The 182,078-nt window shown below is 71.0% G+C and carries 194 protein-coding genes and 13 pseudogenes; 116 read left to right on the forward strand and 91 right to left on the reverse strand.

What is annotated here, in order from left to right; translation table 11 throughout:
* Window positions 1-119: 119 nt before the first annotated feature.
* A complete protein-coding gene (locus ACZ7IF_RS16970; protein ID WP_470971739.1) occupies window positions 120-1,190 on the reverse strand; it encodes a hypothetical protein in 1,071 nt (356 codons plus the stop codon).
* Window positions 1,191-1,548: 358 nt separating this feature from the next.
* Between ACZ7IF_RS16970 and ACZ7IF_RS16975 the strand changes: the two genes are divergently transcribed.
* A complete protein-coding gene (locus ACZ7IF_RS16975; protein ID WP_470971742.1) occupies window positions 1,549-2,007 on the forward strand; it encodes a hypothetical protein in 459 nt (152 codons plus the stop codon).
* Between the two features lie 12 nt (window positions 2,008-2,019).
* A complete protein-coding gene (locus tag ACZ7IF_RS16980) occupies window positions 2,020-2,685 on the forward strand; it encodes a hypothetical protein (protein ID WP_470971744.1) in 666 nt (221 codons plus the stop codon).
* 132 nt (window positions 2,686-2,817) lie between these two features.
* Here ACZ7IF_RS16980 and rpsR read toward each other — a convergent pair whose 3' ends face one another.
* Genes rpsR through rpmG form a run of 4 tightly spaced genes read right to left on the reverse strand, consistent with a single transcriptional unit; the run spans window position 2,818 to window position 4,695 of the window.
* Window positions 2,818-3,054, reverse strand: coding sequence for a 30S ribosomal protein S18 (gene rpsR, locus ACZ7IF_RS16985; protein ID WP_470971746.1), 237 nt, complete (start codon window positions 3,052-3,054; stop codon window positions 2,818-2,820).
* Between the two features lie 57 nt (window positions 3,055-3,111).
* On the reverse strand, window positions 3,112-4,254 hold the full coding sequence (locus ACZ7IF_RS16990) for a CobW family GTP-binding protein (RefSeq protein WP_470971748.1): 1,143 nt from the start codon (window positions 4,252-4,254) through the stop codon (window positions 3,112-3,114).
* Window positions 4,251-4,499, reverse strand: coding sequence for a type B 50S ribosomal protein L31 (locus tag ACZ7IF_RS16995; RefSeq protein WP_470971750.1), 249 nt, complete (start codon window positions 4,497-4,499; stop codon window positions 4,251-4,253). Before ACZ7IF_RS16995 ends, ACZ7IF_RS16990 begins: the two co-directional genes overlap by 4 nt.
* Window positions 4,500-4,530: 31 nt before the next feature.
* The gene (gene rpmG / locus ACZ7IF_RS17000; protein ID WP_030162346.1) at window positions 4,531-4,695 is read right to left on the reverse strand and encodes a 50S ribosomal protein L33; all 165 of its coding nucleotides are present in this window, start codon (window positions 4,693-4,695) and stop codon (window positions 4,531-4,533) included.
* 69 nt (window positions 4,696-4,764) lie between these two features.
* Between rpmG and rpmB the strand changes: the two genes are divergently transcribed.
* The gene (rpmB, locus tag ACZ7IF_RS17005; protein WP_470971752.1) at window positions 4,765-5,001 is read left to right on the forward strand and encodes a 50S ribosomal protein L28; all 237 of its coding nucleotides are present in this window, start codon (window positions 4,765-4,767) and stop codon (window positions 4,999-5,001) included.
* On the forward strand, window positions 5,001-5,306 hold the full coding sequence (gene rpsN / locus ACZ7IF_RS17010; RefSeq protein WP_470971755.1) for a 30S ribosomal protein S14: 306 nt from the start codon (window positions 5,001-5,003) through the stop codon (window positions 5,304-5,306). The genes rpmB and rpsN overlap by 1 nt, the downstream gene beginning before the upstream one ends.
* Before the next feature lie 141 nt (window positions 5,307-5,447).
* Here rpsN and ACZ7IF_RS17015 read toward each other — a convergent pair whose 3' ends face one another.
* From ACZ7IF_RS17015 to ACZ7IF_RS17030, 4 genes are all read right to left on the reverse strand, one after another.
* On the reverse strand, window positions 5,448-5,942 hold the full coding sequence (locus ACZ7IF_RS17015; protein WP_470971758.1) for an HIT family protein: 495 nt from the start codon (window positions 5,940-5,942) through the stop codon (window positions 5,448-5,450).
* 267 nt (window positions 5,943-6,209) lie between these two features.
* On the reverse strand, window positions 6,210-6,845 hold the full coding sequence (locus ACZ7IF_RS17020; RefSeq protein ID WP_470971762.1) for a class I SAM-dependent methyltransferase: 636 nt from the start codon (window positions 6,843-6,845) through the stop codon (window positions 6,210-6,212).
* Window positions 6,846-7,079: 234 nt separating this feature from the next.
* Window positions 7,080-7,595 (reverse strand): glycine-rich domain-containing protein, encoded by a 516-nt coding sequence (locus tag ACZ7IF_RS17025; RefSeq protein ID WP_470971765.1) that lies wholly within the window; start codon window positions 7,593-7,595, stop codon window positions 7,080-7,082.
* Window positions 7,596-7,861: 266 nt separating this feature from the next.
* Window positions 7,862-8,077, reverse strand: a complete 216-nt coding sequence (locus ACZ7IF_RS17030; protein ID WP_470971768.1) for a hypothetical protein — start codon at window positions 8,075-8,077, stop codon at window positions 7,862-7,864.
* 187 nt (window positions 8,078-8,264) lie between these two features.
* Between ACZ7IF_RS17030 and ACZ7IF_RS17035 the strand changes: the two are divergent.
* The 3 genes and pseudogenes from ACZ7IF_RS17035 to ACZ7IF_RS17045 form a co-directional block, all read left to right on the forward strand.
* Window positions 8,265-8,420: pseudogene (locus ACZ7IF_RS17035) on the forward strand (helix-turn-helix domain-containing protein); the annotation flags it as partial.
* Between the two features lie 102 nt (window positions 8,421-8,522).
* A complete protein-coding gene (locus ACZ7IF_RS17040; RefSeq protein ID WP_470972145.1) occupies window positions 8,523-9,491 on the forward strand; it encodes a twin-arginine translocation signal domain-containing protein in 969 nt (322 codons plus the stop codon).
* 12 nt (window positions 9,492-9,503) lie between these two features.
* Window positions 9,504-9,977 (forward strand): hypothetical protein, encoded by a 474-nt coding sequence (locus ACZ7IF_RS17045; RefSeq protein WP_470971772.1) that lies wholly within the window; start codon window positions 9,504-9,506, stop codon window positions 9,975-9,977.
* A 194-nt stretch (window positions 9,978-10,171) separates the two neighbouring features.
* Here ACZ7IF_RS17045 and ACZ7IF_RS17050 read toward each other — a convergent pair whose 3' ends face one another.
* On the reverse strand, window positions 10,172-10,960 hold the full coding sequence (locus tag ACZ7IF_RS17050) for an amidohydrolase family protein (RefSeq protein WP_470971774.1): 789 nt from the start codon (window positions 10,958-10,960) through the stop codon (window positions 10,172-10,174).
* Between the two features lie 98 nt (window positions 10,961-11,058).
* Here ACZ7IF_RS17050 and ACZ7IF_RS17055 point away from each other — a divergent pair, with 98 nt between their 5' ends.
* Window positions 11,059-11,430, forward strand: coding sequence for a MerR family transcriptional regulator (locus tag ACZ7IF_RS17055; RefSeq protein ID WP_470971776.1), 372 nt, complete (start codon window positions 11,059-11,061; stop codon window positions 11,428-11,430).
* Between the two features lie 41 nt (window positions 11,431-11,471).
* Here the strand turns inward: ACZ7IF_RS17055 and ACZ7IF_RS17060 are convergent, their stop codons facing one another.
* Window positions 11,472-11,690 (reverse strand): response regulator transcription factor, encoded by a 219-nt coding sequence (locus tag ACZ7IF_RS17060; protein ID WP_470971778.1) that lies wholly within the window; start codon window positions 11,688-11,690, stop codon window positions 11,472-11,474.
* Between the two features lie 31 nt (window positions 11,691-11,721).
* Complete coding sequence (locus ACZ7IF_RS17065; protein ID WP_470971781.1) at window positions 11,722-12,018, reverse strand: hypothetical protein; 297 nt, start codon at window positions 12,016-12,018, stop codon at window positions 11,722-11,724.
* Between the two features lie 203 nt (window positions 12,019-12,221).
* Between ACZ7IF_RS17065 and ACZ7IF_RS17070 the strand changes: the two genes are divergently transcribed.
* The 3 genes from ACZ7IF_RS17070 to ACZ7IF_RS17080 all read left to right on the forward strand — a co-directional run bounded on the left by ACZ7IF_RS17070 (window position 12,222) and on the right by ACZ7IF_RS17080 (window position 15,329).
* Window positions 12,222-13,205, forward strand: coding sequence for a helix-turn-helix transcriptional regulator (locus tag ACZ7IF_RS17070; protein WP_470971783.1), 984 nt, complete (start codon window positions 12,222-12,224; stop codon window positions 13,203-13,205).
* 205 nt (window positions 13,206-13,410) lie between these two features.
* Window positions 13,411-13,854 (forward strand): hypothetical protein, encoded by a 444-nt coding sequence (locus ACZ7IF_RS17075; RefSeq protein WP_470971785.1) that lies wholly within the window; start codon window positions 13,411-13,413, stop codon window positions 13,852-13,854.
* On the forward strand, window positions 13,851-15,329 hold the full coding sequence (locus ACZ7IF_RS17080) for a ricin-type beta-trefoil lectin domain protein (protein ID WP_470971787.1): 1,479 nt from the start codon (window positions 13,851-13,853) through the stop codon (window positions 15,327-15,329). Before ACZ7IF_RS17075 ends, ACZ7IF_RS17080 begins: the two co-directional genes overlap by 4 nt.
* Window positions 15,330-15,422: 93 nt before the next feature.
* Here ACZ7IF_RS17080 and ACZ7IF_RS17085 read toward each other — a convergent pair whose 3' ends face one another.
* The 4 genes from ACZ7IF_RS17085 to ACZ7IF_RS17100 form a co-directional block, all read right to left on the reverse strand.
* Window positions 15,423-16,160, reverse strand: coding sequence for an ABC transporter permease (locus tag ACZ7IF_RS17085; RefSeq protein ID WP_470971789.1), 738 nt, complete (start codon window positions 16,158-16,160; stop codon window positions 15,423-15,425).
* 196 nt (window positions 16,161-16,356) lie between these two features.
* Entirely contained in the window at window positions 16,357-16,776 is a 420-nt protein-coding gene (locus ACZ7IF_RS17090; RefSeq protein ID WP_470971791.1) for a hypothetical protein, read from the reverse strand.
* Between the two features lie 187 nt (window positions 16,777-16,963).
* A complete protein-coding gene (locus tag ACZ7IF_RS17095) occupies window positions 16,964-18,265 on the reverse strand; it encodes a hypothetical protein (protein WP_470971793.1) in 1,302 nt (433 codons plus the stop codon).
* A 188-nt stretch (window positions 18,266-18,453) separates the two neighbouring features.
* On the reverse strand, window positions 18,454-19,812 hold the full coding sequence (locus ACZ7IF_RS17100; protein WP_470971795.1) for an NAD(P)-binding domain-containing protein: 1,359 nt from the start codon (window positions 19,810-19,812) through the stop codon (window positions 18,454-18,456).
* 225 nt (window positions 19,813-20,037) lie between these two features.
* Between ACZ7IF_RS17100 and ACZ7IF_RS17105 the strand changes: the two genes are divergently transcribed.
* Window positions 20,038-20,406, forward strand: a complete 369-nt coding sequence (locus ACZ7IF_RS17105; protein WP_470971797.1) for an ArsR/SmtB family transcription factor — start codon at window positions 20,038-20,040, stop codon at window positions 20,404-20,406.
* A gap of 72 nt (window positions 20,407-20,478) precedes the next feature.
* Here the strand turns inward: ACZ7IF_RS17105 and ACZ7IF_RS17110 are convergent, their stop codons facing one another.
* The gene (locus tag ACZ7IF_RS17110; protein WP_470971799.1) at window positions 20,479-21,249 is read right to left on the reverse strand and encodes an aquaporin; all 771 of its coding nucleotides are present in this window, start codon (window positions 21,247-21,249) and stop codon (window positions 20,479-20,481) included.
* A gap of 79 nt (window positions 21,250-21,328) precedes the next feature.
* A complete protein-coding gene (locus ACZ7IF_RS17115) occupies window positions 21,329-21,643 on the reverse strand; it encodes an ArsR/SmtB family transcription factor (RefSeq protein WP_470971801.1) in 315 nt (104 codons plus the stop codon).
* A 194-nt stretch (window positions 21,644-21,837) separates the two neighbouring features.
* Here ACZ7IF_RS17115 and ACZ7IF_RS17120 point away from each other — a divergent pair, with 194 nt between their 5' ends.
* The 4 genes from ACZ7IF_RS17120 to ACZ7IF_RS17135 all read left to right on the forward strand — a co-directional run bounded on the left by ACZ7IF_RS17120 (window position 21,838) and on the right by ACZ7IF_RS17135 (window position 24,964).
* Window positions 21,838-22,287, forward strand: coding sequence for an arsenate reductase ArsC (locus tag ACZ7IF_RS17120; RefSeq protein ID WP_470971803.1), 450 nt, complete (start codon window positions 21,838-21,840; stop codon window positions 22,285-22,287).
* Between the two features lie 218 nt (window positions 22,288-22,505).
* Window positions 22,506-22,868 (forward strand): hypothetical protein, encoded by a 363-nt coding sequence (locus tag ACZ7IF_RS17125; RefSeq protein WP_470971805.1) that lies wholly within the window; start codon window positions 22,506-22,508, stop codon window positions 22,866-22,868.
* Between the two features lie 109 nt (window positions 22,869-22,977).
* Window positions 22,978-24,297, forward strand: coding sequence for a hypothetical protein (locus tag ACZ7IF_RS17130; RefSeq protein WP_470971807.1), 1,320 nt, complete (start codon window positions 22,978-22,980; stop codon window positions 24,295-24,297).
* A 205-nt stretch (window positions 24,298-24,502) separates the two neighbouring features.
* Complete coding sequence (locus tag ACZ7IF_RS17135; protein ID WP_470971809.1) at window positions 24,503-24,964, forward strand: DUF5990 family protein; 462 nt, start codon at window positions 24,503-24,505, stop codon at window positions 24,962-24,964.
* A 5-nt stretch (window positions 24,965-24,969) separates the two neighbouring features.
* On the opposite strand, the gene ACZ7IF_RS17140 is transcribed toward ACZ7IF_RS17135, so the two are convergent.
* Both ACZ7IF_RS17140 and ACZ7IF_RS17145 read right to left on the reverse strand, forming a co-directional pair.
* Window positions 24,970-25,527 carry a DinB family protein gene (locus ACZ7IF_RS17140; RefSeq protein ID WP_470971811.1) on the reverse strand — a complete coding sequence of 186 codons (558 nt, stop codon included), beginning with the start codon at window positions 25,525-25,527 and terminating at the stop codon, window positions 24,970-24,972.
* Window positions 25,528-26,041: 514 nt separating this feature from the next.
* Window positions 26,042-27,010, reverse strand: coding sequence for a helix-turn-helix transcriptional regulator (locus tag ACZ7IF_RS17145; protein ID WP_470971814.1), 969 nt, complete (start codon window positions 27,008-27,010; stop codon window positions 26,042-26,044).
* Window positions 27,011-27,073: 63 nt separating this feature from the next.
* Between ACZ7IF_RS17145 and ACZ7IF_RS17150 the strand changes: the two genes are divergently transcribed.
* Window positions 27,074-28,225, forward strand: coding sequence for an epoxide hydrolase family protein (locus ACZ7IF_RS17150; RefSeq protein ID WP_470971817.1), 1,152 nt, complete (start codon window positions 27,074-27,076; stop codon window positions 28,223-28,225).
* Between the two features lie 18 nt (window positions 28,226-28,243).
* Here the strand turns inward: ACZ7IF_RS17150 and ACZ7IF_RS17155 are convergent, their stop codons facing one another.
* The gene (locus tag ACZ7IF_RS17155; protein ID WP_470971819.1) at window positions 28,244-29,173 is read right to left on the reverse strand and encodes an AraC family transcriptional regulator; all 930 of its coding nucleotides are present in this window, start codon (window positions 29,171-29,173) and stop codon (window positions 28,244-28,246) included.
* Window positions 29,174-29,299: 126 nt separating this feature from the next.
* On the opposite strand from ACZ7IF_RS17155, the gene ACZ7IF_RS17160 reads away from it, so the two are divergent.
* Window positions 29,300-29,977, forward strand: a complete 678-nt coding sequence (locus tag ACZ7IF_RS17160; protein ID WP_470971822.1) for an NAD(P)H oxidoreductase — start codon at window positions 29,300-29,302, stop codon at window positions 29,975-29,977.
* A 106-nt stretch (window positions 29,978-30,083) separates the two neighbouring features.
* Here the strand turns inward: ACZ7IF_RS17160 and ACZ7IF_RS17165 are convergent, their stop codons facing one another.
* Entirely contained in the window at window positions 30,084-30,374 is a 291-nt protein-coding gene (locus ACZ7IF_RS17165; protein ID WP_470971824.1) for a hypothetical protein, read from the reverse strand.
* Between the two features lie 332 nt (window positions 30,375-30,706).
* Between ACZ7IF_RS17165 and ACZ7IF_RS17170 the strand changes: the two genes are divergently transcribed.
* Complete coding sequence (locus ACZ7IF_RS17170; RefSeq protein WP_470971826.1) at window positions 30,707-31,237, forward strand: GtrA family protein; 531 nt, start codon at window positions 30,707-30,709, stop codon at window positions 31,235-31,237.
* A 52-nt stretch (window positions 31,238-31,289) separates the two neighbouring features.
* Here ACZ7IF_RS17170 and ACZ7IF_RS17175 read toward each other — a convergent pair whose 3' ends face one another.
* Together ACZ7IF_RS17175 and ACZ7IF_RS17180 are read right to left on the reverse strand one after the other, a co-directional pair.
* Complete coding sequence (locus ACZ7IF_RS17175) at window positions 31,290-31,883, reverse strand: hypothetical protein (RefSeq protein ID WP_470971828.1); 594 nt, start codon at window positions 31,881-31,883, stop codon at window positions 31,290-31,292.
* A gap of 221 nt (window positions 31,884-32,104) precedes the next feature.
* Window positions 32,105-32,458 (reverse strand): STAS domain-containing protein, encoded by a 354-nt coding sequence (locus ACZ7IF_RS17180; protein ID WP_470971830.1) that lies wholly within the window; start codon window positions 32,456-32,458, stop codon window positions 32,105-32,107.
* 125 nt (window positions 32,459-32,583) lie between these two features.
* Between ACZ7IF_RS17180 and ACZ7IF_RS17185 the strand changes: the two genes are divergently transcribed.
* The 3 genes from ACZ7IF_RS17185 (at window position 32,584) to ACZ7IF_RS17195 (ending at window position 35,337) form a co-directional block, all read left to right on the forward strand.
* Window positions 32,584-33,012 (forward strand): helix-turn-helix transcriptional regulator, encoded by a 429-nt coding sequence (locus ACZ7IF_RS17185; protein ID WP_470971832.1) that lies wholly within the window; start codon window positions 32,584-32,586, stop codon window positions 33,010-33,012.
* A 376-nt stretch (window positions 33,013-33,388) separates the two neighbouring features.
* Complete coding sequence (locus ACZ7IF_RS17190) at window positions 33,389-34,219, forward strand: hypothetical protein (RefSeq protein WP_470971834.1); 831 nt, start codon at window positions 33,389-33,391, stop codon at window positions 34,217-34,219.
* A 188-nt stretch (window positions 34,220-34,407) separates the two neighbouring features.
* A complete protein-coding gene (locus ACZ7IF_RS17195) occupies window positions 34,408-35,337 on the forward strand; it encodes a hypothetical protein (protein WP_470971836.1) in 930 nt (309 codons plus the stop codon).
* A gap of 42 nt (window positions 35,338-35,379) precedes the next feature.
* Here ACZ7IF_RS17195 and ACZ7IF_RS17200 read toward each other — a convergent pair whose 3' ends face one another.
* Window positions 35,380-36,195: an alpha/beta hydrolase gene (locus tag ACZ7IF_RS17200; RefSeq protein WP_470971838.1), complete on the reverse strand. Its 816-nt coding sequence runs from the start codon at window positions 36,193-36,195 to the stop codon at window positions 35,380-35,382.
* 238 nt (window positions 36,196-36,433) lie between these two features.
* The gene (locus tag ACZ7IF_RS17205; RefSeq protein WP_470971841.1) at window positions 36,434-36,970 is read right to left on the reverse strand and encodes a cysteine hydrolase family protein; all 537 of its coding nucleotides are present in this window, start codon (window positions 36,968-36,970) and stop codon (window positions 36,434-36,436) included.
* Between the two features lie 242 nt (window positions 36,971-37,212).
* Between ACZ7IF_RS17205 and ACZ7IF_RS17210 the strand changes: the two genes are divergently transcribed.
* On the forward strand, window positions 37,213-37,581 hold the full coding sequence (locus ACZ7IF_RS17210) for a PRC-barrel domain-containing protein (RefSeq protein WP_470971843.1): 369 nt from the start codon (window positions 37,213-37,215) through the stop codon (window positions 37,579-37,581).
* Between the two features lie 22 nt (window positions 37,582-37,603).
* The gene (locus ACZ7IF_RS17215; RefSeq protein ID WP_470971845.1) at window positions 37,604-37,780 is read left to right on the forward strand and encodes a hypothetical protein; all 177 of its coding nucleotides are present in this window, start codon (window positions 37,604-37,606) and stop codon (window positions 37,778-37,780) included.
* Between the two features lie 158 nt (window positions 37,781-37,938).
* Here the strand turns inward: ACZ7IF_RS17215 and ACZ7IF_RS17220 are convergent, their stop codons facing one another.
* On the reverse strand, window positions 37,939-38,373 hold the full coding sequence (locus ACZ7IF_RS17220) for a VOC family protein (protein ID WP_470971847.1): 435 nt from the start codon (window positions 38,371-38,373) through the stop codon (window positions 37,939-37,941).
* A gap of 140 nt (window positions 38,374-38,513) precedes the next feature.
* Window positions 38,514-39,980: an alpha/beta hydrolase family protein gene (locus ACZ7IF_RS17225; protein WP_470971849.1), complete on the reverse strand. Its 1,467-nt coding sequence runs from the start codon at window positions 39,978-39,980 to the stop codon at window positions 38,514-38,516.
* Between the two features lie 596 nt (window positions 39,981-40,576).
* On the opposite strand from ACZ7IF_RS17225, the gene ACZ7IF_RS17230 reads away from it, so the two are divergent.
* Both ACZ7IF_RS17230 and ACZ7IF_RS17235 read left to right on the forward strand, forming a co-directional pair.
* The gene (locus ACZ7IF_RS17230) at window positions 40,577-41,299 is read left to right on the forward strand and encodes a hypothetical protein (protein WP_470971851.1); all 723 of its coding nucleotides are present in this window, start codon (window positions 40,577-40,579) and stop codon (window positions 41,297-41,299) included.
* A 321-nt stretch (window positions 41,300-41,620) separates the two neighbouring features.
* Window positions 41,621-42,994, forward strand: a complete 1,374-nt coding sequence (locus ACZ7IF_RS17235) for a N,N-dimethylformamidase beta subunit family domain-containing protein (RefSeq protein ID WP_470971853.1) — start codon at window positions 41,621-41,623, stop codon at window positions 42,992-42,994.
* Between the two features lie 55 nt (window positions 42,995-43,049).
* Here ACZ7IF_RS17235 and ACZ7IF_RS17240 read toward each other — a convergent pair whose 3' ends face one another.
* Window positions 43,050-43,583 carry a hypothetical protein gene (locus ACZ7IF_RS17240; RefSeq protein ID WP_470971855.1) on the reverse strand — a complete coding sequence of 178 codons (534 nt, stop codon included), beginning with the start codon at window positions 43,581-43,583 and terminating at the stop codon, window positions 43,050-43,052.
* A 326-nt stretch (window positions 43,584-43,909) separates the two neighbouring features.
* Between ACZ7IF_RS17240 and ACZ7IF_RS17245 the strand changes: the two genes are divergently transcribed.
* From ACZ7IF_RS17245 to ACZ7IF_RS17305, 13 genes are all read left to right on the forward strand, one after another.
* On the forward strand, window positions 43,910-44,158 hold the full coding sequence (locus ACZ7IF_RS17245; RefSeq protein WP_470971857.1) for a hypothetical protein: 249 nt from the start codon (window positions 43,910-43,912) through the stop codon (window positions 44,156-44,158).
* On the forward strand, window positions 44,155-44,622 hold the full coding sequence (locus ACZ7IF_RS17250) for a hypothetical protein (protein ID WP_470971859.1): 468 nt from the start codon (window positions 44,155-44,157) through the stop codon (window positions 44,620-44,622). Before ACZ7IF_RS17245 ends, ACZ7IF_RS17250 begins: the two co-directional genes overlap by 4 nt.
* Window positions 44,623-44,839: 217 nt before the next feature.
* Entirely contained in the window at window positions 44,840-45,316 is a 477-nt protein-coding gene (locus tag ACZ7IF_RS17255; RefSeq protein ID WP_470971861.1) for a CU044_2847 family protein, read from the forward strand.
* Between the two features lie 31 nt (window positions 45,317-45,347).
* Window positions 45,348-50,843 (forward strand): nSTAND1 domain-containing NTPase, encoded by a 5,496-nt coding sequence (locus ACZ7IF_RS17260; protein ID WP_470971863.1) that lies wholly within the window; start codon window positions 45,348-45,350, stop codon window positions 50,841-50,843.
* 7 nt (window positions 50,844-50,850) lie between these two features.
* Window positions 50,851-51,432 (forward strand): hypothetical protein, encoded by a 582-nt coding sequence (locus ACZ7IF_RS17265; RefSeq protein WP_470971865.1) that lies wholly within the window; start codon window positions 50,851-50,853, stop codon window positions 51,430-51,432.
* A gap of 136 nt (window positions 51,433-51,568) precedes the next feature.
* Window positions 51,569-52,495, forward strand: a complete 927-nt coding sequence (locus ACZ7IF_RS17270; protein WP_470971867.1) for an SDR family oxidoreductase — start codon at window positions 51,569-51,571, stop codon at window positions 52,493-52,495.
* Between the two features lie 301 nt (window positions 52,496-52,796).
* Complete coding sequence (locus ACZ7IF_RS17275; protein WP_470971869.1) at window positions 52,797-53,702, forward strand: CAP domain-containing protein; 906 nt, start codon at window positions 52,797-52,799, stop codon at window positions 53,700-53,702.
* A gap of 196 nt (window positions 53,703-53,898) precedes the next feature.
* A complete protein-coding gene (locus tag ACZ7IF_RS17280; RefSeq protein ID WP_470971871.1) occupies window positions 53,899-54,471 on the forward strand; it encodes a hypothetical protein in 573 nt (190 codons plus the stop codon).
* A gap of 354 nt (window positions 54,472-54,825) precedes the next feature.
* The gene (locus ACZ7IF_RS17285) at window positions 54,826-55,644 is read left to right on the forward strand and encodes a thioredoxin family protein (protein WP_470971873.1); all 819 of its coding nucleotides are present in this window, start codon (window positions 54,826-54,828) and stop codon (window positions 55,642-55,644) included.
* Window positions 55,641-56,249 (forward strand): TlpA family protein disulfide reductase, encoded by a 609-nt coding sequence (locus ACZ7IF_RS17290; protein WP_470971875.1) that lies wholly within the window; start codon window positions 55,641-55,643, stop codon window positions 56,247-56,249. The genes ACZ7IF_RS17285 and ACZ7IF_RS17290 overlap by 4 nt, the downstream gene beginning before the upstream one ends.
* 68 nt (window positions 56,250-56,317) lie before the next feature.
* Window positions 56,318-56,893: a hypothetical protein gene (locus ACZ7IF_RS17295; RefSeq protein WP_470971877.1), complete on the forward strand. Its 576-nt coding sequence runs from the start codon at window positions 56,318-56,320 to the stop codon at window positions 56,891-56,893.
* A gap of 56 nt (window positions 56,894-56,949) precedes the next feature.
* Window positions 56,950-57,678, forward strand: coding sequence for a response regulator transcription factor (locus ACZ7IF_RS17300; protein WP_470971879.1), 729 nt, complete (start codon window positions 56,950-56,952; stop codon window positions 57,676-57,678).
* Window positions 57,675-59,063, forward strand: coding sequence for a sensor histidine kinase (locus ACZ7IF_RS17305; protein ID WP_470971882.1), 1,389 nt, complete (start codon window positions 57,675-57,677; stop codon window positions 59,061-59,063). Before ACZ7IF_RS17300 ends, ACZ7IF_RS17305 begins: the two co-directional genes overlap by 4 nt.
* A gap of 774 nt (window positions 59,064-59,837) precedes the next feature.
* Here ACZ7IF_RS17305 and ACZ7IF_RS17310 read toward each other — a convergent pair.
* The 3 genes from ACZ7IF_RS17310 to ACZ7IF_RS17320 are packed head-to-tail and all read right to left on the reverse strand — an operon-like array spanning window position 59,838 to window position 61,887.
* Window positions 59,838-60,149, reverse strand: coding sequence for a hypothetical protein (locus tag ACZ7IF_RS17310; protein ID WP_470971884.1), 312 nt, complete (start codon window positions 60,147-60,149; stop codon window positions 59,838-59,840).
* Window positions 60,146-60,970 (reverse strand): ABC transporter permease, encoded by an 825-nt coding sequence (locus ACZ7IF_RS17315; protein ID WP_470971888.1) that lies wholly within the window; start codon window positions 60,968-60,970, stop codon window positions 60,146-60,148. The genes ACZ7IF_RS17310 and ACZ7IF_RS17315 overlap by 4 nt, the downstream gene beginning before the upstream one ends.
* On the reverse strand, window positions 60,967-61,887 hold the full coding sequence (locus ACZ7IF_RS17320) for an ATP-binding cassette domain-containing protein (RefSeq protein WP_470971891.1): 921 nt from the start codon (window positions 61,885-61,887) through the stop codon (window positions 60,967-60,969). The genes ACZ7IF_RS17315 and ACZ7IF_RS17320 overlap by 4 nt, the downstream gene beginning before the upstream one ends.
* 211 nt (window positions 61,888-62,098) lie before the next feature.
* Between ACZ7IF_RS17320 and ACZ7IF_RS17325 the strand changes: the two genes are divergently transcribed.
* Window positions 62,099-63,274 (forward strand): sensor histidine kinase, encoded by a 1,176-nt coding sequence (locus tag ACZ7IF_RS17325; protein WP_470971894.1) that lies wholly within the window; start codon window positions 62,099-62,101, stop codon window positions 63,272-63,274.
* Window positions 63,271-63,933 (forward strand): response regulator, encoded by a 663-nt coding sequence (locus tag ACZ7IF_RS17330; RefSeq protein ID WP_470971896.1) that lies wholly within the window; start codon window positions 63,271-63,273, stop codon window positions 63,931-63,933. Before ACZ7IF_RS17325 ends, ACZ7IF_RS17330 begins: the two co-directional genes overlap by 4 nt.
* Window positions 63,934-64,776: 843 nt before the next feature.
* Here ACZ7IF_RS17330 and ACZ7IF_RS17335 read toward each other — a convergent pair.
* Both ACZ7IF_RS17335 and ACZ7IF_RS17340 read right to left on the reverse strand, forming a co-directional pair.
* Window positions 64,777-65,054, reverse strand: a pseudogene (locus ACZ7IF_RS17335) (Tn3 family transposase); the annotation flags it as partial.
* Between the two features lie 5 nt (window positions 65,055-65,059).
* The gene (locus ACZ7IF_RS17340) at window positions 65,060-65,344 is read right to left on the reverse strand and encodes a DUF4158 domain-containing protein (RefSeq protein WP_470971898.1); all 285 of its coding nucleotides are present in this window, start codon (window positions 65,342-65,344) and stop codon (window positions 65,060-65,062) included.
* 49 nt (window positions 65,345-65,393) lie between these two features.
* Here ACZ7IF_RS17340 and ACZ7IF_RS17345 point away from each other — a divergent pair, with 49 nt between their 5' ends.
* The 7 genes from ACZ7IF_RS17345 (at window position 65,394) to ACZ7IF_RS17375 (ending at window position 71,621) form a co-directional block, all read left to right on the forward strand.
* A complete protein-coding gene (locus ACZ7IF_RS17345) occupies window positions 65,394-66,083 on the forward strand; it encodes an NAD(P)H-binding protein (protein ID WP_470971900.1) in 690 nt (229 codons plus the stop codon).
* 203 nt (window positions 66,084-66,286) lie between these two features.
* Complete coding sequence (locus ACZ7IF_RS17350; protein ID WP_470971902.1) at window positions 66,287-66,745, forward strand: hypothetical protein; 459 nt, start codon at window positions 66,287-66,289, stop codon at window positions 66,743-66,745.
* The gene (locus tag ACZ7IF_RS17355) at window positions 66,742-67,149 is read left to right on the forward strand and encodes a spore-associated protein A (RefSeq protein WP_470971904.1); all 408 of its coding nucleotides are present in this window, start codon (window positions 66,742-66,744) and stop codon (window positions 67,147-67,149) included. The genes ACZ7IF_RS17350 and ACZ7IF_RS17355 overlap by 4 nt, the downstream gene beginning before the upstream one ends.
* Before the next feature lie 177 nt (window positions 67,150-67,326).
* Entirely contained in the window at window positions 67,327-68,019 is a 693-nt protein-coding gene (locus ACZ7IF_RS17360) for a hypothetical protein (RefSeq protein ID WP_470971906.1), read from the forward strand.
* 251 nt (window positions 68,020-68,270) lie between these two features.
* A complete protein-coding gene (locus tag ACZ7IF_RS17365) occupies window positions 68,271-69,161 on the forward strand; it encodes a hypothetical protein (protein ID WP_470971908.1) in 891 nt (296 codons plus the stop codon).
* A gap of 162 nt (window positions 69,162-69,323) precedes the next feature.
* Window positions 69,324-70,517 carry an amidase gene (locus tag ACZ7IF_RS17370; RefSeq protein ID WP_470971909.1) on the forward strand — a complete coding sequence of 398 codons (1,194 nt, stop codon included), beginning with the start codon at window positions 69,324-69,326 and terminating at the stop codon, window positions 70,515-70,517.
* A 240-nt stretch (window positions 70,518-70,757) separates the two neighbouring features.
* A complete protein-coding gene (locus ACZ7IF_RS17375; RefSeq protein ID WP_470971911.1) occupies window positions 70,758-71,621 on the forward strand; it encodes an alpha/beta fold hydrolase in 864 nt (287 codons plus the stop codon).
* 148 nt (window positions 71,622-71,769) lie between these two features.
* Here the strand turns inward: ACZ7IF_RS17375 and ACZ7IF_RS17380 are convergent, their stop codons facing one another.
* The gene (locus tag ACZ7IF_RS17380) at window positions 71,770-72,294 is read right to left on the reverse strand and encodes a hypothetical protein (protein WP_470971913.1); all 525 of its coding nucleotides are present in this window, start codon (window positions 72,292-72,294) and stop codon (window positions 71,770-71,772) included.
* Between the two features lie 316 nt (window positions 72,295-72,610).
* Between ACZ7IF_RS17380 and ACZ7IF_RS17385 the strand changes: the two genes are divergently transcribed.
* The 4 genes from ACZ7IF_RS17385 (at window position 72,611) to ACZ7IF_RS17400 (ending at window position 76,634) form a co-directional block, all read left to right on the forward strand.
* On the forward strand, window positions 72,611-73,315 hold the full coding sequence (locus ACZ7IF_RS17385; RefSeq protein WP_470971915.1) for a hypothetical protein: 705 nt from the start codon (window positions 72,611-72,613) through the stop codon (window positions 73,313-73,315).
* Between the two features lie 145 nt (window positions 73,316-73,460).
* The gene (locus ACZ7IF_RS17390; protein WP_470971917.1) at window positions 73,461-74,093 is read left to right on the forward strand and encodes a hypothetical protein; all 633 of its coding nucleotides are present in this window, start codon (window positions 73,461-73,463) and stop codon (window positions 74,091-74,093) included.
* Window positions 74,094-74,199: 106 nt separating this feature from the next.
* Window positions 74,200-75,480, forward strand: coding sequence for a pyroglutamyl peptidase (locus ACZ7IF_RS17395; RefSeq protein ID WP_470971919.1), 1,281 nt, complete (start codon window positions 74,200-74,202; stop codon window positions 75,478-75,480).
* Between the two features lie 668 nt (window positions 75,481-76,148).
* Window positions 76,149-76,634 (forward strand): SRPBCC family protein, encoded by a 486-nt coding sequence (locus ACZ7IF_RS17400; protein ID WP_470971921.1) that lies wholly within the window; start codon window positions 76,149-76,151, stop codon window positions 76,632-76,634.
* A gap of 423 nt (window positions 76,635-77,057) precedes the next feature.
* Here the strand turns inward: ACZ7IF_RS17400 and ACZ7IF_RS17405 are convergent, their stop codons facing one another.
* Window positions 77,058-77,654: a TetR-like C-terminal domain-containing protein gene (locus tag ACZ7IF_RS17405; RefSeq protein WP_470971923.1), complete on the reverse strand. Its 597-nt coding sequence runs from the start codon at window positions 77,652-77,654 to the stop codon at window positions 77,058-77,060.
* A 202-nt stretch (window positions 77,655-77,856) separates the two neighbouring features.
* Here ACZ7IF_RS17405 and ACZ7IF_RS17410 point away from each other — a divergent pair, with 202 nt between their 5' ends.
* From ACZ7IF_RS17410 to ACZ7IF_RS17425, 4 genes are all read left to right on the forward strand, one after another.
* Window positions 77,857-78,867, forward strand: a complete 1,011-nt coding sequence (locus ACZ7IF_RS17410; RefSeq protein WP_470971925.1) for a zinc-binding dehydrogenase — start codon at window positions 77,857-77,859, stop codon at window positions 78,865-78,867.
* Window positions 78,868-79,040: 173 nt separating this feature from the next.
* Complete coding sequence (locus tag ACZ7IF_RS17415) at window positions 79,041-79,874, forward strand: NAD(P)H-binding protein (protein WP_470971928.1); 834 nt, start codon at window positions 79,041-79,043, stop codon at window positions 79,872-79,874.
* A gap of 206 nt (window positions 79,875-80,080) precedes the next feature.
* Window positions 80,081-80,467: a VOC family protein gene (locus ACZ7IF_RS17420; RefSeq protein WP_470971931.1), complete on the forward strand. Its 387-nt coding sequence runs from the start codon at window positions 80,081-80,083 to the stop codon at window positions 80,465-80,467.
* Window positions 80,464-80,640 carry a hypothetical protein gene (locus tag ACZ7IF_RS17425; protein ID WP_470971933.1) on the forward strand — a complete coding sequence of 59 codons (177 nt, stop codon included), beginning with the start codon at window positions 80,464-80,466 and terminating at the stop codon, window positions 80,638-80,640. The genes ACZ7IF_RS17420 and ACZ7IF_RS17425 overlap by 4 nt, the downstream gene beginning before the upstream one ends.
* 17 nt (window positions 80,641-80,657) lie before the next feature.
* Here ACZ7IF_RS17425 and ACZ7IF_RS17430 read toward each other — a convergent pair whose 3' ends face one another.
* Window positions 80,658-81,266: a MepB family protein gene (locus tag ACZ7IF_RS17430; RefSeq protein ID WP_470971935.1), complete on the reverse strand. Its 609-nt coding sequence runs from the start codon at window positions 81,264-81,266 to the stop codon at window positions 80,658-80,660.
* 122 nt (window positions 81,267-81,388) lie between these two features.
* Between ACZ7IF_RS17430 and ACZ7IF_RS17435 the strand changes: the two are divergent.
* Together ACZ7IF_RS17435 and ACZ7IF_RS17440 are read left to right on the forward strand one after the other, a co-directional pair.
* Window positions 81,389-81,682: pseudogene (locus ACZ7IF_RS17435) on the forward strand (IS982 family transposase); the annotation flags it as partial.
* Between the two features lie 97 nt (window positions 81,683-81,779).
* Window positions 81,780-82,772 (forward strand): IS256 family transposase, encoded by a 993-nt coding sequence (locus ACZ7IF_RS17440; RefSeq protein WP_470971937.1) that lies wholly within the window; start codon window positions 81,780-81,782, stop codon window positions 82,770-82,772.
* A gap of 40 nt (window positions 82,773-82,812) precedes the next feature.
* Here the strand turns inward: ACZ7IF_RS17440 and ACZ7IF_RS17445 are convergent, their stop codons facing one another.
* Window positions 82,813-83,349: a hypothetical protein gene (locus tag ACZ7IF_RS17445; RefSeq protein ID WP_470971940.1), complete on the reverse strand. Its 537-nt coding sequence runs from the start codon at window positions 83,347-83,349 to the stop codon at window positions 82,813-82,815.
* Window positions 83,350-83,647: 298 nt separating this feature from the next.
* Between ACZ7IF_RS17445 and ACZ7IF_RS17450 the strand changes: the two genes are divergently transcribed.
* Entirely contained in the window at window positions 83,648-83,971 is a 324-nt protein-coding gene (locus ACZ7IF_RS17450; protein ID WP_470971942.1) for a hypothetical protein, read from the forward strand.
* A gap of 188 nt (window positions 83,972-84,159) precedes the next feature.
* On the opposite strand, the pseudogene ACZ7IF_RS17455 reads toward ACZ7IF_RS17450, so the two are convergent.
* Together ACZ7IF_RS17455 and ACZ7IF_RS17460 are read right to left on the reverse strand one after the other, a co-directional pair.
* A pseudogene (locus ACZ7IF_RS17455) lies at window positions 84,160-84,282 on the reverse strand (IS630 family transposase); the annotation flags it as partial.
* Window positions 84,283-84,308: 26 nt separating this feature from the next.
* Window positions 84,309-84,851, reverse strand: coding sequence for a nucleotidyltransferase domain-containing protein (locus ACZ7IF_RS17460; RefSeq protein WP_470971945.1), 543 nt, complete (start codon window positions 84,849-84,851; stop codon window positions 84,309-84,311).
* A gap of 334 nt (window positions 84,852-85,185) precedes the next feature.
* On the opposite strand from ACZ7IF_RS17460, the gene ACZ7IF_RS17465 reads away from it, so the two are divergent.
* On the forward strand, window positions 85,186-85,824 hold the full coding sequence (locus ACZ7IF_RS17465; RefSeq protein ID WP_470971947.1) for a glyoxalase: 639 nt from the start codon (window positions 85,186-85,188) through the stop codon (window positions 85,822-85,824).
* Between the two features lie 95 nt (window positions 85,825-85,919).
* Here ACZ7IF_RS17465 and ACZ7IF_RS17470 read toward each other — a convergent pair whose 3' ends face one another.
* From ACZ7IF_RS17470 to ACZ7IF_RS17505, 8 genes and pseudogenes are all read right to left on the reverse strand, one after another.
* Window positions 85,920-86,060 carry a hypothetical protein gene (locus tag ACZ7IF_RS17470; protein ID WP_470971950.1) on the reverse strand — a complete coding sequence of 47 codons (141 nt, stop codon included), beginning with the start codon at window positions 86,058-86,060 and terminating at the stop codon, window positions 85,920-85,922.
* Window positions 86,057-86,569: a hypothetical protein gene (locus ACZ7IF_RS17475; RefSeq protein ID WP_470971954.1), complete on the reverse strand. Its 513-nt coding sequence runs from the start codon at window positions 86,567-86,569 to the stop codon at window positions 86,057-86,059. The genes ACZ7IF_RS17470 and ACZ7IF_RS17475 overlap by 4 nt, the downstream gene beginning before the upstream one ends.
* A 332-nt stretch (window positions 86,570-86,901) precedes the next feature.
* Window positions 86,902-87,071, reverse strand: a pseudogene (locus tag ACZ7IF_RS17480) (site-specific integrase); the annotation flags it as partial.
* The gene (locus tag ACZ7IF_RS17485; protein WP_470971957.1) at window positions 87,061-88,326 is read right to left on the reverse strand and encodes a tetratricopeptide repeat protein; all 1,266 of its coding nucleotides are present in this window, start codon (window positions 88,324-88,326) and stop codon (window positions 87,061-87,063) included. The gene ACZ7IF_RS17485 and the pseudogene ACZ7IF_RS17480, both read right to left, overlap by 11 nt.
* Before the next feature lie 248 nt (window positions 88,327-88,574).
* Window positions 88,575-89,171, reverse strand: a complete 597-nt coding sequence (locus ACZ7IF_RS17490; protein WP_470971959.1) for a hypothetical protein — start codon at window positions 89,169-89,171, stop codon at window positions 88,575-88,577.
* 68 nt (window positions 89,172-89,239) lie between these two features.
* Window positions 89,240-89,398, reverse strand: coding sequence for a hypothetical protein (locus ACZ7IF_RS17495; RefSeq protein ID WP_470971961.1), 159 nt, complete (start codon window positions 89,396-89,398; stop codon window positions 89,240-89,242).
* A gap of 1 nt (window position 89,399) precedes the next feature.
* On the reverse strand, window positions 89,400-89,753 hold the full coding sequence (locus tag ACZ7IF_RS17500; protein ID WP_470971963.1) for a hypothetical protein: 354 nt from the start codon (window positions 89,751-89,753) through the stop codon (window positions 89,400-89,402).
* A gap of 166 nt (window positions 89,754-89,919) precedes the next feature.
* Window positions 89,920-90,471, reverse strand: a complete 552-nt coding sequence (locus ACZ7IF_RS17505) for a TetR/AcrR family transcriptional regulator (RefSeq protein ID WP_470971965.1) — start codon at window positions 90,469-90,471, stop codon at window positions 89,920-89,922.
* Between the two features lie 122 nt (window positions 90,472-90,593).
* Here ACZ7IF_RS17505 and ACZ7IF_RS17510 point away from each other — a divergent pair, with 122 nt between their 5' ends.
* A complete protein-coding gene (locus ACZ7IF_RS17510; protein ID WP_470971967.1) occupies window positions 90,594-91,361 on the forward strand; it encodes an SDR family oxidoreductase in 768 nt (255 codons plus the stop codon).
* Between the two features lie 108 nt (window positions 91,362-91,469).
* Window positions 91,470-92,267 (forward strand): ATP-grasp domain-containing protein, encoded by a 798-nt coding sequence (locus tag ACZ7IF_RS17515; RefSeq protein WP_470971969.1) that lies wholly within the window; start codon window positions 91,470-91,472, stop codon window positions 92,265-92,267.
* 249 nt (window positions 92,268-92,516) lie between these two features.
* Here the strand turns inward: ACZ7IF_RS17515 and ACZ7IF_RS17520 are convergent.
* Window positions 92,517-92,630: pseudogene (locus tag ACZ7IF_RS17520) on the reverse strand (IS5/IS1182 family transposase); the annotation flags it as partial.
* Between the two features lie 141 nt (window positions 92,631-92,771).
* Here ACZ7IF_RS17520 and ACZ7IF_RS17525 point away from each other — a divergent pair.
* Window positions 92,772-93,095 carry a transposase gene (locus ACZ7IF_RS17525; protein ID WP_470971971.1) on the forward strand — a complete coding sequence of 108 codons (324 nt, stop codon included), beginning with the start codon at window positions 92,772-92,774 and terminating at the stop codon, window positions 93,093-93,095.
* Window positions 93,096-93,519: 424 nt separating this feature from the next.
* Here ACZ7IF_RS17525 and ACZ7IF_RS17530 read toward each other — a convergent pair whose 3' ends face one another.
* The gene (locus ACZ7IF_RS17530; RefSeq protein ID WP_470971973.1) at window positions 93,520-94,449 is read right to left on the reverse strand and encodes a hypothetical protein; all 930 of its coding nucleotides are present in this window, start codon (window positions 94,447-94,449) and stop codon (window positions 93,520-93,522) included.
* A gap of 563 nt (window positions 94,450-95,012) precedes the next feature.
* On the opposite strand from ACZ7IF_RS17530, the gene ACZ7IF_RS17535 reads away from it, so the two are divergent.
* The 3 genes from ACZ7IF_RS17535 to ACZ7IF_RS17545 all read left to right on the forward strand — a co-directional run bounded on the left by ACZ7IF_RS17535 (window position 95,013) and on the right by ACZ7IF_RS17545 (window position 96,959).
* On the forward strand, window positions 95,013-95,684 hold the full coding sequence (locus ACZ7IF_RS17535) for a hypothetical protein (protein WP_470971975.1): 672 nt from the start codon (window positions 95,013-95,015) through the stop codon (window positions 95,682-95,684).
* A 392-nt stretch (window positions 95,685-96,076) separates the two neighbouring features.
* Complete coding sequence (locus ACZ7IF_RS17540) at window positions 96,077-96,493, forward strand: hypothetical protein (RefSeq protein ID WP_470971977.1); 417 nt, start codon at window positions 96,077-96,079, stop codon at window positions 96,491-96,493.
* Between the two features lies 1 nt (window position 96,494).
* On the forward strand, window positions 96,495-96,959 hold the full coding sequence (locus ACZ7IF_RS17545) for a hypothetical protein (RefSeq protein WP_470971979.1): 465 nt from the start codon (window positions 96,495-96,497) through the stop codon (window positions 96,957-96,959).
* 31 nt (window positions 96,960-96,990) lie between these two features.
* Here the strand turns inward: ACZ7IF_RS17545 and ACZ7IF_RS17550 are convergent, their stop codons facing one another.
* The 3 genes from ACZ7IF_RS17550 to ACZ7IF_RS17560 form a co-directional block, all read right to left on the reverse strand.
* Window positions 96,991-97,176, reverse strand: a complete 186-nt coding sequence (locus ACZ7IF_RS17550; RefSeq protein WP_470971981.1) for a CPXCG motif-containing cysteine-rich protein — start codon at window positions 97,174-97,176, stop codon at window positions 96,991-96,993.
* A gap of 527 nt (window positions 97,177-97,703) precedes the next feature.
* On the reverse strand, window positions 97,704-98,057 hold the full coding sequence (locus ACZ7IF_RS17555) for a hypothetical protein (protein ID WP_470971983.1): 354 nt from the start codon (window positions 98,055-98,057) through the stop codon (window positions 97,704-97,706).
* 205 nt (window positions 98,058-98,262) lie between these two features.
* Window positions 98,263-99,180: an alpha/beta fold hydrolase gene (locus ACZ7IF_RS17560; protein ID WP_470971985.1), complete on the reverse strand. Its 918-nt coding sequence runs from the start codon at window positions 99,178-99,180 to the stop codon at window positions 98,263-98,265.
* Window positions 99,181-99,298: 118 nt separating this feature from the next.
* Here ACZ7IF_RS17560 and ACZ7IF_RS17565 point away from each other — a divergent pair, with 118 nt between their 5' ends.
* Both ACZ7IF_RS17565 and ACZ7IF_RS17570 read left to right on the forward strand, forming a co-directional pair.
* On the forward strand, window positions 99,299-100,561 hold the full coding sequence (locus ACZ7IF_RS17565) for a glycosyltransferase (protein ID WP_470971986.1): 1,263 nt from the start codon (window positions 99,299-99,301) through the stop codon (window positions 100,559-100,561).
* Window positions 100,561-101,511: an alpha/beta fold hydrolase gene (locus ACZ7IF_RS17570; protein ID WP_470971987.1), complete on the forward strand. Its 951-nt coding sequence runs from the start codon at window positions 100,561-100,563 to the stop codon at window positions 101,509-101,511. Before ACZ7IF_RS17565 ends, ACZ7IF_RS17570 begins: the two co-directional genes overlap by 1 nt.
* 163 nt (window positions 101,512-101,674) lie before the next feature.
* On the opposite strand, the gene ACZ7IF_RS17575 is transcribed toward ACZ7IF_RS17570, so the two are convergent.
* Window positions 101,675-102,733, reverse strand: coding sequence for an NAD(P)-dependent oxidoreductase (locus ACZ7IF_RS17575; RefSeq protein ID WP_470971988.1), 1,059 nt, complete (start codon window positions 102,731-102,733; stop codon window positions 101,675-101,677).
* A gap of 155 nt (window positions 102,734-102,888) precedes the next feature.
* On the opposite strand from ACZ7IF_RS17575, the gene ACZ7IF_RS17580 reads away from it, so the two are divergent.
* From ACZ7IF_RS17580 to ACZ7IF_RS17590, 3 genes are read left to right on the forward strand one after another with little or no spacing between them, the layout of a single operon-like run.
* The gene (locus tag ACZ7IF_RS17580; RefSeq protein WP_470971989.1) at window positions 102,889-103,068 is read left to right on the forward strand and encodes a hypothetical protein; all 180 of its coding nucleotides are present in this window, start codon (window positions 102,889-102,891) and stop codon (window positions 103,066-103,068) included.
* Entirely contained in the window at window positions 103,065-103,586 is a 522-nt protein-coding gene (locus ACZ7IF_RS17585) for a polymorphic toxin type 44 domain-containing protein (protein WP_470971990.1), read from the forward strand. Before ACZ7IF_RS17580 ends, ACZ7IF_RS17585 begins: the two co-directional genes overlap by 4 nt.
* On the forward strand, window positions 103,583-103,894 hold the full coding sequence (locus ACZ7IF_RS17590) for a hypothetical protein (protein WP_470971991.1): 312 nt from the start codon (window positions 103,583-103,585) through the stop codon (window positions 103,892-103,894). The genes ACZ7IF_RS17585 and ACZ7IF_RS17590 overlap by 4 nt, the downstream gene beginning before the upstream one ends.
* 407 nt (window positions 103,895-104,301) lie before the next feature.
* Here ACZ7IF_RS17590 and ACZ7IF_RS17595 read toward each other — a convergent pair.
* A pseudogene (locus ACZ7IF_RS17595) lies at window positions 104,302-104,576 on the reverse strand (Tn3 family transposase); the annotation flags it as partial.
* 364 nt (window positions 104,577-104,940) lie between these two features.
* Window positions 104,941-105,390 (reverse strand): spore-associated protein, encoded by a 450-nt coding sequence (locus ACZ7IF_RS17600; protein ID WP_470971993.1) that lies wholly within the window; start codon window positions 105,388-105,390, stop codon window positions 104,941-104,943.
* 418 nt (window positions 105,391-105,808) lie between these two features.
* Between ACZ7IF_RS17600 and ACZ7IF_RS17605 the strand changes: the two genes are divergently transcribed.
* Window positions 105,809-106,108, forward strand: coding sequence for a hypothetical protein (locus ACZ7IF_RS17605; RefSeq protein ID WP_470971995.1), 300 nt, complete (start codon window positions 105,809-105,811; stop codon window positions 106,106-106,108).
* 33 nt (window positions 106,109-106,141) lie between these two features.
* On the opposite strand, the gene ACZ7IF_RS17610 is transcribed toward ACZ7IF_RS17605, so the two are convergent.
* From ACZ7IF_RS17610 to ACZ7IF_RS17620, 3 genes are all read right to left on the reverse strand, one after another.
* On the reverse strand, window positions 106,142-107,011 hold the full coding sequence (locus tag ACZ7IF_RS17610; RefSeq protein WP_470971997.1) for a hypothetical protein: 870 nt from the start codon (window positions 107,009-107,011) through the stop codon (window positions 106,142-106,144).
* 364 nt (window positions 107,012-107,375) lie between these two features.
* Window positions 107,376-107,657, reverse strand: a complete 282-nt coding sequence (locus ACZ7IF_RS17615) for a hypothetical protein (protein WP_470971999.1) — start codon at window positions 107,655-107,657, stop codon at window positions 107,376-107,378.
* Window positions 107,658-107,929: 272 nt separating this feature from the next.
* Window positions 107,930-108,355 (reverse strand): winged helix-turn-helix transcriptional regulator, encoded by a 426-nt coding sequence (locus tag ACZ7IF_RS17620; RefSeq protein ID WP_361680115.1) that lies wholly within the window; start codon window positions 108,353-108,355, stop codon window positions 107,930-107,932.
* A gap of 35 nt (window positions 108,356-108,390) precedes the next feature.
* On the opposite strand from ACZ7IF_RS17620, the gene ACZ7IF_RS17625 reads away from it, so the two are divergent.
* Window positions 108,391-109,122, forward strand: coding sequence for an NADPH-dependent F420 reductase (locus tag ACZ7IF_RS17625; RefSeq protein WP_470972148.1), 732 nt, complete (start codon window positions 108,391-108,393; stop codon window positions 109,120-109,122).
* A 248-nt stretch (window positions 109,123-109,370) separates the two neighbouring features.
* The gene (locus tag ACZ7IF_RS17630) at window positions 109,371-111,011 is read left to right on the forward strand and encodes an ISL3 family transposase (RefSeq protein ID WP_470972002.1); all 1,641 of its coding nucleotides are present in this window, start codon (window positions 109,371-109,373) and stop codon (window positions 111,009-111,011) included.
* 53 nt (window positions 111,012-111,064) lie between these two features.
* Here the strand turns inward: ACZ7IF_RS17630 and ACZ7IF_RS17635 are convergent, their stop codons facing one another.
* A complete protein-coding gene (locus ACZ7IF_RS17635; protein WP_470972004.1) occupies window positions 111,065-111,790 on the reverse strand; it encodes a DUF4241 domain-containing protein in 726 nt (241 codons plus the stop codon).
* Between the two features lie 521 nt (window positions 111,791-112,311).
* On the opposite strand from ACZ7IF_RS17635, the pseudogene ACZ7IF_RS17640 reads away from it, so the two are divergent.
* A pseudogene (locus tag ACZ7IF_RS17640) lies at window positions 112,312-113,508 on the forward strand (IS30 family transposase).
* 15 nt (window positions 113,509-113,523) lie between these two features.
* Window positions 113,524-113,919, forward strand: a complete 396-nt coding sequence (locus ACZ7IF_RS17645) for a DUF6188 family protein (RefSeq protein WP_470972006.1) — start codon at window positions 113,524-113,526, stop codon at window positions 113,917-113,919.
* Between the two features lie 61 nt (window positions 113,920-113,980).
* Here ACZ7IF_RS17645 and ACZ7IF_RS17650 read toward each other — a convergent pair whose 3' ends face one another.
* Window positions 113,981-114,370 (reverse strand): MerR family transcriptional regulator, encoded by a 390-nt coding sequence (locus ACZ7IF_RS17650; protein WP_470972009.1) that lies wholly within the window; start codon window positions 114,368-114,370, stop codon window positions 113,981-113,983.
* 79 nt (window positions 114,371-114,449) lie between these two features.
* Between ACZ7IF_RS17650 and ACZ7IF_RS17655 the strand changes: the two genes are divergently transcribed.
* The gene (locus tag ACZ7IF_RS17655) at window positions 114,450-115,640 is read left to right on the forward strand and encodes an MFS transporter (protein WP_470972013.1); all 1,191 of its coding nucleotides are present in this window, start codon (window positions 114,450-114,452) and stop codon (window positions 115,638-115,640) included.
* A 153-nt stretch (window positions 115,641-115,793) separates the two neighbouring features.
* Here the strand turns inward: ACZ7IF_RS17655 and ACZ7IF_RS17660 are convergent.
* Window positions 115,794-116,635 (reverse strand): annotated as a pseudogene (locus tag ACZ7IF_RS17660) (transposase); the annotation flags it as partial.
* A 79-nt stretch (window positions 116,636-116,714) separates the two neighbouring features.
* Here ACZ7IF_RS17660 and ACZ7IF_RS17665 point away from each other — a divergent pair.
* The gene (locus ACZ7IF_RS17665; RefSeq protein ID WP_470972015.1) at window positions 116,715-117,155 is read left to right on the forward strand and encodes a helix-turn-helix domain-containing protein; all 441 of its coding nucleotides are present in this window, start codon (window positions 116,715-116,717) and stop codon (window positions 117,153-117,155) included.
* 79 nt (window positions 117,156-117,234) lie between these two features.
* Here the strand turns inward: ACZ7IF_RS17665 and ACZ7IF_RS17670 are convergent, their stop codons facing one another.
* Both ACZ7IF_RS17670 and ACZ7IF_RS17675 read right to left on the reverse strand, forming a co-directional pair.
* Entirely contained in the window at window positions 117,235-117,837 is a 603-nt protein-coding gene (locus ACZ7IF_RS17670; protein ID WP_470972018.1) for a ClpP family protease, read from the reverse strand.
* A 1-nt stretch (window position 117,838) separates the two neighbouring features.
* Entirely contained in the window at window positions 117,839-118,477 is a 639-nt protein-coding gene (locus ACZ7IF_RS17675) for a ClpP family protease (RefSeq protein ID WP_470972020.1), read from the reverse strand.
* Window positions 118,478-119,421: 944 nt separating this feature from the next.
* Here ACZ7IF_RS17675 and ACZ7IF_RS17680 point away from each other — a divergent pair.
* The 3 genes from ACZ7IF_RS17680 to ACZ7IF_RS17690 all read left to right on the forward strand — a co-directional run bounded on the left by ACZ7IF_RS17680 (window position 119,422) and on the right by ACZ7IF_RS17690 (window position 122,308).
* Window positions 119,422-120,729, forward strand: a complete 1,308-nt coding sequence (locus tag ACZ7IF_RS17680) for a S8 family peptidase (protein WP_470972022.1) — start codon at window positions 119,422-119,424, stop codon at window positions 120,727-120,729.
* Window positions 120,730-120,828: 99 nt separating this feature from the next.
* Window positions 120,829-121,305, forward strand: coding sequence for a GNAT family N-acetyltransferase (locus tag ACZ7IF_RS17685; protein WP_470972024.1), 477 nt, complete (start codon window positions 120,829-120,831; stop codon window positions 121,303-121,305).
* Between the two features lie 31 nt (window positions 121,306-121,336).
* Window positions 121,337-122,308: a transposase gene (locus ACZ7IF_RS17690; RefSeq protein ID WP_470972026.1), complete on the forward strand. Its 972-nt coding sequence runs from the start codon at window positions 121,337-121,339 to the stop codon at window positions 122,306-122,308.
* A 139-nt stretch (window positions 122,309-122,447) separates the two neighbouring features.
* On the opposite strand, the gene ACZ7IF_RS17695 is transcribed toward ACZ7IF_RS17690, so the two are convergent.
* Complete coding sequence (locus ACZ7IF_RS17695) at window positions 122,448-122,591, reverse strand: hypothetical protein (protein WP_470972028.1); 144 nt, start codon at window positions 122,589-122,591, stop codon at window positions 122,448-122,450.
* 1,030 nt (window positions 122,592-123,621) lie between these two features.
* On the opposite strand from ACZ7IF_RS17695, the gene ACZ7IF_RS17700 reads away from it, so the two are divergent.
* Together ACZ7IF_RS17700 and ACZ7IF_RS17705 are read left to right on the forward strand one after the other, a co-directional pair.
* A complete protein-coding gene (locus tag ACZ7IF_RS17700; RefSeq protein WP_470972030.1) occupies window positions 123,622-124,761 on the forward strand; it encodes an alcohol dehydrogenase catalytic domain-containing protein in 1,140 nt (379 codons plus the stop codon).
* A 13-nt stretch (window positions 124,762-124,774) separates the two neighbouring features.
* The gene (locus ACZ7IF_RS17705; protein ID WP_470972032.1) at window positions 124,775-125,500 is read left to right on the forward strand and encodes an O-methyltransferase; all 726 of its coding nucleotides are present in this window, start codon (window positions 124,775-124,777) and stop codon (window positions 125,498-125,500) included.
* Here the strand turns inward: ACZ7IF_RS17705 and ACZ7IF_RS17710 are convergent.
* Window positions 125,482-126,927, reverse strand: coding sequence for a class I adenylate-forming enzyme family protein (locus ACZ7IF_RS17710; RefSeq protein WP_470972034.1), 1,446 nt, complete (start codon window positions 126,925-126,927; stop codon window positions 125,482-125,484). The two genes, ACZ7IF_RS17705 and ACZ7IF_RS17710, sit on opposite strands and share 19 nt — an antisense overlap.
* A gap of 395 nt (window positions 126,928-127,322) precedes the next feature.
* Between ACZ7IF_RS17710 and ACZ7IF_RS17715 the strand changes: the two genes are divergently transcribed.
* The 5 genes from ACZ7IF_RS17715 to ACZ7IF_RS17735 all read left to right on the forward strand — a co-directional run bounded on the left by ACZ7IF_RS17715 (window position 127,323) and on the right by ACZ7IF_RS17735 (window position 131,399).
* Window positions 127,323-127,652, forward strand: a complete 330-nt coding sequence (locus ACZ7IF_RS17715; protein ID WP_470972036.1) for a hypothetical protein — start codon at window positions 127,323-127,325, stop codon at window positions 127,650-127,652.
* 27 nt (window positions 127,653-127,679) lie between these two features.
* The gene (locus tag ACZ7IF_RS17720) at window positions 127,680-128,882 is read left to right on the forward strand and encodes an MFS transporter (RefSeq protein ID WP_470972038.1); all 1,203 of its coding nucleotides are present in this window, start codon (window positions 127,680-127,682) and stop codon (window positions 128,880-128,882) included.
* A 690-nt stretch (window positions 128,883-129,572) separates the two neighbouring features.
* Window positions 129,573-130,307, forward strand: a complete 735-nt coding sequence (locus ACZ7IF_RS17725; protein ID WP_470972040.1) for a dienelactone hydrolase family protein — start codon at window positions 129,573-129,575, stop codon at window positions 130,305-130,307.
* A gap of 335 nt (window positions 130,308-130,642) precedes the next feature.
* Window positions 130,643-130,801, forward strand: a complete 159-nt coding sequence (locus ACZ7IF_RS17730) for a hypothetical protein (protein ID WP_470972042.1) — start codon at window positions 130,643-130,645, stop codon at window positions 130,799-130,801.
* Window positions 130,802-131,072: 271 nt separating this feature from the next.
* Complete coding sequence (locus ACZ7IF_RS17735) at window positions 131,073-131,399, forward strand: TfoX/Sxy family protein (RefSeq protein ID WP_470972044.1); 327 nt, start codon at window positions 131,073-131,075, stop codon at window positions 131,397-131,399.
* A 27-nt stretch (window positions 131,400-131,426) separates the two neighbouring features.
* On the opposite strand, the gene ACZ7IF_RS17740 is transcribed toward ACZ7IF_RS17735, so the two are convergent.
* Window positions 131,427-132,440, reverse strand: coding sequence for a helix-turn-helix transcriptional regulator (locus ACZ7IF_RS17740; protein WP_470972046.1), 1,014 nt, complete (start codon window positions 132,438-132,440; stop codon window positions 131,427-131,429).
* A gap of 116 nt (window positions 132,441-132,556) precedes the next feature.
* Here ACZ7IF_RS17740 and ACZ7IF_RS17745 point away from each other — a divergent pair, with 116 nt between their 5' ends.
* The 6 genes from ACZ7IF_RS17745 to ACZ7IF_RS17770 all read left to right on the forward strand — a co-directional run bounded on the left by ACZ7IF_RS17745 (window position 132,557) and on the right by ACZ7IF_RS17770 (window position 136,408).
* Window positions 132,557-133,333, forward strand: coding sequence for a VOC family protein (locus ACZ7IF_RS17745; protein ID WP_470972048.1), 777 nt, complete (start codon window positions 132,557-132,559; stop codon window positions 133,331-133,333).
* A gap of 425 nt (window positions 133,334-133,758) precedes the next feature.
* The gene (locus ACZ7IF_RS17750) at window positions 133,759-134,157 is read left to right on the forward strand and encodes a VOC family protein (RefSeq protein WP_470972050.1); all 399 of its coding nucleotides are present in this window, start codon (window positions 133,759-133,761) and stop codon (window positions 134,155-134,157) included.
* 163 nt (window positions 134,158-134,320) lie between these two features.
* Entirely contained in the window at window positions 134,321-134,728 is a 408-nt protein-coding gene (locus tag ACZ7IF_RS17755; protein WP_470972052.1) for a VOC family protein, read from the forward strand.
* Window positions 134,725-134,946: a VOC family protein gene (locus ACZ7IF_RS17760; RefSeq protein ID WP_470972151.1), complete on the forward strand. Its 222-nt coding sequence runs from the start codon at window positions 134,725-134,727 to the stop codon at window positions 134,944-134,946. Before ACZ7IF_RS17755 ends, ACZ7IF_RS17760 begins: the two co-directional genes overlap by 4 nt.
* Window positions 134,947-135,050: 104 nt before the next feature.
* Window positions 135,051-135,980 (forward strand): SDR family oxidoreductase, encoded by a 930-nt coding sequence (locus tag ACZ7IF_RS17765; protein WP_470972054.1) that lies wholly within the window; start codon window positions 135,051-135,053, stop codon window positions 135,978-135,980.
* 41 nt (window positions 135,981-136,021) lie between these two features.
* Window positions 136,022-136,408, forward strand: a complete 387-nt coding sequence (locus ACZ7IF_RS17770; protein ID WP_470972056.1) for an MmcQ/YjbR family DNA-binding protein — start codon at window positions 136,022-136,024, stop codon at window positions 136,406-136,408.
* A gap of 71 nt (window positions 136,409-136,479) precedes the next feature.
* On the opposite strand, the gene ACZ7IF_RS17775 is transcribed toward ACZ7IF_RS17770, so the two are convergent.
* Window positions 136,480-136,722 carry a transposase family protein gene (locus tag ACZ7IF_RS17775; RefSeq protein ID WP_470972058.1) on the reverse strand — a complete coding sequence of 81 codons (243 nt, stop codon included), beginning with the start codon at window positions 136,720-136,722 and terminating at the stop codon, window positions 136,480-136,482.
* Between the two features lie 298 nt (window positions 136,723-137,020).
* Here ACZ7IF_RS17775 and ACZ7IF_RS17780 point away from each other — a divergent pair, with 298 nt between their 5' ends.
* The 4 genes from ACZ7IF_RS17780 (at window position 137,021) to ACZ7IF_RS17795 (ending at window position 140,463) form a co-directional block, all read left to right on the forward strand.
* Complete coding sequence (locus ACZ7IF_RS17780) at window positions 137,021-137,869, forward strand: NAD(P)H-binding protein (RefSeq protein ID WP_470972060.1); 849 nt, start codon at window positions 137,021-137,023, stop codon at window positions 137,867-137,869.
* Window positions 137,870-138,326: 457 nt separating this feature from the next.
* On the forward strand, window positions 138,327-138,467 hold the full coding sequence (locus ACZ7IF_RS17785; protein WP_470972062.1) for a hypothetical protein: 141 nt from the start codon (window positions 138,327-138,329) through the stop codon (window positions 138,465-138,467).
* A 385-nt stretch (window positions 138,468-138,852) separates the two neighbouring features.
* A complete protein-coding gene (locus ACZ7IF_RS17790; protein ID WP_470972065.1) occupies window positions 138,853-139,644 on the forward strand; it encodes an alpha/beta fold hydrolase in 792 nt (263 codons plus the stop codon).
* Window positions 139,645-140,181: 537 nt separating this feature from the next.
* Window positions 140,182-140,463, forward strand: coding sequence for a hypothetical protein (locus tag ACZ7IF_RS17795; RefSeq protein ID WP_470972067.1), 282 nt, complete (start codon window positions 140,182-140,184; stop codon window positions 140,461-140,463).
* An 814-nt stretch (window positions 140,464-141,277) separates the two neighbouring features.
* Here the strand turns inward: ACZ7IF_RS17795 and ACZ7IF_RS17800 are convergent.
* On the reverse strand, window positions 141,278-141,463 hold the full coding sequence (locus ACZ7IF_RS17800; protein WP_470972069.1) for a hypothetical protein: 186 nt from the start codon (window positions 141,461-141,463) through the stop codon (window positions 141,278-141,280).
* Window positions 141,464-141,591: 128 nt separating this feature from the next.
* On the opposite strand from ACZ7IF_RS17800, the gene ACZ7IF_RS17805 reads away from it, so the two are divergent.
* From ACZ7IF_RS17805 to ACZ7IF_RS17815, 3 genes and pseudogenes are all read left to right on the forward strand, one after another.
* A complete protein-coding gene (locus tag ACZ7IF_RS17805) occupies window positions 141,592-142,008 on the forward strand; it encodes a hypothetical protein (protein WP_470972071.1) in 417 nt (138 codons plus the stop codon).
* 46 nt (window positions 142,009-142,054) lie between these two features.
* Window positions 142,055-142,691 (forward strand): annotated as a pseudogene (locus ACZ7IF_RS17810) (helix-turn-helix domain-containing protein); the annotation flags it as partial.
* A gap of 256 nt (window positions 142,692-142,947) precedes the next feature.
* Window positions 142,948-143,151 carry an EF-hand domain-containing protein gene (locus tag ACZ7IF_RS17815; RefSeq protein WP_470972073.1) on the forward strand — a complete coding sequence of 68 codons (204 nt, stop codon included), beginning with the start codon at window positions 142,948-142,950 and terminating at the stop codon, window positions 143,149-143,151.
* Here ACZ7IF_RS17815 and ACZ7IF_RS17820 read toward each other — a convergent pair.
* Entirely contained in the window at window positions 143,075-143,449 is a 375-nt protein-coding gene (locus ACZ7IF_RS17820; protein ID WP_470972075.1) for a DUF6207 family protein, read from the reverse strand. The two genes, ACZ7IF_RS17815 and ACZ7IF_RS17820, sit on opposite strands and share 77 nt — an antisense overlap.
* Window positions 143,450-143,730: 281 nt before the next feature.
* Here ACZ7IF_RS17820 and ACZ7IF_RS17825 point away from each other — a divergent pair, with 281 nt between their 5' ends.
* Together ACZ7IF_RS17825 and ACZ7IF_RS17830 are read left to right on the forward strand one after the other, a co-directional pair.
* Window positions 143,731-143,934: a hypothetical protein gene (locus ACZ7IF_RS17825; protein ID WP_470972077.1), complete on the forward strand. Its 204-nt coding sequence runs from the start codon at window positions 143,731-143,733 to the stop codon at window positions 143,932-143,934.
* A 241-nt stretch (window positions 143,935-144,175) separates the two neighbouring features.
* The gene (locus tag ACZ7IF_RS17830) at window positions 144,176-144,376 is read left to right on the forward strand and encodes a hypothetical protein (protein ID WP_470972080.1); all 201 of its coding nucleotides are present in this window, start codon (window positions 144,176-144,178) and stop codon (window positions 144,374-144,376) included.
* Between the two features lie 273 nt (window positions 144,377-144,649).
* Here the strand turns inward: ACZ7IF_RS17830 and ACZ7IF_RS17835 are convergent, their stop codons facing one another.
* Entirely contained in the window at window positions 144,650-144,949 is a 300-nt protein-coding gene (locus ACZ7IF_RS17835) for a hypothetical protein (protein ID WP_470972082.1), read from the reverse strand.
* A 381-nt stretch (window positions 144,950-145,330) separates the two neighbouring features.
* Here ACZ7IF_RS17835 and ACZ7IF_RS17840 point away from each other — a divergent pair, with 381 nt between their 5' ends.
* Window positions 145,331-146,449 (forward strand): RCC1 domain-containing protein, encoded by a 1,119-nt coding sequence (locus tag ACZ7IF_RS17840; RefSeq protein WP_470972085.1) that lies wholly within the window; start codon window positions 145,331-145,333, stop codon window positions 146,447-146,449.
* A gap of 37 nt (window positions 146,450-146,486) precedes the next feature.
* Here ACZ7IF_RS17840 and ACZ7IF_RS17845 read toward each other — a convergent pair whose 3' ends face one another.
* On the reverse strand, window positions 146,487-146,864 hold the full coding sequence (locus ACZ7IF_RS17845; protein WP_470972153.1) for a DUF6233 domain-containing protein: 378 nt from the start codon (window positions 146,862-146,864) through the stop codon (window positions 146,487-146,489).
* A gap of 188 nt (window positions 146,865-147,052) precedes the next feature.
* On the opposite strand from ACZ7IF_RS17845, the gene ACZ7IF_RS17850 reads away from it, so the two are divergent.
* Window positions 147,053-147,178, forward strand: a complete 126-nt coding sequence (locus ACZ7IF_RS17850) for a hypothetical protein (protein WP_470972087.1) — start codon at window positions 147,053-147,055, stop codon at window positions 147,176-147,178.
* Between the two features lie 157 nt (window positions 147,179-147,335).
* On the opposite strand, the gene ACZ7IF_RS17855 is transcribed toward ACZ7IF_RS17850, so the two are convergent.
* From ACZ7IF_RS17855 to ACZ7IF_RS17875, 5 genes are all read right to left on the reverse strand, one after another.
* Window positions 147,336-149,309: a WD40 repeat domain-containing serine/threonine protein kinase gene (locus ACZ7IF_RS17855; protein ID WP_470972089.1), complete on the reverse strand. Its 1,974-nt coding sequence runs from the start codon at window positions 149,307-149,309 to the stop codon at window positions 147,336-147,338.
* Between the two features lie 275 nt (window positions 149,310-149,584).
* Complete coding sequence (locus tag ACZ7IF_RS17860) at window positions 149,585-150,655, reverse strand: hypothetical protein (RefSeq protein ID WP_470972091.1); 1,071 nt, start codon at window positions 150,653-150,655, stop codon at window positions 149,585-149,587.
* Between the two features lie 72 nt (window positions 150,656-150,727).
* Window positions 150,728-151,587, reverse strand: a protein-coding gene (locus ACZ7IF_RS17865; RefSeq protein ID WP_470972093.1) for an IS5 family transposase whose coding sequence is annotated in 2 segments (ribosomal slippage) — window positions 150,728-151,239 and window positions 151,239-151,587 — 861 coding nt in all. Because the reading frame shifts where the segments join, the coding sequence is not laid out codon by codon here.
* 40 nt (window positions 151,588-151,627) lie between these two features.
* Window positions 151,628-152,095, reverse strand: coding sequence for an RICIN domain-containing protein (locus ACZ7IF_RS17870; RefSeq protein WP_470972096.1), 468 nt, complete (start codon window positions 152,093-152,095; stop codon window positions 151,628-151,630).
* A gap of 169 nt (window positions 152,096-152,264) precedes the next feature.
* The gene (locus ACZ7IF_RS17875) at window positions 152,265-152,744 is read right to left on the reverse strand and encodes a MarR family winged helix-turn-helix transcriptional regulator (protein WP_470972098.1); all 480 of its coding nucleotides are present in this window, start codon (window positions 152,742-152,744) and stop codon (window positions 152,265-152,267) included.
* A gap of 115 nt (window positions 152,745-152,859) precedes the next feature.
* Here ACZ7IF_RS17875 and ACZ7IF_RS17880 point away from each other — a divergent pair, with 115 nt between their 5' ends.
* Entirely contained in the window at window positions 152,860-153,702 is an 843-nt protein-coding gene (locus ACZ7IF_RS17880) for an NAD(P)H-binding protein (protein WP_470972101.1), read from the forward strand.
* Between the two features lie 14 nt (window positions 153,703-153,716).
* Window positions 153,717-155,123 (forward strand): MFS transporter, encoded by a 1,407-nt coding sequence (locus ACZ7IF_RS17885; RefSeq protein WP_467622875.1) that lies wholly within the window; start codon window positions 153,717-153,719, stop codon window positions 155,121-155,123.
* A 292-nt stretch (window positions 155,124-155,415) separates the two neighbouring features.
* Here the strand turns inward: ACZ7IF_RS17885 and ACZ7IF_RS17890 are convergent, their stop codons facing one another.
* The 4 genes and pseudogenes from ACZ7IF_RS17890 to ACZ7IF_RS17905 all read right to left on the reverse strand — a co-directional run bounded on the left by ACZ7IF_RS17890 (window position 155,416) and on the right by ACZ7IF_RS17905 (window position 157,605).
* A complete protein-coding gene (locus ACZ7IF_RS17890) occupies window positions 155,416-155,685 on the reverse strand; it encodes a helicase associated domain-containing protein (RefSeq protein ID WP_470972156.1) in 270 nt (89 codons plus the stop codon).
* A gap of 130 nt (window positions 155,686-155,815) precedes the next feature.
* Window positions 155,816-156,477 (reverse strand): annotated as a pseudogene (locus tag ACZ7IF_RS17895) (transposase).
* Window positions 156,478-156,670: 193 nt separating this feature from the next.
* Window positions 156,671-157,192: a hypothetical protein gene (locus ACZ7IF_RS17900; protein ID WP_470972104.1), complete on the reverse strand. Its 522-nt coding sequence runs from the start codon at window positions 157,190-157,192 to the stop codon at window positions 156,671-156,673.
* Between the two features lie 89 nt (window positions 157,193-157,281).
* Window positions 157,282-157,605, reverse strand: a complete 324-nt coding sequence (locus ACZ7IF_RS17905; protein WP_470972107.1) for a hypothetical protein — start codon at window positions 157,603-157,605, stop codon at window positions 157,282-157,284.
* 589 nt (window positions 157,606-158,194) lie between these two features.
* On the opposite strand from ACZ7IF_RS17905, the gene ACZ7IF_RS17910 reads away from it, so the two are divergent.
* The 3 genes from ACZ7IF_RS17910 (at window position 158,195) to ACZ7IF_RS17920 (ending at window position 161,069) form a co-directional block, all read left to right on the forward strand.
* Entirely contained in the window at window positions 158,195-158,332 is a 138-nt protein-coding gene (locus ACZ7IF_RS17910) for a hypothetical protein (protein WP_470972109.1), read from the forward strand.
* Window positions 158,332-160,395, forward strand: coding sequence for an NAD-dependent DNA ligase LigA (gene ligA / locus ACZ7IF_RS17915; RefSeq protein WP_470972158.1), 2,064 nt, complete (start codon window positions 158,332-158,334; stop codon window positions 160,393-160,395). The genes ACZ7IF_RS17910 and ligA overlap by 1 nt, the downstream gene beginning before the upstream one ends.
* Before the next feature lie 152 nt (window positions 160,396-160,547).
* Window positions 160,548-161,069, forward strand: a complete 522-nt coding sequence (locus ACZ7IF_RS17920) for a DUF5956 family protein (RefSeq protein ID WP_470972111.1) — start codon at window positions 160,548-160,550, stop codon at window positions 161,067-161,069.
* Between the two features lie 26 nt (window positions 161,070-161,095).
* On the opposite strand, the gene ACZ7IF_RS17925 is transcribed toward ACZ7IF_RS17920, so the two are convergent.
* Window positions 161,096-161,710 carry a hypothetical protein gene (locus ACZ7IF_RS17925; protein ID WP_470972113.1) on the reverse strand — a complete coding sequence of 205 codons (615 nt, stop codon included), beginning with the start codon at window positions 161,708-161,710 and terminating at the stop codon, window positions 161,096-161,098.
* Between the two features lie 38 nt (window positions 161,711-161,748).
* Here ACZ7IF_RS17925 and ACZ7IF_RS17930 point away from each other — a divergent pair, with 38 nt between their 5' ends.
* A complete protein-coding gene (locus ACZ7IF_RS17930; protein WP_470972115.1) occupies window positions 161,749-162,459 on the forward strand; it encodes a hypothetical protein in 711 nt (236 codons plus the stop codon).
* 761 nt (window positions 162,460-163,220) lie between these two features.
* Complete coding sequence (locus tag ACZ7IF_RS17935) at window positions 163,221-163,541, forward strand: hypothetical protein (protein ID WP_469117772.1); 321 nt, start codon at window positions 163,221-163,223, stop codon at window positions 163,539-163,541.
* Window positions 163,542-163,616: 75 nt separating this feature from the next.
* On the opposite strand, the gene ACZ7IF_RS17940 is transcribed toward ACZ7IF_RS17935, so the two are convergent.
* From ACZ7IF_RS17940 to ACZ7IF_RS17965, 6 genes and pseudogenes are all read right to left on the reverse strand, one after another.
* On the reverse strand, window positions 163,617-166,499 hold the full coding sequence (locus ACZ7IF_RS17940; protein ID WP_470972161.1) for an AfsR/SARP family transcriptional regulator: 2,883 nt from the start codon (window positions 166,497-166,499) through the stop codon (window positions 163,617-163,619).
* 505 nt (window positions 166,500-167,004) lie between these two features.
* Complete coding sequence (locus ACZ7IF_RS17945; RefSeq protein ID WP_470972117.1) at window positions 167,005-167,514, reverse strand: hypothetical protein; 510 nt, start codon at window positions 167,512-167,514, stop codon at window positions 167,005-167,007.
* A 216-nt stretch (window positions 167,515-167,730) separates the two neighbouring features.
* Window positions 167,731-168,318 (reverse strand): SUKH-4 family immunity protein, encoded by a 588-nt coding sequence (locus ACZ7IF_RS17950; protein WP_470972119.1) that lies wholly within the window; start codon window positions 168,316-168,318, stop codon window positions 167,731-167,733.
* Window positions 168,311-169,345 (reverse strand): hypothetical protein, encoded by a 1,035-nt coding sequence (locus tag ACZ7IF_RS17955; RefSeq protein ID WP_470972122.1) that lies wholly within the window; start codon window positions 169,343-169,345, stop codon window positions 168,311-168,313. Before ACZ7IF_RS17955 ends, ACZ7IF_RS17950 begins: the two co-directional genes overlap by 8 nt.
* A complete protein-coding gene (locus tag ACZ7IF_RS17960) occupies window positions 169,345-169,941 on the reverse strand; it encodes an AAA family ATPase (RefSeq protein ID WP_470972124.1) in 597 nt (198 codons plus the stop codon). The genes ACZ7IF_RS17955 and ACZ7IF_RS17960 overlap by 1 nt, the downstream gene beginning before the upstream one ends.
* A 173-nt stretch (window positions 169,942-170,114) precedes the next feature.
* Window positions 170,115-171,652 (reverse strand): annotated as a pseudogene (locus ACZ7IF_RS17965) (transposase).
* A 1,744-nt stretch (window positions 171,653-173,396) separates the two neighbouring features.
* On the opposite strand from ACZ7IF_RS17965, the gene ACZ7IF_RS17970 reads away from it, so the two are divergent.
* Both ACZ7IF_RS17970 and ACZ7IF_RS17975 read left to right on the forward strand, forming a co-directional pair.
* Entirely contained in the window at window positions 173,397-173,636 is a 240-nt protein-coding gene (locus ACZ7IF_RS17970) for a hypothetical protein (protein WP_470972126.1), read from the forward strand.
* Between the two features lie 709 nt (window positions 173,637-174,345).
* Window positions 174,346-175,482 (forward strand): S8 family peptidase, encoded by a 1,137-nt coding sequence (locus tag ACZ7IF_RS17975; RefSeq protein WP_470972128.1) that lies wholly within the window; start codon window positions 174,346-174,348, stop codon window positions 175,480-175,482.
* 240 nt (window positions 175,483-175,722) lie between these two features.
* Here ACZ7IF_RS17975 and ACZ7IF_RS17980 read toward each other — a convergent pair.
* A pseudogene (locus tag ACZ7IF_RS17980) lies at window positions 175,723-178,389 on the reverse strand (helicase associated domain-containing protein).
* A 315-nt stretch (window positions 178,390-178,704) separates the two neighbouring features.
* On the opposite strand from ACZ7IF_RS17980, the gene ACZ7IF_RS17985 reads away from it, so the two are divergent.
* Window positions 178,705-179,088, forward strand: a complete 384-nt coding sequence (locus tag ACZ7IF_RS17985) for a hypothetical protein (protein ID WP_470972130.1) — start codon at window positions 178,705-178,707, stop codon at window positions 179,086-179,088.
* A 61-nt stretch (window positions 179,089-179,149) separates the two neighbouring features.
* Here ACZ7IF_RS17985 and ACZ7IF_RS17990 read toward each other — a convergent pair whose 3' ends face one another.
* Window positions 179,150-179,659: a hypothetical protein gene (locus ACZ7IF_RS17990; protein WP_470972132.1), complete on the reverse strand. Its 510-nt coding sequence runs from the start codon at window positions 179,657-179,659 to the stop codon at window positions 179,150-179,152.
* On the reverse strand, window positions 179,656-180,660 hold the full coding sequence (locus ACZ7IF_RS17995) for a helicase associated domain-containing protein (protein WP_470972134.1): 1,005 nt from the start codon (window positions 180,658-180,660) through the stop codon (window positions 179,656-179,658). The genes ACZ7IF_RS17990 and ACZ7IF_RS17995 overlap by 4 nt, the downstream gene beginning before the upstream one ends.
* 880 nt (window positions 180,661-181,540) lie before the next feature.
* Between ACZ7IF_RS17995 and ACZ7IF_RS18000 the strand changes: the two genes are divergently transcribed.
* Window positions 181,541-181,786, forward strand: coding sequence for a hypothetical protein (locus tag ACZ7IF_RS18000; protein ID WP_470972136.1), 246 nt, complete (start codon window positions 181,541-181,543; stop codon window positions 181,784-181,786).
* The last annotated feature ends 292 nt before the right edge of the window (window positions 181,787-182,078 follow it).

Below are 182,078 nucleotides of genomic sequence, written 5' to 3' on the forward strand. Positions count from 1 at the left end.
TTCTGTATGGGGGGGTGGGGGGGGTCACCCACAAGCGGGGACGGCTCCGGGCCGTACCCCCCCCCCCCCCCCCCCGTTCGGGGGGGGGGGGCCCCCCCCCCCCCCCCCCCGGACGCCCCCTAGGGGCGGCCCGAGTGGAGGGCCGCCAGGCCGCGGGCGTGGTCGAATGCCGCCGCGGCATCCCGCTCGTCGGTCCAGGGCGCCGCTCCGCACCACCCGCCGATGAGCCGGAACTGCGCCAGGGCCTCCGCGTACCGCCCCGTCTTCACGAGTGCGGCGGCGTACAGGTGCCGTACCGAGGGAAGCCGGCGGTCCTCCGGGGCGGCCTGCGCCAGGTCGGCCTGAACGCGGGCGAGCATGGACTTGGTGGCCCAGGTGCGGTACGCGGCCTCGCCGTCCTGGAGGGTGGCTTCGTACACGGCATGCAGGTAGATGCCCGAGATCAGGCTCCCGGCCGGGGCGGACGCCGTCGCCTGCTTGGCGAACTTGAACATCAGCTGGTGGGAGCCGTGCCACTTCGCGCACCAGTACTGGAGGGCGTGCCAGTGCGCGTCGTAGTGCTGCGGCGCGCGGCTCGTGACCTCGCTCCACAGGCGGCGGAACTCGTCGTGGGAGAGCCCCAGTCCACGCGCGGCGGCGACCATCGTGACCCACGGGGACGGATCGCCCGGCGCCAGCCTGGCCGCCTCCTGGGCGGCGTACATGGCGGTCGGCAGCAGCTCGCCGAACAGCGCCATCTGCTCGCGGGAGGTCTGACTGACGTCCTTCTCGCCGCGCGCCGCCCAGGCGCGGAGCAGCAGGGCGTGGGCGTGTACGACGACGGCGTCCGCGTCGTGCGGCCGCCTGGCGCGCCAGATCCGCAGCCAGCGCTCGTCCTCCACGGCCAGATCCGCGAACGCCTCGACGAGCCGCCAGCGCTCCGCCCAGTCCTGGCGTTCGGCGGTGTCCGCGAGAAGCCCGGCCGCGGGTTCCCACTCGCCGTCGAGGGCGGCCTCGACGGCGAGGCGCAGCGCGGGCTCGTCCCCGGGCGGGCCGGAGCGCCGGCTGTCGAGCTGCTCGCGGGGGACGAGGCCGTAGGCGGAGGCGTCGAAGTGCCGGGCCTTGCGGTTGCGGATGGCGAGGCGGGTGGTGTGGACGAGCGCCCAGAGGAGGACGGCCAGACCGACGGCGGTGATGATGTTGGTGAGCACGAAGCGTAATCATCCCTGGTCGGGGTCACGACAAGCGAACGCTGCGGCTAAGTACCGGACTCGTTTTCGGCCCCGGGTCCATCCGTCCTCTCCGGCGTCCGCGGTCATGGTGAGCAGGGCGTGACACGGTGACGGCAAGGGGCGCGGCTCGCCTGATGAAGTCTCAATTGCTCGCTTAATCCTTGGAAGATGCCGTAGGCGCTGGATTATCCAGCGGTTAAAGTGCGCATCTGCGGATTGCATTGAGCGCGGGTCGGATCCCTGTGCAGTGTGCGGAGCGTGGCTCACGAGGGCTTTCACTACCGGGGAACAGGGCCAGGGCCGCATCGCAACCAGGTCGACGCCGCGTCGGCAGGGGATGAGCGGACGACCGGCAAACACCCGGTCCGTACATCCGCCGGCCATCGGTCGGCGCGAGGCGTCTGCGCAGCACCCGTCGTCCACACCCGGCCGAACCCGCACCCTCCGCGGCAGGCCCCGGCGCCGAGCCCCGCTCACCGGTGTCTCGTCCCACGCGGAGTGCGCCGGCGGTCTCGTCTCCGGCGGCGGGGTCGACCAGACCATCGGCACCGAGAGCACGCGCAACGGCAACCACGTGCTGGGCATGGCTCCCAGCCCCGACGGCCTCGGCGAGTACACCGAGTCGCCCGGGGTGGTAGGCACCGACGTCAGGCACTGGCTCGCGTTCGGCGGCAGCGGGGGCAACGCCAGTCCCGCCTTCTCCACCACTGCGTACGCGGTCTGCCTCTCCACCCTGCGGATCAGGCACACCCAGGTCGTCATGAACCAGAAGGCCGGGCCCTTCGCCCCGCAGTAGGCGGAGGTCGTCGTGGCGACATGCCCTCGCGGCACGCTCCTGCTCGGCGGCGGTGTGCGAAACACCCCCGCCGGCGTCGGCAGCCTCAAGCCGGTCGCCGGCTTCCCCACCTTCAACGACGCCGCACACGACTTCGGCCGCAAACCCGCTGCCGACGGAGAGATCAACCCCGACTCCTGGACCGCGGTCGGGGGGATCGGCGGCGGACACGGCAACAACGGCAACACGACGTACGCCTACGCGATCCGCACCGGTGACCACGTCAACACCAGCGGCATGACCACGAAGGTCCACTTCCGCGAGGCGGCCGGCCCGACGGAGGGCGGCACCGGCCAGACGGCGACCGTCGGCTGCGCCGATGACAACGGACAGGACCGGCGCGGGCGCGGCCGCAACGGAGAAGGGGGCGACAAGAGCATCCTGATCAGCGGCGGCGCCGCCGCCAGCGGCGGCAACGTGACGACCAACGGCTTCACCAAGGCGGGCTCGGGCGGAACCCACATCAACGGAAGCTTCCCCAGCGACTCCGACGGCAACCCGGTCGGTGACGGATCCACCACGGCCTCGCACTGGACAGCCGCCATCCACGCCGGGGGATCACCCTCACCGAAGACCTACACCGACGTCTGGGCACTCTGCCTGGCCATGCACCACGAGAACCGGAAGCGGTGCCGGTGAAGACGAGTTCCTGGCCCTGGGCGGTGTCCGGGCCGAGGGCGCCCGAGGGCTCGAAGCGGGCCACCGCGCCGGCTTGTGACCACAGACCGGTCACCCGGGGGCGGCCGGCGAGCCGGAAGAACCCGCCGGGGTCTACCTGGTGCCGTACGGGAGCAGGGCCATCTCGCGGGCGTTCTTGATCGCGGCGGCGAGCTGCCGCTGCTGCTGGGCGGTGACGCGGGTGACGCGGCGGCTCCGGATCTTGCCGCGGTCGGAGACGAACTTCCGCAACAGGTCGGTGTCCTTGTAGTCGATGTAGGTGATCCCTGCCGCGTCCAGCGGGTTGGGGCGGGCCTTGAGCGGCTTGTGCGGGGTCTGACGGCGGGCCATGCGTGTTCCTTGCGGTCGTCGGGTCGTCGGTCGTCGGGTCGGCGGGTCGTACGGGTGTTACGAGACGGGGTCGAGGAGGGAGTCGAAGGCGGCGGGGAGGGATTTCCACGCCTCGGGTCCCGCCGCGTATTCGGCATCGGTGAGGAGGCAGGACTCCAGGAGCCGCTCCAGGCCGTGGCGGTCGAGCCCGGGGGAGGTGAAGACGAGGTGCTGGCAGCAGTCGCCGTGGTCGGGATGCCAGTCGAGGGAGGCCGCCGCCCTGCGCATCGGCGGGACCAGTTCCCAGGCGGCGTCCGGCAGGGACGCCAGCCAGGGCCCGGCGTTCTCCACGCACAGGGCGCCGCCGGCGGCGTCCCAGGCCAGCAGGGTGTCGGGGCGGTCGGCGAGCCAGAACCTGCCACGGCTGCGGGCGGCGGCGCAGCAGAGGTCTTCCAGGGCCTCGTAGAGGCGCTCCGGATGGAACGGGCGGCGGCGGTGCCAGACGAGGGTGGTCACTCCCGCCTCCTCCGCCTGCTGGGGCAGCAGGGCGCAGGCCGGGTGCTGAGCGGCGGCCGCCGCTTCCACGTCGAACCCGGCGAAGGCCAGCGCGGCCAGCTCGCCGGACCCGGCATCCACCCGCCGGGCGGTCGGGTGGAGCTGGGCGAGCAGGGCGTGGTCCTCGTCGTCGGCCTCCCCGCTGTCGACGAGGGCCAGTACGGGCGCGTACTCGAGCTGCCGTGCCCAGGTGTCCCCGACCGTGCGCTGATCGGTGGCGGCGGCCGCGAGGCCGACCTCCGCCAGGTCGTCGCCGTTGACGAGGTAGGGCAGGACGAGCGCCGGGTCCACCGCGGTGATCACACCGGTGAGGTCGAGCGGGCCGGCGCCGTGTGAGGTGACGACCTCGGCCATCGCCTTGGGCTCGACGGAGTCCCACAGTTCGACGACGGCCAGCCGGGTGAGGCCGCCGGCGGCCAGCCGTTCCAGTGCGGGGACCAGGTCCTCGCGCAGCGCGCAGCAGGCGCAGTCGTTGACGAGGGGCGTCTCGCCCCGGGACAGCTCGCCCGAGACGTCGCGCACCACGCGCAGGACCGTGCCGGCCGCTGCCGTGGCGAGGTCGTGATGGAGGGCGACGCTGTCGGGGACCGCGTGCAGCAGGCGGTCCACGACCTCCCTGCGGGCGTCGGAGTGGAGCCCGCCGACGATGACGACGGGCAGGGTCACGCCGTGCTCCCGTACCGGCGCTGGAACCGCTCGACGCGGCCGGCGGTGTCCAGGACGCGGGCGGTGCCGGTGTAGAAGGGGTGGCTCCGCGAGGAGATCTCCACGTCGATGACGGGGTAGGTGTTGCCGTCCTCCCACTCGACCGTCTTGTCGCCGGTGGCGGTCGAGCGGGTGAGGAAGGCGAAGTCGGCGGCCTTGTCGCGGAAGACGACGGGGCCGTAGGCGGGGTGGATCCCGGGCTTCATGACGGTGTCCTTCAAGCAGGAGGGGCGGGGGTCAGCGCTCTTCGCGGAAGTCGACGTGCCGGCGGACCACCGGGTCGAACTTGCGCAGCACCATGCGGTCCGGATCGTTCCGGCGGTTCTTGCGGGTGACGTACGTGTAGCCGGTGCCGGCCGTGGAGCGGAGCTTGACGATCGGGCGTACTTCGTTGCGTGCCATGCCGCTACTATACGGGAATGGAAATCATTTCCAATAACCGCTTCCGTCCAGAGAGGGGCAGGTAGCACCTTGTCCGCGCACTGCCAGCTGACCGGCGCCAAGCCCGGCTTCGGCAACAACGTCTCCCACTCGCACCGGCGTACGTTCCGCCGCTTCGACCCCAACATCCAGCGCAAGCGCTACTGGCTGCCGAGCGAGGGACGCCATGTCCGTCTGACCCTCAGCGCGAAGGCGGTCAAGACCGTCGACGTCATCGGCATCGAGGCCGCGGTGGCCCGGATCCGCGGCCGGGGGGTGAAGGTCTGATGGCCAAGAAGAGCAAGGTCGCGCAGAACGAGAAGCGCAAGGTGGTCGTCGCGCGGTACGCGGCCCGGCGCGCCGAGCTGAAGGAGGTCCTCCGGCGGCCGTCCTCGACGGAGGCCGAGCGGGGCGCGGCGCTGGCGGAGCTGCGCGGGCAGCCCCGCGACGCGAGCGCCACCCGGGTGCGCAACCGGGACAGCGTGGACGGCCGGCCCCGCGGACACCTGCGGAGGTTCGGGCTCTCACGCGTCCGGATGCGTGAGCAGGCGCATGCCGGTTTCCTGCCCGGAGTCACCAAGTCGTCCTGGTGACAACCGCGGCGTGAACGCGCGGGCCCGCACCTCCGGCGGGGTGCGGGCCCACGGGCCGGTCCGGGTTCGTCGCGGGTCGGACCGTGTGCGAACGTCCGCCGGGATCCGGTCGCCCGTCTCCCGTCCCCTTCTCCTCGTCGGTCAGCCCCGTTTGAACCTGCCCCGGGCACGGACCGCCTCGTGAAGGCGTGCGGCCATCCCGGCTGACCGGCCCGGCGGCAGCGTCATGACCCCGTTCTCCGTCATCAGCGCGTGGAACTGCTGCTCGTGGTAGGGAACACCGGGCGGCAGGGCGGCGATGTGCCAGTGCAGATGGGCATTGCCCTGCTGGCTGCCGAGGGAATAGAGGTAGGTGCGCTCCGGCCCGCACACGGCCTCGACGGCGAGCGCCATCTCCCGGACGAACAGCATCAGCCGGCTGTAGGCCGCCTCGTCCAGGTCGCGCACGACGTGCTCGATGTGCGCTTTCGGGGCGACGAGGACCTTCCCCTCCACCGTGGGCCATCTGTCCAGGAACGCGATGTGGTCCTCGTCCTCGAAGACCGTCTCGTGGCGGTAGTCCGGATCTCCGGCGAGGAACGCACAGACGAAACAAGGGCCACCGCGCGTCCGGGCCACGTATGCCTCGAGATCCATCGGCTCTCGTTCCAACGACACTTGGGCACCCTCCGTAGGGGTGCTCCAGTCTGCCCGGCCGTGCCCGGGGTTCGCCGCGCAGGCCGCGCCCGACCCTTGTCGCCCTCCCGGCCGACCGGCCACCATGGGCCCGGCTTCTTGATCCTGCTCGGCAAGATCTTCGGCGGCTGGGCGGGAGCGGCGGAGGTCGGCGGCGGCCAGCGCTCCCGGATCCTCGACGGATCCTCGGCCTGTCAATGACTGGGATCGTGCACGGCAGCGAGGCATCTATCCCCAGGCACGGAGCACGATCGTGGGCTCCGTTCTGCTCCCGCCAGGCGGGTGGATGGTGCAGGCCGAGGGAGCGAGGAAGCCGTGTTCCTCCAGGACGTTGGCCCACTGGTAAGCCTGCCCCTCCCAGCGGGGTACGGTCGCCGAAGCGGACCGCGCGGCCGTAGGGCCGTAGACGTCGAAGTGCTTCCCGGGGGGCAGATGGGCCAGCACCAGCACGCCCCCAGGACGGAGACGTTCGCGGACGGCTGGGAGGAGGAGCACCGGGTCCGTGAACCAGTGAGCACCGTAGGCCGAGTACACGGCGTCGTACATGGCGGTGGCGTGGCGGAGGAAATGGACGGCGTCGGCGTGGTGCACGTCGATCGCCGATCCCCACCGGGCGGTCGCGGCGGCCACCTGTACCCCTGAGATGTCGACACCGACGGCCCGAACACCCAGCGAGGTCAGGTAGGCGAGGCGGTCGCCCTTGCCGCAGCCGAGTTCCAGGACGGTGGACTCCGAGCCGACTTCGAGGAGTTCCGCGCCGAGTCCGTGTCCGGGGTGGATCGTCCAGCTGAAGAGCGGCGGCGGACCCGGGCGGCCGGCCAGGGCGAGGCGGGCATATCCGTCCCAGGAAGACTCGGTGGTCATGAAGGGGACTCCGCAGGGAAAGGGGCCCGGCCGCTCGGGCGGCCGGGCCGGGCTTGAGGTCAGTCGTGAGACGGCGGCTGCATGATGAACCCGCGGGCCGGAGGTTCTTCCGGGTCACGGGACGTCGGCAGCTGCGCTTCACGCCAGGCCTCGACTACCTCGGTGTACCGAGGGTCTGTCCACTCCTGCATGAGTCCTCCCATCGGAGTGGAGCGTAGCGCTCAGGCCGGCTGTCTACTCGGTGGGCGGGGGCGGCGGGGGCGGGTCCGGGAGGCACTGCGGGGTCGGCATGGGCTGGATCGGCCCGCAGTCCGGGGCGTGCTGGCACGATGCGGACACCTCCACGATCCCGTTGTCCGGTCCCCGCCACAGCTCCCGGTCCACGGGGAAGCCGGCCCGTTCGATCGCGGCCATGGTGCGGTCGATGAACTCCGGGTCATAGCGGCCGGAGTCCGGCGGCTCGGGGTAGTGGTGGACGAACCTGCCGAGGCGCTCGCACAGGGCGCTGTAGATGGCGGTGTGCAGGATGAGGGCGTGCCAGCCCTCGTCGACAACACGGGACGGGGCGATGCCCCGGGTGCCGGCGGCGGCTGCGGCAACGAACTTGATGCCCTCCAAGGTGACGCGCTGGGCCATGGTCCAGCCCATGTGCGGGTTGTCCTTGGCGACGGTCGCGGTGACGGCCATGAAGTCGTCGGGCTCCAGGAGAGCACGGGCGTCACGCACGCCGGGCTCGATCATGAGCGTCATGGTTCCTCCGGTCTCCGACGGTGGCGGAGGGGTCCCCGGTTGGGTATTGCACGGAGGAGGGGGCGGGGTGGGACTGGACATGCTTCTCCCTTGCTCGTGTGCGGGTCAGTGGAGGTCGGCCGGATCGTTGACGCTGATCGGCCTGCAATTCGCATCCCCGTGGGTGTCGGCGTGCTGGTCGGGGCGGGCCCCGGACGCCGAGTCCACGGGAATCGTGTCGTGGTCCTGGCTGCGGATCGTGCGGCCGCACCGGCAGCAGATGCGCATCAGGCCCGCTCGACGTTGTCGACGGCGGTGGTGAACTCCCGGCCGGACGCGCCCCGGATGTAGGCCAGCTCCATCCAGCGCTCGATACCGGTGTCCGAGAAGTTCTCGTTGATCACGGCCATCAGTTCGCCTTCGACGCCCGAGGCGATGTCGCGGACCCTCTTGTGCAGTAGCCCGTGAGGTACGTACTCGTACTGGGCGTTCTGGCCGGTCACAGGTCACTCCCTACCGTCGTCGGCGGATGGTGGAACTGAACTTCGTCGCCTCGGGCGGCATGACCAGTCAACGGCGGCAGGGCGGCGTGGGACCATCTCCGATGCGGCATGCGCATACGGATATGCGCGCAGCGGGTACGGGCACGAGAATCAGCGGTTGAAGCCCAAGACTGGGGGCACGTTGAGCATGACGCCGGCGGTCAAAGACGCGTCCAGGGCGAAGGACTACGGCAAGGTCATCGAGCTGGTCCGCAGGGGTGCGGGTCTGACTCAGACACAGTTAGGCCAGGCCTGCGGGCTATCACAGTCGGCGGTGTCACGCTTGGAGAAGCGCGGGCCCGGGGCATACGCGACGGACGTCCTGGCGGTGATGGCGGCCCACCTGGGTGTTCCCGCCTCCCTGTTAGGGCTCGCGGACGCAGCGGTACGAGATGGGTACGAGCACATGGAACGACGAGGCTTCATGGGAGGAGTGGCCGCGGCCGCCGTGGCCCCGGCCCTGGCTGCATTCCCCGATCCGGGCGAGGGCGTGGGGCAGGCGGCAACGCTGCGGCTGGGTACAGCCTCGTACCGGCGCCTGGACGGAGCGACCCCGTCACGGGACCTGTCGGAAGCGGTACAGGCGCACCTGCGGCTCGTACAGAGCGTGAGCCGGGCGGCGAGCGATGACCGCCAGCGGGCCCGGCTGGCGGCTGTCGGCAGTGAGGCGGCGAGCCTGCTGGGCTGGCTGTCGTGGGACATGGGTGATCACGGGTCGGCGCGAAGCTGGTACGCCTCGGCAATCAAGGCGGCGCGGGCTGCGGGTGATCCCTTGCTGGCCGCCTACCAGGCCGGGAGCATGGCCCAGTTCGAGGCGGACGCGGGCAACGGAGTGCAGGCCCTGAGCTGGACGCGCAAGGCCCGTGGACTCCTGGACGCGCACAGGCCGGCCGTCGCGGACGCGTGGCTGTTGTCGGTCGAGGCTTTGGCCCACGCTGCGGCGGGAGACGAAGAGGCAACCGACCAGGCCCTGACCAAGAGCCGATCGCTTGCTGCGCGGCTGGGGTCGCAGGAGTCGACTCCGTGGCCCTGGGTGTTCCAGTTCAGTGAGGCCAAGGTCGCGGCGGCACGGGTCGCCTGCGGGGCCCGGCTGAGACTTCCCGCCTGGGTCCTCGACGCCGGCACCGAGGCCCTCGCCACCGGGCACGCAAAGCAGCGGGCGCTGCTGGTGCTGGACATCGCGGCCGGCCATCTGGCGGCCGGGCGGGTTGAGGCCGCCTTCGCGATGGCTTCCCGCGCCCTGGAATCAGGTGTGCAGTACCGTTCCGGGCGGATCGTGGACCGTGCTCGCGCGGTCCGATGTTCGTACCGAACCGCGTCACCACCCAAGGCGGTCCGCGACTTCGACGAGCAGCTGCACGACGTCTACCTGTAGGGAGGGCACGCGATGCGTGTGGGTGTCACCGGTCATCGAGGGCTGAGCACGGAAGTCGAGCAACAGGTTCGCGGGCTGCTGGAGGCAGCGGTGAGCGGGTACGACCCTGCCGAGCTGGTCGGCGTCTCCTGCATCGCGGACGGCCCCGACGCGTGGTTCGCCGAGTACGTCCTCGCCCACGGTGGGCTCCTGGAGGTCGTGATCCCGGCGGAGGAGTACCGCGAAGGACTGCCCGAAGGGCACTGGCCTGTGTACGACCAGCTCTTGAGCCGGGCCGCCGAGGTCCACCACACGGGCATGTCGGCCTCGGACTCGGCAGCACACATGGCCGGCAGCGAGGTACTCGTGGGCCTCTCGGACGAGCTGCTGGCAGTCTGGGACGGCAAGCCTGCATGGGGGTACGGCGGCACGGCGGACGTGGTGGCGTACGCCGAGCGCACCGGAGTCCCTGCCCGGATCCTCTGGCCGGAGGGCGCCAGCCGCTGATCTTCGGAAAGAGAGAAGCGCCCCGAAGAGGGCCTGATCCCCTTCCTGAAGCCGCTCGCCGACTACGGCTGGGCGGTGGGCCTGACCGCGTACCTGCTGCTCTACACGGCGCTCATGGCCGGCGCGCGACGTTGAAGGCGGCGGTGGGCCGCGCCCCCGCTCACGTGCCGACGCGGACCGTGCCTGCCCCTGGCTCAGCCGAGCCCGGCCAGCTCGGCGATCGTTGCGCCGAGGACCCGGTCGCGGACCTCGCCCGGGCTGGTGACCCGTTCCACCATGGCCCGGGCGAGGACCGGGTCGCCGTACGGGGCGTCCGAGCCGAACAGGGTCCGGTCCGGGATCTCCTTGATGGCCAGCCGGACCGCGAAGACGATGCCGGCGGTGGACAGCTCCAGGTACATGTTCGGGGTGTCCCGCACCAGCTCGACCGCCTGCATCCAGTGCGGCCCTCCGAGCTGGCTGACCACCAGCGGAACCGTCGGGTACCGGCCGGCGAGGGCGGACCGGGTCCTCAGATCGTCCGCCGTCGTCGGGGCGGATCCGTGCACGACCACGGGCAGCCGGCCGTGATCGGCCGCCGCCCGGAGCACCGGTTCGATCAGCCCCGCCCGCCCCGGCGGCGGCGTCAGCTCGCCGATCCCGTGCATCCCGCGCCCGACGACCTCCCGTTCCACGGTCGCGGCGATCTGCTCCGGCCCCAGGTCCAGCGGTACGGACAGGAAGCCGATGAACCGCTCCGGCCGCGCCGCGAGGGCCGCGTCCAACTCCGCCCACGCCCCGCGATACCCCTCGGCCGTGCCCGCCCGGCCCCCGATGGCCGCGTCCAGGACCGCCATCTCCCGGCGCAGCGAGACGAGGTCACCGGCCCGCTCCGGATGCGGGCGGGTGGCGAACAGCACGGCGCGGTCGACCCCGGCCTCGTCCAGCAGCCCCACGTGCGCCTCGACAGGGTCGTGGACGTGGCTGTGCGCATCGATGATCAACGGTCGTTCCCTCCTCGACGATCGGACCGGAATTCGGCCGACGCGCACACTGTTGCTCCCTGACACCGTTGGAAGGCCAAGCCGAAGGGAGCGGCCCGGTGCTGATCGGGGAGCTGTCACGTCGTACGGGAGTCGGCGAGCGCCTGCTGCGCTACTACGAGCGGATGGGGCTGATCCACTCGGAGCGCCGCGCCAACGGCTATCGCGAGTACGACGACCGGCCCGAGGACACGGTGCGGCGCGTCCGCACCCTCCTGGCCGCGGGCCTGCCCACCCGCGTCATCCGCCAGGTCCTGCCCTGCACCGCCGACGAGGCGACGCTGCGACCCTGCCCCGGCGTCCTCACCGGCCTCCGCGACCAGTTGGACGTCCTCGACCGGCGTGCCGCCGAACTGGACACCGCACGCCGCCTCCTGCGCCGGACGATCGCCGCCACCGAGAACGCCCCGGTCCCCAGCGGCTCCGCGTAGTCCAGGCGCGCGGCCTCCGCGGTGTCGTCGTCCGGGCTCGGTCACGGGGAGTGCAGGGCGGTGTGGGCGACGATGGCGAGCTGGATGCGGTTGCTCGTGCCGGTCTTGTGGCGCAGGCGGCGCAGGTAGGTGTCGACGGTGTGGGGGCTGAGCGCCATGTGGCGGGCGATGGCGCGGTCGGTGGCCCCCCGGGTGAGATGGCCGAGGAGTTCCCGCTCCCGGGCCGTGAACGTGGGAAGGGGTGCGGGTTGCGCGGTCATGGCCGTCCTCCGTGTGCTGGCGGGCGGCTCATCAGACCATCTTGTCCCGCGGGGGCACCGGTCCCCAGCCGTTGCCGGATCCGCCGCCGGTGCACAGCCACACCGGCCCGGTCGCAGGCAGAACGCCGTTCTCCCTCAGGGCGGCGAGCCCTTCCGGGCCGAACCGCTCCCGGAGCTCCTCCTCCGGCACGATGCGGCACCTTCCCGTGCCCCGGTCCGGGTCGAGCGGCGGGACGGTGTCGGCGTGGGCCGCGGCCGGGACCCCCACGGCGAGCAGGGCCGCGGTCAGGGCGGTGAGGGCGGTGAGGGCGAGGCGCTTGAACTTCACGAGGGACTCCGTTGGTCAGTCGGGCCGGTCGGACCGGAAAGGGGCCCCGGACGCCGGCGGGACTGCCGGAGCCGGGGACACGTTCAGCATGGCCGCCGCCGAGCTCCGGTACTACGGGCCCCGCCTGTCACTAAAGTTACGTGGCAGTAAGAGGAGTGGGGGACGAAGTGGATGAAGAGCGGCTTCCTGGGTGGATATCGGGCTTGACGGTCTTCGAGGAGACGGATCGGGCGGTCTTCCAGTGGCTCGCCGAGCACCGCCGCCTCGACGCCGCGGCCGTGGCGGAGGACCTCGGTCTGGCCGAGACGGCCGCGGCGGCCGCGCTGGAACGGCTGCTGGCGGCCCGGCTCGTCCACGCGGATCCGGAGGAGCCCGGCACCGGGTACGCCGTGGCCCCCGAGGTGGCGGCCGCGCAGCTGGCCGCCCCGGTCGAGGAGGAGATCCGCAGCCGGCAGTACCAGCTCTTCCGGATGCGCCGGCAGCTGCAGCAGTTCACCTCCGCGTACCAGCGCGGGGTGCTGGCGGCGGGTGGTGCGCTGGAGGTCGTCTCCGGGATGCAGACGGTGCGCACCCTCATGACCCGGGCCGCCGCGGCCTGCCGTAGCGAGGTCTTCACCTGCCAGCCCGCCGGCGGTTTCCGCACCCCTGAGACCCTGCGCGACACGCTGGAGCGCGACCGGCCCCTGCTGGAGCGGGGGATCCGGCTGCGGGTCCTGCACCCGCACACGTCCCGCTTCCACGCCCCCACCCAGGCCTATGTCGCCGCCGCGTCGGCCCTGGGGGCCGAGCACCGTACGGCGCACGAGCTGTTCGGCCGGCTCGTCGTGTACGACCGGGAGACGGCCTTCCTGCCCCTGAGCGACGGCACTTGGGGCGCGGTGGTGGTGCGAGAGCCGCACACCGTCGCCTACCTGTGCGAGCTGTTCGAGCACTCCTGGGAGCAGGCCGCCGTGTTCGCGGACGCCGCCAGCCAGGGCCTGGAGCAGGTCGCCCGCGAGATCGACCAGACCATCCTGCGGCTGCTCGGCGCGGGCCTGAAGGACGAGGCCATCGCGCGCCGCCTGGGCATGTCCCTGCGTACGGCCCGGCGCCACATCGCCGACATCATGGACCGCCTCGGCGCCGACAGCCGCTTCCAGGCCGGAGCGGCTGCCGCACGGGCGGGCCTTCTCACCGGCGACTGCTGATCCTCGTTCGCGGCCCGGCGCGTCGGCGCCCGGGGAGGGCGTGAATCCGGGACCTGGGGTACGGGGCCGACGGTACGGGGCCGGTTTGTCGCGGATTTTCCCGCGGCTGCGCGCGGCGCAGGATTCTGTCCGTCACCCCGACCACCAAACGGGCCTCTGAGACGGGCAGTTCTCGCCGGGCCGGAATGCAGGAAGGCCGTCCCGGATGCCGAGCACCGCCCAGGTCCCCGAAGGGACGCAAAGCCTCCTCGTCGAGGAGGTCGTGCTGTTCCTCTCCGTCCACCTCGGCCGCAGTCCCGGCCTGATGTGGCCGGAGCACGAGCTGCCGGACCCGGGCGCCCTGGAGGAGTTCCTCCCGGCCGCCCTGGCCCGGCGGCTGGACCGCCCGGTCAGGGTCCTGCCCCACCCCGTGGAAAGCGGGGCCGCCGTGCGTACCGCACACGACCTGCTGGTCTGCCAGCTCGGCGGATCCGGCACCTGGCGCATCGCCCCGCGGGACGGGGCCGCACTCACCCTGCGCCTCCAGGCGGGGGCCGTCCTGTACGCCCCGGCCGGTTCAGTCTGCACGCCCTGTCACAGCGCCTGGTCCAGGGTCTTGTTGCTGGCTCTCGGGGGCCCAATCACCCAAAGAGAAGAGGACGTTCAATGAGAAGGATCCGCAAGGCCCTCCAGACCGCCGTCGTTGCCACGGGCATGGCGGGCGTGGTGGCGGTCTGCGTCCCCCCGGCCCTGGCGAACCCGGGGACGCCCGCAGCCGGAGACAGCGTGATCGGGCAGGTGGAGACCGGCGCGCACGTCAACGCGAGCTCGGCCGCCGGCGACATCCTCGGCGCGGTGACGTCGGGCATCGACCGGGTCTTCAGCGCGTACCAGGCGAAGGCCCAGTACACCTCGTTCGTCAATTCGATGCTGGATCAAGTCGACCAGGACACCAACCGCAAGTACAACGTCGTCGTGGTCTACCAGGACAAGGACTTCGGTGCCGTCAACATCAACACCGGCAACCTGCAGGGGGGCCCGGGGGTGAACAACACCCCCTTCTTCCGCTCGGGTTCCGTCAACAGCTACGCGTACGGCGTCTACATCTTCGACCACGGTACCGCCGACTTCCAGGGAACCATGTCCTGGCTGACGGGCACCTCGGTCACGTCCTACTACTCGTCGAACGGCGGTATCCGCGGCAACGCCACCCCCACCGGCCCCATCGCCTTCAACCTCACGCAGGACCACCTCAGGTTCGACAGCCGGAGCTCCACCCCCACGGGCGGCGACTCCATGCTCGCCGCCGGCCAGACCCTGTCGAAGGGCCGGCGGCTCGTCTCCAGCAACGGCCACATCCTCGCCATGCAGGACGACGGCAACCTCGTCGAGTACGCCGACGGCGGCCGCACGGTCCTCCACGCGAGCAACACGGTCGGCCGGGGCGACCACCTGACCATGCAGTGGGACGGCAACCTGGTGCTCTCCACGGCCAACAACGTCCCGCTGTGGTCCACCGGCACCATGAACAACCAGAACGCCTGGGTCCAGATCCAGGACGACGGCAACCTCGTGATCCACAGGGCCGACAACTCGGTCCTGTGGGCCGTCACCCCGAACGGCTGGCCCCAGACCGCCAGCGGTGGCGGTGGCGGTGGCGGAGACCGCGGGTCCCACGGGGCGGGCAACAACGGCAGCCGCGGCAATCACCCCGACGGTTCGTGGCTCACGATCGTCAACCAGGGGTCCGGGCGGGCGGTCGACGACGCCGGCGGCGGCACCGGTGACGGCAACAAGGTCCAGACGTGGGGACAGCACAACCCCAACGAGCCCTCCCAGGGCTGGCGTCTGGACCTGAAGGAGAGCACCTCCGACGGAATGCCGACCTACGCCCTGACCAGCCGTGTCAAGGACGGCCAGGTACTGAACATGTCCGGCGCCGACAACCGGTCCGCCCAGCTCTACCACTACGACGCCACCGGCAACAGCAAGTGGATCTTCGCCGGCAAGGGAGACGGCTGGTACGAGATCCATTCGGCGAACAAGCGCAACGACTGCCTGACCGACAACGGCCACGGCAACCAGCTCACCGTCGAACCCTGCAACGGCCGCGCCGAGCAGCGCTGGGGCACCTACCTCTACTGACCCGGCCCCTGACAGCGACGCGATCCCCCGCCTGGGCCAGGCCCCGGCCTGGGCGGGGGCAGCACGGCCGCCGACGCGTGTGACCCCCGGGAGTCAGTGCCCGTGCGCGTGCCCGTCGCCGCGGGACCGCTCGGCCGGGGGAGTGGCGGGAGCGGTGCGGGCCGGAGCGGACGGCCTGGACTGCGGGGCGGGGTGCGTGCCGCTGTCGACGGGCCGTTCCTCGTGCTGGGTCTCGCTCTCACCCGTACCGGTGCCGTGGCTGTGGCCGCCCGTTTCCGGAGCGATGGAGGAAGCCACGTACCCCAGGCCGACGAAGGCGGCGACGGCCGTGACGAGGACGGCGAGTCCGGCGAGGCCGAAGACGCGCCGCCAGGAGGCGTCCTCGTCCTTGATCACGAAGGCGATGAAGGAGAGCAGGATGCCGGCGGGGATGAGAGTGGCGGCGCGGGTGGGGAAGTCCTCGAAGTGCTGGAGGCCGCCGCTGAGCATGCCGATGCCGAAGGAGAGCAGCAGGGAGGCGCCCATGATGCCCGCCACCTGCTTGAACGTCGGCTTGCGGCGGGTGAGCAGGAACTCGTTGAGGGCGGTCGCGGCGAGGAAGACCAGGACGCCGTAGAGGGCGATGCGGGTGTAGCGGGCGGGGTCCAGGGGATGGTGGACGACGGCGCCGCTGATCAGGCCGGCGCCGACGAAGTAGCCGACGTATCCGAGGTAGCGGGCCAGGAGCCTCTTGCGTCGGGAGCGGGCTTCGCGGATCTCGGCGCGGCCGGCCGAGCGGGGTGCGGGGACGGGCGCGGCCGGGGCGCGGTCGCTGAGCCGGGTGGATGTCATGGGTACTCCTCGCGGGCGTACGGGCGCAGCCCAGGCCAGACCGGCGACGGTCGCGTCGCGGCAGTGGCACGAGCGGATGCCGGAGGGCGGGCTGCACCGGGCCCGGCCCCGGTTCGGGGGCGGGCAGGGGTGACGGATGGCGGGCAGCGTGAACTCGCCGACGGCCTGCGGAGGCGCGCCGGGAGCAGGGAGCGGTCTAGATGCGCAGGATCGCTGTCGTGCCCGGCGGTCGTGAGCAGCCCGGGGCAGGGGCCGGACCGTGATACCGGTCCGGGGCCGCGGCGAGCACCGCGGGCAGGGTCTGCTTCAGGGCGTGCTCGGCGGGAGGGACCAGCGTCGGCGGCTGCTGCGGCGCGCTGGTGGCGCACTCCTCGGCGGTGTGGGACGCGCCGTGCCCCTCGCCGTGACGGCCGTCCGTGGGGCTCTCGGCGAGCGCCCGACCGGTGGTGGGGCCGAGGACGCCGACGGCCGTGCCGGTGTGGCCGCGGACCCCGTCGAGGCTGACGCCGTGTGAGTAGAGGAAGGCGAACACCAGCAGGGCCACCAGCAGCACCCGTCGCGGACCCGCGAGGATGCGGGACCGCAACGCGGCGGTACGGGGCCGGGGGGTGTTCACGTCGCGATCCTATCCACGGCCCCGTGGCGGCCTGCGGGGCGGCCCCTTCGGGCTTCACCCCGATGGGCGACCTCGCAGCCGGCTCAGGGCGGGCGACCCGCCCGAGCGATACGACGGTCGGGCGACCGTCCGCGGACGTCATCGGCGTTGGTCTGAAGCGTCGGGCCGCTCCGGTGTCGTTCGCCGGTCAGCGGTGGGTCGGTGCGCGGTGGAGGAACTCCAGGCGCTGCTGGGCCAGCTTCAGGTGCTGGGGTTCGAGGGCCGGCAGTGCGCGCAGAAGGCGGATGAGGTCGGGTCCTGTGGCGACGGCCGCGCCCGGGTCCTTGAGCTGTGTCCAGCAGTAGAGGGCTCCGGCGGCCGCGGCGTGTACGTCGGTGGAGTCCGGGGCCTGGAAGCCGAGGCGGGTCCGGGCGGCGCCGGACCACAGCTGGGTCGCGAGCTGGAACTCGCCGGCCATGCGGGCGAGGTCGGCGCGGATTTCCACCCACTGCAGGGCTTCGGGCGAGGCCGGCCCGTGGGTCTGGTGCGCGTACTGCTCCCATGCCTGCGCGAGTGCGGCCGCCTCCGCGTGGCGGCCGGTGGTGGCCAGGTGGTGGATGTGCGGGCGCGGGTCGTCGGGCGGAGCCGGGTCCTGCCGCGCCGGAAGCCGCGGTTGTACGGGAGGGTGCCGGTCGTCGGACGGAGGCCGGACCGCTCGGGCGGGTACGGCGCCGACGGGGTGCGGGCCCCGGACCGGCTCCAGCGGTGCGGCGGGATGTGCCTGTGGGGCCCGCGTGGACGGTTCTGCGAAGGGTCCTGCCTGGGTCGCGGCGCCGAGTTCGCGGGCGCTCGGCAGGACCAGGGAGCCGGGCGCGATGGTGGCCGTGGCCGTTGCGAGGGCGTGCAGCCGCAGGTTGGACGGCCTGGTCGGGCTGGCGCGGAGCTGGTCGATCCAGGCCCGGGTGTAGCTGCTCACCGTCGGGTCCCCGCCACTTTGTCCCGGCGGGCTGACGACGCCGTACACCTCTGCGCCGGGGGTCGCGGGCAGGCTGCCGTGCTGCTGAAGCAGCGGCCATGCCCCCTTGTCCGCGGCGAGGTCGAGCAGCACCGTGGTCAGCCCGGCCGGACGGTCGCGCAGCTCCGTGCCGAGCCACTCCCAGGGCAGCGCGGTGTAGCGGACCGAGGCGGCTGTCGTGCCCGCCAGTGCCAGGTGCAGCCGGTGTCCCCTGCGGTCGACCGTGAGCCGCCCGGAGAGGTAGACGAGCAGCGGCCCTGGCGTCGCCGCCGCCGTACGCAGCCTCATCAGCACGGTGTTCGGGTCCCGGGCGCCGTCCAGGTAGGTCGTGTCGCAGGCCACGGCGCTGTTCAGGAGGGCCGGCACCGGGACGACGCCCAGCGCGGAGAGGTTGGCGCTCGGTGCTACCTGGACGCTACGGCGCCTGACGGAGGCATCCCCCGCTATGAGGAGTACATGACCCCGCTGCTGGTGGCTCAGCCCGAAGTTGTGCATGAGGAGACCGTACTCAGAACTTCGCGTTCCTGAAGCCGTGATGGTCCACGGGACGCAGGTCCGGTCTGCCGTAGGCCCAGCCGCCCGACCAGGAGGTCGCGGTCACCCGTCCCGGCCGGGGTGGTCTTCCGGTCCCGCCAAGGGGTGGCGGCCCAGCCGTGTTCCAGCAGGGCGAACAGGTCGCGCATTCAGCAGCCGCCGGCGGGCGCGGCGCCGATGGTGAGGGCGGCGGGGGCCGCGCAGCACCCGCCGCCGGTCTCCTCCGCGGCCGCGGGCTCGTCGAAGAGGCCCGTGCCGCCGCACACCCCGGTTTCGGGGAGGGTGAGTTCGACGCGCTCGGCGGCTTCGTGGTCGCCGGCCAGGTGGGCGGCGACGGAACGGACCTGCTCGTAGCCGGTCATGGCCAGGAAGGTGGGGGCGCGGCCGTATGACTTCATGCCGACGAGGTAGACGTCCTTCTCGGGGTGGGAGAGCTCGTTCACGCCGTGGGGGTAGACGGTGCCGCAGGAGTGCTGGTTCGGGTCGATCAGCGGCGCGAGCGCGGTCGGGGCCTGGAGGCGCTCGTCCAGGCCGAGGCGGAGCTCGTCCAGGAAGCCGAGGTCGGGGCGGAAGCCGGTCAGGACGATGACCTCGTCGACCGGGTCCAGTCGGCGGCCGTCCTCGCCGACGAGGACCACGCGGCCGTCACCGTCGCGCTCGAAGGCGTCGGTGCGGAAACCGGTGACCGCATCGGCGTGTCCGCCGTCGACCGCCGCCTTGGCGGCCAGCCCGAGGGCGCCGCGGGCGGGCAGCTGGTCGGCCTCGCCGCCGCCGAAGGTGGAGCCGGAGATCCCGCGGCGCAGGATCCAGGTGGCGTGCGTGCCGGTGCCGTCCTCGGACTGGGCGAGATCGGCGAGATGGGCGAGGGCGGTGAAGGAGGAGGCGCCGGAGCCGATGACCGCGGTGCGCTTCCCGGCGTAGCGGGCGCGGACGGCGGGGTCCTTCAGATCCGGGACCCGGTAGGAGACGCGGTCCGCGGCGGCCTTCTCGCCGAGGGCGGCGAGTCCGCTGCCGCCTGCGGGGCCCGGAGTCGACCAGGTGCCCGAGGCGTCGACGACCGCGCGGGCCAGGACCCGCTGCTCGCGGCCGTCGGCGCTCTCGTAGTGGACGACGAAGGGCCGGGCCTCGCGGTCGGCGTCGACGATGCGGTCGCGGCCGCTGCGGGAGACGCCGGTGACACGGGCGTCGTAGCGCACCTGCTCGCCGAGGGCGTCGGCCAGCGGCTGGAGGTAGAGGGTGGCCCAGTCCCCGCCGGAGGGGTAGGTGTCCTCGGCGGGCTTGGCCCAGCCGGTCGGGGCGAGGAGCTTCTCGGCGGCCGGGTCGACGACCTCGCCCCAGCGGGAGAACAGCCGTACGTGCGCCCACTCGCGCACCGCGGCCCCGGCGACGGGTCCGGCTTCCAGGACGAGGGGCGTGATGCCGCGGTCGAGGAGGTGGGCGGCGGCCGCGAGTCCGGCTGGGCCGGCCCCGATGACGACGACGGGCAGCTCGGCGGTGGTCTCGCTCATGGCATGTCTCCGGATCTTCGTGCGGGGAGGCGGGTGACCGGGGGGCTTCGGAGGGTCGGCAGCAGCCGGCGACGCCCCCGTTGTTTCGAAGTTCGTCTATGGCTTGTGTGGTCAGCGTGGCACCTGTATCGACAATCGTCAACATAGACATTCATCTAATTTGAGGGCGGACGTCCGCGCATGGACCCCCTGCCGCTCTGGTTCGACATCTGTCAACATAGATGTATGTCGAATGCGAAGGTACTGCCGCTCCTGGCGCCCGAGGCCGTCGCGCCCTGCTGCCCCCCGCTCACCGAACGCCCCATGTCCGCGGACGAGGCCGAGGCCGCGGCGAGGATGTTCAAGGCCCTCGGCGACCCCGTCCGCCTGCGCCTGTTCTCCGCCGTGGCCTCCCACGAGGGCGGCGAGGCGTGCGTGTGCGACATCTCCGACGTCGGAGTCTCCCAGCCCACCGTCTCCCACCACCTCAAGAAGCTGAAGGAAGCCGGGCTGCTGTCCTCCGAGCGGCGCGGTACGTGGGTGTACTACCGGGTCGAGCCGGCCGTGCTCGCCGCCATGGGCGCGCTGCTGGCCGACGCCGCGAAGACGGCGTGACCGCCGGGCCCGATCACGGCACCGAGGAGGGCGCGGGAGGCGGCTTCGGCGCCGGGGAACCGGTGCGCCGCGTCATGCCGCGGGAGCCCCGGAGCCGCTCCTGCCGCGCATGAAGACGACCGCCACGAGCGCCAGGCCCACGGCCGCACCGATCAGCTGCATGCCGATGAAGCCGGCCACCGAGGCCGGGGCGATGCCCGCGAAGGTGTCGGTGAAGGCGCGGCCGATGGTGACGGCCGGGTTGGCGAAGGAGGTGGAGGAGGTGAACCAGTACGCGGCGCCGATGTACGAGGCGACCGCGACGGGGGCGAAGCGGAGCCTGTCCGTACGCGCGAGGCCGAAGACCAGCAGGATCAGGCCGGCGGTGGCGACGACCTCGCCGAGCAGGAGGTTGCCGGCGGAGCGGTCGTGCTGCGACCACTTCACCAGCGGCTCCCCGAACATCGCGTCCGCGAGGACCGCACCCGCGATCGCGCCGACGATCTGCGAGGGCACGTAGACGGCGAGCTCGCGGGCGTTCACTCCGGCCCCGCCGCGGCGGGCGGTCCACCACTCGGCCAGCGTCACGGCCGGGTTGAAGTGGGCACCGGAGACCGGACCGAGCAGGGCGATCAGCACGCCGAGGCCGAAGACGGTGGCGGTGGAGTTGGCCAGCAGCTGCAACGCGACGTCGTCGGTGAGCTCGGTGGCCTGGATGCCCGAGCCGACCACGATCGCCACCAGGGCGGCCGTGCCGACGAGCTCGGCGGTGGCGCGGGAGATCAGCGGCGTACGGGGCGGGGTCGCGCCGGCGGCTGTGCCGCTCTCCGCTGCGGGGGCGGCGACGGGCTCGGTGGCGGTCAAGGCGGGTTCTCCTCGGGCGGGTGGGGCGAAGCGCGGACAGCCCTGAGGGGGTGTCCGGCGGATCAGGGTCGGACACCCCTTAGGGGCAGGACCGCTTGAGGTTCGCTTCGGCGGTGGCTCGCGCGGTCCGGGCGAGGTCGGCGAACTGACCGGCGAGGGCTTCGACGACTTCCGGGCGCAGGCGGTAGTAGACGTACCTGCCGCATGGCTCCGTCTCCACGATCCCCGCCTCGCGGAGCACCTTCATGTGGTTGGAGAGGTTCGTCTGCTTGGCGCCCGTCTCCTCCACGAGGTGGGTGGTGCAGAGGGTTTCGCGGGCGAGCAGGGTCACGATCCGGAGCCTGAGCGGGTCGGCCAGAACCCGGATCAGATCAGTGTCGACTGACGTCATCATGGACTGATACTGTCACATCAATTCAGACTGACACCAGCCCGCGCTGACCTCATCGGCTCCTTGGAACGCCGATCGCGCTCGTCCGCGACATCCGCGACGCCATCGACACCCGCATCACCGGGCCGCCCGCCCGGCTCGCCCCCTGAAGCCCCGGCAGATCCCCACCGCGGTCGCCCCACCTCAAGGAAGAACAGATGTCCTCCGCTCTCCCCCAGCCCGGCGGCCGCGAGGTACCCCCAGCCGCCTCCGTCCTGTTCGTCTGCATCCACAACGCGGGCCGCTCCCAGATGGCGGCCGGGTTCCTGCGCCACCTCGCCGGCGACCGAGTCGAGGTCCGCTCCGCCGGCTCCGTGCCCGGCGAGCGGATCAACCCCTCCGCCGTCGCCGCCATGGCCGAGCTGGGCATCGACATCTCCGACCAGAGGCCCAAGGTCCTCACCCCCGAAGCCGCCCAGGCCTCCGACTACATCATCACGATGGGCTGCGGCGACGCCTGCCCCTACTTCCCCGGCAAGACCTACCTCGACTGGCAGCTCGAAGACCCCGCAGGCCAGGGCGTCGAGGCCGTCCGCCCCATCCGCGACGAGATCAAGGGCCTCATCGAGGGCCTGATCGCCGAGATCGACGCCAAGCCGAAGGCCTGACGCACACGACGCGACCGGTGCCGTCGTGCGCACGCCCGTGCACCAGAACCCAGCGGCCCGGACGGACATCGGCACTCGCCTCTCAAGGCGTGACGGTCCCCACTGTCTCCCCAACGCCCCTGAACGGCGCCTCAACACCACTCAGGCCCGGTGCGGGCGAGTGGTTTGATGGCCTCCGGCGAAAAGCCTGTCATCTGTCAGAGGGGGAGGACCCGGCGATGGCCGCGGTGGGGGCATGGGCGTTCGGGCTGGTCAACTGCATCCTGTACCAGGCGATGTACCGTGAGGGCGGCGCGGCGCTCGACGAGGAGATGGTGCGCCGGTACGCGACGGCCATGCAGGCCGAACCGCTCTACGACCGGCCGATGGCCGAGCAGGTGGCGGCGCTGCGGGCGGTGCTGGCCACGGACACACCGCTTGCGAGCACGTTCGACCCGTACGAAGGCCAAGAGCCTTTCGGCGAAGCCGAGTTCCGCGGCTTCCTGGCCCGGCTGGCCGACGAGCTCGAATCCCACGGCCCCTGGCCGCTCGCCGCGGAGCGCCGCACCGGCCGGCTGCGCCGGCTCCTCTCCCGGCGGTGAACCCCGCTCTCGCCCCGTGATCGAGGCGATCGGGGCCGCGACCAGGACGGGGCATGGCCGACGCGGCCCGCCGGGCCGGCTGTCAGAGCCGTGGCGCAGGATGAAGGGCATGATCCAGACTCTTCCCCTGGCCCTGCCGGGCACGCTGGTGGACCACCACCGCATCGACCTGACCGCGCTCTACTCCAAGGGCTGGGGCCTGCACCTCTTCGACGTCGCCGGCGCCCCGAACGGCGAGGTGTACGCCCTGTACGGCGTCTACCGCCACACCTACGGCGTCTCCGACGACGAGCAGGACCCGCAGACCGCGAACTTCGGGTACCGGATCATCACGCGGTACTCCGCGGAAGGCGAGGTCCTGGCGAGCGCGCAGTTCCGTACCGGCCGCTCGGAAGAACGGGACTCGGCCGTGGCCGACGGCGGGGACATCGGCCTGTGCGTCCTGCCCGACGGGGTCCTCGCCATCACCGCGACGCCGGACAGGACCACCCTCGTCGCACCGGACCTGAGCCGGGTCCTGGCCGTCTACGACTCGAAGGACGGGCGCCCCTACAGGGAGTTCACGCCGGGGGAAGGCGACCCCTTCGCCGGCTCCATCAGCGTCACTCCCTCGGGCCGGCTGCTGTGCACGGTCGCCGAGTACGGCGTGTGGAGGTACGGCAACGTCATCACCAACCTCGTCGGCGTGGCCGACGGCGCCCTGACCGCCGACTCCAAGCCGGCCATCCGCACGCTCGCCTCCCTCGACCCCGAACCGGCTCGCCACGGCGCCGTCGACCTCCGCCCGCACGCCACGTACCGGGGTGCCCCCGTCGGCATGACGAACAGGCCCCGCCCCGCACTGACCGAACTCGTCGCCGGCGAGGACGGCCTCTCCGGCTGGGACCAGTCCCGCCTCGGCCGTCCCGTTCCGCTCTCCGACAGCCTCTTCGCCGTCCCCTTCTACGCCAAGACGTACCGGGGCGGCAGCCGTGGCCGTCCCTTCGTCTTCGCCCTCGTCAACGACCAGGGCGAGATGACCGGACGCCTCCACGGCATGCAGGCTTGGCGCGACTCGCCCTTCACCGGCTTCTGCTTCAACCTCGCCGCCGACCCGCACCGCGGCCACGCCTTCCACCTCAACCGCTACGGCCTCTACGCCTGGAACAAGGGGGGAGTGCTCCGCGCCAAGCTGGACGCCGACACCAAGACCTTCAAGCCGCTGACCCACTTCACCCTCGGCGCCTGCGCCCCCAACGGCGACCTGCTGCTGGTCCACACCAAGCAGCACCTGATCCTGCGCGTCCCCGCCCCCGACGACCTCACCGCCCTCGCGGCCACCGTCGAGGACGCACTGCGGGCCTACGCCCGCCGGCGCACGGCACTGAAGAAGCAGTGGGGTCCGGTCAACTGGCACTGGACGCACTCCGCGCCGGTCCACCGCATCTGACACCGTACAACCGGGCGCGGAACGACGTCAGCGAGAACCGGCACGTCCTGGGCGCCCTTCTCGTCATGGCGGTGGGCAACACCGGTCTCGTCCTGGTCGCGGTCATACAGGGCGTGCGAACGCACCGATGCCGCAGGCACGTCTCGGCCACGCTGGCCGACCCCTCTCGGCGCCTTCCGGGCGGGCCGGATGGCACAGTGGTCCCATGCAGATCCGGATCGAGGCATTCGACCTGCCGGGCCGCACCTGCGCGGCCGGCCCCGGCTTCCCCGGGTACGGCGACATCCACGTGGCGGTCCAGCCGCGTGCACGGGACGGTCAGCCGCTGGACCCCCGTCCCGGCGATGCCGGCTCGGCGGTCTGGACGCTGGCCTGCACCGCCCGCCGGGGCGCCGGGGGCGTCGACCTGACGGGCCCGTGGATCCAGGGCCGTCCCGGACAGCGGTTCGTCCACCTCTCGTGGAGCGGGGTCGACAGCGGCGGTGCCCGGACCATGTTCCGCCGGGCGAAGCTCATGCTCGACGCCGTCGACCCTTCGGTGGCCGACGCCGCGGCGGACGGCGGGCTGCTGGTCGCCCGCCTCGGCCTGACCGACGTCCACGGCCGGCCCCTGTGCGCCGCCGTCCGTCCGCCGGCCGTCACCTGGTCCGCCGACGCCAAGGACTGACGGCCTCAGCCCCGGTGGGCGTACAGGTCCCGGAGCAGGCACACCTCCGCTCCGTGGTGGATCACCTCGCGGTTGACGTGCAGTACGAGCGTCGCCATCGGCTCCCGCGCATACGGGCCCTCGGCCTCGCCGCACGGCCGCGCCAGCCCCTCCGCGCCCAGACCGCGCACCCCGGTGACCCACCGCCCGTACGCCGCGTCGAGCTGCTCCAGCGCCTCTGCCGCGGTGCCCGGGTACGCGTACGTCATGTAGTCGACGGGCGGTCCGCCGAAGTGCGAGGCGCTGCGCGCCCCCAGCACGCCGACGAGTACGTGCCCGAGGCGCCAGGCGATCGTGGTGACCGGGGCGGGAACCGGCTCCGGCCAGGACCAGTCGATGGTGAACGCACCGGAGCCGCCCTGCACCGGCGCCGTGCCGCTGCCGCGCGGCCGCACGGACCAGCAGTCCGGTACGGGCTCCCAGAAGAACTCGTCGTCGGTGAGGCCGTCCAGACGGGCGCGCAGGTGGTGCTGCCAGTGCCAGTCGAGCTGGTCGGCGAGGAGCGTGTTCCAGTCCGGTGCCATGTGCCCCACGCTAAGGGCTGCCCCGTAGTCCCCGGTGGATCGGCGCACGGCGTCGGATGCGGTGCATCGCAAGGCGGAGGGGCGCCCCCGTACTGGGCGTGTTCGGGCGTTCCGACAACGCAGCGAGGTGCCGTAGCCGGCGTCGTGCGCCCGCCGGGGATTACGGGGCAGCCCTTGGGCCGCCAACCCGTCCCGGGCACCCGCCCCGAGGCCGTGGCCCCCGGACAGTTCCCGTTCGGCCGGACACGCCTTGACCGACATCCGCTGGCACGACCCGCGCTTCCGCACCGGCTACGACAAGTGGCTGGCCTACGGCCAGGCCAAGACCGCCAACTCCCTCTTCGCCGTGCGCTTCGACGCCCTCGGGCGCGGCGGCGGCGTCCGCGCGTGCGCCGTCGCCCCCGACGCGGCCGCACGGCTCCGGGACCTGTCGATCAGCGCGACCGGCGCGACCCCGACCCCCGATGAACAGCTGCTCCGCACGTCGGCGCGCCTGGCTCCCGAGCCCGTCGCCTCAGCGGACGGGGGGTGTCGAGCGGGCGTAGCGGTCCGCGACCAGGCGGAGGTGGGCGACCAGTTCCGCGGGCTCGTCGACTTCGAAGTCGCAGTCGAGCATCCCCAGGTAGAGGGCGAGTGTCTGCACCGTGTCGGCACCGGTGACCAGAACGCAGCTGTCGGCGTCGATCGCCTCGACCGTACCGACCGCGGGGTTGATCCGCTCGATCACAGCCGTCGCCGGAGCACGGACGGTCACCCGCGCGCGATAGCGCCACGCGGCGCTCGACACCCGCCGGGAGACGTACTCCGCGATGTCGCCGCCGGGTGGCCGGCGCGGGGCGAAGCGCGGCCCCGTCGGGGTGCGTGGCCGGATCCGGTCGATCCTGAACGTCCGCCAGTCCTCCCGCTCGACGTCCCACGCCACCAGGTACCAGCGCCGCCCCCAGTTGACGGCCCGATGCGGCTCCACGGTGCGGAGGGTGGGACGTCCTGCGTGGTCCAGGTAGTCGAAGCGCAGCCGTTCCCGGTCGCGGCAGGCGGATGCCACGGTGGTCAGTACGTCCGCGGAGACGCCCGGGGCCGGCCGGTCGGCCGGCACGGCCACGGTGTACGCCTGGAGCGCACGCACCCGTCGGCGCAGCCGGGAGGGCAGCACCTGCTCCAGCTTGGCCAGCGCCCGGAGGGAGGTCTCCCCGGTCCCCGGGACGGTGCCCTGCGCGGCGGTGCGCAGGGCGATCGTCACCGCGACGGCCTCCTCGTCGTCGAGGAGCAGCGGCGGCATCGCGGCCCCGGCGCCCAGCCGGTAGCCGCCGGCGGCTCCGCGCGTGGCGTCCACGGGATAACCGAGTTCGCGGAGCCGGTCGATGTCATTGCGGACGGTACGTCCGCTCACGCCCAGGCGCTCGGCCAGTTCGGATCCAGGCCAGGCCCGTGGGGTCTGCAACAGGGACAGCAGACGCAGCAGACGCGCCGAAGTATCAAGCATGGAACCAAGACTGACGTGCAATTAGGAACGTATGGAGCCTATTTCGAGACTACTGTCCTACCCATGGAGAGCAACAGCGCCACCGACGCCCGGATCCACCCGTACCGCATCGCCATCGCGCAGGACGAGCTCGACGACTTGCGCGAGCGGCTGCTGCGCACCCGCTGGGGAAGCGAGATCCCCGGCACCGGCTGGAGCCGGGGCGTGCCCACCGACTACCTCAAGGCGCTCGCCGCGTACTGGGCCGACGGATTCGACTGGCGCAAGGCGGAAGCGGAACTCAACGAGTTCCCCCAGTTCACCACCGAGATCGACGGCCAGAACATCCACTTCCTGCACGTCCGCTCGGAGAATCCGGCCGCCGTCCCGCTGCTCCTGCTGCATGACTGGCCCTGCTCGTTCGTACAGTTCGTCGACGTCATCCGACCGCTGACGCAGGACTTCCACGTCATCGTGACCTCCACCCCCGGCACCGGCTTCTCCGGTCCGCTCGGCGAGGCCGGCTGGACCACCGGTCGCATCGCGGGTGCTTTCGTCGAGCTGATGGACCGGCTCGGCTACGACGCGTACGGCGTTCAGGGAACGGGCGGCGGGGCCTGGATCGCCACCGAGATGGGACGCCGGGCACCTGACCGGGTCATCGGGATCCACGTCAACGGTCTGATCACCTTCCCCTCCGGGGACCCCGCCGAATTCGAAGGTCTGACCGGACCCGAGCAGGAGCGACTGGCCCGGCTGGAGGACTTCCAGCAGGACAAGATGGGCTTCAACGCCATCCAGTCCACCCGCCCGCAGACCCTCGCCTTCGGGCTGCACGACTCGCCGGTGGGCCAACTCGCCTGGATCGCCGAGAAGTTCAAGGAGTGGACGGACCCCGCCGCTGAGCTCCCCGAGGATGCCGTGGGCCGCGACCGCCTGCTGACCAACATCAGCGTCTACTGGTTCAGCGGCACGGCCGGTTCGTCGGCGAACCTCTACTACGAGTCGGGGCACGATGCGAGCGCCTGGGCCCCCAAGGCGCGCGGCACCGTTCCGACCGGTGTGGCCGTCGCCCTGGGGACCGACGTCGCCATCCGCCGCTTCGCCGAGCGGGACCACAACATCACCCACTGGAGCGAGCTGGAGCGCGGGGGCAACTTCCTCGCGCTGGAGCGGCCGGAAGCGTTCGTCGCCGACGTGCGCGCCTTCTTCGCCACCCTGGGCAGCCCGGGCTGACCGGCCCGCGACAACGCCTCAGGCTGCCGCGGCGCGGAACGTGCTGGGGCTCAGGCCCTTGTGGCGTTTGAACGCGGCACTGAAGCCGAAGGCGTCGGCGTAGCCGACCGACCTGCCGATCTGGGCGATGCTGAGGTCGGTGTCGGTCAGGAGCGCCTCGGCCTCGTCCATGCGGCATTCGGTGAGGTAGGCGAGGGGCGGGCGGCCCATCAGACTGGTGAAGCGTTTGGCGAACAGCGCCCGGGAGACGCCGGCCCGGGTGGCCAGCGACGCCACCGTCCACGTCGCGGCGGGCCGGTCGTGGAAGGCCTGCAGGGCGGGGGCGAGGACCGGGTCGGCGAGGCCCCGGTACCAGCTGGGCGCGTCGGCGCCGGCCTGGTCGAACCAGTTGCGCAACGTGCACACCAGGGCCCAGTCGAGGAGCCGGTCCATCAGCGCCTGGGAACCGGCCGAGAGTTGGGCGGCGTCGGCGGCGGCCGTCTCCAGCCAGGCACAGACCTCGACGTCCTCCTTGATCACCAGGACGGGCGGCAGGGCACGCAGGAGCCGCTCGTGGCGCCGGCCCGAGGCGCGGTAGGCGCCCACGATCAGCGCGGTCGCCTCCGCCGAGTCGGTGCCCCAGTGGATACCGCCGAGTTCCTCGCCGGTGCATTCGGCGTCCGGGGTGAAGCAGGAGATCTCGTACGCGGCATGGGAGCCGTGGAGGGTGCCGGGACGGTCCGCGAGATGGAACGGTGCGCGGCCGCTCACGATGGCCGTATCGCCCATGCCGACCGCTCGCTCGGTGCCGTCGGGCAGCATCAGGGTGCCGCCGCCGCGCAGCACGCTGATCATGGTGAGCGGTGCGTCGTCGGCGAAGCGGATGGCCCAGGGCGCCGTCAGTACGGCGTGGCTGACGACCGAGCCCTCGGCCCGGATGCCGCTCAGTAGCGAACTCAGAGGATCCACGGAGGGCATCGTAGACGATCTCCTATGTTCCGGAGCGTTTCTCCCATGGATCATCCACGCCACCGCAGCTGTACTGGAGTCATCGAGTCGAACCGAACCGAGACCAGAGACCAGCCAGGAGACAGCGTGACGCAGCACGGCAGCGATGCCAGGACAGCCCTCGTGGTCGTCGCACACCACCGCACCGATTCCCTCACCGCGCACACGGCCCGCCGTGCTGCCGCCCGGCTCGAAGCCGCCGGGTACCGCATCGACGTGCTCGACCTGCACGCCGAGGGGTTCGACCCCAGGATGAACACGTCGGACCAGCCGGACTGGGGCAACAGGGAGAAGCCGTATTCGGACGAAGCACACGCCCATATGCGGCGCATCCTCGACGCCGATGTCGTCGTCGCCGTCTTCCCGGTGTACTGGCAGAGCGTGCCCGCGATCCTCAAGGGCTGGATCGACCGCGTATGGAACTACGGATTCGCCTACGGCCGCAGCAAGCCCCGCCTCGCCGGCAAGCGCATGCTGTGGCTGGGGCTGGCCGGCGCCACTGCCGAGGATCCCGTCGTGGAGGGGATGCGGACCGTCCTCGAAACCAATCTGAGCGAAGGCATCGCCTACTACTGCGGCTTCTCCCATTCCACCGTCGGCCTGCTCACCGACGCGGAGGAGCGCCCGCAGCGGCTCGACACCGAGGGCAACCTCCTGATCGGCGAAGCGGTCGCGGGCGCCGAGCGAGAGGCGCAGTACGCCGATCTCGACCGGCGCGCCCAGGAGTTCGTGGAGCGCTTCGTCGCCGAGGAACTCGTGAGGTGACGGGCGTCGTGTGACGTGCACCGGGTGTGGCGGGCCGGGGCGGGGCGGGGTCGTGCGTGCCGCCGGCCCCTCCCGGCGGCTGGTCACGGGACCGCCGGCGCCCCGGTCAGTCCTCGTCCGGCAGCGGGACGTGGCCCGCAGCCTTCTGCACCGTGGCCTCCAGCTCGTCGCGGTCCAGACCGATCGTCTCCGCGTAGTACTCCAGGGCCGTGTCCAGCGTCCACCAGGGCTCGCGCGCGTCTTCCCAGGCGTCCCGCCAGGTCACCTGCTGCTCGTCGGTCCACTGAGCCGAGTCGCCGAGTTCCTCCCGAAGGCGCGTCAACTCGGCGTGCGCTTCGTCGGTCGCTTCCTGCAGCTCTATCAGCTCGTCCAGTACGTCGGACAGTTCGATTTCCATTCCGGGATCTTAAGCGGCGCCTCCGTACGGGGCGGTCAGGGCTTGGGGAGCGGCGGTCGCGCCCGCGCGGTGACGTGGGCTCGGCCGGTGTGAGCGGTGAGCACGCCCGGCTCGGCAGCTCGGCGGCCATAGCGTTTACGGCCAGCCTGTTGCAACGAACCCGCCCCGGATGTTGCGTTGCGTTCTGATCCAGCGCAACGATTTCATCGCGCTGAACTGCGCTTTTGTGGATGCGACGCAATATCCATGTTGCTGCCCTGATTAACGCAACGTAGCGTTTCTCTCGTCAGAAACAGGGGTTCGCGGCAGGGGCACGTTCGGAGGGGTGGGTCATGGAGGCGGTAGCACTGGACCGGCGGCAGGAGGTGCCGAGCGCCTTCACCTCGTTCGCCCGCTTCGTGCTCTGCGGCGGCGGAGTGGGGCTCGTCTCCAGCTTCGCCGTGGTGGTCCTCGGATCCTGGATGCCCTGGGTCCTGGCCAACGCCGTCATCACCGCGGCCTCCACGCTCCTGGCCACCGAGCTGCATGCCCGGTTCACCTTCGGCGCGGGCGGCCGCGCGACATGGCGCCAGCACGCGCAGTCGGCCGGATCCGCGGCCGCCGCATACGCCGTCACCTGTACGGCGATGCTGGTGCTGCACCATCTGGCCGCGGCCCCCGGAGTACTCCTCGAACAGGCCGTCTACCTCACCGCCTCCGCACTCGCCGGCGTCGCACGGTTCGCGGTCCTGCGCCTCGTGGTCTTCACGCGCCACCGCCTGCGCGAGGCGCCGGCGCCCGTCCGCACCGACCGCCCCGTGTCCGCGACCGTCGCACGCGCCGCGGCACCCGCCGCCCCGACGGCGCTCTGCCGCGCCGCCTGACCGTTGCACCCTGCACCCTGCACCCGGCGGGGCGGGCGTGCGCTTCCGGCTTTCAGCCGAAGACGTCCAGGAGGTCCACCCAGGAGCCGTCGTTGGCGTCGCCGGCGGGGCGGGGGCGCATCGGGAACGGCTCCGGGTAGGTCTCCGCCGCAGCCCTCGCGCGGACCACGTCCGGTCCCCCGCACGCCGCGACCGCGAAGGCGCCGAAAACCTTGGCGAAGGCGACCGGGTCGCGGAACTCGACCCCGAACGCCCGTCCGTCCCACAGCGGCACCCACACCACCCGGTCGGACCGTCTCCATTCCAGCACCGGCTGGTCGTCCGCGGTCGACCACCCATCCAGCCACAGCCGTGCCACGTGCAGCAGGTTCACCTTCTCCATCGGCAGCCGCTTGCGCCGCACCCGCAGTTCACGTGTCGTCAGCACGACCTGCTGGTCCTTCCTCGGGTACCAGACGACGCCGATCCCGAACGGCACCCACAGCAGGATCCCGATCAACGGCAAGACCAGGGCGTCGCCCCACGACCGGAGCAGCCCGCCGTCCAGCAGGTACAGGGCCCCGAAGAACAGGACCCACTTCCCCGTCATCCGCCAGAACCCGCTGCCCTGCCGGTAGAGGACCCGCCGCTTTTCCGTCATCGCCATACCCGCACGCTATCCGCCGCCCCGCAGCTCACCGCAGGCGCCCTTCGGCGAACTGCGGGGGCGGCCCGCCCCAGCGGATCGGGGCGAGGCCACGGCCAGACAGTCGTCGTAGGCGGCGGGGAAGGGGTGCTCCGGGGGTCACGCTCGGCATTGAACCATGGTCTGTCGCGCGGGAGTTGGGGGCCCCGGCCCGACGGACTCCGCTCTCCTCCTCACAGGGGTCAGGCGAAGAGGGCGCGGGTTTGTGTGAGCTGGAGGAGGCGTTCCACTCGGCGGCTGGTGGAGGTGAGGCGGAGGGTGCGGCCGGCGCGGGTTGCGGCCTCTTGGGCTGCGAGGAGGGCGTTGAGGCCGGCGCAATCGCAGAAGGTGACCCGGTGCAGGTCCACCAGGAGGGTGCACCGATGGGAGATGAGGGCGACCATGAGGTCTTCGCGCAGTGCCGCGGCGTTGTCGAAGTCGATCTCCCCGCTCACGCGCACGTAGACCGTCCCGGGCGGGCCCGGTTCCATGCAGATGTAGAGGCGGTCGTCTGCGGGGGCCTCGAGGAGGGGGTCCTCGCGCAGGGTCTGGGTCATGCCTGCCTCCCCACGTGCTCTGGGGCTGCTGTTTCCTTCAACAGCATCATCGGCACGGGGTTGGCAGGCGTCAAGAATTACCTGAAAAACAGGACATAGATACAAAAGGGGTGCATTCTGGATTCATGGGTGATGAAGCGTTTCCCCGAGTGCCGTGGACGTTCCTCACCAGCCACGCCCGGGTCCTGCTGGCCCTGACCCGGGATCCCGGTGTCCGTCTGCGGGAGGTCGCGGCGAGCTGTGTGCTGACCGAGCGGACGGTCCAGTCGATCGTCTCCGACCTGGAGCAGGAGGGATACCTCACCCGGGTACGCGAAGGCCGGCGCAACCACTACCGGATCAATCCGGGCACGAAGTTCCGCCACCCCGCCGAAGCCGGCCGCGACATCGCCGGCCTGCTCGCCCTCTTCGCCGACGCCCCCGAAGGCCCCCCACCGCCCACCCGGCCGCCCGCCCCCATGAGCACCGGTGGTGAGCTGTCGCCGCCGGCCCCGGCCGGTCAGCGGCTGAGGCCCCCGCTCCTTCCCGGGCGGGCGCGGCCCTCGGAGCGGTAAGGGCGGCCGGAGGCCCGTGCGCGGGTCGCCCGGCCGGATCCCTCCCCAGGGGTGGCTCTGCCCCCGCCGGGTGACCGGTCGCCTGGATCCGCTCGGATGCGGAAGGGCCGTGTCCGGGTGTCGGTGGCCGGATGCCGTCCCATGGCCGCACGCGTCCACAGAGCCGAGCCCGTGGAAGGCCTCATGCGCGTCTCGCACGAGGCGTGGCCGGTTTCTTCCACGCCTCCTTCCCGCACCGCCCAGGGTGACCGACCCTGGCCGGAGAGCGGACCTGGGCTGCGTGAGGAGAACCGGCATGAGCGGTATGCGGAACGGGGGGCGGGGGAACGCCGCCGGCGGAGGCCCGCAGGCGTCAGGGACCCCCCTCCCGGAAGGTATGACGGCGTTCGACGACGCCTACGACCAGCCGGATCCCCGGGCCTACTTCCAGGCACTGGGTCCACTGGAATACCAGACGCCCCATCACGGACAGAGCGTCTTCCGGCGGGCGGTCGCGAGCCTCAGGACGACCCGGGCGGCCGATCCGGTGACCGTGCTGGACATCTGCTCCTCCTACGGCATCAACGCCGCCCTCCTCAACCACGAGGTGACGCTGGACGACCTCTGTGCCCACTACACGTTGCCGCAGGCCACCGCGCTCACGACGGCCGAACTGATCGAATGGGACCGCGACTACTACGCGGCCCGCCGGCGCCCCGACCCGGTCCCGGTGATCGGACTCGACATCGCCGCGAACGCCATCTCCTACGCATGTGCGGTCGGCCTGCTGGAACAAGGCTTCGCCGAGAACCTCGAAACCGCGCCTCCCTCCCCGTCCCTGCTCCGCGCCGCGCGGCACGCCCGTCTGATCACGATCACCGGAGGGGCCGCCTTCCTGTCTCCCCGCACCTTCCTGCCGATCCTCACCTGTGCCCAAGACCCGGTGTGGGTCGCGGCATTCGTGCTGCGCACCACCTCGTACGAGTCCATCGCCGCGTGTCTGGCTTCGTACGGCCTGGTCACCGAGACGGCGCCCTCGCACACGTTCCGGCAACGGCGCTTCACGGACGCGGAGGAACAGAAGTACGCCGTCCAAGCGGTGACCGCGGCCGGTCGCGACCCGTACGGGAAGGAGAGCGACGGCTACTTCCACACGGTGCTGCACGTGTCGCGCCCACCCGAGGACGCGACGGCATTTCCGCTGACGGGCCTGATGCCGAGCCTGTGAGGCAGACCTCCGCCGCGCGGGCGCGGAGCGGGCGGGGCGCGGCCGGGGAGCGCGTGCCCGCCGAGTGCTCCTTCACGCTCCGGTGAATGGAGCAACGGTCACCGGGCCGCGTCCACCATGATCAATAACGTGGGCGTCCCCGGCGCGTGACCTCGCGCCGTTGCCCACACAGAAGGCGAGCGGCCCCGGTGAAACTCCCCATGGTGCGGCACAAGTCCTGGCTCGTCGTGGCGACCGCGCTGCTGATGATGACGGGCACCGGTCCGGCCGGAGCCGACGGCGCGTGGCAGAAGGTCGGCGAGGACGCCCGCAGCGGTGTCAGCGGTCTCGCCTACGAAGGGCGCACGGAGGACGGTGGCGGCGTGCGGGCGCTGGCCGTGCACGACAACAAGCGGTCCGGGCAGGGGCGGCTGTCCCGCATCACCCACCGGGAGGGCTCGGACGAGGTCACTCCGCTCACCTGGGACGGGCCGGAACCCGTCGACCTGGAGGCCCTTGAGGCGATCCCCGGGATGCCGGGGGAGTACCTGGCGGTCACCGGCCGCGGCATCGTCTTCCGCCTGAAGGTCGCCGGCTCCACGGCGACCGTGGTCGACTACACGCCGCTCCCGGCCATCGGCGAGGGTGACGACTTCGAGAGCCTGGCGCTCGTCGGGCAGAACGGGAACCTCGCCGCCCTGTGGGCTGACCGCGGCGCCGGTCCGGACCGTCCCGCCACCCTGTACGCGGCCCCCCTGACGTTCGCCGCCTGGGGCCAGCCGCTGTTCGGGGCGGTGACGCGACGGCCGTACCGGGCGGCGCACCCCCTCGGCGAAGGGGTGCGGCACATCTCCGACATCTCGGTGACCGGCTCCGGCCGGATCCTCGTCGGGTCCGCCGCGGACGCCGGTGACGACGGCCCCTTCGACTCCGCGGTGAGCGACGCGGGCCGGGTGACCGTATCGGCGGCGGGCCGGGTACGGGTGAGCCTCTCGGCCTCCCCGACGGTGCTCGGGAAGTACCCGCAGTACAAGGTCGAGGCGGTCGAGTGCCTGCCGGACTCCGCCGACGCCCTGCTCGGCACGGACGACGAGAACCTCGGCGGGTACGTGCGGACCGTGACGTTCTGCGGCACCTGATCCCCGGCCGCGCGGGCCCCGACGGGGCGTGCCGACCGCCGTTCAGCTCGCCGCGGCCATGGAGGCCGTCCTGTTCAGCCAGCTGAGGCAGGTACGGGCGAGTTCGGGCCAGCCGTGGTCGACGATCAGGGAGTGGCCGCGGTCGTCGAAGCACTGGTACTCGGTTACGGCGCCGGAGTGCCGGTACTGCTTGTAGGTGGAGCGGGTCAGCACATCGGGGACCGTGTGGTCGAGCTTGCCGGACAGCAGGAGCAGCGGCCCCCGGGACTCGTTGCCGGTGTTGACCTTCGCCGCGGAGTTCGGTGTGAGGTTGCCCAGCGCCAGCTGGAACAGAGGGCGCGCCGGGCTGGGGATGGTCCACCGCTCGAACAGCTCGTCGGATTCCTCCTCGGGTACGGCATTGGCGAAGGCGTACCGGAACTGCGCGGGGTTCAGGGAGACGGCGCGCTTGGTGTTGCCGGGGTTGCGCAGGAAAGCGAACGCCGACTTCGCCTGGGCCGGAGCGACGGCCTTGACGCCCTTGATCTGGCCTGGGCATATCGCGACGGCCGCCGCGCCCAGGCCCTGCCCGAGCAGGTGCTGGGCGATGAAGCCGCCGACGGAGTGCCCGACGAGTACGGGTGGGGTGCCGAGGGTCCGGATGACTTCGGCATGTGCCTTGGAGATCTCCGAGAGCCCGACACCGCCTTGGGTATCAGGACGTCGGCGGGCTTCGGCAACGGTCGCCGGGACGCCGGGCCACTCGGGCGTGACCGGCTCGTACCCGGCGTCGCGGAACGTGTCCGCCCATCCTTGCCAGCTGGTCGAGTGGAGCCACAGACCGTGGATGAACACCACGGGAGTGCGTTGTGCGGCCATGGCAGCCTCCTGGAAGGCGGCAGTCCCCGGGCGGCGTGGCCTCGGGCCCGCGAAGTGCTGGGAGAACCGAACGAGGTCATCGGGCCAGAGCAGGCAGCCGACGGCGGCCCGTCTCACCTGAACCATCCCATTCCACCCCATCGGGGGCACCGTCGCGCGTTGAACGGCAGAGGGGACCGGCCTCCGGAGGCCGGTCCGCCCCATCCAGTGGGCGAGGCCGAAGCCCCCTCCGCGGTCGTCACGGGAGGGCCTGGGCCGCGGGGACGATGCGGGCCTCCATGTTGATCTCCATCATGCGCAGCGCGGCGTCGGCCAGGTCCGGGTGGATGTGGGCGACGGCGTCACGGGCGATGGAGACGGACAGGTGCCTGATGTGGGCGTCGAGCGCGGAGTACAGCACGCACTGCTCCGTGACCTGCCCGCACAGCACGAGGTGGCTGACGCCGAGTGTGCCGAGCAGGTAGGCGAGGGGAGTCTCGTAGAAGACGGAGTGGCGGGCCTTGACGATGAAGAAGGAGTCCTCGTCCGGGCGCACCGGCTCGATCAGATCGGCGTGCGGGCCGGCGAGGGCGGCCTCCAGGATCTCCCCGTGATGGGACCGCCACCTCCCGAAGTTGTCATTGGCGTAGATCACCGGCAGACCGCGTTCGCGCGCTTCCTCCAGCAGCCGCACGACGGCGGGCAGGGCCCGTTCGACCGAGGGTACGAGCTTGTCCGCGTCCGGGTGGTCGTACGTGTTGAGCATGTCGATGATGACAAGCGCAGTCTTCGCCATGGGCCCAAGCTCCCAGAAGGACCGCACGCGAGCGCAGGACACGACGGCCACGGCAGGCCCGCGCCCCCGGTTGACCGGATCGGCGGCACGTCACGGGCGGGGTGTGCGAAGGCCGGTCCGGACCAGCTGCCAGGACCGGGCGGCGTTCCTGGCTGCCGGCGCCCGGTTGAGACCCGGCGGACGGGGCAGGCGGGGGATCACCCAAGGCAGCAACTCCCTCCGACCGGAAAGGACCACCCTCCATGACCGAGAACGTGTGGGGCTACGGCGAGACGAACGGCCGACCGCAGGGCATCGACCTCAGCGGGTTCCAGGTCGAGGCCGTCGACGGAAGCATCGGCAAGGTCGACAAGCACTCGGACGAGGCCGGATCCGCCTGGATCGTGGTCGACACCGGCGTGTGGATCTTCGGCAAGGAGGTCCTCCTGCCCGCCGGCACCGTCTCGCGGATCGACGTGGACGAGGAGAAGATCTACGTGGACCGTACGAAGGAGCAGATCAAGAACGCTCCGGAGTTCCATCGCGAGCAGCACCTCGGGAACGCCGGCTACCACGACGAACTGGCCGTCTACTACCAGCAGGGCGACGCGTTCGGCGGCCGCCCGTTCTGAACCGGCGCAAGGAGCACGACGGATGAACGAGCACGAGGAGCGCCGCGGGACCACCCCTCCCTCGAAGGCTCCGGGTGAGAGCGGCGACCGCGAGGCCCGCGAGGAAGCCGAGGACGCGGTCGTCCCCAGCAGCCAGGACGGCGAGGCCGGGGACGCCGACGCCCGGCGCGGCACGGACGGCCGCGACCGCCGGCGCTGACGCGAACGGTTGTGGCTCCCCGGCGCTCCCGAGGCGCCGGGGAGCCACATGTGTCCGGCCCCCGGCCCGGCACCACGTGTGCGGAGGGCGGCGCGGCCGAAGGCGGTTCGGGAACGCTGCCGGTCCGCGTACGGGCGCGGGAAACGTGATCGTCCGGCCTAGTGGCTGCCGAAGTCGGGGAGGGTGATCGAGCCGTCCTCGTTGAAGGGGATCCCGGGATTGTGCGCGATCTCCCAGGCGTGGCCGTCCGGGTCGGTGAAGGCACTGGAGTAGAACCCGACGGCGTTCACGGCCGCAGGCTTGGTGACCGTGCCGCCGGCCCGTTCCACTTCCGCGAGCAGGGCATCGACCTCGGCCCGGGAGCGGACGTTGTGCGACAGGGCGATCCCGCCGAACCCGGCGGCCGAACCCGGCTCCAGGCCGCACTCCTGCGCGAGTTTGCCGCGATCCCACAGGACGAGTCCCAATCCGCCCGCTTGGAAGAAGACGGTCTCCTCGACCTCGTGCCCCCGCCAGCCCAGTGCCTGGTAGAAGGCCTTGGCGCGGGCAAGATCGGAAACCCCCAGAGTGACCAGGGTGATGCGCTGCTCCATGCGGTCACGGTACGCCCCGGCGGGGGCGCAGAAGGCGGCCGACCGGCAGGCCGGCCGGTGTCGCAGTCCTCACCGCTCGCCCCGCCCCGAGCGGGATCTGGTTCCCGCCTCCGGAGATCTGGCCCGATTCGCTCGCGGTCTCAGCCGTTCCGCTTCGCCGACCGTCCCGTCTGAACACCGTCCTGCCCGTGGTGGCCGAAGGTGTCGGCCAGCCAGTCGAAGACCGTGTCGCAGTGCTGCTGCGGCGCCATCGGCGAGCAGTGCAGCTGCGCGCCCGTGGCCCGGGTGAGTTTCACGTACGAGCGCCGGGTGCGCAGCAGTTCGTACATCTGCTCGGGCTGTCCCGGATAGAACGCCTCGTCGTCGTAGTCGAGTACGAGGGTGGGGGCCTTGATCCGCGGCACCACCTCGGTGACGTCGAGGGAGATGGCCAGCTGTGCGGGGGTCCACAGGTCCTTGAACACCCGGCCGGCTCGCGCCTCGCGCAGGGCTTCCCGGGAGAAGATCTCGAAGCGCTTCTTGACCGTGTACGCAAGATGCGGGGTCAGTTCGGGGACGGCCTCGGCCCACGCCCGGTTGGTTTCCTCCTTGTCGGGGGTGACGAGGGCGCGCAGTTCGGCGTCGAAGCCCAGCCAGGGGCTGACGCAGCCGGGCATGCAGACCAGGGCCGCCAGCCGGTGCTCGAAGGCGGCGGCGCGGGCGACGAGGTTGCCGCCCATGCTCAGGCCGGTCAGGGCGATTCGGTTGCCGTCGACCTCCTTGCGGCGCTCCAGCCAGTCGACGATCGGACGGACCACCTCCTCCCAGCGGGGGGTGAAGAGCTCCTCTTCCACGAAGAGGAGCCGGCCCTGGCCGGGGCCGTCGTAGACGAGGGCGTTCCAGCCCCGGTCGAGGGCGGCGGAGACGCCGTACGTCCACATGTCCACGTTCTGGCCGTCACTGCCGTTGGTGAGGATCACGGTGGGGCGCGGCTCGGCCGGGCCGGCGGGACGGAAGAACCACAGGGGCAGGCGCGTGCCGCCGTACGGGACCGTGGCCCGGATCGCGGGGGGCGAGCAGAGCTCGGCGAAGGTGTCCCAGGAGCGTCGGGCCGCCAGGTACACGTCCTTCTCGTCTTGGGGCGTACGGGTGCCGAGTACGTAGAAGAGGGCCTGGGAGTAGTACTGGGCGGCCCGCAGCGAGCGGAACCGGCGGGTCTGGGAGGGGAGTTCGCCGCCGCCCTGCCGGCCGCCAGCGGGAGGCGCGGACAGCCGGTCGCCCCATTGCCGGAACACCTCCGTGTAGCTCTGCTCGGACAGGCCCGCACTGTTGACGGCGTTGACCGCGGTCAGCACTTCGCCGACCTCGGAGGCGCGCATGCCCGCGCCGCCGAGTGCGAAGAGGCCGGCGAAGTTGAATCCGGGGTCGTCGAAGAGGGCCATCACGCCCGGCGTGGGGCCGTCGGCGCGGGGAGTGGGGGCGTCGGGAGCGGGAGCGGACGGCACTGCTGCGGCGGGGGTGGCCCCGGCGGCCAGTGCTCCGGCTCCCGCGGCGATGCCCGCGAGGGCGGTGCGGCGGGAGAGTACGGCGGAACCGGAGGGTTCGTGGTGCGGCAGGGGTTCGCTCATGGTGCGGACCGTAGGAGCCCCGCCGGTCACCTGCGGTCCGCCACACCCGGGGGTGCTCCGAACGGAGCACGGCGGCGACCTCGCGCATTCTCAAGCCCGTGAGCGGGGTGTCCGTGAGCCGGGTGTCCGTGTCCGTGCCGGGTCGTGGCGGCGTCCCCGTGCAGAAGAGCAATGCTCAACGACGCTGCCACGCGGTCAGGTGAGGCCGGTCCTGAGTGCTGTGAGGGAGTCGTCCAGCGCCCGTGCCGCGGCGGGTACGTGCGGAGCGAGGCCGCAGACACCGGCCGGCGCCGAGCGCTAGCGCATGTCTCCGTGACGGGTGGGTCGGTCGATCGGATGTGTCCGTCCGGTCGGTGAACACTGATGCGATGCGGACCGGATCAAGCCGCTCATGCCGGCTGATCCGGTTCGTGTCCCGACGACGGGCCGGCGGAGGCGAGCGCCTGGCGGACGGCCCGGACCCGGCCGGGCCGGCCCGGGCCGGTGGGGTGGTGGCCGTCGTTGCTCGTGCCGTGTGAGAGACGTGGAACGCCGGTTCCTCGCGTACCTCCCCCCGCCCGATCACGCAGCCGGCGCGGGCGGGGAAAATGACGGACATGAACATCGAACAGGCCGTCGCGGAGCTCGGGAACGTCGAGGAGGTACCCGGCCTGCCCATGGCCTGGCGATGGTCACCCATGTCGCGCTTCGTGTTCTCCCTCGCCATGGACGCCGACGGGCACTGGGCCTACCAGATGAACTCGCTGGACTTCCACGACGAAGGCCTGGCCAGGGCCGTTCTTGAGTTCGCGAGACAGCACCGCCTCGGGCGCGAACCAGGCACCCGGCCGCTCGTGATCGCCACCGGCTTCTCCTACGGGACCTACCGGTTCGACGCCGTGGCAGCGGCTTCACCGCCCGTGCACGGCTACCACCACGGGCGGAACGAGGCCCTGAACGAGGTCGTCTCAGCGGTCTTCCCGGCATACCGGTGCGAGTTCCGCGGAGACGAGAGCCCGGAGGAGGCGGTTCTGCGGTTCAAGAGCATGCTGCGCCCGTCGATCGTCTCCCGGCCCCCGGTTCCGTACCTGCGGATGCGGTACGAGAACACCCGGACCGCCGGCGGCAGCGTGGGCCCGTCCCGTGGGTTCACCACGCACGACGTGCTGCTGAGGGAGCTCGGGCTGCTCGAAGGCGCTCCGGGGAGCTTCGTGGAGTTCGAGAACTCCCATGGCCGGGTGTGGAACGTCGAGTGGAACGGTTCGTGGCTGGTGAACGGCACAGCCCAGGACGCACCGCCCTCCGAAAGCTGGGTGACATCGGCTTTGGGATGCCCGTAAGTGCGGAGAAGGACCGCAGGGGCGGAAGCCGGATGGGCGTGGCTGGGCGGTCCGGAAGTGCTCGGTGGGCTAGAAGGGTGGAGGACGGGAGGACGGTAGGACGGGAGGACGGGAGAAATGGTGGGTCCGGGGGACGAGCAGGCACCGGGCGGTCCGGAGGTGTGGTCGCGGCGGCCGGACCGCAGGCGAGTGCTGGTGGTGGCTGCGGGTCTGGCGGGCGGCGTTTGGCCGGCGGGCGCCGGGCACGCCGTGGCGGGGGCCCGTGGGGGGTGTCCACCCGGGCGGGCTGCGCCGGTCGGCGGCGGGTTGGACGGGTTGGACGTGCCGACGGAGAACTCCCTCCCCGGTGACCCGGGCTGGCGGGTCGTGCGGCCGGGCGCCCCGCACGCGGTCGAGGGATTCGCGAGCCGGACCAGCGTGCTGCCCGGGGAGCCCTTCGACTTGTACGTGTCCACCCAGTCCGCTTCCTACACGGTCTCGGCCTACCGGATGGGCTGGTACGCGGGCGCGCGCGCCCGGCTCGTGTGGCGCTCGGCCCCCGTGCCCGGGACGCGTCAGGCGCCGGCCGTGATCGAGCAGTCCACACGCATGGCGCGCACCGACTGGCGGCCGTCGGTGCGCGTGGACACGACGGGCTGGCCGGAGGGCTGCTATCTGCTGCGGCTGGACACCGCCGACGGCCGGGCCCAGAGGTTCGTTCCGGTCACCGTCCGCTCCCGCCGGACGGCAGGGCGCCTGGTCGTGGTGAACTCGGTCGCCACCTGGCAGGCATACAACCGGTGGGGCGGCGCCGACCTGTACAAGGGCGGGACCGGGAAGAAGGCCTCGCGGTCGCTGGCCGTCTCCTTCGACCGCCCCTACGCGGCACGCAACGGCGCGGGACAGTTCTTCGTCTTCGAGGCCCCGCTCGTCGCCCTCGCCGAACGCATGGGACTGCCGCTGGCCTACGCGACCGGCGTGGACGTGGCCCGCGATCCCGGCCTCCTGCACGGAGCCGCGGGCATCGTCTCGCCGGGACATGACGAGTACTGGAGCCCGCAGCAGCGCCTGCACGTGATGCGGGCCCGCGACCGGGGGGCGAACCTGGCGGTCCTGGGCGCGAACTGCTGCTACCGGCGCGTCCGTTTCGAGCCCTCGTCCGTGGGCGCGGACCGGACGGTGGTCTGCTTCAAGGAAGACTATGCAGCCGACTCGGGCTACCGTGCCGGCCTGCCGCCCACCAACGACTTCCGCCGGGATCCGCTCCCGCAGCCGGAGAGCGAACTGCACGGGGTGATGTACGACGGCTACCCCGTGGACGCCCCGTACGTGGTGACCGCCCCCGCGCACTGGCTGCTCACCGGGACCGGAGCACGGTACGGCGATGCGTTCCCGCACCTGGTCGGTGTCGAGTACGACCGGTTGAACCCCGCCTTTCCGGCACCCGGTCCGATCGAGGTGATCGCCCGCTCGCCCGTGATCTGCAAGGGACGGCGCAGACAAGCCGAGTCCGTCTACCTGACCCTGCCTTCAGGAGCGGGGGTCTTCGCGACCGGCACCATGAGGTGGGTGGAAGCCCTGGACGCGACCGGCAGCGCGGGCAAGGCCAACCACGGCATGGACGGGCGGACGGGAGCGTTCGCCAGGACCGTCACCGAAAACCTGCTGCGAACCTTCAGCCAGGGCCCGGCGGGTCTCGCCGGCCGGACGACCTGACGCGTCGAGGCGGACCTTCTCGGCCACGGCACCGGGCATCCTCCGGCGGTCGGCCTCAGCGTGCCGAGCCCGGGATCGACGGGGAGGGGGTGAAGTGGAGCTTCTGGGGTCCCTTCCCGTCGTCCTTCCAGTCGAGGAACAAGATCACGTCCGTGTAGAGGCGGTGGCGGCCGGGCCAGCGTGAGGAGTAGGACGCGGGGGTGACGGACCCGTCCTTCGCCCGGTTGAGACGCCCGGCCAGATCGGTGCGCTTCGTCACGGCCAGGCCGCCTCCGACGATCATCGCGGTGACCTCGGCGTTCGTGCCGGTGCTGTTGAAGATGGAGCCCGGGTGCGTGGAGGACTCGGGCAGGTCCCAGGAGATCGTCGCCCAGTGCCGGATGTTCGCGCCGGCCTCGGTCACGCAGGCCTTGACCGTGAAGTCCCAGTTGTCAGGCCAGGGGCCGCTGTAGGCGGGGTTGTCGACGGTCCTGGACGACACCTTGCACCGCTCCACCGCGTACGCCGGGCCGACCCCGGCGGCCGCCGCGGTGACGGTGGCCGCCACCAGCACCGCCGAGAGCCGCCGAGCGGCGAGTGTCCTGAGCATGGGGCGCGCCTCCGTGGGTCGGTTGACCAGCACAACGAGGCGACGCTGACGAGGAAGCGTGCCGGCGCGGGTGATGCGCGCGCGGGGCCGGTGACGGCGCCGATCACCGTCACCGGCTACGCGACCACTCCCCGGGGCCCGTGCGGAGGAGTGTCCGCACCATCGCCGCGCCCGCCACCACGGCACAGGGATGCGGCACCACCGCGACGGCGGGGTTCTCCGGCGGGGGCAGCACCCCCACGAGTGATCCGACCACCCACGAGACCTTGATCAGCAAGTACGGCGACAGGCGAGACACCGGCGACGGATGAGGAACAATTCGCCAGGTGATCGTGATGCAGCCCGCCCTGGAGATGAACACCCCCGACGGCTTCGGCCTCTGGCCCGTCACCGAGCTCCGCCCTCTGCTCGCCAGCGCCGAGCGCGGCCTGACCGCGTTTCTCGCGGCGGCAAGGGACTGGCCTTCCGAGCACCTGCCCGGCCACTCCGTTCCTCTGACCGCCGCCCTTGCCCGCGTTCTCGGCCTTCCGCCGCCGGGCGTATCGCCCACGCCGCTCGGCACGGAACGGACGTGACCACCGGCATGCGCATGACCTGGGCGCTCGACGGGACCGGCTGGGCCAGCTGCACCGTCGAGGACCACCAGACGAGAGTCGAGCTCACCGCCTCCTACATCACCAGCGCTCCGGAGGAGCTCCTCACTGCCGTGGCCCGGCTCGTCTCGGGCGGGACGGAAACCCGCGCGCAGTTCGAAGCCGAGCCCACCGCCTACCGGTGGATCTTCTACCGCCAAGGCGCCGACGCCTGGATCCGCATCCTGGAACTGCGCCGCGGCAACGACCACGACAACAAGGGCACCGAGATCTGGTCGAGCCAACTCCACATCGACGAGCTGGCCCGAGCCGTGATGCGCTGCTTCGACGAGGTGGCTCGGACCTACGGCGAGAGCGGCTACCGAGGCAAATGGGGTGAGCACTTCCCCCGAACGGAACTCGAAGCCCTCAGGCGCCTCTGCGACGCTCATCTGCACCAGGGATGACGGGGCGGGTTCATCCTCGGCGGTAGTGCGCCGAGCGCCGGGGGGCGCACGTCCGTCACCGGGGCGACACCGCCCGCACCGCTCGCGTTCGCCCCCCCCGTGCGCGCCCCCGGTGCGCGCCGTCGCACCACCGGGCGCCGGTCGGCGGAACGTCCGCGCCCCTGCCCCGGCCGGCCCGGCGTCCATAGCATGGTCCTACCGCTGACAGGGGGAGCCGATGGCCAGTTATCTGCGGTTCGAGGACTCCGACGGGACCACCGTGTTCCTGGAGAGCGAGAAGGAGGACCTCGCGGGGTTCTCCGGAATCCAGAAGGTCGGACTCAGGGGACGGCTGCAGGACGGGGTCGCCGTCGCCCAGGATTCCTTCGAGCGGGCCGTCGGCCACGTCCTCGCGGTGCACGCCCGGGTGTTCGTCAACGCCGTCCGCGGCCTTGAGGTGCCGCCCGACCAGGCGGAGATCACCTTCGGACTCAAGGCCAGCGGGGAGGCGGGGAACTTCGTCATCACCAAGGTCGCCGGCGAGATGAACTACGGCGTCAGGCTGGTCTGGAACTCCGCCGCCGCGCGGAGCGACGAGCCCACCGCCGGCCCCGGCCCGGACCCGGACCCGGACCCGGACCCCGGAAGCGATCCCGGAACCGATCCCGTCCCGGAGCAGGAACCCGGAGCCGAACCACCGGCCCCGCAGCCCTAGTACGGCGCCCCGGTGGAGGGAGGGGATCAGCATGGCCGATCGGCTCCGGGCGGGCATCGTACGCGTGGTCGGCGACGACCGCTCCACCCACGGCACCGGCTTCATCGCGGCCGCCGGGCTCGTCGTCACCTGCGCCCACGTGGTCGCGGCCGCCGGGTCCGGCCCCGGCCGGGAGGTCGCACTCGTCCGGCACGCCGACGGGGCGCTCTGGCGGGGGACCGTCGTCGAGGAGTGGTGGGGCGAGCCGGACGGTGAGGACGTCGCCGTGCTCCGCGTCCCCGAAGCCCCCGCAGAAGCGGCCCTGTTGCTCGGCGACCTCGACCCGGCCGCCGACCGGCAGCTGCTGACCTTCGGCTTCCCCGCGGCGAAGCCCGTCGAGGGCCTTCCGGGCCGGTGCAGCGTCGTGCCGGGCTCCACCACGGAGAACGGACACCCGGTCCACGTGCTGGAGAGCGACCAGGTGACCTTCGGCTTCAGCGGCGCCCCCGTCTGGGACGAGGAACTCGGCGTCGCCGTGGGCATGGTCACCAGCATCACCGGGGTCCGCGAGGTCGCCGCGGGACCGGGCGACAAGAAACACTTCCCGGTGTCCTTCGACCCCGGCCTCCGGCTGACCCGTACGGCGTTCATGGGACCGGTCACCACGATCCGCGCCCGGTGCCCGGAACTGAGACTGCCCCCGGACGTCCCGTACCTCGGGCTCGCCGCCTTCGAGGACCCCCGCTTCTACTTCGGCCGCGACGACGCCGTACGCCGCCTGACCCGGACGATGGCCCGGGAACGCAGGGCCGTCCTCGTGGGCAACTCCGGCTCCGGCAAGTCCTCCCTGCTCCACGCCGGACTGGACAAGGCACTCACCAGCACCTCGGGCGACCTCGGCCGCCGGCTGCGCTGCGACATGGTGGCGGGCGGCGACCCCCTGCCCGCGCTCGTCCGCTCCCTCGCGGCCGGCCGTCCCGCCTCCGAACCCCGCGACGGGCGCGGCGACCGGACGACCGGCGCCGTGACGTCCGAGGGGCGGACCGCCCTCCTACGCCTGGCCGCCGCGCTCGCCCCGGGCGGCCCGCCGGACCCCGGCCCGCCGGATCAGCCCCGTCCCCTGCCGCACGAGGCCGTCCCGGAGCGGCTGAGCGGTATGCCGCCCGACGCGGCCGCCGCCGCGCTCGCCCGGGCCGTACCCGCCGGACTGCTGATCCTCGTCGACCAGTTCGAGCGCCTGTACGCCGCCACCGACGAGCGGACCGCGGACCACTTCACCGACATCCTCCTCGCGCTGCGCGACCACGGCGCCGTCGTCGTCATCGCCCTGCGGGCCGACTTCTACGGCCGCGCCCTGCGCCACCAGGGCCTCGCCGACGCCCTCACCCGCGGCCAGGTCACCGTCCTGCCCATGACCGGAGAGGAGCTCCGCCAGGCCATCGTCGAACCCGCCCGCCTCCAGCTGCGGCGGGTGCAGCGGGAGCTGGCCGAGCGCCTGATCGCCGACGTACGGGGACGGCCCGGCGCTCTGCCCCTGCTGGAACTGACGCTCAAACAGCTCTGGAAGCGCGACGCCGGCACCGGCGTGCTGACCCTCGACGGCTATCTCGCCCTGGGCGCCGGGGAAGCCGCCGGCCCCGGCCGCGAAGACGGCTCGGCGGAGGTGAACCCCGCGCACGGGGTCGCCGGGGCCGTGTACCGCGCCGCCGAGGAGACCTGGCGCGACAAGCTCACCGACGAGGAACGGGACGCGGCCCCGGCCGTCTTCGCCCGCCTCGTCGCCGCCGAGCAGATCGGCGGCGACGCCTCCGCCTCCGCCACGGCCCTCACCGCAAGGCGCGCCTGGCTCGGTGAATGGGACCCCGTCGCACGCTCCGTGATCGCGACCTTCGTACGCGAGCGGCTCCTCGTCCTGCGCGCCGACCCGGTCAGCGGCCGGCCCGCCGTGGAGATCGCCCACGAGGCGCTCATCGAAGCCTGGCCCCGGCTCACCGACTGGATCCGCTACCACCGGGCCTTCTCGGCCTGGTACGCGGCCGACTTCGCGCCCGCGTTCCAGCTCTGGACCGGCCACGACCGCCGCGAGGAGTTCCTGCTGCCCAAGTCGACCACGGAAGCCGCCCGCGCCTGGTGCGCCCAGCATCCGGCACTCATGGCCGGCCCCGCCCTGGAATACGTACGGGCCAGCGCCGAACGACTCGACCGCGCGCAGGAGGAGGCCTGGCACGCCCGGCGCAGCGCGGACGAGTCCCGCAGCATCCTGTGGGCCACCCGCGCAGCCCAGCACGACGAGCCCACCACCGCCCTGGCGCTCGCACTCGCCGCCGGACGGCTGGAACACCCGTCGAGCACGGCCCTGCGCACGCTGGCCGAGGTCGCGTACCGGCCCGGGCTCCGCGACGAGCTGCGCCACGGCCACACCGCCCCCGTCTGGGCCGTCGCCCAGCGCGCCGGGCTCCTCCTCTCCGCCGGAGGGGACCGCGACGTGCTCGTCTGGGATGCGGCCGCACGGCGCGTCGTACGGACGCTGAGCGGACACAGCGGCCCGGTGCGCGGACTCGCGCTGTCCGCCGACGCGGGCGTCGCGGTGTCCTGCTCCGACGACCGCACCGTCATCCGCTGGGACGTGGCGACCGGCCGGATCCTCGGCCGGTACGAGGGCCACCAGGACGCCGTGCTCGCGGTCGCCCTGACCCCGGACGGCAGGCTGGCCGTCTCGGCCTCCGCCGACGGCACGGCCCTCGTCCGGGACACCGGGACGGGCCGGGTCCTGCACCGGCTCGCCGGGCACCGCGACGTGGTGGCCGCAGTGGCGGTCGGCGGACAGGGGGAGGTGACCGCCACCTGTTCCGCGGACGGCACCGTCCGGATCTGGGACACGGCCACCGGACGACCGCGCCGCACCCTGACCGGCCACCGGGGCCCGGTCCGGGCGGTGGCGGTCGACCGGGAGGGCCGCCGCGCGGCCTCCGCCTCCGCCGACCGGGGCGTACTCGTCTGGGACCTGCGCACCGGCCGCCCCGAAGGACCGGCCCGGCCGGCGGCGGGGCACACCGCGAGCGTCTGGAGCGTGGCCTTCAGCCCCGACGGGCGCCGGGTGGTGTCCGGTGCGGCGGACCGTACCGTGGCCGTCTGGGACACGGACGGGCAGCGCCTCGTCCACCGGTTCGAGGTGGGGCGCGCGGTCAACGGAGTGGCGTTCGACGACACCGGGGAGACGGTCCTGTGCGCCGGGGACGACCACAGCGTCTCCGCGTGGCGGACCGGCTCCGGCCGCGCCCTGTTCGAACTGGGCGGCCACGGTGCCCCGGCGGCCGCCCTCGCGCTGAGCGGCGACGCGGGCCGCGCCCTCGTCGGCTGCACGGACGGCGCCCTGTTCCTGTGGGACGCCGCCGGCGGGACACCCAGGCGCCTCGCGGACCCCGGCGGGCGGCGCGGGCCCGTCGCCGACGTGATGCTGAGCCGCGACGGCCGTACGGCGCTGGCCCTGTCCGCCGCCGGCGTGCTCAGCCGGCACACCAGCGGTCCGGGCGCCCCGGACCCGGGCGGACGCCTACACCCCGCCACGGTCGTCGCGGCGGCCCTGAGCGGCGACGGGGCCACCGCCCTGATCGCCACCGCCGAAGGGGAGGTCTGCGTCGGCCGGCCCGTCGGCGTCCCGCAATGGAGCCGGATCCACCGGGGCGGCGGCGCCACCTGCCTGGCGGTCGACACCACCGCCGCGACGCTGCTGGCGGGCAGCGCGGACGGGCAACTGCACCTCTGGACCGGCCCGGGCCGCCGGCACCGCCGCCTGGGCTCGCACCCGGCCAGCGTCCGGGCCCTCGCGGTCAGCGGCGACGGGCGGACCGCGCTCTCGGCCGACGACGAGGGTACGGTGATCCTCTGGGACGTCCCGTCGGGCGAACGGGACCAGCCGCTGACGGGCGCCGGCCTCGCCGTACGCGCCGTGGCCCTCGACGACGACGGGAGCCGGGCACTGCTGAGGACGGACGACGGCGCCACCCTCACCTGGGACCTCCCCACCGGAGCGGTCCACCGCCTCGGCGGGCCGGGCAGGCCCGCCACCGCCGCCGCGCTGAGCGCCGACGGGCGCCGCGCCTGGACGGCCGGCGGCAACGCCGAGCCCGGGGTGTGGGACGCGGGCAGGGGCGACGTGCTGCGCGTCCTGCACACGGCGGGCGGCATCCGCACGCTGGCCGCGACCAGGGACGGGCGGTTCGCCCTGGCGGGCGGCGAAGGCGGGGCCATGACCCTCTGGGACCTCGACGGCGGGACCGCCGCCGGACGGTGGCGCGGCTACGAGGACGCCAACGGCCTGGCGGTCAGCGCCGACGGCGGCCTGGCGGTCTGCGCCACCGACGTCCTCCCGCTGACCGTGTGGGAACTGCGCACCGGCGAGGCCCGGTTGCTCAGCGGCCACACCGAGGCCGTCCGCTGCGTCGCCCTCACCCCCGACGGCACGGTCGCGGTCTCCGGCTCGGCCGATCACCGGGTGATCCTGTGGGACGTGGCCGAGGGGGAGTTCGTACGCAGCCTGGAGGCGCACAACCACACCGTCAACGCCGTCGCGGTGAGCGACGACGGACGGCTGGCGGTGTCCGGTTCGCAGGACGCCAGCAGCATCGTCTGGGACACCCGGACGGGTGCGGTCGTACGGCGCTTCGGGCACGAGTCGGCGGTGCTCGGCATCGCGCTCGACCCCGACGGCCGGGTCGCGGCCGTCGGCACCGCCGACGGCACGCTATCCCTCTGCCGACCGGACGACGGCGGCCGCAGCGTCCTCGTCGGGCACACGGCGGCGGTCCGTGCGGTCGCCTTCTCACCGGACGGCCGGTTCGCCGTCTCCGGCGACGACCACGGCGCCGTGCTCGTCTGGGACGTGGCCACCGGGCAGGTCCTACGCGAATTCGATGACGGGGCCGGGGCGGTGACCGCCCTCGCCTGCTGCGCCGACGCCTCCGGCATGGCGGTCGTGTCCGCCTCCGCCGGGGGAGGGGTCCGGCTGCGGCGCCTGCACAGCCCGGCGGAGCTCGTGGCGTGGGCGTACGAGAACCGGCGGATCCACCGGTTCACCTGCGCCGAGCGGTCGGCGCTGCTGATCGAGCCCGGCTGCGACCCGCTCGGCAATCCGCCGCCCGAGTCCGGCCCCCCGTCCGTCGTACCGCTGACCCGTTCCGCCCTCGGTGCGGCCGTCCCCGCGCGGCTCCCCGCCCGCGTCGGCGGCCCGCCCCGCCTGCCGCCCGGCGTGCGCACCTTCGACGCGGTGCAGGCCGGGCGCTCCCGGGAGTGGCGGATCGCCGGCGGGGGCGGCCGCGTCACGATCGACGTCGCCGCCGGAGGCATCGACCTTGACCCCACGGCCACCCTCTACGGCCCGGGCGGCGAGGTCCTGGCGGCCGGCCGGTTCCCGGAGGGGCGCCGGTGCCGCGTCGGCCCCGTCGACCTCGCTCCCGCGGGGGAGTGCACGCTGCTGGTCGAAGGCCGCCGGGACGGCCCGGCGGGCGGCTACACCCTGCTCCTCACCACGGATCCCCCGGAGGCCTGACCGGACGATGGACCCGAACCCGAACCCGAACCCGAACCCGAACCCGGACATGGACCTGGACCTGGACCTCGACCTGATCGAGGAAGCCCCCCGGGCCGTGTGGTCCAGCGGTGCGGGCCGCCTCCCCTTCGGCGGATCCCGCAACGACCCGCGCGGATTCGCCATCCACCCCGTCCCCCGCCTCATGATGGAGGACGGCTCGCGCCGCGAGCGCGTGCTGGAGACCCATCCCCGGTGGACGGACGACGGCTGGATCCGCGGCGAGTTCCACCTGCCCGCGTTCGCCGCCGGCACACGGCTCGACGCCGAGTACGGATTCCTCAGCCCCGTGGGTCCCCCGCAGACCAACGGCGTACTCATCCGGGTCGGCTGCGACGGCGTCCTGCTCACCGAGGTCGCCAAGCGCTACACCGGGCGCCTGGACGCCCTGGCCGTCGACCTCTCCCGCTTCGCAGGCAGCGCTGCCCGGACCCTGTACGTGGAGGTGGACGCCGACGGCGACTCCACCCAGGACTGGCTGGTCTGGACCCGCCTCGCCCTCGTCCCCGGGCGCCGAGGACCTGTCAGGCCCCGAGGTCCGGCGGCGTGACGGCGGCCGCCGCAGGGGCAGTGAAACGGCCGGTTCACCACGGCCGGAGGGCGCGCCCACGGGAATCCGGCACGCACGCGATGCCGCCGACCGCGTAGAGCCCTCGTGCCGCCGCGCGCCGTGGGATAGTCGCCCCATGACGTGGTTGCCCGATCCCGACGCGCTGCGCGGACGTGTCGCCGTCGTCGCGGGCGCGACTCGCGGTGCCGGCCGGGGCTTCGCGGCGGCGCTGGGCGAAGCGGGCGCGACGGTGATCTGCACCGGCCGCAGCAGCGTCAGGGGGCGGGAAGGCTCCGACTACGACCGACCGGAGACGATCGAGGAGACGGCGGACCTGGTCTCGCGGCTCGGCGGGACCGGCATCGCGGTCCGGGTCGACCACCTCGATCCCGGGCAGGTCCGCCGTCTGGCGCAACGCCTGAGGGACGAGTACGGACACATCGACGTCCTGGTCAACGACATCTGGGGGGCCGAACTCCTCAAGGGGGGTCCCGCGCAGTGGAACAGACCGGTGTGGGAGCACGATCTCGACGACGGCCTTCGGATCCTGCGGCTCGCCGTCGACACGCACCTGATCACCTCCCACCACCTCCTGCCGCTGCTCATCGTCCGGCCCGGAGGCCTGCTGGTCGAGGTGACCGACGGCACGACCGACATCAACGCGTCCTGGTACCGGATCTCCGCCTTCTACGACCTGGCCAAGGCGGCGGTGAACCGGCTGGCCTTCTCCCAGGGACACGAGCTGGCGCCGTACGGAGCCACCGCCGTCGCCGTCACGCCGGGCTGGCTGCGGTCGGAGATGATGCTCGACGACTTCGGCGTCACCGAGGCCACCTGGCGCGAGGCCCTGGCAGCGGACCGGGCCGGGGGACTTCCCACCGCGCCGGAAGGCTTCGCGCGGTCCGAGTCGCCGCGCTACGTGGGACGCGCGGCAGCGGCCCTGGCCGCCGATCCGGCACGCGCCCGCTGGAACCAGAGATCGGTCACCTCGGCCGAGCTCGCCCGGGCCTACGGGTTCACCGACATCGACGGGACCCAGCCGGACGGCTGGCACAACGGCTGAGCGAGGCCGCCCGCCCCGGCCGCGATGTCCCGGCGCGGGCGTACCGGTTCGGGCTGCCCGGTTCGAACACGCAGCTCCGGCACACGGCCGGCGGGCCCCTCGGCCAGGTCTGCGCCACCACCGCCGTCGGCCCGGTGAACCCGCCGGACTTGGGGGCAATGTCCCCGATCATCCCTGTGTCGATCCTGCGGGCTTCCTTAGGGGAACCTGAAGAACCCCCTCCGCGGCGCAATGCGCCCTGGCCACCGGCCTAGGCTCTGCCGTACTTCCCACGTCCCCTCTCCAGTGAGGTGTTACCGGCATGAGCCGCAGCCGAACCCCCGCGACCCCGTCCCGTGCAGAGGCCCGCCGGAAGAAGACGACGCGCACGCGCGTCGTCCTGTCCGTCACCGCGGCCGCCGCGGTGGTGGCGGTGGGGGTCGCGGTGGCCGACTCGGGCGGTGGCGACCGAACGGACCGGCAGGCATCCGCAGCCGCGTCCGGTGCGGGATCGTCGCAGCCGAAGACGGACACCACCGATCCGGCCCCGGCCGGGAGCCCCGCAGCCTCGGCCTCGGCCTCGGCGAGCGCGAGCCCCAGTACGAGCGCGAGCGGGAGCCCCAGCCCGTCCGGGACGCCCGGCGCCGGCGCGAACGGGTCGGCCGCACCTGGCGACGGCACGCGGCCCGACAGCGCGCCCGACACCTCGGGGGTCGACCGGCCCGGCAAGCCGGCCCAGGGATCCACCTCCACGAAGGGCAGTGGTTCCGGCGGCTCCTCAGGCTCCTCAGGCGGCTCCGGCGGGTCTTCCGGCGGCTCCGGTTCCGGCTCCGGCACCGTCAACGGGGACGCCGAGTCCGCTGTGCTCGCCCTCGTCAACAAGGAGCGGGCCGCCGCCGGTTGCGGCCCCCTGACGGCCAACGCGAAGCTGAGCGCGGCGGCGCGGGCGTACAGCGACACGATGGCCCGTAGCGGTGTCATGTCGCACACCGGTCCCGACGGGTCCACCATGACGAGCCGGGTGGAGGCGGCCGGTTACAAGTGGTCCGGCCTCGGCGAGAACATAGCCCGCGGACAGAGCGACGCCGACGCGGTCATGTCGGCCTGGATGAACAGCTCCGGCCACCGCGCCAACATTCTCAACTGCTCCTTCAAGGAGATCGGGATCGGCGTCCACAAGGGCGACGGCGGCCCCTGGTGGACCCAGAACTTCGGCACCCCGAGGTAGCCCCTTCCCGCCCGCTCCTCCCACTACCAGCGGCCTCCACGCGCCTGCCCCGCAGGTCCGTCGACGTCCACGTCCCCCTGCCCCCGAGGCAGGGGGACGTCCGCGTTCACCGGGCGCGCCCCGGCGGGTGACCGGTGCCGGAACGGCGAAGGCACCGGTTACGGGCCCGCGCCGCGCGTCGGCCACTATGGGGCCCGTGCCCCGAACTCCGCGCTACCTGCTCATATGGCTGTCGTGCACGGCCGCCAGCGTGACCGCCGTGCTCGCGACGGTCCAGTTCGTGGTTGGGTCGACCAGCCACAAGCCCCCCGTGGCGCGTTCGGCCCCGGTCGTCATCGACACGCCCCCCGCCTGGCAGGCGGGCAGCCCCGGACCGGATCAGGCCTCGCCGGCCGCGAGCGCTTCCACGAGCCCCTCGCCGTCCGTGACGCCGCAGCCCTCATCGGCGCCCCCCTCTCCCGGCCCCACCCCCGCCAAGGCCTCCCCGGAGGCTCCCCGGACCAGCGCGCCCCGGTCCGGCGTCGACTGCGAACAGGGCGGAGCGGGTCTGCACACCGTCCCCTCCCAGGGCGGCAAGGTCACGGTCCGGTACGGGAGCCGGGGCGTGTGCCTGATCTCCGCGGTTCCCGGCCTGGGTTTCCGGACCACCACCTCGCAGGCCTCCGACGACACCCTCACCGTCACCTTCAGCGGCGACGGCCACCGGTCGGTGATCACGGCGACGATCACCCCCTCCGCCAAGGCGAGCGTCCGCGAGAGCTCCTTCTGACGGCAGACCGGGCCGCCGGGCCGCCCGGCCGCTCGCCGGCTCCGACGACAGCGCTTGGCCGCCCGGTCCGTACCGCTCGTCAGCCCCGTCGCCTTCGACCCGTTCACGGCCCTTGTGCCTCCCTGGGCCGGGTCGCGTCGAAGCGGAAGGTGAGCTGTTCCTTAGGGCAACCTCAAGATCGCCCCGAGCCGGTTCCACGGGGCCCCGGTGGCCCTATGCTCGCGTCAGCCGAGCGGCCGTCGGCGCCGGGGCCCGAGCCCCCGTGCAGCGTCGGCCCCGGTTTCACCGAGCCGGTACGCGCCTCGCCGTCCCGTCGTCCGAACCTGCCTGGGGGTCTTCGCCATGAGCTCTCGCATGCTCCGATCCGTCCGCTCCGGACTCCGCACGACGCCCTCCCGCCCACCGCTCGCCCGGCGCCTCCCGCTGGTCGTCGCCGCCGCCGTGGTCGTGGCCGGGCTGGCCACCGCGTGCGGGCCTTCCCCCACATCCGCCGGCTCCGCCGCGCCGGCCGGCGCCGGGGAGCCGTCGTCGGCGCGGCCCGCGGACGGGACGTCACCGGGTGCGCTCCCCGAGGTGTCCGCCACCGCCTCGGTCCTGCCGTCCGCCGCCGCCTCCGCTTCCGTCCCCGCCTCGGCATCCGCTTCCGTCCCCGGCTCGTCACCGGGCACCGCCCGTAGCGGCGGCGGCAGCGCGACCGGCTCCGGACCGGGGTCCGGTTCCGGGTCCGGGTCCGGTGGCGCCAGGCCGACGTCCGCCGCCCCCGCGCCCGCACCGGCCAAGGTCCCCGGCCCCGGCTACGACAGTTCGGCCGACGCGCAGGCACTGATCGACGCGGCCCTGCGCTCGGCGAAGTCCGACGGCCGGATGGTCCTGCTCGACTTCGGGGCCAACTGGTGCGGGAACTGCAAGGCCGCCGACAAGGTGTTCGCCCAGCCGGCCACCTCGGCGCTCCTCGCGGACGACTACCACCTCGTCAAGGTCGACATCGGCGGCAACAGTTCCGCCAACTCCGCGCTGCTGCGCAAATACAGCCCCTCGGGCGGGACCTACACGATGCCCGTGCTGGTGGTCGTCTCGCCGTCCGGCACCACGCGGGTCGACACCCATGCCACGGGCAACCCGTCGCTGACGGCGGACGGCATCAACGCCTTCCTGCGCAAGTGGGCCCCGTGAGACGGCGCGTACGCACGGCCGTCCCGGTCCCGGTCGGCGCCGGGCTGGCGGTGGCGGTGGCACTGACCCTGACCGGCGTCGTCACGGACCACTCCGGCACCGGAGCCGCGGCCACCCGCACCGTCGCCGCCACGTCCGCGGCCGGGGCCGTGGTCGCGGCCCCGCAGGCCCGCCCGTCCGTGCCCGCGCTGACCGGGAGCGACCTGGACGGGAAGCCGGTCTCGCTGTCCGCGTTCCGCGGGCAGGTGGTCGTCCTCAACGTCTGGGGTTCCCGGTGCACACCCTGCCGCGCGGAGGCCGACGACCTCGCGCTGCTCAGCGGTCAGTTCCGGGGCGAAGGGGTCCGCTTCCTCGGCATCAACACCCGGGACCGGGACCGGGATGCGGCGCGGTCCTTCGTACGCGCCCATGGCCTGGGCTTCCCCAGCCTCCACGACCCCACCGGCGCGCTCCTGCTGCGTTTCCCGCCGGCGGTGCTCGACCCGCACACGATCCCCTCGACACTCGTCGTCGACCGCCGGGGCCGCGTCGCCGTGGCCATCGGAGGCGCCGTCAGCGCCGGGCAACTGAGGCCCCTCGTCGCCCGTGTGGCGGCGGAAGGATGACGGCGTCCGCGCACCGGCGGGGGCCTCCTGGAGGCGCCCGCAACGACCCACGACACGAAGGCACACCGATGGACTCCTCCCCGCACACCCGACTCCGGCGCACGGCACGCACCGCGGCCGCCCTCCTCCCTCTGGCCGCGCTCGTGGCCTGCGGCGGGAAGCCCTCCGGGGCCGCGGCCGACGGACCCCCGCCCACGGCGCGCTTCTCCGAGAACGGCGTCACCGTCACGCTCTCGGTCTCCGGCTGGCAGGCCGCGAAGGGGACCGGGACCCTCACCGCGGTCTTCGCGCCCGAAGCCGCCGGGTTCCACCTCTACAGCACCGCCCTGCCGCCCACCGGTGTCGAGGGCGTGGGCCGGCCGACCGCGGTGACCGTCACCGGCACCCTCGCGGCGGACGGCCCGCTGACGGCGGCCCAGACCGTCCGGCAGATCCGGGTGCCGGGGGTCGAATCCCCGCTCCCCGTCTACCCCGACGGCCCGGTCACCACCACGCTCCCCGTCCGCGCAGCGGGCAGCGGCGACGCGACGGTGCTGATCGGCTACGCGAGTTGCAGCACGCAGGACGGCTGCACCATCCCGGTGGCCGACCGCCCCGTGCGACTGCGCGTCACCGACCAGGGTCCGGCCTTCGTCACGCCCTGACCGCATCCACCGCATCCACCGCATCCACCGCCGGACCGAGCCTCTAAGGTGTCCGCATGCCGAGCGTCCTGGTCGTGGAAGACGACCCCAGCATCCGCCAGTCACTGATCGAGGTCCTGGCCGAGCAGGGGTACGCCGTGCGCAGCGCCGCCGACGGCTTCGGCGCGCTGCGCGAGGTCACGCAAGCGCCAGTGGACGCGGTGGTCCTCGACCTCGGACTGCCCGACCTGGACGGAGGGGACGCCCTGCGCATGATCCGCGGCATATCCTCCGTACCGGTGCTGGTGGCCACCGCCCGCGACGACGAGTCCGAGATCATCAACATCCTGAACGCGGGCGCCGACGACTACCTGGTCAAACCCTTCTCCGGGGGCCAGCTCCTCGCCCGCCTCTCCGCCGTCCTGCGGCGCACCGGCAGCGTGCCCCCCGCCGCCGTCGGCGGTACGGCGGGCGCCGCGCCCGCTCCGGCCGGGGACCCGCTGCGGCCCACCGTCGTGGGCGAGCTGGCGGTGGACCCGGGCGCGCGCACCGCGTACCTGGCCGGACAGGAGCTGCGCCTGACCCGGCGGGAGTTCGACCTGCTCGCGTTCCTCGCGCACCACACCGGCCAGGTCGTCTCGAAACGCCGTCTGCTGACCGAGGTGTGGCGCGAGCCGTACGTGGACGACCAGACCGTCGACGTGCACCTGTCCTCCCTGCGCCGCAAGCTCGGCGAACGGGCGGCCGCCCCGCGCTACCTGCTGACCGTACGCGGCGTCGGCATCAAGCTGGTGGCACCGCGTTGAGGCGTTCCCTGGCCGGTGTGGCCCTCGCCGTGACCTCCATGGTCGCCCTGTCCTTCCTCATACCGCTGGCCGCCCTGGTGATGTCGCTGGTCAAGGAGCAGGGCGTGACGGCCGCCCAGCAGCGCGGCGCCGCCCTGGCGCCGGTGCTCGCCCTGACCACGGATCCGGACGCGCTGCGGGAGTCCGCGGCGGGCCTGGACGCGGCGGACCACCTGGTCGTGCACCTGCCGGGGGCGGGATCCCTGGGCCGTTCCAAGGCTCCCGGCGCGCTGCTCGAACGGGCGCAGCGGGGGCGGGAGTCGATCTCGCAGGAGGTCCCCGGCGGGTGGGTCTGCCTTCAGCCCGTGGTGCTGCCGGGCGACAAGGTCGCCGTCATCGAGAACTTCGTGCCCGAGGAGGAACTCACCCGGGGGGTGGCGCAGTCGTGGGCGGTGATGTGCTTCCTCGCCGTGGGGCTGATCGCCGGCTCGGTGCTGGTCGCCGACCGGCTCGGGGCCAAGGTGGTCCGCTCCTCGAAGCGGCTCGCGCAGGCCTCGCGCGCGCTCGGGCTGGGCGACCTGGACGCCCGGGTGGAGCCCATGGGCCCCCGGGAACTGCGTGATGCGGGCGTCGCCTTCAACGCGATGGCCCGGCGCATGAACGAACTGCTCGCCGTCGAACGCGAACTCGTCGCCGACCTCTCGCACCGGCTGCGCACCCCGTTGACCGCACTCCACCTGGCGTCGGAACGGATGGCGGGCACGCCGGAGTCGGCCAGGGTCGAGGCGGCCGTGTGCGAGCTGGAGACCGAGCTGCAGGCCATCATCGCCGCGGCGCGCACCCCGCTCGCCGTGGGCCCCATGGGCCAGGGCCTGCTCGGTACGGAACGGCCCCCGGGGGGCGGATCCGGGGCGGCCGGGGGCGCGGGCCCGCGCAGCGAGGTGGCGGAGGTCGTCCGCCGCCGGACGGCCTTCTGGGCGGTCCTGGCGGAGCAGCAGGACCGTTCCTGCTGCCTGGAGGTCACTCAGGAGCCCACGGCCGTAGGCCTCTCGGACGACGACGTCGCCGCCGTGGTGGACGCCCTCATCGGCAACGTCTTCCGCCACACCCCGGAGGGGACCGCGTTCGCCGTCGCTGTCGTACGCACGGCCCAGGCCGTGGAGCTGGTCGTCGAGGACGGCGGACCGGGCATCCCGGAACCGGACCGGGCCCTGTCCCGCGGAAGCAGCACCGGCTCCACGGGACTGGGCCTCGACATCGCGCGACGGGCCGCGACCGCGACGGGCGGTACGGTGCGCGTCACGCGCGGGCCGCTCGGAGGGGCGCGCATCGCCGTGACCTTCGCCCTGGCCGCCCCGGCTCCGTCGGGCCACCGCGCCCGCCTCGCCCGGCGCCGCAAACGCTGAACGCCGCCCTCCCGGACCGGCTCCTGGCCGCAAGGCGCCGGCTGGAGCCCCCCTCGCCCGCGTCGGCGGACCCGGTCGTTCAGGGGGCGCCGCAACTGGTCCCGCTCCGCCGGGGCAGGTGACGCTGTCGTCGGACGCCGAGCCGGCGACCACCAGCACCAGGACGATGACGGCCAGGATGATCAGAGGTACGTGGTCCGCAGCCCAACCGCCTTGCTCACGCGCGGGTTCGGGAGCGCTGGGTGGTGGGCCCGCACGGTCGCGTGCGGGCTCGGCACCGGGCCCGTCGTGTCCGGCCGTCGCCATCGCGTCACCCGCCGTCGTTGTCTCCCTCGACGACACGGCATCGGCCCTCACCCGTCAATCCCCGTGCAGAACGCGGCATCCACCGAGGCCGTGCTCCACCACGAGCCGCGCCCCGCAGGGGTGGAGCGGGGGAGTGCGAGGGCCGCCCCGAGGGTCGGCCCGGTGACCGGAGCCGGCTGGACGGGACCACACCGGCTCGGGCGAAGCCTGGCGGGAGGTGGTCGCCGGACAGTTCGGCGGTCAGGGATCCGGCCTTGGGGACCAGCGGTACAGCCATCAACCGCCGCCCGGCTTCCGCCACGACAGCGAGCGCCTGTGTTCGGGACCGTCGGCCACAAGATGGTGGTGGCGAACCGGACCGCGTGCATGGCTGCGGTGGCGTGCGGGTCGACGCCCCCGCCCTCCAGGCGGCGCCGAGGAGTTCATTGAAGACCTTCTCGTACTCCTGTTGCGCGCACGGTCGCGAGGTCATCCACGGCGGCCTGCGGCGTTCGGGCGCGGCCGGGCCTGGAGTCGCTCGCGGAGCTCGATCTCCCCTGGGGTGAGTGGGTCCTCCGGTCGGCGGATGCGTACGGGCTTGGCCCTGATCGGCAGGTTGTCGTCCGTGGCGGCATGCCCGGCTTCGGCGAAGGCCCGGCAGAGCGAGGCGACCGACGGGGGCTCACCCGCGTTCTCGCCGGTCTTGATGGTCAGCTTGTTGGCGATCTCGGGGACGGGGACGCCCTTGTCCTTGAGGGTGATGGCGAAGGTGAGCACGTCGGCGTCGATGACCTCGCTCACACGTCGCGGCGCCTCACGACGAGCACGGCGAGTGCGACCGTGATCAGCGGCCAGAGCGCGTACACGATCCAGGAGCCGTGGGCCGTGGCGGTGTAGCCCAGGGATCCGGGATCCGGCTCCCAGCTCTGGACCAGGCGCTTCCAGGCCGCCGACACCATCGCGTGGTTGATGTCCGCCGACCAGCGAGCGCTCTCCGAGAACATGGGCGGCAGCATGAGCAGGGTCGAGACGCTGGTGACCATGGTCGCGGCGCTGTGCCGGAGCAGGACGCCGAGGCTCAGACCGATCAGTGCGCAGACCGGGGCCAGCAGCGCGGACGCCACCACCGCCCGGAGCACTCCGGGGTGAGTGAGCGGGACGTCGGCGTGCCGACCGCTGAGGATGGCCTGGGAGACCAGGAAGGAACCGGTGGAGATGACCGTGCCGACCGCGGTCCACAGCGCGGCGGTGACGGCCGCCTTGGCCAGCACCACCGAGCTGCGGGCGGGGACGGCCACGGTGGTGGTGCGGATCAGGCCGCTGCTGTACTCGCTCACGACGGTGAGGGCGCCCATGCTGCTGGCGACGAGTATCAGCGTCCAGTAGCCGGCCGGCGGATAGGCGTCGTAGGACAGGAAGTCAGCGGGGCCGGAGCGGGCGGCGTCGTCCGCGAGCGTGGCCACGGCGGAGGACCCGATGACGAACAGAACGGTGAGCGCGATCGTCCACGGGGTGGAGCGCAGGGACCGCATCTTGATCCACTCGGAGGCGAGCAGGTCGCGGAAGCGGGCGGGTGGTCCGGTGACCGGGGTGGTCGGGAGGACTGAGGCGAGTGTGGTCATCGGGGCTGTCCTGCCTGGTATTCGACGCTGTCGGCGGTGAGTTCCATGAAGGCCGCCTCCAGTGAGGCGGTGCGGGTGGTCAGCTCGTCCACGCGGATCCGGTTCTCGAAGGCGAGCGCTCCGATTCGATCCGCCGGGAGCCCGGTCACGGCGAGTTTCTCGGCGCCCGCCGAGCCTTCCGGCTCGACCGTGGCGCCCGCCGCGGTCAGCACGGCTGCCAGCTCGACGGCTTGTGGTGTCCCGACCACGACGCTGCGGCGGGTGCCGCGGGCCGCGAATTCCCGTACCGACTCGGCTGCGATGAGGCGGCCCCGGCCGATGACGACCAACCGGTCGGCGGTGTTCTCCATTTCCGACATCAGGTGGCTGGAGAGGAAGACCGTGCGCCCCTCGGCGGCCAGGCGCCGGAAGAGCCGGCGTACCCAGAGCACGCCCTCCGGGTCCATGCCGTTGATCGGCTCGTCGAACATGAGCACGGGCGGGTCGCCCAGCAGGGCCGTGGCGATCCCCAGCCGCTGCTTCATGCCGAGGGAGAATCCGCCGATGCGACGGCTCGCCGCCTCGGCCAGCCCCACTTCCTGGAGCACCTCGTCCACCCGGCGCCGCGGGATGCCGTTGCTGCGGGCCAGGGCGGCCAGGTGGGCGGCGGCGCTGCGTCCGCCGTGGACCTGTCCGGCGTCGAGGAGGGCGCCGACGTGCCGCAGTCCGCGCGGGTGGTCGTGGAACGGGACGCCGCTGACAGCGGCGGAGCCGGTGGTGGGCGCGTCCAGGCCGAGGATCATCCGCAGGGTGGTGGACTTGCCGGCTCCGTTGGGGCCGAGGAATCCGGTGACCTGGCCCGGCCGCACGGTGAAGGACAGATGGTCGACGGCCGTCTTGCTGCCGTAGCGCTTGGTGAGTTCGTTGACTTCGATCACGCCACCCACACTGCCGAGAAGACCCCGTCCGGACATGGGGCTGTGGGAGGCAATCGTGCGGCCGGGTTGGCCCGTGGGCGTACGTCCCGGGGCTAATGCCGGGCGGGCGGTGTACCGGTTAGTCTCGCGGCGTGGACCTCATAACGATCACCCCGTTGCCTGTGCGTGTCGCGCACTGCGGCCTTGCTCCCGAGATGGGGGCACGCAGCCGATGACGAGAACCAAGACGGTGGCCTGGGCGGGGGGTGCCCTCTACCTCCTCGTGGTGGGTCTGCTGGTGGGGGGCGCCCCACGGGCATCGGGCACGGTCCACGGTGTCGGGTCGCTGCTGGCCGTGAGCCTGCTCGTCGGCGTGGTGCGACGGAGGCCGCTGCCGGCTCTGGCCATGGCACTCTTCGGGTCCACCGCCGTGGTGGTGGGCACTCCAAGCTCCGTCCATGCGGACATGTCGGTGGGATATCAGGGTCAGTTCCTGTCGTTCCTGGCGGTGGATCTCGTCCTGGGCTTCATCGTCGCCACCTGCACTCGGCGAGCCTCGCTCGCCGCCGTGGCCGTGTCCTTCGCCGTGCAGCTCCTGGCCATCGGCGTCTTCGCGCACGGGGACAACCTGACCGTCAACGTCGTGATCGCCCTTCTGGCGATGGCCGCATCCTGCACGGTCGGTCTGCTGGGTCGCGAGCGCCGCGAGCACGCGGTGGCGCTGCGTTCGCAGGAGGTGGCCAAGGCCGTGACCGCCGAAAGGCTGCGGATCGCACGGGAGCTGCACGACATGGTCGCGCACAGTATCGGCATCATCGCCATCCAGGCGGGTGTGGGCAGCCGGGTCATCCAGACCCAGCCCGCGGAGGCCCGCGAGGCCCTGCGCGCCATCGAGGCCACCAGCAGGGAGACCCTGTCGGGTCTTCGGCGCACGCTGGTGTCGCTCCGTCAGGCCGACCTGGGCGCGACCGTATCGGAGCAGTCACCGCTTACACCTTCGCCGGGGCTGGCGGACGTCGAACAGCTGGCGGCAGCGACCGCGGATGCGGGGGTAGGCGTCGACGTGCGCCGCAGCGGGGAGCAGCGTCCTTTGCCTGCCGACATCGATCTGTCCGCCTATCGGATCGTCCAGGAAGCGCTGACCAACGTCGTCCGTCACGCGGGCACCGGGCGTTGCCGGGTGGCCATCGACTACAGGGCGGAGGAGCTGTCCGTGGAGGTCGTCGACGACGGGCGCGGCGCCACCGGGGACAGCTCGGCCCGCGGCTTCGGCATCATCGGGATGCGGGAGCGGGTCGCCCTGCTGGGCGGTGACCTCAGCGCCGGGCCGCGGACCGAGGGCGGCTTCCGGGTGGCGGCCAGGCTGCCACTGGCCGCACGCGTCGGAGTTCCGGTGGAGGCCCGATGACCGTCCGGGTGGTGCTCGCCGACGACCAGCCGCTGGTGCGGTCCGGCCTGCGCGTACTCATCGCCGATCACCCCGACCTGGAGGTCGTCGGTGAGGCCTGCACCGGTGCTGAGGCGGTCCAGCTGGTCAAAGACGTCAGTCCCGACGTCGTGGTGATGGACATCCGGATGCCCGGCATGGACGGGATCGAGGCCACCCGCCTGATCATGGCCGGCCCGGCGACGACCCGTGTTCTCGTCCTGACCACCTTCGACGAGGACGGCTACGTCTACGGCGCGCTCCGGGCCGGCGCGAGCGGCTTCATGGTCAAGGACATGGCGCTGGACGACATCCTCGCGGCGATCCGCGTGGTCGCCGCCGGCGACGCGCTGATCGCGCCGGGCGTGACGCGCCGTCTGATCGCCGACTTCGTCGGGCGCCCCGAAGTCGTCCCGGAGCGCCCCCCACGGCCGATCGAGGGCATCACCGAACGGGAACGGCAAGTGCTGACCCTGGTCGGACGCGGCAGGTCGAACACCGAGATCGCGGAAGACCTCTTCATCACCGTGGCCACCGCCAAGTCGCACGTGTCACGGCTGCTCACCAAACTGGGCGCCCGGGACCGGGTCCAGCTCGTGATCACCGCCTATGAAATGGGGCTGGTCACGCCGCCTCGCTGATGGTGTCCCGCGGTGGACGGTGGGGCTCGGGCCGCGAGGTCGCGCATGGCGGCGAGCTTCTGCTCTGCGGCGGCCAGACTGGCCTCGATCGCGGCGACGACCTGCCGAGCCAGCCCCGTTCCTCGGCCTCCTGCGGCCGGTTGAGCAGTTTCGTGCGGATCTCCTCCGATCAGGCACCTGCTCAGGGTGCCGTTCACGAGGTCGGCAAAGTCCTCAAAACCGGTGAATCGTACTCACGCCCCAGCCACCACAAGCAGGGCAGGACACCCAGACGCGCCATGGGACGAGACGAGGAGCGGAACAACAACGTCAGGGGCCGACGTACTCGAAGACGCCGCCGTACGGGTGCCGCAGCACCGCACGGCGGCCGTTCGGGGTGGGGTGAACGGGCATCACGACTTCGGCTCCTCCCGACTCCGCCTCCTCCACTGCGGCGTCCAGGTCGGCGACGGGTGAGCGTCGCCGCCACGCCCGCGACGCGCTGCACCGCCTCGTCAGGCCCGGCAAACAGGAGGAAGGGCCCGACGCTGGCCAGGGTGACCCGTTCGACGCCGAACCATCGAAGGAGCCCAGGCGGCGGGCCTGGCCGATCCCGGCGCCGACGCACGCACCGAGGCCATCAGCCTGCTCGCCATGACCGCGACCATGGGCACCAGCATCCTCGTGGCCCAACGAGCACCAGAGTCAGCCATCGCCGTACTCCGCCACCACCTCGACCGCGTCTTCACCGCCGGCGGCCACACCACCCCGGACGCCGGACAACGGTAAGACGCCAATACCTGTCCATGATTTCGGCTCGAACCACCAGCCCGGTCCGGATGGCAGCACCGTCACCGGTTCGGCGAGGCCGACGGATACCGCGAAATACTTCGGCGAGGGCGCGGCGTTGATGGTGCGGACAGGAGCGACGAAGCGCAGGCCGTCGACAGAGGCGAGCAGTCCGTTGCCCCAGAACTTGACGACCGGCACCTGTGCCTGGGCGGCGATCAGGGCGGCGTTCGCCGCGCGATGGTGTCGGCGCGCAGGTAGTACTGGTCGACGTGGACGAGGCGGGCGCGGGTGAGTGCCTCGTAGTTCGGGTTGATGACCGGGGTCATGCCGAGCGTCACGGATCTCCCAAGCGTGCTCATACGTCGTCGGCCTGCGCTCGGTGTACCTCTTGATGCGGAGACATCCCCGATCTCCAGTTGTCCGGCCAGGTGCTCCACGACCGGCCACCGCACAGCGAGAGGGTCCTCCAGGAACACCCGATGTAGCGGAACGTGCACATCTGGAGGGCAAACCCGAGGCGGTTGGGGTCACCGCGTCGCCTCGCGATCAGCTTCAGGTCCTCGTCATCGAGGAAGAAGAACCGCTCCAGCTCGGGCCTCGCCGGCTCCTCGGCGCAGGGGCACCCCTGCGAATGTGGCATCCTGCAAAGACCCCGGCGGGCCGGCCGCCGACGGCGGAAAGGACCCCTCGTGACCCGCAGCGCGCTCCTGGTCGGAGCCACCGGACTGGTCGGCGGACAACTGCTGGCGCGGCTGCTGCGCGACCCGCGCTACGACGGCGTCACCGTCCTGGCCCGCCGCCCGCTCGGCCTCGAACACCCGCGGCTGGACGCCCGGGTGGTGGACTTCGCCAAGCTCGGGGCCGACGACCTGCCGGCCGGGCCGGGCGAGACGGACGTGTACGGCGCACTGGGCACCACCATTCGGCAGGCCGGCTCCCAGGAGGCCTTCCGCGACGTCGACCAGCACCACACCGTGCGGGTGGCCGGGCTGGCCCGGACCGCGGGCGCCACACGGATCGCCGTGGTCTCCTCGGTCGGCGCCGGATCCGGCGCCCGGGCCTTCTACCTGCGGGTCAAGGGGGACATGGAGGCGGAGGTGACGGCCCTGGGCTACCGGCAGACCGAGTTCTTCCGCCCCTCCTTCATCCTCGGCCGCCGCCCCTCGCACCGCCGGGGCGAGGGGCTGGGCAGCTCGGCCGCGACCGTCCTGGCCCCACTGCTGGCCGGGCCCGCCCGCCCCTACCGGCCGGTGCCCGCGGGCCGACTGGCCGCAGCCATGATCGCCGCACTGACCGAGGACCGGCCCGGGGTCCGGGTCCGCACCTACGACGACTTCCTGGCCCTCGCCCCGGAGCCGGCGGCCGCGAACCAGGCATGAAGACCGGGCGGCACTCGTACGCGGCTCGTCGAAGGGACCGCGAGCGGGGCGTTGGCCGGGGAAGGGGTATCTGCCGGAACAGGACCCACCTCCGCCTGATTCCGGTCATTTGCGGTCGTGGGCGCCGGAGGTGTCTTGTGACCCCCGGCGCCGCGTGAGGGAATGCCGCGACGTTGTCGCCTCCTGGACGAGGAGTTGTGAACGTGTCTTCCCGATTACGCGTGGCGCAGCACGGAACGGGCAAAGTGAACCGGCGGGTCGCGGCGGCAGCGGCCGCCGCCGTCCTCGCCCTGACGGGGGCGGTGATCGGTGCGGCCGGCCCCGCACAGGCCGCCGCACCGGTCTGCGACGGGGCCAAGGTCGACACCCTGGACTTCGCGACCGGATACACCTACCTCCACTACAACCCCGCCACGGGCCAGAACTGCGCCTACACCGTGCCCAAGAGCGGCAGCGGCACCCCGCAACTCATCGCCGTGGGGCTGTTCCGGGCCAGTGACAACAAGGGTGTCTGGGACAGCCGGGCCGACTACAAGTACTACGCCGGACCGGTCCGTCTCGACGCCCGCGGCACGTGCGTCCTGTTCAACGGACAGGTCGCGTCCACGTCCGCCACCTCGGGCTGGGGCCACTGCGGCACCCTGACGGCGGGTGCCCGTTGAACGCGGCGCGGCGGCGCGCCGCATCGGCGGCCGGGGCGCTCGCCCTGACCGCCGCCGCGACCCTCGCGGCCACGGGCACGGCCCACGCGGCCGGCCCGGGCCTGTGCGGTGCGGGCTACGGCGTGGTCGAGACGGTCAACGTCGGCACGCTGGGCAAGGTCTACCTGACGTGGAACGCCTCGACCGGCAAGAACTGCGTCGTCACCATCCGCAACAGCGCAGGCCCTGCGGTGTGGATGGAGGCCTGGGTGACCCGCCTCGCCACGGGCGGCGGTGACGTCGACAACGGTCCTTACACGCAGTACGCGGGCCCGGTCTACATCGACGGCCGCAACAGCTGCATCGCCTTCGGCGGCACGATCGGTACCGTGAGCGTCACCAGCGGCCCCGGCCACTGCGGCTGACCGGTCCGCGCCCACCCGACAGCGGTCCGCCGCGGCCACCCGCACCCGGCGGGCCGCTCCTCCCGTCGCACAGGACCGGGCGCCCGCGGCGGGGCCGGGACGGCCACCCGATCGGCCCCGTAGGACGGGGCTGCGGGCGGCGGCGATGGGACGCTGGGGGGTGAGGAGGCGCGCGCGGTGGCTTTCATGGACTCCCTGGTGCTGTTCGCCCCGTTCTTCGTGCCCGTGGTCAGCGGCCTGGTGGGTGGGGCCAGCCTCCTCATCCGGGACCGGCGCGAGGCGCGGAGCGCCGACCACCACTACCGTCGGCGGCTGGAGAAGGCACAGCTGGAGATCCAGTTCATCACCGGCTGGATCCAGGCCAGGGAGCAGGCGGGGACCAGCGGCCCGGGCCCGTGCCCGGCCCCGGACCCGGATCCGGGCCTCTGGCTGGACGACTGCTACGCCTCCGTGCACCGCGCCAGGACGGATACGGGGGACCGCCGCCGGACGAGGCCGGTATCGCTGCGGCGCCTGCTCCTGCTGGGGGAACTGAGCGGGCCCGCGAAGAGCATGCGGGTCGCGTACTGGATCTCCCTGGCCCTGTTCAACGCGGCGCTCGCGTGGTGGGTGAACGCACTCGTCTCCGGCGTACCGGGCTTCATGCACGAGGAGGGCGTCGCCGAGTCCGAGGAAATCGGTTCGTACCTGCTGCTGGCATGCCTCTTCTTCGTGGTGTCGGCCGTCCTGTGGGTGTGGACGGTGCACCTGGGAGCGGCGGAACCGGAGCAGGTCTACCGCAAGCGCATCGACTCGGACGCCTGGGCGGAGCAGGAGAGCCAGAGGCGGGCCGTCCACGCGAAGAGGGATCGCCGCGGGCCCGCTCGCTGATCCGCGCGTCCTCGACCGATCGCGCGGAGATGCTCCGCGCGGGCCTTCCCGGCCGCCGCACACCGCGCCGCCGGCCCGCACGCCAGGACGGCACGCCCCCCGGCGGCCCGGCCCCGCCGGCGTCGGCGCGTACCCGGGCAGGGGCTGCCGACAGCCGCCCGGCCCGCGGGTTCGGGGACCGTGTAGAAAGGGACCCCACACGACCGGCGACGACCGCCCGGTCGGACCGCACTTCCCTGGGGGGAACCACCATGCGCACGCACGCGCTCCGAAGAACCTTCGTGTCCCTGCTCGTCGTCTCCGCCTCGGCGACCCTGGTCCCGGCCGCGGCCGCCCCCGCCGCGGCTGCCCCGGCCCAGTGCCGCGGACCGCAGAGCGGCGTCCTCGCGACGCTCTACCCGGGCCAGCGGCTGGACCCCGGGGCCCGCCTCGTGGACAAGGTGAGCACCACCGAACTGGTCATGCAGCCCGACGGCAACCTGGTGCTCTACGCACTCGGCACCCCGGGCGGTTACAAGCTGCCCCTGTGGGCCAGCGGCACGCACGGGAACCCCGGCGCGTACGCCACCATGCAGGCGGACGGCAACTTCGTCGTCTACAAGAAGGACGGCGGCGACGGCAAGGGCGGCGCCCTCTGGCACACGGGGACGTACGGCAGCGGACCGGGCACGGGAAACATCAGGGCTTCCCTCCTCGGCGGCGAGTTCCTCGTCGAGGGCCGCAGCGCCACCAGGTGGTCCACCCGCAGCACGGAGCGGCAGGCCTGGCTCTGCTCCGAATTCGCGACGGCCGCCGAGGGCTGGTGGACGGGCAACTGGGCCCAGTCCGCGACCGTGTGGCTGGTCCTCCAGCAGGACAACAACCTCGTCATCTACCGCAAGCGGGACGGCAAGGCCATCTGGAGCAGCGGCACGTACGGCGGCAGCCGCCGGGTGACCCTGCAGATGGCTCCCAAGGACCGGGGGGACCTGACGCTCGTCGAAGAAGGCCGCACCACGGCCCGCTGGCGGACGGGCACGGTGAACAACCCCGGTGCCTACGCCCTGCTCCAGGACGACGGCAACTTCGTCGTCTACAAGAAGGACGGCGGCCCCGCCAAGGGCGGCGCCCTCTGGCACACCGGCACCTACAACAAGGTCTGACCGGTCCGCGGGACGCATCACCCAGGGGCGGGACGGCACGGCCGCCCGCCCCTGAGGGCGCGCCCCGCCCCCGGCCAGGGCACGGCTTCCCGGCACACTCCGAACGCCGGCAGAAGGCGCGGCGGCCCCGCATGCTGACGGCCATTCACAGAGGGGGACCGGATGCTCGGAGAACGCCCGTACACGTCGCTGTCCGCCGTCGAGATCGCCGACCTGGTCAACCACGGTCGGGTGACCGCCCGCGACGTCATCGACACCGCCTTGGCCTCGACCGCCGAACGCGACGGTGCCCTGCGCGCCTTCACGGCCGTCTGGGCGGACGCCGCCCGCGCCTCGGCGGGGGCGGTCGACGCCGCGTTGGCCCGTGGGGCCCGTCTGCCGCTGGCCGGGGTACCGATCGGGGTCAAGGCGAGCGAGGGACCGGGCTCCTTCCAGAACCAGCGCCTGGTTGCCGCCGGGTGCGTCCCGATCGGGGCGACCTCCGTCCCCCGCGCCGGCACCGACTGGCAGACGTACGGCTCCACCGACCGCGGCCCCACCCTCAATCCCCTCGATCCCGCCTGGTCACCGGGCGGATCCTCGGCCGGCTCCGCCGCCGCGGTCGCCGCCGGACTCGTGCCCCTCGCCACCGGATCCGACGGTGCCGGATCGGTCCGCATCCCCGCCGCCTGGTGCGGCATCATCGGCCTCAAGCCGACCAACGGGCTCCTGCCCTCCCGGGACCGCTCCGGGCTGAACACCCCCGGAGTGCTGACCCGCACCCCGCGCGACGCCGCCGCCTACCTCCACGCCGTCGCCATCACCACACCCCCGCCGGCCAAGACGCCGAGGGTCGCCTGGACACCCACACTGGGGTTCGCCGCGACCGACCCGGACGTCGCCGACACCGCCCGGCGCGCCCTGCACCGGATCTCACAGGCCGGCCTGTGCACCGTCGCCGACCATCCGGTGGCGCTGCACGATCCCGCTCCCGCATGGACCGCGCTGCGCGCCCGCTCCGCCGATCCCGACGCCGAGGCCCTGATCGCGGCCAACAACGAGCGCCTTCGAGCGGTCTACGACGGATTCGATCTCATCGCCACTCCCACCACACCACACCCCCCGCACGGCCACGACGGCCCTGGAACCCGCATGAGCGTGGCCCTCACCTGGGCCTTCAACATCTCCGGCCATCCGGCACTGACCCTGCCCGCCGGAACCACGCCGAAGGGCGAACCCGTGGGGCTCCAACTGGTCGCCTGCCACGGCGCCGACACCCTGCTCCTCGACGCGGCGGTCACCATCTGCGAAACCGTCGATGTCGGGGCCCCTCTCCAGCACGGGCCGCGTCGCGGACGTCGAGCAGCCGGACCGTGACGGAAGCCTTGCGGCCCGGTGCGGGAGGGGCCGCCGGGGATCCGGGTTCCGCAGCGTGCCCGGTACGGTGAAATGGCCGTGCGCGCTGCGGAGGCGACTGTTACGGTCGTCCGCATGTGTTCCGTCATCCACGACTGGCCCGCCCTGCGCACCCGGTCGACGCGCTGACCGTGGTGTCGGCCGTCGCCGACACCGGGTCCCACGTCCACCGTTCACCTCAGGATGACGAGGATCTTCACCATGCGCGCAGACTCGCGCCCCACTTTCGTACTGGTTCACGGCGGCTCCAGCAACGCCCGGGCCTGGGGCCCGTTGCAGAACGAGCTGGCCCTGCTCGGCTACCGTTCGCACGCCGTCGACCTGCCCGGTCACGGCGACCTCGCCGACACCCCTGCCGCCTACTACCGGCAACCCCAGGACGTCACGGCACTCGCCGCCGCGCCCTCCGCGCTGCGCGGTGTCACGTTGAAGGACAACGTGCGCCACGTGCTGGACACCCTGCGGCGGCTCGCGGCGTCGGGGCCGGTCGTCCTGGTCGGCAACAGCCTCGGCGGTCTGACGATCAGCGCCGTCGCCAACGCCGCACCGGAGCTGCTCAGCCGGGTGGTCTACCTCTCCGCGCTGTGCCTCAGCGATCCGGCCATGCTTGCCGAGGCGTGGGACGTGGCCGACGACAACCTGCTGGACGCCGCAACGGCCCGGATCGCCGTGCCGGGCGTACGCGATCCGGGCGTGGTCCGGCTGAACTGGCGGGCCGCGCACGCCGATCCGGACCTGTTCGCCGCGTTGAAGGCCGCCGTCATGGCCGACTCGACCGACCATCAGTTCCGGCTGCTGCTCGACTCCCTGGATCCGGACGAGACCTACTCGGCGATGGAGCCGGGTGCGTTGGTCCGGGCCGATGCGTGGGGGCGGGTGCCGCACACCTACGTCCGGTTCTCCGCCGACCGGAGCCTCCCCCTGGCGGTCCAGGACCACATGATCCGCACGGCGGACGCGCTGACCCCGCACCATCCCTTCGACGTGCACACCCTCGCGGCCTCGCACGTCGGCTACTTCAGCCGGCCGCAGGTCTTCGCGGAGCTCCTGACGAGCCTCGTCTGAGGCACCCCCGCACCCCGGGCGACCGGGGTGCGGGGCCCGCCCCGGACGAGGCTGGTGCATGGCCGGCGGCGGAACCCACGACCGGCGCTCACTCAGGACGGGCCTCGGATTCCAGGCCGATGCGGGCCCGGACGAGAATGCGGCGGGCTCACATGAGGACTGACGGTTCGGAGCGGCTGCATCCGTACTTGCCGGTCATGTCGTACTCGTGGCCAACCAGGACGATCGTGCGGCAGACGGAGCAGACGGTGCGCGTCGCGGGGTTCACCCGCAGGACGTACGTGTTCTCCAGTGCCAGGACGGCGTCGACGACCTCCCTTCCGTGCTCGCCGATGCCCTGCTCGATGAACTCGAAGGCGCCGTACTGGGCCCCGCAGGCGCAGTCGATGCGGTTGGAGTACGCGGGCCCGATGTCCTTGATCCCCAGCTTGGAGGTGATCCTCTTGCGCTCCTCGCGCGATACGGGTTCCATGCCCCGGTCCTTGATCCGTTGGGGGCTCCAGTACCACGATCTGAACGCGTCGGCCTGCTTCCGGGACAGGTAGAAGGTCACCGATCTGCCGGCCCTCAGGGCATCCTGTACGGCCGCCACGACCGCGCTGTCGTCTGCCGACATGACGACCTTGCCCTTGCCGACCAGGGCATCGATCTTGGCGAACGAGGTGCTGTCCATGAGACGTCCTTCCAACGGGCTCTCGGGTACGCCGGCCCGCGCGCTCTTCGGACATCGCGGGCCCAGGCCGTTCGATGCTCACCTGCCGCCGTGCCGTCTGCCAGCCGGGGCGGGCGTCCGGGGGCATACGACTCGCTTTTCATGATCGTCGGGCCGGCCGACGGTATGAACCGAAGCCGAGCGGGTGAGCGGCCTCCATGGGCGCAGCCCGCTCTCCCCGCACGCGACCCCTGCCGGTGTCCGGCCGGCCGTTGTCAGTGGCGGGCGCGAGGATGTGGGCATACCGCTGAACCGGCCACCTCCTGAGGGGTTCTCCATGTCCGTTTCCGTTTCCGGGCCCGCAGCCGACGTCGCGGCCGTCACCTTCCCCACCGGCTGGTGCGCCACGGACCTGGGGCGCTTGCGGCCGTGCGCGTCCACCTACGAGGTGTACCCCCTGGAGAGCCTGCCGCCGCTGGAGGCCGCGCAACTCGACGACGGGTTCGGCTGGCTGGGCGGGACGGACGGGCCGCGGTCCGAGCACACGGAGCATCTCGCGGCCCTGGAGCGGGAACTGGCCGGGGCCGGACTGGCGCTCCCCGGGGGCTTCGCCGCCTTCTACGGCAGCGAGCACCTCTGCCGCGCCCTCGACGAGGTCTCGGTGACGGCCTGCTGGAGCCACCTCTCCGGTCCGCTGCACAGCCCGGCCGAGGAGGGCGCCCGTCTCGTACGCTTCCTGCGCGACCAGCAGGACTGCGTCATCTGGTACCTGTACCTGCGCCCCTCCGGCGAGGCGTTCGTGGTCTTCTCGCACGTGGAACTGGAGTCCGCCCGCTGGTGGGCGGAGGGGGAGCCGACCGAGGAGGTCCGGGCCGCGGTGGCCTCCTCGCTGATGCGGTGCGCCGACACCTTCGAGGAGTTCGCGTACCGCTTCGTCGTGGAGAACGAGCTGTGGATGCGGGTGAACTCCACCGGCGCCGAGAGCCCGCTCGCTCCCCGCCTCCGGGCGTACGCCGACCACTACGCGTCCGCCGCCTGCTGACCCGGGCGGGCCCGGCCGCGGGCGCCGCTTCTGCGCCAACCCGGCAACGTGGTGCGGACGTGTACCCGCGAACACCGGTGGAAGGGCCGGGGCCGACGTACGGTCGAGCAACGGGCCCGAGCCCTGCGGCCTGCCCCTTGACGCCATGACCGGAACAGGAGCGGAGCAGCCGATGCTTCTCTACGCCCAGACCCCAGCACGGCGGAACCGCCAGATCCTCGCGGACCTGATCGCCGTGGCCGTGATCGCCGGCGCGCTGTGGTTCGCGCTGGCCGTCCACGACGCGATCATGCTGCTGGCCGAGCCGGGACGAAAGGTGGAGAGCGCGGGCGAAGGCTTCGCCGGCGCCCTCGACGACGCCGGCGAAACGGCCTCGGACGTGCCGCTGGTCGGCGGCCTCCTGAAAAAGCCGTTCCAGTCCGCGGCCGACGCCGGCACCGGGCTCGCCGACGCCGGACAGTCCCTGCAGGACGCCGTCAGCCAGTTGGCCACCCTGGCCGCAGTCGTCCTGATCGTCGTTCCCGTGGCCTTCGTACTCCTGGTGTGGCTTCCCCTGCGCCTGCGCTGGATCCGTCGCAGCGCCGCCGTCCGAAGCCTTTTCGACGCACCCGGAGGCGCCGACCTCCTCGCGCTGCGCGCCCTGACCGGACCGCCGGGCGACCTCCGCGCGATCCCCGCCCCGCCGGGCGGCCTCGCGGACGCCTGGCGCCGCGGCGACCGGCACGTCGTGGGCGCCCTGTCCGAGATCGCACTCAGGCGGGCGGGCCTGCGGCCCTGACGGGCGCGACAGCGGCTCGTATCACGGCGGCGGAGTCGAGCCAGTCCCGGCGGCCGTCGCAGGTGTACCTGGTGGGGGTGACCACCGCTATGTAATGTCACATCGCATGATGCTCTTACGTCGTGCGGCATCGGCCGCCGCCCTCCTCGTCACCGTCCTCCCCCTGACCCTCGCCCCGCCCGCGCACGCGGCCGACGCCACCCCCGCCTGCCGCCCCCCGGCGTCCGTACCGCTCGACGCCGAACAGGCACGCCTCACGGACACCCGCACCACCGCCCTGGTCGAGCGAGCCGGGTTCGGGGACTTCGTACGACGCTTCCCCGCCGCCCTGTGCACGGCACGCACCCCCGCCGAAGCCGAACGGCTCCTCGACTCCTGGGGCCAGGCCCTCTGGCAGGCCTCCGTACGGCGCGCCCAGGGACAGCGGCCCGGCGGTGACCTCGCCCCCGGCGACGACCGCCCCCTGTACTGGGCACGGCTCTCCCTGACCGCCGCACTCGCCCGCTGGCAGCCGGCCTTCACCGTCGAACGGGCCGCGCTCCGCGCCCGCTTCGAAGACGCCTCCCGCGGCCTCACCGACAACGCCTTCCGGACCGCCCCCGGCGTACGGCGCGTCTTCATCAGCGGCTTCGACCCCTTCGGGCTCGACGCGGAGATCCGCCGCGCCAACCCCTCCGGATCGGCCGCCCTCCAGCTCAACGGACGGCGCGTGACCCTCGCCGACGGCAGCCCGGCCGAGATCCGCGCCGTCGTCCTGCCCGTGCGGTACGCCGACTTCGACGCCGGCATCGTGGAGCGGGCGTTCGCCCCCCGCCTGGCCGCCGGACCCGCCCCGGCCGACATCATCACCACCGTCAGCCAGGGCTACCCCGGCATCTTCACCCTGGAGGACTGGGCGGGGCGGGCACGGTCCGCCGACCCGTACCCCGACAACGCGCGCGCCCTCTCCGGCGGCACCCGCGAGCACCCGGTGACCGCCCCCGGCCTCGGCCCGGGCCCGGAGTTCATCCGCACCACGCTGCCCGCCGACGCCGTGACCGCCGCCGTCCAGACCCCGTACCCGGTCCTCCTCAACAGCGACGTGACCGAGATCCCGGCAGGCGGCACCACCCCCGTCGACCGGACCGACGGCCCGACACCCGGCTCGCGCGCCGTGGCCGGCGGCGGTGGCGGCTACCTCTCCAACGAGGTCGCCTACCGCTCCAACCGGCTGCGCGCCGAACTCGCCCCGCACCTGCCCGGCGGCCACCTCCACACCCCCGTACTCACCGGCCTGCCCGCCGACCCCCGGCTGCTGACCGGCCCCGAGTTCGAACGCAACGAGAGCGCGATCACCGCCGAGGTCCGCACGGTCCTCGAACACGCCGCCGTACGCCGCCAGGCCTGACGAGCTCGTGCCTGTTCCCGAGGCCCAGGGGCGCCGTTGGCCGAACCGGGGACACCGCGGGGGCGGGCCCGATCCCGCACGAACGGTGGTGCGCCGTCGGGTCGGCAGCGATGCGCAGGAGGGGCGGCCTGCGCATAAGGGGGCTGGTGCCGGTGCGGCGCCGTGTGCTTGCGTCACCGTTTCCGCACAACTGTCACCACCGTCGTCGGGGTGGGCGGGGCGGAGGCTAGGGTCGTGGTCATGGGGGACAGGCTGACGCGAGTGAAGCAGTGCAAGCAGTGCCGGCGGCCGCTCGACGAGCGCCGGTGGGCGCGTCCGAAGCGGTTCTGCAGCCGGTGGCACCGGGTGAGGTACTGGCTGGAGGAACTGGGGGAGCTCGTGCTGAGTTAGCGCCGGTCCCGATGTTCCTCGCCCCCCGGACACACCGGCACTGAGCGCCGGAGTTGGCCAGGCGGGCCAGGCATCGGGTATCGCGCTCATTCACAGGCGCGCATGCGCGAGGTGCGGGAGAGGCGGGGCCGCCCCTCGCCCGCGCGGCGCGAACAGGGAGCGCTGGAGGCTGCCTGGTGGATCAACGGGGCGTCGGGCCGAGTCTCCTCACCTCACCTGGGGTGCGTCGGCCTAACGTGGTCTCGGTTCAGGTCCGTCGTGCAGAGTGGAGCATCGCCTTGAACAGTGGGCCCTTCCGAGTCCCCGACCTGTCGGACCGCCCGCACCGTCTCGTCATCGAGCGGGAGATGCGGGCGGACCCGCACACCCTTTACCTGGCGTGGACGCAGCAGTTCGACCGCTGGTTCGCCGCTCCTGGTGCGGTGCTGATGACCCCGCGGGTGGATGTGCCGTTCTTCTTCGAGACCGAGTACGCGACGGAAGCGGGCCTGCCCAAGACCCGGCACCCGCACTATGGCCGCTTCCTGCGGCTGGAGCCCGACCGGCTGGTCGAACTGACCTGGGTGACCGGCCGGGGAGGCACGGCGGGGGCGGAGACGGTGGTCACGGTCGAGCTCACCCCGCACGGGGACGGGACGCTCCTGAAACTCACCCACGCCGGGTTCTACGACGACCTCGCACGCAGGGGGACCGAAGCCGCCTGGAAGAACGCGGTGCTCCCGCACCAGGACCAGATCCTCGCGGGCCGGTCAGAGACACCGTAGGCCGCCATGGCGCCCCGTGGACGCCGAGTTCGGCGGGGGGCGGGGGCTTCGAGTTGGGCGGTGCCGAGTCGGTCGTGGCGTCGGCGCTGGTTGGCGAGCGAGCCGGATCCCGGCGCGGTGGGCGGTTCCGTCTGGGAGACGCTCGACGCGGGTTCGCCCGGGAATGCCGCCGCCTTCCCGGGCGATGTACTGCTCAAGGGCGTGGACGCATGCGGGAGACTGCGTGCTCCAGAGTGCGCCGGCCTGTTGGATCGCCGGCCCGGTTGCGGCGCACACCCCGATTCCACTCGTTCCAATGCCGGAAGAGGGGCGACGCTGCCCTTTGTGTGTCGGCCGCTCGGCCCGGCCGGCCGGGATTGCTCTGCACCGGGAACGCTGCTCGGCGATGGATCGAGCAGCCGTACGCTGGCGAGCCCGTCGTGCTCAGATGCGGGAGCCGTCGAGGACGAGGTCGACCAGGCGCGGGGCCAGGGCTTCTTCGAGGGGTTCGCCGGTGAGGAGGACTCTGGCGAGGAGGGGGCCCGTGATGGCTTCCACGACGAGGTGCGGGTCGGTGTCGGCGGCCAGTTCGCCGCGGTCGATGCCGCGCTGAACGAGTGTTTCGGCGCGTTGGAGCCGAGCCTGCCAGTACGCGCGCCGCCCCTCCTCCAGTGCGCCTGCCTCGCGGACCGTCCCCAGGAGCAGCAGCGCGGCGCCGGCGGGTGTGGCAAAGAAACGGATCAGCGCCGTGAACAGCTCGCGCAGGTCCTCGCGGACCGCACCGGTGTCGGGTGTGGGCAGGGCCTGCTCGGTGTGCGTGGCGAGCGCGTCGAAGATCAGGTTCTCACGGGTCTTCCAGCGTCGGTAGACGGAGGTCTCGTGGACCCCGGCCGCGCGCGCGACGGAGGCGACGGTGGTGGCTGCCAGCCCCTGAGAGGTGAGCAGGTCGACCGTGGCGGCAAGGACGGCCTGCCGCATCCGTTCCCCGCGCCGCCTCAGCGGCGGTGCTTCCTGCCCGCCTGGCACCTCGTCGCTCGTCACCCGCCCACACTATCGCAAGTTTCCTTGCGATATGAAGCGGTCGCGGCTACGTTGGAAAGCAAGTCAACTTGCGTTAGGTCGCGGGTCAGCCCCCGGGGCCCGGCCAGACCATGCCAGGCCTTGCCTCCCAAGCGCCCCGGGCATCGCCACGCCGGCCCGTCCCGGGCCCGCCATGCCTCAGACCGGAATGGATCACCCCGCAATGGAACTCATGCGTGCCGCTCGCCTGCACATTCCCTCGCGCACCCTGACCGTCGAAGAGATCCCCGTTCCCACCCCCGGCTCCGGCCAGGTGCTGGTCAAGGTGGAGGCCGCCGGCGTCTGCCTGTCCGACGTGCACCTCATCGACGGCACACTCACCCCGGCCCACCTGGCGGGCGACACCGTCACCCTGGGACACGAGGTCGCCGGCACCATCGCCGAGTGCGGGCCGGACGCCGCCGGCTGGACCGTGGGCCGACGGGTCGTCCTGCAGGCGGGCGAGGTGCACGACGGCCGGGTCCTGACGCGGGGCGTCGACTACGACGGCGGCTGGGCCTCGTACGCCCTCGCCTCCGTCGAGACCCTCGTCGCCCTGCCCGAGGCGATCCCGTTCGAGCAGGGCGCGATCATCCCGGACGCCGTCTCCACCCCGTGGGGCGCCATCACCACGACCGCGGACATACGCCCGGCCCAGGCCGTCGGGGTGTGGGGCGTCGGCGGTCTCGGGGTCCACGCCGTCCAGCTGCTGCGCGCCCTCGGCGCCTGCCCGATCGTCGCAGTGGACCCCGCCCCGGCCGCCCGCCGGCGCGCACTCGACTTCGGAGCCGACCTGGCGCTGGACCCGGCCGACCCCAGCCTGCGCGACCGGGTCCTGGCCGCCACCGGCGGCCGCGCCCTGGAGGCCGCATTCGACTTCGCCGGAGTCACCGCAGTACGGGAGCAGGCCCTGAGCATGCTCGGACCCAAGGGACGCCTCGTCCTGGTCGGCCTGACCGACCAGCCGCTGACCGTCACCGACGGCACCCTCTTCAGCTACCTCCAGCACCGGATCCTCGGCCACTACGGATCCGCGGAGGACGCCGTGGCGCAGCTGATAGCCCTTGCCGAAGGGGGCAGGCTGGACTTCTCCCGCTCCGTCACCGACGTTCTCCTGCTCGCCGACGCGGCCAAGGCGGTCGAGCGGCTGCGCACCAAAGAAGGCGATCCCATCCGCCTCGTCCTGCGCCCCTGACCTCCGCCAACAGCCAGGGCGAGTCTGGTTCTGGTGGTCCGAAGAGGCCGGTGAGGGGTGATGGTGGTGGCGGGCCGCGGCTGGCTCCGCAGCCGTGCATTCCTTGACCTGAAGCAGGATTGAGGTTCTAGAGTGGCGCTTAGTTGATCATCTGATGACGGGAAGACACGCCCATGATCCTCGTGACCGGAGCCACCGGAAACATAGGCAGCGCCCTGCTGAAGGAGCTGCACTCGCGCGGTGTCGGGCCGCTGAGGGGGCTCACCCGTGATGCCGCGCGGGCCGTCTTTCCCGATGGGGTCGAGGCCGTGGAGGGCGACTTCGCAGAGCCGGCGTCGTTGAAGCCCGCGCTTCGAGGGGTGCGTTCGCTGTTCCTTGTGTCACGTCTGGGCTCGGACGCCGACATACTCGAAGCCGCCCGGCAGGCGGGTGTGGAGCATGTCGTGCTGGTGTCGTCCATCACCGTCCAGACCCACCCGCACCTCGGCCCCGCAGGCGAGAACCTGGCGGTGGAGCAACTGCTCAAGGCGAGCGGCATGGCCTGGACGGTCCTGCGGCCGACGCAGTTCGCCTCGAACGCCCTGATGTGGGCGGCTTCCATCCGTGGCCACGAGACCGTCCACGCGCCGTACGCCGAGACCGCGCTGCCGACCATCCACCCTGCGGACATCGCGGCGGTGGCACGGGTGGCACTGACCGAGCCCGGCCACCACGGGCGCACGTATGCCCTGACCGGTCCAGAGCCGGTGACCGCCCGACAGCAGGTCGAGGCCATCGCGGCAGCACTGGGGCGGGAGGTTTCCTTCGCCGAGATCAGCCGCCGGCAGGCCCACGCCCAGATGGCCGCGGTCTTCGGCGCCGAGGCCGCGGACGCGGTGCTCGACGTCACGGGCGGAGACGTGAACGACGAGCTGCTGACGGTGCGCGACACGGTTGCACGGATCACCGGAACGCCCGCCCGCCCCTTCCGGCAGTGGGCTTCGGAGAACGCCAACGCCTTCCGCTGAACCACCTTGGCCTGAGCACGTTCATCCGTACCCAGGTGCGCGCTTTTACGAGCCGACACCCGTGTGAAAACCCTGCGGGTCACTCGGTATAGGACACCCCCTGTCCTGTGCGGAGGACATGCTTCCGCTAGGACCTCTCAAGGCGGGCTGTCCGCCCCTGAGGAGCTCCGCCTCTTCCGTTCGCGTTCCCCTCTCAAGGAGTCCTCGTGAAGCCTCCCGCCATTGCCCCGTGCCTGGGTGTGTCCGACACCCAGGCGACCGTCGACTTCTACGAGAAGCTCGGCTTCACCGCTCTGCCCGCCGGCAATGACCCGGACGACGACCTGCGCATCCTGCTCTTCGACGGCGAGTTCGCGCTGATGGTCTACCGGGACGAGCACCTGCGCGGCTGGCTGCCCGTTCTGAAGGACACCCCGGTCGGAGCGTTCGGCATGTTCTACCTGGCCGTCGACGATTTCGACGCCTACGTCGAGCGGATCCGGCCGCTGGTCACGATCCAGAAGGACGTGATGGAGCACCACGGGGACAAGCTCTTCTACTTCACCGACCCCAACGGCTACGTCATCGGCGTCAACCAGAAGCGGACCCGGTGACCACCACGGCGAAGAACACCGGCAACGCTGCCGCGGGCATGGTGAAGTGCGCATCCTTCTGGGGCCATGACGGAAAGGCGCTCGCCGCCTTCTACGCCGCAGTCCTCGACGAAGTCGCCGCCTACGGCCACCGAATCGCTGACTCAGGTCACTGGACGAGTCATTCCGAATGATCAGTGGCCGTGGGTGATCAGCGATCGTGTGATGGGCTGGTCGGTCTTGTGGCTGTGCCGGCGCCGTCCTGCGGGTGGTAGAGCTCTTGGGCGCGGGCCAGGTCGACAGGACCGTCCTCGTGCAGGTGCAGGAAGAAGCCCAGCTGCCACGCCTGCGCACTGCCGGCCTGGCGGTTGGTGGTGGTCACCCAGGGCGGGTAGACGCGGAAGGCTCGTTTCCCACCGGAACCGTTCGCTGATACGACACCGTGTTGGCGGAGAGCGTCCATGGGAAAGACGAACTGGCCGAAGTGGTGATGGTCGCGGGTGCTGATGACGAAGAGGTCGACGGGGTCCGTGGCGTCGAAGGGCTGGATGGGCCCGGCCGGTGACCTCGTCCAGACGGTGACGAACTGGCCGACCTTGGTGGGGGTCGTCCTGGCTGCGCGGAACCGGATGGAGAGGCCGTCGAGAGTGAACTCGTGGGCGGCGTAAGCGGCACCCTCGGCTTCGGGCACTGGCTGCGAGCAGGTGAACCCGCAGGGGTCGTAGATGAGCGCCTTCGCCGCGATGAGATCTCCGTGGGCCGGGGTGGTCAACCACGGTCCGGGGTGGAGATCGGATGAGTGCTCGCGGTTCGTCGTCATTCATCCGCCCTGTCACGGTTGCTTGGACGTAGTCAGCTCGGCTTGGGGGACGTCGCTCTTGTCGAGGCAATCCGAATGCTGATGGTGTGTTCGGGAACGCAGACAGGGCGTCCGAGATCGTCGTGGACGAACGACTAAACGCCCTGCTGACGGCACTGTACGTGAAGATCGATGACGAGATCGGAGGCACCTGATGGCCGGGTCGGCCCCGGCGGCTGACGGATTCCGAGCTCGTCACCCTTGCCGTCGCACAGACACGGTTGGGCTTTACCTCGGAGTCGCGCTGGCTGCGGTTCGTGGACTCTCGACAGCCGGGTGTGAACAAGCGGCTGCGGGCAGCGTCGCCGCCGGCCAGGAAGGCGATACGGCCGCTTGCCGCGAGCAATGCTCGGAACCTGTGGATCGGCCCGGGGTGGGGTGCCTCGTGGGATGTGGGGGGCGTACCTTCCCGGGTGATCGACTCAAGGTCACCGAGTAGGCCCGCGTTGTAGCGCGGGCTGGGAAGGCACGCCCGTGCTCAGCGTAGTCAACGAAGGCGGCACCACCGAGAGCGGTACTTTTCTGATCGACGAGATCGTCCGGGAAGGCGCGAGGCGGATGCTGGCCGCCGCCCTTGAGGCCGAGGTCGAGCAGTACATAGCCGAACTCGCCAGCGAGCGGGACGAGGCCGGGCGTCGGCTGGTGGTCCGCAACGGCCGTCACCGGCCCCGGTCGGTTGCCACGGCCGCGGGACCGGTCGAGGCGGCCGCGCCGCGCGTGAACGACAAGCGCGTCGACGCGGCCGACGGCATCCACCCCAAGATCCGCCTGTCCCAGACCCATTCCTGCCTGCTGGTCTTGATGGGCGTCCGCGTGGACGGCACCAAGGAACTCATCGCGATCGCCGAGGGCCTGCGGGAGTCCACCGAATCCTGGGCGGATCTGCTGCGGGACTGCCGCCGGCGCGGCATGCGGGATCCGATGCTCGTGGTCGGAGACGGAGCGATGGGCCTGTGGAGGGCGCCGGCGGAGGTGTTTCCGCAGGCCAGGCACCAGCGGTGCTGGGTTCACAAAACCCGCAATGTCATGAACGCACTGCCGAAATCCGCGCAGCCCGGAGCGAAGAAGGCGCTCCAGGAGATCTACAACGCCGAGGACCGTGCGCACGCCGAGAAGGCGGTCACCGCGTTCGAGAAGACGTACGGCGCGAAGTGGTCCAAGGCCACAGCGAAGATCACCGGCGAGGTCGACGAGCTGCTGGCGTTCTACGACTTCCCCGCCGAACACTGGATCCACCTACGGACCACGAACCCCATCGAGTCGACCTTCAGCACGGTCAAGCTGCGGACCAAGGTCACCCGCGGGGCCGGCAGCCCCGCCGCCGCCCTCGCGATGGTCTTCAAGCTCGTCGAGTCCGCCCAGGCCCGCCGGCGCGCGGTCACCGCACCCCACCTCGTCGCCCTCGTCCGATCCGGCGCCCGCTTCGAGAACGGTGTCCTCATTGAAGGCGGCGAGGTCGCGGCATGACCTGACGTGTGCGGTCCACGGGAAGGCGCTTCACAGTCGGTCACTTGCTGGCGAGAGCCGCGATGAACGGCTCCCGGACAGCAGGGTCACACCAGGCCTCCTCCAGTGCCCGTTTCTCCGCGTCCGCGTCCGCGTTGACGGCAACGACATGGTCGGTTCCAGGCCCGCAAGCCAGTCGCATGGAGTTGGCCCCGTCCCAACTCGGACTTGTGGGAAATGTGATGTCAATCGTGATCCGACGCGAGCCGATGCCAACCGTCAGGTAACGGTGAACGTCCCACAAGCCCTCCAGAGGAACTGCACCGGCGACCTGCGGACCATAGCTTCGCGTGGCCTGCCCGGGCGTGCACCGGTAGACGCGATGGACCAATCGCGGCTCTGTCTCGGGCCACCGCTCAGCCATCAACGCGGCCAGCAAGGCGTGCTTCGTGGAACAGGTCCCCCGCCACTCGGCAAGTGCCCCCTCGGCACTCCGGACCTTTGGCCGCCCGTACGGCATCAGGTGCACTGCGCCGACGACGTCGGTAATGGACGCGCTCCGCGACAGGCTCGTACGATTTATCAGCGTCTCGAACATGCCGGTCTGTCTACCGGTCAGTGAACTCCCACGCAAGGAAGCAAGCTAGGCGCAGCCCTACTCAGACTGATCCACAAGTCTTGACAGTTTCTCGCTTGCCGCCGATACGGACTTCTGGTCCGACGGCCACTGGATCGTCGCCGCCGCGATCTGGCACAACCGCGAGACCGGCCAGACCGTCACGCGGTCCTTGATCGCTTACGACCGCTGATCACATCGGAATGACTCGTCCAGGACCGGTCCGCTTCATCAGGAACGCATATGTTCTTCCATCGGCGTTCATGGGAGGCTGGCGGCCATGACCTCAGCAGCCGGACGGAACACCCCCGCGCAGGACCTCTTAGCGGGTCTCGTCTTCCTTGCCTTCGGCGCGGCGATCGTCTTCGTCGGATTCCAGCTCAAGGGTTCGCCTGCCGACTGCGGCGGCGAGACGATGTCGGCCGGCGACACCTGCGTCAGCTACTCAGGCGGCCATCAGACCGGAAGCAAGAACCTGGACGAGCAGAAGTCCGACAATTCGACCGGCGCAAACATGGCGTTCGTCATCGGAGGGCTCGTGATGCTCGGCAGCGCCTGGTCGAGCGTCGGGGCCCTTGGCCGCATGAGCCGTTCGGCTCGCTGACCGCCCACTTCCCCAGTGCCGCATCAGGCAACGTTCGCCCCGTCGACTACCGCGCGGAGGCGTTCGTCGGCTGCGTGCTTGTTCCGCCAGACGATGCAGCGGCGGATCCTGCTGCCCTGCTGCCCTGCTGCCCCGCTGCTCTGTAAGCGAACGCGAGGTTGTCGGCCTTGGCCCCGGTCGCCTACCCCCGACAGCAGCACCATCTGCGCGCGGCGACAGGTCACCACCGAGCCGGATCCACGGCGAATGGTCCTCAGCAGCCGCCGGCCCTCGTCGTCATCGATCTCGCGCAAGCGCACCCGTTCTGCCACGCGCAGACGTTGGCGGCTGCGTGCCCTCATGCCGGGCGGGTGCCCTGCTCTCGCAGGGCCGCTTCCAGCCGGGTGACGTCCTCGGTGTCCTTCCTGCGACGAGGCCGACCCGGGACCCAGACCGGCATCATCTGCTTGATCTCGATCTGGGCGTGGGGACTGATGATCCGGCACCGCAGTGTCCCGATACGGCCAACAGAAGCATCGAGCATGCCCTCCGGCCATATCTCCCCGGCCCAGGGGCCGCCGGCGACCACAATGCGCCCGAACCCGTCCTTGCTCACGAGGGCGAAGCTGCTCTCCACGCCCTCCTTGCAGAAATCGAGCTGCTGATCGGCAGGCGGCCCGGACAGCGGCTCATAGCCGGAACGAAGCAGGCCGTCGGTCAGAGCAGAGGCATCCTCCGCCCAGGCGAACCAGTCGATGTCCACATGGTCACGCGTGACCTCCCCGATGAAGAAGTCCATGGCCCAACCCCCGCGGAGCCACACCTCCACACCAAGGGCCTTCGCGATCTCCACCGTCTCGCCGATCAGCCGAAGCTGCCGAGCACTGCGCTCTCTGTCCACAGCCGAGCAGACTATGCGTCAATCCTGACCGCAGCAGCTCGATTTCCGGCTGCAAGAACGGGCGAACGTTGCCTGATGCGGCACCACTTCCCACCGCGTCGCCCACCGGTCCGCCACGCGCTCACGGAAGCGGCCGGTGAGCCCCTTCCCGGCGGACGGCCTGCCGTTCCCGCAGCCTTTCACGGTGCTCCGGCTCGGCCCGCACGAGCGCCCCCGCCGGCCGGAGCAGCGCCAGGCCCTCCCGCTCGGCCTCCTCGCCGCCCCAGCCACCGCTCGCGCGACCGGTCAGGAATCGAGAAGCCCCGGCCGCCGCCCGACCCCTACCGTGATGGTCATGGCAACCACCGCTTCCACCGCAGCCCACACGTCCCTCGCGTCCGTCACCCTTGAGGTGGCCGACCCCGAGACCGCCCACCGCTTCTACACCGCTTTCGGTGTGGACACCTACATCCGTCTGCGGGCGTCCGAGGCCCACTCGACCGGATTCCGCGGCTTCACACTGGGGCTCACGGTGTCCAACCCGGCCACTGTCGACGGCTTCTTCGCCGCCGCCGTGGACGCCGGCGCCACGGTCCTCAAGCCCACCGCGAAGTCGCTGTGGGGCTACAGCGGCGTCGTCCAGGCCCCGGACGGGACGATCTGGAAGATCGCGACCGCGGCGAAGAAGGACACCGGCCCCGACACCCGCGAGATCGACGACATCGTCCTGCTGCTCGGCGTCGAGGCCGTGAAGGCCACCAGGCAGTTCTACGTCGACCGGGGCCTGACCGTGACCAAGAGCTTCGGCGGCAAGTACACCGAGTTCGCCCCCGGCACCGCCGGCACCGTCAAGCTGGCCCTCTACAAGCGCCGCGCCCTGGCCAAGGACCTCGGCGTCCCGGTCGACGGCACGGGCTCGCACCGCGTCACCCTCGGCAGCACCACCGGCACGTTCACCGACCCGGACGGCTTCGCCTGGGAGGCCGCCGCGTAGTCCGCCCCACGCCGTCCTGATACACGGTCCTGACCGGCGAACACGCCGGCGATGAGAGGGGCCTCACCTGCGGGTCACGCGGTGGCCGTCGCCCGTCACGCCCCCTGGAAGGCCAGCGCCAGGGCCGGCACCCCGGTCAGGCGCTGCTTCAGCGCCCCCGCGTGGGGCGGTCGCACGGGGGCGGGAGCGCCGTCGGCCCGGTACCTCGGTGCGGTGCCCACGGGGACGGCGGTCACTTGCCGAGACTGGCGGCCCACTGGCCGCCCTTGGCCTGCCCGGCGGTCACGGTGACCTTCCCGCGGTGGCTGATCTCGACGGCGTAGAACGGCCGGTCGTCGGGCACGCCCTCGATGCTGAAGGCGAAGGTGCAGGCGCTGCTCTGGTAGGTGCCGCGCGGCAGGGCACCCGTGGCGATCACCGCGCCCTTGTCGTCGTAGACGGTGACCGACGTTCCGGTGCCGATGTCGTTGTATCCACCCCGGCCCCGGCATTCGTCGATGCCGGTGGAACCGACGTTGTCGCTGCCGACCAGGCGGAACGTTCCCGCGAACGTGAAGCTCTGTGTTTTCGGGGGCTCGGGGTCGGCGGTCGCGGCGTAGACCGCGACGGTTCCGAGGACGCCGACGACGGCGCCGGCCACCACACAGGCCGCCGGGACAAGCCACTTCCGGGGCGCCCTTGGGGGAGGGGGCGTTTCCTCGGCCTCCGGGAGGGCGGGGAGCGGCGGGGGCTGGGGGTCACTCAACGGGTACTCCTCGGGTGCGTGCCCGCATGGGGCATCAGGTCATGGGGGGTGCGAGCGGTGAGCGGCGTGCTCGAAGGCAGGGCGCGTACGCCGCCGGCAAGGGCAGCCGTCATTGCGGCGCCGGGGTCATCCGGGCCAGGCTGCGAAGGCTGCACCGTAGTCGGGGCGGGGGCTTTCCACGCCGGGGCTCTGCGCCCGCTCCACCCGCAGCCGCTGGGCGCGCCGGTCGGCGGCCTCACGACGGACCTCCGGCAGAGTACCCGCTCGACGAGACGCGGATTGCCATAGGGGCACTCTGCGTCGCCATGTGGCTGGAACCTCTCCGCCGGAGGCCGGCGGACGTTCCAGGGTTTCTCATGCCGGGACTTGGCCATGAGCATCAGCTACGCGTCAGGGAGGAGCGGCGGTACCCGTGCAGGTCCCGGCCCGTTCCGGTGCGCTCATCCAGCAGAGCTCGGGCCTGCCCGTACGAGAGGCGGGCAGCGCGGGTACTACCCGGGCATCACCTTCGCGCCGTCCAGACGATTGCGGAGGTGAGCGACGGCCCTCTGGGGTTCGCCACGCCGCACCAGGCGTTCAGCGAGTGCGATGGCACCGTCCACCGTTCCGGAACGGAGGAGCTCCTCGTCGGACCTGACGAACTCGGCCGGCTCCGCTTCGCCATCCACGGCACGGCCGCTCGCCTTCAGGACTTCGTTCTTCAAGAACGCCTGTTCCTGGTGGTCGCCGCAGTGGCGGGTGAAGTGGTCGTCGATCCAGGTGAGGGCTTCGTCGGGGCGCCCGGCATCGACGAGGATGTGGCAGAGCCGGTGGATCAGCCAATCGCAGTCGCCGCCGGCATTCTCCGCCGCTGTGCGCAGCACTTCGACCGCCTCGTCGTGGCGGCGGTGCCGGGCGAGGAGTTCGGCCAGGCCGAAGGCCGCATGAGGGTCCCCCGTCCCGGCGGACTGCCCGAGCAGGGCGACCGCTTCCGGAATCCGGTCCTGGTCCTCCAGCAACTGGGCCAAGGCGGCGAGGGCGTACTCCTCGCCGCCGTCGGCCGGGAACGCGCGCAGCTCGGCCTCACGTCCGTGGCGGCCCAGAAGGCGGGCGAGCTGCTCGGCGTGGTCCGCGTACACGACACCGTCGATACAGACGTGTCTGCCCAGCAGGTGTATTGCCTCGTCGATCCGGCCTTGGAGTTCCAGGAACCTGGCATGCAGAGGGACGGTGTCCGCGGCGTCCGGGTTCCAGGACTCGAACGGGTCCGTCGGGCCGCTCCCGATACAGGGGAGCACTGCGGCGATGTCGGCGTCGTGGCCGTGGCCCGCGGCGAGCTCCACCAGTTCCTCGGCGAGCAGGAGGTCTGCGGCCCTCGGGCCGAGCAGGGCGACGACCTGGTCGAGGTGGCCCTGCCGAGCCAGTAGCCGTGCCAGGTCGCGCAGGGCGTACCGGTGCCCCGTGCCGGCGAGTGGACGCAGCAGCACGACGGCTTCGTCGTGCCGCTCCCACCCGGCGAGCAGCCGGGCGACGGCGTCGACGGCGGGCCACCAGCCGGCGGCCGCGAACGGCTCCAGCAATGCGACCGCCGTCGCCCGTCCGTCCGGGCCGGACTCGGCAGCGGCCTCGGCGAGCCGGCGGGCGCAGAACCAGTCACCGCGGGCAGCCGCCTTGCGCAGGATGCCGTGGTGGCCGTGCTCATGGAGGAGCGCGGCGACGGTGGGCGGTATCCAGCCGTCGTACGTGCGGTGGCGGTGCTCGAGGTCGACTCTGTCCATGGTCGCGAACCCTAGCCTGTGCTGCCGGCACGACCACCGCCTCCAGGCGGGCACCCCGCGGGCCCGCCGCCCCAGCGGAGAGGGGCCGATGGAGGCGGACTCCACACAGCAGGACGCGACCGGCGGGCGGTGCCCTCGACTCCGGCCGCTCGTCCTGCCCCGTCGCGTGGGTCGCCGAACGACCCCTCCGGCTGAGCACGTGGACGTCACGGCGGCCGAGGCGGCCGAGGGGGCCGAGGTGCGAGCACCTATCCCAGCCTCCACCGCCGCCAACGGCCCCGGCCGCCGGACGTGGGATCCGTGTAGGGGGTGGCGACGAACTCCGCCAGGCCCAGTACGCCCCCGGTTCGGGCGTCCAGTTCGCGGGCGACCGCGCCGCATCGATCGGTCTCCGCGCCTGTCGCCCACATGCCCAGCAACAACACGACGTCGCTGAGGAGGAAACCCTCCTGGGGGGACGGTTTGGCGCGGGAGTCCTGGACCGCCACTGGGCGGACTTTCTCGATGCCCTGCACGGTTGAGGCCGCCGATCCGGTCCGCAAGGCGTTCTTCAGGGCCTCCACACAGACGCCCAGGACCCGGGACCGCAGCCGTTCGTCAGCTGCTCCTCGGTACATACGGCTCCCCCACACCGCCGCCGACCACAACGCATCCGCGTCTCCCAGCCGGCTCGCACACTCCACAAGCCCGGCGAGCACCGCTGCGCCCACATCCCAGGTGCCGATCTCCACCGCCATGGCCGCCGCCTCACGGTAGTGACCCAGCGCGTCGGCGTCCTGCTCTCGCGACACGAGCAGCTCTGCGAGGTCGGACGCGAAACCCACGATCGAGGAGGAGACGCCCATGCTGCGGGCCTGCCCCAGACCTTGAACGACGTACCGCTCGGCGGCGGCGAGATCGTCGATCCGTGCGGTCAGCTTGTTTGTGGCGGCTCGACGGTGACGACAGGTGTCAGGCGGTCGGGGGACAGGCACGAGATCACGATCGCCGCCTCGCGCATCTGGTCGGGGCGGCACACCACGACCGTGTCGCCGACGTCGATCCCGCTTCCGCGGGCTGCGCCGAGGCTCACGCTACAGCCCGTTCAGATACGAATCGACCGGGCCGTACCGCGCCGGAGCCCCGCCATGGCGCGACGGGACGCCCTCGCCGGACCGCATCTGCTGCCGGGATGCCTCGCGCCCCTTGCGCACCAGCGAGTTGACGAGCACGGGAGTGGACACGCCTACGTAGACCGCCCCCCAGTAAGTGGTGGCGGGCATGACCAACGCCAGCACTCCCCCGAGGACCGCGAAGGCCACCGACACCACCAGGTAGAACCACGACCACGTGAAGCGCGCCGGCTCCTCTCGAATGCTGTAGAGCCGGACGATCTCCGGCGCCAGCGCCCCCACGATGCCCAGCGAGAAGACGACTGCGGAGTGCATCTCGATCACGCTAGCGGCGCTCCGTCGACCGCGGGGCCGGACACGCGGTGGTCCACCGGAAGAGACACTCCGCCGGGCCACCGAAGATCCACTCCGGAGACGCCTGGGGCGCAAGGACGATACTGACGGGGCGGAGACCATCGCCAGGCGGATGGCAAGGCGGATCTCAGCCGGTGGCGGCGGCAGCGTCGCCGAAGGCGGCCGCGAGTGCCCGCGCGATGAGGTCCGGGAGTTTCGCGCTCCCCTCGTCCTCGGCCCAGCGCGTCAGCGCCGTGTGTGTCGCGGCCAGGCAAGCGCCGGTCGCGGCGTGTGCGCGGAACTGGGCGTCGGGGTCGGTGGCGTCGGTCGCGAGGGCTTCGACGATGGCCTGTTGCAGCGCGTACTGGCTGTCCAGGTGCCGGGCGCGCAGCGCGGGAGTGGAGGTCATGAGCCGGAGGCAGTCCAGGAGGAACCGTTCGTTCACCGCCGCTTCGGCCCCCTGGCCGCCGGTCAAGGCCACCGCCGCGTCGACGAGGGCGCCGCCGATCCGGCGCACCAGGGGGTCGGTTGCCGGCGATGCGGCGACCCGCTCGGCGATGATCCGGGTGGGCTGCTCCACGAGGACGAGGTCCTCCTTGGTGGGGAAGTGCCGGTACACGGTCATTGCCGAGACGCCGGCGGCCTCGGCGACCTCGGCCACCGTCACCGTGTCGTACCCGCGGTGGGTGAACAACCGCACGGCGTGCCTCTGGATCGCGCGCCGCGTTTCGGATCGCTGTCGTTCCCGCAGGGTTGGCTGCCTTCTCTCCATGTGGTAGACACTACCATCCTGTTAGTGACTAACATTTCGATGGGGGCGGCATGGGCGGTCTGGTCGGCAGGACGGCTCTGGTGACGGGTGCGTCGCGTGGCATCGGACAGGCCATCGCGGTTCGGCTTGCGGCCGAAGGCGCCATGGTCATCGTGCACTTCGGAACGGATGAGAGCGGGGCGGCGGCAACGGTCGGGGAGATAGAGCGCGCCGGCGGGACCGCACACGCCGTCCGTGCCGAACTGGGTGGGGACGGCGACGTCGAGACGCTCTTCGCCGGTGTCGAGGCCGGCTCGGCCGGACGGCCGCTCGACATCCTCGTCAACAACGCCGCGGCCGCACCGGCCGGCCCGCTCGGCGTGACGACCCGGGCGGAGTTCGACCACCTGTTCGCGGTGAACGTGCGGGCGCCGTACTTCGTCATCGAGCACGCGCTGCCCCTGCTGCGTGACGGCGGCCGGATCATCACGGTCTCGTCGGTGGCGACCCGGATGGCCAACCCGGCCCAGACGTCCTTCGCGATGACGAAAGCCGCGCTCGAGACGATGAGCAGGACCCTCGCCAACCAGACCGGGACCCGGGGGATCACGGTGAACACGGTCGCTCCCGGCGCGACCAGGACGCCGGCCAACTCCGCGGTCTTCGACGACGTGCCGGGTCTTGCCGAACGGATCGCCGGCATGACGGCGCTCGGCCGGCTCGGCAGCCCCGGCGACGTCGCCGACGTGGTCGCCTTCCTCGCCTCGGACGACGCCCGCTGGATCACCGGCCAGGTCATCGACGCGAGTGGCGGCCTGTTCCTCGGCCCCCGCGTCTGACCGACGAGGGGGACGGCGCCCCCAGGGCCCTCACGGCATGACGCTGCCAGGGCCGCTGGAGTTCGTGCGCTCGTTCGGTTGTGGGCCGGGTTCGTTAGGCTCGCCGGCATGGAAGTCCGTACCCCGCCCGTCCTTCTCCTGTCCGCACCCCGAACCTCCACGGGCGAACTCATCGCCCGTGCAGCGGCCTGGCGCGGTCACGAGGTGACCGACCGGGCGGCGAGAGCCGAAGGGCGCAGGGTGCACTGGTACGGCGGTCCCCGTGCGGCCGCACGACTTGCCGGCCCGTTGGGCCTTGGGCTGCTCGAACCGGCCGATGACTGGCTGACGCGCGTACCGGGCCCCCTCCTGCGGCGCCGCGTACGGCTCACCACCCTCGGTGAGGCCCGTGGGCTGCGGGAGCGGGCCTTCGTGAAACCGCCATCGGCCAAGATCGACCTGCTGCCCGCCGCCGTTCACGAGGACGGGACCGGCCTGCCCGGCGGACTTGATGGTTCCACGCCGGTTCTGGTGAGCGGCGTGGTGGAGTTCATCGCGGAGTACCGGCTGTTCGTCATCGACGGCGAAGCCGTCACCGGGAGCCGCTACGCCGTCTGCGGACGCCTCGACCCGGCGCCGTTGGACGCCGAGAGCCGCGCCTTCGGCCGTACGGTCCTCGACGCCACGGCCGCCGGCCTGCCCAGCGCGGTGTGCCTGGACATCGGCCGGCTCGCCGACGGCGGCTGGGCGGTGGTCGAGGCGAACATGGCTTGGTTCGCCAACTGTTACGCCGCCGAGCCGGAACGCGTCCTCGACACTGTGCTCCGTGCCGCCGGCCCGATCGCCGCGGTCGCGAGGCGGGACCGGCCGTACCTGAGCGGGTCAGCGGCTCGGCGCTTCGGCCAGGACCCGACTCCTTCCGCCTGAAGGCTCGTCAAGCCGGCTTGTGCTTCGTCGGTCGCTTCCTGCAGCTCGATCGGTTCGTCCACCGCGTCCGGCTGTCCGACTTGCATTCCGGGATCCCAGGCGCGAAGAGCCGCCCGGCGTCGGGGAGACGCCGTTCGGGTGAGAAGTCCGGTTCGCTGCCGGTGATCGGGTGAAACGCCCCCGCGCTCCCGCGATCCGATCGTCACCAGTGTGTTGCAGGCGTGCAGGTGTCTCGCGCGCAGCGCGTTCGCGCCCGACGGTGCGGAGCGCGTCGCGACGGTCCTTCCACGCCGTGATCACCGGCTCGATCAGAGCCCACTGCGCCTCGGATAAGTCGCTGGGGTAGGGGATGCGTTCACTCACATCATCACACCAGCAGACGAGCGCCTGCGGACCTACCGATTCCGCCACGCACCCACGCCATCAGGCGACGACAGAGCCACTCAAAAGTCGCGAAACGCCCTCTGAGCGTGTGCCCGGGAAGGGATGTCCATGATGGAGAGCATGGTGAGCAGGAAGCCGCAGCGGCCGCGGCGGCAGTTCACGCCGGAGTTCAAGGTGGAGATCGTGGAGTTGTACTCCCCGGCCGACCGGCTCGCCCAGGCCCGCGCCGACGACTCCACCCGCCGCCGCAGGCGCGTGCTGGCCGCGCTCGACGACCTGACCCGCGACGGCCGGCCGATCAGCGTCTCTGCCGTCGCCCGCCTGGCCGGCGTCCACCGTAGCCTCATCTACCGCCACGGCGACCTCCACGCAACTGTGGCGGCCAGGGCCGCCCAGCCACCCAACGACACCCCGGTCCGCAGATCAGCCGGAACTCCCTGCTGACCGACTTGGCCAACCTCACCGAACGCGACACCCGCCTTGCGGGGCACGTGGCCCGCCTCGAACAACGCCTGTCCGAACTGCTGGGCCAGGACGCCTGGAGGGCCACCGGCCTCGGTGCTCCGACCGACATGCCCTTCCAAGGAAACTTGCCCATCTCGAACAGGAAGTCGGCGACTCCGCGAGCGGCCAGCCGAACACGACGAGGACCTCCAAGCCGCCCCGAGCCACCAACCGGGAACTGATGGCCCAGCTCAACAGCTCCGTGCGCCGATCCCGCTGAGCCGCAGCGCGCAACGGAGAACCCCATCCCCCCGTCTTGCGGGATCCGCCAGGAAGGTACTGGCCGATCAAAGAGACGTGAGATCCGAACCGAACGATGAGCGGACCGCTGCGACCTCGGCGCCGTAGACGCCCGATCAGACATTCATGACCGGTACGCGTGTTGGTACCTGCGAAGCCGGGGGGCGCGTATGGAGGGCAGCCCGACCAGGGTGTACTCGAAGGCGCGGTGGTGGGGCGTCAGCGAGCACCAGGGGCGCGGCGGCAAGGGATAGTCGTCGCGCAGGACGCCGTCTGGAAGCACCCCAGTCGCGGGCATCGGTGAGGTCTCGCCCGGGTGGGCGAGGTAGGCCCAGACCCCGCTGTCCAGCGGCACCACGGCCGCGTCGTCGCCGGGTGGGCACCAGGGCATGCCCGTTAGGGGGTGGCGGGGGACGATGAGGATGTCGGGACGGGGCCGGGGCGTGCGGATTCCCGGGCCGGCCAGCCCGACAGAACGGGCATCGGGCCCGGCTGGGAGGTACCGCCCGACGGCGTGGCCGAGCAGCTCTGTGACGGGGCCGGCAGGGAGGGTCACGGGGCGGTCTTCAGTGGCCGCCACGAGGTGGGCCAGCGCGACCCCGACCGCCGCCTCCCAGCGACGGCTCCACGACCCGTCGGGTTCGACGGGTGGGACGCGGTGCTCGGCGCGCTCCAGCACCTCCCAGTCGGGAGGCGGACCAGCGGGGAGCCCCGAGGGGCGGCGTACGACCGCGTCGGGCTCCAGCCACACCGTCTGCCACAGTCCGCAGTCGTCCATGCGGGTCGCCACGGCCCGCCCGCAACCCTCGCACGCCAAGTTGGGGCCGGCCCGGCCGTCCACACCCTGGCAGTAGCCCTCGCACTTCTCGGGTATCAGGGCCGTGGACCGGGAGTCGCCGGGGGCGATGACGATCCTGTTCCGCGCGCCGAAGGAGACGGAGTACACCGGCGCGTACACGCCCTGCCGGGCAGCCGCGTCCTCTCCGACCTCCTCCCACAACCGCCACGGCGGTCCAGTGGGTCGGGGATCGACGGCGTACGTCGCGGGCTCCATCAGCGGGGGATGGAGTTCCTCCCATCCCCCGTGATGGGTGTGGACCGGGAGGGCCACTCGGGACACCGGCGCCGTCAGCTCCGTGCCGCACCCGGCACACGCGAACACGTCCAAACAAGCTCCCCCTCGCCCCGGTTCCCCGGGAATTGTGCCTCGCCTATGGCGAAGGACCCACCGGATTTTCTTGGGGTAGGGCTGGTGGGCCGCGCCTACGTCGCCACATCAAGTCGCCGCCGTCCGTAACGCGTGTGCGTGCACCGCAGCGGCCCTGAGCAGAGGCACTGACCACGACATCCGTGAGGACTTCTACCGCTCGTTCTTCGAGAAGCCCGACAGAAAGCACGTGGTGCAGGCACGCCTTGCGGCCGTCGGCGGTGCCATGGGTGGTCTCCTTCTCGGTGACCGGGTGGCCGTCGGAGGCGCCCTTCACGCGAGCGCAGAAGTCGTTCTGGACCCAGATTGTTGCTGCTTTCCTGGCGTGTCTCACATTCCTCAACTCCCGTTGGTAGGACGTGGGGTTAGCAGTTGATGAGCGTCGCGTCGCGGACCTACCGTGCCGACGCATGTTGGTGCACTTCTTCTCTGCCGAGGGCTGGCAGTCCTGGGGGCTCGATGGCGAGCCGTTGATCCCCGAGCGGATGCCGGTGCTGTTCGACGACGACTTCCTGTTCGAGGACGAGGGCGGCTCGCGGGCGACGCGGGCGGTGAACACCTGGCTTCGTACGCTGCCGTCGAGTGGGGCGCCGTCGCCGAATTCGTGGCGGGCGTACGCGCTGGCGGCGAGGGACTGGCTGATGCATCTGCGGCGGCACCGTGTCGCGGTGTTCGGTACGCGGCGGGAGTTGGTGGCCGTGCTTGGTACGTACGCGGACCGCCGGCTGTCGGGGCCGTTGGGCGAGAGGCTGGAGTCCTCGTCGTGGGAGCTGCAGGTCACAGCGCTGAGCCGGTTCTACGACTGGGCTGAGGACGAGGGTCTGGCTTCTGCGGTGCCGTTCACGGTGGGCACCGGCAGGCGGACGGTCGAGGGCCGGCTGGTGGAGACGGGGCGGAACCGGGCCCGGCTGCGGCGGCCGAAGCCGCACGTGAGGGTGCAGTACCTGGAGTCGGACTTCGCCAGTCTGTTTCGTCACGGTCTGGCCGGGCTGGGGCCGGACGGCTTGGAGGACGCGAGGTTCCGCGGCCGGTTCCCGGGCCGGGATGCGGAGCCGGGAGTTCTCCTGCCTGCTGGTCCATGAGGTTCCGCCGCTGCCCGCCGAGCCGACCGACGTGCCGATCCCGTGGGTGGTTCCGGAGCTGGCGGCCAAGGGGCGGAAGTACCGCACGACGTGGATCGACTACGCCTCGCTGGCGGCGGTGCACTCCTACATCGCCCTGGACAGGGAGATGTCGCAAGGATCGTGGCGGCCCAGGAGGCCGCTGGTGGTGGAGGAGGCGGACTTCCACGGCGGCCGGGTCAACGGCCGGCGCACACGCTGGGCGGCGCTTCGGCCGGAGGAACGGCTGCGGCTGGTCGGACCGGCGGGCGGCTCGCTGCTGCTGGCGCTGAGCTACGACGGGCGGCCCTTCGTGGACTGGGGCACGCTGTTTCGCCGCACGGCTGCCCGCAGGGCCGGGAGCCGACTCCCTCATGGCCGCATTCCGCGCCGTCGAAGGCGAGCTCGCCGACCACGAGCCGGGTCCGGCGAAGGTCGTCACCGATCGGCAGATCGAACTGCTGCTGAAGAAGAAGGCGTCGGTGTTGCACCTGTCCGCGGCGAACTACTGCTGGTTCGAGGACCCGGCGAAGGCCCTGTGTCTCAAGCTAGCCGGCACCCGCTCCGCGGTGGCTCCGCTGACCGGCCTGTGTGACAGTTCCCGCTGCCCGCAGGCCACCCACCATCTCTCTCACCGCTCCGTCTGGCAGACCTCGGCAGACAACGGCGCCGTTCTGCTGGCCAGTCCCCGGATCCCGTCACAGGAGAAGGACCGGCTGCGAGCCGAACACGAGCGGTCGATGCGGGTTCTCGAAGAGATCGACACGGCAGCAGCCGGAAAGGCTGGATGACATGGCACTGAGCCCGCAGCAGCGCGACCAGGTCGAACGGCGCGTCCGCGCGGCCATCGACCGGCTGCTGGCCGGGCAGCTCCCGCCCGGCGGCGCCTGCGACGTCAAGACGCTCGCCCGTGAGGCGGGCATCTCCCGCGCGTCCCTCTACCGGACCTGGGGCCACCTCAAGGACGAGTTCGAGAAGCGAAGGGCAGCCGCCTCGGCGGCAGGCCAGCAGCCCGACCCACGCGAGGCCCGCATCGCACGGCTGCGGGACCTCAACCAGCGGATCACCGGCAAACTTGCCCGCGCCCACACCGAATTCACCCAGCTCAAGGAGCGCCACCAGCTCCTCCTGTCGGTTTTGGCCGCCAAGGACGACGAAGTCCAGAGGCTTCGCCGCCAGCTCAGTACACCCGTCGCGGTCCCCGATCAAAGGCAGGGGGACGGCGCCACAGGCGTCGTCCCCCTGCCCCGCCGCTGATGTCACACCGGCGTGATCAGCAGAGCTGAGCTCAGTCGTTATAGCCATGCACGTCGAGCATGAACTCGTCGCCGTGGACCTGGACCCCGAATCGAGTGAGCTTCGCGCAGACCTGGCAGTCCTCCATGTATTCCTGATCGCCCACCGACAGGTCGACCGTTATCTCGATCACTTCCTCGCAGTAGGGGCAGCTATAGAATGCAGTTTCGAGCGCCATTGCATCCTCCACAGTAGTTGTGCCACTTCGTTGGACAGCTTGCTGTCCCGGACCCCGGATGATCTTAGGATCGAGACCGGCGCAGCGAACGAGAAGCACCAACAAACCAACCGCAGGCAGTCATCCAGCCTCGCAGCCACGGCGAAGAAGGCGCGGGTCACAGCCAACACGGCTATGCCCACCGCCAGACCAGGCAAGGACATCCGCAGCGACAGAACGACCCAGACCAACGTCAGCGTCACGCCTATCACCAGGTGGTACTGGGCAACATGGCGCAGGCACGAACCCCAGCCCCGCCGAGGGCTGACACACTCGGCGATCTCTTCCTCCGTCGGCGCCGCCTTCCCCGCGGCCGGATGGTCGGTCAAGGCGGCCCACCACGGTTGGCATACCTGACTGGCTGTTGTCGTGTCCCAGTCGTCCTCGAAACCCCGTACGCCCCCTCGCTCCGCCCGGTCAGCCAGCCGGGACGGAGTCAATCCCCGCCCGGCCGGACCGCAACTACGATCCGGCCATCGCACAAGGGGCTATTGGCTGCTCGGGGTCTGGTGCTGACCGTGCCCTGGGTTTCGTGAGGGCTGCCGGACCAGGGAGGCTGGAACCTGCACCTGCTCTGCTGTACCGATGTTCCCCAAGGCAGTGCTCCCGGGGGCCTGTTCGGCCGCAACTTTCACGACGGATTCGTTCACGGTTTCCGGCGGCATCCAGCTGTCCGCCTGTTTGAGGTATTTCCTGTAGGCAGCCTTGCGTAGGTATGCGCCCGGAAGATCCAGCATACGCAATTTGTTGGGCAGCATCATGAGGAAGACCTCATACGCCGCATTCGCCTCCCGGTGAATGGTGGCCTTCGCACTCGTCAAAGCAGGGGGAATTGTGGCCATTTCCCAAAGTGTAGGGCACCTCGGTCCCGATGTCGGGCAGAGATGTTGCTTGCGGCAATGCACTCATCATTTGATGAGAAAATAAACATACGATCCACCTGGGGTGTGGCTGCAGATCCGTCAACATCGCAGGGACGTCTTGAATATTGAATTCCTCATCGGGCCACTGCCTTGGCGATTCCGATTCCGAATCGGGAGCGGATGCCTACCCGTGGGAACTGCCGATGGTGGGGCACTGCTGATGCCGCTCGACAGTGTTGAGGTAGTGCAGGGTGTCGAGCGGCTGGTCGGTGAAGAAACGGCACATCAGATCGGCCAGTTCCAAATCGCGTTCAATCTGCACGAGATGGTCCGATTCCTTGATGGTGGTGAACCGGGCCCCCAGCGTCCTCGCTACGGTCCGTCCCACGGCGGGTGGGGTGATGGTGTCGTGCTCACCGGTGAAGACGAGTACGGGGAGTTCGGGACGAGGGCCGGGAACGCTCCAGGGATGCGCCAGGAGACGCTCGTGGTGCACGATGTCCATGGAAAGCTCACGCTGGGTCAGGTTCGCGAAGCGCTGCTTCATCAAGCGTGCCACTGCCGACTTGCGCCGTACGTGCCCATGGCCCTGTGGAGCCATGAACTGGTCGACCATGTCCTGCGCCATGTCGTCGAACAGGCCGTCGTCAACCTGCTGGCGCCAACGCCGGGCGGATGCAACGTACTCGGGGGACACCTGGAGCGCGGTGCCGCCCAGCATGAGGCGGGCGATCGCGTGCGGGTGCCTTTGCGCGCAGCGCAAAGCGATGGCGGCGCCGAAGCACGCTCCGAACATGTTCACCGGCCCGAGCGACAGTTCTTCGATCGTGCGCGCGACCGCATCGCTCAGGAAATCCATGCCGTGCTCGGCCGGCAGCGGATCGGCATCGCCATAACCAGGAAGTTCCAAAGTGGTCACGCTGGAGTGGGGTAGTAGCGCCTTCTCGTAGCGCAGCCAGGAGAAACGATCCTGGGAGGAGCCGCCGAGAAGCACGATCGGATGGGTGTCGGGGGTCGCCCGCTGTGCTGTCCGGGCGACGAAACGGAAGCCTTCGAAATGCAGGTGATGCTCCTGCACGTGGGGCTGGGCGTCTTGGATCACCCTGCCTCTATACAGCCCGGCCCGACTGCCGCGACATCCCCGGCAGGCAGAACCCCCCCCTTTGAGTGAGAGTCGAGGTATTCCGTCCTTCGACCGGAACTCCGCGATACCTTGTCGCATGCGGATCTTGCTCGCGACGTGGGGTTCAACGGGCGACGTCGCCCCGTACGCAGGCTTGGGAGACCGGCTGCGAACCGCCGGGCATGACGTCGTGGTGGCGACCTCCGGCCGATATGAAAAACTATTTGCCGACAATGGCCTGAAAGTGGCGGCGCTGCCGCTTGCCCGGCACGAGCGTTCCGCGCTTTCGGCCGACCGATTCGACCGGTGGCAGAGCCCGCGGCGCGTTGCCGGCCGCGCCCAAAACGCACGCGACATGGCGCACGTCATCGCAACCGGTGTGCTCGAAGCTGCGAGGAACGGGGTGGACGCGATCCTCGCCCATCCCCTGGCCCATCCGCTCTGTTCCGTGATCGCCACAGGCGTCGGCGTGCCGTGCATCGGCGTCTACACCGTGTCGTACGGCATGCTGCTTCCCCGTATCTCGGGTAGCAGCGCCCTTCATCCCGCCGGCTACCGCCTCGCCGAGATGGTCGTCAAAGCTGTGGCCAGTCCTCTCTACGCACCCGCATTGGCGTGGATCCGGAACGAACTCGACATGCGCCCAGGCGGACGGCAGGGTGTCGAGGCCGTGCTGCGCGGGCAGACGGTACTCCACGGCTACAGCGGCAGCCTCCTGCCAGCCGGCTTCCGACACCTTGAGGGACACAGGTGCGTCGGCTACTGGTGGCCTCCAACCAACCCGGCATGGCGCCCTGACCCTCGCCTGGTGGACTTTCTGAACGCCGGCCCACCCCCCGTCTTCTTCGGCTTCGGCAGTATCTCGATCGGCGACCCCCGCCTTCTGGAACAACTGATCAGGAACGTGTGCCGCAGACTCAAAGTGCGGGCCGTGGTGCAGGCGGGATGGCAGCGACTTCACATCGACGACGACGACATCCTCACCATCTCCCAGTGCCCCCATGAATGGCTGTTTCCACGCATACGCGCTCTGGTGCACCACGCGGGCCCGGGCACGACGGCCGCAGGCTTGAGAGCCGGAGTTCCCGCCGTCACGGTGCCCTTCGCCATCGACCAGCCGTTCTGGGCCCGCCGCCTCAGCGCACTCGGCCTGTCGCCCGCCCCTGTGCCCGCGCGGCAACTCACCGAAGTCCGCCTCGCCTCCGCTCTCCACCAGGCCCTCCACGACACCCGGCTGAAGGAGCGATGCGCGCGGCTCGCGGACGTCTTGACTGCCGAGGACGCGGCTGACGAGGTACTGGCAGCCCTGGCAGAGCAATCGGATACCGTCCGGACCAGAGCGGCAGGCGAAGAGGGATGATGCTCGAGAAGCTGCACAAGAACGGTCCTCCTTCGGTCACGGAATCTCTGCAATGGCAGGGACACGAATACGCATACCGCGCGATCACGCCACCAGGGTGCGGCGAAGACAGGACGATGCTGGTCCTGGGTGGCATCATGCGACCCCTGCACTCGTGGACCCCACTGGAGAAGAGCCTGGCGAAGTCCACTCGACTGGTTTTCGTAGAGCTGCCCGGAGTGGCGAACTCCCCGGCGAGAGTTGCGCGCTTCAATTGGGAACTTCTGCTGGGCGCAACCCTGCATGTCCTTGACACGCTCGGCATCCAGCGCTGCAGTGTGCTGGCAGCCTCTGCCTGCGCTCCCCTGGGCTACCGCCTGGCCCAGCAGCACGGCGACCGCGTGTCGCGCCTCATCCTGGTGGGAGCCCCTGCGTACATCACGAAGGGAACCGAGGACCTCATCCACCACATGAGCCGCTTTGCCGCTCTGCTGCCTGCCCAGAGTGGTGACCGGGCCAAACGTAAGGAATTCGCCGGAATCATCGCCGACGCCTTCATGCTCTCCAACCAATCCACGAGCCGGCTATCGGCGAACCTCGTCGCCAGAGCCCTCCGCCAGCGACTGTCCGAATTGCCTCACGAAGAGTACGTCAAGTACGTGCAATATCATCACGATCTGCTGATCGGGCCTGACAAGGAAATCATCCCCCCAGGGAAAATCCCGCCCACCCCTGCCCTGATCGTGCACGGCGAACACGATGGAATCACTCCGCCCGACTCGGCAGAGGTGATCGCCCGGGGCATCCAGGACTGCAAAATCGTCGTCATGCAAAACGCAGGCCACATGCTTCACAGCGAACGCTCGAAAGAATTTGCAGATCTCATCAGCCGATTCCTGGCAGACCACCCGCTGGAAGACCTGCCATACTGCGCCGTCAACCCGCCACCCACGGGCGCACCACACATCTGAGCAGCCTGCCTCGTCGCTGGCATCTTGTGTGCGGCGCGGCCTGACCACTCGGGGGCTGCATACCGAAGCCCCCGCATCCGATGACCCACGCGGCGGACGCAGACGGGCAGCCAGCCGTCCGATGCTGCGGGGCGCCGGTCCTCTTCGCGTTGACGGCGACCCGTCACACGGTCACCACGGGTACGCCGTCCGGGCGGTCGGCGAGCAGGGCTGCGATGTGGTCCGCGCAGCGAAGGGCCGCCGTGGCCATGGCGTTCCTGGTCATCCCGGCGACATGCGGGGTCAGCAGGGCGTTCGGCAGACCGAAGAGCGGTGAGGCGAAGGCGGCGTGCTCGTGCTCGAAGGTGTCGACGGCAGCCGCCGCGAGCGGGTGTGCGGGGTCGCGCAGTGCATCGGCCAGAGCCTGCTCGTCGACGATCCCGCCCCGGGCGGTGTTCAGCAGGATCGACCCCGGCCGCATCAGCGCCAGCTCCGCCCGACCGAACAGCCCTCGGGTCTGCGGAGTGAGCGGAAGGTGCAGGGAGACCACGTCACTGGTCGTCAGCAGTGCGGCGAGGGAGTGGGCCAGGGGCACCGAGGCCTCGGCCGGGCGCCGTGAGAGGCCGTGGACTTCCATGCCCAGGGCGCTCGCCCGCTCGGCCAGTGCCAGGCCGATCCGGCCCAGCCCGACGATGCCCAGGGTCAGCTCCGACAGCTCTACCGCCGGTGCGGCCGGTGCGCGCCAACCGCCTTGGTGCGAGGCATCGTTGTGCGCCGGGAGATCTCGGTCAGGGCCAGCAGCTGGGCCAGGGCGAACTCGGCCACCGCGTTCGCGTTGGACCCCGGGGTATGGGTGACCGCGACGCCGTGGCCGGGCGGCGGCTGCCAACTCGACGTGGTCGGGGCTGGCACCGGCCCGGCCGATGACGCGGAGCCGGTTGGCCAGCATGTCGTCGGTCGCCGCCGCGAGGAGCGCGGCGCGCAGCGGTACACCGGCACGGGACTTGACGGCGTGGTAGCCGAGTCCGCCCCGGACGGTCTCGGCGAGCAGCGCGGACTCGTCGAAGGCGTCGAAGTCGGTGAAGTCCACCCGGCCGGCCCACGCGGCTCGCGCTCTGGCGTGATCGGCGACCCGCCGGAGATTCAGCGTGACGGCCAGCCCATGGCCGAGCAGACGCTCCAGCTCTCGACCAAGTAACTCGCCAGGAGCCGCGTCCAGCAGCAGGACTCGAGTCCTCTCCATGTGGTCCCCCCTTCCCATGGCCGCTGATCTGTCGAAGGTAGAAGATCGTTACGGGGAGACGGTCCAGAAGATCACCGTGGGCCGGAACTGGCTCGGGTTCAGCGTGGAAGCGGCGGGAGTCCTGGACCGCGCACATCGCCACGGCGGTGCGGGCCGTGGACGAGTTCGACAGAGCCGTCAAGCAGGCGCTCGAAGCCGTGGTCGTGGACGGGAACGTCATCGACGGCACCATCGGGGGGTTCAATGCCTCTGCCAGTCCCGTCATCCCGCCGACGGGTGCGCGCGGAGCGAGCAGAAGTTCACCGACGCCGAGAAGTGGATCTTCGAGGAGATGAAGCGGAACGCGACGTCGGACACGGTCGGGCAGATACGGTCCCTGCTTGACGAACCCGAGTGGTACGAGTTCGGGCGCGACTACGGTTCCGACATCAACGCGGCGCTGACGATGTGGGGCGTGAAGGTGGCCCCGGGACAGGACTGGGACCACAAGCCGCAGCTCCAGGAGCGGTACGACCTCCAGACTCTTGACGACTACTACTTCAAGCAGCCCGGAACGAACCGCGAAGTCTTCTACGACATCTATTCCAACGTCCACTACGGATACGTCGGCCGGGCAGCCGGCTTCGACGCGGACACCTTGATCAAGGGCGCCTCCCTTGGAGAAACGCTGCTCACTGGGGACGACGACCAAGGCGATCAGATCACGATGCGCGTCGGCATCGACCTCTACGACGAGTACGGCGACAACCTGACCGAGGAACAGCTCCGGCGAGGAATCAACGACGCGATGGGCCAGATGGAGCAAGCGCAGCGCAACGGCGAGAACATCCCGCAGGCCAGGAACCGGAAGTGACGCGGGGACAGTGGGGTTGTGCGGTCGCCCCCGCAGCAGGCCTGGCCACCGGTGTACTCGGGTCGGTGCTGCTGGCAGCCGCCTGGCGGGCGTGCGACGTAGGGGTTGACGGCGCGGCCAACGGGCTCGCGCTGATCTTCTACGGGGCCCTGCTGGCGATCATGTCGGCGGTGTGGTGGGGGGTGCTCATCGGGTACGTAGGACGTTGGAACCTCACGGTCGCCCTCCTGGGCGGCGCAGCCGGTGCGGCAGTCATGGTATGGATCTTCGTGGCTCTGCTCCAGGTTCCCAACGGCTACCGCTGCTGACGAGTCCGCTACCGACCCGGTGATGCGCAGCACACCTCAGGCGCCAGGGCGCCCCCACGGCATGGACGACCAGACCAGGGCGTGAGCAGCCCGTCGCCCTGCGGTCTCTGTTCAGCTGGGCCAAACGGCAGGGGCTGATCTTCCGCAACCCCACCAGCCGCACCAAGGTCGGGCAGAACGAGTACGCCGTGCTGCAACCTCTCCTCCCTGAGCAGGTCGAGCGCTCCGTCGCGGCTGCGATAACGCCGACGGCGCGGCTCGTCCTCGCCCTCGCGGCGGTCCACACCGCCCGGGTCGCCCAGATCGCCGCCCTCGTGCTCGACGACGTCGATCCCGGCAGCCGCCGGCTGACCATCGCCGGACGCGCCCGGCCTCTCGACGACCTCACCGCGTGCGCCCACACCAGCTCACCCCGCGTCAGCATCTGGCTCGCGCAGGTGCCGCAGGCCACCGGGCAGCTCCGGCAGCTGGAAGGAGTACCGGCCCAGCATGTTGACGTGGTGCCTCACGAACGGCGAGAGCCTGGCCACGTCCTGGCCACGTCCTGGTCACGGACCTCGAAGCCCTCGGTGCGGAGCTGCGTCACCGCACCGTCCATGTACCGGGTGGTGAAGAGCACCAGCGCGTTGAGGACCAGGCCGAGGGCGCCGATCTGGTCCTCCATGCCGTCCTGGTAGCGGCGCGCGCCCGCCGAGGACCACTCCCGTCCCGGCGCAGCGGCCCTCGGGAAGGATTGGAACGGCCAGTAGCGGCATCTGGCCGATCTTTGTTCCGGTTCGATGACTCGTCCTGTTTCCGCTGGTCAGGGCTCCTACCAGGACCGCATCTGCTCCAGGTGCCCCGGTTGCGGCGACGCGCCGACCGGACGGCCGCGCACCCGAGGGAGGAGGCCGGACGCGCCCTCGCCCCGGCAGAACTCGGCGAGTCTGCCGGGGCGAGCCGGACCACGGCGGTTCCCGTGCGGTCGTCGGGTCGTAGGTCCTGCCCCCGACGACCGCACGACGGCGCACGACGGCACAGAACGTCGCGGTCAGGAGGAGCTCGGGTCAGCGGACCTCGGTGACCCGGTGTTCCTTGCGCGCCCCACAGTTGGAGTTGTACACCTGCACGTGCACGTTGCTGATGCCCCCGCCCCAGTCGACGCAGTGGCCCTTGCCGTACACGTAGGCCGGGCCCGCGTACGACGTGTACCGGCCGTAGTCCTCGCCCCGCTCCCAGGTTTCGGGGACTTCGATCCAGAGGGCCATGTCCACGGCCGCACCCGGGTTGTTGCGGATGGTCGCGACGCAGTTCTTGCCGTTCGCGGCGTTGTACGTCAGGTAGACGGTGCCCAGCGAGCCGATGGCGGCCGAGTTCACGGTCTTGTAGGCGCTTCCGCAGACCTTCTGCGGCGTGGTGTTGGGCGCGGCGGTGGCGGGCGCCGCCAGCGCGGTCGTGGCCCCCAGTGCCAGGGCGGCGAATGCGGTGGTGGTGAGGACGGAACGGGTGAATCTCATGTTTCCCCCTGGTCGTCATTGGAGTTGGTCGCTCCTGCATGGTGTGACATGCAGGACGGCGGAACGGTTGCGCACCGTCGGTAAAAGATATGACCGCGCCGCCTTACCACCCCGCCCGTCGGCCGACGGACGGCCTCCGACGGCCGCACGCGGGCGTCGACGCCACGCAGGCCGACTTCGCCGCGACGCGCCAGCGGCGACGGCTACGCACGCCACCGCTCGGCGGAGTCGCTACTCACCGGTCCGATCCTCCCCAAGGGCCACATCGCCCAGGTCATCGCCGGCCACGCCGACATCAACACCACCATGGCTACAACGCCGTCTACCCCACCGAGACCATCGAGGCCCACCGGGCCTTCATCACCCGCCGCCGCACCCTGCGCCTCGCCGAGGAGTACCGCACCCCCACCGACGCGGAGTGCTCTCCGTCGGCACCTGCGCCCGCGCCTACGGAACCGCCTGCATCCACGAACACGCCTGCGTCCGCTGCTCCCTCCTACGGCCGGATCCGGCCCAGCGCGGCCGGCTGGTGGAGATCCGCGAGAACCTGCTGGACCGGATCGCCGAAGCCGAGCGTGAGGGGTGGCCCGGCGAGACCGAAGGACTCCGTGTCAGCCTCGCCGGCGCCGAATCCGAGATCGGCCAGATCGATGCGGCGGCATCGGGCGGGCCTGTCCTGTTCGGTCTGCCGACGCCGAGAGCGGACCGGCACGGGTGATCAGGCGGCGGGTGGGGAAGGAGCGGCAGCCTCTCACTGGACCAGGTCGGTGTGCGGGTGGCCTCCACTCGCCGGGCAGGCGTACAGCTGGAGGTGATTGGCGTCCAGCACCGTGATCTCGGGCGGATTGGACCAACTGTCGTCGGACGCGCCGGGGACCCGGTCCTCGTACGGGATCCAACTCGTGCTGCTGCGGTGCCATTCGGACGAGGCGATGGTCAGCAGCGGCGTCATCGCGGTACCGCAGGCCACACAGAACCGCGGCACGGGGTCGGTGAGTCCCCAGGGGGCCCAGCCGCCGATCTTCCAGCCGGGGGCGTGGGACAGCGCGTTGTCATAGAGCTCCTGCGGGTCGGCACCGTCGACCACGATGCCCGCCGCCCGCCAGGGTGCGGGGTCCGTGATCTGCTGCTTCAACTCCGCGGGGAGTTCCAGGGAATCGGGGTACTCGGTGACCTGCTCCGGCGCGAGCACGCACGGCTCAGGCACGTAGAGGTCCTCGTCGGCGTCGAACGGCTCGGGCGGTGCGGCCAGCACGTCGGTGACATCCGCGGCGGTCCGCCAGGACAATTCGATCGGAATGCTTGAGTCCGGCGCGTGCTCCGAAGGGCACCACAGGACCTGCAGCAGGTCGGTCCGCCCGGGCGGCCGCAGCAGGGGTATGTCCCGCGCGTACAGCTGGGCCACGGGCACCAGGGGGTGGAGGCCTTCATGCTCGATGCGGCAGTACCGCCAGGGTTCCTGTGCGGGCCACAGCAGGGGCCCGCCGATCGAGCTGTCGTGCACCGTGGGAGAGCCGGGACGCGGGTGCAGCCGGACCGCTGTGCGGGCCAGCGGAGCCAGCGCGGGGAAGACCACGGCGAGGTCGACCGGCCGTGGCGGGGTGGTACGTGTGCGATTCATGGCGATGATCTTGCCAACACTCTCTGACAGCGGGCCTGACCCCGGCCTAACCCACCAGGACGAGTCAAGTCCTTCCTGCGCGCGGCGCACCCCCTGCTGGCGCAAGGCGACCGGGGCGGGGCTGCTGCCGCCGGCCGAGCGGGACGACATTCGACCATCCGGCCCGGAGGCTGGCCCATGGGCCCGGCCGCCCCCGCGGAGGCCGGGCTGTGAGTGCGGGCTACCAGCGGCGTCGGAGAAGCGGCACCAGCACGGCCATAGCGGCGATGTACACGCCGGGCGTGCCGAGCGTGCCGAGTGTGACCTGCGCCGTGACCTTGTGCACGGGATCGGGTGCTGGCACAGCCTCTGTGGTGGGCCGCTGTCAGCCGGGGGACTTGCTCGTGGGATCCGCGGTGTCGTGGATCAGCTCGGCAAGCTGGAGCAGAAGCCCGTACGTAGCCATTCGGCCGTGGATACGGAGGAAGTAGGACCGGCTGGAGCACTTGAAGATCTCCCGTCGGTTCACCTTCCAGAGCTTGTGCTCGTACGTGCTCGCCGCCTCCAGCAGGGCCGATACGGCTTCCTCCGTACTGCCGTCGAATTCCGCGAGCGTTCGTGCGTTTCGATCCGTCTCGTCGACACCGTCGACGGGTATGGCAAGCACAGTCCATCTGGACACTCTGAGATCCGCTCTCCCCCGCTCCGCCGGTCGCGGGCGCACGGCCCCAGTGTGGCAGGCGCACCCTCAGACCCATTCGGCACCACAGAAGTTGCGCCAGAGCCCGGGGAACAGGAACGGTTGTTGCCGGATTCTGGGAACGACCGTGGGAGGCTGCTGCGGGAAATGTTGGCGAGAAACAGGAACGGAGCCCGCGGGTGTCGCGCGACGGCAGCCAGCAGAGGCAGCGCGCCGGCCAGGGTAGTGGAACGTCCTGGCTAGCTGCTGTCCTGGCGGTCTTCCCGGGGTGCGAAGCGGGCCTGGGCCGCCAGGACGGCTTCTGTGTAGCGTCCCGCCCACGCGCCCATCGCATGGATCGGGACCAGCAGTGCGAGGCCCGCCTCGGTGAGTGAGTAGTCGACGCGCGGCGGGGCCTCGGCGTACGCCGTGCGTGCGACCAGGCCGTTGTACTCGAGGCGGCGCAGGGCTTCGTTGAGGACCTTGGGGCTGATCCCGCCGATGCGGGTGATCAGCGCACGGGGCCTCATGGGCCCGCTCTCGCCGAGGATGTACACAATCACGCTGTCCCAGCGGTTCGACAGGACTTCGAAGGCCACCCTTGCCTGGCAGTCCGCGGCGTACTCGCCACCGCCCAGGTCCTCGCCCAGGCCTTGTCCGTCTGCCTCTGCCGCCGTGCCGCTCATGCGTTCATCCTGCCCGGCCCGATGCACACCGTGTGGTGTGCATCGGCGCGCCTAGCGTCTGGTCCGTCACACCTCGCACATCTCGCGACACGGACGACAGGAGCAAGCACATGCGCATCGGCATTCTCGGTACAGGGGCGATGGCCACCGCTCTCGGCGCGGCCTGGGTACGCGCCGGCCATGACGTTCGGGTGGGCGGTCGGGACACCGAAGCGGCCTCCCGCACCGCCCTGCTCACCGGCGCCTCCGGGCACGGCAGCCTCGCCGAGGCCGCGGCCCACGGGGACGTGGTACTTCTCGCCTTGCCGGCGGGCGCCGCGCCGCAGTTGGCCAAGGAACTGGCCCCCCTGCTGGCCGGGCGGACGGTGATCGACTGCACTGTTCCCATGGCGCCGGCCGAGGACGGTCCGGCCCTGACCACGGGCGGCGCCACCTCCGTCGCCCGGCTCATCGCGGACGCCGCCCCCGGCGCCCATGTGGTGAAAGCGTTCGGGGTCTGCCACGAGAGCATCTGGACCCTGGACCGGCCGGCCTTCGAAGGGTCCCCTCTGGCGGTCCCGTTCTGCACCGACCAGCCGGGCGCCGCCACGCGGGTGACGGAGGTCATCACCTCCATGGACTGCACGCCTCTGCCCTGCGGCGGGCTCGATCGCGCTGCCCTCCTGGAGGCCACTGCCGTCTTCGCCATCGGGGTCTGGTGGTCGGGCGCTGAGGCACGCTTCGCGTTCCCGGCCCCCGCCCTCGCCCCGGGGGGCGTCGACGACTAGCCAGACCTGCCCGGCCGATCCCGCGTGGGGCTGGGGATCGAACGGGTCCTGCCAAGTCCGTTGCATCGCGCACGTGGACACAACCACGGTGCCGAAGCAAGCACCGAGGTGTTCTCAATATTCGGTTCTGGCATAGATCTTGGGGAGCTGTCGCAGAGCGTCACCTGGTTGTTCGATTGCGAAGGGGTGGGTTCGCGTGAGACCGCGTACGCCTTGCCGTACAGCGAGCAGAATTGACGCTCCCTCAGGTGTCGGCCAGCCGCTGCTGCGGGCGGCCCTGGACGGTGATGGTGCTGGTCATGCAGACCGATGCACCGTTCTGGGACTCGCTGGTGTTCGCCGGGATCGACGATGTGGACGTCGAGGCGGTGAGGGCCGCGTTCGGCACGGTCGAGGTGGTGGCGAGAGGCCGCTCGACCGGCTCTGCCTGTCCGGACTGTGGCCGCTTCTCCGACCGGGTCCACGACCGCTACCAGCGCAGGCTGAAGGATCTACCGCTCGCTGAGCAGGGCTTTACGATCCGGCTGACGGTCCGGCGCTTCATCTGCGGGTCGGCGGACTGTCCGCGTCGGACGTTCGCCGAGCCGTTCTCCCGGCTGGCCGCCCCGCACGCACGGTTCACCACGCGGCTCAACCACGCCCTGGAGCGAGTGGGGCTCGCGCTGGCCGGGCGGGCCGGGGCTCGGCTGGCTGCCCAACTGGGCTTCGGTGCGGGACGGATGACCTTGCTACGCAGGGTCATGGCATTGCCTGATCCACAGTTCAGCACGCCGCGTGTGCTGGGCGTGGATGACTTCGCGATCCGCTGCGGTCAGACCTACTCCACCGTCTTGACCAGCGTCGAAGACCATCGCGTGGTCGATGTGCTCCCGACCCGTGAAGCCGGGCCACTGGCCGCCTGGCTGATCCGCCACCCCGGCGTGGAGATCATCTGCCGGGACCGGGCGGGTGCCTACGCCGAGGGTGCCCGGCGCGGTGCCCCCGACGCTCTGCAGGTCGCCGACCGGTTCCACCTGTGGCAGAGCCTCGGACGAGCCGCGGAAACCTGCGTCGCCACCCATCGCGACTGCCTACGCAACCCATCGCCCAGCAGCCTGTTGCCGGAGGCGCCTCTGGGTTCCAGTCGGCCGCAGGACGACTTGGGGCCCGCCGGCAGGCGGGCCGAACGGAAGAAGGCAGCACACGCCCTGGTCCACGAGCTCCTCGCTCAAGGTCACTCACGCCGGGCGATTGCCCGGCACCTAGGCTGGGGCCTCAACACCGTGCTCCGGTACGCGAACGCCGCATGCTGGCAGGACACCATCCGCGACAACCGGCCCCGGCCCAGCAGGCTGGACCCCTACAAGCCCTACCTGGAACGACGTTTCGCCGAGGGATGCACCAGCGTCACCCACCTCCACAGCGAACTCGTTGCCGACAACGCACCCGTCACCTACCAGATGGTCCGCGCCCACATCGCCACCCTCCGCGGGGCTCCGGCCGGCGCGCCGCCCCGGCCTCCGACGGTGCGCCAGGTGACCGGCTGGCTCACCCGCCACCCCACCGCGCTGAGCGAGGACAACCGCGCGGGCCTGAAGGATGTCCTGACACGCTGCCCCGAACTGGACACAGCCGCCGGGCATGTCCGCGACTTCGGCGAGATACTCAGCGATCGTCAAGGTGCCAGGCTCCCCGCCTGGATCGAAGCAGTCGACGCCAGCCAACTACCTGGCCTCACGCGATTCGCACTCCATCTGCTCCGGGACCTCGATGCCGTGACGGCGGGGCTCACCCTGCATTGGAGCTCCGGCAGCATCGAGGGGGCCGTGAACCGCATCAAGAAGATCAAGCGGCAGCTCTACGGTCGAGCCGGATTCGAACTGCTCCGCAAAATGATTCTGCTGCAGTAGCGCCTCTCTGTGGCTTCTCCGTGTCGCTGGTCGGTGCTCACGCGGCAGCTACATCAGGCTTTGGCGCCGGGCATGCCGCTGGTGACGACGATCGTGGCCACGTCGCCGGTCTTGGTGCGGCCCAGCCAGACGACGCCGCCCGATTCGGCCATGAACATCACCAGATCGGCTTGTTGCGACTCGTCGCGTACCCGCTCGCACCATCCCGGCAGCCGTTCGGTTTCGCGCGGCACCGGGCTGCCGTCCTTAAATGCGCGAAACGGTGCGGACAAGGTCGTCCACGCACCTGCGTCGGCGAAGCAGCCGACATTCGCGTCGGAGTAAAACTGGGGTTCCCTGCCTGGCTGAAGCCTGTCGATGTCGTCGCCGATCCCCAGGCCTATCTCCCACACGATCACAGGGTCGTCGCTGATACACAGGCGCGTCGCGGCACACTCAACGCCATCGAAGTACTCGCCGAAGAACTCGTACGGGCCCGCCGTCCACGCGATTTCCACCCGGTAGACGCCCGGGGGAATCCTCACCGCCAGCTCCCGCGGGGGCCTCGTCGGCAACCCTCGCTCGTATCTCGAGACGTCGTCGTCGTCGAACGGAGCATCAACGACAAGACGGCCGCTGGGTATGCGCATGGTGGTCACCTCCTCGATCCCTGTCACAACGATGGGCCTTGTCGGATCGTCGTGCACCGTCCCCAGGTGAGCGCCGGGCGTGAAAGCCGTCTCCAGGTACCAGGCGGCCTCAGGCCCAGCTGCCAGCCGCGCGTCCCCGACCCACTTCATGTCTCACCCCTTCTCGCCGCCCGGCCGGGCGGTCAACCAAAACGTACGTGGGCCCGCTGACATCGGCACTTCGCGCATCGTTCCCGAGGTGAGGATGCCCGACCGATCAACCTGCTGCGCAGCTAGACCAATGGGACAGCGCGGTGGTAAGCCTGGGGAGCTGAGCAGCTCTGAGGCCATGTGAGGACGGGGTGGGGAGATTCAGATCTCTCCATCACGAGCCACATTTTCCGAGCTCGCGAGCCCCCTGCAATCGAACGAAACCGTCACGATCCGTGATCGCTCCCCAAGATCTGTGCCAGAACCCGAAACCCGGCTACAGAGCCACCCGCTCGCCCGACGATCATCACTCAGAGTGCATGCTCCACGGAAAGTGAGCCAGAACCCAAACCCGTGAACAACTGACTCCGCCCGTGAACAGAGCCCCCTGGGTAGCTCCCAACCGCAACCGCAGCGCAACGCCCCCGCACCGAATCCTTGGGTTCTAGTGGTCGTTGCAACACCCGAACTTCGGGGACGCAATGGCCTTCGCGATCCGCAAGATCTGCTCGCCTCAGGGAGCCGGGAAGCTGGCCCGTGAGCGGGAGAATGCTTCCGGCTCATGGATCAAGGTGTGAGCAGCCGGGAGGCGTGCCGGATCGCCGGCATCAACCGGCGTACTGGCAAGCGGTGGCGCAACGGCACTGCCGCAACGAAAAACAGACCCGCTCGGCCCGCACACAGAGTGCGGGCCGAGCGGGTCGTTTCGTCGTCTCGGTACCTCACGCTTGAGGAGCGGATCCATATCGCCGACCGGGTCCGGGAGAAGGCGCCGGTCCGCATGATCGCGGCCGAGCTGGAGCGGAGCCCGTCGACGGTCAGCCGCGAGATACGCCGCAACCGGCACCCAACGAACGGCCAGTACCGACCGCACGCCGCCGAGGCCCGTGCCGAGTCCCGCCGGCCCCGCCCCAAGCCCGGCAAGATCGGTGCGAACCCGCAGCTGCGCGACTTCGTCCAGGACCACCTCGACAGACGGTGGAGCCCGGAGCAGATCTGCCGGGCTCTGCGCACCACTTTTCCCCCGACCGGCCGGAGATCCACGTGGTCCACAAGACCATCTACCAGGCCCTCCACGTCCAGGGCCGCGGTGAACTCCGCCGCGAGCTGGCCCGCGCCCTGCGCACCGGACGTGTCCGACGCAAGCCCCGACGACAGGCCCAGCAGCGCCAGCCCCGCTACCGCCACCCCATGGCCATGATCAGCGAGCGTCCCGCCGAGGCGGACGACCGTGCGGTCCCCGGCCACTGGGAGGGAGACCTGATCACGGGCAAGGAGAACGGCTCCGCCATCGGCGGCGCGGCACTCTGGTCGAACGCAGTACCCGTTGCATGCTGCTGGTCCACCTGCTTCACGGCCGTGCCACCGAGCCCGTGCGCGCCCCCCTGAAGCGCTCCCTGACCTGGGACCAGGGCAGCGAGATGGGCCGTCACCACGAGTTCACCGTCGCCACCGACGTCCCGGTCTACTTCTGCGACCCGGCCAGTCCCTGGCAGCGCGGTTCCAACGAGAACACCAACGGCCGGCTGCGGCAGTACTTTCCCAAGGGCACGGACCTCTCGGTTCACAGCCCCGAGCACCTTGCCGCCGTGGCCGCCGAGCTCAACAGCCGCCCACGCAAGACGCTCGACTGGGAAACCCCAGCTGGGCGGCTGTCTACACTGCTCACGACGCACTGAGCCGCTGGAGGTGTGGTGAAAGTCCCCGCAGCGCTGGTCGGTGCCCGTGTCACACGCACCGCCTTCGACTACCAGGTCCGGATCAGCTTCACTGATCACGAACCCGACGGCCGTATCCGCCTCGATGGTGAACTCGTCATCGAGACGCCGATCACCGTCACCGATGCCGCCGGCACCCAGGCCATCCTCTTGCCTGGGGCGGGAACGACTCTGGCACCGCTTCTCGGTCTGCTCGCCAAGGCCGTCACCAAAGCCGAGGTCACCGGGCTAGGCACCCTGTCCCTCGGCTTTGACGACGGCACTCGACTCAGCGTCGATCCAGATCCCGACTTCGAGTCCTGGAGCCTGACCGGCTCAGGACTCGAACCAGTCCTGGTAGGCCCAGGCGGCGAAACCGACTGGCAGCACTGACCACTTCACCTGTGTTGCAGCCATCCCTGGAATCCGCCACCGTTTGTGGGAGCCGATTCCTTTACACGCCGAGTGAGGCCAGTGCCCGACGAGTGACGTCGGCCGGCGCCGCAGCGATGACGTCGTTGAGCGCATCCATGGAGGCCTGAAGGTCGCTGATGGCCTGAGCGATGCGGTCGCGCTCCTGGTGGAGGTCGGCGAGCAGGTCCGAGCAGGTGGGGACGAGGCGGTCGCCGGTGTCCCGCAGGCACGGCAGGACCGTGGTGATCGTTGAGGTGCCCAGGCCGGCGGCCAGCAGGCTGCGGATGCGGCGGACGATGGCAACGTCCTCTTCGACGTATTCCCGATAACCGCTCGGGCGCCGCTGCGGGTGGAGCAGCCCCTGTTCCTCGTAGTAGCGCAGCAGGTGCACGGCCACACCGGTCCGCCGGGACAGCTCACCGATGCGCACATGGACCTCCTGATGGTCGCGCGGGCTTGGCCCGCTCGCCTTGACTCTCATACCGGTGTGAGACTTTAGCGTCTGCGGCATGAAGGTGAACAAGGGTTTCGCGACGCTCTCCGCATTGTGCGCAAGCGTCTTCGTCGTGGGTACCTCGGAGTACCTGATCGCCGGGCTGCTGCCCCAGATCGGCGAGGATCTGGACGTCTCCGTAGGCACCGCCGGACAAGCGGTGACTGCATACGCGCTCGGCGTCGTGATCGGAGGGCCGCTCATGGCCCTGCTGACCGCGCGTCTCCCGCGCAAGGGGCTCGCCATCGGGCTGATGCTGCTGTTCGCGGCGGGTAGCGCGATCAGCGCCGTGGCGCCGTCGTTCGGCCTGCTCCTGGTGGGCCGCGTGGTGTCCTCGCTCAGTCACGCCGCCTTCCTGGCCCTGGCGTTGGTGACGGCGACTCGGGTGGTCCCGGCTGAGAAGAGGGGCTCGGCCATCGCCACCGTGGCCTCCGGCTTCACCGTGGCCACGCTCCTCGGAGTGCCCCTGGGGGCACTGCTCGGGCAGGGCGCCGGATGGCGGGCTCCATTCGCCGTGCTGACCGTTCTTTCCCTGGTGGGCGCCATGCTCATGGCCGCCGTACTGCCCCGGCAGGAGGCACCGTCCACGCGACTGCGTGACGAGATACGCGTAGTGGCACGTCGCCCGGTCATGCTGGCCATCGCCACCACCGCGGTGGGCTTCTCCGGGGTCGCCACCGTGTTCACCTACATCGCCCCGCTGCTGACCCGAGTCTCCGGCTTCTCCGCCACGGCGGTCTCCGGCCTGCTGATCGCCTACGGCGCAGGTAGTCTCCTCGGCAACCTCACCGCCGGAAAGCTGACCGACAAGTCGATGAGCGCCACCGTGCGCGGGGTCTTCGGCGGGCTCGCCGGGACGCTCTTGCTCGTCCCGTTCGCCGTGATGTGGCAGCCCACTGCCATGGCAGCAGTCCTGGTGCTCGGCCTGCTCGCCACCGCGACCATCGCCCCGCTGCAGGGACTGATCCTGCACCACGCGGGCGCCGCGCCGAACCTGGCCGTCTCCGTCAACGTGGGCGCCTTCAATCTCGGAGCCGCAGCCGGCTCGGTCATCGGCGGCGCGATCGTCGCCGCCGGCGCTCTGCGCTGGACCGGCCTGGCGGGCGCGGTACTGAGCCTGATCGGACTGGCCCTGACCCATCTCGTCCTGCCCCGGACACGGACGTCGGGGAAGGACGCCGAACCCAAAGCCTCGATCACCGCCTGATTCCCCGTCCACTCACCTCGCAAGGGAGGCCGCCATGCACGCGATCCAAATCGCTCGCCACGGCGGACCCGAAGCCCTGTCCGTCCGGGAAGTCCCTGAGGCTGTTCCTGCGCCAGCAGGCTTCCAGGCCGGGCGCCCCCGGGCCGGCCTTCAGCTCGGCGAAGTGCGCGGCCGGCGGAGGTCCCGTGCAAGGGGCGGGCGAGGCGGAGCTGGGCGGGCGCGGCCAGGACGAGCCAGGTCCATCGGTCGGCCGCTCCGGAGTCCCGCAGCTTGGGCCGGGTCCATCCGAGGGTCTGCTTGAGCAGCCGGAAGGTGTGTTCCAGCTCGAGGCGCCGCAGGAAGGACTGCCAGCACCGGTCGACGTCCTGCGTGGTGGCGCCGGTGACGGACCACCAGAGCCAGACGGGCTTGTTCACCCCGCCGCTGGGCAACTTCTCGACCGTCAAGCGGATCACGGTGCCTTCGTTGATCGGCAACGGGCCCTGGTGGTCGAGCCGGGCGGCTCGGCGCGTCAGTCCTGGGTGGAGCCGGTCCCGGCCTTGCGCGGTCGCCGCCCCGTACCGGTCGGTGTGGGTGACGGTGACCGTGGTGGCCTCGCCCCACGTGGCCGGGTCACCGAAGACGAACTCGCCGCCGTGCTTGGGCGGACGGCCGCCCCGTGGCGGGCAGATCCACGGCGCCGGGACGGGCTTGCGCATCACCCGGTCCGAGCGGAGCCGCCCCACAACCTCCACTGGGAGGCCGGCCAGGAAGTGGGCGATGCGGGGCGCGTCGTAGCCCGCGTCCAGCACGACCAGGATGCTCGGGTCGCCGACCCTCCACTGTCCGGCGTCCAGGAGCCGTCCGACGACGTCGCGGACCCGTCCGGCGGTGACCGCGGCCACGTCGGCGCCGGGCTCCAGCCGGATCGCGTCCAACAGCGCCGTCCACGAGGTCCGGCCGGTCTCCAGAGCGGCGACGATCGAGTACGGCCAGCCGGGCACCATCTGGTGCTTGCCCAGGCACCGGCGCGGCTTCACCCAGGGCAGAAGGCCACTCCCTTCCCCCCGCGCCCCGGATCCCTAGGGTGAGGGGATGAGCACTCACGCGCCGAACGAGTCCCGCGTCATCTCCCTGCGCCCGCAGGCCCCGTCGCCTGGTTCCGGCGGGCCGGCCGGCGCCCCGCGGCGGCCCGTGGGGGGTCCACAGCCACGCGCGCCGAGGGAGCCCCTGTGGCGTGACCTCGTCGGCGACGTGCTGCGGCGCGAGCGGCTCGCCCAGGAGCGCACGCTGAAGGACGTCTCGGAGGCGGCCCGGATCTCGATGCCGTACCTGTCGGAGGTGGAGCGCGGACGCAAGGAGGCGTCCTCCGAGGTGCTCGCGGCCGCCGCCCAGGCCCTCGGGCTCGGCCTCGCCGACCTGCTCCTGCTCGCCGGTGACGAGCTGGCCCGGCACGCCCGGAGCCGGCCGGTCCGGGGCCGTACGTCACCCACGTCGCCCACGGCGCAGTACGACGGCCTCTGCCTCGCCGCCTGACCGGGCCGACGGCCGGTACGGCGGGGCGCGCCCCGCCGTACCGGCCGGCTCGCCGGCCCTCGGCCACGGCCGCGCGGGCTCAGACGAACGCGAACCGTCGACTGAGCACCTCGTCGGCGAGCCCGTAGGCCACGGCCTCCTCGGCGGTGAGCACCTTCTCCCGGTCCATGTCCGCGCGCAGCGTCGCCACGTCGTGGTGCGTGTGCCGGGACAGGACCTCCTCCACCTGCGAGCGGATGCGGACCATCTCCTTGGCCGCGAGGCTGAGGTCGGAGACCGTCCCCTGCCGGCCGCCGCTGGCCGGCTGGCCGAGCAGCACCCGCGCGTGCCGGAGCACGAACCGTCGCCCGGGATCTCCGCCCGCCAACAGCACCGCCGCCGTAGACGCCGCCTGACCGACGCAGAAGGTGGAGATCGGCGCCTGCACGAACGTCATCGTGTCGTAGATCGCCATCAGCGAAGTGAACGATCCGCCGGGCGAGTTGAGATAGATCGAGATCTCCTGCTCCGGGCTCGCCGACTCCAGGTGAAGGAGCTGCGCGATGACCACGTTGGCGACCCCGTCGTCGATCTCGGTGCCGAGGAAGATGATCCGCTCGTTCAGCAGCCGGCTGAAGACGTCGTAGGACCGCTCGCCCTGCGCGGTCCGCTCGATCACGTAGGGAACCGTGTACGACCCCATGTCACAGCCCCGTCCGTCGGCGCGGCGTGGCCGGGCGGATGTCGGCCAGCGACTCCACCACCCGGTCCACCATCCCGTACTCCCTGGCCTGTTCGGCCGTGAACCAGCGGTCCCGGTCGCCGTCCCGCGCGATCGTCTCCTCGCTCTGCCCGGTGTGCTGGGCGGTGATCCGCTCGACGGCCTTCTTGGTGAACTGGAGGTTCTCCGCCTGGATCTCGATGTCCGCGGCGGTACCGCCGATGCCCGCCGAGGGCTGATGCATCATGATCCGCGCGTTCGGCAGCGCGAACCGCTTGCCGGGCGTCCCCACGGTGAGCAGGAACTGGCCCATGCTGGCGGCGAAGCCCATCGCCAGCGTCGAGACATCGTTCGGGATGAGCCGCATCGTGTCGTAGATGGCGAGACCCGCGGTGACCGACCCGCCGGGGCTGTTGACGTACAGGCTGATGTCGGAGCGCGGATCCTGCGCCGACAGCAGCAGCAGCTGCGCGCACACCCGGTTGGCCGACACCTCGTCGACCTGGGTGCCGAGGAGGACGATCCGCTGGTCGAGCAGCCTTGCCGCGAGGTGGTCGTCGAAGTGGCCGGGCAGTGTGTCGCCCTCCTCCGCGCGGGGCGCGAGCATGGTGAGGGGAGTCATCTCTTCTCCTTGTCGGGGCGGGATGCCGTCGACTCCACTCTTGACCCCGGGAACCCCCCGGACGCCGTTCCTCTGCCCCCGGCAGATCCGCCACGGGCGGACACGACGTCACGGCACTGGTAGCCGCGGCGGCCGGCGGGCGGGCGCTATTCGCGGATTCCTGAAGGTGTTCGCCGCGGAACCCGCACGTCCTGTTGTCCGGGCTTGCGTAGTAGCGGGGCAGCCGCAGAGTTCCTCGGAACGACTCCGGCCGGGGTGCGGGCCGTGGAATGGCCGCGTGGGTTCCGCGCCGTCGCGGGTGACAGCGGATCGCGCGGGGTGAGGAGGCGCGGTCAGCCAGCAGGGCGACGGGCCGGGTTCACGGCCGGCCCGGGCCGCTGTGGGGCACGTGGATGCGGGATATCACCGAGTGTCTTCGGCGGCTGGGGCGGCCGGGCCCGCCGCGGGCCAACGGCCCCCGCAGGGCCGCCAGACCAGCAGCGCTGACCCAGGGCGCGCCACGTGTACCACCGGCCGGGCGGGTGAATTTCGATCTTGATGTCCAGGCCGGACGTTGTCGGAAGAGAATCCATTCTTCGTATGGGAGGAAACGATCCGGCGCCAAGGCGCAGCCACCCTCTTTCGTCCTCTTTACATGCATTACTGGCAGGCTGTTGGGTCTCCCCTGTGACCACTCGCACCAGGCCAGGGTGCGGGCGCTGCGCCTTCGCTGCCCCGGCAGCGATCCGGGAGCGGCTCACTGAAGAGCCCGCCAAGCACGCGCTGTGCGGGCCGGGCCCCAGCGGTCCGCCCCGCCACCCCCTGCACACCCGCGGGCCCTGTCCACCGTCCCGGCGCCCTGGCACTCGAGTGTGCCCGCGCGACCGTGCCCGGCCGGCCCGTCGCCTTGCGCGGCTGCCCGGCGCTGCTCCTGTCCGTTTCATGTGCCTATCGGAGGAGCCGAAGTGCGTTCGACCTTGCGTCACAGCTCCGCCGCGCTGATCGTGGCCGCCGCTCTCACGGTGGGCCCGCTCGCATCCGCCGAGGCCCGCACCGCCGTGCGGGCCGAGCCCGCACCGCTGAACGCCAGCGCCAACGCGGTCGCCGGCCAGTACATCGGCACCCTCGACAAGGGCATCAGCCCTGCCGATGTGGCGAAGCGGGCCCTCCCCGGTGTGACCACCCTGCACACCTACAGCACCGTCCTCAACGGCTTCGCTGCCAAGCTCACCCCGGCCCAGGTGACCAAGATCCGCAACACCCCCGGCGTGGCCGCCGTCACCGAGGACAGCGTCACCAGCGCCGACCCCGCCAAGGCGCCTGCCGAGGCGCAGCCCGCGGCGAGTGCCAAGGCCGCGCTGCCGGCCCTCTCCTGGGGCCTGGACCGCATCGACCAGCAAGACAACTGGGACACAGGACTGGGCACCGGGGACGGGCAGTTCAACGTCACCCAGGACACGTCCAACGTGACCGTCTACGTCGTCGACTCCGGCATCAACATCAACCTGCCCGAGTTCGGCGGGCGTGCCACCCGCGGGTTCAACGCCGTCGTCGACGGGCAGCAGCAGGCCGACTGCTACGGCCAGGGCACCGCGGTCGCCTCCACCATCGGCGGCGACACCTACGGCGTGGCCCGCCAGGCCAAGCTCGTCGCCATCCGCGTCCTGGGCTGCAACGGCACCGGCACCGCCGCCGGCCTCATCGCCGGCATGGACTACGTCGCGGCCCAGGCCCGCCTCCAGAACAAGCCCGCCATCATGGACGTCTCCGTCGTCCTCTCCAAGAACCTCCTCGTCGACACCGCCGCCCAGGTCGCTTCCGGACTGAACGTCCTGCCCGTCGTCGCCGCCGGAAACCAGGCCGCGGACGCCTGCGGCCACTCCCCGGCCAGCGCAAACCAGGTCCTGACCGTCGCGTCCACCAACAAGTTCGACGAAGAATCCTCGTTGACCAACGGCGGCAGCTGCCAGAGCATCTACGCCCCCGGCGAAGGCATCACCGCCGCCTCCGCGGCCGGCGGCAGCGCCGTCCGCAGCAGCACCCAGATGGCCGCCGCCCACACCGCCGGCGTCGCCGCCCTCTTCAACGCCGCCAACCCCAACGCCACCTCCACCGACGTCGCCGACTGGCTCACATTCGAGTGCACCAAGGACGCCGTCACCAACGTCACCAAGGGCAGCTCGAACTGTCTGCTGTACACCGCCGGCCTCCAACGACCCCGGGGGAAATTGAGGTCCGGACGTGCTGCCCTGCCGCGATATAGAACCCGCTGAATGTAGCCAGTGTTTGGGAAGTGGCCCTGGCGTCGAACGCGACGAGGTAGTCAGGATCGTGAGTGACCAGCTGAGGCTCTCGGGTGAGGATGGGCAGTCGTGATCAACATTGGTTCGTTGCGTGAGGAGGATCGCGCCGCCTGGGAAGTGCTGGCGCGCGGTTACAAGGCGTTCTACCGCACCACGGTGCCAGACGAGGGCTACGAGGAGACTTGGCAGCGGCTACGGGGCGGTACCGAGTTCCACGGCATCGGCGCCTGGTCGAAAGGGAAGCTGGTCGGCATCGCGCACTATCTGTTCCACCCGACGTTCTGGATGGAAGACAGCTGCTACCTCCAGGACCTCTTCGTCGACGAGGCGGCACGCGGCCGAGGCGCGGCGCGGATGCTGATCGAGAAGGTGGCCGATGCATCGCGGGAGCGGGGGGCATCCCGCTTCTACTGGACCACTCAGGAGGACAACACCGCCGCCCGCGCACTGTACGACAAGGTGGCGAGCTTCAAGGGGTTCATACGCTATGACTACCCCATTGACTTGCGACCTGGAGGAAGTGCCGACGGGGCCGGTCGGCAGTGACGTGAGAAGGGCCGTGCGGGTTAGGTGAGTTGTGAAGCTGACCTGGGCCCGCACGACCTGCTCCCATCCTGCCCTGTCTGGTGTCTCCCGCGCACACTTCGGCGAGTTGTTCGCCGAACTCGCCGACCCGTGGGAGGCGGCCCGACAGTCCACGCTGCGCGTGGCGCGGGGTGGTGAACGCAAGCGGGCGGCCGGGGCAGGACGCAAGCCGAAGCTGGTTCTTCACGACAGGTTGCTTCTCACGCTGGTACACCTGCGCCATCAGCTGCCGCACAAGGCCCTGGCCGAGCTCTTCGACGTCGACCGCTCAACCGTCTCGGCGGCGATCCGGCAGGTCCGCCCGCTGCTCGCGGCACGCGGCTTCGCGGCGCCCGACCGGCCCGGGGTACGACTGCGGACGCTGGCCGACGTCTTCGCCTACGCCGAGGCCGTCGAACTGCGGCTCGACGGAGCCGAGACCCAGGTCAGACGCCCGCAGACGGGCCGCCCCGGACGCCGGGCCTTCGTCTGTGGCAAGCGGAAGCAGAACACGATCAAGACCACCACGTTCAGCGACGGACAGGGCCGGATGCTGCTGTCCGGCGTCGTACGGCCCGGCCGAATGCACGACCAGACCGCCGTGGGCACTGAGGGCATCGCCGAGCAGTTCAGGCTTCACCCGTCGGTGAAGTCCCAGGCCGACGCCGGCTATGCCGGGCTGGCCAAGGAGTTCCCCGGCCAGGTCACCGTCCCGCCGAGGAAGCCGAAGGACGACGCGTGTGACGGCGAGAAGCGGGCCTGGCACGAGGCACAGCGGCGACAGTCCTCAGGCCGGATCTGCATCGAGCACACCAACGCCGAGCTGCGGCAATGGGCGCCCCTGCGACGCTTCACCGGATGCCGTGACACCTACGCCGAGACCCATCTGGCGATCGCCGGCCTGGTCTCCGACCGCTCCGCGCGGCGCCCCACCCGCCGCCGGACCAGCACTGAACTCGTCCTCGTCCGCGACAGAGCCAGCTGATCCACCAGCCGAACCGTCAGGTCGACATGTCCGGACTCCAATTACCCCCGGGGTCGTAAGACGCCGCAGGTCGTGACCGCCGTCCGCGGCGATTCGGACTTTGCCGGTCCGCCCGCCGGGTGCGCGTCCGTCGGCGGGCTTACCGGTTCTGGTCGCCCCCATTCGCGTGCGCCTGCGGCGTGTTGGTGGGACGTACGGTGGTGGAGTCCGACGACACCATCCAGTCGATCTTGTCGTCAGCGTCGGCCGCTGACAGGACGGCGGCAAGGATCGTCTTCCGCATGCCGTCGACGGCTCCTCTGACCAGGCGTTCGTGGGCGGTCCGGAACGGGCCGAGCCTGTGGGGCAGGTCCCGTCAGGGCGACTGGTTCGGCACTTCCACGCGATGGGCCCCAAGAGCGCGGCGGTGATCGGCCTTGCCGGTTGTGGACCGCATCGGCCGGCATCAGCCGCTCGAACCGGTCCCACATCGCATTGGGTGACCACTCATTGGACCGCAGAGGTCCAAGCGCAGATCGCCGCCGAGGAAAGCCCGGCCACCGAGCAGGACACCCCTGCCTGACCCGCCGCGCCTTCCCGCTCTACCCACTGCGCGAGCGCCGCCAGGCCCCGCTGGAACGCCTGCTGCGCCCGGCCCCTTCGCCGCGCGACCGGCCGCAGGGGCTGGAGGGGGCGTCAGGTCGGGCTGTGCGCCGAGCCTGGTCAGCCGCTCCTGCTGCTCGGGCAGCAGCCGCGCCCAGGTGGCCGGCTGCTTCTGCTGCTGGAGCCACTTGCCGACGTCGTCGCCGTCGAAGACGACGCCCGCGAACCTTCCGTTGGCCCTCGGGTGCGTCGATGTCCTCGCGGTCCACCAGGGAGGCGTACGTGGCGAACACGACGACCGGCCCGTGCCCAGCCCACAGCGCGAGCTGGATCGGGTTCGTGGTGGTGCGTGTTGTCACCCGAACGAAGGTTGTTGGCTGTCCAGGGGGTGAAGGGGGTCGGTTGTGCTGTGGTTGTGGATCACTGTGCAGCAGGATCGCGGTGTGGACGTGATCGCCTTCTCTGTGGCGCCGGTGGGTATCCCGACGCTGCTGTTCACGGCTGCTGGCAGAAGTGGCCGATCCCATTGCGCACGGGTCTCGTTGCTGCGGCGCGAGCTTGGCTTGGGCGGGGCGGACGCTGCGGGTTCCGGCCTGGGGCAGCCCTGCGTCCCGACCGTGGATGCGGCGACGGGCGGTGTCTGGCTGAACGGGGGTGGGAGCGTGGGTTCCGATGCGAGTCGGCCCGGAGCCGGTGTGGCCGCGCGCACCGAGAAGGCTGGGTGACGCCTTATGGCCAGCACGTTGACGGAGCTCGTGCATTGCGACGAGGTCGGGACCGAGATGAGGGCCCTGCGGTTGTCCGCTCCGGACGACGGTTGTGGCTTTGGCAGGCTCGACCTGGTCAGCATGCCCGTCCCCGTGCCCGGTCCGACCGAGGTGCTGGTCCGCGTTGCTCTGTGTGGGATCTGCGGCACCGACACCGACGCCTGCCGGTTCAGGCCGGACAACACCTCGGTGTTCGGTGGTCCGATCAGCCTGCCTGTGGTACTTGGCCACGAGGCCTCCGGCGAGGTCGTGCGCACCGGGGCGCTGGTGACCCGGGTGAGCCGGGGTGACCTGGTCGCGCTGGAGAGCGTGTTGGCCTGTGGCACCTGCGACACCTGCCTGCGCGGCCGCCGTAACCAGTGCGAGCGCGTGGTGCTGACGGGGCTGACCGCTCCGGGCGCGCTGGCCGACTTCGTCGTGGTGCCCGAGACCGCTTGCCACCGGCTGTCCCTGCTGCGGGACAGCGGCTGGAGCCGTCAGGACACGCTGCTGGCTGGTGCGTTGCTGGAACCGCTGGGCTGTGTGTACAACGCGATTTTCGTCGAGGGCGGCGGGATTCGACCGGGGGAGAGGGTGACCGTGCACGGCCTGGGGCCGCTGGGCCTGTTCGCCGGCGTGCTGTGCCACGTCGGCGGGGCGAGCCGGGTGGTCGGGGTGGACCCGGTGCCCGGCCGCCGGGAACTCGCGCAACGGCTCGGCTTCTCGGCCTGCCTGAGCCCCACGGACGGCCAGGCCCCGCCGCCGGATACCTCCTTGCTGGATGCCGAGGTGCACGTGGAGGCCTCGGGCGACCCGGCGGTCACCCTGCCGGTCATCGAACGCCACCTGCGTCCGGGAGCCCGGTGTCTGCTGCTCTCCCGCACCGACACGGCCACCCGCCTTGACTCGAACCCCTGGGTGTCCCACGCGGCACGCCTCATCGGCGCCCGCGGACACTGCGGCGGAATCTTCCCCTACCTGCTCAACCTCTTCCTCGCCGGACGGCTCGACCCCGCCACGCTGGTCGGCGGAACGCTGTCCCTCGAGGAGGTTCCGGCCGCACTGGCCCGGGGCGCGACCGCCACCTCGGCGGGCAAGACGATCGTCCGGGTCAATGACCACTGAAAGGACAGATGCCGTGCTGGTTGGACACAAAACCGTGGCCGACACCCCGGAGGTCCGGGGCTACCTGCTCCACCACGGCCGCGCGGCCGATGAGCTGCTGACGGAGCTGGCCAGGCAGACCCGCGCCGCCGTGCCGGAGCTCGCGCACATGACGCTGCCGCTGGAGGAGGCAGCGCTGCTGACCTTCCTGGTCCGGCTCACCAACGCCCGCTCGGTGGTCGAGGTCGGCATGTTCACCGGCTCCTCGGCCATCGCCCTGGCTCGCGGACTGCCTCCGGACGGACGGCTGGTCACGTGCGAGATCGACTCCCGGTTCGCCGAGATCGCCCGGCCCCACTTCGAGCGGGCCGAGGTGGCCGATCGGATCGAGGTGCGCATCGGGCCCGCGCTGGAGACCCTGCGGGCGATGCCCGCCGGCCCGCATCTGGACCTGGCCTTCATCGACGGCCACAAGCCGGAATACCTCGACTACTGGGCGGAACTCGTACCCCGGCTACGGCCCGGCGGTCTGCTCGTCGTGGACAACAGTCTGTTCTCCGGCCAGGTGGTGCGCCCGGAGCCGGGCAGCAAGGCCGCGGGGGTGCACGCCCTCAACGAGCACGCGCGGACCGACCCCCGGGTCGACCTGGTGATGCTCAACATCGCCGATGGCCTCACCCTGGCCCGGCGCGTGGCCGACGCGCCTGGTCGTGGCGGAACGGGCCACGGCGCAGCCCAGCCTCAAGTGGCTCGCTCGTAGAGCATCTCGGTGACCAGCCTGCGGTTGATCTTGCCGCTGTAGGTCAGCGGGATCTCCTCGACGGTGATCAACTCGCGCGGAATCTTGTACTCGTCCAGGCCCACGGCGCGCAGGGCCTGGGCGACCTCCGCCAGCGTGACGTCGGGCCGGTCGACGACCACACACGGATACTCCCTGTGCCGGTCGTCCGGGCGGCAGACCACGACGACCCGGCCGAAGCGGGCCAACAGGTCCTCGACCTCGCGGGCGGGGAACTCGCGCCCACCGGCGTTGATCATCTCGCTGGAGCGGCCCAGGAAGCGCACCCGGCCGTCGACGTCGATCTCGGCACGGTCGCCGGTGCGCAGCCACCCGTCGTCGGTCACCGCGGCGTCGGTCAGCTCCGGCTCGCCCAGGTAGCCGCGGAACATCGACGGTCCGCGCAGCTGGAGTTCACCCTCGACCACACGTACCCGCGCCCTGGCGACGGGGGTGCCGATGGTGGTCGACACCGCATCATCGGGGTCGTCGTGCCGTGTGTAGGTGCCTGCCCATACCTCTGACATGCCCCACTGCACGATCACACGGGCACCGGTGATCCGATGCAGGTCCTCGACCAGGGAGGCCGGCACCGAGGCGCATCCCGTGCGTACCCAGCGCAGAGCTACCTCGCCGGCGGAGCGGGTGTCGAGCCTGCGCACGAGGTCACCGAGTTGTGCGGGCACCGCGTAGAGCACGGTGGCGCCTGTACGGGCGGCGAGGTCGAGGAAGGAGTCGGCGTCCCAGTGGGACAGCAGGGCCTGGCGGGCGCGGGTGAACAGCGTGAGGTGGATCAGCTGCAGGGTGAACCCACGGAACGGAAGGGCGCTGAGGAGCACGTCGGCCTCGGTGACCAGTCCGTCCGCCGCGATCGCCGCCGTGTTGGACAACGAGGCGTCGTGGGTGTGCAGGCAGAGCTTGGGGCGCGCCGCGGTGGTGCCGGAGGAGGGCAGCACCAGCAGCGGCATGTCGGGATGCACCGTCACCGGACCGGGCTGTTCGCCTGTCCCGTCGGCCAACAACCGCGCCCAGGTGCCGGTGTCCACGACGAACACCGGCTCGACGCGGTCGAGCACCGCACGCAAGTCAGAGGTCTCAAGCGCCGGGGGCAGAGGCAGCATGACCGCACCGATGGAGGCCACGGCGATGTGCGCGGTCAGGAATCGCCAGTCATTGGGCAGCCGGATGGCGACGACGTCACCCGACCGCACTCCCTTGCGCTGCAACCCTGCAGCCAACGCCTGCGAATCGGCCTGCCACTGCCGCCAGGTCCACGACGTCCTCCCGTCGGTCGCCGCGACGGCATCCGGCGCGACTTCGGCCGCGGCGGCGAACACCCCGGGCAGCGTCAGCCCCAGCAGGCCCGCACTCGGCTGGTCGAACAGATAGTCGGCGGTAGTGATACGCACCGGACGCTCCGATGGCAAAGGCTGAACACGGCAGATCGGACTTGCCGGAGTATAGGGGGCCAGTCGGCGCTACCGTCCAGGTCCACCAGCGCGGCGGCATGCGAGTACTTGTAGCGAACGAGGCGGTGCCGAACCGGAGCCCCACGGAGGACACCGCGCTCGACCAGGGGCTGACCCGGACAGCACGGCAAGGCCTACACCCCTGCCCGTTCCCGCCGCACCGTCAGCGCCTCGCCGGCTACCAGTCGCCCAACGGCTCCCCGTGCACCCCCGCGGCCCTGGCCCAGCGCAATGCCCGCCTCGAGTACGAGAATCCCGGCCACCAGGTCGTCCGTTCGGGTGACCACCATTCACGCTCCGTGACGAACCATCCCCAGCGCACCGTTGGAACGATCATGCGTACCTTCACGACAGCAGCTCTGGCCACCGCGGGAGCCTTCCTGGCCCAGAAGGACGTCCCCCTCCTCGACATGAAGTCCTACGACCGCGCCCCGGCCTTCCTCGACACGACCGGCTACGAGCAGGTCCGCTTCATCGCCGTCCACCCCACCGACGGCCACGAGGATACCGAGCGCGTCGAACCCACCCTCCCTGAAACCGGAGTCAGCGACGGCGCGGGCCTCTTCGACCAACCCGAGGCAGCCGACCGGAACGAAGGCAGCCGCCGCGCCGCCCCGCCCACCGTCACCATCGGCGGCGCGCCCGCCTCCCGCGGCGGCTGCTGAACCATCGTGCCCAACACCCAGGCCAGCATGGCCGTGACCGAAGCCAGGGAGCGGCCACGGCCACGCGCCGTCCTGCCAGCCCTCTGCCTCACCCAGATCACCAGCTGGGGCATCGTCTACTACGCCTTCCCCGTCCTCAACCCCACCATCACCACGAACACCGGATGGACCGCAGGAGCGACCACCGCCGCGTTCTCCACCGCACTGATCGTCTCCGCCATCGCCGGCATCTGCGTAGGCCGCGTACTGGACCACCGCGGGCCGCGCACCGTCATGACGGCCGGCTCCACCGTCGGTGTCCTGGCCCTTCTGGTCGTGGCCGCCGCCCCGAACCTGGCCGTCTTCTTCGGCGGATGGCTTCTGGCCGGGGTGGCGATGGCCGCCACCCTCTACCAACCGGCCTTCACCGCGCTCACCCGCTGGTGGGCCCCCGACCACGTCCGCGCCCTGACGTTCGTCACCCTCGCCGGAGGACTCGCCCCCACCGTCTTCGCACCCCTGACCGCAGTCCTGGCCAGCCACCTGTCCTGGCGCACCACCTACGTTGTGCTCGCAGCCGTCCTGGCCGTCCTGACCATCCCGGCGCACGCCCGCGCTCTGAAGGCGCCGTGGCCCCCGGCACCGCAGGCCCCACCCCACATGACCGCCGACAGCAACCACGTTGTGCGCTCACGGGCGTTCCGGATGCTGGCCGCCGCCTTCATGCTGTCGGCGTTCGCGATGTACGCCGTCGTCTTCGCCCTTGTCCCGCTCCTGCTCGAACGCGGCTACACCACCACCCAGGCCGCGTGGGCCCTCGGACTCAGCGGCGCCGGCCAGACCATCGGCCGCACGCTCTACGCCGCCCTCGTCCGCCGCACCAGCGCCACCGCTCGCACCACCGCCTTGATCGGCCTGGGAGGACTCACCACCGCCGCCCTCGCCCTCCTGCCCGGCCCCTACGCCCTCATCGTCCTGTTGTCCGTGCTGTCAGGAACCGTGCGCGGCAACCTCACCCTCCTCCAAGCCACCGCCGTCATCGACCGCTGGGGCGCCCCCCACTACGGCAGGCTCTCCGGCGTCCTCGCCGCTCCTGCCTACACGGCAGGAGCGTTCGCCCCCTTCGCCGGCGCAGGACTCGCCCCGCCGCTCGGCGGCTACCCTGCCCTGTTCGCGCTGCTTGCCGCGCTGTCCGCCATCGCCGCAGCCATGGCCTTCGGCACCCGCCCGCCCACCCACCCGCCTGTGTGAACGGGCGGGTGGGTGGATGCCAGCCCCTCTACCGGGCCCAGTCGACGCCCAGGTGGCCTGCTGTTTCTGCTGCTGGAGCAACTCGCCGTGTCGTCGCCGTCCATGAGCACGCCGGGTGCGATGTCGGGCAGTTGGCCGTCGGCGTCGACCAGGTCCGCGAGCACGCGCTGGTGCCGCTGCCAGTCCAGGGGCGCTCGCCGAGCACGCCAAGCGCGAGGCGTATCCTGAAGCCGTCGAGCAGGCTCGCGCCGACTTCGGCGCTCTCCAGGCCGGCGAAGCCCCCGGCCCCCGTCCCACCCTCCCTGACCGAGCGTCACTCTGATTACAGAGAGCTACTTTTCACTTCGCCGTAGCTTCGGGAGAACAGGGCCGCATCGGCTGCTGTCCTGTCGCACTGAAGCTGTCGGATTCTCACTGTGTCTCATGCGGCGTGTGTCGGTTCTCATCCAATCGAGGCATACGCTCGGGCTGCAGTGCTGGCGTCGGCTCATTGCCGGTGGGCTACGCTGTGCGGCTATGAATACCGGGATGGCCTTGCGCCGCACACGGATCGGTGACCCGGTGCTCTTCTGAGCGCCGTACGGGCTGGTTTGGGCCCGCTGTTTGATCGAGGCTCTTGCGCTGCTGCGCGGGCTCCGCCTCCGTCGTGTTGATCACAGGCTCTGCACATCAACCACGACAGGAGCAATCATGCCCACCAAGACGCTGCGGATTCCCACGACGGACGGCCAGGCCGACGCCTTCGTCGCCTTCCCCGACGACAGCGAGCGGCACCCAGGGGTTCTGATGTACGCCGACGGCTTCGGCATCCGGCCCGTGCTGCGGGAGATGGCCCGCGAACTGGCCGGGCACGGCTACTACGTGCTCGTCCCCAACTCCTTCTACCGGCACGGCCCCGCACCGCTGCTCGAACTTCCCGAGTACATCGGAGGAGAGGTTCGGCCCGCGGTGTTCGCCCAGCTGATGCCCCTGATCGAGGCGCACACCGCCGAACGTGTCCTGAGCGACGCCGACGCCTACCTCAGGTTCCTCACCACCCAGCCGGAGGTCGGCGCCGGACCGGTCGCGGTGACCGGCTACTGCATAGGCGGCCTCTACGCGATGCGCACCGCCGCGGCCCACCCCGACCATGTGGCGGCCGTCGCCGCGTTCCACGCCCCCGTGGGTGTCGACGGGGCCAACCTCTTCTCCAAACTCACCGCCCAGGTCCACCTCGGCCACGCCGAAGGCGACATGACACCTGAGGCCCTCGGCGAGCTCAACCAGGCCCTGGATGCGGCAGGTGTCGGCTACACCTCCGAGATCTACCACGGCACCATCCACGGCTTCACCATGTCCGACACCGACGCTTTCAGCGCCTCCGGGCTGAAGCGCCACTGGGATCGACTGCTCCCCCTCCTGGATCGCACCCTGGTCAACTGCTGAAGCTCCAGCCCGGAAGCCAAGCCTGAAGCGGTCCACGACCAGCAGACGGCATGGCGGGTTACACCGATATCTCCGTGGCCGTGGCCCGCCTCTACCGCGAACGAGAGTCCCGTAAAAGCCAGGTCGCTTGAGAAATCCGAGCTTCCGCGGTCGCAAGCGACCTGGCATCCCAGCTCGTCAGCGGTCCACCATCGGACAGCCGCAGTGCGACAGGACAGCTGCTCCTTCACTCGGGAGCCCCGGGCCTCACCGCCCGAGCCTGGCTCACCCTTGGCCAGCGCACCGACTGGCGCGGGCAGGGGGAGCGGGCCCGGCCTGCGGCGGACCCGGTGCACGTGGCCCGCAACGCCCACGCAGTCTGGCGGCTGCTCGTTGCCGAGGGCCCGGGCGACGTCCAGGAACTGGCCGAGGTGGCGGACATGCTCGCCGTCCTCGGCGAGGACGTCCGCCGGCAAGACGTCCTCGGCTGGACCGAGGCGGAGCCCACCGGCTGACCGGCGGACGCCCGGGGGAGAGGTCTCTCGTCGGGGGCGCGGGCGGCCCGTGCCTATAGGGCGTGTACGGGCCAGTCCCGGTGCCCGGCGTGCTGGGAGCAGTACACCGGGCCGCCTGCATCCTGGGCGCGCGCTCCAGGGCCGTGCGTACGACGTCCCTGGTCGTCATTACCTGGGGGCGCTGCGCTTCCGTTCGGCGAGTGCTTCGGGCGTGGGGGTGGGGCCCGGTGCTGAGCGAGCGCGGGCCCGGGGGTGCCGTTAGGTTCGGTTCATGGCGTACGACGAGGCGTTGGCGGAGCGGGTCCGGGAGCGGCTGGAGACGGATGGCGCGGTGGCCGAGAAGAAGGTGTTCGGTGCGGTCACGTTCCTGTTGCAGGGCAACACGCTGGGCGGTGTGTCGGGCGACGATCTGTTTCTGCGGGTGGCACTGGAGGACATGGCTGACGCGCTCGCGCGGCCCGGGGCGCGGCCGTATGAGTTCAAGGGGCGGGTGTCGAAGGGCTGGGTGTGCGTGGCCGGGGAGGTGCTGGATGACGACGCGCTGGAGGAGTGGCTGCGGGTGGCTTTGGACGCGACGGCTGAGCTGCCGCCCAAGTGACCTGGTCGGTTGACGCTGGACGGCCGCTCAGTCGTCCTTCGTGGTGGGAGCGTGCTCGTCCGGCTTGCTGGTGGTGAGCGCGCGGGCCACGTCCTGCAGGAGCTGTGCGAACTGCTCCAGGTGCGGGGCGAGTTCGGGGCTTCCTTGAAAGGTGCTGCCGGGGCCGGGGGCGAGGTCGAAGAGCTGGAGGGCGATGCGGCGGGGGGCGTCGGCGGCCAGGTTGATGGTGCTGGTCTGCGCGCCGGTGCTCTGGACGCGCCCGGGTAGGACCTGGGTGCGCTCGAGGATGGTGGCGGTGTCGGCGGGGACGGTGACGCTCAGGGTGTAGCGGGCGGGGGCGGCTGCGATGCGTGCGGCGAGGAAGGCGACGGGGTCGGTGGCGGGCAGCTCGCGGGGGGTGACGCGGCGGCCGGTGGGGGCGGGGTGGGTGAGCCGGTCCACGCGGAAGGTGCGCCAGTCGGTGCGGTCGGTGTCGTAGGCGATCAGGTACCAGCGGGTGGCCGCGACGACCAGGCTGTGCGGCTCGACGCGGCGCGGCGCGGTACCGCCGCTTCTGGAGTCGTAGGTGAAGGTGACGATCTCGTGGTCGCGGCAGGCCGCGGCCAGGACGGCCAGCGCGGAGGGGTCGGCCCCGGGTCCTCGGTCCCAGGGGACGGTGGCGGTGGCGGCATGGATCGCGGCGACCTGGTGGCGCAGCCGGGTGGGCAGTACCTGTTCCAGTTTGGCCAGGGCGCGTACCGCGCTCTCGGCGATGCCGCTCACGCCGCTGGTGGCGGTGCGCAGGGCGGTGGCGATGGCGACGGCTTCCTCGTCGTCGAGGAGCAGCGGGGGCAGGTCGGCGCCGGCGGCCAGGCGGTAGCCGCCGGCGCGGCCGGTGGTGCTTTGGACGGGGTAGCCGAGCTCGCGCAGGCGGTCGATGTCGCGGCGGATGGTGCGCAGGGTGACGTCGAGGCGGTCGGCGAGTTCGTCGCCGGTCCAGGCGCGGCGGGTCTGCAGCAGGGACAGCAGGCGCAGCATGCGGGCGGGCAGGTCCTGGGTCATGGCTGTGAGCCTGCCAGGAAAGGGTGACAGAAGCTGTCCTAAAAGGCTTCTAGCGTGGGATTCGTTCCCCGGAAGAGGACCCTCTTCTTCCTCCCCTTAGTGTTTTGGAGCGTGTCATGGAAGCGCCCCCGCTGGACATGGTCTTCGGCTTCGAGATCGACACGAGCGACGCCCGGGCCGTCAAGGACTTCTACGAACCCTGGCTGGGCTGGACCTTCGAGCCGGAGCCCGCCTCCGGTGCCGACGGCGCCGTCCTCACCCGCATCACGGCCCCGGGCGCCCTTGCCCCGACGGGCCAGATCCGTCAGCACCCCGCCGGCACCGAGGAGGCCATCAGCCTGCGTGTCGAGTCCGCCGACGTGGCCGCCGATGCGTCCCGGCTCCAGAAGCTGGGGGCGACAGTGGTCACCTTGGCGGCCGAGGACGGTGACGGCACGGTCCGCGCCCGGATCAGGGACCCGCGCGGCAACCTGCTGACCCTCGTGGCTCCCGTCGGCGGGCTGTCTCCCCAGCTCCCGCAGCCCGGCGCCATGGCCCAGTTCGAGCTGTCCACCACCGACCTGGAAGCGACCCGGGCCTTCTACGGCACGGCATTCGGCTGGGGCTTCGAGTACGACCCCGGCTCGGTCGGCACCCCGTACCACGGCATCCGGACCCGCGGCCCGATCCCCACCGGTGGCGCCTACGACCGCAGCGGCAACCCGCACGCACCGGAGTTCGCCATCATCTCCATCCTGACCACGGACGTGCCCGCCACGGTCGCCAAGGCCGTCTCGCTGGGCGCGAGGGTGGACGACGAGCCCCGGAGCACCGCCTACGGCCTGGTCTTCGCCCGTCTCATCGACCCACGCGGCAACCGCATCGGCCTGTTCAGCCTGCCGCCCCAGGGCTGAGCGGCCCGGGCGCGCCGCTGACGCCCGGGCCCGGGTCGTGACAATCCCCGCCCGGACACCGGCAGCTGCGGTCCCACTCGGAGTCGTCCTCGCCGTACCCACGGGCATCACGCTCGTCGTCGCCTGGCCGGTGAGGTCCTGGAAGTCCTTGGCCTTGCCTGCGCGGTCGACCGGAGCGGCGCCGGCTCCGCCGGTGTGCGGGGTCGGGGCGCGACGAAGGCCGACCCCAGGTCGAGGCGCTCGTCCATGTCCAGGCGGAAGGTGCCCCCGGGTTGCCGTTGGACCAGAACAGCGTGGTCAGGCCGCCACGGTCCGCATCACTAATCCCACCATGAGCCATATAGGACATTATCTGACCTATATGACCGTTACAGTCGAATCGAGAGGGCGGAAACCGCCCGTCCGACCCACAGAGGAGAAGAACCATGGCCGACACAAACCCAGGCAGCGCCCTGAACGGCAAGGTGCTGTCGCACGCGATCTGGGCCGAGGACGGAGGCGAGCTCGCGAAGTTCTACGCCGCCGCCCTCGGTGCGCAGGTCTCCGAGCCGTACCGGGACGAGGACGGAAACCCGGCGGCCTTCCCCGTGTGGGTCGGCGACATGATGTACGTCTTCTGGTCCGCCGCGTCGTTCAAAGCCCCGACCTGGCCGAGGGACGAACTCGCCTTCCACATCGACATCAGGTTCGACGACGCCCAGGCAGCGGAGAAGCAGCTCCTCGGGCTGGGCGCCACCAAGCCCTCCCACCAGCCGGGCGGGGACCACTGGACCGTCCTGCTCGACCCCTCCGGCCAGCCCTTCTGCATCAGCAGCACCCACTGACACAGGCCGCCAGCCGCCCACAGCGGCTGCGCTCACCAAGACGGCGGCCCCAGGAGTGCACGCCCGCCCCGACCGGCGGAGAAAGGAACCGCAGGGCACCCGGCGCATACCGGCCCCTCGCGCCCGCACCCTGGTGAAAGCCGCACCCGACCATGGAGGACACATGCCATTCGCCCCCTGCCTGAGTGTCAAGGACACCGCGGCCAGCATCGCGTTCTACAAACAGCTCGGCTTCGACATCGATTCCAGCACCGCCAAGCCCGGCGACGACATCCACATGCTCCTCTACCAGGGCGGATTCTGCGCCATGCTCTACAGCAACGCCGACCTGAAGAACTGGCTGCCCAGCCTGGCCGACACCCCCATCGGCTTCGCCGGCATGTTCTACCTCGGCGTGGACGACTTCGACGGCGCCCACGACCTCATCTCCCGGCACGCCGAGATCATCAAGGACACCGGCACCGACCACACCGGCCAGCGCATGTTCTACTTCCGCGACCCGGACGGCTACGTCATCGGCATCAACGACCAAGCCGCCCTCCAGGCCAGCGAACTCGGCAAATACGCCTGACCCGGGCTCCGGACAACAGAAAGGCCAGAGCCCTGAACGCGGACGAGCCCGTCGTCCACCTCGACCTGACCTTCGCCGACGTGGAGGACGCCGAGCGGCGTCCGGTCGGCCCCGGTGCCACCAAGCCGGCCCACCAGCCCGGTGGCAGGCACCGGACGGTGCTGCTCGACCCTTCGGGCCAGTCCTTCTGCATCAGCGCCGCCGGCAAGAACGGGTGAGGCACCCCCTGGTCCGCGCAGTGCAGCGGACGGACGGGGACCGAATCATCGGGGTACAGACCGTGCTCCGATCACCATCTTTGAGCGAACAAGGAAAGACCCACATGAACCACGACGAAGGCACGGCGCTGGCGGGGAAGGTGGCGCTGGTCACCGGGGCCACCCGGGGCGGGGCCCGGGCGATCGCCGTCGAGCTCGGCCGGGCCGGGGCCACCGTCTACGTGACCGGCCGCACCACCCGCGGCAAGGCGGGCGAGTCGGGCCGCCCGGCCGAGACCGTCGAGGAGACCGCCGAGCTGGTCACCGCCGCCGGCGGCGAGGGCATCCCCGTCGTGGTCGATCACCTCCAGGCGGAGCAGGTGCAGGCGCTCGCCGAGCGCATCGACCAGGAGCAAGGCCGGCTGGACATCCTCGTCAACGCCATCTGGGGCGCGGAGCACCTCGTCGAGCGCGGCAAGAAGATGTGGGACTGCGACCTCGACAACGGCCTGCGCATGCTGCGGCTCGGCATCGACACCTACTACGTCACCAGCCACTACCTCCTGCCCCTGCTGATCCGCCGCCCCGGCGGCCTGGTCGTGGAGCTCACCGACGGCACCGCAGAGTTCAACAACGGCCACTACCGTGCCCCCTTCGCCTTCGACCTCGCCAAGTTCGCCCCGTTCCGGATGACGTGGGCACTGTCTGAGGAGATCAAGGAGTACGGCTGTACGGCACTGGGCCTGGCCCCGGGCTGGATGCGTACCGAGGCGATGCTCGACGCGTTCCACATCACCGAGGACAACTGGCGCGACGGCTGCAAAGCGGACCCCACGTTCGCCATCTCCGAGACCCCGCTGTTCACCGCCCGGGCCGTCACCGCACTCGCCACCGACCCGGACGTGGCCCGCTTCACCGGCAGCTCCCTGTCCGTCGGCACCCTGGCCAGGCAGTACGGCTTCACTGACGCCGACGGATCGGCCCCCGACTCCGTCCGCTACTTCCAGGAGTACATGCGCACCGGACAGGCGCCCGACCCCGACGACTACCGCTGAGCGCGCCCCCCTGGTAGCCCGGCCGGACGAAGGACATCACCATGACTCCCGAGGACGTCGCGGAGCTCGCCCTCGCGTTGCCGGAGGTGACGGAGGAGGAGCCCTACGGTCCCAACAGGCCCGTCTACAAGGTCGGCGGCAGCATCTTCGCCATGCTCGCGGCAGCCACCAGGACCCACCCCGACCAGGTCACCGTCAAGTGCGAACCCCAGCTCGCCCTGCACCTGTGCGAGCAGGACGCGGCCGTGCGCCCGTGGTACCAGGGCCGCCGGTGGCACTGGCTCACCGTGCAGCTGGACGACGACACGATGCCCGACGAAGACCTCACCGACATGCTCCACCACGCCTGGGACTGCGTGGTGACCGACCTGCCAGCAGCCACCCGCGACCGGCTGCGCACCCTTGGCCGTGAACAGCGATGGCCTTGAGACCGTCAACGCGTGTGAAGGTCCCCCTCACTGGTGACCGCTGTGCCGGGGCAGGGCCGGACAAGGGCCTGTCAGCGATTGACCTCGAAGTTCGTCAGCACGAGCAAGGCGCGCAGGAGGTGGGTGGCGCGGGCGGGGTCGGTACGGAGTTCGGTGAGAGTCCGCCAGTTCTTGAGGTGGGCGAAGCCGTGCTCGACCGGCGAACGTCCGACGGTGAGGACGCGGTTGGCGGTCTTCTGGCCGGGTGTGAGCTTGTGGGCGCGGGTGGCGGTGAAGCCAGTGTGCGGGGACAGCGAGGGAACGATGGGGGACACAGGCAGCTCCTGACGTACGGTCGCCGTGCCGATCACGGCGACGTCCCGGACAGCCTCAAGTCCCGGACTCGCGGACAGAGCCCGGCGATTTCTCCTCCCGGAGAAACGGACAGACCGCTGTGCCGTTGCGTCGTGGTTGGCCTCATTGGTTGCCAGTTGGCCAAGGACACCTGGTGACCGGTCTGGCTTCGGGAGTTGGCGCAGCGCCTGTCGGTTGCTCTGGCCGACCGGTGCTTGACCTGAACCTTGGTTGATGTATGAGAGTCGTGTCATCGAACGGCGAGACGAGGAGGTTCCGATGACACAGCCCAGGATCCTGGTGACCGGCGCGACTGGAAAGGTCGGCGGCGCGGTGGTGACCCGACTGCACGCGGCGGGCGTTCCCGTTCGGGCGCTGGTGAGAGGAGAGGCGGACTTCCCGGAGGGTGTGCAGGCGGTACGCGGTGATCTCGGTGATCCCGCGTCGCTGGACACGGCTCTGGAGGGCGTCGATTCGGTCTTCCTGGTGTGGCCGTTCCTGAGAGCCGAGGGCGCGTCGGACGTGATCGACGCGATCGGGAAGCGCGCCCGACGGGTGGTGTACCTGTCATCCGCCGGGGTCGGGAGCGAGGAGAAGCCGGGCGAGGCGATCACCATGTTCCACACGGAGCTGGAGCGGCTGATCGAGGCATCGGGCCTGGAGTGGACAGCGCTGAGGCCCACCGGTTTCGCGAGCAACACGCTGGGCTGGGCGGAGGAGATCCGCACTACCGGTGCGGTACGGGCGCCGCTGGCAAGGCTGGCCCGCCCGCTGATCCACGAGGCGGACATTGCTGCGGTAGCCGTTCAGGCGTTGACGACCGACGTCCTGCTCGGCGCCCACCCCCTGATCACCGGCCTCGAACTGATCACCCAGGAACGGCAGGTGGCACTGATCAGCGAGGCCATCGGCCGGCCGGTGCGGTTCGAGGAGATCGCACTGGACGAGGCCGTCGAGCAGATGAAGGCCGCAGGCTACCCGGCAGAGCTGGTGGAGGCCGTGATGCCGGCCCAGGCGGAGATGCTCGCCAATCCGGAGCCGGTCAACGATGAGGTGGAGCGCATCACCGGTACCCCGGCCCGGTCCTTCCGGGAGTGGGCGGTGGACCACGCGGAGGACTTCCGCTGACACGGATGTCAATGCACATCGACGTGGACGACCGGAGCACTGGATCTCGGCTCGGTCGTCCACACGCTTGACTCCGAGGTAGGGCTTTCTGCTCAGGGAAGCCGTGAGCGGTCGAACCGTGCAGGCCGGGAAGCCGTCGAGCGGCCATGGCATGCCGTCGGTCAGAAGAATCCGCATCCAAGCCCGAAACCACCCTGGGTGACCACACTGTCTACGCGCAGGCCGACTACCCGTCAACGAAACGGCCGACTGCGAAGCAACGTCATCCCGGGAGCTGCTCTGTTGACCGGCCCCCCTGGCCAACAGCGATGCAGATTCACAACCACGCGGACAAGGTGCCATACCGGACCCCCTTGACCGGTGCCCTGCCGGGTGGCGGCCCCGGCCGCTCACCCTCTTGCCAAGGTTGCCCCCGAACTCGACGCGGCTCCGGGGCGCTCGGGGTAGGTTCTGCCGGATGGAGATCGGGGAGTTGATCGGGACGGGGCGGACGGCGGACGTGTTCGGCCTCGACGGGGAGCGGGTGGTGAGGCACTACCGCGGCGATGAGGACGCCACCGGGGAGGCGGTCGTGATGGCGTACCTGGCCGAGCCGTGAAGTGGGCGGGCCGTGGCGAGCGGTCAAAGGCGCCTTCGGCGGCGCTACGCGCTGGGCTTCGCCCACCCTGGACAGCTCGCCCCGCAGGCCGTCTGGCATAAGCACGTCAGCATGTGATGAGGGGCAGGCCTGCGAGGAATCCGGACGGGGGCCGGCTCCCCGGCATTCCGAGGAGCCGCCCCCGCGTCACCGCCCCTCGGCCGGCCGCCGCCCGGGCCCGGCCGCCGCCCGGGCCCGGCCGCCGCCCGGGCCCGGCCGCCGCGCGGGGCTGCGGCGTGGGCCTTGCCTTGGACGGCGCTCAGCAGCGACGCCCCCTCGTAGCCGAGCAAGGGCGGCCCGCCCCCGCCCCCGCACCGCAGGGTTGGTGGACCGTACTGTCAGCCGGATGACGGAACACCACTTCCTTACCGTGAACGGCGTCCGGCTGGCCTACCAGGTGGCCGGGCCGGCTGGCGGCGCCCCTCTGCTCCTGCTCGCGGCGCTGGGCGAGTCCGCGGACGACTGGGGCCCCGTACGGGACGCACTCGCGCACGACCGCCGGGTGTACGCCCTGGATCTGCGGGGCCACGGCCGCAGCGGACGGACCGGCGAGTACTCCCTGGAGCTGATGCGTGACGACGTTCTGGGATTCCTGGACGCCGTCGGCCTGGACCGCGTGGACCTGGTCGGCCACTCGATGGGCGGCGTGGTCGCGTATCTGGTCGCGCAGCACAGCCCGAGGCGGGTGGTCCGGCTGGTCCTGGAGGACTCCCCGGCGCCGTTCCCCCGCGAGCCGGTCGCTCCGGTGCGGCCCGAGGGCGAGCTGTCCTTCGACTGGGCCATGGTCCTCGCGGTCCGGCCCCAGTTGGACAGCCCCGACCCGTCCTGGCTGGAGGGCCTCTCCGCGATCACGGCCCCGACCCTGGTGGTGGCGGGCGGGCCGGACAGCCACGTCCCGCAGGAGGCCCTCGCCGAGCTCGCCCGCCTGGTCCCGGACGCCCGGCTCATCACCATCCCGGCCGGCCATCTGGTGCACGCCGCCGCCCCGCAGGAGTTCACCACGGCGGTCGCCGCCTTCCTGGCTGCCGTACCGGAAGTCGGGACCGCCCGGCGCCGGCTCGCCGAGGACGGCACCACGCAGACCGGGCACGACGCTTGGTACGACGCGGAACCGCCGACCGAGCACCTCACCACGTAGGACCACGCCCGGGCGTTCGGTCCTGGTGGCCGGTCCGGCTACGAGCCGGCCGGACCGGGCCCCGGCGGGGGCGGCCGGTTCCTGTGGCGGGGCGACGTCTGTAGCCGTAGCCGGCCCTCCGGGCCCGGTCCGAGGCCGGTTAGGTGCGGGTAGCCCGTGTCGATGTGGCGTACGCGGATGAGGGCCTGGTGCCCGGCATGCCGGGAGCACTGTGCACCCGGAGCTGGTCGTCGAGGCGGCTGCGGCTGGTGATCTGGGCTCGGTTCCTTCTCTTCGTGCTGTGCAGCGCACCCTGCGTCGGGACCTGTCGGCGGGGGAGCGAGCGGGGCTGAAGGGCCCGCACACCCCCCGACTCGCAGCTGCGGATTCCGCTGTCGGCCAGGAACCGCGGGCGGCGCGCGAGCGTCATGGGGCGTGCACACGAGATCGGCTGCTTCGCCCCGTGCCGGAGTCGGCCATCCTGCTCCGGCTGGACTCCTCGGAGGTTTCGTGAACGGCAAGGACACCCGACCCGCACACCGCCTGGCGGCTCTTGCGGTGACTCTCACCGCAGCGCTGGCCCTCACCGTCACAGGGGAAGCCAGTGCTGCCCCAGCGGCCACGAGCGGCAAGCCCCTGACCTCACAGGGCCTCAGCGCGAAGGCCCAGCCTGCCGCCACGGCCCGGATCCGCTGGGTGATGCTCAACCAGGTCTACTGGTACCCCCAGTGCGTCGCCTACGGCAACTACTGGGTGGCGTCCCGGCAGATCGCTGCCTACCGGTGCATCCGGTTCGACATGTGGGGCAGGAGCTTGATGCAGGTGGCTGTCTGGTACTGATCCTCGATCCAAGGTCGGCAACCGAGAAGGGCCCCGGTGATGTTCCGGGGTCCTTCGTCCGACCATGGCTCCTGAAGCAAGGCGCAGCGATCCAGGCCGATAGCCGAAGGAGGGCGGCGGCCCCACCGCCGAGGACGTGGGCGCGAGGGGTTGCCGGCGACGCCGGTGGTTTGCCAGCCGTTACGGTCCGGTGTCAAGCCGTTCGGCATCACGCTGTAGCGCGGTGGTGGCCATGTGTACCTCGGGCCTGGAACCATCCCGACTCCGGCTCGCGGCTGGTCGGGGGCTCGGGCAATGGCAGTCAGCTGCGTGGGCGGAGCCTCCTGCGGTCCCGCCGAGGGCGTCCGCAAGGCGTGCGGCTGCGGGGTGGCCGGTGAGCGCCGCCCACGAGGTACGCCGCGGAGCCGGGCCGGCTCTTCCAGGTCGTGCTCGGCCACTGCTCCTCGGTCTTCCGGGGCTCGCCCCTGTGAGGGGGGCGAGGCGTACCTGCTCACTGGGGTGAACGGTGAGGGCCGTGGTGTGCGCCGTCCGCCCGCACCAGGTCACAGGCCTGGTGCCTAAGGGCTGTCCCGTAATCCCCGGCGGGCGCACGACGCCGGCTACGGCACCTCGCTGCGTTGTCGGAACGCCCGAATACACCCAGTATGGGGGCGCCCCTCCGCCTTGCGATGCACCGCATCCGACGCCGTGCGCTGATCCGCCGGGGATTACGGGACAGCCCTTAGACCGATTTGTTCTGCAGGCCTCCTTGGTGCGCCACAAGTCGCCACGCGGTGAACGGGGATGAGTCCGCGTCCGTAGTTACCGCGACGGGTCAGCGTGCGATCTTCGCCAGGGCCTGGATGCCTTCGAGTACCTCGGCGGCCGTGGGGGCGGTGGAGGGGTCACCGAGGCACTGGAGCGTCACGCCGGACACGAGTGCGAGCTGCACGGTGCCGAGGGTGCGGACGGAGGTCTCCCGTACCTGTTCTTCGGGGACGCCGTCCAGGATGGCCGCCATGCCGCGCCGCCCCTGGGTGATGCCGCCGGCCAGAGCTGGCCGGGGAGATCCTTGAGCGGGCGGCAGGACGGCACGGCTGCGATGGTCTGCTGGCTGACTGCGCCGACGCGATCAAGGAGTTCCGTGAGGTGCTGGACGGGCACCTGCGGTCGCGGCCGGCTGACTACCTTGTGTCCTTCCGTGCCCTGCTCGCCGTTGAGGAGGAGTACCACTGGGCGAACGCTCTGGAGGGTTTCACGGACGACATCATGGGCGTGGACTGTCCCCACTGTGACGTGGGTGTGACGATCGCCATCGGCGGCTTCGGATGCTACTCGCAGGTGTATGACGGCGGTGAGGACATCCGGCGGAACCTGCGGCCGGCGGCCGTCGAGGAACTCACCGGAACCGGTCAGTGGATGCATGAGATCACTGTCCGCGACGGGCAGGAGGCGCTGGCCAACGGAATTGCCCACCTGTTCGGTAGAGCAGAGTGTCCGTGCTGTGCCAGCGTCTTCACAGTCGCGGACGAGTACACGTCCGCCAACCGTCCGGTCATGTGGTGAGCCTGTGCTGGTTGGTGATGCTTTCCCGGAGCAGTGGGGAGGCGGGATGGCGCAACCGGTCCGGGGTTCGCGGGTTGACGGAGCAGGAGGGGCAGAATCTCCGGCACATCGTCCGGCGAGGCAGTACGAACTCCGTGCGGTTCCGGCGGGCGATGATGCTGCTGGCCTCGGCCGGCGGCAGCACGGTCCCTGTCATAGCCCGGCCGGTCCAGGCGGACGAGGACACCGTCCGCGACGTGATCCACAAGTTCAAGGAGATCGGGCTCGCATGCCTGGACCCTCGCTGGGCGGGAGGCCGTCCCCGCCTTCTCGATCGTGACGACGAGGACATCGTCGTCCAGACGGCCGCCACCCGCCCGACCATGCCGGGCAAGCCCTTCACTCGCTGGTCCATCCGCAAGCTCGCCGATCACCTGCGTAGGAACAACGCCCGGCCCATCAGGATCGGCCGGGAGGCTCTGCGGTGCTTACTGGCCCGCCGCGGGATCTCCTTCCAGCGCACGAAGACCTGGAACGAGTCTCCTGATGCGGACTTCGACGCCAAGCTGGCCCGGATCGAGTACGCGGTCAACGAGCGGCCGGACCGCACGCTCGCCTCCGACGAGTTCGGCCCCCGGCGCATCCACCCGCTGCAAAGGCCCGCCGCGCTGTCGGCCGCGGGCGTCGCGCTGCGCCCGGACAGGCCCGGCTCCATGCTTCCACCGCCGCGGCACCGGGGCGTGCTCACGGCCTGTGGGTCCCGGTTGGCTGGGCAAGCCTGAGCGCCTGGGCAAGCGTTAGGGGAGCCGGGGCAAGCCACCCGCGAGGGCAGTTGCCCACTCCCGCCGGAGCGTGGCGGTATGTATGCCCAAGGCCTGGCCATCAGAGTGATGTTGATGGTGTGGCAGGGTGGTGGGACATCCGGGCCTTCGGGGCCTGTGAACGTGAAAGGGGTATGTCATGAACGAGGCCGAGCTCAGGGCGCTGTTCGCCGAGATAGACACGGATGGTGACGGGCGGATCAGCATCGTCGAATTGGCGGAGCGTTTCAAGGCCGAGGGCGCCCAGGGGCACCTCTCTGAAGAGGTCAAGAAGGCCATGGCGGCCGACGCCAACCATGACGGGGTCCTCGACTTCGAAGAGTTCCGCACCCTGCTGAAGTAGCGGCAGGCCTGACAGCCCGGGCAAGCCTCAGGAGAGTCTGAGCAAGCACCCTACCGCCCGGTAGGTAGGGCTTGCCCTCGTTGCTTGGACGCTGTCGCCCGGGGCGCAGGACGCCGGCGTAGACCCGGGCCCGGACCCCGGGCGCACGGGGATCCCGGCGCACCGGGCCGATGCCCGAGGTTGCCCATCGCTCCTCCAGTGCGGCCATGACGGCCCCGGCCGTGTCCTCATCCCCGCCGGTGATGTCCAGGACCACCAGGCCGGGCTCCGCCACGTGCTGCTCGCCGATCGGCTTCATGAGCCCTGCGACGGTGCTGGAACTGGACCGGTTCGCCGTCGGCCCCAGGTCCACCCGAACGAGGGACCTGGCTCAAGCCGCGGGCACCTCCCCGGTCGGCAAGCCCTGTCGGGATGCGGCCCCCGTCGCAGCCCCAGTGGCCAGGGCCGCACCCCGTACCTCCGAACCTACTCCGGGGCAGAGGTCACGGTGTGGCTGCCGGTGGCCGGCCGCGATCTGCTGCCTCACCCGTTCGCGCCCGGCCAGGTGCCGGTGGGGAGCGACGGGAACAGGCTGGCCGCATGGCCGCGAAGCTGATCGTCTACCCGCCCGACGAGCAGCGCTGGCGCCGGGTGCGCTACGACGGCGTCGCCATCGGCGTCGCGCACATTAGGGTCTTCCTCGCGGCCGCCGGGCTGGAGAACGCCGAGGACGTGGACCTCACCGACCCCGACTTCGTGGAGTGGCGAGGCGCCGGCCCGGAAGCCTGGGAGCCCTCCCGCTGAGCCTCGCGAGGGTTGCACCGGAAGGGGGCTGGAGGGTTGTCTGCAGGGGTGTACTAGGCGGGGGACCGCAGGTGTGACCGGAGGTGGGACCCCCCGAAACCGATGATCTTCCATTCACGCAGGTCAGAGGCCGTGGGCAAGCCCCTTTCGGAAAACGACACCTCTTTCCACGCCGTAGCCGGGGGAAGAGGTCTGTGCCGTGTCCGGGGGCCGGCGGCGCCGCAGGGGTACATGTACCGGTATGGCTCGTGAGCGGATCCGGTGGCCCCTCGTCGTGGGCCGGGCGAGGGAGATCGTGGACGGGTACGCGCCGCTGAAGGTCACGCTGCGGCAGGTGATCCTCGCCGCCGAGGGCGTGCTGCCGCACACGCCGCCGATGTACCGCCAGCTGTCCGCGCAGCTGGCCCAGGCCCGCCGCGCGAGGGCCGCTTCCCCGACCTGATCGACACCGTGCGAGCCGTCCACGTCCCACCGGCCTGGCCGAGCGCGGACGCCTTCGTGCGGGAGATGCCCGACTGGTTCCGCCTCGACCGCACCAAGGGCCAGGAGCACGCCCTGTAGGTCCCAGCCGAGAAGGACACCCTCCGACAGCAGCTGACCGGCTGGCTCGAGTTCGTGGGCATCCCCGTGCTCGTGGTCCCCGGCTTCGAATGAAATAGAACGGTGAGTCCCGCATGCGGGACTCACCGTTCTGGAAGAGCAAGCTCGGTGGCTGCTACCGGAGGCCGCTGGCAATGGGGACCACGGCGGCGGCGGGTTGCACGGCGGAGTGGCCGGCGGGGAGGAAACGGCCGGTGGCGTGGCTCTCGCCCCTGGCGTTGCCGAGGAGTTGGCCGCCGACGCCGAGGCCCAGGCCGTGCAGGATGTGGTTGAGATTGATCCCGAGGATCCCGTCAGCCGGAACGGCCCTGCTGGGGCTGCTGGCAGTCGCGGCCTCGGCGTGGGCAGCTCCCGACATGGTCAGGACGGCTCCCGACAGGGTGAGGGCGACAAGTACGCGCTTGGTGTTGTTCATACAGGGGTGAACGATCTTGGATCGCCCTGGTCACCACCCCTTCCGAGCGCTGGACTTGCCTGGTCGGGCAGCCGTGTCCTGTGCGGGGGCTAGACGTCTGTGACGGTGCCGAGCAAGCCCTGAAGGACATCCATGTTCGCGTGGCGCAGCAGAGGCCCGAAGCGCCGATCCGCTGCCTCGCCCGCGGCGCTGCCTCGCCGGGGCGGTGGTCGCGTGCGGTGGTGGAGGCCGCCGACCCCGAGGCGGCGCGCGCGGCGCTACGGGGTCAGGTGCAGGGGTGCTCCCCCTTTCGAATGACCCACGGCGGGGCTGGTCGATCTTGGGGATCGGGAACGAAAGGCTGGTGCGGACACATGACGATCTTTGACTTGGAGGACAGCCATGGCGCCTTCGCCCCGCAGCACTGCCACAGCGGTTCTGGCCTGGGGAGCGGGGAGGGTCGGGCAGATTGGTGACGGGAAGACCGCGGCCCGGTTGAGCCCCGGGGCGGTGAAGGGGCTGGTGCCGGCCGATGTGGTGAAGATCGTCAGCGGTGGAACGAGCTCCGCCGACGCCTTCACGCTCGCCCTGGGCATCGACGGCACGGTCAAGTCGTGGGGTGCCAACCACTCGGGGCAGCTCGGCGACGGCAGCACCACGCAGCACACGGAGCCGGTATCCGTCTCCCAGCTCACGGGTATCAAGGACGTCGCGGCCGGGGGGAGACACGCCCTGGCGCTCGACGCCGACGGCAAGGTGTACGCCTGGGGTGACAACGCCCACGGACAGCTCGGCACCGGCAGCACCGGCGACGACCACTCCACTCCGGTCCGGGTCGAGGGCCTGGGCAAGGCCAAGGCGATCGCCGCCGGCAGCGACTTCAGCCTCGCCCTGCTGGACGACGGCAAGGTCTACGCCTGGGGCCGCGGCATTCACGGCCAACTCGGCACCGGCAACCGTGCCACCCACTCCGCGCCCAAGCCGGTCATGGGCCTGGAGAACATCGCCGCGATCGCGGCCGGGGAGTCCCACGCACTCGCCCTGACCACGGATGGCACCATCAAGAGCTGGGGCCACAACATCCAGGGACAGCTCGGCAACAGCAGCACCAAGAACAGCCTCGTCCCCGTCGACGTCGACTGGCTGGAGGACGTCAGCCGGATCATCGCCGGCGCCCACCACAACTACGCCGTGACCTCCAACGGCACCGTGTGGGGCTGGGGCGACAACCAGTACGGCCAGCTGCCCCAGGAGGACGAGAACTACGACGACAACGTCTCGCGCACCAACCGCACCGCCCCGGTGGAACTCCCCCGCATCAAGGGCGCCCAGGCCCTCTCCGCCGGCGCCCGCCACGGAGTGGCGATCATCGCAGGGAACGTCTACGCCTGGGGCCACAACGGCGAAGGCCAGCTCGGCAACGGCACCACCGTCCCCGGCTACCACAAGGTCAACCTGCCCGGCACCGGTTACACCGCGGTCGCCGCCTCCCTGAGCGGCAACACCACCTACCTGTACTGAACCGCGCGTCCACCTCGAACTGGCCCACCAGGGCTTGCTAACGGCTGTTCCGTTTATCCCGGCAGCCGTCGTCCTGGCCGTGGGCGAGGATCGGAAGCAGCGCCTCGGCGGCGTCGCACACGGTGCACGCCGTCGTGCCGGGGCGCGCGAGCGCGTCGAGTGCCTGCATCGTGCTCAGCGGATGAGCGCGGTCGGTGGCGCTCGGGCAGCCCTCGGCGTGAACGGTGGCCGGGCGCCCGTGGACGCGGCCGTCGAGCAGCCACGCCCACCGGGCCGGCGCCGAGGTGCGGGTGCGGGGGTGGGCCGGGATGCGGCCGAGGCCGACCCCGGGCAGCGGGCGCAGCTGCTCGGCGGTGACCCATGTGCCGTACTCGGCCGGCTCGACTCCGCCCCCGTACTGGTGAAGAGGCAGTATTCCGAACCTGCGCTATTCCACGCCGGACGTGGCTTCGGGGTCCTGCGGGCCAACGGGACAGGCATTGGTTCCTGTGGCGGTGAATCGGCCCAGGTCTCGGATCCGCCGCCACGCCATTCGACGATGGGTGCGGCTCTTCTGAGGGAAGGGCTGAGCAGGGAGGACGCTGACCGGGTCGGTGCAGGATCGTGGTCGGCCGGACCGTACCGCTGGGCCCGGACATCTCCCGGCAGGTCGGCGGCGAGTACCTCACCGCGGCCGGCCCCGGGCACCCCTTCGAGCGGGTGCGGTTTGCGGCGGTGTGGGAGTCGTGACGTCCTGGACGCGGTCCTGGTCCGGTCTGACGTGCTCTCCATGATGGACATCTGCCTGAGGACAAGCTTCTGATCTCGAATGTCTGTCAAAGCCGAGCAAGCTCCGGCTTCCTGTCCGGTCTGCGCGGCGGACAGTTCCTCGAGGGCGGTACGCCGTCTACTTGATCGTCCATGTCGTGAGGTTCCTGCCGCCGCTGGAGACTGTCTTGCCGTCCGGGCTGATGGCAACGCAGTTGATCTTCGCGTTGGTGCCGGTGCTCAGATCGGTCAGGCTCTTGCGGGTCTTGGCGTCCCACAGGCCCACGGTGCCGTTGCTGTAACCACTCGCCAGGATGCCGCCCGGACCGCACGCGATGCAGGTCACGCCTGAACCGGGCCCCGTTAGAGTGGCAACGCTTTCACGGGACTTTACGTCCCACAGGAAGATGGACCCGTCGTTGCGAAGGTTCGCAAGTGTCGTTCCGTCAGGGCTGAAAGCCAAGGCGTTCCGGTCGGTATTGGTTCGAGCCAGGGTGGCGATGACCGCGCGGGAGGAAGGGTTCCAGAGCTGAAGCAGTCCGTCGCTCGTCGTATTCCCAGGGTTGCCATTTCCCGTGGCGGCGGCCAGAAGGCCGCCTGCAGGGCTGTACACCAAGGACGCGACCCAGTAGCCAGGGCCATCGGCAGTCAGGGTTGCGCTGCTCGTCCTCGTGTCCAGACTCCACAGGCCGACAGTTGGGGAGGCGTAGACGGATGCCAGCGTTCCGCCGGCAGCGTCGAACGCCACACAACTGGGGGAGGAGTTCCACAGGACGGGGTTGAGGTAGGGGAAGACTATTTCGGCGCCGGTGGCGATGTTCCACAGGCTGACCGTCCCGTCGCCGTTGCCGACTGCCAGGCTGCGGCCGTCCGGGCTGAAGGCAGCGGAGGAGGCGCCGGTGAACTGATGGTTGAACTCTGTGACCTCCGCGATCGGCTTGGCCCACGGGTTGGTCACCTTGTGCGTGAAGGTCTTCGTCAGCATCTTGTCCGAGGCCTTCCACAGCCTGGCCACTCCGTCGTCACCGACGCTGACCAGGGTCTTGCCGTCCGGACTGAATGCCACGGCCTGTGTGGCTTTATCCCCGCCGTCATGGACGGTCACCGGGGTCTCATCGCGGGGTGGGTCCTCGGTCGTATCCGATTCACGAGGTGAGTGCTTGCTCGCACTCTCTGCGTTCGAGCGGAGCATGGATGTCACAGACAGGCCCGCGATCGCGGCAAAGCCCAGCCCGGCTACGAAGTCGCGGCGGCTGGGACGCCTGCGCGGCATCCGCCCCTCCGACAAGTCGACGTGGATGCCATGGAGAGCGTCCGCGACCTGAGAGGCCGTGGTGGTCCGCTTGCCGTGCTCCTTGGCCAGCAGCCGCTGGAGCAGGTCCTCGAGTGAGGCTGGCAGGTCGGCGCGGCGATCACGCAGGCGGGGCGGCGCGGTGTTGAGGTGCTGGTACCGGTAGTCCTCCAGGCCGGGGCCCGGAAACGGGCGGGCGCTGGTCAAGATGCTGTGGAGCGTCACGCCGAAGGCGTACACGTCGGCGCGGCTGTCGGCAGGCTCGCCTCGCCACTGCTCGGGTGCCATGAACGCAGGCGTGCCGATCACACTGCCGGGCAGGGTGAGGCCGTCAGTGGCTTCAGTTACCCGTGAGATGCCGAAGTCGCAGATCTTCACGCCTCCGTCGACCAGGTACATCAGGTTGGCAGGCTTGATGTCTCGATGTACGACACCGCGGTTGTGCGCGTACGCGAGCGCCTTAGCGACCTGCGCCATGAGACGCACCGCAAGAACGGCAGGCAGGCCGGCGGGGTGCTCGTTCAGCAGTTCTTCGAAGCTGTCGCCGTCCAGTAACTCCATCACGAAGAAGGGGGCGCCATCGTGATAGCCGAAGTCGTGGACCTCGGTGATGCCGGGATGTTTCAAAGCGGCGGCGGTACGCGCCTCTCGCCGCAGCCGTTCAGCGGACTGGAGATCGGTGGACCGGCTGGAGAGCACGATCTTGATCGCCACCTGGCGATTCAAGTAGGCGTCGTAGGCGGCCCACACCTCACCCATGCCGCCTTGACCCAGGGCCCTTGAGAGCCGGTACCTGCCGCCCAGCTCGTCGCCAGCGTTCACCTCGACACCTCTTCCGACGTACGTCGTTCGTGCACACGTCACCGGCCACCGTCCTACCGGTCGAAAACTTCCGATGAACAGACTTTCAGCAACGCGACTTGGTTGCCGTCTTGGCGCAGAGAACCGGAGGAGGGCATCACAAGCTTCTCCAGGCCCGTGGCGTGACGCAGTTGCTGTCGGAGACCGGAGCTCTGGCGGACGCCCACGCCAACGCGGCCACCCCCTTCGCGACGCCGACGCGGCCCTGGACGAACGGCACCAGAGGCCAGCCGGTTTCAATCGTCCTCCTGGCGTGCGGCGAGGTAGTGGGCCCGGCTGTCGCTGGAGTATCCGGCCCAGCGGGTGACGGTGTCGGGGTGGAGGCCGAAGAGGTCGGCGACAACGATGGGTGGCAGGTCGGTGACTGCCTCGATCATCGCGGTGTTGCGGGCGGGGCGGGTGGGTAGAGCGTGCAGACGCATCAGGTTGCCGGCACCGAGGGGGTTGCGGGACCTGCCGGGAACCTGGCCGGGTAGAAGGTAGTGGGTTCCGTCGTCGAGCTCGCGGCGGAACTTTCCCGTGTTCGGGTCGGTGATCTGATCCTCGATCAGCTGGGCGAGGCTTGGCGGGAGCAGTGCCGGGTGCTGGCCGAGGGTGAGGTAGGCGCCCTTGTCGTCGCGGTGGAAACGGTCGGTGGTGAGTTCTGTGATGCGGGTCAGCGGCGGGGCGTAGAGGAGGACCAGGGCGCCGATGATGCGTGTTTCCCGAGGGAGAGTCGCATCGACGAGGCAGCGGCGTAGCTGCTGGGTGTACTGGTCTTCATCGAGGAATGTACCGGCGAATTGACGCGGTGCGGCGGGCATGACCAGGGTGGTGTTGAGGCGTCTGGCCTTGGCCCAGCGGATGAACGGGGTCAGTGGTTTGCGCAGGGTGGGGTGGGTGACCAGCCAGGCGTCGAAGGCGGCCTGATCCGTGGTGGCCAGGGTGAGGTCGTTGGCGTTGAGCCAGTTCAGGAACGAGATCGCGGCCCGGACCTCGCTGATGTCGCTCTTGGCTGCCGCGAGGGTGTAGCGGTTGCGGGCGGCGTTGCGGTGGGCATCGCGCAGGACGCGCCACTCGGCGAACGGGCGAATGATCGTGGCCTGGTGGGGCGGCAGCTGGGCCATCCGGGTGATCCAGTGTTCGAGGCGGGCGAGGTCCTCGTTGCGCCGGGGCAGAACGCCCGCGGTGACGAGCAGGCCGCGGACGTGGTGGGTGGGGGCGTTCTGGGGGCGCGCATCGACGAGGGCGTGGGTGACCTCGGCTCCCTGGCTGGCGAGCTGGGCGAGCGCGCGGGAGGCGCGGCTGCGGTGGAGCCAGGTCAGCACCGGGTACGGGTTCTCGGCCCCGTTGAGCGCCTCGGCGAGCGGCGCCAGTTGGGCGGGTACTAGGGGGTGTCTTCAAAGGGGTCTGTGCCAGAGGAACAGGGACGTGATGGTGACGGCTGCCTGGTAGGACTCGCGGGTTTTGTCGTAGCGAGTGGCGATCGCGCGGTACTGCTTGAGGCGGTTGAAGCAGCGTTCGACGACGTTGCGTTTCTTGTAGAGCTGTTTGTCGAAGGCAGGTGGTCTGCCTCCGTTACGGCCGCGGCGGGATCGGTTGGCCTGCTGGTCACGGCGTTCGGGGATGGTGTGACCGATCCCGCGTCTACGCAGGTAGGCGCGTATCCTGCGGGAGCTGTAGCCCTTGTTGCCCAGGACGTGGTCCGGGCGGGTTCGGGTCCGCCCGGGCCGGGCCCGGCGGACCTTGATGGTGTCCATGACCTCCTCGAAGCGGGTGCAGTCGGCAGCGTTGCCGCCGGTGAGGACGAAGCCGGGCGGCCGGCCGCGACCGTCGCAGGCCAGGTGGATTCTCGTGGTCAGTCCGCCTCGGGACCGCCCGAGGGCGTGATCACATATTTCGTCCCCCTGCCCTGCCCCTTTCTACGGGCGCCCGCGGCATGCTGATGGGCCCGCGCGACCGTGGAGTCGACCAACACCAGCCAGTCGATGTCACCGGTCGCGTCCTTCTCCGCCTGGACCGCGGCCAACATCCGCGTGAACGTCCCGTCCAGCGCCCACCTGCGAAAACGCGTGTACAGAGTCCGCCAGGGCCCGTACCGTGCCGGCACATCACGCCACGCCGACCCCGTCCGCAGCTTCCACACGATCCCGTTCAGCACCCGCCGGTCGTCCAACCGCGGCCGCCCCGAGGACGGCCGCGGCAACAGCCCGGACAGCGCTTCCCACTCCACATCCGTCAGCTCATGACGACGCACCATGCCGGCATGATCCCCCATCAGAAGCCTTTGAAGACACGGCCTAGGCCGACAGGAGGGGGGTGTCCCAGCGCTGCCGGGCGGCTCCCGTGCAGTTGCGGAGGTTGATCCCGGCTCCCTGGCCCGGGTCCCCGGCGTTCTGGATGCTCAGGCACTGGTTGTTGACCTGGGTGACGAGCTGACGGCCCACGACGTCCCACCGCTGGTTGGCCTGCCCGTGGCAGTCGCCCACGACCTGGGCGGGGGCGTTGAGTTCGCCGTTGCGGACGTCCAGGCAGTGGCGTTCGGCGAGGTTCCGCAGTTTGTGGCCCTCCCAGAACCACAGCTGGCTCCCGACCCCTCCCGCGCGGTTGCGGACCTCCACGTTGTCGCCATTGGAGGTCAGACAGCGGCCGTCCAGGTCGGTGTGGATCTCGAAGAAGTCGGCTGCCCAGGCCGGCGATGCCATGCCCGGAGCGACCGCGCCCGCCAGGACGAGCATCACGGCGGTGGCGGCGAGTCGAATGCGCATACGCGTGGTTCCCGTTCGTTCCCGTGCACCTGCCGCACTGCACGGCAGATCGTCACGGACGGCAACTACTCACGCATGCATGGTAGCCGACCCCTCGAACCGCACCCGTGAGTGGGAACCTCCGCCGTGCAGCACGGCCGGAGGCCGCGCTCCCGACCTTCGCGCCGGCTCAGCCCTCGCGTCGGCGCAGGGATTCCTGGGACGCGACGTACTTGAGCATGAGGCGGGCGAAGTCGAGGCGTTCGCGCTCGCTCCAGTCGGCGGTGATGTATTCGAAGGCCGAGCGCTGGTGCCGGCGGAAGCGGACCATCAGCTCCTGGCCCTCGGGGCTGAGGTGGAGGACCGTGCGGCGGCCGTCCTGCTGGGAGGCGGCGCGGACCAGGTAGCCGGCGGTGATGCAGTCGGACACCATGCGGCTGGCGACCGAGGGGTCGGTGCCCAGGTGCGCGCCCACGGCGCCGACGGTGACCTCGCGGGCGCCGTCCTGCCCGATCTCCAGGACCACGTTGAGGACCAGGGTCCGGCCGAGGTCCTTCTGGGAGATCGGGTCCTCGATCTCCAGGAGTGAGGAGCGCCGCAGCTTCCCGAACGCCGGGCCGACGGCGTTCAGCAGCTCCTCGTCCCCCGTGTCCGCCTGCTGCTTCGTCATGCCCCGATCGTACATCCGTGAGTTCTCGCAAACATGTGTTGACGTGAAAACGTGTGCATGCAAGCATGCATATGTCGACAGTCAATGAATGGCTGCCGCTACGAACGGAGCACCCATGACCACCCTCGTCACCGGCGCCCGCGGCAAGGTCGGCCAGGCCGTCATCAGCCGTCTGCACTCCGCCGGATTCACCGTCCGCGCCGCCAGCGCCCACCCCGCCGGACTGACCGTCCCGGCCGGCGTCGAAAGCCGCGAGCTCGTCCTCGACCGCCCCGCTACCTTCGCCGTCGCACTGGACGGCGTCCGCCGGGTCTTCCTCTACCCCGAGCCCGCCGGCATCCACGAACTGATCGCCGCCGCCGAGGCCGCCGGCGTCGAGCACGTCGTCCTGCTGTCCTCGTCCTCGGTCCTCGCCCCCGGCGCCGAGAACGACCCGCTCGCGAGTCACAGCCTCAAGGTCGAGCGCGCCCTCGCCGCCTCCACCCTGACCTGCACCTTCCTGCGCCCGGACGCCTTCGCCAGCAACTCCTTCGGCTGGGCCTGGCCCATCGGCCGGTCGATGCCGGTCCAGCTCGCCCACCCGGACGCGCACATCGCGCCCATCCACCCCGAGGACATCGCCGACATCGCCTTCGAGGCCCTCACCGGCGACTCCCTCACCGGCCGCCGGCTCACCCTGACCGGCCCCGAGTCGCTCACCTTCCGCCGTCAGATCGCGGTCCTGGCCGACGCCATCGGCCGCGAGATCCCCGTCGAGCAGATCACCCGCGCCGAGGCCGAGCGGCAGATGGGCGCCCACATGCCCGCGCCGATGGTCGCCTCGCTCCTCGACCTGTGGGAGGCCGCGAACCACGGCCCCGCCGCCGTCGCCGACACCACCGAGACCCTCCTCGGCCGCCCCGCCCGCACCTACGCGCAGTGGGCCCACGAGAACTCCGCCGCCTTCACCGGCCACTGACCCCAAGGGATCCCATGTCCAGGGCCTCAGCCCCCGCCCCTCCCCGCACCACGCCCACCACCACCGACCGCCGCCGCTGGGCCGTCCTCGCCGTCGTCCTCTTCGCCGCGGTCCTCGACCTCCTCGACGCGACGATCACCAACATCGCCGCCCCGGCCATCGCCGCCGACCTGAACGGCGGGGAGGCCCTCGTCCAGTGGCTCGGCGCCGCCTACGCCCTGTCCATGGGCGTCCTGCTGGTGGTCGGCGGCCGGCTCGGCGACAAGTACGGACGCCGCCGGCTCTTCCTGACCGGCCTCACCGGCTTCACCCTCGCCTCCGTCGCCTGCGGCCTGGCCACCGGCCCCGCCTCCCTCATCGGATTCCGGCTCCTCCAGGGCGCCTTCGGCGCCCTGGTGATCCCGCAGGGCTTCGGCATCCTCGGCGCCGTCTTCCCCCGCGAGGAGATCGGCAAGGCCTTCAGGGTCTTCGCCCCCTGCCTCGGCCTGGCGACGATCAGCGGCCCGGTCCTCGCCGGGGTCCTGATCGACCACTTCGGCTGGCGCTCGATGTTCCTGATCAACATCGCCCTCGGCGGCCTCGCGATCCTCCTCGCCCTGCGCCTGCTGCCCCGCGACACCGGCGACCGCACGGTCACCGTCGACGGACCCGGCTCCGCGCTGCTCGCCGCCACGATGCTGGGACTGATCTACGGGCTGATCGACGGCTCCGCCCACGGCTGGACGACCGTCCCCCTGCTCTGCCTCGCCGCCGGAGTCGCCTTCTTCGCCCTCTTCTGCCTGCGCCAGCGCAGCGCCGCCGCCCCGCTCATAGAACCCTCGCTGCTGCGCAGCCGCGCCTTCACCTCCGGCCTGCTCCTCGGGCTCGTCTTCTACGCGGCGGTCGCCGGCCTCCTCTTCGTCCTGTCCCTCTTCCTCCAGGACGGGCTGCACCGCACCCCGACTGGGGCCTCCCTCGGTCTCGCCCCGATCGCCGGCGGCATCATCGTCGCCTCGATCGCCGCGCACCGCTTCAGGGAGCGCCTCGGCCGCGCCCTCGTCCTCGTCGGCCTGCTGCTCACCCTGGCCGGCACCCTGGCGCTGATCGCGCTGGTCCTGGCCACCGCCCCGACCGCGTGGACGCTCGCCCTCCCGGTCTTCGTCACCGGCCTCGGCCTCGGCACCTGCTTCGGCACCGTCTACGAGGTCACGCTCGGCGGCATCGACCCGAAGGAGTCCGGCAGCGCGAGCGGTTCGCTGTCCGCCGTGACCCAGCTCGCCAACAGCATCGGCGCCGCCGCCATCACCACGGTGTACTTCCACACCTCCGGCGGCAGCGCTACCGCCGCCTTCCACAGCCTGGCCGTCGTCGCGGCGGCCGTCCTCGCCTGCTGCGGCCTGGTCCGGCTGCTGCCCCCGGGGCCCCTCGCCCGGCACCACTGACGACGGGCGAGCGGGGCGGCCCGGCAGCAGCCGAGCCGCCTCGCTCGGGGCTTCCTCAGCTCAGGACGCCGCCCACTCCACCCCGAGGGAGGCCAGGGCGGCGAGTTGGTCCTGGCCGAGCCGCTCGCGCCGCTGTTTCTGGTTGACGATCCACACGCCCGTGCGGTGCTCGGTTCCGTCCGGGATGTGCTCGACATGGGCCCGCCCGGGCAGGCCGCCGCCTTCCCGCTCGATGTACTGCGTGAGGGCCTGGACGCCCTTGTGGAAGGCCTCCGCGCCCCGCCCGGACGGGTTAGTGGTCGTGCCCGGCGAGGAGCGGGCCGTACGGGCGGGCCCGTACGGCCCGCGCGGCCGCGAGGTTCTCCGCGAAGCCGGCGTCGGCGGTGTCCCACACGATCCCCAGCTCTTCCAGCTCGGCGGCCCGCTCCCCGGTCATCTGTCCGGCGCGGAAGGCGCGGCGCTGGTCGGAGAGCCACCGCCCGAGGGGGTGGGCGCCTTCGGTGTGGTCGTAGGGCACCTCCAGGTGCTGCTCCCGTTCCTGGTAGCGCCAGGCGGATTCGATGCCGCGGCGCTAGTCCTGGCGTTCGGTGTCGAGGACCTGGTAGTTGATCCGCTTAGCGATCAGCGCGGGGTCCCGCGGGCAGCAACCCGCAGCAGCAGCCGGGCCTCCTCGTCGCCTTCAGTGAGCTTTTTCAGCGCTGCCGCTCCAGCGTGAGGATGGCCTTGGCGATTGACGTCATGCGGTTGGGCTGCATCGGGACCTGCGGAAGATCCGCCAGGACTTCAGGCTCGCGACACCGCGTTCGACGGGCGCTCGCGCGGCGGCCAGTGCCCGGTTGAGGGTCTTTTCGGTGGCGGTGAGTTCCTGGAGTGGTTTGCGTTTGATGCCGGGGGCAGCCACGGGCCGGCGCCTTGGTAGGCGAGATCGGCCAGGAGGGGAACGCCCTGGCGCTCGCAGATCCCGATGATCCGGTGGGCACGGCCGCGGTCAGGTCGTGGGTGCGGCGGGCGAGAGCCACAGCAGCCGGCCGCCGGGGTCGGTGACGACCTGCACGTTCACGCCGTGGCGCCGGTGTTTGTGGGAGTAGTCGGCCCGGCCGTCGCCGACCCGGTCGCACTCGGCGAGGAGGTCGACGACCGCGCTGGTGTAGGCGTGGGCGGTGGACTCGCTGATCCCGAACCCGGCGGCGATCTTTGCCAGAGTGGTGTGTTCGCGTAGGTACACCAGTGCCACCATCGCGCGCTGGGACGGACGGAGCTTGCAGCGCCGGTCGCCCTCACGAGTGACCATCAGCATGGTGACCCACTCCACGAGCGCATGCGGCAGGTCGAGTGCGGCAGGATGGATGACCAACGAGGCCCCCGAGCAACTGGTTGAGACGTCAGACGTCTCGATCAACAGCTCGGGGGCCTCGCTCGTTGCGCTTCACGGCCCATCACCCGATCGGTGGCCAACTCGAAGAAGCTCAGTCACCGCTGCCGCTCTGGCTATCTGGCTTCGTTCATGACCGCCCTCGCCGAAGTGTGTCCAGTGAGACGGTGCGCGATCAGAATATGGCCCAGGCTTTACTGGGGAGGTGGTGATAGACGTCGTCCATGGCGTCGGTGGGCAGGAAGACGGGTCGCGTGACCAGGTGATCACCGGCCCGCTGCACGCACAGAACTACTCCAAGAGTCTGTGATCCAGCCTCACCGCCCGGTTGGTAGAAGAGCTCCGTGAACGCTTCTCGGCTTTCAGCACGCTCGAACAGCCACTGCTCCAGCTCGGAAGGAACCTGGCCGACCATCGCCGTGCCGTCCGCGTGAACCTGTGGCCCCCTCAGTGCGTCGACCGAAACGGCGCACAAACGGTCATTGGTTGCGAAATAGAGCTTCAGTCCCACCACTCGGTAGGTATCGCACGCGATATCCCAAGCCGAGTCGTGCTCCTGCCAGCACGGGTGGATACCACCGAGCGCATCCGATGCTTCGCCCGAACTCATCCCGAACCGCAGTGGACCAACGCGCACCAGCGGATCGAAGGTCCACTGCGGTCGTTCGCTGTCCGGCAAGACATCCCACAAGCTCATGGGACGCAGCCTACGACGAGCCATCCGACCAACATCTGGGGCCTCATGGCTCTACTCGGCGCACCGTCATGTGATCGGCCGGACAGGTCCTAGCCGAAGAACACCGAGTGCGGGACGGTCGCGCCGCCGTAGACGCCCCCCGTGTTCGGCGGGAGCGTGTCCTGCGGGACAGAGCACTCCTCGTCCCGGTAGACGGTTGCCACGGTGTCTGTGAAGTTGTCGACGACGCCCCCGCCACCGGGCATCACGATGCATTCATCGTCCGCCGGGTTCTCCATGACCATCCGGAACCCCGTATCGGCCCGGTTGTACGCGAACGTGCCCGTAGCTGCCTGAGCGCTGGTCGATACCCCGGTCACCAGCACGATCGCCGAACCCGCGACGAGTGTCAGCCTCGCCAGTCGCTTCCACATGTACACGTAAGCCCCTTCCCATCGCGGATGATTTCCACGATGAACCTCATGAGTGCTGCATTCAGGGCAGCACGGATGCTTCGGCTATACAGCTACTGCACATGCAAACCAGCTGAAAGAGTCCAGGATGGGACCACCTGGACATCACGCCCATCACCCGGGCCGGGCAGGGACTGCCTCGTGACGATGGGCGCCTGGTCCAACCCGCCCACACGTAAGTCAGCCGCTCCCCTGCACGCGTGGAACATCGCCTCCCGTCGGGAGCTCCACACTCACCTAGCGTCCCTGACCAGCACCGACTACTCGCAGCGAAGAAGCAACACGGCTTCTCAACGAGACCGGGAACTCGTTTCCGCTGCCCGGCGCCAAACGGCCCAGGCTCCCAGCGACGCCGACCCACGCGGCGCCGAGAACGAAGACCAGCAAGCTGCCTCAGAGCGTCGAGGCAGTACGGGGCCGCGCCGTTGCCCGGGCTCGCGCCGAACGAGGGCGCCTGTCCTGAACCCTCCGCCACCCGTCCACCGCTCGCTACGCTGATCGCGCTGTTCACGGGTCCGACGTCAGCCCCGTGCCAAGCTGAAGGAGACAGGTGGCCGAGGACGACGCCCAGGCGGCGCAGCCCCCGCACGATCTTGTTGCAGAGCAGACGGTGCTGCGCTCCACCGAAGCTGTTACCGACATCGTGGAGGTGCTCCAGGGCGAAGAGTGTCAGTGCCGGGCAGCATGATGACCTTCATGACCGAAAACAGTGCCCTGCTCTCTCCTGCCGCCTACGTGGAGGCCGTGACGACGGCCCTAGCGGCGTCGGCCGCGTACTACGGCGACGGGGCCACCCCGCTCGGTGACGATGAGTACGACGGGCTGCTGCGTGGCATTGCCGCCTACGAGGAGGCCCACCCGGAGGAGGTGCTGGCCGAGTCGCCGACCGGGAAGGTGGCGGGCGGGGCGGTGCAGGGCGATGTGCCGCACTCGGTGCCGATGCTCTCCCTGGACAACGTCTTCGACGCCGACGAGCTCGCCGAGTGGGCGGCCGGGCTGGAGCGGCGTCTGGGGCGTCCGGTGGCCGGGTGGTGTGTGGAGCCCAAGCTCGACGGCCTGGCGGTGGCCGCCCGCTACCGGGGAGGCCGGCTGGTGCAGCTCCTCACCCGCGGTGACGGGCTGGCCGGCGAGGACATCACGCACGCCGCCAACGCCGTCCTCGGTCTGCCGCAGGTGCTCACCGAGCCGGTCGACGTCGAACTGCGTGGCGAGGTGCTCTTGACGACGGCCCAGTTCGAGGAAGCCAACCGGATCCGTCTCGCCCACGAGGCCACGCCCTTCGCGCACCCGCGCAGCGGAGCGGCCGGCACCCTGCGGGCCAAGGACCGCCCCTACCGGATCGAGCTGACCTTCTTCGCCTACAGCGCGATCGGCCTGGACGAGGACCTCGGCCACGCCGCGCTGCTGGAGGACCTGGCCGCGCTCGGCGCGAATACGGCCGCGAGCACAGCCGCAGCCCCGATGCGCTACGAGACCCTGGAGCAGGTGCAGGAACGTATCGACGTGATCGCCGGCCTGCGCGCAGCCCTGCCCTTCGGGATCGACGGAGTCGTCGTCAAGGCCGACACGGCCGAGGACCAGCGTCAGGCCGGAAACGGCTCGCGCGCCCCGAGATGGGCGGTGGCCCGGAAACTGGCGGCCGAACACAAGGTGACGCGCCTGCTGGCGGTTGAGTGGAACGTCGGCCGGACCGGGATCATCGCCCCGCGCGCCGTCCTGGAGCCCGTGATCATCGACGGGGTGACGGTCGCCTACGCCACTCTTCACAACCCGTCCGACATCACCCGCCGCGGGCTCATGATCGGCGACCAGGTGTTCGTGTACCGGGCCGGCGACGTGATCCCCCGGGTCGAGGCACCGCTGGCCGACCAGCGCACCGGCGCGGAGAGCCCGATCGCCTTCCCCGAGGTGTGCCCCCGCTGCGGTGACGCGATCGACACCACCGAGCAGCGCTGGCGGTGCGTGCGCGGCCGCAGCTGCCAGGCCGTCGCATCGGTGATCTACGCGGCCGGCCGGGACCAGCTCGACATCGAAGGCCTCGGCGGCACCCGCGCGATCCAGCTCGTGGAGGCCGGGCTCGTCAACGACATCGCCGACCTGTTCACCCTCACCCGCGAACAGCTCCTGGGCCTGGAGCGGATGGGTGAGACCAGCGCCGGCAACCTCCTGGCCGCGATCGAGACCGCCCGGGGAGCCGACCTGAACCGTGTGTTCTGCGCGCTGGGCGTCCGCGGCACCGGGCGGACGATGTCCCGCCGGATCGCCGCGCACTTCGGCTCGATGGCCGCGATCCGGGCCGCCGACGCGGACACGCTGGCCGAAGTCGACGGCATCGGAGACGAGAAGGCCCGCGTCATCGCCGCCGAACTCGTCGAACTCGCCCCCCTCCTCGACAAACTCCAGGCCCAGCAGGTCGGCACCCAGGTCACCGAGCCGCAGAAGCCCGCGAGCGGTGCGACTGGCGCGACTGGCGCCGAGGAGGCTGCGGACGGCGGCCCACTGGCCGGAGAGGCCGTCGTGGTGACCGGCTCCATGACCGGCCCCCTCGCGGCGCTGTCCCGCAACGAGATGAACGAGCTGATCGAGCGGGCCGGCGGAAAGGCGTCCTCGTCGGTGTCCAAGCGGACCACCCTCCTGGTGGCGGGCGAGAAGGCCGGCTCCAAGCGCGCCAAGGCCGAGGAGCTGGGCATCCGGATCATCGGGCCCGAGGAGTTCGCCCCACTCGTCGCCGACCTCATCTCCGCCGGCTGACAACCGCATCGTCTGCATCGTTCGCGTGTGGATGATGACGTACCCCGAGCAGCGTCCGACGTCGTAGCGAGTGGTGAGCTGCATGTTCTCGGGCCGGTCGGGCGGCCGGGGCAGCGATTACGGATACTCGCCTTTGGCTACTGTGGTCCGTTATGTCATGGGATGTAAGTGGTAGCCCGCATCGGCTGGCCGGTCGTCGTTCGGGGCGCAGTGAGCTGGAACCGGACCGGGTGCCGGAGGTGCGGGAGCTGGGGGAGCTGGGATGGTTCCCCGCGCCGGAGGCCCCGATGTGGGTGTTTCTGCCGTTCGTGTGGCCGGCGGAAGCGCGGACGTGGGTGCCTGACCGGTCGACTCGCTGGCAGATCGACACCACCTTGGACGCATCGGGGCGAGTGGTGGATGTCGAATGCCACCCCGTCACGGAGTCGGAGCGGGAGACGCAGGAGGAGGATCTTTCCGCGGACTTGGCCCGCTGTGGCATTCCGCCGCGTCCCACGGGCCGGCTGTGGCTGCTGCGGCCGGTGGGACGGTTCGAGGATCTGGACGCCGTTCTCGACCACCTCTGTGCTCACGCCGAGGCCCGTGGTGTGCCCATCGGGCTGTCGGCGGCGTTCGCGGAGCTGTGCGCGGCCGAGCTTCAGGCCGTAGGGGATGCGGGCCGGTCGCCGGGCTAGGGAGGTGGGGAGCAGGGTGGGCCGGGTTAGGGCTGCCAGGGCACCTGGTAGTACTGGCAGCCGGTCCGGGAGTTGCACTTGGCCCAGCGGCCGGTGTGCAGCACCCCGGCCTTGAACAGCTGCCGGTGGCCGAACGCGGTGAACTCTCCTTCATGGTCGTCGTGGTACTTTCCGCTGCCCGTCAGCCGCTGGGCGTTGTACGACCACCGGTCGCCGCTGGGCCACCAGGCGCGCTGTGCCGTGGCGTTGATCGAGGCCAGGTTGACGTTGTTGCGTCCGCAGTAGTCGTCAGGTTGGCCGCTGAGGTTGACGCGGCAGTTGTTCGTCCAGGTGCCGGGGTTGATCTCGGGACCGCTGTCCCAGTCGATCAGGGTGCGCCAGCGTGGAAGGTTCCCGTCGAAGGACTGCCGGTAGACGATGTCGAAGCTGCCGATGACGCCCTTGCTGTCGCCGTAGGCGCCGTTGCCTTTCACCTCCGCTGTGTAGTCGTTGATCTTCCGGCTGCAGATCGTGCCGTTCTCACACCAGGAGTCGTAGTCGTCCCTGCCCGGCGCCGCCGCGCGCACGGCCGGGGAGGCAGGCGTGTCTTCCGCGACGGCGTACACGGTGTCGGTGGTCTTGCCGCGGCTGTCCGCCGTCACTCTGAGGACGCCGCCCATGCAGGTCCACGCGTCGGGCCGTGTGCGGTGTGCAGCGCTGGGACTGGGCGTCGGCCGACGGCCGCCACCCCGTGGTCGTCGCCGCGTTCGCCCCGAACGCCGAGGCGATCTACTCCGAGCACTACGCCGATGACTCCGGAACCCGCCCGACCGAGCAGGGCCGCCTGCACTACGTCGGCCGCGGCCTGTCCCACCAGACCGTCCCGCTCCAGGGCCTGGACCCGCTGCTGCACGCCCGCCTGGTCGACGGCGGCACCCGCCTCGCCGAGGCCTACCGGGCACTCGGCTACCGCGGCCACCTGTCCGCCGACGCCATCGCCACCCCCGACGGCCGCATCTACTTCACCGAGGTCAACGCCCAGGTCTCCGGGAGCCTGCACATCTACCAGGTCATCGCGCACCGGATCGTCGACACCTCCGCCCGCCCGGCCCGCGCGGTCGTCGAGTACCACGTCCCCCCGACCTGGCACGTCCCCGACGCCACCGCCTTCCACCAAGCCCTCGCCGACCTCGACCTGGCCTGGAACCCCGCCACCCGCACCGGGGCGATCGTCTCCATGCCCATCGCCCCGGGCCCGGACGGCGCGCAGTTCGTCTTCTGCCTCGCCTACGACCCCGCCACCGGCCACCGGGAGCCGTTCGCCCGCCTCCACGCCTGCTTCGCCACCCGCCCGCAAGACGCCTTCGACGCCGCCCATCACGTCGGCCTCGTCACCGCCTTCTCCTCCTGAACGGAGCCCACCCCGATGACCACCACACCCCTGCCGCCCGCCGCCTTGGAAGAATTCTGTACAAGAGGCACCGGCGATCGACCGGAATGCATCGATTGGGTGGAAGGTAACTTCAATGGAACACTTCTTAATCCTCCTGTCGAGTAACTAAGAAGCTGCCGCCTGAAAGAGTCACCATCTAGTCATGCGGGGCACTGTCTCAGACTGACGGTGCCCCGCTTCGCTTAACGAAGTAGGCCGGCCACTTCGCGGCGAGGGGGCGGCGCCGCGGGCGCGGCCGGCGGCCCGCCGCTGCAACGCCTCGAACAGCCGACCCGCCTCCGTGTCCCAGACGAGAAGTTCACCGTCAAGGACGAAGCCCTGGGCCGCTGCGCCGCGGCGGCCGCCACCACGCGTCCGGCCACCAGTCCTGCACCAGGGGCCCGCGCCAGGTCTGGAGCAGCACCCGCCCACACGGGCGGCCAGGGTGAACAGGAGGGCGCGGTGCCCGTCGAACTTCTGCTCGTAACCAGACCCGCCCGCCCCGCCCGTGAGAGCCGGCCCGGCCGCCGGCGGCGGCGCGGACCTGGTCGGCGACCGGAGCTTCCGCGCGTGCGGTTGGGCTCGTGTTGGTGGGCTGTTGGCCCGGGCCAGCACAGTGCTGTCCGTGCGCTCCCCACGGAGCAGCACCTGTGACGAGGCAAGCGGAACGCATGCCTCGTCCAGCGGACCTTTCTTGGGAACACGGAGACACCATGAAGAAGAGGATCATTCAGGCTGTCATGACAGCTACCGCGGTAGCCACCTTCGGGCTGATCGCCGCCGGCCCCGCGAGCGCGGCCTCCTCGGTCTGCGAGGGATACACGTGCACCAGCGGAAGCGTGCCCGCCAACGGCAATCACGAGGTCTGTTTCTCCGGCACCCACACGGGCCTCGCGTACTGGGGGCGGGCTGAACTCTGGGACGCCGACACCGGTGTGATGGTCGCCTCCTTCCCCACCAACGGGTGGGAGACCAAGAGCACGTGCGTGGGCGGTCTGTACGGGCAGCACTACTACGAGCGCGGTACCGGCGGGTTCTTCTACGGCAAGGTCTGGAACTGAGCAACGCCTGAAACGAGCATCGTGAACGGCCCCCGCCGGGAGAACCGGCGGGGGCCCCGTTCGTCTGCTCGCCGATCAGGCCGCGAGCCGGCGGAGTTCCGGGAGGACGGGGGCATCCGTGCCCTCCAGGGCACGCAGGGCGCTGTGCCAGTGCCTCTGGGCTCCCAGTTCATCGCCCGCATCGCGGAGGACGTGTCCGTACTCGTGCTCGGCCAGGCCGGTCGCGTACACGTCGCTGCGGTTCCGAGTGAGCTCCAGGAGCAGCTCGCAGGTGCGCCGCGCCGCCTCCAGGCGGCCGAGCAGGCGCAGCGCCCGGGCTTCGCCCCGGCGCATCTCCCTCTCCGCGTTCCAGTGGGACCCGCCCGCGGCGGTGACGGCCAGGCCTTCGGCGAAGCGCGTCAGCGCGGCTTCGGGCTCGCCCAACACCAGGTGGGCGTGGCCGATGTTGCACAGCGCCACCAGCCGGAGCGCCTGTGCGCCGATCCGCGTCGCGATGTCCAGGCTCTGGAGGTGGTACGAGATCGCGAGGCGGGTGTCAGTGAGTTCGGCCACGTATCCCTGGTTCCCCAGGAGGAGCGCCTGATGGAAGGCGGACGTCGGCTCGGGGCGGAGTGATAGGCATTGGGCCAGGGCCGTCTGGGCCTCGTCGCACCGTCCCATGGCTCTCAGTACGGCCGCTCGGTTGCCGAGCGTGATCATGCGCGTGACGGCGTCCTGGCCCGCTGGCATCGCGCTGGACTTCTCCAGCAGGCGCAGCGCCTCGTTCATGAAGCCGTCGGAGTACTGGGCGACTGCCAGGAAGCGGAGGGCCTCGGATTCCGCCTCCAAATCGCCGCCTTCCCGGGCCAGGCGGATCGAGTGGTGCGTCAGACGCTTCCTCGCCTGTGTGAGTCCGCGGTCGTGGAAGTAGGGGTAGAGCATCTGGATGAGTTCGATGGCTTGCCGGCGGCCCAGTCTGCCGCCGTCCGTCTGTCCAGCCAGGAAGATCAGGTTCTCCGCCTCCTGATCCGCCCACGTGAGGGCTTCCGTCGCGTCGTGGAAGGACGAGCCGTCCGCAGGGGACGGGTCCGCGTCCGCCCACGGAGTACGGGCCCAGAAATTGTCAGGGCGTAGGACTCGGGCGCACGCCGCTGCCTGGCGCAGGTACCAACGCAGCGCACCCTCGTCCAGCCCGGCGTGGTGGGAACGCGCGGGGTGGGAGCGTGCCTGCTCCCGGGCGAATTCCCGTACGAGGTCGTGAGGCACGTACCGGCCGGCACACGACTCGTCCAGCAGCGCGACCTCGGCCAGCCGCTCGAGCGCCAGATCAGCGCGGAGTTCGGACACGTCCATGAGCCGTGCCGTCAAGCCGACGGAATACTCGGGCAGGTCGAGGGAACCGAGACGTGTGAGCGCGTACGCCGCGTCGCGGTCGGTCTGCTCGGGCGACGAGGTGAGGGCCTCGTGGGCTGCGGCCAGCGAGCGGCGGACGCTCAGATCGTCGAGTTCGAGGTGGTCGAGCCGGGCTTCCTGTGCAGCGAGTCGTTCGGACAGCGCTTCCAGGGTGAGATTTTCGCGGGTCGCCAGGCGGGCGGCCGTGATCCGCAGTGCGAGCGGCAGTCCCCCGCACAGGGCGACGAGTCTGTCCACCAGGGCGGAGTCATCCGCCGTCAGCGGGCGGCCCGACGCCCTGCGCAGAAGGAGGCCGCTCGTCGCCGGTGTCAGAGGTGCCAGTCGGATGTGCCTGCCCGAATCCAGCGTTGCGAGCGGAGACCGACTCGTGACCAGCACGCCACAGCCTGGTCCGGCCGGCAGCGAGGGCCTGATCTGGCTGACCGAGGAGACATCGTCGAGCACGAGGAGAACGCGCTTGTCCGCCAGGGTGGATCTCAGCAGCGCCGATGCCGCGGCGCTGCTCGTCGGGATCAGCCGCGGGTCCACGCCCATGCCCTGCAGAAGCAGCGCGACCGCCTCGCTGGACTCCACCGGCGCGACTCCGGGAGTGGCCGCGTGGAGGTTGAGGAAGAGCTGTCCGTCAGGGAAGGCGTCTTGAAGTTCCCGGGCTACGTACAGGGCCAGGCCGGTCTTTCCCACGCCCGCCATCCCGCTGATCACGGCCATGGCCGGGTGGGTGCGGGCCGCGAGCAGCACGGAGCGGATCGCTTCGATGTCCTGGGTACGGCCCACGAAATGCAGAGGTGGTGGGGGGAGTTGCGCCGGCTGGCTAGGCGGAGCGGCGATGGTGACCGCTTCCTCTGGGGCGTCCGGGTGGCACTTCCCCGCCAGGATGAGCCGATGTGCCTGCTGGACCGCGGGGCCGGGTTCCACGCCCAGTTCGTCCACCAGCATGGTCCGCAGGCTCTGGTACCGGGCCAGTGCTTCCGCTTGCCGGTCCGTGCGGTCGAGGACGAGCATCAGCTGCCGGTGGAACGATTCGCGCAGCGGGTGCTCCGCGACCAGGAGGGCGAGCTCGGCGGACAGGCCATCAAGTCGACCGAGCTTGAGCAGGGCCTCGAACCGGCACTCCAGGATCTGGAGCCTCTGCTCCTCCAGATAGACGATCCCGGGGTGCTCCGGCGCCGTCGACGTGTCGGCCAGGGGCGTGCCCCTCCAGAGACCCAGCCCTGCCTTGGTTTCCCGCTCGGCTTCATCCCACTTCTCCAGACGCAGGGCTTCCCGGGCACGGTCGCCGTGTCGCAGGAAGGAGTCGGCGTCGACTTCCCCCTCCGCTACCTGGAGCTGGAATCCCCGGCCTACCGTGCGGAGTCTGGCCGCACCGTCCGGGCCCAGGTCCTTGCGGAGGCGCGCGACATGGTTGTGTAGGGAGGCGGTCGCAGAGGCCGGCTGACCATCACCCCACAAGGCGGTCATAACGGTTCCGAACGCGACTACGCGATTCGCGTCGAGGAGAAGGGCAGCGAGTACGGCCCGGGACTTCGGCCGCGCGACGGGGCGAAGCCGGCCCACGTCGTCTAGCACCGTCAACGGCCCTAATATGCCAAATCTCATCAGCCACCCCCCGAAGTCTGATCGATCGGACATTCTCGTTCAGTGACAGATATTGATCAACTCCACACCGCCCTACGGTCCTGAATTACCTGGTCGGCGAGTCCGGGGCGCACTTTGAGACGGTGGGCCCGCTGCGGGGCGGACGACGAGTAGGGCGACGTCCTCGGCGGAGTACAGGGAGGGCATCACCCCGGAGGAAGCAGAGGGGCCTCAGTGCCAGGAGCGTCAGGCCTCAGGCCGAGGAGGGCTGTCGGTCGTCGGCATGCCGAGGGCGGTACGAGCGTTGTACTGCCCGACCTACGGCGGCATCCCGGCCCTCCGGGGATGTCTCCGCCGGCCTGACCCCGGCCGCGGCGCTCCAGGTGACCGGTGCCCTGAACACCCCGCCGGCGCGTGCACCCGCGCCGTCCCGGCCGCGATGCCGAGGGCTCGGGTACGGGGGGAAGGGCATCGACGCCGGTTGAGGGGTGATGCTTCACTCCCTGGCCGGATCGCTTCGTGCCGTCCGGGGGTGCTCGTATGCCGTGTCGGGCATGGGGATTCCCTGGCGCCACAGCTCGCTGAGCCTGGTGTTCAGCAGCCGCTCCGCCGCGAGGTCGGCTGGAGGGGGCAGGCGGAGGGCTTCCGACAGGGCGAACCGGTGGAGGTCCACGGCAGCCCGGACGCTCTCGCCGTAGGCGACGGCGACGTGCACCGCGCCGATGTAGGCGACGCGGGCGACCACCAACGGGATCAATGCCAGTAGGAGCCACCAGCGCGAGGTGACCGGAAGGCCCGCGGTCACCAGGGCCGTGGCGGCCATGGTCACCGCGAGGCGGGCGGCGGCGTCCATACTGTCCCGCCGGTCGTCGACGATTCGCCTGGTGTCCGTGGGGAGGAGCGGGTACAGGCGCGGCCAGGCGACGACCGCGTCGAGGCCGTACGGTTCGCCTGCACTGATCTCGATGGCCGCCAGTACGTTGCCGAGAGCTGTGGGCTGCAGCACGGCCGCGGGCGGAAACAGGCGCCGAAGTGATGATCTGTGGGTTTTTGTCAGTGGGTGTTCGGCATTGATGTGTCAGTGTCTTGCTCTGGGGTTGTCCCTGGTCAGGGGTTTATGGCTTGGGTTTTGGCACTGACAGTGTGTGCCGATTTCGTGCTGACATTTTTGACGTAGTGCCTGGTCACTTGGGTGCACATCGGGATCACGTCCAGGTGAGGGCTACGTGTCTTCTGGAGTGAGTGCGCCGAGCTCGACTTCTTCGAATACTCGTGACCACCAGGAGTCCTCGTCGAGGAAGGCTTCGGGGTCGGTTTCCCGGGCTTGGTCGATGACGTCTTGCGCCCAGTCGTCGTAGTCGTCGTTGGCGTCGCTCTTGCCGGAGTACACGGAGGCTTCCCAGATCCGTAGCATGTCCGCGAAGCGTTCGACCGATGAGTTGACCAGGCCGTATTGCTGGTCCGTCTGGTCGTCGTAGCCCCTGACCATCCAGATTGCGCTGCTGTCGGTCAGTAGCCAGTATGAGTTGACGCCGTCCTCGAAGGAGCCGAGAAACACTGCCCGGCCCGCGGGAAGTTCACGAATGGCCAGTTCTCGGCTCCGGTCGCGTACGAACATTCGATTGCAGTTGGTTGGCAGCCCCTGCTCGGCGAGGAGCCGGGCGGCCTCGCCGTGTACGCCACAGGCAGCAAGACGGTGTTCGTCGTACGGAGTCCAGGTCCCGTGGCCCATATTGCCGCACCCCGCCCTTTCCTTCACGTCCTGCGGTGTGCTGATCCTTTCAGACCGGTCTTCCAAGCCATCAGACACCCCTGGATTGGGGTAGGCGGGTGTGGATGGCGTTGGCGTGTTCGGTGAGGGTGGCGGCGTTGCGGGTGGTGATTAAGGGGTGGAGGGGGCTGTCGGGTGGGCGGCCGGTGTCGTGATGGTGGTGGTGGGCTGCGCTGATGAGGGCGTGGGCCCATGGGGGCAGGGCGTGGACGCGGCAGTGGCGATGGGCTTGGAGGTCATGAACCTTCACGTGGGTGCCGTGCGGATGGACGTCGATGCCGCGGATGAGCGCCAGGCGGGTGGGGCCGGCTGCGGTGAGGAGGGCGGTGGTGAGCGCTGCGGTGTTGAGGGGGTGGGCGAGGGTCTGGAGGCGGTCGGCGAGTTCGCGGTGGTCGTCGTCCTGTGGGGTTGTGGGCGCGGCGGGGCAGGGGAGGGGTTCGACGCCTCCGCAGGGGCCGCGTCCGGTTCGGGAGACGGCGAAGCCGGGCAGCCGCGGTGGTGGATCGAGCCAGGGGACGGCTGCCCGCACAGACCGGGGGTTCGCGGGTGTCGGAGCCGCGCTGGTGCGTCCGGATGGGGCTGCGACGGTGTGGGTGATGTCGTGCTCGATGCCGGCCAAGAGTTGCGGCAGGCCGCGGCTGGGCCGGGTGTGCCAGATCAGCGTGAGGCGGATGCCGGTGCGTTCTCGTAGGTGAAGGAGTTGTTGGAGGCGGTGTTCGGTGAGCCGGTGGGCGCGGGTGATGGTCAGGTCGGTGATGTGCAGGGCGGTGGTCCAGGCTCGGACTGCTGTCCAGGCGGGGGTGAGGGAGTCGGCCCAGGTGCCGTGGCCGGCTGGGGTGCCGAAGCAGGTTTTGCCGAGTGCGTGGAGGATGTCCTGGGCTGGGGCGGCGGGGGCTGTGGTGGCGGGTGTGGGGTCCACGGTGATCCGCCCGGCCGCGACCTGGTGTGAGGCCAGAGCCTGGGCGGTGACGGCTGGATCGTCGTCGGCGTCGATGAGGATGGTGACGGGCGGCGGCATGGGGGAGGCCGGGCCTGCGCGGGTGGGCGCGGTGCCGGGCGCCGGCATTACATGCCGCCGATTTTGCTGTAGACCCAGTGGATGAGGGGCTCGTCGACTTCGGTCAGGTTCTTCTTCCGCATGCCGGTCAGGACGTGGGCGGTGATGCAGGCCCAGTTGCGGAAGCTGCCGTGGGCGGCCTGTTTGTCGACGGCTTCGATCAGCGCTGGGGTGGCGGTGGTCCAGACGGGATGGAAGGCGGGGATGGTTTGGAGGACCTCGGCGCGTGAGAGGCGGGTGAACTCCTGCCACACGTGGATGCGGGAGGCGAGCATCGGCTCGCGCCGCAGGACTTTGTAGCAGCCGTCGCCGCCGGCGAAGATCACGGCGATGTCGGTGCGTTTGTCGTCCCACAGGTGCCGCCAGTACTCGAACGAGTTCTTCTTCATCCACTGCGCTTCGTCGCACACCAGGATCCGGAACTCTTCGGCGAGGGTGTCCTTGAGGAGGTTGTCGAACTCGATGGGCCGGATGGGAGGTTCTCCTGGGAGGCCGAGGGCGTTGAACAGTCCGTGGCGGATGTCGCGGGGTGTGGGGCCGGCGCGCAGTTCCAGGCGGTGGGTGCGGTCGGGTGCCAGGAGCCGTAGGGCGGAGTTGACGGACATGGTCTTGCTGGATCCGGCCGGCCCGTACACGCACATCATGGCCTTGGCCTCGATGACGGTCTCGATGTTGTCCCGGGTGGTCAGGAGGGCTTCGGTGCCGACGAGCTGTGCGTCGGGTAGGGCCAGGAAGTGGTCGGCGGTCTCGGGCGGGAGCAGTCCCTAGTCGAGGTCGATCATGGCGTCTGGTTCTCCTCGTGCGGTGTGCCGGGCGTGGGTGTCCTTGGGGCTGGTGGGATCGGGCGGGCCCAGGTGGCGGGTACCGGGGCGTGGGGGATGTAGTCGGGCCGGGCCAGTTCACGCAGTCCGCAGTGATCGGCGGCCCGCAGCTCCGCCTCGGCTTCGTCGGCGGTCAGAGCGCCCAGCTGTTTGGGGACCTTGGCGGTGGTGACGGCCTCGAACCGCTTGCGGCGTAGCTTTTCGGCGGCTTTGAGGTCGGCCCGCAGCTGCCTGGCCGCCGCGGTGCGGGCCGCGCGTACGGCTGTGAACTGTTCGAGGTCGGCGCCGCCTGCGAGGAACGCCGTTCCCAGGTGTCGTCCGGTGGCCGCGTCGAACACCTCGATCTCCTCGTCATGGTGCGGCAGCCGGCGTACCTTGATCGGGTCGCCGGCGTGACCGACCATCCAATCGGCGATGTAGTCACGCCGCCGGAACCGCACACCGCTGGTGGAGACCATCCGGATGCGGCCGTCGCCTTCGAGCCCGAACCCGATCAGCGCCTCCTTGGGCACATCGGTTACCGGCGTGGGTTCGCCTGCCATGCCTGCAGCGGAGTCCGGCCGCCCAGGGCGGGGGAGAGGTGGGAGGTGTTCCACCAGTGCACCCACTCCAGCAGCGCGGCGACGAACGCGTCGAACGCCATCGGCGGGGCGTCAGGGTCTGCGAGCCGGCTACCCGCCAGACGCTGACGGTGCCGGTAGCGGGGGAGAGTGACCAGGAACATCTCCTCGACCGCGTCGTTGAGCGCCTCGATACTGCCCTTCAGATGCGGCGTACCACCCGGCAGGTCCACCACCGGCACCGCGAACGCCCCGAGCGCCCGAGTCACCGCCTCACACAAGAACTCCTTCCCCCGGTCCACCCTCACCTGCCCAGGCAGCCCGCCGACGGGACCGAACACCGCCTCGTCACGGACCAGCACGACACGCAGCGCTGTGAGCACCCCGTCCCTGCTCGGTGCGTGCGCGGTAACGGACGCCCCGGTGATCACGTTGTGCGCGCAGTCGACGAACCACGTCACCCACGGGGTGACCAGTTCCCCCTCCAGGTCCACCTCGACGGCCAGGTGCTTGTGGTCGCCCTCCCACGCCGCGTTGCGGTACGACACCGGCCGCTTGCCGAACACGTCGTGGGCACGCCGCGCCGCCTCACCGGACCGAAGCCCAGCGCGCTCACCACGGCTCAGATCCCGCCGCAGCGCACGATGCAGCGTCGACAACGACGGCACCGGCCCGGCAGCCGGATCCTCCGCGGACCGTCGCTCCAACTCCGCGTGCAGTCGCGCGGCGTTCCCGCCGTAGAAGGCCAGCAGACGCCGGATCTCCGCCGTCACGGTGAACCGCGCCGACGCTTTCGCCCCAGCCCGGCCTTCACGTCGAGCGGTGGCCAGCCACCGCCACACCGTCCGCTCACTGCGCCCCAACGCCAGCGCCACCAACCGCACGTGTGCGGCCGTCAGTTCACCACGCCCGTCCAGTTCCAGCAGCCGCGGCACTGCCGCGGCCCGCCCCAAGGAGAGCGAGAACACTGCTTCCTGTGCTACGCGGACCGCTTCCGCTCTTTCATCACGCACGACACCGTCATCCCAGACCGAGGGCGGCATCAGTGCCTATACCCTGATACTGTCGATATCGGGACGTTCTTCCTGGGATAATCCCTTTCCTTGCGGAGCGCCGTCCGGTCACTAGAGCGGTGGTTTCCGAAGTCCGTCAGGCTTGGACCTTCCGTTGCCCTCTGGTCGGTACCGGTGATGTGGCTGCGTCGTCTCTCGGGCTCCGCCCGGTCGTGACCGCCAGGGTTTGGCCTTTCTCCCTGCCCTCGCGCAATCGTTTCCCCACACCGTTGGCGGTGTTGGGGGAGGTGCGGGTGATCGAGCGGTTCCGGTCGGGGTCGGGCGGCCTGCGGGTGACGCTGGCCTGGCCGGCCGGCCGGCCTGCGCGGCGCCGCCGCGGAGGGGGCGGCGGGTGGGGTGGTCCGGCACGGGGTGCCGTACGCAGGCTCGGCGCAGGGGTGCGCGTGCCGCCGCTACGACTGCGGGGGCCTGGTCCCGGTGGCCTGGTGCACAGAGCACGGGGACGCAGCCGGCCCGTTGATGGAATGGCACCCCGGCGGCGGGATCCGCTGCATCGAACTGGCCCAGGGGGCCTCGGAGCCGGTGCCTTCGGCGTGACGCAACAGCAGCCGGGGGCCGCCACCACCTGGTGGCGGCCCCCGCGCTGCGCCCGTGTTGGCACCCCGGCGGCGGCTAGGGCCGGGTGGCGGCGCGGGCCTTGACGATGAGGCGTTCGGCGGTGCGGGTGCTGATGCCGTAGTGGGTGGCCAGGGAACCAGCGGTGACGGCCGGCCCGTCGCCGGTCTGCGCGGCGGCGAGCGCGGCGGCGACCTCGGGGACTCGGGCGTCGGGGGGCGTGCGGCGTGGTGCGCGGCCCGTGGCACCGGGGGTGCGGCCTTTGTACTGCGCGGGCCGGACCGCGCGGGCCTCGGCAGTCTCGCGGGTCCACCACCACCGCCCGTGCAGCTCGGTGCCGGGGGGGGGGAGTCGTCCGGCGGTGACGTCGGAGTGGACGGTCGTGGTGGTGAGCCCGGTGATGGCGGCGACCTCGGAGTCGCCCGCCCGGCCGGTCCGGCCGGGCGGACTCTTGGCACAGGGGACGACGAGGGAGGCCCTGGGATGACCTTGTATCCGCCGGTGGAGCCGATGTTGGCGCAGGCCGCCGAGGTGATGCCGCCCGTGCGTCCGCTCGGTTCGGGGGTGGCGTACGAGCAGAAGTTATGAACAGAGCTGATGGTTGTCCGTTGTCCCGAGCAGCCCCGGCTTGCCAAGCTCCTGTGCCGCCGACTGCGGCCCCGTCGAGCCCCGGGTCCGCCGCTACTTCAAGCCATCCCCGGACGCGATCATCGAGCTCGGCAGACTCCTCGCGCAGGGGGGGGGGGACAGTCGCTGCTGAGACCCGGACGAATCCCGCTCAGCAGCGTGGACGTCAGGTTCGGGCGATGGTGTGCGGGCACTGGCCGGCGACGTCCAGTTCGCTCGAGGCGGGGGACCGGCTACCTGGTTGTCCTGAACTTGATTGATCCACTCCTAGAGACCTCTACGGGATGATCACAGTGGGGCGCTGCGCTGGCTCCCTGCACCCTCGTGTCGGCACGGTGCCAGACTTCGGACCGCAGCGGCCCACGGCGCCTCGCGACCCCGCCCCTACGAGTGTCCTGACTGCGCTGGTCTCGTTGCACCTGACATGAAGAAGATCATCACTATCGCCGCTGTCGCGCTTGCCGCGGCCGCCGTGTCCGTGCCCGCCCACGCCGACAGCGACTCCAACTTTGGCGGCGGCGTCAAGGCCGCCAACAACTGGAACTTCACGGCCGCCGCCGTCTGCCTTCAGGAAGTCGCCGTCGTCCCCGTCCTGGGCGACTGGGTCGGCGACCATGCCAACAACTGCTCCAACGGCAACGTCATCGACCACAGCGGCCGATAGCCGCTTCCCCCTTGCGGTACCGACCGCACCACGCGGAGCCCCGCCGCCGGACTGCCGGCAGCGGGGCGCGCGGGCTGCGCCCACTGAGGACGGGATGTTCTCCGTCCGACAGGCGACCGCCACGTTGGCGAACAGCCGGGTCGACGCGATCAGCCGCTGACCGTAAAACGTGTACCACCGGCCGGGCGGGTGAAAATGGATCTTGATGTCGAGGTCGGATCCTCTTGGCGGAGAATCCTTTCTTCGTATGGGAGGAAACGATCCGGCGCCAAGGGGCCCGCAGACGCATCCGTTTTCGCCCCTTTACACGCCTTACCGGCAGCCTGTTGGGTCTGCCACGTGACCACTCGCGACTGGCCCACGTCCAGGCACTGCGCCTGCGCAGTCCCCGCCGAAGCCCGTGAGTGGTTCAGAAGAGTCCGCCAAGCACGCGCTGACGGTGCCGGGCCTCAAGTCCCGCTCCGTCACCCCCTGCACACCCGCGGGCTCTGACCCTCTGTCCCAGTGCGCTGGCACCTGAGTGTGCCCGCGCGATCGTGCCCGGCCGGTCCGGCACGTCGCGCGCGGCTGCTGGGCCCTGCTCCTGTTCGTTTGACCTGACCCATGAGGAGTCGAAGTGCGTTCGACCTTGCGTTACAGCTCCGCCGCGCTCATCGTGGCCGCCGCTCTCGTCGCCGGGCCGCTCGTGTCCGCCTAGGCCCACACCGCCGTGCGGGCCGAGCCCGCGCCGCTGAACGCCAGCGCCAATGCGGTCGCCGGCCAGTACATCGTCACCCTCGACAAGGGCGTCGTCCCCGCCGACGTGGCCAAGCAGGCCCTCCCCGGTGTGACCACCCTGCACACCTTCAACACCGTCCTCAACGGCTTCGCGGCCAAGCTGACCCCGGCCCAGGTCGACAAGATCCGCAACACCCCCGGCGTGGCCGCCGTCACCCAGGACAGCGTCACCAGCGCCGACCCGGCCAAGGCGCCCGCAAAGACGCAGCCGGCAGCGACCACCAAGGCCGCGGTGGCGGCGACCTCGTGGGGCCTGGACCGCATCGACCAGAAGCAGCTGCCGCTGGACGGTCAGTTCAACGTCACCCAGAACACGTCCAACGTGACCGTGTACGTCGTGGACTCCGGTATCAACATCGGCCTGCCCGAGTTCGGCGGGCGTGCCACCCGCGGCTTCAACGCCGTCGTCGACGGCCAGCAGCAGGCCGACTGCTACGGCCAGGGCACCGCCGTCGCCTCCACGATCGGCGGCAGCACCTACGGCGTGGCCCGCCAGGCCAAGCTCGTCGCCGTCCGCGTCCTGGGCTGCAACGGCACGGGCACCGCCGCCGGCCTCATCGCCGGCATGGACTTCGTCGCGGCCCAGGCCCGACTCCAGAACAAGCCCGCCATCATGGACGTCTCCGTCGTCCTCGCCAAGAACGCCCTCGTCGACACCGCCGCCCAGGCCGCCTCCAACCTCAACGTCCTTCCCGTGGTCGCCGCCGGAAACCAGACCCTGAACGCCTGCGCCTACTCCCCCGCCGGCTCCCAGCTCGTTGCGACCGTCGCGGCCACCACCTCGTACGACGAAGAAGCCGCATTCTCGAACTACGGCGAGTGCCTGCACATCTACGCCCCCGGTGAAGGCATCACCTCCGCCTCCGCCGCCGGCGGCAGCGCCGTCCGCAGCAGCACCCAGATGGCCGCCGCCCACACCGCCGGTGTAGCCGCCCTCTACAAGGCCGCCAACCCCAACGCCGACTCCGGCGAGGTCGCCTCGTGGCTCCAGGAGGAGAGCACCAAGGACGTCCTCCACAACATCTCCAAGGGCGCCTTCAACTTCCTGCTGAACACCGCCGGCCTCTAACCACCCCGGGCGTCCTGCGCCCTGATCGAACCGGTTCGCCTCCTGGGGGCCGCCCGCCCGAGCGGGTGGCCCCCAGGTGCTGTCATCCGCCTTCCAGCTCTGGTGGGCCGACATCGGCCGGGTAGCGAACCAATAGGACGGGTTGGCAGCCTCCTCCGCCGGGCCCTGTGACCGATAGCCGACGGTTAGCGGGGGCTGACCTGCCGCCTACCGCAGCCACTCCACGCCCGCACCTGCCCACTACCGCGCCCAGTCGACGCCCAGCTTCGCGAGGGCAGAGAGTTGGTGGGTGGTGAGCTTGTCACGCCGGGTCTTGGTGTTGGAGACCCATACGCCGAGCTTCACGATCACCGGCTCTGCCTCGCCGTCGATCGTGATCTCCTCGCCGTGGGCGCGAGGCACCGGCCGGTGGGCGCCGTCCCGCTCTACCCACTGCGTGAGGGCCGCAAGGCCCCGCTGGAACGCCTGCTGTGCCTTGCTCGGCCCCCTTCGCCGCACGACCGTCCGCCGGGGCCGGAGGCGGCGCCTGGGTGGGCTCCACGCCCAGGGCGGTGAGCCGTGTCTGCTGGTCGGGCTGGAGCCGTGTCCAGGTGGCTGGTTGCTTCTGCTGCTGGAGCCACTTGCCGATGTCGTCGCCGTCCATGAGGACGCCAGGTGCGATGTCGGGCAGCTGGCCGTCGGCGTCGACCAGGTCGGCGAGGACGCGGTGGTGGCGTTGCCAGTCGAGTGGCCAGGGGCAGTTCCAGTCCTTGTCGATCGCGGCGAGCTGTGCGGCCCGGGTCGTCGCGGTGTCCTCGTCCTTCCCGAGTCCGTTCTTGGCGTCCTTGCGGCGGAGGTTGGCCATGTGCTGTCCGATGGGCAGCATCTCGTTGTCCTCGCCCCACATGGCGTCCTGTCGGGGCGCGAGGTGTCCGGTGGCTCGCCGGTAGGAGCGGAGCGCGGCGAGCTTGGCCTCCCACGCCTCTTCGCCGGGCTCCCACACCATCCCGGCCTCCGGCGCGTCCAACAGCGTCTTGCGCCGCTCCTCGAGTTCACCGGTGCGCAGTGCCTTGCGCTGCTGGTGGACCCACCGCCCGAGGGGGAAGTCCTTGGTGACGCCGACCTCGACGTCGTAGGGCACGGCGTAGACGCCGGTGACCTCGTTCTCCGCCCGCCACCGCAGCAGGGCCTGGTAGCCCTCCAGCCACACGAGGCTTTCCGGCCGGTAGACGCGGGTGCGCAGGAACGCGGCGATCGTGGCGGCGTCCCGTGGGCTGGAGAAGTGCAGCAGGGCCGACTCTGCGGCGGCATCGGGTCGTCCTGCTCCTGGTCGTCGCCCTCGCCGCCGGCCGCGACGATCCGTCCGTCCTCGTCGCGCCGAACGTGGACCCTGCGCTTGCCGCTGGTGAGGGCCCGGGAGGCGAGCTGCTCGACCAGGCGGTCGTCATGACTGCGGAGGCCTTGGAGGACCGCTACAAGCGGCTTGTAGCTGGCGGAGGCGACCATGTCCTTCAGGTCCTCCCCGGCTTCCAGGAACACGGGCACGATGATCCTGGCGATCTTCGTGCTGCCGTCGCGGTTGAGCCGGAGCGCCCGGCCGATGTTCTGGACGATTTCGACTTGTGAGCCGCGGGTGTCGGCGAAGCAGATCGCCTCGATCCCGCGCTCGCCGGTGATGTCGACGCCCTCCCCCAGGACGCGGACGGACGCGAGGAACGCCCGGTGTACGCGGTGTACGGTGGCGTCGATGCCGTTGGCGAACTGGTGGAGGACTTCGCGGCGCTCGGTGACGAGATGGTCTCCGCATAGCCACTCGGACCAGACACGGTCCGGGGGTACGTGGCGGCCGGTCTCGAGCTCGTAGAACTCGGCTTCGATGGACGACTTCGGCAAGCCTGCTGCTTTGGCGAGGTCGGCGTCGGTGGCGTCGGTGGCGTACAGAGCGGCGGCTGATTCGGGGAGCTTGTCGGCGAACGCGCGGGCTTCCTCGACGCGCTGGTGGAACGTCATGACGGTGCGCAGGTTGTACGCGGCGGAGTGTTCCAGGAGTGCGGTCTGCAGGAGCGCGAGGCGGCGTCCCCGCAGCGCTTCCTCGGAGAGTCCGAGGATGGGTGAGGGGTCGCGGATTTCCAGGACGTCGATTTCGAAGCCGGCGAGGATCTCGCGCTCGATGGCTTCGGAGAGTCCGAGCTCGGCAAGCCAGGCCCCGTACGTTCCGTCGGGGTCGTCTGTCATGCTCGCGATCTCGAGCTCCTGGCCGTCCGCGCTGCGCTGGGGCCGGGTGGCTGCGAGGACGCGCGGGGTCGCGGTGAGGTAGAGCCGGAAGTCGGCGGGGATGCGGGTGTTGTCGTGGATGGCGGCCCAGGGCCGTCCGAGGTCGCCGGCGGTGCCGTGGGCTTCGTCGATGACGGCGAGGTCGAAGCCGTCCATCTGCTGCCCGTACAGGCGCTCCCCGCCTACCAGGGCGGCCTCCAGTGGCCCGCGCACCTTCCGCTGGCCCTCGGGTGCGTCGAGGTCTTCGCGGTCTACCAGGGAGGCGTACGTGGCGAGCACGACGACCGGCCCGGAGGCGGCCCACAACGCCAGTTGAATGGGGTTGGTGGTGGTGCGCACTCCGAGCTCGTGCAGCACGGGGTCGTTCTCCAGCGAGCACACCGCGATCATCGGGGCTCGGTAACCTACGAGCCGCCATGCCTGGGCGGTCTGGGCGAGGAGGTCGAGGGTGGGGACGGTGACGAGGATCCGGCCGTCCGGGAAGCAGTCCAGCGCGCTCGCGGCGGCCGTGATGGTCTTGCCGGAGCCGGTCGCTGACACGATGGTGCCCCGAGCTCCTTGCGGGGGTACAGAGGTTCTTGCAGGGAATCCAACCCATTTCCGGAACGCCGACTTCTGGTCGACCTGATGTTCCTTGAGTTGAATCGTAGACATTTCTACGCCTTCCGATGGCTGATTTCCCGTATGTTTCCGCGCAACATCGGGCGGGCGCTTGCGACGTCCTTGATTCGAGGCAACTCGGGTTCCAGGTCTACGATGGCCCCCTACCGCAGCTTTCCGTGCGACCTCTCGGTTTGGTGACAGTGGTGTGAGAGACAGTGAGCGTGGGTGTGTCGTCGCTGGGCGGGGCCTGTTTCGGGGCATGTAGCCACTGTCATGGATGTGAGAGATCGGGGTCTTTCCACTGTCGTTGAGTGAGAGATGCGCAGCTCACGTGCTGCCGCGAAATCGAGAGATCGCACCCAGGGGTTGAGCGTCCCGAATGACCTGGACCTGTCCGACCGGCCCGCCGCCCTGGAACAGCTCGACGTCAGCGCGGCGGCCAACAGCTGGCTCGTGAACATCACCAAGGACTACATCGGCTCGGACCGGGAGATGGCCCTGCTGGTCTCCACCCGGGCCTGGCCCCTGCTCGCGGCCCGCATAGTCGGCGCGACCTTGCGTGCCCTGACCGCCCCGCCCGGCGCCCCGGTTCCCGACGGCCCCCCGCGTCTCCGCGACCGCGGCCCGCTCCCGCGCTCCACCACCACCCCCACGGGCGCGGCCCCGGGTCAGGCCGCGCCTGCGGAGCCTGCCGTGCCCGCCCACCGGCAGCAGGGGGCCCCTGCCAGGACCTCGGGACGGGGCCGATGACGGCGGAGCACCGGGCAGGGCCGCAGCGGTGCGGCTCAGGGCTGGCGAGGGGCCTGTCGTGTCAGGGGCTCAGCACTCCGGTGGGACCCGTCAGCGAACCGGAGGCGCTTGACAGTGCACCGCTACTGCCGAGGTTCAGTGAGCTGAGGGAAGGCGCGTTCTTCTGGATGTCTGCGATGTCGAGGCCCTTGGTGAGGTCGGAGACGCTGCCGAGGGTGAGGGTGCTGGGGCCCTTCGGCTGGGGGCTCCCCACGGGGTTGTTGTTTTCGAGGAACTTGTTGGCGACGCTGAGGACAGTCTTGTCGAGGTTCGTGGCGTCGGCTCCCTGCGCGGGAAGCCCGTAGTTCTCAGGGTGCTCCGTGACCACGCCCCTGACCTTCGTGTAGAGCTGCTCCTCAGTGGGAATCTGGGAAATCATCGACCCGGTGTCAGGAAGGCTGTCGACCCGGACGACCTTTCCCCCGAGGTCCTGGAGCGCGTCGATACCTCCGTCCAGGACGTCGGCATGGGCGGGGGCGGTGACGGACATGGCGGCGGCGGCAAGCACGGCACCGCTGATGATCTTCTTCATAGCCAAAGAAACGACAGGCCGGTGGTCAGGAAACGGCCGCGGCCCGCTGACAGCCCGCCCCCGGCGTCGGATCTCGGGATCTCACACAGCCGACCCCGCCCAGTCGACCCCGAGTTCGGCCAGCGCCCGCAGTTGCCCGGCGTCCAGCCGATCGCGGCGCTGGCGCTGGTTGGCGAGCCACACCCCGGTGCGGTGGACCGCCCCGGGCAGGTGCTCGACATGCTGGCGGCCGGGCAGACCGCCGCCCTCCCGCTCCACGTACTGCGCCAAGGCCTGGATGCCGGTCTGGAAGGCGCTGAGCCGCGCCCGGACCCTGTGGCCGTGCTGGTCTTCGCGGGCGTCTTGCGGGCCCGTACGACCCGCGCCGGGGTGACCCCGAGCGCGGTGAGCCGGGCCTGCTGCTCGGCGTTCAGCCGGGCCCAGTCCCGTCGTTGGACGGCGAGCCACCGGCCGATGTCTTCGCCGTGCCGGGTCACCCCGGCGGTGACGGCGGTCAGGCGGGCGCCTTCGTCCAGGAGCTGGGTGAGGTAGGCGTAGTGTCGCTGCCAGTCCACCGTCCACCCGCGTTCGGCCAGGTTCCAGTCCTCGTCGATCGCGGCCAGGGCCGCCGCCCGCCGCCTGGCGCGCACCGGGTCCTTCCCGAGCCCGCCGGGCCGGCGGACGTTGGTGAGCCACTGCCCGACCTGGACGTCGAGGATCGCCGCGCCCCGCGGGGCCGCCAGGGTGCCGTGGAGCCGGTGCCAGGCCCGTGCGGCGGCGAGGCTGGTCTCGAAAGCGGCGTCGGCGGTGTCCCACACGATCCCCAGCTGCTCCAGCTCGGCGGCCCGCTCCCCGCTCATCCGCCCGGCGCGGAACGCGCGGCGCTGGTCGGAGAGCCACCGGCCCAGCGGGTACGGGCCCTCGGCGTGCTCGTAGGGCACCTGGAGGTCCCCCTCGCGCTCCCGGTACCGGAACGCGGCCTCCGCGCCCCGACGCCAGTCCTGCCGCTTGGTGTTGAACACCTGGTAGCTGATCCACTTCGCGATCAGCGCCGGGTCCCGGGGGGCCGCGAACCGGAGCAGCAGCCGGTTCTCCTCCTCGCCCTCCTCGGGCGCCTTCCCGACCAGCGGTGCGATGCGCCGCTTCCATGTCAGTGGGTGGTGTCAGTGACGTTGCGTCAGGTACTGCCGTTTGTGCTGGTGGAGGCGGTATTCGGATTCGGCTCACTGTCATGGGACGGTGCTTTGGTGCGATCTCTCGGTTTGGTGACAGCGGTGTGAGAGACAGTGGGCTCTGGTGTGTTGACGCTGGGCGGGGCTATTTCGGGGTGTGTGGTTGCTGTCATGGATGCGAGAGATCGGGGTCTATCCACTGTCGTTGAGTGAGAGACGCCCAGGTCGCGTACTGACGTGAAAGCGAGAGATCGCACCTCGCATGGAGGTGGCAACGCCGGCTTGCTTGGTTCGAAGGAAGGTCAGGGGCAGGTCGATGCCCTCGATCGTGCGGAACTTTAGAGGCGCCGACTACAGGACGGTGAATCTGTCACTTGCCTTCACCGGTCGGCGTCACCTCGGTTTCACTGAACCTCACCTGTAAAACTCACAAGGGGTATGAGGAACAGTCAGGTGCGGTTGCGTAGGTTGGTTGAGTACTGCGCATTTCGCTGGTCGTCGACAGCCGCGCCGTCGAGTACACGGAGCGTAGGGTAGGTGGGGTTCCAGATTAAATCCGGCTCTTAGTTTGAAGCATCGTAGGTGCTGGAGCATGGGGCTTTGCGTAAGGTTCTGGTCGGCTGGGCTGTGGGCCTACCCCGGGAGTCCGGCTCGCACCGGGTGGCTGGATCATGGCTGGATTCCTGCGCTTGGGTGGTGTGGGCTCGGTTTGGGGTTGGGGTGGGGAAAGGTGCTGGACGGGATCGAGTTGTGGCTGCGCAAGATTGTGGGGCCATTGTTTGGGGGCGTGTTCCTGTGTGGGCTGGGGCTCGTTCGTGAGCACTGGTGGCTCCCCTTTCGGCTTTTGGCTGTTGCTGCGGGCATGGCTGCGTTCTGGGAATGCCTGAGGGAGACCTGGAAACTGGTGCGCAGCCGGGAATCGACCAAGGCGCAGCTGGACAGGCTGGAGACCGAAGCCCTGAGAGACAAGACATAGCCCCGTTCTCGCTGCCGGCTGCCCGCGGAGCGGGCTGGTCCTGGAGGCGGAGCCGGAAGGGTCCGGGCGGGGGAGCGGAGCGGACCAGCCCAACGGTCCGTAGGACCGGACCCCGTGAAACGGGGTCACCCGGGCCCGCGGAGCGGGCCGTTCGGGTGGAGCGCAGCGGAACCCGAACCCGTCCGGAGCGAAGCGAAGGACTCCGGCCCAAAGGGCCGGCCCGGGGGGGGGGGAGGGGGGCCCCCCCAAACGGAGAGAAGGGGGGCTTTGTTGCAGCAAGGCGCGGTGTTGG

Source organism: Streptomyces sp. NPDC037421 (assembly GCF_055602105.1).

What these genes read in the sequence shown, in the direction of transcription:
- ACZ7IF_RS16975 (WP_470971742.1), top strand. Translation starts at nt 1,549, where the DNA reads ATGAGCGGACGACCGGCAAACACCCGGTCCGTACATCCGCCGGCCATC.
- rpsR (WP_470971746.1), bottom strand. Translation starts at nt 3,054, where the DNA reads ATGGCCCGCCGTCAGACCCCGCACAAGCCGCTCAAGGCCCGCCCCAAC.
- ACZ7IF_RS16995 (WP_470971750.1), bottom strand. Translation starts at nt 4,499, where the DNA reads ATGAAGCCCGGGATCCACCCCGCCTACGGCCCCGTCGTCTTCCGCGAC.
- rpmG (WP_030162346.1), bottom strand. Translation starts at nt 4,695, where the DNA reads ATGGCACGCAACGAAGTACGCCCGATCGTCAAGCTCCGCTCCACGGCC.
- rpsN (WP_470971755.1), top strand. Translation starts at nt 5,001, where the DNA reads ATGGCCAAGAAGAGCAAGGTCGCGCAGAACGAGAAGCGCAAGGTGGTC.
- ACZ7IF_RS17015 (WP_470971758.1), bottom strand. Translation starts at nt 5,942, where the DNA reads ATGGATCTCGAGGCATACGTGGCCCGGACGCGCGGTGGCCCTTGTTTC.
- ACZ7IF_RS17020 (WP_470971762.1), bottom strand. Translation starts at nt 6,845, where the DNA reads ATGACCACCGAGTCTTCCTGGGACGGATATGCCCGCCTCGCCCTGGCC.
- ACZ7IF_RS17025 (WP_470971765.1), bottom strand. Translation starts at nt 7,595, where the DNA reads ATGACGCTCATGATCGAGCCCGGCGTGCGTGACGCCCGTGCTCTCCTG.
- ACZ7IF_RS17040 (WP_470972145.1), top strand. Translation starts at nt 8,523, where the DNA reads ATGGAACGACGAGGCTTCATGGGAGGAGTGGCCGCGGCCGCCGTGGCC.
- ACZ7IF_RS17045 (WP_470971772.1), top strand. Translation starts at nt 9,504, where the DNA reads ATGCGTGTGGGTGTCACCGGTCATCGAGGGCTGAGCACGGAAGTCGAG.
- ACZ7IF_RS17060 (WP_470971778.1), bottom strand. Translation starts at nt 11,690, where the DNA reads ATGACCGCGCAACCCGCACCCCTTCCCACGTTCACGGCCCGGGAGCGG.
- ACZ7IF_RS17075 (WP_470971785.1), top strand. Translation starts at nt 13,411, where the DNA reads ATGCCGAGCACCGCCCAGGTCCCCGAAGGGACGCAAAGCCTCCTCGTC.
- ACZ7IF_RS17080 (WP_470971787.1), top strand. Translation starts at nt 13,851, where the DNA reads ATGAGAAGGATCCGCAAGGCCCTCCAGACCGCCGTCGTTGCCACGGGC.
- ACZ7IF_RS17085 (WP_470971789.1), bottom strand. Translation starts at nt 16,160, where the DNA reads ATGACATCCACCCGGCTCAGCGACCGCGCCCCGGCCGCGCCCGTCCCC.
- ACZ7IF_RS17095 (WP_470971793.1), bottom strand. Translation starts at nt 18,265, where the DNA reads ATGCACAACTTCGGGCTGAGCCACCAGCAGCGGGGTCATGTACTCCTC.
- ACZ7IF_RS17100 (WP_470971795.1), bottom strand. Translation starts at nt 19,812, where the DNA reads ATGAGCGAGACCACCGCCGAGCTGCCCGTCGTCGTCATCGGGGCCGGC.
- ACZ7IF_RS17105 (WP_470971797.1), top strand. Translation starts at nt 20,038, where the DNA reads ATGTCGAATGCGAAGGTACTGCCGCTCCTGGCGCCCGAGGCCGTCGCG.
- ACZ7IF_RS17115 (WP_470971801.1), bottom strand. Translation starts at nt 21,643, where the DNA reads ATGATGACGTCAGTCGACACTGATCTGATCCGGGTTCTGGCCGACCCG.
- ACZ7IF_RS17120 (WP_470971803.1), top strand. Translation starts at nt 21,838, where the DNA reads ATGTCCTCCGCTCTCCCCCAGCCCGGCGGCCGCGAGGTACCCCCAGCC.
- ACZ7IF_RS17125 (WP_470971805.1), top strand. Translation starts at nt 22,506, where the DNA reads ATGGCCGCGGTGGGGGCATGGGCGTTCGGGCTGGTCAACTGCATCCTG.
- ACZ7IF_RS17130 (WP_470971807.1), top strand. Translation starts at nt 22,978, where the DNA reads ATGATCCAGACTCTTCCCCTGGCCCTGCCGGGCACGCTGGTGGACCAC.
- ACZ7IF_RS17135 (WP_470971809.1), top strand. Translation starts at nt 24,503, where the DNA reads ATGCAGATCCGGATCGAGGCATTCGACCTGCCGGGCCGCACCTGCGCG.
- ACZ7IF_RS17140 (WP_470971811.1), bottom strand. Translation starts at nt 25,527, where the DNA reads ATGGCACCGGACTGGAACACGCTCCTCGCCGACCAGCTCGACTGGCAC.
- ACZ7IF_RS17145 (WP_470971814.1), bottom strand. Translation starts at nt 27,010, where the DNA reads ATGCTTGATACTTCGGCGCGTCTGCTGCGTCTGCTGTCCCTGTTGCAG.
- ACZ7IF_RS17150 (WP_470971817.1), top strand. Translation starts at nt 27,074, where the DNA reads ATGGAGAGCAACAGCGCCACCGACGCCCGGATCCACCCGTACCGCATC.
- ACZ7IF_RS17165 (WP_470971824.1), bottom strand. Translation starts at nt 30,374, where the DNA reads ATGGAAATCGAACTGTCCGACGTACTGGACGAGCTGATAGAGCTGCAG.
- ACZ7IF_RS17170 (WP_470971826.1), top strand. Translation starts at nt 30,707, where the DNA reads ATGGAGGCGGTAGCACTGGACCGGCGGCAGGAGGTGCCGAGCGCCTTC.
- ACZ7IF_RS17175 (WP_470971828.1), bottom strand. Translation starts at nt 31,883, where the DNA reads ATGGCGATGACGGAAAAGCGGCGGGTCCTCTACCGGCAGGGCAGCGGG.
- ACZ7IF_RS17180 (WP_470971830.1), bottom strand. Translation starts at nt 32,458, where the DNA reads ATGACCCAGACCCTGCGCGAGGACCCCCTCCTCGAGGCCCCCGCAGAC.
- ACZ7IF_RS17185 (WP_470971832.1), top strand. Translation starts at nt 32,584, where the DNA reads ATGGGTGATGAAGCGTTTCCCCGAGTGCCGTGGACGTTCCTCACCAGC.
- ACZ7IF_RS17190 (WP_470971834.1), top strand. Translation starts at nt 33,389, where the DNA reads ATGACGGCGTTCGACGACGCCTACGACCAGCCGGATCCCCGGGCCTAC.
- ACZ7IF_RS17200 (WP_470971838.1), bottom strand. Translation starts at nt 36,195, where the DNA reads ATGGCCGCACAACGCACTCCCGTGGTGTTCATCCACGGTCTGTGGCTC.
- ACZ7IF_RS17205 (WP_470971841.1), bottom strand. Translation starts at nt 36,970, where the DNA reads ATGGCGAAGACTGCGCTTGTCATCATCGACATGCTCAACACGTACGAC.
- ACZ7IF_RS17210 (WP_470971843.1), top strand. Translation starts at nt 37,213, where the DNA reads ATGACCGAGAACGTGTGGGGCTACGGCGAGACGAACGGCCGACCGCAG.
- ACZ7IF_RS17215 (WP_470971845.1), top strand. Translation starts at nt 37,604, where the DNA reads ATGAACGAGCACGAGGAGCGCCGCGGGACCACCCCTCCCTCGAAGGCT.
- ACZ7IF_RS17220 (WP_470971847.1), bottom strand. Translation starts at nt 38,373, where the DNA reads ATGGAGCAGCGCATCACCCTGGTCACTCTGGGGGTTTCCGATCTTGCC.
- ACZ7IF_RS17225 (WP_470971849.1), bottom strand. Translation starts at nt 39,980, where the DNA reads ATGAGCGAACCCCTGCCGCACCACGAACCCTCCGGTTCCGCCGTACTC.
- ACZ7IF_RS17230 (WP_470971851.1), top strand. Translation starts at nt 40,577, where the DNA reads ATGAACATCGAACAGGCCGTCGCGGAGCTCGGGAACGTCGAGGAGGTA.
- ACZ7IF_RS17240 (WP_470971855.1), bottom strand. Translation starts at nt 43,583, where the DNA reads ATGCTCAGGACACTCGCCGCTCGGCGGCTCTCGGCGGTGCTGGTGGCG.
- ACZ7IF_RS17255 (WP_470971861.1), top strand. Translation starts at nt 44,840, where the DNA reads ATGGCCAGTTATCTGCGGTTCGAGGACTCCGACGGGACCACCGTGTTC.
- ACZ7IF_RS17260 (WP_470971863.1), top strand. Translation starts at nt 45,348, where the DNA reads ATGGCCGATCGGCTCCGGGCGGGCATCGTACGCGTGGTCGGCGACGAC.
- ACZ7IF_RS17265 (WP_470971865.1), top strand. Translation starts at nt 50,851, where the DNA reads ATGGACCCGAACCCGAACCCGAACCCGAACCCGAACCCGGACATGGAC.
- ACZ7IF_RS17270 (WP_470971867.1), top strand. Translation starts at nt 51,569, where the DNA reads ATGACGTGGTTGCCCGATCCCGACGCGCTGCGCGGACGTGTCGCCGTC.
- ACZ7IF_RS17275 (WP_470971869.1), top strand. Translation starts at nt 52,797, where the DNA reads ATGAGCCGCAGCCGAACCCCCGCGACCCCGTCCCGTGCAGAGGCCCGC.
- ACZ7IF_RS17285 (WP_470971873.1), top strand. Translation starts at nt 54,826, where the DNA reads ATGCTCCGATCCGTCCGCTCCGGACTCCGCACGACGCCCTCCCGCCCA.
- ACZ7IF_RS17295 (WP_470971877.1), top strand. Translation starts at nt 56,318, where the DNA reads ATGGACTCCTCCCCGCACACCCGACTCCGGCGCACGGCACGCACCGCG.
- ACZ7IF_RS17300 (WP_470971879.1), top strand. Translation starts at nt 56,950, where the DNA reads ATGCCGAGCGTCCTGGTCGTGGAAGACGACCCCAGCATCCGCCAGTCA.
- ACZ7IF_RS17315 (WP_470971888.1), bottom strand. Translation starts at nt 60,970, where the DNA reads ATGACCACACTCGCCTCAGTCCTCCCGACCACCCCGGTCACCGGACCA.
- ACZ7IF_RS17325 (WP_470971894.1), top strand. Translation starts at nt 62,099, where the DNA reads ATGACGAGAACCAAGACGGTGGCCTGGGCGGGGGGTGCCCTCTACCTC.
- ACZ7IF_RS17330 (WP_470971896.1), top strand. Translation starts at nt 63,271, where the DNA reads ATGACCGTCCGGGTGGTGCTCGCCGACGACCAGCCGCTGGTGCGGTCC.
- ACZ7IF_RS17340 (WP_470971898.1), bottom strand. Translation starts at nt 65,344, where the DNA reads ATGCCACATTCGCAGGGGTGCCCCTGCGCCGAGGAGCCGGCGAGGCCC.
- ACZ7IF_RS17365 (WP_470971908.1), top strand. Translation starts at nt 68,271, where the DNA reads ATGCGCACGCACGCGCTCCGAAGAACCTTCGTGTCCCTGCTCGTCGTC.
- ACZ7IF_RS17370 (WP_470971909.1), top strand. Translation starts at nt 69,324, where the DNA reads ATGCTCGGAGAACGCCCGTACACGTCGCTGTCCGCCGTCGAGATCGCC.
- ACZ7IF_RS17375 (WP_470971911.1), top strand. Translation starts at nt 70,758, where the DNA reads ATGCGCGCAGACTCGCGCCCCACTTTCGTACTGGTTCACGGCGGCTCC.
- ACZ7IF_RS17380 (WP_470971913.1), bottom strand. Translation starts at nt 72,294, where the DNA reads ATGGACAGCACCTCGTTCGCCAAGATCGATGCCCTGGTCGGCAAGGGC.
- ACZ7IF_RS17385 (WP_470971915.1), top strand. Translation starts at nt 72,611, where the DNA reads ATGTCCGTTTCCGTTTCCGGGCCCGCAGCCGACGTCGCGGCCGTCACC.
- ACZ7IF_RS17390 (WP_470971917.1), top strand. Translation starts at nt 73,461, where the DNA reads ATGACCGGAACAGGAGCGGAGCAGCCGATGCTTCTCTACGCCCAGACC.
- ACZ7IF_RS17395 (WP_470971919.1), top strand. Translation starts at nt 74,200, where the DNA reads ATGATGCTCTTACGTCGTGCGGCATCGGCCGCCGCCCTCCTCGTCACC.
- ACZ7IF_RS17410 (WP_470971925.1), top strand. Translation starts at nt 77,857, where the DNA reads ATGGAACTCATGCGTGCCGCTCGCCTGCACATTCCCTCGCGCACCCTG.
- ACZ7IF_RS17415 (WP_470971928.1), top strand. Translation starts at nt 79,041, where the DNA reads ATGATCCTCGTGACCGGAGCCACCGGAAACATAGGCAGCGCCCTGCTG.
- ACZ7IF_RS17430 (WP_470971935.1), bottom strand. Translation starts at nt 81,266, where the DNA reads ATGACGACGAACCGCGAGCACTCATCCGATCTCCACCCCGGACCGTGG.
- ACZ7IF_RS17445 (WP_470971940.1), bottom strand. Translation starts at nt 83,349, where the DNA reads ATGTTCGAGACGCTGATAAATCGTACGAGCCTGTCGCGGAGCGCGTCC.
- ACZ7IF_RS17450 (WP_470971942.1), top strand. Translation starts at nt 83,648, where the DNA reads ATGACCTCAGCAGCCGGACGGAACACCCCCGCGCAGGACCTCTTAGCG.
- ACZ7IF_RS17465 (WP_470971947.1), top strand. Translation starts at nt 85,186, where the DNA reads ATGGCAACCACCGCTTCCACCGCAGCCCACACGTCCCTCGCGTCCGTC.
- ACZ7IF_RS17485 (WP_470971957.1), bottom strand. Translation starts at nt 88,326, where the DNA reads ATGGACAGAGTCGACCTCGAGCACCGCCACCGCACGTACGACGGCTGG.
- ACZ7IF_RS17490 (WP_470971959.1), bottom strand. Translation starts at nt 89,171, where the DNA reads ATGGGCGTCTCCTCCTCGATCGTGGGTTTCGCGTCCGACCTCGCAGAG.
- ACZ7IF_RS17500 (WP_470971963.1), bottom strand. Translation starts at nt 89,753, where the DNA reads ATGCACTCCGCAGTCGTCTTCTCGCTGGGCATCGTGGGGGCGCTGGCG.
- ACZ7IF_RS17510 (WP_470971967.1), top strand. Translation starts at nt 90,594, where the DNA reads ATGGGCGGTCTGGTCGGCAGGACGGCTCTGGTGACGGGTGCGTCGCGT.
- ACZ7IF_RS17515 (WP_470971969.1), top strand. Translation starts at nt 91,470, where the DNA reads ATGGAAGTCCGTACCCCGCCCGTCCTTCTCCTGTCCGCACCCCGAACC.
- ACZ7IF_RS17525 (WP_470971971.1), top strand. Translation starts at nt 92,772, where the DNA reads ATGGTGAGCAGGAAGCCGCAGCGGCCGCGGCGGCAGTTCACGCCGGAG.
- ACZ7IF_RS17530 (WP_470971973.1), bottom strand. Translation starts at nt 94,449, where the DNA reads ATGGAGCCCGCGACGTACGCCGTCGATCCCCGACCCACTGGACCGCCG.
- ACZ7IF_RS17535 (WP_470971975.1), top strand. Translation starts at nt 95,013, where the DNA reads ATGTTGGTGCACTTCTTCTCTGCCGAGGGCTGGCAGTCCTGGGGGCTC.
- ACZ7IF_RS17540 (WP_470971977.1), top strand. Translation starts at nt 96,077, where the DNA reads ATGGCCGCATTCCGCGCCGTCGAAGGCGAGCTCGCCGACCACGAGCCG.
- ACZ7IF_RS17545 (WP_470971979.1), top strand. Translation starts at nt 96,495, where the DNA reads ATGGCACTGAGCCCGCAGCAGCGCGACCAGGTCGAACGGCGCGTCCGC.
- ACZ7IF_RS17550 (WP_470971981.1), bottom strand. Translation starts at nt 97,176, where the DNA reads ATGGCGCTCGAAACTGCATTCTATAGCTGCCCCTACTGCGAGGAAGTG.
- ACZ7IF_RS17555 (WP_470971983.1), bottom strand. Translation starts at nt 98,057, where the DNA reads ATGGCCACAATTCCCCCTGCTTTGACGAGTGCGAAGGCCACCATTCAC.
- ACZ7IF_RS17565 (WP_470971986.1), top strand. Translation starts at nt 99,299, where the DNA reads ATGCGGATCTTGCTCGCGACGTGGGGTTCAACGGGCGACGTCGCCCCG.
- ACZ7IF_RS17570 (WP_470971987.1), top strand. Translation starts at nt 100,561, where the DNA reads ATGCTCGAGAAGCTGCACAAGAACGGTCCTCCTTCGGTCACGGAATCT.
- ACZ7IF_RS17575 (WP_470971988.1), bottom strand. Translation starts at nt 102,733, where the DNA reads ATGGAGAGGACTCGAGTCCTGCTGCTGGACGCGGCTCCTGGCGAGTTA.
- ACZ7IF_RS17585 (WP_470971990.1), top strand. Translation starts at nt 103,065, where the DNA reads ATGAAGCGGAACGCGACGTCGGACACGGTCGGGCAGATACGGTCCCTG.
- ACZ7IF_RS17600 (WP_470971993.1), bottom strand. Translation starts at nt 105,390, where the DNA reads ATGAGATTCACCCGTTCCGTCCTCACCACCACCGCATTCGCCGCCCTG.
- ACZ7IF_RS17610 (WP_470971997.1), bottom strand. Translation starts at nt 107,011, where the DNA reads ATGAATCGCACACGTACCACCCCGCCACGGCCGGTCGACCTCGCCGTG.
- ACZ7IF_RS17620 (WP_361680115.1), bottom strand. Translation starts at nt 108,355, where the DNA reads ATGAGCGGCACGGCGGCAGAGGCAGACGGACAAGGCCTGGGCGAGGAC.
- ACZ7IF_RS17635 (WP_470972004.1), bottom strand. Translation starts at nt 111,790, where the DNA reads ATGAAGTGGGTCGGGGACGCGCGGCTGGCAGCTGGGCCTGAGGCCGCC.
- ACZ7IF_RS17655 (WP_470972013.1), top strand. Translation starts at nt 114,450, where the DNA reads ATGAAGGTGAACAAGGGTTTCGCGACGCTCTCCGCATTGTGCGCAAGC.
- ACZ7IF_RS17665 (WP_470972015.1), top strand. Translation starts at nt 116,715, where the DNA reads ATGAGCACTCACGCGCCGAACGAGTCCCGCGTCATCTCCCTGCGCCCG.
- ACZ7IF_RS17670 (WP_470972018.1), bottom strand. Translation starts at nt 117,837, where the DNA reads ATGGGGTCGTACACGGTTCCCTACGTGATCGAGCGGACCGCGCAGGGC.
- ACZ7IF_RS17675 (WP_470972020.1), bottom strand. Translation starts at nt 118,477, where the DNA reads ATGACTCCCCTCACCATGCTCGCGCCCCGCGCGGAGGAGGGCGACACA.
- ACZ7IF_RS17695 (WP_470972028.1), bottom strand. Translation starts at nt 122,591, where the DNA reads ATGCGGAAGACGATCCTTGCCGCCGTCCTGTCAGCGGCCGACGCTGAC.
- ACZ7IF_RS17700 (WP_470972030.1), top strand. Translation starts at nt 123,622, where the DNA reads ATGGCCAGCACGTTGACGGAGCTCGTGCATTGCGACGAGGTCGGGACC.
- ACZ7IF_RS17715 (WP_470972036.1), top strand. Translation starts at nt 127,323, where the DNA reads ATGCGTACCTTCACGACAGCAGCTCTGGCCACCGCGGGAGCCTTCCTG.
- ACZ7IF_RS17720 (WP_470972038.1), top strand. Translation starts at nt 127,680, where the DNA reads ATGGCCGTGACCGAAGCCAGGGAGCGGCCACGGCCACGCGCCGTCCTG.
- ACZ7IF_RS17725 (WP_470972040.1), top strand. Translation starts at nt 129,573, where the DNA reads ATGCCCACCAAGACGCTGCGGATTCCCACGACGGACGGCCAGGCCGAC.
- ACZ7IF_RS17735 (WP_470972044.1), top strand. Translation starts at nt 131,073, where the DNA reads ATGGCGTACGACGAGGCGTTGGCGGAGCGGGTCCGGGAGCGGCTGGAG.
- ACZ7IF_RS17740 (WP_470972046.1), bottom strand. Translation starts at nt 132,440, where the DNA reads ATGACCCAGGACCTGCCCGCCCGCATGCTGCGCCTGCTGTCCCTGCTG.
- ACZ7IF_RS17745 (WP_470972048.1), top strand. Translation starts at nt 132,557, where the DNA reads ATGGAAGCGCCCCCGCTGGACATGGTCTTCGGCTTCGAGATCGACACG.
- ACZ7IF_RS17750 (WP_470972050.1), top strand. Translation starts at nt 133,759, where the DNA reads ATGGCCGACACAAACCCAGGCAGCGCCCTGAACGGCAAGGTGCTGTCG.
- ACZ7IF_RS17755 (WP_470972052.1), top strand. Translation starts at nt 134,321, where the DNA reads ATGCCATTCGCCCCCTGCCTGAGTGTCAAGGACACCGCGGCCAGCATC.
- ACZ7IF_RS17765 (WP_470972054.1), top strand. Translation starts at nt 135,051, where the DNA reads ATGAACCACGACGAAGGCACGGCGCTGGCGGGGAAGGTGGCGCTGGTC.
- ACZ7IF_RS17770 (WP_470972056.1), top strand. Translation starts at nt 136,022, where the DNA reads ATGACTCCCGAGGACGTCGCGGAGCTCGCCCTCGCGTTGCCGGAGGTG.
- ACZ7IF_RS17780 (WP_470972060.1), top strand. Translation starts at nt 137,021, where the DNA reads ATGACACAGCCCAGGATCCTGGTGACCGGCGCGACTGGAAAGGTCGGC.
- ACZ7IF_RS17785 (WP_470972062.1), top strand. Translation starts at nt 138,327, where the DNA reads ATGGAGATCGGGGAGTTGATCGGGACGGGGCGGACGGCGGACGTGTTC.
- ACZ7IF_RS17790 (WP_470972065.1), top strand. Translation starts at nt 138,853, where the DNA reads ATGACGGAACACCACTTCCTTACCGTGAACGGCGTCCGGCTGGCCTAC.
- ACZ7IF_RS17800 (WP_470972069.1), bottom strand. Translation starts at nt 141,463, where the DNA reads ATGGCGGCCATCCTGGACGGCGTCCCCGAAGAACAGGTACGGGAGACC.
- ACZ7IF_RS17815 (WP_470972073.1), top strand. Translation starts at nt 142,948, where the DNA reads ATGAACGAGGCCGAGCTCAGGGCGCTGTTCGCCGAGATAGACACGGAT.
- ACZ7IF_RS17820 (WP_470972075.1), bottom strand. Translation starts at nt 143,449, where the DNA reads ATGAAGCCGATCGGCGAGCAGCACGTGGCGGAGCCCGGCCTGGTGGTC.
- ACZ7IF_RS17825 (WP_470972077.1), top strand. Translation starts at nt 143,731, where the DNA reads ATGGCCGCGAAGCTGATCGTCTACCCGCCCGACGAGCAGCGCTGGCGC.
- ACZ7IF_RS17830 (WP_470972080.1), top strand. Translation starts at nt 144,176, where the DNA reads ATGGCTCGTGAGCGGATCCGGTGGCCCCTCGTCGTGGGCCGGGCGAGG.
- ACZ7IF_RS17835 (WP_470972082.1), bottom strand. Translation starts at nt 144,949, where the DNA reads ATGAACAACACCAAGCGCGTACTTGTCGCCCTCACCCTGTCGGGAGCC.
- ACZ7IF_RS17840 (WP_470972085.1), top strand. Translation starts at nt 145,331, where the DNA reads ATGGCGCCTTCGCCCCGCAGCACTGCCACAGCGGTTCTGGCCTGGGGA.
- ACZ7IF_RS17870 (WP_470972096.1), bottom strand. Translation starts at nt 152,095, where the DNA reads ATGCGCATTCGACTCGCCGCCACCGCCGTGATGCTCGTCCTGGCGGGC.
- ACZ7IF_RS17875 (WP_470972098.1), bottom strand. Translation starts at nt 152,744, where the DNA reads ATGACGAAGCAGCAGGCGGACACGGGGGACGAGGAGCTGCTGAACGCC.
- ACZ7IF_RS17880 (WP_470972101.1), top strand. Translation starts at nt 152,860, where the DNA reads ATGACCACCCTCGTCACCGGCGCCCGCGGCAAGGTCGGCCAGGCCGTC.
- ACZ7IF_RS17885 (WP_467622875.1), top strand. Translation starts at nt 153,717, where the DNA reads ATGTCCAGGGCCTCAGCCCCCGCCCCTCCCCGCACCACGCCCACCACC.
- ACZ7IF_RS17900 (WP_470972104.1), bottom strand. Translation starts at nt 157,192, where the DNA reads ATGAGCTTGTGGGATGTCTTGCCGGACAGCGAACGACCGCAGTGGACC.
- ACZ7IF_RS17905 (WP_470972107.1), bottom strand. Translation starts at nt 157,605, where the DNA reads ATGTGGAAGCGACTGGCGAGGCTGACACTCGTCGCGGGTTCGGCGATC.
- ligA (WP_470972158.1), top strand. Translation starts at nt 158,332, where the DNA reads ATGACCTTCATGACCGAAAACAGTGCCCTGCTCTCTCCTGCCGCCTAC.
- ACZ7IF_RS17920 (WP_470972111.1), top strand. Translation starts at nt 160,548, where the DNA reads ATGTCATGGGATGTAAGTGGTAGCCCGCATCGGCTGGCCGGTCGTCGT.
- ACZ7IF_RS17935 (WP_469117772.1), top strand. Translation starts at nt 163,221, where the DNA reads ATGACAGCTACCGCGGTAGCCACCTTCGGGCTGATCGCCGCCGGCCCC.
- ACZ7IF_RS17955 (WP_470972122.1), bottom strand. Translation starts at nt 169,345, where the DNA reads ATGCCGGCGCCCGGCACCGCGCCCACCCGCGCAGGCCCGGCCTCCCCC.
- ACZ7IF_RS17960 (WP_470972124.1), bottom strand. Translation starts at nt 169,941, where the DNA reads ATGTCCGTCAACTCCGCCCTACGGCTCCTGGCACCCGACCGCACCCAC.
- ACZ7IF_RS17970 (WP_470972126.1), top strand. Translation starts at nt 173,397, where the DNA reads ATGAAGAAGATCATCACTATCGCCGCTGTCGCGCTTGCCGCGGCCGCC.
- ACZ7IF_RS17990 (WP_470972132.1), bottom strand. Translation starts at nt 179,659, where the DNA reads ATGAAGAAGATCATCAGCGGTGCCGTGCTTGCCGCCGCCGCCATGTCC.